The sequence below is a fragment of the Noviluteimonas lactosilytica genome (assembly GCF_020866925.1).
Taxonomy (GTDB): Bacteria; Pseudomonadota; Gammaproteobacteria; order Xanthomonadales; family Xanthomonadaceae; genus Noviluteimonas; species Noviluteimonas lactosilytica.
Window position 1 is genome coordinate 1 of sequence record NZ_JAJGAK010000003.1, and the last position, 220,166, is coordinate 220,166.

At 66.9% G+C, this 220,166-nt stretch carries 231 protein-coding genes, 3 tRNA genes, 1 pseudogene and 1 riboswitch (1 of these 236 running past the window's edge); of the genes and pseudogenes, 106 read left to right on the top strand and 129 right to left on the bottom strand.

Going from position 1 to position 220,166, the window contains the following annotated elements; genetic code table 11:
- Nucleotides 1-425: 425 nt before the first annotated feature.
- From LK996_RS11820 to LK996_RS11830, 3 genes are all read right to left on the bottom strand, one after another.
- On the bottom strand, nt 426-1,397 hold the full coding sequence (locus LK996_RS11820) for an amidohydrolase family protein (RefSeq protein ID WP_230527570.1): 972 nt from the start codon (nt 1,395-1,397) through the stop codon (nt 426-428).
- Nucleotides 1,398-1,536: 139 nt separating this feature from the next.
- Complete coding sequence (locus LK996_RS11825) at nt 1,537-1,842, bottom strand: hypothetical protein (RefSeq protein WP_230527571.1); 306 nt, start codon at nt 1,840-1,842, stop codon at nt 1,537-1,539.
- A 161-nt stretch (nt 1,843-2,003) separates the two neighbouring features.
- A complete protein-coding gene (locus LK996_RS11830; protein WP_230527572.1) occupies nt 2,004-3,851 on the bottom strand; it encodes a sensor histidine kinase in 1,848 nt (615 codons plus the stop codon).
- A 132-nt stretch (nt 3,852-3,983) separates the two neighbouring features.
- Here LK996_RS11830 and LK996_RS11835 point away from each other — a divergent pair, with 132 nt between their 5' ends.
- Nucleotides 3,984-4,898 (top strand): pseudouridine synthase, encoded by a 915-nt coding sequence (locus tag LK996_RS11835; RefSeq protein ID WP_230527573.1) that lies wholly within the window; start codon nt 3,984-3,986, stop codon nt 4,896-4,898.
- Here LK996_RS11835 and LK996_RS11840 read toward each other — a convergent pair.
- The 3 genes from LK996_RS11840 to LK996_RS11850 form a co-directional block, all read right to left on the bottom strand.
- On the bottom strand, nt 4,863-5,585 hold the full coding sequence (locus LK996_RS11840) for a hypothetical protein (RefSeq protein WP_230527574.1): 723 nt from the start codon (nt 5,583-5,585) through the stop codon (nt 4,863-4,865). The genes LK996_RS11835 and LK996_RS11840 overlap by 36 nt on opposite strands.
- A 71-nt stretch (nt 5,586-5,656) precedes the next feature.
- Nucleotides 5,657-6,274, bottom strand: coding sequence for a hypothetical protein (locus LK996_RS11845; protein WP_230527575.1), 618 nt, complete (start codon nt 6,272-6,274; stop codon nt 5,657-5,659).
- An 11-nt stretch (nt 6,275-6,285) separates the two neighbouring features.
- Nucleotides 6,286-6,783 carry a YgjP-like metallopeptidase domain-containing protein gene (locus tag LK996_RS11850; protein ID WP_230527576.1) on the bottom strand — a complete coding sequence of 166 codons (498 nt, stop codon included), beginning with the start codon at nt 6,781-6,783 and terminating at the stop codon, nt 6,286-6,288.
- 42 nt (nt 6,784-6,825) lie between these two features.
- Between LK996_RS11850 and LK996_RS11855 the strand changes: the two genes are divergently transcribed.
- Entirely contained in the window at nt 6,826-7,380 is a 555-nt protein-coding gene (locus LK996_RS11855) for a DUF2058 domain-containing protein (protein ID WP_230527577.1), read from the top strand.
- Between the two features lie 18 nt (nt 7,381-7,398).
- Here LK996_RS11855 and LK996_RS11860 read toward each other — a convergent pair whose 3' ends face one another.
- The 4 genes from LK996_RS11860 to LK996_RS11875 all read right to left on the bottom strand — a co-directional run bounded on the left by LK996_RS11860 (nt 7,399) and on the right by LK996_RS11875 (nt 9,316).
- A complete protein-coding gene (locus LK996_RS11860; protein WP_230527578.1) occupies nt 7,399-7,872 on the bottom strand; it encodes a nuclear transport factor 2 family protein in 474 nt (157 codons plus the stop codon).
- Nucleotides 7,873-7,960: 88 nt separating this feature from the next.
- Entirely contained in the window at nt 7,961-8,341 is a 381-nt protein-coding gene (locus tag LK996_RS11865) for a RidA family protein (protein ID WP_230527579.1), read from the bottom strand.
- Between the two features lie 78 nt (nt 8,342-8,419).
- A complete protein-coding gene (locus tag LK996_RS11870; protein ID WP_230527580.1) occupies nt 8,420-8,911 on the bottom strand; it encodes a hypothetical protein in 492 nt (163 codons plus the stop codon).
- A gap of 12 nt (nt 8,912-8,923) precedes the next feature.
- A complete protein-coding gene (locus LK996_RS11875; protein WP_230527581.1) occupies nt 8,924-9,316 on the bottom strand; it encodes a hypothetical protein in 393 nt (130 codons plus the stop codon).
- Between the two features lie 146 nt (nt 9,317-9,462).
- On the opposite strand from LK996_RS11875, the gene LK996_RS11880 reads away from it, so the two are divergent.
- A complete protein-coding gene (locus LK996_RS11880) occupies nt 9,463-9,639 on the top strand; it encodes a hypothetical protein (protein WP_230527582.1) in 177 nt (58 codons plus the stop codon).
- Nucleotides 9,640-9,643: 4 nt separating this feature from the next.
- Here the strand turns inward: LK996_RS11880 and LK996_RS11885 are convergent, their stop codons facing one another.
- Nucleotides 9,644-10,447, bottom strand: a complete 804-nt coding sequence (locus tag LK996_RS11885) for a DUF5694 domain-containing protein (protein WP_230527583.1) — start codon at nt 10,445-10,447, stop codon at nt 9,644-9,646.
- A gap of 126 nt (nt 10,448-10,573) precedes the next feature.
- Between LK996_RS11885 and LK996_RS11890 the strand changes: the two genes are divergently transcribed.
- From LK996_RS11890 to LK996_RS11900, 3 genes are all read left to right on the top strand, one after another.
- On the top strand, nt 10,574-12,328 hold the full coding sequence (locus tag LK996_RS11890) for a tetratricopeptide repeat protein (RefSeq protein WP_230527584.1): 1,755 nt from the start codon (nt 10,574-10,576) through the stop codon (nt 12,326-12,328).
- Nucleotides 12,329-12,454: 126 nt separating this feature from the next.
- Nucleotides 12,455-12,940 carry a hypothetical protein gene (locus LK996_RS11895; RefSeq protein WP_230527585.1) on the top strand — a complete coding sequence of 162 codons (486 nt, stop codon included), beginning with the start codon at nt 12,455-12,457 and terminating at the stop codon, nt 12,938-12,940.
- An 82-nt stretch (nt 12,941-13,022) separates the two neighbouring features.
- On the top strand, nt 13,023-13,640 hold the full coding sequence (locus LK996_RS11900) for an FkbM family methyltransferase (RefSeq protein ID WP_230527586.1): 618 nt from the start codon (nt 13,023-13,025) through the stop codon (nt 13,638-13,640).
- Between the two features lie 9 nt (nt 13,641-13,649).
- Here the strand turns inward: LK996_RS11900 and LK996_RS11905 are convergent, their stop codons facing one another.
- The gene (locus LK996_RS11905; protein WP_230527587.1) at nt 13,650-13,946 is read right to left on the bottom strand and encodes a hypothetical protein; all 297 of its coding nucleotides are present in this window, start codon (nt 13,944-13,946) and stop codon (nt 13,650-13,652) included.
- 361 nt (nt 13,947-14,307) lie between these two features.
- On the opposite strand from LK996_RS11905, the gene LK996_RS11910 reads away from it, so the two are divergent.
- Complete coding sequence (locus LK996_RS11910) at nt 14,308-15,057, top strand: carbonic anhydrase family protein (RefSeq protein WP_230527588.1); 750 nt, start codon at nt 14,308-14,310, stop codon at nt 15,055-15,057.
- A 24-nt stretch (nt 15,058-15,081) separates the two neighbouring features.
- Here the strand turns inward: LK996_RS11910 and LK996_RS11915 are convergent, their stop codons facing one another.
- Nucleotides 15,082-15,474, bottom strand: coding sequence for an SRPBCC family protein (locus LK996_RS11915; RefSeq protein ID WP_230527589.1), 393 nt, complete (start codon nt 15,472-15,474; stop codon nt 15,082-15,084).
- Nucleotides 15,475-15,590: 116 nt separating this feature from the next.
- On the opposite strand from LK996_RS11915, the gene LK996_RS11920 reads away from it, so the two are divergent.
- Nucleotides 15,591-16,145, top strand: coding sequence for a YaeQ family protein (locus tag LK996_RS11920; protein WP_230527590.1), 555 nt, complete (start codon nt 15,591-15,593; stop codon nt 16,143-16,145).
- A gap of 12 nt (nt 16,146-16,157) precedes the next feature.
- Here the strand turns inward: LK996_RS11920 and LK996_RS11925 are convergent, their stop codons facing one another.
- The gene (locus LK996_RS11925) at nt 16,158-16,814 is read right to left on the bottom strand and encodes a hypothetical protein (RefSeq protein WP_230527591.1); all 657 of its coding nucleotides are present in this window, start codon (nt 16,812-16,814) and stop codon (nt 16,158-16,160) included.
- A 45-nt stretch (nt 16,815-16,859) separates the two neighbouring features.
- Between LK996_RS11925 and LK996_RS11930 the strand changes: the two genes are divergently transcribed.
- From LK996_RS11930 to LK996_RS11940, 3 genes are all read left to right on the top strand, one after another.
- Nucleotides 16,860-18,050, top strand: a complete 1,191-nt coding sequence (locus tag LK996_RS11930; RefSeq protein ID WP_230527592.1) for a BaiN/RdsA family NAD(P)/FAD-dependent oxidoreductase — start codon at nt 16,860-16,862, stop codon at nt 18,048-18,050.
- A gap of 87 nt (nt 18,051-18,137) precedes the next feature.
- Nucleotides 18,138-18,353: a hypothetical protein gene (locus LK996_RS11935; protein ID WP_230527593.1), complete on the top strand. Its 216-nt coding sequence runs from the start codon at nt 18,138-18,140 to the stop codon at nt 18,351-18,353.
- Nucleotides 18,354-18,358: 5 nt separating this feature from the next.
- Nucleotides 18,359-18,823 (top strand): nucleoside deaminase, encoded by a 465-nt coding sequence (locus LK996_RS11940; RefSeq protein WP_230527594.1) that lies wholly within the window; start codon nt 18,359-18,361, stop codon nt 18,821-18,823.
- On the opposite strand, the gene LK996_RS11945 is transcribed toward LK996_RS11940, so the two are convergent.
- The 12 genes from LK996_RS11945 to LK996_RS12000 form a co-directional block, all read right to left on the bottom strand.
- Entirely contained in the window at nt 18,820-19,305 is a 486-nt protein-coding gene (locus tag LK996_RS11945; protein ID WP_230527595.1) for a hypothetical protein, read from the bottom strand. The genes LK996_RS11940 and LK996_RS11945 overlap by 4 nt on opposite strands.
- Nucleotides 19,306-19,538: 233 nt before the next feature.
- Nucleotides 19,539-20,741 (bottom strand): S8 family peptidase, encoded by a 1,203-nt coding sequence (locus LK996_RS11950; RefSeq protein WP_230527596.1) that lies wholly within the window; start codon nt 20,739-20,741, stop codon nt 19,539-19,541.
- 113 nt (nt 20,742-20,854) lie between these two features.
- A complete protein-coding gene (locus tag LK996_RS11955; RefSeq protein WP_230527597.1) occupies nt 20,855-21,130 on the bottom strand; it encodes a hypothetical protein in 276 nt (91 codons plus the stop codon).
- A gap of 19 nt (nt 21,131-21,149) precedes the next feature.
- A complete protein-coding gene (locus LK996_RS11960; RefSeq protein WP_230527598.1) occupies nt 21,150-21,629 on the bottom strand; it encodes a VOC family protein in 480 nt (159 codons plus the stop codon).
- Between the two features lie 114 nt (nt 21,630-21,743).
- Nucleotides 21,744-22,691 (bottom strand): aldo/keto reductase, encoded by a 948-nt coding sequence (locus LK996_RS11965; protein ID WP_230527599.1) that lies wholly within the window; start codon nt 22,689-22,691, stop codon nt 21,744-21,746.
- Nucleotides 22,692-22,743: 52 nt separating this feature from the next.
- Nucleotides 22,744-23,307: a hypothetical protein gene (locus LK996_RS11970; RefSeq protein ID WP_230527600.1), complete on the bottom strand. Its 564-nt coding sequence runs from the start codon at nt 23,305-23,307 to the stop codon at nt 22,744-22,746.
- Nucleotides 23,304-23,936, bottom strand: coding sequence for an SCO family protein (locus LK996_RS11975; protein ID WP_230527601.1), 633 nt, complete (start codon nt 23,934-23,936; stop codon nt 23,304-23,306). The genes LK996_RS11970 and LK996_RS11975 overlap by 4 nt, the downstream gene beginning before the upstream one ends.
- A complete protein-coding gene (locus tag LK996_RS11980) occupies nt 23,933-24,409 on the bottom strand; it encodes a c-type cytochrome (protein WP_230527602.1) in 477 nt (158 codons plus the stop codon). The genes LK996_RS11975 and LK996_RS11980 overlap by 4 nt, the downstream gene beginning before the upstream one ends.
- A 9-nt stretch (nt 24,410-24,418) precedes the next feature.
- On the bottom strand, nt 24,419-24,559 hold the full coding sequence (locus LK996_RS11985; RefSeq protein ID WP_230527603.1) for a hypothetical protein: 141 nt from the start codon (nt 24,557-24,559) through the stop codon (nt 24,419-24,421).
- Complete coding sequence (locus LK996_RS11990) at nt 24,546-25,214, bottom strand: cbb3-type cytochrome c oxidase subunit II (protein ID WP_230527604.1); 669 nt, start codon at nt 25,212-25,214, stop codon at nt 24,546-24,548. Before LK996_RS11990 ends, LK996_RS11985 begins: the two co-directional genes overlap by 14 nt.
- Nucleotide 25,215: 1 nt before the next feature.
- The gene (locus tag LK996_RS11995) at nt 25,216-26,823 is read right to left on the bottom strand and encodes a cbb3-type cytochrome c oxidase subunit I (RefSeq protein WP_230527605.1); all 1,608 of its coding nucleotides are present in this window, start codon (nt 26,821-26,823) and stop codon (nt 25,216-25,218) included.
- Nucleotides 26,824-26,979: 156 nt separating this feature from the next.
- Nucleotides 26,980-28,200: an RtcB family protein gene (locus tag LK996_RS12000; protein WP_230527606.1), complete on the bottom strand. Its 1,221-nt coding sequence runs from the start codon at nt 28,198-28,200 to the stop codon at nt 26,980-26,982.
- Nucleotides 28,201-28,319: 119 nt separating this feature from the next.
- Between LK996_RS12000 and LK996_RS12005 the strand changes: the two genes are divergently transcribed.
- Nucleotides 28,320-28,571, top strand: coding sequence for a hypothetical protein (locus LK996_RS12005; protein WP_230527607.1), 252 nt, complete (start codon nt 28,320-28,322; stop codon nt 28,569-28,571).
- Between the two features lie 12 nt (nt 28,572-28,583).
- Here LK996_RS12005 and LK996_RS12010 read toward each other — a convergent pair whose 3' ends face one another.
- From LK996_RS12010 to LK996_RS12030, 5 genes are all read right to left on the bottom strand, one after another.
- Complete coding sequence (locus tag LK996_RS12010) at nt 28,584-29,096, bottom strand: DUF4760 domain-containing protein (protein WP_230527608.1); 513 nt, start codon at nt 29,094-29,096, stop codon at nt 28,584-28,586.
- Nucleotides 29,097-29,196: 100 nt separating this feature from the next.
- Nucleotides 29,197-29,988: an OmpA family protein gene (locus LK996_RS12015; RefSeq protein WP_230527609.1), complete on the bottom strand. Its 792-nt coding sequence runs from the start codon at nt 29,986-29,988 to the stop codon at nt 29,197-29,199.
- A 90-nt stretch (nt 29,989-30,078) separates the two neighbouring features.
- On the bottom strand, nt 30,079-30,633 hold the full coding sequence (locus LK996_RS12020) for a hypothetical protein (protein WP_230527610.1): 555 nt from the start codon (nt 30,631-30,633) through the stop codon (nt 30,079-30,081).
- A gap of 90 nt (nt 30,634-30,723) precedes the next feature.
- A complete protein-coding gene (locus LK996_RS12025) occupies nt 30,724-31,563 on the bottom strand; it encodes a hypothetical protein (RefSeq protein WP_230527611.1) in 840 nt (279 codons plus the stop codon).
- A gap of 36 nt (nt 31,564-31,599) precedes the next feature.
- Complete coding sequence (locus LK996_RS12030) at nt 31,600-32,388, bottom strand: alpha/beta fold hydrolase (protein ID WP_230527612.1); 789 nt, start codon at nt 32,386-32,388, stop codon at nt 31,600-31,602.
- A gap of 147 nt (nt 32,389-32,535) precedes the next feature.
- Between LK996_RS12030 and LK996_RS12035 the strand changes: the two genes are divergently transcribed.
- The 4 genes from LK996_RS12035 (at nt 32,536) to LK996_RS12050 (ending at nt 34,937) form a co-directional block, all read left to right on the top strand.
- A complete protein-coding gene (locus tag LK996_RS12035) occupies nt 32,536-33,321 on the top strand; it encodes a 7-cyano-7-deazaguanine synthase (protein ID WP_230527613.1) in 786 nt (261 codons plus the stop codon).
- 6 nt (nt 33,322-33,327) lie between these two features.
- Nucleotides 33,328-33,699: a VOC family protein gene (locus LK996_RS12040; RefSeq protein WP_230527614.1), complete on the top strand. Its 372-nt coding sequence runs from the start codon at nt 33,328-33,330 to the stop codon at nt 33,697-33,699.
- Nucleotides 33,700-33,789: 90 nt separating this feature from the next.
- Nucleotides 33,790-34,296, top strand: a complete 507-nt coding sequence (locus LK996_RS12045) for an RNA polymerase sigma factor (RefSeq protein WP_230527615.1) — start codon at nt 33,790-33,792, stop codon at nt 34,294-34,296.
- 11 nt (nt 34,297-34,307) lie between these two features.
- Entirely contained in the window at nt 34,308-34,937 is a 630-nt protein-coding gene (locus LK996_RS12050; RefSeq protein WP_230527616.1) for a hypothetical protein, read from the top strand.
- On the opposite strand, the gene LK996_RS12055 is transcribed toward LK996_RS12050, so the two are convergent.
- Both LK996_RS12055 and LK996_RS12060 read right to left on the bottom strand, forming a co-directional pair.
- A complete protein-coding gene (locus tag LK996_RS12055) occupies nt 34,918-35,343 on the bottom strand; it encodes a DUF6691 family protein (protein ID WP_230527617.1) in 426 nt (141 codons plus the stop codon). The genes LK996_RS12050 and LK996_RS12055 overlap by 20 nt on opposite strands.
- Nucleotides 35,340-35,762, bottom strand: coding sequence for a YeeE/YedE family protein (locus LK996_RS12060; RefSeq protein ID WP_230527618.1), 423 nt, complete (start codon nt 35,760-35,762; stop codon nt 35,340-35,342). The genes LK996_RS12055 and LK996_RS12060 overlap by 4 nt, the downstream gene beginning before the upstream one ends.
- Before the next feature lie 116 nt (nt 35,763-35,878).
- On the opposite strand from LK996_RS12060, the gene LK996_RS12065 reads away from it, so the two are divergent.
- Nucleotides 35,879-37,051 (top strand): ScyD/ScyE family protein, encoded by a 1,173-nt coding sequence (locus LK996_RS12065; protein ID WP_230527619.1) that lies wholly within the window; start codon nt 35,879-35,881, stop codon nt 37,049-37,051.
- A gap of 74 nt (nt 37,052-37,125) precedes the next feature.
- Here the strand turns inward: LK996_RS12065 and LK996_RS12070 are convergent, their stop codons facing one another.
- Complete coding sequence (locus LK996_RS12070; RefSeq protein WP_230527620.1) at nt 37,126-37,707, bottom strand: hypothetical protein; 582 nt, start codon at nt 37,705-37,707, stop codon at nt 37,126-37,128.
- 88 nt (nt 37,708-37,795) lie between these two features.
- Nucleotides 37,796-38,035, bottom strand: coding sequence for a hypothetical protein (locus tag LK996_RS12075; RefSeq protein WP_230527621.1), 240 nt, complete (start codon nt 38,033-38,035; stop codon nt 37,796-37,798).
- Nucleotides 38,036-38,225: 190 nt separating this feature from the next.
- Here LK996_RS12075 and LK996_RS12080 point away from each other — a divergent pair, with 190 nt between their 5' ends.
- The 6 genes from LK996_RS12080 to LK996_RS12105 all read left to right on the top strand — a co-directional run bounded on the left by LK996_RS12080 (nt 38,226) and on the right by LK996_RS12105 (nt 46,204).
- A complete protein-coding gene (locus LK996_RS12080; RefSeq protein WP_425493771.1) occupies nt 38,226-38,723 on the top strand; it encodes an LEA type 2 family protein in 498 nt (165 codons plus the stop codon).
- A gap of 10 nt (nt 38,724-38,733) precedes the next feature.
- The gene (locus LK996_RS12085) at nt 38,734-40,527 is read left to right on the top strand and encodes an acyl-CoA dehydrogenase C-terminal domain-containing protein (RefSeq protein ID WP_230527622.1); all 1,794 of its coding nucleotides are present in this window, start codon (nt 38,734-38,736) and stop codon (nt 40,525-40,527) included.
- A 45-nt stretch (nt 40,528-40,572) separates the two neighbouring features.
- On the top strand, nt 40,573-41,226 hold the full coding sequence (locus LK996_RS12090) for an HNH endonuclease (RefSeq protein WP_230527623.1): 654 nt from the start codon (nt 40,573-40,575) through the stop codon (nt 41,224-41,226).
- A 47-nt stretch (nt 41,227-41,273) separates the two neighbouring features.
- Nucleotides 41,274-42,383, top strand: coding sequence for a hypothetical protein (locus LK996_RS12095; protein WP_230527624.1), 1,110 nt, complete (start codon nt 41,274-41,276; stop codon nt 42,381-42,383).
- Nucleotides 42,384-42,440: 57 nt separating this feature from the next.
- Nucleotides 42,441-44,345, top strand: a complete 1,905-nt coding sequence (dxs, locus tag LK996_RS12100; RefSeq protein WP_230527625.1) for a 1-deoxy-D-xylulose-5-phosphate synthase — start codon at nt 42,441-42,443, stop codon at nt 44,343-44,345.
- 68 nt (nt 44,346-44,413) lie between these two features.
- The gene (locus tag LK996_RS12105; RefSeq protein WP_230527626.1) at nt 44,414-46,204 is read left to right on the top strand and encodes a M14 family zinc carboxypeptidase; all 1,791 of its coding nucleotides are present in this window, start codon (nt 44,414-44,416) and stop codon (nt 46,202-46,204) included.
- Nucleotides 46,205-46,226: 22 nt separating this feature from the next.
- On the opposite strand, the gene LK996_RS12110 is transcribed toward LK996_RS12105, so the two are convergent.
- The 3 genes from LK996_RS12110 to LK996_RS12120 all read right to left on the bottom strand — a co-directional run bounded on the left by LK996_RS12110 (nt 46,227) and on the right by LK996_RS12120 (nt 49,105).
- Complete coding sequence (locus LK996_RS12110; RefSeq protein WP_230527627.1) at nt 46,227-47,840, bottom strand: POT-type proton-dependent oligopeptide transporter; 1,614 nt, start codon at nt 47,838-47,840, stop codon at nt 46,227-46,229.
- A gap of 131 nt (nt 47,841-47,971) precedes the next feature.
- On the bottom strand, nt 47,972-48,286 hold the full coding sequence (locus LK996_RS12115; protein ID WP_230527628.1) for a hypothetical protein: 315 nt from the start codon (nt 48,284-48,286) through the stop codon (nt 47,972-47,974).
- A gap of 141 nt (nt 48,287-48,427) precedes the next feature.
- Nucleotides 48,428-49,105 carry an alpha/beta hydrolase family protein gene (locus tag LK996_RS12120; RefSeq protein WP_230527629.1) on the bottom strand — a complete coding sequence of 226 codons (678 nt, stop codon included), beginning with the start codon at nt 49,103-49,105 and terminating at the stop codon, nt 48,428-48,430.
- Between the two features lie 225 nt (nt 49,106-49,330).
- On the opposite strand from LK996_RS12120, the gene LK996_RS12125 reads away from it, so the two are divergent.
- Nucleotides 49,331-49,669, top strand: coding sequence for a hypothetical protein (locus tag LK996_RS12125; protein WP_230527630.1), 339 nt, complete (start codon nt 49,331-49,333; stop codon nt 49,667-49,669).
- Nucleotides 49,670-49,681: 12 nt separating this feature from the next.
- Here LK996_RS12125 and LK996_RS12130 read toward each other — a convergent pair whose 3' ends face one another.
- Nucleotides 49,682-49,900 carry a hypothetical protein gene (locus LK996_RS12130; protein ID WP_230527631.1) on the bottom strand — a complete coding sequence of 73 codons (219 nt, stop codon included), beginning with the start codon at nt 49,898-49,900 and terminating at the stop codon, nt 49,682-49,684.
- Nucleotides 49,901-50,026: 126 nt separating this feature from the next.
- On the opposite strand from LK996_RS12130, the gene LK996_RS12135 reads away from it, so the two are divergent.
- Both LK996_RS12135 and LK996_RS12140 read left to right on the top strand, forming a co-directional pair.
- Complete coding sequence (locus LK996_RS12135) at nt 50,027-50,536, top strand: DUF6496 domain-containing protein (protein WP_230527632.1); 510 nt, start codon at nt 50,027-50,029, stop codon at nt 50,534-50,536.
- 43 nt (nt 50,537-50,579) lie between these two features.
- Nucleotides 50,580-51,212, top strand: a complete 633-nt coding sequence (locus LK996_RS12140) for an NAD(P)H-binding protein (RefSeq protein ID WP_230527633.1) — start codon at nt 50,580-50,582, stop codon at nt 51,210-51,212.
- Nucleotides 51,213-51,240: 28 nt separating this feature from the next.
- Here LK996_RS12140 and LK996_RS12145 read toward each other — a convergent pair whose 3' ends face one another.
- Nucleotides 51,241-51,828, bottom strand: coding sequence for a hypothetical protein (locus LK996_RS12145; protein ID WP_230527634.1), 588 nt, complete (start codon nt 51,826-51,828; stop codon nt 51,241-51,243).
- Nucleotides 51,829-51,899: 71 nt separating this feature from the next.
- Nucleotides 51,900-53,015, bottom strand: coding sequence for an AI-2E family transporter (locus LK996_RS12150; protein ID WP_230527635.1), 1,116 nt, complete (start codon nt 53,013-53,015; stop codon nt 51,900-51,902).
- 116 nt (nt 53,016-53,131) lie between these two features.
- On the opposite strand from LK996_RS12150, the gene LK996_RS12155 reads away from it, so the two are divergent.
- On the top strand, nt 53,132-53,806 hold the full coding sequence (locus tag LK996_RS12155) for a class I SAM-dependent methyltransferase (protein ID WP_230527636.1): 675 nt from the start codon (nt 53,132-53,134) through the stop codon (nt 53,804-53,806).
- Nucleotides 53,803-54,141, top strand: a complete 339-nt coding sequence (locus tag LK996_RS12160) for an EamA family transporter (RefSeq protein WP_230527637.1) — start codon at nt 53,803-53,805, stop codon at nt 54,139-54,141. Before LK996_RS12155 ends, LK996_RS12160 begins: the two co-directional genes overlap by 4 nt.
- 9 nt (nt 54,142-54,150) lie before the next feature.
- Here the strand turns inward: LK996_RS12160 and LK996_RS12165 are convergent, their stop codons facing one another.
- A complete protein-coding gene (locus LK996_RS12165) occupies nt 54,151-54,348 on the bottom strand; it encodes a hypothetical protein (RefSeq protein WP_230527638.1) in 198 nt (65 codons plus the stop codon).
- A 243-nt stretch (nt 54,349-54,591) separates the two neighbouring features.
- On the opposite strand from LK996_RS12165, the gene LK996_RS12170 reads away from it, so the two are divergent.
- Genes LK996_RS12170 through LK996_RS12185 form a run of 4 tightly spaced genes read left to right on the top strand, consistent with a single transcriptional unit; the run spans nt 54,592 to nt 58,918 of the window.
- Nucleotides 54,592-55,248 carry an RHS repeat domain-containing protein gene (locus LK996_RS12170; RefSeq protein ID WP_230527639.1) on the top strand — a complete coding sequence of 219 codons (657 nt, stop codon included), beginning with the start codon at nt 54,592-54,594 and terminating at the stop codon, nt 55,246-55,248.
- Between the two features lie 45 nt (nt 55,249-55,293).
- On the top strand, nt 55,294-56,373 hold the full coding sequence (locus tag LK996_RS12175) for an RHS repeat domain-containing protein (RefSeq protein WP_230527640.1): 1,080 nt from the start codon (nt 55,294-55,296) through the stop codon (nt 56,371-56,373).
- Between the two features lie 20 nt (nt 56,374-56,393).
- Nucleotides 56,394-58,574 carry an RHS repeat-associated core domain-containing protein gene (locus tag LK996_RS16790; protein ID WP_230527973.1) on the top strand — a complete coding sequence of 727 codons (2,181 nt, stop codon included), beginning with the start codon at nt 56,394-56,396 and terminating at the stop codon, nt 58,572-58,574.
- Nucleotides 58,574-58,918, top strand: a complete 345-nt coding sequence (locus tag LK996_RS12185; protein ID WP_230527641.1) for a hypothetical protein — start codon at nt 58,574-58,576, stop codon at nt 58,916-58,918. The genes LK996_RS16790 and LK996_RS12185 overlap by 1 nt, the downstream gene beginning before the upstream one ends.
- 400 nt (nt 58,919-59,318) lie before the next feature.
- On the opposite strand, the gene LK996_RS12190 is transcribed toward LK996_RS12185, so the two are convergent.
- Nucleotides 59,319-60,176, bottom strand: a complete 858-nt coding sequence (locus tag LK996_RS12190; protein WP_230527642.1) for a hypothetical protein — start codon at nt 60,174-60,176, stop codon at nt 59,319-59,321.
- Between the two features lie 179 nt (nt 60,177-60,355).
- On the opposite strand from LK996_RS12190, the gene LK996_RS12195 reads away from it, so the two are divergent.
- Nucleotides 60,356-60,910 carry a TlpA family protein disulfide reductase gene (locus tag LK996_RS12195; protein ID WP_230527643.1) on the top strand — a complete coding sequence of 185 codons (555 nt, stop codon included), beginning with the start codon at nt 60,356-60,358 and terminating at the stop codon, nt 60,908-60,910.
- Here the strand turns inward: LK996_RS12195 and LK996_RS12200 are convergent.
- Nucleotides 60,907-62,088, bottom strand: a complete 1,182-nt coding sequence (locus tag LK996_RS12200; protein ID WP_230527644.1) for a DUF4268 domain-containing protein — start codon at nt 62,086-62,088, stop codon at nt 60,907-60,909. The genes LK996_RS12195 and LK996_RS12200 overlap by 4 nt on opposite strands.
- Nucleotides 62,089-62,351: 263 nt before the next feature.
- On the opposite strand from LK996_RS12200, the gene LK996_RS12205 reads away from it, so the two are divergent.
- Both LK996_RS12205 and LK996_RS12210 read left to right on the top strand, forming a co-directional pair.
- Nucleotides 62,352-62,825 carry a hypothetical protein gene (locus LK996_RS12205; RefSeq protein WP_230527645.1) on the top strand — a complete coding sequence of 158 codons (474 nt, stop codon included), beginning with the start codon at nt 62,352-62,354 and terminating at the stop codon, nt 62,823-62,825.
- Nucleotides 62,826-62,877: 52 nt separating this feature from the next.
- Nucleotides 62,878-63,297 (top strand): hypothetical protein, encoded by a 420-nt coding sequence (locus LK996_RS12210; RefSeq protein WP_230527646.1) that lies wholly within the window; start codon nt 62,878-62,880, stop codon nt 63,295-63,297.
- Between the two features lie 30 nt (nt 63,298-63,327).
- Here LK996_RS12210 and LK996_RS12215 read toward each other — a convergent pair whose 3' ends face one another.
- The 3 genes from LK996_RS12215 to LK996_RS12225 all read right to left on the bottom strand — a co-directional run bounded on the left by LK996_RS12215 (nt 63,328) and on the right by LK996_RS12225 (nt 64,626).
- On the bottom strand, nt 63,328-63,621 hold the full coding sequence (locus LK996_RS12215; RefSeq protein ID WP_230527647.1) for an XAC0095 family protein: 294 nt from the start codon (nt 63,619-63,621) through the stop codon (nt 63,328-63,330).
- A gap of 286 nt (nt 63,622-63,907) precedes the next feature.
- Nucleotides 63,908-64,258: a hypothetical protein gene (locus tag LK996_RS12220; protein ID WP_230527648.1), complete on the bottom strand. Its 351-nt coding sequence runs from the start codon at nt 64,256-64,258 to the stop codon at nt 63,908-63,910.
- A 35-nt stretch (nt 64,259-64,293) separates the two neighbouring features.
- Nucleotides 64,294-64,626 carry a hypothetical protein gene (locus tag LK996_RS12225; RefSeq protein ID WP_230527649.1) on the bottom strand — a complete coding sequence of 111 codons (333 nt, stop codon included), beginning with the start codon at nt 64,624-64,626 and terminating at the stop codon, nt 64,294-64,296.
- 233 nt (nt 64,627-64,859) lie between these two features.
- On the opposite strand from LK996_RS12225, the gene LK996_RS12230 reads away from it, so the two are divergent.
- Nucleotides 64,860-65,126 carry a hypothetical protein gene (locus LK996_RS12230; protein WP_230527650.1) on the top strand — a complete coding sequence of 89 codons (267 nt, stop codon included), beginning with the start codon at nt 64,860-64,862 and terminating at the stop codon, nt 65,124-65,126.
- Nucleotides 65,127-65,248: 122 nt separating this feature from the next.
- Here the strand turns inward: LK996_RS12230 and LK996_RS12235 are convergent.
- From LK996_RS12235 to uvrB, 14 genes are all read right to left on the bottom strand, one after another.
- Nucleotides 65,249-65,325 (bottom strand) — tRNA-Pro (locus LK996_RS12235).
- Nucleotides 65,326-65,405: 80 nt separating this feature from the next.
- Complete coding sequence (locus LK996_RS12240; RefSeq protein WP_230527651.1) at nt 65,406-65,762, bottom strand: MerR family transcriptional regulator; 357 nt, start codon at nt 65,760-65,762, stop codon at nt 65,406-65,408.
- Nucleotides 65,755-66,066: an integration host factor subunit alpha gene (locus LK996_RS12245; protein WP_230527652.1), complete on the bottom strand. Its 312-nt coding sequence runs from the start codon at nt 66,064-66,066 to the stop codon at nt 65,755-65,757. Before LK996_RS12245 ends, LK996_RS12240 begins: the two co-directional genes overlap by 8 nt.
- Before the next feature lie 19 nt (nt 66,067-66,085).
- Complete coding sequence (gene pheT / locus LK996_RS12250; RefSeq protein ID WP_230527653.1) at nt 66,086-68,497, bottom strand: phenylalanine--tRNA ligase subunit beta; 2,412 nt, start codon at nt 68,495-68,497, stop codon at nt 66,086-66,088.
- A 13-nt stretch (nt 68,498-68,510) separates the two neighbouring features.
- Nucleotides 68,511-69,506, bottom strand: a complete 996-nt coding sequence (gene pheS / locus LK996_RS12255; RefSeq protein WP_230527654.1) for a phenylalanine--tRNA ligase subunit alpha — start codon at nt 69,504-69,506, stop codon at nt 68,511-68,513.
- Nucleotides 69,507-69,629: 123 nt separating this feature from the next.
- Nucleotides 69,630-69,989: a 50S ribosomal protein L20 gene (rplT, locus tag LK996_RS12260; RefSeq protein WP_230527655.1), complete on the bottom strand. Its 360-nt coding sequence runs from the start codon at nt 69,987-69,989 to the stop codon at nt 69,630-69,632.
- 13 nt (nt 69,990-70,002) lie between these two features.
- Nucleotides 70,003-70,200, bottom strand: a complete 198-nt coding sequence (gene rpmI, locus LK996_RS12265) for a 50S ribosomal protein L35 (RefSeq protein WP_027083463.1) — start codon at nt 70,198-70,200, stop codon at nt 70,003-70,005.
- 321 nt (nt 70,201-70,521) lie between these two features.
- A complete protein-coding gene (infC, locus tag LK996_RS12270) occupies nt 70,522-71,046 on the bottom strand; it encodes a translation initiation factor IF-3 (protein ID WP_230527974.1) in 525 nt (174 codons plus the stop codon).
- 66 nt (nt 71,047-71,112) lie between these two features.
- Complete coding sequence (gene thrS, locus LK996_RS12275) at nt 71,113-73,029, bottom strand: threonine--tRNA ligase (protein WP_230527656.1); 1,917 nt, start codon at nt 73,027-73,029, stop codon at nt 71,113-71,115.
- A gap of 167 nt (nt 73,030-73,196) precedes the next feature.
- Nucleotides 73,197-73,271, bottom strand: a tRNA-Val gene (locus LK996_RS12280).
- An 86-nt stretch (nt 73,272-73,357) separates the two neighbouring features.
- Nucleotides 73,358-76,048 carry a reprolysin-like metallopeptidase gene (locus LK996_RS12285; protein ID WP_230527657.1) on the bottom strand — a complete coding sequence of 897 codons (2,691 nt, stop codon included), beginning with the start codon at nt 76,046-76,048 and terminating at the stop codon, nt 73,358-73,360.
- 58 nt (nt 76,049-76,106) lie between these two features.
- Nucleotides 76,107-78,821: a reprolysin-like metallopeptidase gene (locus tag LK996_RS12290; RefSeq protein ID WP_230527658.1), complete on the bottom strand. Its 2,715-nt coding sequence runs from the start codon at nt 78,819-78,821 to the stop codon at nt 76,107-76,109.
- 71 nt (nt 78,822-78,892) lie between these two features.
- Complete coding sequence (locus LK996_RS12295; protein ID WP_230527659.1) at nt 78,893-81,535, bottom strand: reprolysin-like metallopeptidase; 2,643 nt, start codon at nt 81,533-81,535, stop codon at nt 78,893-78,895.
- A 72-nt stretch (nt 81,536-81,607) separates the two neighbouring features.
- Nucleotides 81,608-83,647, bottom strand: coding sequence for an excinuclease ABC subunit UvrB (gene uvrB, locus LK996_RS12300; RefSeq protein WP_230527660.1), 2,040 nt, complete (start codon nt 83,645-83,647; stop codon nt 81,608-81,610).
- 118 nt (nt 83,648-83,765) lie between these two features.
- Here uvrB and LK996_RS12305 point away from each other — a divergent pair, with 118 nt between their 5' ends.
- Nucleotides 83,766-84,317 (top strand): GspH/FimT family pseudopilin, encoded by a 552-nt coding sequence (locus LK996_RS12305; protein WP_230527661.1) that lies wholly within the window; start codon nt 83,766-83,768, stop codon nt 84,315-84,317.
- Here the strand turns inward: LK996_RS12305 and LK996_RS12310 are convergent, their stop codons facing one another.
- The 7 genes from LK996_RS12310 to LK996_RS12340 all read right to left on the bottom strand — a co-directional run bounded on the left by LK996_RS12310 (nt 84,318) and on the right by LK996_RS12340 (nt 92,481).
- On the bottom strand, nt 84,318-85,151 hold the full coding sequence (locus LK996_RS12310; protein ID WP_230527975.1) for a CHAD domain-containing protein: 834 nt from the start codon (nt 85,149-85,151) through the stop codon (nt 84,318-84,320). It lies immediately after the preceding gene.
- Nucleotides 85,152-85,168: 17 nt separating this feature from the next.
- Nucleotides 85,169-86,824, bottom strand: a complete 1,656-nt coding sequence (locus LK996_RS12315) for an alpha/beta hydrolase (RefSeq protein ID WP_230527662.1) — start codon at nt 86,822-86,824, stop codon at nt 85,169-85,171.
- Nucleotides 86,825-86,934: 110 nt separating this feature from the next.
- Nucleotides 86,935-87,011: transfer RNA gene (locus tag LK996_RS12320), tRNA-Asn, on the bottom strand.
- A 55-nt stretch (nt 87,012-87,066) separates the two neighbouring features.
- Entirely contained in the window at nt 87,067-89,484 is a 2,418-nt protein-coding gene (locus LK996_RS12325) for a prepilin-type N-terminal cleavage/methylation domain-containing protein (RefSeq protein ID WP_230527663.1), read from the bottom strand.
- 15 nt (nt 89,485-89,499) lie between these two features.
- The gene (locus LK996_RS12330) at nt 89,500-91,221 is read right to left on the bottom strand and encodes a hypothetical protein (RefSeq protein WP_230527664.1); all 1,722 of its coding nucleotides are present in this window, start codon (nt 91,219-91,221) and stop codon (nt 89,500-89,502) included.
- A gap of 28 nt (nt 91,222-91,249) precedes the next feature.
- Nucleotides 91,250-91,888 carry a PilW family protein gene (locus tag LK996_RS12335; protein ID WP_230527665.1) on the bottom strand — a complete coding sequence of 213 codons (639 nt, stop codon included), beginning with the start codon at nt 91,886-91,888 and terminating at the stop codon, nt 91,250-91,252.
- Nucleotides 91,882-92,481, bottom strand: coding sequence for a GspH/FimT family pseudopilin (locus LK996_RS12340; RefSeq protein WP_230527666.1), 600 nt, complete (start codon nt 92,479-92,481; stop codon nt 91,882-91,884). Before LK996_RS12340 ends, LK996_RS12335 begins: the two co-directional genes overlap by 7 nt.
- A 153-nt stretch (nt 92,482-92,634) precedes the next feature.
- On the opposite strand from LK996_RS12340, the gene LK996_RS12350 reads away from it, so the two are divergent.
- On the top strand, nt 92,635-93,096 hold the full coding sequence (locus LK996_RS12350; RefSeq protein WP_305068727.1) for a type IV pilin protein: 462 nt from the start codon (nt 92,635-92,637) through the stop codon (nt 93,094-93,096).
- A 34-nt stretch (nt 93,097-93,130) separates the two neighbouring features.
- Here the strand turns inward: LK996_RS12350 and ppnN are convergent, their stop codons facing one another.
- The 5 genes from ppnN to grxD all read right to left on the bottom strand — a co-directional run bounded on the left by ppnN (nt 93,131) and on the right by grxD (nt 99,748).
- Nucleotides 93,131-94,516, bottom strand: a complete 1,386-nt coding sequence (ppnN, locus tag LK996_RS12355; protein WP_305068728.1) for a nucleotide 5'-monophosphate nucleosidase PpnN — start codon at nt 94,514-94,516, stop codon at nt 93,131-93,133.
- Nucleotides 94,517-94,611: 95 nt separating this feature from the next.
- Nucleotides 94,612-97,797 carry a TonB-dependent receptor gene (locus LK996_RS12360; RefSeq protein WP_230527667.1) on the bottom strand — a complete coding sequence of 1,062 codons (3,186 nt, stop codon included), beginning with the start codon at nt 97,795-97,797 and terminating at the stop codon, nt 94,612-94,614.
- Nucleotides 97,798-98,044: 247 nt separating this feature from the next.
- Nucleotides 98,045-98,650: a MarC family protein gene (locus LK996_RS12365; protein ID WP_230527668.1), complete on the bottom strand. Its 606-nt coding sequence runs from the start codon at nt 98,648-98,650 to the stop codon at nt 98,045-98,047.
- A gap of 28 nt (nt 98,651-98,678) precedes the next feature.
- Nucleotides 98,679-99,425, bottom strand: a complete 747-nt coding sequence (locus LK996_RS12370; protein WP_230527669.1) for an SDR family NAD(P)-dependent oxidoreductase — start codon at nt 99,423-99,425, stop codon at nt 98,679-98,681.
- Nucleotides 99,422-99,748 carry a Grx4 family monothiol glutaredoxin gene (gene grxD, locus LK996_RS12375; protein WP_230527978.1) on the bottom strand — a complete coding sequence of 109 codons (327 nt, stop codon included), beginning with the start codon at nt 99,746-99,748 and terminating at the stop codon, nt 99,422-99,424. Before grxD ends, LK996_RS12370 begins: the two co-directional genes overlap by 4 nt.
- Before the next feature lie 91 nt (nt 99,749-99,839).
- On the opposite strand from grxD, the gene LK996_RS12380 reads away from it, so the two are divergent.
- Nucleotides 99,840-100,418: a superoxide dismutase gene (locus LK996_RS12380; protein ID WP_230527670.1), complete on the top strand. Its 579-nt coding sequence runs from the start codon at nt 99,840-99,842 to the stop codon at nt 100,416-100,418.
- A 49-nt stretch (nt 100,419-100,467) separates the two neighbouring features.
- Here LK996_RS12380 and LK996_RS12385 read toward each other — a convergent pair whose 3' ends face one another.
- Together LK996_RS12385 and purE are read right to left on the bottom strand one after the other, a co-directional pair.
- Nucleotides 100,468-101,610 carry a 5-(carboxyamino)imidazole ribonucleotide synthase gene (locus tag LK996_RS12385; protein ID WP_230527671.1) on the bottom strand — a complete coding sequence of 381 codons (1,143 nt, stop codon included), beginning with the start codon at nt 101,608-101,610 and terminating at the stop codon, nt 100,468-100,470.
- A complete protein-coding gene (gene purE, locus LK996_RS12390) occupies nt 101,610-102,128 on the bottom strand; it encodes a 5-(carboxyamino)imidazole ribonucleotide mutase (RefSeq protein ID WP_230527672.1) in 519 nt (172 codons plus the stop codon). Before purE ends, LK996_RS12385 begins: the two co-directional genes overlap by 1 nt.
- Nucleotides 102,129-102,209: 81 nt before the next feature.
- Between purE and LK996_RS12395 the strand changes: the two genes are divergently transcribed.
- Together LK996_RS12395 and nadC are read left to right on the top strand one after the other, a co-directional pair.
- Nucleotides 102,210-102,479: a Trm112 family protein gene (locus LK996_RS12395; protein ID WP_230527673.1), complete on the top strand. Its 270-nt coding sequence runs from the start codon at nt 102,210-102,212 to the stop codon at nt 102,477-102,479.
- Nucleotides 102,476-103,357, top strand: a complete 882-nt coding sequence (gene nadC, locus LK996_RS12400; protein ID WP_230527674.1) for a carboxylating nicotinate-nucleotide diphosphorylase — start codon at nt 102,476-102,478, stop codon at nt 103,355-103,357. The genes LK996_RS12395 and nadC overlap by 4 nt, the downstream gene beginning before the upstream one ends.
- On the opposite strand, the gene LK996_RS12405 is transcribed toward nadC, so the two are convergent.
- Complete coding sequence (locus LK996_RS12405; RefSeq protein WP_230527675.1) at nt 103,354-104,136, bottom strand: FHA domain-containing protein; 783 nt, start codon at nt 104,134-104,136, stop codon at nt 103,354-103,356. The two genes, nadC and LK996_RS12405, sit on opposite strands and share 4 nt — an antisense overlap.
- A gap of 79 nt (nt 104,137-104,215) precedes the next feature.
- Here LK996_RS12405 and LK996_RS12410 point away from each other — a divergent pair, with 79 nt between their 5' ends.
- The gene (locus tag LK996_RS12410) at nt 104,216-104,542 is read left to right on the top strand and encodes a DUF3301 domain-containing protein (RefSeq protein WP_230527979.1); all 327 of its coding nucleotides are present in this window, start codon (nt 104,216-104,218) and stop codon (nt 104,540-104,542) included.
- A gap of 64 nt (nt 104,543-104,606) precedes the next feature.
- On the opposite strand, the gene LK996_RS12415 is transcribed toward LK996_RS12410, so the two are convergent.
- The 6 genes from LK996_RS12415 to LK996_RS12440 form a co-directional block, all read right to left on the bottom strand.
- On the bottom strand, nt 104,607-105,062 hold the full coding sequence (locus tag LK996_RS12415) for a ClpXP protease specificity-enhancing factor (RefSeq protein WP_230527676.1): 456 nt from the start codon (nt 105,060-105,062) through the stop codon (nt 104,607-104,609).
- A 28-nt stretch (nt 105,063-105,090) separates the two neighbouring features.
- Nucleotides 105,091-105,726 carry a glutathione S-transferase N-terminal domain-containing protein gene (locus LK996_RS12420; protein ID WP_230527980.1) on the bottom strand — a complete coding sequence of 212 codons (636 nt, stop codon included), beginning with the start codon at nt 105,724-105,726 and terminating at the stop codon, nt 105,091-105,093.
- 159 nt (nt 105,727-105,885) lie between these two features.
- A complete protein-coding gene (locus tag LK996_RS12425) occupies nt 105,886-106,650 on the bottom strand; it encodes a cytochrome c1 (protein ID WP_425493773.1) in 765 nt (254 codons plus the stop codon).
- The gene (locus LK996_RS12430) at nt 106,643-107,917 is read right to left on the bottom strand and encodes a cytochrome b (RefSeq protein ID WP_230527677.1); all 1,275 of its coding nucleotides are present in this window, start codon (nt 107,915-107,917) and stop codon (nt 106,643-106,645) included. Before LK996_RS12430 ends, LK996_RS12425 begins: the two co-directional genes overlap by 8 nt.
- Before the next feature lie 3 nt (nt 107,918-107,920).
- The gene (gene petA, locus LK996_RS12435; protein ID WP_230527678.1) at nt 107,921-108,562 is read right to left on the bottom strand and encodes a ubiquinol-cytochrome c reductase iron-sulfur subunit; all 642 of its coding nucleotides are present in this window, start codon (nt 108,560-108,562) and stop codon (nt 107,921-107,923) included.
- Nucleotides 108,563-108,686: 124 nt separating this feature from the next.
- Entirely contained in the window at nt 108,687-109,634 is a 948-nt protein-coding gene (locus tag LK996_RS12440; protein ID WP_230527679.1) for a lytic transglycosylase domain-containing protein, read from the bottom strand.
- A gap of 204 nt (nt 109,635-109,838) precedes the next feature.
- Between LK996_RS12440 and miaB the strand changes: the two genes are divergently transcribed.
- On the top strand, nt 109,839-111,215 hold the full coding sequence (miaB, locus tag LK996_RS12445; protein WP_425493782.1) for a tRNA (N6-isopentenyl adenosine(37)-C2)-methylthiotransferase MiaB: 1,377 nt from the start codon (nt 109,839-109,841) through the stop codon (nt 111,213-111,215).
- A gap of 31 nt (nt 111,216-111,246) precedes the next feature.
- Here miaB and LK996_RS12450 read toward each other — a convergent pair whose 3' ends face one another.
- The 5 genes from LK996_RS12450 to LK996_RS12470 form a co-directional block, all read right to left on the bottom strand.
- Nucleotides 111,247-112,893 carry an amidohydrolase gene (locus tag LK996_RS12450; protein WP_230527680.1) on the bottom strand — a complete coding sequence of 549 codons (1,647 nt, stop codon included), beginning with the start codon at nt 112,891-112,893 and terminating at the stop codon, nt 111,247-111,249.
- A gap of 96 nt (nt 112,894-112,989) precedes the next feature.
- Nucleotides 112,990-114,078: an ABC transporter permease gene (locus LK996_RS12455; protein ID WP_230527681.1), complete on the bottom strand. Its 1,089-nt coding sequence runs from the start codon at nt 114,076-114,078 to the stop codon at nt 112,990-112,992.
- Nucleotides 114,075-115,004, bottom strand: coding sequence for an ABC transporter ATP-binding protein (locus LK996_RS12460; RefSeq protein ID WP_230527983.1), 930 nt, complete (start codon nt 115,002-115,004; stop codon nt 114,075-114,077). The genes LK996_RS12455 and LK996_RS12460 overlap by 4 nt, the downstream gene beginning before the upstream one ends.
- Before the next feature lie 38 nt (nt 115,005-115,042).
- A complete protein-coding gene (locus LK996_RS12465; RefSeq protein WP_230527682.1) occupies nt 115,043-115,996 on the bottom strand; it encodes an HlyD family secretion protein in 954 nt (317 codons plus the stop codon).
- A 20-nt stretch (nt 115,997-116,016) separates the two neighbouring features.
- Nucleotides 116,017-116,688 carry a TetR/AcrR family transcriptional regulator gene (locus LK996_RS12470; protein ID WP_230527683.1) on the bottom strand — a complete coding sequence of 224 codons (672 nt, stop codon included), beginning with the start codon at nt 116,686-116,688 and terminating at the stop codon, nt 116,017-116,019.
- Nucleotides 116,689-116,880: 192 nt separating this feature from the next.
- Between LK996_RS12470 and LK996_RS12475 the strand changes: the two genes are divergently transcribed.
- The 7 genes from LK996_RS12475 (at nt 116,881) to LK996_RS12505 (ending at nt 123,767) form a co-directional block, all read left to right on the top strand.
- Complete coding sequence (locus LK996_RS12475; RefSeq protein ID WP_230527684.1) at nt 116,881-117,867, top strand: PhoH family protein; 987 nt, start codon at nt 116,881-116,883, stop codon at nt 117,865-117,867.
- Nucleotides 117,868-117,886: 19 nt separating this feature from the next.
- Nucleotides 117,887-118,357: an rRNA maturation RNase YbeY gene (gene ybeY, locus LK996_RS12480; protein WP_230527685.1), complete on the top strand. Its 471-nt coding sequence runs from the start codon at nt 117,887-117,889 to the stop codon at nt 118,355-118,357.
- 106 nt (nt 118,358-118,463) lie between these two features.
- Entirely contained in the window at nt 118,464-119,324 is an 861-nt protein-coding gene (locus LK996_RS12485; RefSeq protein WP_230527686.1) for a CorC family transporter, read from the top strand.
- Nucleotides 119,311-120,483: a lipoprotein N-acyltransferase Lnb domain-containing protein gene (locus LK996_RS12490; RefSeq protein ID WP_230527687.1), complete on the top strand. Its 1,173-nt coding sequence runs from the start codon at nt 119,311-119,313 to the stop codon at nt 120,481-120,483. Before LK996_RS12485 ends, LK996_RS12490 begins: the two co-directional genes overlap by 14 nt.
- Before the next feature lie 14 nt (nt 120,484-120,497).
- Nucleotides 120,498-121,490 (top strand): magnesium/cobalt transporter CorA, encoded by a 993-nt coding sequence (corA, locus tag LK996_RS12495; RefSeq protein ID WP_230527688.1) that lies wholly within the window; start codon nt 120,498-120,500, stop codon nt 121,488-121,490.
- A 20-nt stretch (nt 121,491-121,510) separates the two neighbouring features.
- Nucleotides 121,511-123,568, top strand: a complete 2,058-nt coding sequence (locus tag LK996_RS12500; protein ID WP_230527689.1) for a carbon starvation CstA family protein — start codon at nt 121,511-121,513, stop codon at nt 123,566-123,568.
- A complete protein-coding gene (locus tag LK996_RS12505) occupies nt 123,555-123,767 on the top strand; it encodes a YbdD/YjiX family protein (RefSeq protein ID WP_230527690.1) in 213 nt (70 codons plus the stop codon). The genes LK996_RS12500 and LK996_RS12505 overlap by 14 nt, the downstream gene beginning before the upstream one ends.
- Nucleotides 123,768-123,787: 20 nt before the next feature.
- On the opposite strand, the gene LK996_RS12510 is transcribed toward LK996_RS12505, so the two are convergent.
- The gene (locus LK996_RS12510; protein WP_230527691.1) at nt 123,788-123,976 is read right to left on the bottom strand and encodes a hypothetical protein; all 189 of its coding nucleotides are present in this window, start codon (nt 123,974-123,976) and stop codon (nt 123,788-123,790) included.
- Nucleotides 123,977-124,179: 203 nt separating this feature from the next.
- Between LK996_RS12510 and LK996_RS12515 the strand changes: the two genes are divergently transcribed.
- Nucleotides 124,180-125,079, top strand: a complete 900-nt coding sequence (locus LK996_RS12515) for a hypothetical protein (protein ID WP_230527692.1) — start codon at nt 124,180-124,182, stop codon at nt 125,077-125,079.
- A gap of 200 nt (nt 125,080-125,279) precedes the next feature.
- On the top strand, nt 125,280-126,167 hold the full coding sequence (locus LK996_RS12520; protein ID WP_230527693.1) for a hypothetical protein: 888 nt from the start codon (nt 125,280-125,282) through the stop codon (nt 126,165-126,167).
- A gap of 77 nt (nt 126,168-126,244) precedes the next feature.
- Here LK996_RS12520 and LK996_RS12525 read toward each other — a convergent pair whose 3' ends face one another.
- From LK996_RS12525 to LK996_RS12535, 3 genes are all read right to left on the bottom strand, one after another.
- Complete coding sequence (locus tag LK996_RS12525; RefSeq protein WP_230527694.1) at nt 126,245-129,424, bottom strand: autotransporter family protein; 3,180 nt, start codon at nt 129,422-129,424, stop codon at nt 126,245-126,247.
- Nucleotides 129,425-129,560: 136 nt separating this feature from the next.
- Complete coding sequence (locus LK996_RS12530; RefSeq protein WP_230527695.1) at nt 129,561-131,639, bottom strand: alpha/beta hydrolase family protein; 2,079 nt, start codon at nt 131,637-131,639, stop codon at nt 129,561-129,563.
- A 26-nt stretch (nt 131,640-131,665) separates the two neighbouring features.
- Nucleotides 131,666-133,606: an OPT family oligopeptide transporter gene (locus tag LK996_RS12535; protein ID WP_230527696.1), complete on the bottom strand. Its 1,941-nt coding sequence runs from the start codon at nt 133,604-133,606 to the stop codon at nt 131,666-131,668.
- Nucleotides 133,607-133,762: 156 nt separating this feature from the next.
- On the opposite strand from LK996_RS12535, the gene LK996_RS12540 reads away from it, so the two are divergent.
- Nucleotides 133,763-135,496, top strand: a complete 1,734-nt coding sequence (locus LK996_RS12540; RefSeq protein ID WP_230527697.1) for a peptide MFS transporter — start codon at nt 133,763-133,765, stop codon at nt 135,494-135,496.
- 36 nt (nt 135,497-135,532) lie between these two features.
- Here the strand turns inward: LK996_RS12540 and rfbD are convergent, their stop codons facing one another.
- The 5 genes from rfbD to ssb all read right to left on the bottom strand — a co-directional run bounded on the left by rfbD (nt 135,533) and on the right by ssb (nt 139,538).
- Nucleotides 135,533-136,426 (bottom strand): dTDP-4-dehydrorhamnose reductase, encoded by an 894-nt coding sequence (gene rfbD / locus LK996_RS12545; protein ID WP_230527698.1) that lies wholly within the window; start codon nt 136,424-136,426, stop codon nt 135,533-135,535.
- A complete protein-coding gene (gene rfbC / locus LK996_RS12550) occupies nt 136,423-136,983 on the bottom strand; it encodes a dTDP-4-dehydrorhamnose 3,5-epimerase (protein WP_230527699.1) in 561 nt (186 codons plus the stop codon). Before rfbC ends, rfbD begins: the two co-directional genes overlap by 4 nt.
- Nucleotides 136,980-137,873, bottom strand: coding sequence for a glucose-1-phosphate thymidylyltransferase RfbA (gene rfbA / locus LK996_RS12555; RefSeq protein WP_230527700.1), 894 nt, complete (start codon nt 137,871-137,873; stop codon nt 136,980-136,982). Before rfbA ends, rfbC begins: the two co-directional genes overlap by 4 nt.
- Nucleotides 137,870-138,925: a dTDP-glucose 4,6-dehydratase gene (gene rfbB / locus LK996_RS12560; protein WP_230527701.1), complete on the bottom strand. Its 1,056-nt coding sequence runs from the start codon at nt 138,923-138,925 to the stop codon at nt 137,870-137,872. Before rfbB ends, rfbA begins: the two co-directional genes overlap by 4 nt.
- Nucleotides 138,926-139,040: 115 nt before the next feature.
- Nucleotides 139,041-139,538: a single-stranded DNA-binding protein gene (gene ssb, locus LK996_RS12565; protein ID WP_230527702.1), complete on the bottom strand. Its 498-nt coding sequence runs from the start codon at nt 139,536-139,538 to the stop codon at nt 139,041-139,043.
- 432 nt (nt 139,539-139,970) lie between these two features.
- Between ssb and LK996_RS12570 the strand changes: the two genes are divergently transcribed.
- Nucleotides 139,971-140,591, top strand: a complete 621-nt coding sequence (locus tag LK996_RS12570) for a response regulator transcription factor (RefSeq protein WP_230527703.1) — start codon at nt 139,971-139,973, stop codon at nt 140,589-140,591.
- A 51-nt stretch (nt 140,592-140,642) separates the two neighbouring features.
- Here LK996_RS12570 and LK996_RS12575 read toward each other — a convergent pair whose 3' ends face one another.
- On the bottom strand, nt 140,643-140,969 hold the full coding sequence (locus tag LK996_RS12575) for a PilZ domain-containing protein (protein ID WP_230527704.1): 327 nt from the start codon (nt 140,967-140,969) through the stop codon (nt 140,643-140,645).
- 153 nt (nt 140,970-141,122) lie between these two features.
- Complete coding sequence (gene gcvP / locus LK996_RS12580; protein ID WP_230527705.1) at nt 141,123-143,978, bottom strand: aminomethyl-transferring glycine dehydrogenase; 2,856 nt, start codon at nt 143,976-143,978, stop codon at nt 141,123-141,125.
- A 158-nt stretch (nt 143,979-144,136) separates the two neighbouring features.
- A riboswitch (glycine riboswitch) is annotated at nt 144,137-144,228 on the bottom strand.
- Between the two features lie 130 nt (nt 144,229-144,358).
- Between gcvP and LK996_RS12585 the strand changes: the two genes are divergently transcribed.
- Nucleotides 144,359-145,354, top strand: a complete 996-nt coding sequence (locus LK996_RS12585) for a polyprenyl synthetase family protein (protein ID WP_230527706.1) — start codon at nt 144,359-144,361, stop codon at nt 145,352-145,354.
- A 75-nt stretch (nt 145,355-145,429) separates the two neighbouring features.
- Here LK996_RS12585 and LK996_RS12590 read toward each other — a convergent pair whose 3' ends face one another.
- The 4 genes from LK996_RS12590 to LK996_RS12605 all read right to left on the bottom strand — a co-directional run bounded on the left by LK996_RS12590 (nt 145,430) and on the right by LK996_RS12605 (nt 151,711).
- Entirely contained in the window at nt 145,430-146,209 is a 780-nt protein-coding gene (locus LK996_RS12590; protein WP_230527707.1) for a dienelactone hydrolase family protein, read from the bottom strand.
- 171 nt (nt 146,210-146,380) lie between these two features.
- Entirely contained in the window at nt 146,381-147,793 is a 1,413-nt protein-coding gene (gene murD / locus LK996_RS12595; protein ID WP_230527708.1) for a UDP-N-acetylmuramoyl-L-alanine--D-glutamate ligase, read from the bottom strand.
- A complete protein-coding gene (gene murL / locus LK996_RS12600; protein ID WP_230527709.1) occupies nt 147,774-149,135 on the bottom strand; it encodes a UDP-N-acetyl-alpha-D-muramoyl-L-alanyl-L-glutamate epimerase in 1,362 nt (453 codons plus the stop codon). Before murL ends, murD begins: the two co-directional genes overlap by 20 nt.
- The gene (locus LK996_RS12605; RefSeq protein WP_425493783.1) at nt 149,132-151,711 is read right to left on the bottom strand and encodes a bifunctional aspartate kinase/diaminopimelate decarboxylase; all 2,580 of its coding nucleotides are present in this window, start codon (nt 151,709-151,711) and stop codon (nt 149,132-149,134) included. Before LK996_RS12605 ends, murL begins: the two co-directional genes overlap by 4 nt.
- A gap of 92 nt (nt 151,712-151,803) precedes the next feature.
- Between LK996_RS12605 and LK996_RS12610 the strand changes: the two genes are divergently transcribed.
- Nucleotides 151,804-152,682, top strand: a complete 879-nt coding sequence (locus LK996_RS12610; RefSeq protein ID WP_230527711.1) for a PhzF family phenazine biosynthesis protein — start codon at nt 151,804-151,806, stop codon at nt 152,680-152,682.
- A gap of 36 nt (nt 152,683-152,718) precedes the next feature.
- Here LK996_RS12610 and LK996_RS12615 read toward each other — a convergent pair whose 3' ends face one another.
- The 3 genes from LK996_RS12615 to LK996_RS12625 form a co-directional block, all read right to left on the bottom strand.
- Nucleotides 152,719-154,227 (bottom strand): SGNH/GDSL hydrolase family protein, encoded by a 1,509-nt coding sequence (locus LK996_RS12615; protein ID WP_230527712.1) that lies wholly within the window; start codon nt 154,225-154,227, stop codon nt 152,719-152,721.
- 184 nt (nt 154,228-154,411) lie between these two features.
- Complete coding sequence (locus LK996_RS12620; RefSeq protein ID WP_230527713.1) at nt 154,412-155,113, bottom strand: glycine zipper 2TM domain-containing protein; 702 nt, start codon at nt 155,111-155,113, stop codon at nt 154,412-154,414.
- Nucleotides 155,114-155,294: 181 nt separating this feature from the next.
- Nucleotides 155,295-155,732, bottom strand: coding sequence for an OsmC family protein (locus LK996_RS12625; RefSeq protein ID WP_230527714.1), 438 nt, complete (start codon nt 155,730-155,732; stop codon nt 155,295-155,297).
- Nucleotides 155,733-155,984: 252 nt separating this feature from the next.
- On the opposite strand from LK996_RS12625, the gene fusA reads away from it, so the two are divergent.
- From fusA to LK996_RS12655, 6 genes are all read left to right on the top strand, one after another.
- Nucleotides 155,985-158,057, top strand: coding sequence for an elongation factor G (fusA, locus tag LK996_RS12630; protein ID WP_230527715.1), 2,073 nt, complete (start codon nt 155,985-155,987; stop codon nt 158,055-158,057).
- A gap of 156 nt (nt 158,058-158,213) precedes the next feature.
- Complete coding sequence (locus LK996_RS12635) at nt 158,214-158,594, top strand: HU family DNA-binding protein (RefSeq protein WP_230527716.1); 381 nt, start codon at nt 158,214-158,216, stop codon at nt 158,592-158,594.
- A 138-nt stretch (nt 158,595-158,732) separates the two neighbouring features.
- Nucleotides 158,733-159,110 (top strand): thioredoxin family protein, encoded by a 378-nt coding sequence (locus tag LK996_RS12640; RefSeq protein ID WP_230527717.1) that lies wholly within the window; start codon nt 158,733-158,735, stop codon nt 159,108-159,110.
- A gap of 58 nt (nt 159,111-159,168) precedes the next feature.
- Nucleotides 159,169-159,720 (top strand): DUF1439 domain-containing protein, encoded by a 552-nt coding sequence (locus tag LK996_RS12645; protein WP_230527718.1) that lies wholly within the window; start codon nt 159,169-159,171, stop codon nt 159,718-159,720.
- Nucleotides 159,721-159,751: 31 nt separating this feature from the next.
- Nucleotides 159,752-160,459: a hypothetical protein gene (locus LK996_RS12650; protein ID WP_230527719.1), complete on the top strand. Its 708-nt coding sequence runs from the start codon at nt 159,752-159,754 to the stop codon at nt 160,457-160,459.
- A complete protein-coding gene (locus LK996_RS12655; protein WP_230527720.1) occupies nt 160,456-161,175 on the top strand; it encodes a hypothetical protein in 720 nt (239 codons plus the stop codon). The genes LK996_RS12650 and LK996_RS12655 overlap by 4 nt, the downstream gene beginning before the upstream one ends.
- Here the strand turns inward: LK996_RS12655 and LK996_RS12660 are convergent.
- Together LK996_RS12660 and LK996_RS12665 are read right to left on the bottom strand one after the other, a co-directional pair.
- A complete protein-coding gene (locus LK996_RS12660; RefSeq protein ID WP_230527721.1) occupies nt 161,157-163,433 on the bottom strand; it encodes a DUF5916 domain-containing protein in 2,277 nt (758 codons plus the stop codon). The genes LK996_RS12655 and LK996_RS12660 overlap by 19 nt on opposite strands.
- A 137-nt stretch (nt 163,434-163,570) precedes the next feature.
- On the bottom strand, nt 163,571-164,038 hold the full coding sequence (locus LK996_RS12665) for an SET domain-containing protein (RefSeq protein ID WP_230527722.1): 468 nt from the start codon (nt 164,036-164,038) through the stop codon (nt 163,571-163,573).
- Nucleotides 164,039-164,164: 126 nt separating this feature from the next.
- Between LK996_RS12665 and LK996_RS12670 the strand changes: the two genes are divergently transcribed.
- The 12 genes from LK996_RS12670 (at nt 164,165) to LK996_RS12725 (ending at nt 175,052) form a co-directional block, all read left to right on the top strand.
- Entirely contained in the window at nt 164,165-164,749 is a 585-nt protein-coding gene (locus tag LK996_RS12670) for a cytochrome C (protein ID WP_230527723.1), read from the top strand.
- A 150-nt stretch (nt 164,750-164,899) separates the two neighbouring features.
- A complete protein-coding gene (locus LK996_RS12675) occupies nt 164,900-165,349 on the top strand; it encodes an SUF system Fe-S cluster assembly regulator (RefSeq protein WP_230527724.1) in 450 nt (149 codons plus the stop codon).
- 7 nt (nt 165,350-165,356) lie between these two features.
- Nucleotides 165,357-166,799, top strand: coding sequence for a Fe-S cluster assembly protein SufB (gene sufB / locus LK996_RS12680; protein ID WP_230527725.1), 1,443 nt, complete (start codon nt 165,357-165,359; stop codon nt 166,797-166,799).
- Between the two features lie 45 nt (nt 166,800-166,844).
- Nucleotides 166,845-167,609: a Fe-S cluster assembly ATPase SufC gene (sufC, locus tag LK996_RS12685; protein WP_230527726.1), complete on the top strand. Its 765-nt coding sequence runs from the start codon at nt 166,845-166,847 to the stop codon at nt 167,607-167,609.
- Nucleotides 167,609-168,838, top strand: a complete 1,230-nt coding sequence (sufD, locus tag LK996_RS12690) for a Fe-S cluster assembly protein SufD (RefSeq protein ID WP_230527727.1) — start codon at nt 167,609-167,611, stop codon at nt 168,836-168,838. Before sufC ends, sufD begins: the two co-directional genes overlap by 1 nt.
- Nucleotides 168,835-170,076, top strand: a complete 1,242-nt coding sequence (locus LK996_RS12695) for a cysteine desulfurase (RefSeq protein WP_230527728.1) — start codon at nt 168,835-168,837, stop codon at nt 170,074-170,076. The genes sufD and LK996_RS12695 overlap by 4 nt, the downstream gene beginning before the upstream one ends.
- Before the next feature lie 41 nt (nt 170,077-170,117).
- Nucleotides 170,118-170,360, top strand: coding sequence for a hypothetical protein (locus tag LK996_RS12700; protein ID WP_230527729.1), 243 nt, complete (start codon nt 170,118-170,120; stop codon nt 170,358-170,360).
- Nucleotides 170,357-170,881: a GNAT family N-acetyltransferase gene (locus tag LK996_RS12705; RefSeq protein WP_230527730.1), complete on the top strand. Its 525-nt coding sequence runs from the start codon at nt 170,357-170,359 to the stop codon at nt 170,879-170,881. Before LK996_RS12700 ends, LK996_RS12705 begins: the two co-directional genes overlap by 4 nt.
- Entirely contained in the window at nt 170,878-171,198 is a 321-nt protein-coding gene (locus tag LK996_RS12710; RefSeq protein ID WP_230527731.1) for a non-heme iron oxygenase ferredoxin subunit, read from the top strand. The genes LK996_RS12705 and LK996_RS12710 overlap by 4 nt, the downstream gene beginning before the upstream one ends.
- A 127-nt stretch (nt 171,199-171,325) precedes the next feature.
- Nucleotides 171,326-173,641, top strand: coding sequence for a TonB-dependent receptor (locus LK996_RS12715; protein WP_230527732.1), 2,316 nt, complete (start codon nt 171,326-171,328; stop codon nt 173,639-173,641).
- A 23-nt stretch (nt 173,642-173,664) separates the two neighbouring features.
- Nucleotides 173,665-174,351, top strand: coding sequence for a Fe2+-dependent dioxygenase (locus LK996_RS12720; protein WP_230527733.1), 687 nt, complete (start codon nt 173,665-173,667; stop codon nt 174,349-174,351).
- A gap of 26 nt (nt 174,352-174,377) precedes the next feature.
- A complete protein-coding gene (locus LK996_RS12725) occupies nt 174,378-175,052 on the top strand; it encodes a PepSY-associated TM helix domain-containing protein (protein WP_230527734.1) in 675 nt (224 codons plus the stop codon).
- Between the two features lie 3 nt (nt 175,053-175,055).
- Here LK996_RS12725 and LK996_RS12730 read toward each other — a convergent pair whose 3' ends face one another.
- Nucleotides 175,056-175,640: a HutD/Ves family protein gene (locus tag LK996_RS12730; RefSeq protein WP_230527735.1), complete on the bottom strand. Its 585-nt coding sequence runs from the start codon at nt 175,638-175,640 to the stop codon at nt 175,056-175,058.
- A 137-nt stretch (nt 175,641-175,777) separates the two neighbouring features.
- Entirely contained in the window at nt 175,778-176,107 is a 330-nt protein-coding gene (locus LK996_RS12735; protein ID WP_230527736.1) for a ComEA family DNA-binding protein, read from the bottom strand.
- A 225-nt stretch (nt 176,108-176,332) separates the two neighbouring features.
- Here LK996_RS12735 and LK996_RS12740 point away from each other — a divergent pair, with 225 nt between their 5' ends.
- Together LK996_RS12740 and LK996_RS12745 are read left to right on the top strand one after the other, a co-directional pair.
- Nucleotides 176,333-177,835, top strand: a complete 1,503-nt coding sequence (locus tag LK996_RS12740; RefSeq protein WP_230527737.1) for a M20 family metallopeptidase — start codon at nt 176,333-176,335, stop codon at nt 177,833-177,835.
- Nucleotides 177,836-177,982: 147 nt separating this feature from the next.
- Nucleotides 177,983-178,243 (top strand): GlsB/YeaQ/YmgE family stress response membrane protein, encoded by a 261-nt coding sequence (locus LK996_RS12745; protein ID WP_230527738.1) that lies wholly within the window; start codon nt 177,983-177,985, stop codon nt 178,241-178,243.
- 73 nt (nt 178,244-178,316) lie between these two features.
- Here LK996_RS12745 and cysN read toward each other — a convergent pair whose 3' ends face one another.
- From cysN to LK996_RS12765, 4 genes are read right to left on the bottom strand one after another with little or no spacing between them, the layout of a single operon-like run.
- Nucleotides 178,317-180,206: a sulfate adenylyltransferase subunit CysN gene (gene cysN / locus LK996_RS12750; protein ID WP_230527739.1), complete on the bottom strand. Its 1,890-nt coding sequence runs from the start codon at nt 180,204-180,206 to the stop codon at nt 178,317-178,319.
- Nucleotides 180,206-181,105 carry a sulfate adenylyltransferase subunit CysD gene (gene cysD / locus LK996_RS12755; protein ID WP_230527740.1) on the bottom strand — a complete coding sequence of 300 codons (900 nt, stop codon included), beginning with the start codon at nt 181,103-181,105 and terminating at the stop codon, nt 180,206-180,208. The genes cysN and cysD overlap by 1 nt, the downstream gene beginning before the upstream one ends.
- A 49-nt stretch (nt 181,106-181,154) precedes the next feature.
- The gene (locus tag LK996_RS12760) at nt 181,155-181,901 is read right to left on the bottom strand and encodes a sulfite exporter TauE/SafE family protein (RefSeq protein WP_230527741.1); all 747 of its coding nucleotides are present in this window, start codon (nt 181,899-181,901) and stop codon (nt 181,155-181,157) included.
- Between the two features lie 12 nt (nt 181,902-181,913).
- Nucleotides 181,914-183,332, bottom strand: coding sequence for a mannose-1-phosphate guanylyltransferase/mannose-6-phosphate isomerase (locus LK996_RS12765; RefSeq protein ID WP_230527742.1), 1,419 nt, complete (start codon nt 183,330-183,332; stop codon nt 181,914-181,916).
- 67 nt (nt 183,333-183,399) lie between these two features.
- Between LK996_RS12765 and LK996_RS12770 the strand changes: the two genes are divergently transcribed.
- Together LK996_RS12770 and murU are read left to right on the top strand one after the other, a co-directional pair.
- Nucleotides 183,400-184,428: an aminoglycoside phosphotransferase family protein gene (locus LK996_RS12770; RefSeq protein WP_230527743.1), complete on the top strand. Its 1,029-nt coding sequence runs from the start codon at nt 183,400-183,402 to the stop codon at nt 184,426-184,428.
- The gene (gene murU, locus LK996_RS12775; RefSeq protein WP_230527744.1) at nt 184,425-185,126 is read left to right on the top strand and encodes an N-acetylmuramate alpha-1-phosphate uridylyltransferase MurU; all 702 of its coding nucleotides are present in this window, start codon (nt 184,425-184,427) and stop codon (nt 185,124-185,126) included. The genes LK996_RS12770 and murU overlap by 4 nt, the downstream gene beginning before the upstream one ends.
- A gap of 169 nt (nt 185,127-185,295) precedes the next feature.
- Here murU and hda read toward each other — a convergent pair whose 3' ends face one another.
- From hda to LK996_RS12790, 3 genes are read right to left on the bottom strand one after another with little or no spacing between them, the layout of a single operon-like run.
- On the bottom strand, nt 185,296-185,991 hold the full coding sequence (hda, locus tag LK996_RS12780) for a DnaA regulatory inactivator Hda (protein WP_230527745.1): 696 nt from the start codon (nt 185,989-185,991) through the stop codon (nt 185,296-185,298).
- A 17-nt stretch (nt 185,992-186,008) separates the two neighbouring features.
- A complete protein-coding gene (locus tag LK996_RS12785) occupies nt 186,009-187,157 on the bottom strand; it encodes an AI-2E family transporter (protein WP_230527746.1) in 1,149 nt (382 codons plus the stop codon).
- A complete protein-coding gene (locus LK996_RS12790) occupies nt 187,157-188,233 on the bottom strand; it encodes a DUF2066 domain-containing protein (RefSeq protein WP_425493774.1) in 1,077 nt (358 codons plus the stop codon). The genes LK996_RS12785 and LK996_RS12790 overlap by 1 nt, the downstream gene beginning before the upstream one ends.
- A 127-nt stretch (nt 188,234-188,360) precedes the next feature.
- Between LK996_RS12790 and purM the strand changes: the two genes are divergently transcribed.
- From purM to LK996_RS12810, 4 genes are read left to right on the top strand one after another with little or no spacing between them, the layout of a single operon-like run.
- The gene (gene purM / locus LK996_RS12795) at nt 188,361-189,392 is read left to right on the top strand and encodes a phosphoribosylformylglycinamidine cyclo-ligase (RefSeq protein WP_230527747.1); all 1,032 of its coding nucleotides are present in this window, start codon (nt 188,361-188,363) and stop codon (nt 189,390-189,392) included.
- Between the two features lie 11 nt (nt 189,393-189,403).
- Nucleotides 189,404-190,069: a phosphoribosylglycinamide formyltransferase gene (gene purN, locus LK996_RS12800; RefSeq protein WP_230527748.1), complete on the top strand. Its 666-nt coding sequence runs from the start codon at nt 189,404-189,406 to the stop codon at nt 190,067-190,069.
- Nucleotides 190,045-190,860, top strand: a complete 816-nt coding sequence (locus LK996_RS12805) for a DUF3108 domain-containing protein (RefSeq protein ID WP_230527749.1) — start codon at nt 190,045-190,047, stop codon at nt 190,858-190,860. The genes purN and LK996_RS12805 overlap by 25 nt, the downstream gene beginning before the upstream one ends.
- A gap of 3 nt (nt 190,861-190,863) precedes the next feature.
- Nucleotides 190,864-191,541, top strand: coding sequence for a DUF3108 domain-containing protein (locus LK996_RS12810; protein ID WP_230527750.1), 678 nt, complete (start codon nt 190,864-190,866; stop codon nt 191,539-191,541).
- 56 nt (nt 191,542-191,597) lie between these two features.
- Here LK996_RS12810 and LK996_RS12815 read toward each other — a convergent pair whose 3' ends face one another.
- From LK996_RS12815 to LK996_RS12830, 4 genes are read right to left on the bottom strand one after another with little or no spacing between them, the layout of a single operon-like run.
- A complete protein-coding gene (locus LK996_RS12815) occupies nt 191,598-191,774 on the bottom strand; it encodes a hypothetical protein (protein ID WP_230527751.1) in 177 nt (58 codons plus the stop codon).
- Entirely contained in the window at nt 191,771-191,974 is a 204-nt protein-coding gene (locus tag LK996_RS12820) for a hypothetical protein (protein ID WP_230527752.1), read from the bottom strand. The genes LK996_RS12815 and LK996_RS12820 overlap by 4 nt, the downstream gene beginning before the upstream one ends.
- A 21-nt stretch (nt 191,975-191,995) precedes the next feature.
- Nucleotides 191,996-193,273: a UDP-N-acetylglucosamine 1-carboxyvinyltransferase gene (murA, locus tag LK996_RS12825; protein ID WP_230527753.1), complete on the bottom strand. Its 1,278-nt coding sequence runs from the start codon at nt 193,271-193,273 to the stop codon at nt 191,996-191,998.
- 1 nt (nt 193,274) lies between these two features.
- Nucleotides 193,275-193,508, bottom strand: a complete 234-nt coding sequence (locus tag LK996_RS12830; protein ID WP_230527754.1) for a BolA family protein — start codon at nt 193,506-193,508, stop codon at nt 193,275-193,277.
- A 60-nt stretch (nt 193,509-193,568) separates the two neighbouring features.
- On the opposite strand from LK996_RS12830, the gene LK996_RS12835 reads away from it, so the two are divergent.
- From LK996_RS12835 to LK996_RS12910, 16 genes are all read left to right on the top strand, one after another.
- A complete protein-coding gene (locus LK996_RS12835; RefSeq protein ID WP_230527755.1) occupies nt 193,569-194,585 on the top strand; it encodes a KpsF/GutQ family sugar-phosphate isomerase in 1,017 nt (338 codons plus the stop codon).
- A gap of 3 nt (nt 194,586-194,588) precedes the next feature.
- Nucleotides 194,589-195,182 carry a KdsC family phosphatase gene (locus LK996_RS12840; RefSeq protein ID WP_230527756.1) on the top strand — a complete coding sequence of 198 codons (594 nt, stop codon included), beginning with the start codon at nt 194,589-194,591 and terminating at the stop codon, nt 195,180-195,182.
- Nucleotides 195,179-195,757 carry an LPS export ABC transporter periplasmic protein LptC gene (lptC, locus tag LK996_RS12845; protein ID WP_230527757.1) on the top strand — a complete coding sequence of 193 codons (579 nt, stop codon included), beginning with the start codon at nt 195,179-195,181 and terminating at the stop codon, nt 195,755-195,757. The genes LK996_RS12840 and lptC overlap by 4 nt, the downstream gene beginning before the upstream one ends.
- Complete coding sequence (gene lptA / locus LK996_RS12850; protein ID WP_230527758.1) at nt 195,741-196,277, top strand: lipopolysaccharide transport periplasmic protein LptA; 537 nt, start codon at nt 195,741-195,743, stop codon at nt 196,275-196,277. Before lptC ends, lptA begins: the two co-directional genes overlap by 17 nt.
- Nucleotides 196,277-196,996: an LPS export ABC transporter ATP-binding protein gene (gene lptB, locus LK996_RS12855; protein ID WP_230527759.1), complete on the top strand. Its 720-nt coding sequence runs from the start codon at nt 196,277-196,279 to the stop codon at nt 196,994-196,996. Before lptA ends, lptB begins: the two co-directional genes overlap by 1 nt.
- A 48-nt stretch (nt 196,997-197,044) precedes the next feature.
- Nucleotides 197,045-198,466: an RNA polymerase factor sigma-54 gene (locus LK996_RS12860; RefSeq protein ID WP_230527760.1), complete on the top strand. Its 1,422-nt coding sequence runs from the start codon at nt 197,045-197,047 to the stop codon at nt 198,464-198,466.
- Between the two features lie 88 nt (nt 198,467-198,554).
- Nucleotides 198,555-198,872: a ribosome hibernation-promoting factor, HPF/YfiA family gene (hpf, locus tag LK996_RS12865; protein WP_230527761.1), complete on the top strand. Its 318-nt coding sequence runs from the start codon at nt 198,555-198,557 to the stop codon at nt 198,870-198,872.
- A 13-nt stretch (nt 198,873-198,885) separates the two neighbouring features.
- Nucleotides 198,886-199,365 (top strand): PTS sugar transporter subunit IIA, encoded by a 480-nt coding sequence (locus LK996_RS12870; protein WP_230527762.1) that lies wholly within the window; start codon nt 198,886-198,888, stop codon nt 199,363-199,365.
- Entirely contained in the window at nt 199,362-200,309 is a 948-nt protein-coding gene (gene hprK, locus LK996_RS12875) for an HPr(Ser) kinase/phosphatase (protein WP_230527763.1), read from the top strand. Before LK996_RS12870 ends, hprK begins: the two co-directional genes overlap by 4 nt.
- A gap of 70 nt (nt 200,310-200,379) precedes the next feature.
- Nucleotides 200,380-201,228, top strand: a complete 849-nt coding sequence (rapZ, locus tag LK996_RS12880) for an RNase adapter RapZ (RefSeq protein ID WP_425493784.1) — start codon at nt 200,380-200,382, stop codon at nt 201,226-201,228.
- 19 nt (nt 201,229-201,247) lie between these two features.
- On the top strand, nt 201,248-201,640 hold the full coding sequence (locus tag LK996_RS12885; protein ID WP_230527765.1) for a PTS sugar transporter subunit IIA: 393 nt from the start codon (nt 201,248-201,250) through the stop codon (nt 201,638-201,640).
- Nucleotides 201,641-201,678: 38 nt separating this feature from the next.
- On the top strand, nt 201,679-201,948 hold the full coding sequence (locus LK996_RS12890) for an HPr family phosphocarrier protein (protein ID WP_230527766.1): 270 nt from the start codon (nt 201,679-201,681) through the stop codon (nt 201,946-201,948).
- Entirely contained in the window at nt 201,948-203,657 is a 1,710-nt protein-coding gene (gene ptsP / locus LK996_RS12895) for a phosphoenolpyruvate--protein phosphotransferase (protein ID WP_230527767.1), read from the top strand. Before LK996_RS12890 ends, ptsP begins: the two co-directional genes overlap by 1 nt.
- An 89-nt stretch (nt 203,658-203,746) precedes the next feature.
- The gene (mgtE, locus tag LK996_RS12900) at nt 203,747-205,108 is read left to right on the top strand and encodes a magnesium transporter (protein WP_230527768.1); all 1,362 of its coding nucleotides are present in this window, start codon (nt 203,747-203,749) and stop codon (nt 205,106-205,108) included.
- 135 nt (nt 205,109-205,243) lie between these two features.
- Nucleotides 205,244-205,777: a hypothetical protein gene (locus LK996_RS12905; protein WP_230527769.1), complete on the top strand. Its 534-nt coding sequence runs from the start codon at nt 205,244-205,246 to the stop codon at nt 205,775-205,777.
- Nucleotides 205,778-206,001: 224 nt separating this feature from the next.
- Nucleotides 206,002-207,096, top strand: a complete 1,095-nt coding sequence (locus LK996_RS12910; RefSeq protein WP_230527770.1) for an RCC1 domain-containing protein — start codon at nt 206,002-206,004, stop codon at nt 207,094-207,096.
- Between the two features lie 17 nt (nt 207,097-207,113).
- Here LK996_RS12910 and LK996_RS12915 read toward each other — a convergent pair whose 3' ends face one another.
- The 4 genes and pseudogenes from LK996_RS12915 to LK996_RS12930 all read right to left on the bottom strand — a co-directional run bounded on the left by LK996_RS12915 (nt 207,114) and on the right by LK996_RS12930 (nt 209,587).
- On the bottom strand, nt 207,114-207,539 hold the full coding sequence (locus tag LK996_RS12915) for a hypothetical protein (RefSeq protein WP_230527771.1): 426 nt from the start codon (nt 207,537-207,539) through the stop codon (nt 207,114-207,116).
- A 5-nt stretch (nt 207,540-207,544) separates the two neighbouring features.
- Nucleotides 207,545-208,492 carry an aspartate carbamoyltransferase catalytic subunit gene (locus tag LK996_RS12920; protein ID WP_230527772.1) on the bottom strand — a complete coding sequence of 316 codons (948 nt, stop codon included), beginning with the start codon at nt 208,490-208,492 and terminating at the stop codon, nt 207,545-207,547.
- An 80-nt stretch (nt 208,493-208,572) separates the two neighbouring features.
- Nucleotides 208,573-209,007 (bottom strand): annotated as a pseudogene (gene ruvX / locus LK996_RS12925) (Holliday junction resolvase RuvX); the annotation flags it as partial.
- Between the two features lie 13 nt (nt 209,008-209,020).
- A complete protein-coding gene (locus LK996_RS12930) occupies nt 209,021-209,587 on the bottom strand; it encodes a YqgE/AlgH family protein (RefSeq protein ID WP_230527773.1) in 567 nt (188 codons plus the stop codon).
- Nucleotides 209,588-209,687: 100 nt separating this feature from the next.
- On the opposite strand from LK996_RS12930, the gene LK996_RS12935 reads away from it, so the two are divergent.
- Nucleotides 209,688-210,596, top strand: coding sequence for a DUF72 domain-containing protein (locus LK996_RS12935; RefSeq protein ID WP_230527774.1), 909 nt, complete (start codon nt 209,688-209,690; stop codon nt 210,594-210,596).
- A gap of 257 nt (nt 210,597-210,853) precedes the next feature.
- On the opposite strand, the gene LK996_RS12940 is transcribed toward LK996_RS12935, so the two are convergent.
- Both LK996_RS12940 and LK996_RS12945 read right to left on the bottom strand, forming a co-directional pair.
- The gene (locus tag LK996_RS12940) at nt 210,854-211,984 is read right to left on the bottom strand and encodes a PilT/PilU family type 4a pilus ATPase (protein WP_230527775.1); all 1,131 of its coding nucleotides are present in this window, start codon (nt 211,982-211,984) and stop codon (nt 210,854-210,856) included.
- A gap of 50 nt (nt 211,985-212,034) precedes the next feature.
- Nucleotides 212,035-213,072: a type IV pilus twitching motility protein PilT gene (locus LK996_RS12945; protein ID WP_230527776.1), complete on the bottom strand. Its 1,038-nt coding sequence runs from the start codon at nt 213,070-213,072 to the stop codon at nt 212,035-212,037.
- Nucleotides 213,073-213,209: 137 nt separating this feature from the next.
- Between LK996_RS12945 and LK996_RS12950 the strand changes: the two genes are divergently transcribed.
- Genes LK996_RS12950 through LK996_RS12960 form a run of 3 tightly spaced genes read left to right on the top strand, consistent with a single transcriptional unit; the run spans nt 213,210 to nt 215,190 of the window.
- Entirely contained in the window at nt 213,210-213,902 is a 693-nt protein-coding gene (locus tag LK996_RS12950) for a YggS family pyridoxal phosphate-dependent enzyme (RefSeq protein WP_230527777.1), read from the top strand.
- Between the two features lie 9 nt (nt 213,903-213,911).
- The gene (proC, locus tag LK996_RS12955; protein ID WP_230527778.1) at nt 213,912-214,730 is read left to right on the top strand and encodes a pyrroline-5-carboxylate reductase; all 819 of its coding nucleotides are present in this window, start codon (nt 213,912-213,914) and stop codon (nt 214,728-214,730) included.
- Nucleotides 214,717-215,190, top strand: coding sequence for a DUF4426 domain-containing protein (locus LK996_RS12960; RefSeq protein ID WP_230527779.1), 474 nt, complete (start codon nt 214,717-214,719; stop codon nt 215,188-215,190). The genes proC and LK996_RS12960 overlap by 14 nt, the downstream gene beginning before the upstream one ends.
- Here LK996_RS12960 and LK996_RS12965 read toward each other — a convergent pair.
- Together LK996_RS12965 and pdxH are read right to left on the bottom strand one after the other, a co-directional pair.
- Complete coding sequence (locus LK996_RS12965) at nt 215,168-215,968, bottom strand: ABC transporter substrate-binding protein (RefSeq protein ID WP_230527780.1); 801 nt, start codon at nt 215,966-215,968, stop codon at nt 215,168-215,170. The two genes, LK996_RS12960 and LK996_RS12965, sit on opposite strands and share 23 nt — an antisense overlap.
- A gap of 4 nt (nt 215,969-215,972) precedes the next feature.
- Nucleotides 215,973-216,575 carry a pyridoxamine 5'-phosphate oxidase gene (gene pdxH / locus LK996_RS12970; RefSeq protein WP_230527781.1) on the bottom strand — a complete coding sequence of 201 codons (603 nt, stop codon included), beginning with the start codon at nt 216,573-216,575 and terminating at the stop codon, nt 215,973-215,975.
- A 32-nt stretch (nt 216,576-216,607) separates the two neighbouring features.
- On the opposite strand from pdxH, the gene LK996_RS12975 reads away from it, so the two are divergent.
- The 4 genes from LK996_RS12975 to hemE are packed head-to-tail and all read left to right on the top strand — an operon-like array spanning nt 216,608 to nt 219,616.
- Nucleotides 216,608-217,150, top strand: coding sequence for a shikimate kinase (locus LK996_RS12975; RefSeq protein WP_230527782.1), 543 nt, complete (start codon nt 216,608-216,610; stop codon nt 217,148-217,150).
- Nucleotides 217,147-218,229 carry a 3-dehydroquinate synthase gene (aroB, locus tag LK996_RS12980; RefSeq protein WP_230527984.1) on the top strand — a complete coding sequence of 361 codons (1,083 nt, stop codon included), beginning with the start codon at nt 217,147-217,149 and terminating at the stop codon, nt 218,227-218,229. Before LK996_RS12975 ends, aroB begins: the two co-directional genes overlap by 4 nt.
- Before the next feature lie 27 nt (nt 218,230-218,256).
- Entirely contained in the window at nt 218,257-218,514 is a 258-nt protein-coding gene (locus tag LK996_RS12985; protein ID WP_230527783.1) for a WGR domain-containing protein, read from the top strand.
- A 40-nt stretch (nt 218,515-218,554) separates the two neighbouring features.
- Nucleotides 218,555-219,616, top strand: a complete 1,062-nt coding sequence (gene hemE, locus LK996_RS12990; RefSeq protein ID WP_230527784.1) for a uroporphyrinogen decarboxylase — start codon at nt 218,555-218,557, stop codon at nt 219,614-219,616.
- Nucleotides 219,617-219,637: 21 nt separating this feature from the next.
- Here hemE and LK996_RS12995 read toward each other — a convergent pair whose 3' ends face one another.
- A protein-coding gene (locus tag LK996_RS12995; RefSeq protein WP_230527785.1) for a M23 family metallopeptidase crosses the window boundary here: on the bottom strand, nt 219,638-220,166 show its 3' portion. It continues 557 nt past the right edge of the window; the window shows 529 of its 1,086 coding nt (coding positions 558-1,086); its start codon lies off the right edge, out of view — the gene reads right to left on this strand; its stop codon occupies nt 219,638-219,640.

Below are 220,166 nucleotides of genomic sequence, written 5' to 3' on the forward strand. Positions count from 1 at the left end.
GCACGGAGGCTCAAGGCAGCAACGAGCGGTTCGTTTGCGGTGCAGGGCGACTGTACCACGGCCGCTACCGATGTCCGCTTTGGGTCGAAAGCGGACACTCGCCGGTAATCACTAGTTCCGGAGCGCGGCCTGGAAATGCCCGTGCCTATCGTAGATGTAGAAATCATGGAGGTCGATACCGTAGGCAGGCTGGCCGGTCGTATCCCGCAGAACGGGCAGTACGAGGGCAGTCCAGCCATCCTCGGTTTGATCGACTGTGACTTCGCAGCCGTCCTTGAATTTCGCGCAGTAAGGGGCGGATCGAGACGTTGCATCGGCCACGATCGAGTCGACGGTTGCAACGGAACCCGGCCCCGTCGCACATCCGGCAAGCCCGATGAGCACGAGCGAGAACTTGACACCTGCTTGCACGACGCGCCTGGCGATCAGGACGGCTCGTCCGTTGCAGGCGCATGGTCACTATCGATCTGCGCCTGCGTCAGGCGGAGAAACCGCGCGGCATTGCCGTACAGGATGTCGCGCTTCTGCGCCTCGCCGAGGAAGGGCGCTGTTTCGATCGCCTTGATCGCTTCGCCGATGGCGCCCGGCCAGTACATCTGGTCGGAGCCGAACATGATGCGCTTCTCCATGCCGGCATCCACCATGCGTTCGAGCGCTTCGTGGAATTGCGCGCGCGGGAACGCCCAGTTGTTGCACGCCACGTCCACGTAGAGATTCGGGTAGGCGAACATCATCGCGATCATCTCGTCGACCAGCGGCGAGCCGTAATGCATCACGTAGATGCGCAACTTCGGGTGCTTGCGAACCACGGGTTCCAGCAACAGCGGCGAGCCCATCGCGGCGCTGTAGGACTCGTAACCCGGCATGCGCGCGGTGGCAGGCGGGCCCTCGCCGAGGTGGATTGCGACGGGAATGTCGAGTTCCTCCGCCAGCGCGAAATACGGCGCGTACCGTGCGTCGTCGACGCGGTGGCCGCGATATTGGATGTAGACCTCTCCCAGCACCGCGAGCTGGCCCGCAGCATGCAGGCGCCGCAACTCGTCGATCGACAGTTCCGTTCGCTTCCCGAACGCGACGCCAGGGATGAGGCGGCCGGTGTGCGCGCGCCAATCGGCGACGATGTCGACGGGCCCCTCGGTCACCGCGCGGCGCACATTGTGCTTCTTCATCTCCGCGATGGTCTCGTCGCGCAGCGCAGCGTCGTTCGCCGACGCGAAGATCGGGTGCGCGCACTTGGCGAACTTCGAGAAATCGAGTTCGTCCGCGGGATCGATCGTCGGGACCAGGACGTCCTGGTCGCCGGGACACGCGGGAGCGCCGGGGGGCACCTCGTTCGCGGAGAACGCATGCAGGTGCATGTCGATGACTGGCGCGGCGGGCCTCGGTTCGGCTGCCAATGCCAGTTGCGCACATGCCAACAGCCCGACGCACCCCGTCCCCCATGCTTTCCACTTCATCCGGCGTCTCCCCTGGTCGTTCAAGGCATACGTTGCAACCATGCGCCTGCGGCCAAGGAGACAATCGCGTGGGCGCGCTTCAGGGCACCGCCACATCCGGATCCGACGAAGATGCTTCCATGCGTTCGGCGCGGCGCGTGACAACGTCGACCAGTTCGGCCGTCCAGTCTTCGGCGAAGGCCTGGACATGCTGGGTCAGCCATTCACTGGAACGCAGGTCGGCCGAAAGCCCGTAGGCGGCCGCGACGCGATCGGCGCGGAGCTTGCGCCATTGGTGCAGCAGCGCCGCCGGTTCCGGATGACTGTGCGCCAAGGCGCGCAATGCCATGTGTTGAACGGCCAGTTGTGCTCGCAGGATCGCCACTTCTTCGCGCAAGGTGTCCATGTCCGTTTCCCGAATCGTCAGGGGCGTCGCCCCACTGAAATCCGCGCGAAAAAATAGCGCGGCCGTCCGGATTCTCAAGGGATGGACACGGCGTCGTTGCCGATTTTTAAGTAGCGTCAAGACCGCATAAAAAATAGCGCAGGTGCGCAGCGTACGGACGCTCAGGCCGCACTCGCCGTTTCGCTGTGGCAATCCACGCACGGCAACCAGATCGTGAAGGTCGATCCATGGCCCGGCTCGCTGTCGACGGTAAGGTCCCCGCCCATGAGCCGGGAGAACTGCCGGCTGATCGCAAGACCGATGCCCACCCCCTGCGCTGCGTCGGGATCGAGCCGGACATACTCGTGGAAGATGGATTCCTGCTTGTCCAACGGAATCCCCGGGCCGCTGTCGCGCACGCTGACGGCGACCCAACTGCCCGGGCGCGGCCCGCCCGATGCGCGGTGTTCGGCGACGAGGTCGAGGAAACCCTTCGGCGCGTACTTCGCTGCATTGGAAAGCAGGTTGCCCAGGATCTGTCGCAGGCGCGCCGGGTCGGCGAGTCCATGCAGGCCATCGCGTGTGCGCGTTTCCAAACGCAACTCGGCGGCCATCGCCTGCTGACGGAAATCCCCGGCGACTTCGCGCAGGAGTTCGCCGGTGTCGGTCGGCACGCATGTGAGAACCAGTTGTCCCGCTTCCGCTTGCGCCAGTTCCAGCAAATCGTCGATGAGCTTTACCGCATTGCGAATCGAGCGTCGGATGACGACGACGCTGTCGCGCTGCTTCTCCGACAACTCGCCCGGCAGCATGCCCCGCTCCAGCAACTGCGCATGCATGTGCGCCGTGCCCAACGGGTTCTTCAAGTCGTGGCCGAAGCCGCGCATCAGGCTCGCACGACTCTCCAGCAGGCGTTCGCGTTCTTCTTCCAGGCGCTTGCGCTCCGAGATGTCCGTCGCCGTGCCGAACCACTCGATGATGCGGCCCGCGTCGTCGCGCAACGGCTTCGCCTGGCCGAGGAACCAATGGTAGTGCCCGTCGACGCCGAGGAACCGGTACTCGATGACGTACGGCTCACCGGTCGCCAGCGAATGTTGCCAACGCGCAAGCGTGCGCTCCACGTCGTCGGGATGCAGGAGCTGCAACCATCCCTCGCCTTCCGATGCGGCGTAATCCAGGCCCGCGAAGTCGTACCACCGGCGGCTGAAGTACGTGTGGTAGCCCTCCGCATCGGTGGTCCAGATGTGCTGCGGAATCAGGTCGGCGAGCAGGCGGTAACGCGCTTCGCTCTCGCGCAGCGCTTCCTCGGCGCGTCGTTGGTCGGTGATGTCGGTGTTCGTGCCGAACCAGCGAAGCACGTTGCCCTCGGCGTCCTTGATCGGCTCGGCACGCGAGAGGAACCATCGGTACTCGCCGGTCCTGCTCCTGAGCGGGAACGTGTCTTCCCACGGCTCGCCCGATTCGAATGCGCGACGGATGCGCTCGACGACGCGTGCAACGTGATCGGGATGGTGGACTTGCTGCCACCCCCAGCCGTCCATCTGTTCCGGCGTCGTGCCCGTGTATTCGTACCAACGCGTGCTGTACCAGAAGATCCAGCCCGTCGCGTCGGCCATCCATGCGAGCTGCGGGATGCTGTTCGCCAACACGCGGAAATTGCGTTCGCTCTCGCGCAGCCGTTCCTGGGCCGCCTTGCGCACGGAGATGTCCCGGAAATACACCGACAGCCCGTCGGGCGACGGATAGGCCCGGACGTCCACCCAGATATCCAGTGGCCCGTAATACGCCTCGAACTGCACCGTTCGTTGCTCGTCGACGGCCCGCCGATACTCCCGTTCGAATATCTCGCCGATCGTCCCGGGATACTCGGCCCAGAAGTTGCGCCCGATGAGTTCCTCGCGCGATCGCCCGAGAATGCGCTCCGCTTCGCGATTGACGTAAACGAATCGCCAGTTCGCGTCGACGGTGAAGAACCCGTCGGTGATGCTCTCGAGGACGCGGATGACCTGGTTGGATTGCGGCTCTGCCAATCGACCCCCGATGCGCTCGCAGTCGAATTTCCATCCGCAAGGATGCGACCGCCGCTTTCAATGCCCCGTGATCGAAGCCTGAGCCGGTGTTAACCGGCGGTCAGATCGCCTGCGTAATGACACACTGCCGGGATGCGCGAACGTCCTCCGAGCATCGACGGTCTGGCCCCCAGCACGCTGCAGTTGCCGCAGGGGCCGTGGCCGACCGTGCTGGAATGCCTGTGCGAACGATTCCCGGCGGTGACGCGCGCGCAGTGGCTGGAGCGCATGGCACGCGGGCGGGTCGTGGGCAGCGATGGAAACCCGGTGACGCCGGAAACACCGTATCGCGTCGGGCTCGAAGTCCATTACTGGCGCGAAGTGCCAAACGAAACGCCGATCCCGTTCGACGAAGTCGTGCTGCATGTCGACGACGACTTGCTGGTGGCGGACAAGCCGCATTTCCTGCCCGTCACGCCCACCGGTGTCCATGTGCACGAAACGCTGCTGGGGCGACTAATTCGTCGAACGGGGAACCACGCGCTCGCGCCGCTGCATCGGATCGATCGCGAAACCGCGGGATTGGTGTTGTTCTCGACCAACCCCGAAAGCCGCGCGCGTTACCAGGCGCTGTTTCGCGAGCGGCGAATCGAAAAGCACTACGAGGCGATCGCACCCGCGTTGGCGCACGTCGAGTTTCCATGCACGCGTTCCAGTCGCGTCGTTCCCGGCGAACCGTTCTTCCGCATGCAGGAGATCGAAGGACCGGCGAACAGCGAAACCAGGATCGAGGTCATCGCGCGCGGCGATGGATGCTGGCGTTATGCACTGACACCGATCACCGGCCGCAAGCACCAGTTGCGCGTGCACATGGCGGCGCTCGGAGCACCGATCGCCAACGACCCGATTTATCCATCACTGATCCACCGCGCGGCAGGCGATTACTCGTCGCCGCTGCAGCTACTCGCCAAGCGGCTTTCGTTCGTCGATCCGCTCAGTGGCGTCGAGCGCAGCTTCGCGAGCAAGTTCCTGTTACGTCAACCACGCATACACCCACTGCCCGAATAGCCGAAGCGGCCCCTGGTCGAAGAACGCGAACTCGAGGCTCTGCTCGACGATCAGCGCAGACCCGACGTACAGCCACACCGGGTGGATGCCTCCCGATTGCGTTCGATCGCGTAGTGCGGCAACGACGATCGGCGAATAGGCCAACACCAGCGCAAACGTCACGTCGGGATGAGGCACCGCGGGCAGCAAGTGGCGCAAGCGGAAGAACGCGGGCCACAACAACTGGATGGTGGCGAGCATGACGAGCCGCTTGTGCCAATCGGGTTTGCGTCGCATGGCGACCGCCGCAACCACGAGCAAGACGTAAATCGTCAGCCCGCTGATCGTTCCACCGAGCGCCGAGGTGGCCGCCGTTCCCTGTTCGGGAAGATCACGCTGCGCAGCCCACGTCGCGGTGGCGATTCCGCTCGCCCAGATGACCAGCGCGAGCGGCAGCGCGACTTGCCCCAATCGTCGATGCAGTGGCGAACGTCGTTCCCGCACCAACGTGGCCTGGACGATGAACATCACGACCCAGCCGAGCGCAGATGCGCCATGCAGGTGCACGAACCACGGCGCCGAAAAGCTGCGACGGACCATCGGCACGGCATACGTCACGCCGAAGCCGAGTGCGACGACCAGCAGTCCGACCAGCCCGAATCCCAGGTAGAACAGCGTCGCGCGATCCCGCGCCCACGAAACGGCCATCCCCAGTCCTCCTCCCCGGACCGGGCGATGCTGGCGCGACGGAAGGCAGTTTGCAAACTACCCGCGCGACGTCACCTGTCCCAGATGCCGAAGTAATCGCACTTCCAGGCGCTTTGCGCCTGGAAATCCAGGCCGATCCATTCGTCGATGCGAGCGAGCACGCGGCGCCCGCCGAAGTCCCAGTCGATCGACAGGAACGTATCCGTGTATCGCGACACGCGTTCCTGGATCTCCTCGCAGTCGAACCCGTCGTACTCGAAGTGCAGCACCTCGATGACGTTGCCGCTGCGATCGGCATAGTCCATCGAGAAGTCGAGTCCCCACTTGGGCTTGTACTTCACGAGTTTGTTCACCAGCGGGTTGACCTGCGCCCACGACTGCAGTTGCGCCAGCGCCGCGCCTCGGTATCCCTTGCGCTCGAGCAGCAGCGCGTGGTTCAACACGGCGCCCTCCACTTTGTCCGGCGGCGATTCGAGCCACACCGATCGGATCGCGTGGCGATGCTCGCGATGCGGGTGGAACGCCTGGCCGTTCGCTGCGGCGTACAGCTTCTCCAGTGCGCTCAGGTCGTATCCGCTCTGGTCGAACAGATCGACGTACTCGCGACCCGGGGTGCCATCGAACGCGATCGGCGTTGCGTAATGCGCCCTGGCATCGAGATGAGCGGTGATCAGCTTGAGGTCGTTCATTCCGCCGTGCCTCAACGCGCTCCCGCTTCGAGGTGCGTCAGGTACAGGCGCATGTCGAACTCCAACTGGTGGTAATCCGGTTCCATGTGCGTACACAGCCGGTAGAACGCCTTGTCGTGCTCGGCTTCCTTCAGGTGCGCCAACTCATGCACCGCGATCATCTTCAGGAATTCGGCGGGCGCGTCGCGGAACACGGTCGCGATGCGAATCTCGCGGCTCGCCTTGAGCTTGCCGCCGTGCACGCGGGAAATGCTCGTGTGGGTGCCGAGCGCGTGCTTCATCACCTGCAGCTTGCTGTCGTAGAGGACCTTGCCCAGCGGCACCGATTGGCGCAGGTGCCGCTCCTTGAGCGCCTGCACGTAGTCGTACAGCTGGCCGTCGGTACGCACGGCATGCAGCTGGTCGTATTTGTTGTTCAGCACCTCGCCCAGCCGGCCCTGTTCGATCAGCGCCTGCACGCGCGCCAGTACGTGGGGCGGATAGCCGACGAGGTATTTCAGGGTTTCCATCGACGTATGATGGCGCGGACACCCCCGGGATGAAACGGCGACATGGCGAAGGGCAACCCGCTCCAGGAACAGCTGCTCAAGGCGGGCCTCGTGAAGAAGTCCAAGGTGGCCGAGGTCGCGCGCGAGCAGCACAAGGCCCGGCACGGCAAAGGGCCGGCTGAACAGAGCGAGATCCAGCGGGAAGCGGAACGCGCGCGGGCGGAAAAGGCCGAGCGCGATCGCACGCTTGCCGCCGAGCGCAAGGCCACGGCGCGCATCGCTGAACTTCGCGCCCAGGCGCGACAGATCATCCAAGACAAGAAGGTGCAGCGCGCTGGTGATATCGAGTACCGCTTCACTGCAGGCGGCGCCATCCGCACCCTGCTGGTGAACGAAGACCTGCGCAAGCTGCTGAGTTCCGGTGCACTCGTGATCGCCCAGGTGGACGATCGCTACGAATTGTTGCCGCGCGTCGCCGGCGACAAGGTGCGCGAACGCGACGCCAGCATGATCGTGCTCGACCATGGCAAGGAAGCGGGCGCCGCGCCCGCCTCCGCAACGTCGGAAGACGACGCGTACTACGCGCAGTTCCAGGTGCCTGACGACCTGGTTTGGTGACGCTCGCGCGTTACGCGTTCAGAAGCGGGAGTTGGGATTGGGTTGTCCTTCGCGCGGCGGCTCCACGACATCCCAATGTTCGACGATCTTGCATTCGTCGACGCGAAACAAATCCGCGAGTGCATACGCCGGTGCGCCGGTGGCCGGAACGAACCGGACGTGCACGAACACGAGATCGTTGTCCGCGACCGTGCGCAGGATCTCCCACCGCGCTTCCGGCACGTCCTTGACGATGCCTTCGAGGAAATCCATGACCGCATCCCGGTTGCCGCCGGGGATATCGGGCTTGTGCTCGACGAAGTCGGGCGCGACGTATTGCTCGAATGCAGGCCGAACCTGCTTGTCCACCAGCGCCTTCGTGTAGAAGGAACGCACGAGCTCACGACTGGTTTCGGTGGAAGGAACACAGGCGGCCTTGTCCACGTCCTCGGCCCTGGCCTTGCCGCTGGCCAGCATCGCAAGAGCGAGTACGACGATTGCAGTCGTGCGCATGGATCCCCCGTGGTGGTTTGCACTTTCCGGAGAGACGGGCTGCGGGGGCGCTATCGGCCAACATCCGGTGCCGCGCTCGCGGTCGTCGTCATGCTTCGGCGACCGCAGCAATCGAAACCTTCAGCCCCGGAATGCGTACGGGAAGCTTGGCGCCCTGGCGTGCCGGTGGATTCGATGGAAACCATCGCAACCACTCCTCGTTCATGCCTGCGAAATCCTCTTCTTCAGCGAGCACGACGGTCGCGGACACGATCTTGTCCAACGAACTGCCGGCCTCCTCCAGGATCGCCTGGATGTTGGTGAGGCACTGCCGCGTCTGCTCCTGGATGGTCGATCCGACAAGCGCACCTGTCTGCGGGTCGGCTGGGGACGTGCCTGAAACGAACACCAGGCCTGCGGCCTTGACGGCCTGGCTGTAGGAGGCCGGCGGCTTGGCCGCCCTGGATGTGAAAATAATCTGTCTGGGCACTGGCGTTTCCGGTCGAAGCGGAGGAAATCCCACGCCCCATCAACGCGACCGGTGTGTGCTATCGGCCAGAAGCGGACATCACGTCGACGGAGAGATTGCACCCCTTGAGTGCTCGGCTAGCGCGGCGAGAACATCGCGACTGATGTCCTCTACGGAACCAAAGGTGCCGTGGACAGCCAGCTCCAACGCATCGTCAAGCAGCATCAGTTGGATGCCGATGTCTCGAGGAAGCCCCGTGGATTGGACGACGCGTTGCGCGACCTCAACGGCCTCGACTGGCGTGAGCCGCGCCGAAGCGAGGCGGTCATGAATGTGCGCAAGCAACCATCTTCCAGCGTCTTCCTCATTCGCATCGCCAGGTATCGCGCGAAGCGCTTCCATCACCGCATCTCGATCACGCGCGGTCGCAATCTCGATGACCTCCATAGGCGGTGCATCGAGCGCTTCGATCACGCTGAACGCCCAGTCTTTGGCGCAGTCAAATGCAAACAGACCCGTCACGATTCCAGTCAAGTAGTACGAGGCGACCGTTGCTTGATCGGCATCTGCAGGAAAGTGCCTTTGTGTCATGACGAAGGACGGCTACCGAGTCTGCGCTGCAGACTGAATCGCGGACTCGTACTCCGATGTAGCGGGAACCACGTAATCTGCTCCGTTGAGGCGCACGACGATGGCGCGCTCACCGATCTCTGGCACCGAGGCGTAGCAGGGCGTCTCCACTTCAAGCGCCCCGATCATCTCTCCGGTGATTGCGTGAGTAAAAGAGACACGCACAACGCGCCGACCAAAGAGGGAGTGTTCGGTGGGGCCATCCTTGATGAGGGACGCCTCCCAGTCAGGAAAAGCCTCACCGGTGACGTAGCCGACAAGAACGGTTCCGCGGGCAGCGCTTTGAGGATCCGGCGCAGAGGAGATGCAGGCAATCGCCGCGCATGGCGCCAGGAGTAGAAAGCCTGCAAGAAGCCAGCTTTTCATGAGTGCAGTACCAGCGGACGAGGCCGCGTCAGGTTAGACGGGAGCGAAGCAACGTGGCTAGCGTCTTGGCCGAATGTCCGCTATCGGCCAGAAGCGGACATTCACACACGCACTAGAATGCGGCATATCCCGCCGCCAAGGCCACCATGGAACAGGTCTGGATTCGCTCGATCGCGATCGATGACCAAGCGCTCTTGCAGGTCGAGCCCACGCTCCCGCCAAGTCGGGACCTGCGCTTCGTCTACCGCAGTGCCACCGGCGTTACATGGAACGAAAAGGCGGGAACACTGCACCCGGTCAATGGTAGTGGCTCCATGAGCTGAAGGCCTACTTCGGCAAGTAATCGTTCGCCTCGACCAGTTCGACACCAGGCGCTTCGATGACGCACTGGCGCAACAGGTACGCGTGCCCCTCACCGTAGAACACGACCGCGCGACCACCCACCGGCAATGATTGCAGCAACCTCGCGCAGATCGCGAGGTTGCGCGCATACCACGCACCGACAAGCCGCGCGCCTGGCTGCGTGTCGCCTTCGCCGAAGCGCAGCATGTCCACGTAGAACCCGTGGTTCTCGAGTGCGCGCGACGGGGTGTTCATGTAGCGCAGCACCGATCCGATGCTGTCCTTGCGAACGCGGTCGCTGAGGACCTGCACTTCCTTTCCTGCACCGGCCAGCGCCGCATCCAATCGCGGCGACATGCCGTGGCTGCCCGCGAATTCCTTCACCGGGTCGAACGGAAATTCGCCTGCGACGTCGATGCCGTGCACGCGCTCCAACTCACGCAGCTTCGCCAGCCGGAATCCCAGTTGCACGACTTCGTTGCGGGAGGGCGGAAGCTTGCCGGTCCGGAAGCTCGCGTACTGTTCGTCCGTCGTGGCCTGCGGCCATTCGACCATCACCTCGGTCGGCTCGAACCGGGCGAGCGACGCGGCGACATCCGCCAATTCCTTCTGGCGTGTGTCGGACAGCACGTCGTCGACCTGGACGTTGAACACGTCTTTCCCCGGGTTGTCGAGGTGGAACGTGCCGACGATCATGACCTTCGTGGGCGCCGGGCCCGAGGCTGCCTGCGCCGTCGCATCGCCCGCGGCGATCAGCGCGACGAGCAGGACCACCAATCTCGCGAACATGGGAGGACTCCTGCGGTCGAACAGGCTTCGTTCACGGGATCTTACGCGCAAGGACTCCGGTCGCGACGGCGGCCCGTTTGCGCCGCTTGCTGCGTTCCTTTGCTTAATGAGCCATCGGGACCCCACATGCTGACCATCCGCCAGCTGCGCAAACGCAAGGTCGCGCAATGGGTGCTCGGCTACACGGCGGTCGCGTGGGCCTTGTTGCAGGGCGTCGGCCTATTGGCCGACACCTACGGCTGGTCGGCCATTCCGATGCGCGTGGGCGTGGCGTTGTCGGTGCTCGGGTTCTTCCTCACGCTGGTCATCGCGTGGTTCCAGGGCGAGCGCGGGCAACAGAAGGTCACGCGCCTCGAAGTCGCGCTGATCGCGATCGTCGTGATCGTGGGCGGCGCGTGGTTGTGGCAGACGGTGCAAACCACGTCCGAACAGGCGGCCGCCGACGCGTCGCCCCTGGTCAGCGCCGGCATTCCGACGATCGAACAGGATCCCTCGATCGCCGTGCTTCCGCTCGACAACATGAGCAGCGGCCAGGAGCAGCAGTACTTCTCCGACGGCATCTCGGAAGAGTTGCTCAACCTGTTGAACAAGGTGCCGGAGTTGCGCGTGATCGCGCGCACGTCGAGCTTCGCGTTCAAGGACCAGAACCTCGCGGTGCCGGAGATCGCGCGTCGCCTCAACGTCGCGTCGATCCTGCAGGGCAGCGTGCGCCGCGCGGGCAATCGCGTGCGCATCGCGGTGCAACTGGTGCGCGCCACCGACGGCGCGCAATTGTGGGCGGAGACTTACGACCGCGATCTCAACGACATCTTCCAGGTGCAGGACGAGATCGCCGCGGCCGTCGTGGACGAGCTGAAGATCAAGCTGCTGAAGGCGCCCAAGGTCACGCCCGTCGACCCCCGGGTTTACGCGTTGATCCTCCAGGCGCAGGCGTTGCTCGACCAGCAAAGCAAGGATGGACGTGCGCAGGCGCTGCTCGTGTTCAAGCAGGCGTTGTCCATCGCGCCGAACGAAGCACGCGCGTGGGCAGGCCTGGGGCGCGTGTACATCAACCAGTCCATCTACAGCGAGATCCCGCCGACGGAAGCGGCGAAGCTCGCGCGCGAAGCGCTGAACAAGGCGCTGAAGATCGACCCCCGCAACGTCATCGCCATCACCGGCCTTGCGCGCCTGGCCGCGGACTTCGACTTCGACGCGCAAGCGGCCGCCGATTACAACAAGCGTGCGTTGCAGATCGAACCGAATAACCTCGTCGCCATCAACACGCTCGGCATCCTGCTCAGCAACGTGGGTCGCTTCGACGAAGCGCTGCCGCTGTACGACTACCGCGTCGCGCACGATCCGGCGAACCCCACCGCCTACAACAATCGCGGCATCACGCGTTACTACGCGCGCCAATGGGACGCGGCGATCGACGACTTCCGCACCGCACTGCGGCTGAGCCCCGCCTTCGTCGGCGCACGCAACGGCATCGCGGCCTCGCTGCTGGCCGGCAAGGGCGACGCGGCCGGCGCGCTGCGCGAGATCGAAGGGGAACCGGATGAGGCATCGCGACTGCAGATACGCGCGCTTGCGTTTTTCGCACTCGGCCGCACGCGCGAATCCAATGGCGCGCTGCAGGCGCTCATCAGGACGCACGGCGAAGAGCAACCGACGCTGGTCGCGCTCGCGTACAGCTATCGCGTCGATCGCGATGCCGCTTTCGAATGGCTGGATAAAGCGGCGGCCGCTCGCGATCCGGCTGCTACGTCGGTGGCGTTCGATGTCCTCACCGATCCGCTGCGCGACGATCCGCGTTGGCTGCCGTTCCTGACCAAGATCGGTTACGACCCGGAGCAGCTCGCACGCGTGCGTATCGACGTCCCGAAGCCCGGAACGTGATGGCCCATTCGGGTTAACCACACCCGAGTGGGGGAGTCGCACGGCGCCGATCCTGTCGTTCTACCCGATTGGAGGCCACTCGTAGCTTCCTGGCGCCGGCATGCCCTCGCAACCACGGAGAACGATATGCAGAACAAACACAAGCTATGGCTGCTCGGCCTCGGCCTGATCGCCGTCGCGACGGCAGCCCTCGCTGCAAGACCGCAATTCCTGCGCGCTCCGAGCGCGTCGCTCGGCTCACCGAAAGTCATCATCAAATGGACCGAGATCGGCCTCGGTGACACCGCCAGCGTCTCTTACATCGCGAGCGCAACGGCTGCCGCTCGTTTCCAGTGCGTCAACCGCGGCAACAACTGCCCGGCCGCGTCGAACAAGGAAGACGTGCTGGTCGACCTCGCCGTAGGCGGCACATTCCCCATCGACAAGAACGGGCGGATCAGCGACACCCTGACGATCCCGACGCCCGAATCCACCCTCGTCTGCCCGGGCAACCAGCGCGTGGGCGTGGTCTCCGTCGTCTTCACCAAGATCCAGTTGACGGATGTGACCCACGACATCACGGCGGCGACCAACCCGACATCGTTGTCGTACAACGCGCCCGAATGCCCGTGACACGCGGGAACAGCTGACGCGTGGAAACAGGAAGGCCACCTCGCGGTGGCCTTCTTTTTTGCGCGCATGTTAGGGTATTGGCATGACCAGTTTTATCTACGAAGGCAAGGAAGTCCGCTGGGTCGGCACCTACACGGGCTCGTTCGCGGTGATCCATCAAGGGCGCTTTTACGAGCAGCCCTTCCTCGAGGAAGTGCGCGCGCTCGGCCTGCGCGGCACGTATCTCGACATCGGCACCAACGTCGGCACGCACGCGGTGTACTTCGGCTTGTTCTGCGCCGACCGCGTGATCGGGTTCGAACCCGTCCCCCGCTTCCGCGCGCGCGCACTGCAGAACATCGAAGCCAACCAGCTGGAGGGCACCGTCGAGGTGATGCCCTTCGGCCTCGCCGAAGCGTCGACCTCGATCCCGTTCGACGCAGCGGGTCCGGGCACCATGCTGGAATGCCGCAAGCTCGATGATCTGCTGCCGGACCTGACCGGCGTGACGTTCGTGAAAATGGACATCGAGGGCAACGAGCCGCGCGCGCTGCTCGGCGGACGCGAATTCTTCCAGCGCAACCGTCCCGTCATCGCCGCCGAAGTGCTCGGGTCGATCGACACGCTGCGCGACGCCGCCGAGTCCATCGGCTATCGGCTGACGGGCAAGGTGTATCCGTCTGCGCCCGAGTCCCCGATGGTCGAGCTCGTTCCGCGCTGACGGGCTCGGTCAGGGCGCTTCGCCCGCCCGGTGAAAGGTGCCCGAGCCGGAGCGGATCGTGTCGGCATCGATCACCGCGTAACGGAAGGTGCTGCCCTTGTTGGCGCCTTCCTTGTAAGTCACCAGGACCGCGTTGCCCTCGGTCTTGTAGGACACCTTCTTCGTGGAGCCCATCGACTCCATCTCGCCGTCGCGAAACGTGACCGTCACGGGAAACGGTTCCGTGACTTTCCATGTGCCCTTCAGCGCGCCGGGGTCATCGTTGGAACAGGCGACGAGGGCGAGCGCCGGGAGGATCGTTGCCAAAGCGCGAAACATAAGTCACTCGAACAGCAGGCACGACGCGGCCCGTGGGCCGCGCCGATCAGGAAGGGGTAAACGCCTTGTTGGTGGTCTTCTTCTCGTTCTTGGCAACCCGCTTTTCCTTCAACGTCTTGGCGGGCTTCTTCTTCTGCTCTTTCTTCTTGTCCAGGCCTTTGCTCACGTCGCGCCTCCTTGGTGAAGCTGCATATTAGCCCGGCGCCCGGCCCTTGCAACGCTCAGAAGCGGCAACAGCCACAGGCTGATCCATGAGCGTGCGCGACGAACCTCCGTTACGACGGGCGGTGTCCGTTCCGCAGGAGCGCGTGCGTCTTGAAGTGCATCCAACACCGCAACGGTGGGACGCATGCGCGACACACATCCAAATGGTTGCGATCACCCCGTCGATATCCACCGCCGGGCGATCCTCGCGTCGGCGCTGGCGCTGCCGGCAGTGGGCATGGTCGGCGCGAAGGAACCGCAGGCGCCCAACCTGAGCATTGCGCTCACGAAGGAACAACGCGACAAACTCACGCCCGACCAGATCATCGAAGCGATCAAGGCCGGAAACGAACGCTTCCGCAGCGGCCAGATGCGGAAACGCGATTACCTCGCGCAGAAGCGCGCGAGCGCCGGTGGGCAATTCCCGGCGGCGGTCATCCTGAGTTGCATCGATTCGCGCGCACCTGCCGAGATCATCCTCGATGCCGGCATCGGCGATACGTTCAACGCGCGCATCGCCGGCAACATCGCGAACGACGACCTGATCGGCAGCCTCGAATTCGCATGCGCGGTGGCGGGCGCCAAGGTCGTGCTCGTCATGGGACACACGGCGTGCGGCGCGATCAAGGGCGCCATCGACGGCGCCGAACTGGGCCACCTGACCGGACTGCTCGAAAAGATCAAACCCGCCGTCGCGGCCACGAAGTTCAGCGGCGAACGCAGCAGCAAGAACGCCGGCTTCGTCGACGCCGTCGCGGCGACCAACGTCAGGCTCACGATCGACGCGATCCGCAAACGCAGCGAAACGCTCGCCAAGCTCGAGAAGGAAGAGAAGATCCGCATCGTCGGCGCGATGTATGCGCTCGTGGGTGGCAAGGTGGACTTCCTGGACTGATGGTCCCTGCAGTGACGCCGCAGGCTATCGCTCGAGCGTCTGCTTCATGACAGCCAGGCCCTGCTCGATCATCGATTGCACGGTCTCTTCCAGTTCGTTCGGCAACAGATCGGCGATCCAGACCAGCCGGGTGCGGTCCGCGCCTTCCGCGAAAACCTGCACCGAGGCGTTGTAATGCCTGAACTGTTCGGCGACCGCCGCCCACGCGAGGCGACGCTGATCGTCGTCGATGTCCACGATCGGCTCGCGGACGACCAGCCCGTTCGCGAACGTCACGATCCTGTCGTCGCCTTCGAGTCGACAGTCGGTCACGAAGCCCGGCACCAGGCGCACGTGGATGTTGCCGACATCGCGCACCGCATCCCAGACATCCGCCGGCTCGGCCGCGATCGAGATCTCTTTCCGGATCGATGCCATGGTGGCTCCTGGAAGCGGTTCGCAGCTCGCATCGATATCCGCATCGGCGTTAAGGGCGAGTCGCCGGCGCCGACCGACTACACTGCGCGACCCGTTCGCCCCTGGAAAACCCGCGCATGGCCCTCAAGGCGACCGTGATCAAGGCCGAGCTCCAGCTCAGCGACCTCGACCGGCACCACTACGCGACCTACCCGCTCACCCTCGCCCAGCATCCGTCCGAGACGGACCAGCGGCTGATGGTGCGGCTGGCCGCGTTCGCGCTGTTCGCCAGCGAGCGGCTGGAATTCGGGCGCGGGCTGAGCAACGAGGAAGACCCCGACCTGTGGCTGCGCGATTACACCGGCGACATCGAACAGTGGATCGATCTCGGCCAGCCCGACGAATCGCGCATCCGCAAAGCGTGCGGCCGCGCGCGGCAGGTCATCGTCGTCAATTACGGCGGCCGCGCCGCCGATCTGTGGTGGGACAAGAATTCGGCATCGCTCGCGCGGCTCGAAAACCTGACGGTCATCGACATCGACGCGGCGTCGGTCGAAGCGCTGGCCGCGATGATGGATCGGAACATGCGTTTGAACGCGATCGTCCAGGATGGCGAGCTGCAACTGATGGGCGACAACGGCTCGGTTGCGTTGCGTGCCCGCACGCGCATGGCGCCTGCGCACGCGGCCTGAAAGCCGCTCCGCTCACTCGCCGTCGAGGCAACTTGCGCACGCAGCGCCCGTGAACCGCCCCGCGCATGCACGCTTGCCGGCATCGCGGTCCGCGATTTCCCGATAGGCCGCGCAGGTCTGCTCCGGCAGCGTCGCGATCACAGGCTGCTGGAGTGTCACGCCTTTCGCGTCCGCCGCGGTCAGCCTGGATCCGATCGAATCCGAGCGCAGTTCGATCGAACTCTCACCCGTCCACAATCGCAATGCACTGGCGCGATCCGCGTCGGGCGCAGCGACCAGCAGCACCGCCTGCTTCGATTTCGAATCGAGTGTCAGCATCGCGTTGCTGCCCTCCTCCTGCGTGACGTAGCCGCCGCGCTCGAGGCCTTCTTCGTCGTAGATCAACAATCCGCCCGCCTTGCTGCCGCGTTTGGCGACGCGGCCGTCGGCCATGACCGCGTCGGGCAGATCGCCCCCGAGGCGTGCACGGACGATGCCGTTGGCGTCGACGACCGTGACCTCGGTGGTGCGAATGGGCGCGGAGATCTTCAACGTCGCCGACGCGATCGCCGTGCCCGCCACGAGCAGGAGCGCGAAGAGCCAGGCCAGGTTCTGCCGCAGCAGGAGCGTGCGTAACCGCGCGTTCTCGCGTTCGCATGCGGCGACGCGTTGTTCGAGCAAGCGATCCATGGGAACTCCCGGTGCGTGACCCGGAACCACGATAGCATTCGCTGGATGAGCGGGCACTTCGACACCCTGATCGTAGGCGGCGGCGCGGCCGGCCTGATGTGCGCGATCACCGCGGGCAGGCGCGGCAAGCGCGTGCTCGTCGTCGAACACGCCAATCGCGTCGGCAAGAAGATCCTGATGTCCGGCGGCGGCCGCTGCAATTTCACCAACACCGGCACGTCGCCCGCCAATTACCTCTCCGCCAACCCGCATTTCTGCAAGTCCGCGCTGGCGCGTTACACGCCGTGGCATTTCATCGAGATGGTCGAGCGCCACGGCATCGCCTATCACGAGAAGGAGTTGGGCCAGCAGTTCTGCGACGAGTCGTCCAAGCTGATCGTGAAGATGTTGCTCGACGAATGCAGCGATGCCGGCGTGCGCGTGGAGACGAGCTGCAGCATCGAGCGATTGAGTCACGGCGAGAGCGACGAGTCCCGCTTCCGCCTGCACACCACGCACGGGAATTTTTCCGCGCCGACACTGGTAATCGCCAGCGGGGGGTTGTCGATCCCCAGCATGGGCGCGACCGGCTTCGGTTACGACGTCGCGCGGCAGTTCGGACACGCCGTGTTGCCGACGCGCGCCGGCCTCGTGCCGCTGACGCTCAGCGGCAAGCACCAGGAACGACTGGCCGACCTGAGCGGCGTCGCGTTTCCGGTCAGTGCGACGTGCAACGGCACGAGTTTCAGCAACTACCTGTTGATCACGCACCGCGGCATCAGCGGCCCGTCGATCCTGCAGATCTCGTCGTTCTGGCAACCCGGCGACGATCTGCGCCTGGACCTGTTGCCGGGTCGCGATGCGTTCGAAGCGCTGCAGCAATGGCAGTCCGAACGCCCGGCCGCGGAACTCAAGACCGTGCTCGGCGACGTGATGCCCAAGCGCTTCGCGCAACGCCTGTGCGAACACTGGTTGCCCAATCGCCCGATGAAGCAGTACAACGCGCCGCAACTGCGCGAGATCGCACAATTGCTCGAGAGTTGGGCGCTGGTCGCGAGCGGCACCGAGGGGTATCGCACCGCCGAGGTGACGCTCGGTGGCGTCGACACCGACGAACTGTCGTCGACCACGATGCAATCAAAGCGCGTGCCGGGTCTGTATTTCATCGGCGAAGTCGTCGACGTCACGGGCTGGCTCGGCGGTTACAACTTCCAGTGGGCGTGGGCGTCGGGCCACGCGGCCGGAAACGCCGTTTAGGTGCGACGCGTCGTTGCGTGTGGAGTGCGACGGTCACATCCGGCCCTGGCGGTCGTCCTTGCAGGAAACCCGCACGGAACTGCACGCATGACAATCGAACATTTGTTCCGCCTCTATTGCCGCGTCGCGATCGTCGCGTTCCCGCTGATCGCGGCGTCCCACCTGGTGCGCCATCGCCCCTTGGGTCATGCGCTGACCGAAGCCGCCCAGTGGTCGGCGATCTCAGCGTTGGTCTTCGTTGTCTTCCAGTATCGACAGGCGCGCCGTGGCAAGGTGTGCGCGATGTGCGAACCCCCCAGGTGACGCAGATGCACGATCGCGAACATTTCCTCCGCAAGGCCGTGCAACTCGCACGCGGGAACATCGACGCCGGCGGGCGCCCGTTCGGCGCCGTCGTGGTCAAGGGAGGCAAGGTGATCGCAACGGGCGTCAACCAGATCCTCGCGACGCGCGATCCCACTTCGCACGCCGAGTTGAACGCGATCCGCAATGCCAGCCAGGCGATCGGCGCGCCGGATCTCTCCGGATGCGTCGTCTATGCCAGCGGGCACCCGTGCCCGATGTGCCTCGCGGCGATGCGCATGGCGGGGATCACCGAGGTGTACTTCGCGTATTCGAACGAAGATGCCGCGCCGTTTGGCCTGTCGACCGCGGCCGTGTACGCCGAACTGGCGAAGCCACTGGCCGAGCAAGCGATGACCTTCCGCCATGTTCCGATCCATGCGGAATCGGGCGAAGCGTTGTATGCGGAATGGAAACGTCGCGCCGGTTAGGTGCTCCACGGCACGCTTGCGGGTACGCGAAGCGTTTCTCCAGATCCATTCCAGCCGGACCGGCCGATTGTGATGTCGGCCTGGCCATTCGCGGCGATGTTCGCTTCGATCAACACCGTCATGACCTGATGCGTGGGCACCTTCGCATGCGACGAGTTCGTGATGTCCATCGTGCCTCGATAGCGACACACCAGTGCGTTGCCTGCCTCGTCGCACGTGTCGAAGCCGAATGCCTTCATGCACGCGCGACTCCAACATCCTGTCGACGACACGCCTGCCTGGACCTTCTTGACGAGCGCGCCCTCGTCGACCATCCAATCTTTCGCGACGATGCGCCCCAGCGCACTTGCGCCGAGGCCGCGCGAATCCACGTCGATCCTCGGTTGATCGCGAGCGTAGAGCGCGATGAAGGCGACGGCCAGCAGCGCACCGATCGCCAATAGCAAGAGCACGGCACCACGCGCAAGACGTCCCTTCGACATGCGACCTCCCCGACCCGCTCCCCGTGCGCCCTAGCTTCTCAAAAAAAAACGCCCCCGGAGACGGGGGCAAAATTTGTTGGGCCTTTCCCTGATTTCGAGGCGCGCATTGCGCGCCTGCAACTCCTCCTCGAGTCGCCGCCACAGCGTCGCGAAGCGGCCGTGACGGCGACGGGAAAACGAGGCGCGCGCGACCCTCGATCCGATGAAGCGTCGCGCGCCGCCGATGCGTGGCATCACTGGCTCGCGTTCGATGTCCTCGCGGCTTCGACCGCGCGTTTCGTGTGCAGCAATGGCTGACCCGTCGCATTGCGATCGGCGGTCTGCTCCAGCAACGCGCGCATTTGCGCGCCCGACAGGTTCGGATTGACGGCGAGCATCTTGGCTGCAGCGTTGACGACGACGGGCGTGGCCATCGAGGTGCCTGACGGATAGGACAGCGCGCCGCCGGGCAATCGCGCGGGAACGCGGTCGCCGTTGGCATAGAGCGTGACTTCGGGTCCCGTGTTGGTCCAATCGGTTTTATTGCCCTTGCGATCGACGGCGCCGATCAACAGGAAGTTCGGCAACGCGAACCGCGTCGCGGGGTTGGCTTCTTCGACGCTGGTTCCCGCGTTGCCCGATGCGCCCACGAACAGGACCGCGGGTGCGGCGGCCATGCCTTCGCGCAATGCAGTACGGATCGCTTCGACGGTGTAGCGCGCCAACGCGCGACGTTCCTCGATCGGCGTGTCGGCGGCGCAGCGTTCGAGGTTCCCCAGGTAGGCGGCTTCGGCGCGGCCCCACGACATGTTCACGACGCGCGCCTTGTGCTCCACCAGGAAGGCGAGCTGGTCGCGGATGGAAGCCGCTTCCCGGTCCGCGAGTTCGCGGCTCCAGCAAGGCACCGGCGGCGAGCCGTGCCACCACTCCATGCGCGCGATGACGATTTCGGTGCGATCGAGCCCCGCCAATGCGATGTCGGCGACGGCGGTGCCGTGCACGTAGCCGCTCCAGCGCCCGACGGCATCGTCGAACAATGCCTTCTCTTCGGGCGTCTGCTGCTTCAGGCGTTCCTGCAGCGCGCGAGCGCGCGGACTGTCGACGTTGCCGTCGATGTCGTCGAACGCCTGCAGGACGCGATTGAGGTCGTCCTGCCACGTCGAAACGGAAGCCGGCAGCTTCGCCATCGGCGTGTCCTGGCGCAGCTTGAATGCATCGTATCCGCGCACGAGGTCCTGCGCGGACTCGGATCGGGCAACGCGCCCCTCGAACAACGTCGTGTCGACGCCGCTGTCCCAGATACCGATGCGGAGCTTTTCGCCATTCGACGATGCAGGCACCTGCACGTCGCGCGCGGCCCAGAAGTCGCCTTGCGCGGCGGGTTCGCCGGCATTGGACGCGCCGACCGCCACCACGGGCAAGGCGACGAGCGCAAGCATCCACTTGGGCATGAACATTGCCGATGTCCCCTTGAGACGTCCGTCGAAGGTGCGCGGCGCAACTCCCCGCCACGCCCTCCGATGGACAACGCAGACGCCTGCGCAAGCAGGACATCGCGCATCGGTCCGGCTTATGCCTGTCCGGCTTCCTCCGGCGGCGGCTGCAACTCCGCGGCCAATGCCTCGAACTCGCTGATCGTCGTTTCGAGGGCGTCATAGAACTCGCCCTGCCGCGTCATCAGGTCTTCGATCTTCTTCTGTTGCTTGAGCTTGGACAACTCGCCGTCGAACAACAGCCACTGCGTCGTCAGCAGTTCCACGTTGTTCTTCGAGTAGTGCCGCATCTCCTTGAGTTGCAGCACCGTGTCGTTGACGTGTTCCAGCGGGGTCTTGGTATCCGCCGTCATGGCATCCTCCTTGGCCGGTTCAACCCTTCGCGACCGCGCGATCCAGCGCGGCGATGTCGATCTTCTTCATTTCCATCATTGCGCCGAACGCGCGCGTCGCCGTGTCGCCGCCTTCGTTCATGAGCTCGATCAGGCGCTTGGGCGTGATCTGCCACGAGAGACCGAAGCGATCCTTGCACCACCCGCACATGCTCTCTGCGCCGCCGTTGGTGGTGATGGCATTCCAGTAGCGATCGGTTTCCGCCTGGTCCTCGGTCGCGACCTGGAAGCTCACCGCTTCGTCGAACTTGAACTCCGGCCCGCCGTTCAACAGCAGGAACGGCATGTCGAAGATCGTCATCTCCACGGTCAGCACGTCGCCCTTCTTGCCGGACGGATAATCGCCCGGGGAGCGCTGGATGGCGCCGATGCGACTGCCCGGAAACGTGTCGGCGTAGAAGCGCGCGGCTTCTTCGGCGTTCTTGTCGAACCACAGGCAAGGCTGGATCTTGGCGACCATGTGTGCCTCCGTGAGTGGGCCAAACACGGACCTTAATGCGCCCCGCATGAGAGCAGGGTCAAGGGGTCATGCAGGCCATGTGAACGCGAGTCACGTGGTGACCCCACCGCGCGTTCAACCCAGCGTGGCGACCAACGCAGCGCGCTGCCGCGCGTCGAGCATCGGCCCGACGCCGGCCTTCAGATTGTCGACCTGATGCTTCGGTTTGCTCGTCGCCGGGATCACTGCGGTCACCGCATCCGGCGAAAGCGCGAACTTGAGGAACAGTTGCGCCCACGAATCGGCGCCGACGTCCTTCGCCCACGCGGGCACGGGTTTGTCGCGCACGCGCTGGAACAGCCGCCCATCGTCGAACGCGCGATTGATCAGCACCGCGATGCCGAGGTCCTTCGCAACGGGCAGGATCGTGCGCTCGAAGCCGCGCGACACCGGCGAGTAGTTGATCTGCACGAAGTCCGGCTTGTGCTTGCGCAATTGCGCCGCGAGTTCGTCCTGCGCGTCCTCGCGATAGTGGGTCAGGCCGATGTAACGCGCCCTGCCCTGCGCCTTGAGCTCGCGCGCGACGGCAATCTGCGTTTCGGTGTCCTGCAGGTTGTGCACCTGCAACAGATCGACCTTGTCCGTGCGCAAGCGACGCAGCGACGCCTCGAACTGCGCGAAGCCTTCGTCGCGTCCCTGCACGCCGGACAACTTGGTGGCGACGAAGAGGCGCTCGCGCAGCTTCTGCGCGGCGACGAGATCGCCGAGGACGTCTTCGGCGGAACCGTAGGTCGGTGCGGTGTCGACCACCTTCCCGCCCGCGGCGGCGAAGATCGACAACACTTCGCGCAACGCTACGCGTGCTTCCTCGTCGTCGCCGACTTCGAAACTGTCCGACGTACCCATGCCGATCACGGGGAGGCGTTCACCGGTCGAAGGGATCGGGCGAGTCATCAGCGTTCCCTCGAACTTCGGCGGTCGCGATGCAGTGGATGCTTCGCGACCGCACGCGGCCAGCGGCGCGAGCGCGGCGCCCGCGAGGGCGAGGCTTGCGGTTGCGAGGAAGTCGCGACGATCGGCCATGGCGGCATTGGAACGGCTGCATGCCTTGCTGGCAAGCGCTGGCCTCCCTGGCTCAGGCGTTGATCGCCTCGCGGTCACGGAATGTCGTCGTCATCCATGCGATGGCGACGACGATCGTCAACACGACCAGGCCGATGCCCGCATGCGCCTGGTCGCCCTGCAGGTACGTATTGCAGAGCCGCTCGGGCGCTTGCTGGTACATGGCGCCGACGGCGCCGGTCATCCAGACCCAGTTAAGGACGAAGAACGCCTGCACGGCGGTGCGCGCGCGGCCCAATGACATCACGGCGCACCAACCGGCCAGCACGACGCTCGCGACCTTCGCCATACCGATCGCCGGGACGAGCACGGCCGCATCGAGCGCGATGGGCAGCATCCAGAACGCGGAGACGAGCATCGCCACGGTGAGGCCGGTCAGTCCGTTGGCGTCGATCGTCGCGAACCACGCAGGTGCATGTCTTCGCATGCGTACGGCTGCCCACGCACCGATCGCGAAGAGCAGCGGAATCTCGACGAGCATGTGCGTGAACATCCGTTGCTCGAGCCACGGCTGCGCTAATGCGAGGCCAGCGAGGGCGAGGCCCGGAGCAAGCGCGGAGGTTGCGACGCGCTTCATTGCGTCGATGCCAACGTCGTGAGCCGCAGCAGCACTTCGTCCGCCGCGTCGGGATCGAACGCATCGAAGATGCGGCCTTCGCGATCGACGAGGAACAGGGCGCCGTTGTGGATCAATTCGCCATCCTCGCCGGGGATGACGACGACGCCGAATGCATCGAGCAGTCGATCGAGATCGCGCTGCGTGGTCACGGTGGCGATCGCCCATTGCCCGGGCTGCGCCTTGACGTGATGCGCGTACTGCGCCAGCACGTCAGGTGTGTCGCGCGCCGGGTCGAAGCTGATCGTCAGCAGACCGACGCGCGAATCGAGCGCCTTCGCCTCCAGGTTCGACTGGAGCCAGGCTTCGCTGGACGACGTGAGCAGGCACAACGTCGTGCATTGCGTGTAGACCAGCGCGACGACGGTCCATTCCTTCTCGCCGACGGCGCTTCGCAACGGGACGATGCGGTTGCGACTGTCGACCAGCGCGATGTCGGGCACCGCGACCGGCGCGCTCGCGAATTCGACTTGCCGCGCCTTGTCGCTGGTCAATGCGCGGAATCCCCGCGTCGTCGCATGCACGCAGCACATCGCCGCAACCAGCACGACCACGATCGCGACCGCCGTTGGCCACCAGCGCCGATTCATTGCGCCCTGCCCTTCACCGTCGCGCCGCGGATCCACGCGATGTCGGCTTCGGTCATCTCGCTTGCATCGTTGCCCCACGACCGACGGACGTGGCTCAGCACGAGCGCGAGTTCGCGATCGTCGAGATGATCGAATGCAGGCATCAGGCCGTCGTACGCGACGCCGTTGACTTCGATCGGGCCGCTCATGCCGTTCAGTGCGATCGACGCGAGGCGTGCGGGATCGCCGGTCACGCGCGGGGACCCTGCGAGCGGAGGAAACACGGGGAAGCGCCCTTCCCCGCGAGACCCGTGGCAGTTCGCGCAGGACGTTGCGTAAAGCTCGGCGGCCGTTGGCGCCTTCGTGCGCGCCGCCGCGACGGGCGCCTGCAGCACGGAACGATTCACCGCAGGATTCAACCGCATGCACAACACGGCCGCCCATGCGAGCAGCCCGATCGCAAGGCCCCACACGAGCAGCTTCGACTCACGCACCGGATGCGATCAACTGGTGGCGATGTAGTAGATCGCCCAACCCAGCAACGACGCCACGAGTGCGAGGAACACCTTGGGGATCGGCTTGTTGAGTTCCTGCGGATCGGGATTTTCCTGATCGCGCGCGACGGGGGATTCATTGCGACGCATCGGCGTCTCCTTTCGTGTCGGCATCCGTGCGCATCGCGGAGGCCAGCGCCTTGGCCTGCGCGGCGTCGCCCGGCTCGGTCGCGTCGTACTTGCGACGCAGCGATTTCAGATAGGCGACCAGGTCCCTGGCATCCTGCGTCGGCACGATGCGCTTACCCGCGGGAACGGCGGTCGAAGGCAGCGGCACCGTGTACTGCCCCGGCGCCACTTCGACCGCGACGACTGCCTCGAACAGGAACGGATACGCGGGCATCGTGCTCGCCGGCACGTAGGCGCGCGGCTGGTACAGGTGGCCGTAATGCCAGTCGTCCGACGGAATACGGTCGCCGATGTTGAACAAGTCGGGGCCCGTGCGCATCGTGCCGAGCATCGTCGGGCGATCGTAGAAGTAATCGGCGGCGAGCGACGGTCGCCCCCAACCACGCTGCGCATCGGCACGTCCCGCGCCCGTCGCGCTGGGTTGCTGCGTATGGCAGGCGATACATCCGCTGGAGATGTAGACCTCGCGACCGCGCAATTCCTGCTCGGTGTAGGCCTTCAATCCGGCCGGCGGCGGCACGTCCTTCAGTTGCAGGAACGGTGCGGCCACCATCGCCGAGGTCGCGAGCGCGAGGGTCACCATCGCGCCGGCCACGAGTTTGACTTCGTTTTCCATCTCAGTTCGCCACCTGCGCGAGGACTCGAACGGCTTTCGCATCCGCCTGTCGCTGCTTCTCGGCGGCCTTGAGCGCCAACCAGAAGTGCACGGCGAACACGATGTGGCCCAGCGTCATCAACGTTCCGCCGACCGATCGACCGATCAGCCACGGATGCGTGACCTTGACCGCTTCGATGAAAGGCACCGCACCATCGAGCAGCTTCAGGCCCTGCAGCACGCCGCCGATGCTGAGCAGCACGACGTACACCGCGAACCCGCCGGCGACCAGCCAGAAGTGCCACGAGATCAACGCGGGCTTCGGCCACTTCACGTCGAGCACGCGCGGCACCGCGAAATACATGCCGCCGAACAGCACCATCGACACGAAGCCGTACATGCCGATGTGCGCATGCGCCACGGTGAAGTGCGTGAAGTGCACGACCGAGTTGAACGAACGCAACGCTTCGAACGAGCCCTGCACGGACGCCACCGTGTACATCATCGCGCCGAACACGATGAAGCGCAGCGTGTGCGAGCGCTTCAACACGCCGAAATGGCCCTTGAGCGTCTGGTGCTGGTTGATCGAGAACGCGAGCACCGGGATCAGCATCATCACGCTCTGCACGATCGACAGCGTGACCAGCCACTCGGGGATCGGGCCACCGATCAGGTGATGCGCGCCGACCTGGCCGTAGAAGAACGCGAGCGTCCAGAAGCCGAGCAGCGACAGGTTGTACGAACGCACCGGCCTGCCGATCACCTTCGGCAGGAAGTAGTAGACGCACGCGAGCGAGATCGGCGTGTAGAACAGGCCGAGCACGTTGTGCCCGAACCACCAGTTCATCGTCGCCTGCTCGACGCCGAAGTGCAGGCCGGGGATCTTCGCCACGATGTAGAGGATCGGGAACCAGAACAGCGCCGCGCCGATGTACCAGACCGACACGTACAGGTGATGCACGCGGCGACTGCGCAGCATCAGCACCATCGGAACACCGATCAGCATGCCGCCGATCGCGAACAACGTGCCGATGTACCAGGGGATCTCGAGCCATTCCATGCCCGTGTTCAACCCGTTGGCGATGCCGACGATGCCCGCGACGAGCCCCGCGTTCCAGATCATCGCGCCCGCGATGACGAGACGCGGCGCTTGCAGCGGCGTGCGCAACAGGCGCGGCAACAACCACACGACGAGCCCGAGCAGGCCCATCGGCGCCCAGCCGTAGGCGACGAGGTTGAGATGGATGGCGCGTAGGCGACCGAACGTCAGCCAGGCCTGTTCTACGAGCAGATCGGGCGCGTGCAACTTGATGGAACTCAGCAAGCCCGCGGCCGACCCCACGAGCAACCAGGTCACCGCGAAAGTGAACATCACGAAGACGGGCACCGCGGTCGCGCGATCGGCAGCTGCGCGCGCCGTCAGTTCCTGCGCCTGCTCCGCATCGCGCGGCACGAGGGGCGCGACGCCATTGGCCGGATCGTCGAATCGCCCGATTTCCTCGGGCGCGAAGATCACGCCCGCGCCGCGGGCATCCTGGTCGAACAGGCCCTTGCGAAGAGACCAGATGAAGGCGAAGAGGCCGACGACCGACAGGATGAAGGTCGCGAGCAGGAGCGCGGTGGGGTTCATTGGCGATGTGGTGCAAACGACGCCCTGGGGGAGGCGCGCGCAGGTTACGCGCGGGGCTCGACGTTGCTCAGATGCAGTTCGCGCGCAAACGACCGGATCAGATGCGTGCGCGGAAATACGGTGTTGCCCGCACGACAACCCGGAGCGCCCTGGTGTTCACCCCTTGACGCACACCACCTGACGCAGCGTGTGCACGATCTCGACGAGATCGCGCTGCGCTTCCATCACGGCTTCGATCGGCTTGTAGGCCGCGGGCGATTCGTCCACCACGTCCGCGTCCTTGCGGCACTCGACGTGCGCCGTCGCGCGCGCATGATCGTCGAGACTGATGCGCTTCTTCGCCTCGGTGCGGCTCATCACGCGGCCGGCGCCGTGGCTGCAGCTGTGGAAGCTGTCCGCGTTGCCGAGTCCGCGCACGATGAAGCTCTTCGCGCCCATGCTGCCCGGGATGATCCCGAGTTCGCCCTTGCGCGCGCTCACCGCGCCCTTGCGCGTCACCAGCACGTCCTGGCCGAAGTGACGTTCGCGATTGACGTAGTTGTGGTGGCAGTTCACCGCTTCGGCGTCCGCCTCGAACGGTTTTTCGATCACGCTGCGCGCGGCATGCACCACGTTGCGCATCATGATTTCGCGATTGGTGCGCGCATATCGCTGCGCCCAGTCGACCGCGAACACGTAGTCGCCGTAGTGGTCGCTGCCCTCCGGCAGGTACGCGAGGTCCTGGTCCGGCAGGTTGATCATGTGGCGACGCATGTCCTGCTTGGCGAGTTCGATGAAGTGCGTGCCGATCGCGTTGCCCACGCCGCGCGAACCGGAGTGCAGCATGAACCACACGCGATCCTCTTCGTCCAGGCATACCTCGACGAAGTGGTTGCCCGTGCCGAGCGTGCCGAGATGGTTGAGATTGTTGGTGTTCGCAAGGCGCGGATGGCGTTCGCAGATCGTCGTGAAGTCGTCGACCAACGTCGCCCAACCTTTTTCGACGTGCGCGGGCGGATTCGCCCACGCGCCCGTGTCGCGCTTGCCGCGGCCCACGCTGCGGCCGTGCGGCACCGCGCGTTCGATCGCGCTGCGCAATTCGCCGAGATGATCGGGAAGGTCGGACGCCGTCAGCGTCGTGCGCGCGGCGATCATGCCGCAGCCGATGTCGACGCCCACCGCGGCGGGAATGACCGCGCCGATCGTCGGCACGACCGACCCCACCGTCGCGCCCTTGCCGAGGTGGACGTCGGGCATCACCGCGATCCAGCGATGGATGAAGGGCAGCTTCGCGATGTTGCGCAGCTGCTCGCGCGCGGCGTCTTCCAGCGGCACGCCGCGCGTCCATAACTTGATGGGCGCGGCGCCTTGATCCTGGATGACGTCGTAGTGCTGCATGGGCCTACCTTAGTCCGCGGAATCGAATGATGCGGTGAACCGGCGACCGTGCGCGAGCCTTGAACCACGCGCCGCACTCCCCAATGTTGCGAAGGCCGCAACCTGCCAGGGCCCAGCCCATGTCCAGCCAGCCCCCTTCCTACTCGCCCATCAATTGTGAGTTCCATGACGTGCTGGAAACACGCGCGACGACGCGCGCGTTGACGTCGGTGGTCTTCCGCAACGAAGCCGGCGAGGTCGAACGACGCAGCGCGGTCATCAGCGACGTCTTCGCACGCAACGGCGAAGAGTTCCTCGTGCTCGACTCGGGCGACACCGTGCGCCTGGACCGCCTGTTGCAAATCGACGACGAGAAACTCGCCGACTACTGACGCAACGACGCGTCAGCGTCCGCGCGGCTCGCGCCAGTCGCGATACCGCAGGTAGGCCGGCGTCTGCGTCGGCCGACCGCGTTCCTCGAGTCGCTCCGACAGCCACTGGAACCATTCGAACATCAGCGGATGCCGTTGTTCGACGCGATGCGCTTCGACCCACGGACGCAGCCGCTGCCACAACAACACGACTGCGCCTCCGATCAGCTCTTCGACCAAGGGCAACGGCAGGCTGCCGCGGTAGACGAGCAGGCCCATCGTTTCGAAACGCGTGCCCATTGCGAGCGCGGCTTCTTCGTAGTCGTCGCCGAGCGCGCGGAAATCCTCCACCGGGCAATCGATCGGCAATGGATAGAGCAACCGGAACGCATGCGTGAACTCACGATCCTGCAGCGAGCGCATCAACTCGATCGCCGCCGCGTCGTGGCGCTGCTGCCGATACTGGCGGATCTGCACCATGCCGAAGACCAGTGCCACAACGACCGCCACGCCGCCGAGGATCTGCGCGACTTGCGAGAGTTCCATCAGGTCCATGACAGGTGGAACGCGGGATTCGCACCGTGGCGGACCATAAAACAAGGGCCCGCGTCGCCGCGGGCCCTGTTGCATTCCGGCGCGTGAAGAATCACTTCTTCCCGGCGGCCACACCCTTGTCGACCACCAGCTTCACCACGACCTTGCGCGCGCCCGCGTTGTTGCCGCTGCCCGCGTCGGGCGCGACGCCCATGCCGTCGCCCGCGGTCACGCGACCCGGCGCGAGGCCGCCCTGCGACTGCAGGAAGTCGGCGACGTTGTTCGCACGCGCGGTGCTCAGGCGCTTGTTCGCAGCCGCATCGCCGGTCGAGTCGGTGAAGCCCTGCATGACGACCGCGTAGTCCTGGGTTTCCTTCGCCTTCGCGGCGAGCGCCATCAGGTCGGACTTGCCCTTCGCGTTGATCGCGGTGCTGCCCGAGGCGAACATCACTTCGGCTTCGGCGATCGCTTCGTACTTGCCGAAGTCGTCCATGCGCTTGCCCATCGCATCGACTTTCGTGTCGGTGGGCTTGACGCCGGCCTGCACCTGCTGCGCGGTGCGGAAATCGTCGGAGCGGAACGAGATCGCGCTCGCCTGTTGTGCGCCGCCCTGTTCGACGAGGTCGGCGACGATCGGCAAACCGGCGATCAGCGCACTCTGTTCGACGCGCTCGAAGCGCACGGCCGCGAGGCCTTCCTTCTTCTTGATCTCGGTGGCCGAGGTCAGGGTGATCTGGTGGTCGACGTTGTTCGAATCGCGCACGGTGACCGTGTTGCCGTCGATCGCGGTGATCAGGCCCTTGATCGAACTCTTGTCGCCGTCGGCGGCGAAGGCCGGCAGCGCCGCCAGCGCGGCGGCCAACGCGGCGATTCGCATCGCCTGGTACAAACGCTTGCTGGACATGCGCGTGCTCCTTTGCCTGGCGGCAGTTGGGGGGAGGAGCGTTGCGCTTTGGTGCCGCCGCTTCAATTGGCCGTTCGGCCAACGCATGGCTCAGCCGTGCGCTCGCCCCCTCGATGCGAGCCTGAACATCGCGGCAGAGCCAAGCCAGATCGCCACGAACAGCGTCGTGCCCATCACGATCTCCCAGGCTTCGCCCAGTTTTCCCGCCAATGCGAAGCCGCCGACCAGCGCCTGCGCACACGCGGTCGCGAGCATCACGAAGGCCATGCCCGACGCGCGCGCGCGCACCACGATCGCGCCGGCGATCTCCACCAGCAGCACGCCGCCGAACAGCAGGTTCGCCGGATTGCCTTCGTCGCCAATGAAGCCGACCGCGAGGTTCACCCAGACCAGCAGGAGCGCACCACCGACCGCCGCCGCGGCTCCGAGCCGATAGATCACGCCGCCCGACATGCGCGCGAAGACCTCGAACGCGGCGCCCGCGAGCGCCAGCATCACGCCCATCGCCACGAAGTCCTGCGCGGTCCACACCACGCCCTCGGCTCCGAGCTGCATCGCGATCGCGGGCAGCAACAGCACGCCGCCGGCCGCGCACCACATCGCCTTGCGCAGGAAGCTGCGATTCCACGTCGAGCTGCCTTCCATGTCCGCGTCTCCGGTCGATTCGGTTGCGCGCAGCCTGCAGCGCCGCGGTGAGCCGGCGATGGGGCGATTGTGAAGCGGGGAAGAAGTCGCTCAGTCGTCCGCGCGGCGCAGGCCGAGCATCCGCAGGGTCGCCACCAGCGGCGCCTTGAACGGCAACAAGCACGTGCGATACAGCGCCGAGCGGAAACGACTGAGGCGCGGCAAGCGATGGCCGAGGCCTTCCTCGATCGTGTAGAGACAGGGATTGCAGATGCCGCAGGGCTTGCCGCGGATCGGGTCGTGGCAGAACCAGGTCATGTCCATGATCGGCCGCCATCCGCGCTCGTCGGCTTCACGCGCCATGTCGAGCTTGCTCACCTCGAACAACGGCAACGAGAAGTGGCGGAACAGCCGGTGCAGTTCCGCCGCGTCCGCGCGCCGCCCACGGTGGCGCGCGTCGAACCGATGCGTGCGGTAGCCATCGCCCTCTTCTTCCTCGATCACGAACGGTTCGAGCACCCCGTGCGCCTTGTCGTCGCGATGGATGCACAACTCGATCTCGTCGATGCGCTGCTCCGTGCAGAACCACGCGAGCCATTCGTACTGGCGGCCCAGGTGCGTGCGCTGCAAGGTGTGTTCGTACGCGTCGTGGATCGCCGCGTCGGGCGCCAGGCGCGCGACGTCGAAGAAGCGCGTGGGATGCAGCAGCTCGTGCGTTTCAGGAAAACGCTCGAGCAACGCGCCGCGGATGCGCGCCATCGTCGCGATCTCGATCGTCGTCGACGGCCGGCGTTCGCGCTTCAGGTAATACGGCGTGACGGGCTTGCGGTGGACGAGCAGCAGCCGCAGCAACTGGAACGTCGAGTCCCAGCCCCCGGTCCACAGCAGCCGGACACTCCGCTCCTGCCGGATGTCGGCTGCGTTCGCGTGTTGGCGGTGCGATTGCTGCACGCGGGCATGTTCCCAACTCCGGGATCAACGCCGGTTTCACGTCGGCGCCTGCAACGCGGCCACGTGTCGCACGGCCAGGCCCAGCACTTGTTCGGGCAACTCCCGATGCGGCACGTGCCCGCATTCAAGCAGGTGCATCGTGGCGGTACCGGCGACGAGCGAGACGATGCGTTCGGGGTGTCGCGTCGATCCGAACTCGTCGTCGAGGCCGTGCATCACGAGCGTCGGGCATGCGACGCGGCGCAGGTCGTCGTCGAGGTTCCACTGCGCGAAGTCGTCGGCCAGCCAGGTGTCGATCCACGCATGCAGCACCCATTCGGCCTTGTCGCCGTGGTATTTGCGCAGTCGATCGAGTTGCCCCGGTCTCGCGAACGCCCGTTTCGCCTCGACGATGCCCGCGATGGTGCGGTCCTCGACGAAGGCCTGCGCCGATTCGGTGATCAGCGCGCGGCATGCCTGCGGATACGCCGCGGCGCAGGCGACCGCCATGCCGCCGCCGACGCTGTGGCCGAAGGCGATGAAGTCGTCGATGCCCAGTCGTTCGCGCAGCGCGCGGACGCCTTCACGCGCCTCGGTCTGTACGAAGTCGTTGGACAGCCGGCCTGGATGCGGATCGGATCGGCCGAACCCCAGGCGGTCGTAGGCGACGACGTCGTGCCCCGTCGCTTCGGCGAGCGCCGCGGGGAAGTCGCGCCACAGCTCGACGGAGCCCAGCGAATCGTGGAACAGCACGATCGGCGCGGCCCCGACGCGCGATCCGCGGTGGCGCATCGCATGAAGGCGACCGAGCCGCGTCGGGATCCAGCAGGTTTCCATGGTTGCCATGTCGACCAAAAGCGAACAATTCCTTAAGGGAAGATCGCCCCACGCCGGTCGTCGGCGCAAGTCGGCGCGCGGGTTGCATCACGGCGGCGAACCTTTGGCGTTCGTGACACCATGCACCCGTGCCCGGATCGGAATGGACGGCCACGCATGCTCGACGCCAAGCCCGTGGAGCTTCTCTGGACAGGTGGATTCGATTCCACGTTCCGCCTGCTCACGTTGTTGCTCGATCATCGCCTGCCCGTGCAGCCGTCGTACCTGTACGACGCGCGCCGCGCGTCGGCGCCGATCGAAGTCGCGACGATGGATCGCATCCGCGCCGCGCTCCTGCAAGCGTATCCCGACGCGCGCGAACTGCTGCTGCCGACACGCATCGACTCCGTCCCTGCGCACGATCCCGACGACGACGTACAGCATGCGTTCGAAACGATCCTGCGCGACCACCGTATCGGCGACCAATACGCGTTCCTCGCGCGTTGGTGCCGCGAACGCGGACTGCGCGAAGTCGAGTTGTCGTGCGAATGGGGACCGCGCGGCACGCCGCATGCGCTGGAACCGTTCATGACGCCGGCGGCCTCGCAACACGGCCTGCCGACGTTCCGCCTGCATCGCGATGCGCCCGAAGCGTTCCAGCTTGTGTTCGGCATGTACACCTTCCCGCTGATGCGCATGACCAAGCTGGAGGAAGCGCAGATCGCAACGCGCCACGGCTGGAACGCGTTGCTCGCCGAAACCTGGTTCTGCCACCGGCCCACGCGCAAGCAGCGCCCGTGCGGGTTCTGCAATCCGTGCCAGTACGCGCTGGAAGAAGGCTTCGGCGCGCGCATCCCGCGGTCGCGGCGCGCGTTATCGCACTTGTTCAACGCCACGCTGATGCCGCTGCGCGGGCGCGCGCGGCAAGTCCTGCGGCGCTTGCGTCGCCATGCGCTGGGCTGAGCCGTCATGGCGCCCGTTCCTGCCGCCGTCGTGTTCGTGGCCGACGTCGCGCGCGTCGCGGCCTTCTACTGCGACGTCTTCGGCATGGCCCGGCTCGAAGGCGACGCGGGTTACGCGGTGCTCGCGCGCGACGGATTCCAGTTGACCGTCCACGCCCTGCAGGGCGAGCCCATGCCGCTGGGCGGGGTGCGGGAAGACGCATACGTGAAGGTGTGCTTCCCCGTCCGCAGCATCGAGGCCGCGCGCGCCGCGGCGGCCCGCGCCGGCGGCGAGATCTGGCCGGCCGATCGTGCGTGGGAGGCGCCCTCGCGCGGGTTCCGGGCATGCGACGGGCGCGACCCCGAGGGCAACGTGTTCCAGGTCCGCGAGGCGTTGTAAGCCCGCGAACGCAGGCGCGTGGTGGCGGGCTGTGATATCAGGGGCCGTCGTGCGTATCACCCCGGCAAGCCCTTCCGACACTCGCCCACAGTGACCGCCGCCATCGCCCTGACCCTCGACTTCCAGGCATCGCTCGCCGCGCACCGCGGGATCGTGCTCAAGATCGCGGCCACGTATGCGCGCTCGCCCGAAGACCGCGCGGACCTCGCGCAGGACATCGCGATGCAGCTGTGGCAAGCGTGGCCCGGTTACGACGCCGCGCGCAACGTCGCCACGTGGATGTATCGCGTCGCGCTCAACGTCGCGATCTCGTGGCAACGCCGCGAACGCCATCGCCGCCACGACGCGCTCGACGACGACGCGCAGGCACACCTGGCCGGCGCGCTCGACGTGGATGTCGAAGCCCGCGAACAACTCGCGCTCGTGCAACGCGCGATGGCATCGCTCACCGACGTCGACCGCGCCTTGCTGCTGTTGCACCTGGAAGGCTGCAGCCATCGCGAAAGCGCCGAGATTCTCGGCACGACCGAAGGCAACGTCGCCACGCGGTTGAACCGCATCAAATCCCACCTGCGGCGCGAAGTCGCCGACGCATGACGGAGACGATCATGGAACTGCACGAACTCGAATCGGCATGGAAGACCCTGGATGCGCAGGTTGCGCAACAGGACGTCGAACTCAAGCAATTGCGCACGCAGAACCTGCGCATGCGCATGCGCGGCAAGTTGATGCGCGCCTCGTTCGGCCAGTGGGCGCAGCTGGGGATCGGCCTGCTGTTCGCGCTCTGGGGCGGCAGCTATTGGTTCGATCATCTCGGCACGCCGCACCTGGTCGCCTACGGGCTCGCGGTGCATGCGTACGGCATCGCGCTGCTCGCGACCGCCGTCGTGATGTTGCTGCACCTGGCCGCGGTCGATTACGCGCAGCCGGTGGCCGACGTGCAACAGCGCCTGCTGACGTTGCGCCGCACGCGCATCCGCAGCGAACGCGTGTGCTGGATCGTCGGCGCCGTCGTGTGGGTGCCGATCATGATGATCGCGCTGCGCACGATCGGGCTCGATGCCTGGCTCGCGAATCCGGCCTGGGTGCTCGGCAACCTGGCCGCGGCCGTCGCCATCGCGGCGGCCGCGGCGTGGGTGATGTGGCGCCGGCCTGCGTGGTTCGCGAAGCTGTCGATGGACGGCCCGCTGGCGGAAGTCGAACGCCAGCTCGCCGACATCAGCGAGTTGCGCGCCTGAGCGACACCGCGCGTTGCAGCAATGCGCCGGCGATCATCGCGGGAATGAACAGCAACGCCGTCCACATTCCGCCGCCCGCGCCGACCAGCACCGGGCCGGGGCAATAGCCCGAAAGGCCCCAGCCCACGCCGAAGATCGCCGCACCCGCGACGAGCCGCGCATCGACGATGCGATTGGTGGGGAGATGGAAATCGGCGTCGAGCAGCGGACGATCGCGACGCAGCACGAAGCGGAACAACACCAGCGTCGTCCCCATCGCACCGATCATCACGAAGAGCAGCGACGGATCGAAGTCGCCCGCCAGGTCGAGGAAGCCGAGCACGATGTTCGGATCGCTCATGCGCCCGACGACGAGACCGATGCCGAACAACGCACCAGCCAGGAACGCGGCGACGACGCGCTTCATGCCGCCGCGCCCAGCACGTGGCGCACGACGAACACGGTGGCGATCGCCGTCGCCATGAACACCAGCACCGCGACGATCGAACGCTTCGACAAACGCCCGACGCCGCAGACGCCGTGACCGCTCGTGCAACCGCCGCCGAGCGTCGTGCCGTAACCGACGAGCAGGCCTGCGACGACGAGCACCGGCCAACTCGCGGGCGACAACGCGCGTTGTCCGACGACATGCATCGCCACGCCGCCGGCGAGCACGAGACCGAACACGAACGCCGCACGCCAGCCCCACTCGGTCCACGACGAACGCCGCACGATGCCGTCGACGATCCCGCTCACGCCCGCGATGCGGCCGTTCGCCCACAACAGCCACGTCGCGGCGAGACCGATGAGTACACCGCCCAGCAATGCAGAGAGCCATGGATGCATGCGCGCACTCTACGACACGCGCGCGTCACCCCGGTGGGTGCCATCGCTCCGGATGGGATTTGCGCGGGCGTAGTTTCGCCATTCGGTGGTCCCCACCCACCGAAGGAGAACACGCAATGAAAACTCAGCGGCTGTTGCGCGCATGCGCATTGACGTTCGCACTGACCTTCGCGAACGGCATCGTATCCGCGGCGACACCGGCCCAACCGCTGGTGCAGGCCGAAGCCATCACCACCGCGCCCGGCGTGACGGTCAATGGCTGGGCACGCGGCTTCAATGCACCGCGGGGCTTGAAGTACGGCTACTGGCCGATCAACGGCTACAACCAACTGCATGTGGCCGAAGGCGGCACCGGCGGCACGACGTCCACCGCGTCGCTGTGCAAGCAGGTCGATCCGCCGATCGGTCCGTACACGGGTTCGCGCACGGGCGGGCGTGTGTCCGTCATCGCGCAGACCTTCGACTTCCCCCGGCCGTCCCGCACGACCATCACCGACCAGCTTCCGAGCAGCCAGACGAGCGTCGAAAGTGGTTCGCTCGTCAGTGGTGCGGCCGACGTCGCGTTCATCGGTTCGAAGTTGTACGTACTCGTGTCCGGCGGCGGTTGCTCGCACGGCGTGCCGTATCGACCCAACGCCGTCGTGCGCATCGACAACGGCCGGCCCGTGCTGGTCGCCAACCTCAGCACGTGGTTGCGCGCACATCCCGGCAGCGCACTCGGACCGGATGTCGAACCCGACGGCACGTGGTACAGCATGGTCGCGCTCAACGGCATGTTGTACCTGATCGAACCGAACCACGGCCTGTTCGTGCGCGTGAATCCGCTGACGGGTGCGGTGACGCAGTTGCTCGACGTGTCCGGCGTGTTCGGTCGCCATGTCGTGCCGACGGCGCTCGCGTATCACAAGGGCTACTTCTACATCGCCAACCTCGGCACGTTCCCGATCGTCGACGGCACGCAACGCGTCTGGCGCGTGCTGACGAATCCGTTGCGCCTGCAACGCGTGGCGACGGGCACCGCGATCGTGGCCCTGGCGTTCGACGCCAACGATGCGATGTACATCCTGCAGTTGACGTCCGGCGCGCCCGGGCCGACGCCGGGCATGGGCAGCATCGTGCGCATCCGTCCCGGCGGCCAGCCGCAGACGATCGTGAGCGGCCTGACGTTCCCGACGGGCATGACGATCGCGCCCGGGGGGCGCGTGATGTTCGTGTCGCACATGGGGTTCGGCGCGCCGGGGTCCGGCGAGATCCTGCGCGTGGATCTGTTCCCGCCAGGCCAACCGTGACGTGCAAAGCAGCGCCCTCCCCCGCACCGCGGGGGAGGGTCGGCGAGGGAAGCGCCGGGGACGGGCCTCGCTTGTTACTTCGCGACTTTCTCCAGCGACAGCACGACCGACTCGGCCGCGGTGACGACCACGGTGTCGCCGATGCGCGGCTGGGTCAGCAACGTCGGATCCTGCACCTTCACGGTGACGTAGTTGCCGTTCGGGCCCTTGAGCGTGGCCGTCTGCGTGGTGCGGTCGAGCGCCTCGATCGTCGCGACGACGCGGAAGATGCGCGCCGCGCCGCCGGCCGGCGCCTGGCCTTCCGGCGCGACACCGCCGCCTTCGACGGCGACGAGGGGTTCGGCCTTCTCTTCTTCGGTCGGCGCGCGCAGCTCGCTGGTGATGCCGACGGTGTAGGTCGCGCGCACGGTGTCGCCGACGGCCACTTCGTCGAAGCGCTTCACTTCCGGGCCGACGTCGATCGTGCTCGTTTCGCCGTCTTCGTTCTTCAGCGTGACCTGGCGCTTCTCGCGGTCGACGGCGGTGACGGTCGCGGTCGACTCGACGGTCTGTTCCATCGTGCGCGGGGCTGCGGTGGTCTGCTGCGCGAAGGCAGGCAGCATGCAGGCGGCGAGGCAGGCGATCAGCAGCGGGCGAAGCGCGGTTCGACGATCCATGGCGAGCTCTCCGGGACGGGGGAAAGGCGCAGTCTCGGATCGCCGCGCCTGCGCCGATATTGCCCCTTGGGGACTGCCGCGAATGGGCTCAGCGCGGAATGCGGCCGTTTGCCAGCAACAAAATGGCCTTTTCCAGCGGCAGGAAGACGAAGAGGCTGTGGTCGACGCCATCCAGGATGTGGCGCCAGTCGCCCGGGCCGGTGTCGGGCACCTCGACCGTGCCGCACAGGCGCGACTCCGGCATCTGGGTTTGCATGTCCCTCGGCGGGAGGCAGACAGCAGGCAGGAAAGCAACCGTTCCCCCCTGCGAATACACGGACAGCTTCATCTCGGCGTCTCTGTCACGAATGGTTGAGCTTTTGCTGGTGAAGAGTTCAACGCGCCGCCGTGGCGGGACCGGCAAGTTTTTCCCGGCCGTTCGTCGGGAAGGTTTCGGATTTCACGCGGCAAGCGACCGGAGGCGTGCTGGGGGACGCGCGCGGTATGCTCGGCAATTCTTCATTGCGCACGAGGCGATCATGCGGTTCAAGGGCATGCGGTCGAAGGGATTCATGGCGGTGCTGGCGTTGGGCATGGCCACGTTGCTGGCCGGTTGCAGCGGCAGCGGGCCGGTGAAGCGCGTGTCCGAGCCGCAGGTCGGCATCCAGCAATTGACGGTCAAGGCCGACGGGAGCTGGTCGGTCGACCTTCGCATCGACAACTTCAGCAGCGTGCCGATGCAGTTCGACAATGTCTCGCTCGCGGTGACGGTCGCCGGCGAATCGGCGGGCACGCTCGCCGGCAACCCTGCGCTCGGCATCGGCCCGGAATCGGCCGACATCGCCACGCTCACGCTCGCGCCCTCCTCCGCTGCGCGCATCGCGGTGGCCGACGCGCTCGCCGGGCGCAAGTCGCTCGACTACAGGCTCGAAGGCACGATCGCCGCGACGCCCGACGGCAGCGGCGTGCGCAACTTCCAGCTCGAGCGCAGCAACACGCTCAACCCCGTGCCCGGCCTGCCGGGCGTGATGCGCTGAGGAGACGACGATGGCCAGCAGTTATCGCGCCCCCGTCGAGGACATGCGGTTCGCCCTGTACGACGTGCTCGGCGCCGAAGCGTTGTTCGGCAAACTCGGATTCGACGAAGCCACGCGCGACGTGCTCGACGCGATCCTCGACGAAGCCGCGCGCTTCACCGAAACCGTGCTCTCGCCGCTCAACGAAGTCGGCGATCGCGTCGGCTGCGAATACGACAAGGCGACCGGCGACGTGCGCACGCCGCCGGGATTCCGCGAGGCGTACCGGAAGTTCGTCGAAGGCGGCTGGAGCGGCCTGGTGTCGCCGCCCGAATTCGGCGGCCAAGGCTTGCCGCACCTCGCGGGCCTGCCGCTGAAGGAAATGATCGACGCGGCGAATTTGGCGTGGGGCAACTTCCCGCTGCTCTCGCACGGCGCGACCGAAGCGTTGCTGCACCACGGCGAGGACTGGCAGCGCGAAGCGTTCCTCAAGCCGATCGTCGAAGGTCGCTGGACCGGCACGATGTGCCTCACCGAATCGCATTGCGGCACCGACCTCGGCTTGCTGAAGACGCGCGCCGAACCGCAGGCCGACGGCTCGTATTCGATCACCGGCACGAAGATCTTCATCACCGCCGGCGAGCACGACTTCACCGACAACATCGTGCACCTGGTGCTCGCGCGCCTGCCCGATGCGCCGGCGGGCGTGAAAGGCATCTCGTTGTTCATCGTGCCGAAGATGCGCGTGGGTCGCGACGGCGCGATGGGCGAACGCAACGCCGTGCGTTGCGGCGCGCTCGAACACAAGATGGGCATCCATGGCTCGGCGACGTGCGTCATCAACTTCGACGGCGCGCAGGGCTGGTTGATCGGCGCGGCCAACAAGGGCCTGTCGGCGATGTTTACGATGATGAACACCGCGCGCCTCGCCGTCGGCCTGCAGGGCCTCGGCTTGTCGGATCGCGCGTACCAGAACGCGTTGCGTTACGCGCGAGATCGCCTGCAGATGCGTTCGCTGTCGGGCGCGAAGTTCCCCGACAGGCCCGCCGATCCGATCATCGTGCACCCCGACGTGCGCCGCATGTTGCTCACGTGCAAGGCGCTGGTCGAAGGCGGGCGTCTGCTCGGTTACCACGGCGCGTCGCTCGTCGATGTCGGCTCGCACGCGACGGACCATGCGGAGCGGAAGCAGGCCGAAGACCTGCTCGGCTTCCTCACGCCGATCGTCAAGGCGTGCCTCACCGAGTGGGGCGTGGAATGCACGTACCACGCGCTGCAATGTTTCGGCGGCCACGGCTACATCGCCGAACACGGCATGGAGCAACTCGCGCGCGATGCGCGCATCACCACGCTGTACGAAGGCACGACGGGGATCCAGGCGCTCGACCTCATGGGGCGCAAGGTGATGCAGCAGCAGGCCGCGGGGCTGCAGGTGTTCCTCGGCATGATCGACGCGTTCTGCACGCAGCATGCCGACGACGCGTCGCTTGCCGAATTCATCGGCCCACTGCGCGAGAAGGCCGCGCAATGGCAGGCGCTCACGATGCAGGTCGGACAGCGCGCGGTGGCGAATGCGGATGAGGTTGGCGCGGCGGCTTACGACTACCTCTTCTATTCGGGCTACGTGGCGCTTGCCTACTGGTGGGCGCGGAGCGTCGCGGCGGCCGATGCGTCGTCGCGTTCGGCCGAGTTCAAGACGGCCAAGCGGGAGACCGCGCGTTTCTACTTCGCGCGCGTGTTGCCGCGCACCAATACGCATGCGCAGGCCATGGCCGCCGGCGCGGAAACCTTGATGGCCATGCCGGACTCGGCATTCGATAGCTGAGCGGGTATCCATTCCGTCATTGAAGGGGTATAAGCTCGGTTCTCGATGGAGACCGATAGAGCGCCCCTTCGCCTCGTCGTTCCGCCTTCGGCGGATAGCGACGTCGTCGCCCGCATTCACGCGGTGCGCCTGCTCTCGCTGGACGCGCATGGCCGCGTCCTCGACTGGATGAGCTGGCAGGACGCCGCGTGCCTCTATGCGCGCGGCGCGGTCGCCTGGACCCTGGGCGATCCCTGCATCACCGTGCACGGCGGCATCTGCCGCGCGACCGGAAAGCAGAGCCTGCTCGACCTGCATCCGATCGTCGCCGCGAAGGGCCATGCGCGCCCGCATGCGCTCGACCCGACGCCTGCGCTGACCAACGCCGCACTGTTCGCGCGCGACCAGCACCTGTGCCTGTATTGCGGCCACGAATTCCCGCGCCCGCACCTCACGCGCGACCACGTCATGCCCCTGTCGAAGGGTGGCCGCGACCAGTGGGAGAACGTCGTGTCGGCATGCTTCCACTGCAACTCGCGCAAGGGCGGCCGCACGCCGCAGCAAGCCGGCATGCCGTTGCTCGCCGTGCCCTATCGCCCGAGCTGGATCGAGCACCTGATCCTGTCGAACCGCCACATCCTGGCCGACCAGATGGCGTTCCTGAAATCGCACCTGCCGAAGAAGCACGCCGATCCGGTGCGTTCGCGCGCCATGGCCTGAAGCGGCACGCTACACTCCGGGCAACATCAGTCCCGGATCCGCGACACATGGCTTTGACGCTCGGCACCACCGGCATGGATTCCGCCACGGAGGCGGAGCTGCACAAGGCATTCCAGCAAGCGAATGCGAGCCATGGGGGTCGCTGGCAGCTCGTTCCCGAAGGCGATGCCGACTACGTCGTCGTCGACATGGACAGCATGTACGGTCCCATGAGCTGGCTGCGCCTGCACGCCGCGGGCAAGCAGGTCATCGGCCTGACGTCGGCGGCGCGCACGCAGACCGACTTCCGCCTCGAACGTCCGATCAGCGCCGCCGCGGTGTCGTTGCTGCTCAACCAGATCACGGGCGGCTCGATCGCGCCGGCCGCCGCGGCGCCTGCGCAGTCGGTGCCCTCGGGCATGAGCCCGTCGCCGGAACCGGAAGACCAATTGCCGGAAGAAATGCCGGCCAAGCCGCGCGAAGACCTGCGCGCGCCGACGCCGACCGCACCGCGCCTCCCCGAATCCGTCGCCGCCGGCTCGCTCGCGCCGACGACGATCGAACCCGCCGCGCCCGCGCCCGTCGTCGCGCCCCCGCCCCCGCCTGCCCCGCCGCGTGAAAAGCGCCTCGGCGATTGGCTCGGCGCCAACGAACTGCGCGGCAAGGTGCGCTACCAGCAAGGCGCCGGCCCGGTGCTGCTGATCGACGCCGACGCGCGCCAGTACCACGGCCCCGCCGCGCTCAAGCCGCTCGCCGGGTATTTCGACGGCGCGGTGGAGCGCGAGTCGTTCGGTTCGATCGACGACGCGACCTTCGCGCGCGAAGCCACGTCGCTCGGCGCACCGCAGCCCCTGTCGCGCCTGCAGTGGTACGGCGGCCTGCTCGCCGGCCAGGGCAAGCTGCTGCCGGGCTTCGATCCGTCGGCGAAGTACCGCCTCTCGAAGTGGCCGCAGACCGAACGCGAATTCCCGAAGCACTTCCGCATCGCCACCGCGATGATGAAGGGCCCGGCGACGCTGGAAGAAGTGACGGGCGCGAGCGGCGTGCCGCACGAAGACGTCATCGACTTCGTGAACGCCAACCTCGCCACGGGCTTCGCCGAAGTCGTGTCCGAGCAGCCCCCTGAACCCACGGACACCCAGAAGGGCGGCCTGTTCGGGCGTTTGCGCGGCAAGTAAGCCCCTCGCGGGGCGCGACGGCTTACAATCGCCGCCTTGTCGTCGCTACCCCCCACGATGATCGATTCCACGCGCTACCCGCGCCTGTCCCGGATCGCCGATCCGGCCGACCTGCGCCGCTTCGGCGAAGAAGAACTCCCGGCGATCGCCGACGAACTGCGTGCCTACCTGATCGAATCGGTGGGCCGCAGCGGCGGCCACTTCGGCGCCGGCCTCGGCGTGATCGAACTGACCGTCGCCCTGCACTGGCTGTACGAGACGCCCGACGACCGCCTGGTGTGGGACGTCGGCCACCAGTGCTACCCGCACAAGATCCTCACCGGTCGTCGCGACGCGATCCACACGGTGAAGCAGAAGGACGGCGTCGCGCCGTTCCCGAAGCGCGAGGAAAGCGAGTACGACACCTTCGGCGTCGGCCATTCCTCGACGTCGATCTCCGCCGCGCTCGGCATGGCGATCGCGAACCAGCGCGCGGGCAACAACCGCCGCGTGGTCGCGATCATCGGCGACGGTGCGATGACCGCGGGCATGGCGTTCGAAGCGTTGAACCACGCCGGCGGCATGGACCCCGAGCCGAACCTGCTCGTGATCCTCAACGACAACCGGATGTCGATCTCCGAGAACGTCGGCGGCCTGACCAAGATGCTCGGTCGCATGACCGGTTCGAAGACGCTCAACGCGATCCGCGAAGGCGGCAAGAAACTCCTCGGCGACAAGAACAACCCGACCGCGCGCTTCGTGAAGCGCTGGGAAGAACACTGGAAGGGCATGTTCGTGCCGTCCACGCTGTTCGAAGAGATGGGCTTCCACTACACCGGCCCCATCGACGGCCACGACGTCGAAGCGCTCGTCGCGACGATGAAGACGCTCAAGACCCTCAAGGGTCCGCAGCTGCTCCACATCATCACGACCAAGGGCAAGGGCTACGAACTCGCCGAAGGCGACCAGATCGGCTACCACGCGGTCGGTCCGTTCGATCCGGCGCAGGGCCTGGTCAGCAAGCCCGGCGGCGGTGCGAAGAAGCCGACCTACACCGATGTCTTCGGCGAATGGCTGTGCGACATGGCGGCCGCCGACGACAAGCTGCTCGGCATCACGCCGGCGATGCGCGAAGGCTCGGGCCTCGTGCGTTTCTCGAAGGAATACCCGGAACGCTACTTCGATGTCGCGATCGCCGAGCAGCACGCGGTGACGCTCGCGGCGGGCATGGCGTGCGAAGGCGCGAAGCCCGTCGTCGCGATCTACTCGACGTTCCTGCAGCGCGGCTACGACCAGCTCGTGCACGACGTCGCGATCCAGGACCTCGACGTGCTGTTCGCGATCGATCGCGGCGGCGTCGTCGGTCCCGATGGCGCGACGCACGCGGGCAACCTCGACCTGAGCTACCTGCGTTGCGTGCCCAACATGGTGGTGATGGCGCCGGCCGACGAAAACGAGTGCCGGATGATGCTCACCACGGGCTTCCAGCATGTCGGACCCGCGGCGGTGCGTTATCCGCGCGGCACCGGCCCCGGCGTCGCCGTGCAATCGACGCTCGACACCTTGCCGATCGGCAAGGCCGACGTGCGCCGCAAGGGCGCGCGCCTGGCGCTGCTCGCGTTCGGCGCCGTCGTGCCGGCCGCCGACCAGGTCGGCGAAGAACTCGGCCTCACCGTGGTCAACATGCGCTTCGTGAAGCCGCTGGATCGCACGTTGCTGCTCGAGCTCGCGAAGACGCACGAAGGCTTCGTCACGATCGAAGACAACGTCGTCGCCGGCGGCGCCGGCTCCGGCGTGGCCGAACTGCTCGCGGCCGAAGGCATCGCCCTGCCCCTGCTGCACCTCGGCCTGCCCGACGCCTTCCAGCACCACGCCAGCCGCGAACAGCTGCTCGCCGAAGCGGGCCTGGACGCAGCGGGCATCAAGGCGGCCGTGCTGGCCCGCTGGAACCTCGCGAAGTCCCGTTCGGCCGGCGTCGCCTGACCGCTTTCACCCGATCGTTGCATTTGTAGCGGGACAGTGCGGGCCTCCCCCGGCCCTGGTCCCGCCGCATGCCCTCCAATCGCCCGCACCGCCGGATCGCGCTGGCACGCGCGGTGGCCGCTGCCCTCATCGCCGCTCCGGTCTGCTGGCTCGTCGCCGGCACGCTCACCGACGCGACCGGCACGCAGGGCGCCACGCCGACCAGCAACTTCCTCAACGACCCCGACCGCCTGGTCTTCATCACGGCCCATTGGCGCGACCGCGCCGAGCTCGTGCGCATCGCCTCGCACTTCCAGCATGTGCAGATCGACGAGAAGGCGCACACGGCGAAGGTGGAAGCCAACTACGACGACCTGCGGGCGTTGCGTCGCGCGGGCGTGCGCTTCGAGATCGATGACGAAGCGACCGCGAAGATGCGCGACGTGGAAGCCGAACTCGCGATGGCCACCGAGACGAAGCTCCACTACAAGGGCCTGCGCACGGCCGAGTCGATCCCCAACTACGCGTGCTATCGCACGGTCGAAGAAACCTACGCGACGATGAACCGCCTCGCCGCGCAGAGGCCGAGCATGGCGAGCGTGATCGACATCGGCCCGAGCTGGACCTGGACGAAGACCGCCGGCGCGCAGGGCTATCGCATGCGCGTGCTGCGCGTGAACAACACGGCGACCGACGCGAAGTTCCTGAACAAGCAGAACATGGTCGTGCTCGCCGCGATCCACGCGCGCGAGTACACGACCGCCGAACTGGTGACGCGCTTCTCGGAGTGGCTGCTCGACCGCTACGGCGTGGACCAGGAAGCGACGTGGCTCGTCGACAACTTCCGTTTCCACTTCATCCTGCAGGCCAATCCGGATGGGCGGAAGAAGGCCGAGTCGGGCATTTCGTGGCGCAAGAATACGAACACCGACAACGGCGCGTGCAGCGCGAACAACTACGGCGTCGACCTCAACCGCAACTGGTCGTGGCGCTGGGGCCAGGTGCCCGACGGCTCGAGCTCCAATCCGTGCGCGGTGAACTATCGCGGCACGCGCACGGCATCGGAACCCGAAACCACCGCGGCGATGCGTTACATCGTCGGCACGCGCGGCAGCGACGGCGTGTACCGCGGCGGCGTGCTGCCCGACCAGCGCACCGACAACGGCGCGGCGCCGACGGGCTATCCGGGGATCTTCCTCGACATCCACAGTTTCTCGCGACTGGTGTTGTGGCCGTGGTCGTCGACGAGCGCCGTCTCGCCGAACGCCGGCGCGTTGCAAACGCTCGGCCGCCGCCTCGCGTATTTCAACAACTACCAGCCGAAGCAGTGGATCGGCCTGTATCCGGCCGACGGCACCAACACCGACACCGTCTACGGCCTCACCGGCGCGCCGAGTTACACGATCGAGCTCGGCCAGGCGTTCTTCGAAAGCTGCTCGACGTTCGAGTCCACCACGTATCCGCAGAACCTCGCTGCGTTGAAGTACGCCGCGCGCACCCTCGGTGCGCCCTACTGGTATCCGCGCGGACCCGACACGACGGGGATCTCGCGTTCCGCCGCGAGCGTGAAGCGCGGAACGTACTTCACCGTGTCGGCGTGGGTGGACGACACGCGCTTCAACCAGAGCCAGGGCGCCGAACCCGTACAGAACATCACCGAGGCGCGCCTGTATCTCGATTCGCGGCCGTGGGTGGCGGGCAACACGTCGTTCGTGATGCGGCCGGGCGACGGCGCGTTCAACAGCCCGCGCGAGCACGTGTACCTGAGCATCCCGACCGGGAACCTCGCGCTCGGCACGCACTACGCCTTCGTGCGCGGGCTCGATGCGTCGGGCGCGGGCGGCACGCCGCAGGCGGTGTACTTCACGGTCACGCAGTGACGCGCTGACGCGTCGCGCGGCATCACGCAGCGCGGTAGTTGTCCTGCATCTGGTAACGCCGCGCGTACCACGCGAAGCCGAGCGCCGCGACGAAGGCGAACGCGGCGAAGAAGAACATCAGGAACGCGTTCTCGCTCAACCCCGTCGTGGCGATGTGCGCGGTCACCGTGTCGTTGCGCACGCCGGCGTTGGTCAGCAGCACCCACAGGCTGCCGAACGTGCTGGTGAGATACCAGAACGCCATGATCACGCCCTTCATCGCCTGCGGCGCCTGGCTGTAGGCGAACTCGAGCGCGGTCGCGGATACCAATACTTCGCCGAACGTCAGCAGCAGGTACGGCGCGGACTGCCACGCCAGCGACACCTGCGCGCCGCCGTCGATCCACAACTGCAGCATGCCGGCGACGATCCATGCGATGCCGGAGAACACGATCCCCATGCCCATACGGCGCAGCGCGGTGGGCTCCAGGCCCATGTTGCGCAGCGCCGGATACAGCACGAGGTTGTTGAACGGGATGATCAGCATGATCAGCGCGGGGTTGAGCGCCTGCATCTGCCCCGCTTCCTTCACCAGGAAACTCGGCCACCACCACTGGTCGTGCGGGATGACCATCTCGCGACCCTGGATCACCCACGTCGACGCCTTCTGGTCGAACAGCGACCAGAACGGCGTGGTCAGCGCGAATACGATCAGGATGCGCAGCACCGTGCGCACGCCGTCGACGTTCTCGTCGGGATGCAGGCCGCGCGCGCGTTCGAGTTGCATCGACGTGCCGAAGCCGCCGCACGCGATCAACACACCGAGCGCAAGGCACGCCGTGATCACGAACCCGAAATCCTTCGGCCACCACGACGGTCCGATCGCCCACGCCATCAGCATGAAGATCGCGAGCGCACCGCCGAAGGCCGCGACCCAGTAGCCGGGACGGCCCGCGCCGTTGGTCGAGGTGAGCGCGGACTTCGCCACATGCAGGAACGAATGCGGATCGTGCGTCGCCGGCGGCACGCGCACGTACTGCTTCCGGCCGAGCCAGAAGATGAAGGTCGCGATGAACATCAGCACGCCCGGGATGCCGAACGCCACCGCCGCGCCGTACTCGCGCAGGAACAACGGCATCAGCAACGACGCGAAGAACGAACCGAAGTTGATCGAGAAGTAGAAGTAGTCGAAGACGATCTTCGCCAGCGACTTGTTCGCCTGGGTGAACTGATCGCCGCAGAACGAAACCACCAACGGCTTGATGCCGCCGGACCCGAGCGCGATCAGGAACAGGCCGGTGAAGAAGCCGTTGCGGTTGTCCTCGAACAACGCCAGGCACGCATGGCCCGCGCAGTAGATCAGCGAGAACCACAACACGGTGTTGTACTTGCCGAAGAACCGATCGCTCAGCCACCCGCCGAGCAGCGGGAAGAAGTACACGCCGATGACGAAGCTGTGGAAGATGTCCTTCGCGGCGCCTTCCCGGTCGGCCAGCGGCACGTAGGCCAGGATGACGCTCGAGATCAGGAACTGCACCAGGATGTTGCGCATCCCGTAGAACGAGAAACGCTCGCAAGCTTCGTTGCCGATGATGTAGGGGATTTGCCGCGGGAGGCGCTGCGGCGCGGCGATGGCTTCAGCAGGAGTCGAGGTCATGGTGCGGGTGGCCTGGCGTCAGCCCGCACTGTAGCCGACCGCGGCGACGGATGCGCCACGACCCCGGGCGGCCCCGTCCCCTCCGGGGCCGCGATGCGCACCTGAACGGGATGACGCTCCCGCGCGATGCGTTACTGCAAGGGTTTCCAGGTGATCTTGCCGTTGCCTGTGCGCGAGACCAGGATCTTCGGCACCTGCTTCGTGCAAGCTTCTGCCGCGGCCTCCATCAACTTGTCGCGCAGGCCATTGGCTTGCGCGGGGTCGCTGACGGCGAGCACTTGCTCGACATCCTTGAGGCTCGGTTGGGCAGGATCGACACACGAGATCGTCATCGTCCGTTGCGACTCCTCGGCCTTCACTTCGATGGCAGTCAGCGCTTCCTGCGCCAGCGCACTCCCGCTGGCGAACACAACGAGGGAAAGCGCGACAACTTGGGCAATGCGCATTGCGCGTCTCCTTTCCTGTTCGGCGGACGACGGCCTGTCGTCCTCTGTCCGAATCGTGACGATGCGCGTGCCATGCCTGTGAATACAAATGACGAAAGCTGGTGAACCGATGTACACCGACGAGCGGCGGGTTAGCCCGTTTTACTTATGACCAATGGCAGGGTCGTTGCGGCCGGTGTGGATGAACTCGAGCGTCGGCTTCGTCCATTCCTCGCGCGGCAGGTAGAACGCGCCATGCGAGCGGCCGGTGTCGATCACGAGCTCATCGAATGACGCCGGCTTTTCGGCTTGCTCCGCGAACGTGCGGCACGACTCCGTCACCAGCGTGTCGCTCGCTTCGCGGATCGACAGCACGCGACCAGCGAGGCGAAGCGGCGATTGCTTCGCATCCCAGCACGCGGCGAGCAGCACGAAGCGCACGTCCCTGCGACGCAGGAAACTCGACACGCGCGCGGCGATGCCGCCGCCTTTCGAGAAGCCGACGACCACGATGTGGTTCTCCGGAACACCCAGCTCGATCAGGTGCTCGATCTGGCCGACGACAGCGCCCGCGTACGCCGCCATGTCGGTGTCCTTCGGACGTTGCGCCGAGATCACGACGGCGCCGCGCGACGCCAGCGTCTCGAGCACCGCTGGATAGTCGTAGAGACCGAAGCGCGCATCGGTGGGACGCGGGCCCTTCTCTTCGATGATCTTGCCGTGGAGGTAGAAGACGTAGGTCTTCGCGGGGTCGGGTTTGTCGGGTGGCGCGGTGATGATTTCGGCGGCGTGGGACGTTGACGCGAACAACGTCAATGCGAGCAGAAGTGCCTTGAGCATCGTGATCCCCGGCGGCAACGAAAAACCCCGGACCCTTCACTCACTTGCCGCGTGTGAGGAGAGGAGCTTGCCGGGGTATGCGCAACGGATGCTAAGCCAGGAAACATCGATTCGCCAACTGCCCTATCGAACGGCCGGGGCAGTTCCACGCCCCGCCGCTTGCACTACGTTGACACGCGAACCTCTATTGCTGTGCACGAGTCCATCGGAGACACGCAAGGCGCCATGATGTCGACCACCCGCTACCTCTTCAGTCCCGAAGAACAGAAGCTCGCGGATGCCTATGGCTATATCCGCGAACTGCAGGTTGCGGTCATGCGCCTGGCGCAGCGCGAAGAGATCGATTCGATGCTCATCGGCCTGCTGGTCGGCCACGCCAACGTCGACGGGCAGATGCTCCAGCAGTGGCGCAGCATGGTCGCCGACTATTACCCCGACCAGGCGGTGCGCAACCTGGGCCTGGGCGACGGCGACGTCACCGAGTTGTCGGAGGATCTCAACCGTCGCTTGTCGTTCTGGGAAGGCGTGCTGCAGCGGCAGTGCCGCGACAACGAAGACGAGTGATCGCCTGGCTCGTCAGTGCGCGCGTGGTTCCGACAGGCGCCGCGCCGTCGCCACGTTCAGCGATGCCTTGGCGCGCATCACGAACGACTCGCGCATGACTGTGTCGATGTCCGGATGCGCTTGCAGCTGCTTGCGCGCGACCGCGATGAGTTCGCCCGCTTGCCTGCGCAATGCACGGCTTTCTTCGATGGCCGAGTGGAGGCGATCTGCGGGGCCGGATTCGCTGCGCATCCTCGGACGCTAGCACTCGCTTCGTGCGCGAGGAAGGGCTGCGATCTGAATGATTCAGAGGTGTCGTCGCGTTCGCTCGACGTGCGTGCGCCTATGTTCGTTGCATCGAGCGAACGGAGCATTCCCATGCCGGAGAAACGCACGATCGAACGCGCCAAGAAAGACAAGCGCAAGGGCAAGTCCGCCAGCACGCAGGCCGGCGAGTTCGTGCACGAGGAGATCGAGCACATTCGCGAAGGCAAGCATGGTGCGCGATCCGCGAAGCAAGCGATCGCGATCGGGTTGTCGAAGGCGCGACGCGCGGGCGTCGACCTGCCGCCGCCGGAGAAAGGCAAGGCGTCGGCGGAAACACGACGCAAGGCGAAGAAGGACGTCGAAGCCGGCGCGAAGAAGAGCACCGCACGCAAATCGACCAAGCGCGCAACGGCCACGAAGAAGGCGCTCAAGAAGGAGCCGCGCGCCGCGGCATCGAAGACTGCGCTCTCGCGCCAGGCGACGAAGGCCGCGAAGAAGCGCACCGCCGCCGATCGCTCCGCCGCCGCGAAGAAGGCGGCGCGCACGAAAGGCCCGGCCGAGCGCTCGGCAGCCGCGAGGAAAGCAGCGCATACGCGCGAGGTCCACGCGCACGCCCACTGAGCGTTGACGTAAGCTTCGGCGGTCGGCGGCGGAGAGCGATGGCGTGAAGCTACTGGTGCTCGGATCGACGGGCCTCGTGGGCCGGCATGTGCTGGCGCAAGCGCTTGCGCATCCGCACGTCGACAAAGTGATCGCACCGGTGCGGCGTCCAATCGAAGCGCAACCGAAGTTGTTCGCCCCCGTCGTCGATTTCGACGCCCTGCCCGCCGACGCGCCTTGGTGGCAAGCCGATGCCGTGATCTGCGCACTCGGCACGACCATGCGCATCGCAGGCTCCGAGGACGCGTTCCGCCGCGTCGACCACGATTACCCGCTCGCCGCCGCGCAACTCGCGCATGCGCATGGCACGCCAACGTACGTGTTGAACTCGTCGACCAACGCCGATCGCAACGCGCGCGTGTTCTATCTTCGCGTCAAGGGCGAGACCGAACACGACATCGCGCAGGTCGGCTTCCGCTCGCTGACCCTCGTGCGGCCCGGATTGATCGAAGGCGACCGCGATGAATTCCGCGCGGGCGAACGCATCGGCATTGCCGTCCTGCGCGCGTTCGGCGGCGTGGTGCCGAAGCGCTGGCGCACGAACCCTGCCGACCGCATCGCAGCAACGATGCTGGACGCCGCACTGGACCCGCAGGCGGGCGTGCACGTGATCGGGTCGGAGCGCATGACGCGCTGATCCGCGCTCCGCGTTTCCCCTTCCGCGTTCACATCGTCCAATCGACGCTGCACGTCACCTGGCCCAGCGCCCAACCGGACTCCTTGTTCGTCGCGTCGACACTGAACGATACCGACGCATGTTCGTCGGACATGAGTTCGAATGCCACGTCGTCATCGTCGGCGGTGCCGTACATATCCGTGACGTAGAAAGTCGACGTCTCGATGTCGCCCCCGATGCCCCGCGCATCCAGGCACAACGGCGCCAGCGGTCGCGACGGTCGCAGCAGCGCATCGATGATGCGATACGACGCGGAGGCCTTCGAAAGCGCAGGCTTGGTGGCGCGAATTCCGTTCCTTCCCGCCACGCCCGACCGACTGCAGTTCGACGCATCGACACCGGGGAACAGCGTGATCTCATCCGGCTCCGGCGCACTCTCGTCCGCATCCTTCCCTGGCTTGACGAAGCTCGTGCGCGAGTTCGCCCAGCAGATGTCGTCGGTGAAGCGAGGCTCGCTCGCGACAATGAGCAACACCACGCCCGACGGAAACGTGGTGCGACGTTGCACGAACTCACCTTCGTTCGCGCGATCGCTTGCGGACGCGCATGCACCGAGTTGCATGGCGACAAGCGCCACGAACGCCATCCTGATCATCGATCTGCCCCGGACGATGGTCCCGAGACCAAAGTATGCAGCCTGCGCCGGACCTACGGTTTCTCCCCAGCCTCCACCGGGGCAACCGCCGTCTCCGCCGCACCCCGATCCACCCATTGCATGAAGATCCGGTACCCCACCGCCAGCAAAACGGCGCCGAGGAACAACCCCGTCATCCCGCCGGTCACCATCCCACCGATCGCGCCGATCAGGATCACGAGCATCGGCGCATCGACGCCGCGCCCGAGCAGCAGCGGCTTGAGCACGTTGTCGGCCAGGCCCGCGATGACGAACCACGCGGTGAACAACACCTTCGCCAGCGTCGAGCCACCGTCCTCCGACATCCACAACCACGCGACCGCCGGCAGCGACACCAGCAACGCGGGCAACTGCAGGATGCCGACGAACAACGCGATCAACGCGAGCACACCCGCGCCGGGCACCCCCGCGAGCAGGAAGCCGATGCCGAGCATCACCGCCTGGATGAAGGCGACGCCGACGACGCCGGTGGCCACCGATCGCATGGTCGCGATCGACAGCGTCAGCAACTTCGGCCCTTGCTCCGCGTCGGTGAGCCGCACGACGATGCGCCGCGCGATGCGTTCCTCCGCCTTGGCGTGGACCATCAGCACGCCCGCCACGATGATCGCGAGCAGGAAGACCGCGACGCCCTTCATCCCGTTGCCGGCCATCGACAGCGTCTTCTTCGCGAACCCACGGATGACCTCGCGGTTCTGCTGCAGGAACGTCGGGAGGTTCGACGACGCGCCACTCCACGCGGCATGCACGCGCTCACCGACGATCGGCCACTCGCGCACGCGCGGATCGGGCGCCGGCAACGCCAGCGTGTCGTCTTCCGCGCGGTGGTACACCTCGCTCAGCTGATTGGTGACGCCGATGCCGAGCACGACGATCGGCGCGCCGATCAGCGTCAGCGCGAGCAGCACGAGCACCGTCGCCGTGAGCCGACGGCGACCGCCGAACCAACGTAGCACCACCAGGTAGAGCGGATACAGCGCAACCGCCAGGATCATCGCGATGACCAGCAGGTGCGAGAACGGCGTGAATACCCGCACGCAGACGATGACGAGCAGGACGATCAGGGCGACGCGGATCAGGGTCTCCGCGAGGTCGGTGGTCAGGCGCTGGCGGAGGGCCTTGGGTTGCATGGGCCGGATGATCGCGCCGGGGCGGGTGCGGCTGAATTGGCTCTTGGGCCAAGGTGAAACAATCACGACAGGGGGGCGCTACACTCGATCCCGTACGAGGAAAGGGGGTGGGCCGCATGCGGCAAGATCCTGATCACGCCGACTACATGACCAAGTGGGCCAAGGCCTACGAGGGCAAGAACTACGACGAAGGCCTGGCCGGGTTCTTCCTGTCCCGCAGCCACGCGTGGTGCGAGCAGCGCTTCTCCGAGAAAGACCACTTCGGCCGGGTGCTGGAAGTCGGCGCGGGCACCGGCGTGCACCTGCGCTATGTGCGGCACACGTTCGACGAGTACGTGATGACCGACCTCAACCCGCCGATGCTCGAGCAGGCCGCCAAGCTTGCCGCCGGCCGGGTCACCGTCGAAGCGCAGGACGCGACGCAACTGACGTACGGCGACGACAGCTTCGATCGCGTCATCGCCGCGCACATCCTCGAACACCTGCCGGAACCGCACAAAGTCATCCGCGAATGGATGCGCGTCCTCAAACCCGGCGGAACGCTATCGATCGTCCTGCCGTGCGACCCGGGCTTCGCGTGGCGCTTCGGCCGCATGCTCGGACCGCGGAAGACCTTCACCCGCGTCGGCATCGACTACGACTACTGGATGGCGCGCGAGCACATCAACTCCATCAACAACCTGGTGTCGTTCCTGCGCTTCTACTTCCACGACCTCGACGAACAGTGGTTGCCATTGCGCATTCCGTCGATGGACGCCAACCTCTTCTACATCGTGCACGTCACCAAATGAATACAGCGCTCATCCTGGTCAGCGTCGCGATGATTTGTGCCGGGCAGCTGTTGTTCAAGCTGGTCGGGCAGAAACTGGCCGCGGGTGCGCCTGCGTTGTCGATGCAGGTGCTCGCGATGATGACGCTGGCGATGGGGATCTACGGCACTGCGACGCTGCTGTGGGTGTATGTGCTGAAGAGCGTGCCGCTGACGAAGGCGTATCCGTTCATGGCGTTGAGCTTTGTCGCGGTGCCTGCGTTGAGTGTGCTGTTCCTGTCGGAACGCGTGACGCCGCAATACGTGATCGGGGCGGCGTTGATTGTTTGCGGGGTGATTCTCGCGGTGAGGGCTTAAAAGCGACCGTTACGCCACCAGCCGCAGCCGAACGCGCACTTGGTGGATACATCGCGCATTGGGCAGCGTCATTTCGAAGTACCGGGCAACGCGCACTTCCGACAAGACGATTCGCGCCACGAATTCGGCGTGCGCTGATATCGCGAAATTGATGTCGTCATCGAGCCTTTCGACTTCTTCGTCGAATGGCGCGATGACCCGATGCATGTACGTGGCACGAGTTGGATCCTGTTGGCGGCGCTTGCCGCATCACCTTCCAGCGTGGAAGCAGTCCAGTCCGATCAGATCTGCTGGGTGGATCACAACGGCTACTTTCGATGCGATCCCATCCCGATCACGGGCACGCGGGAGGTCAGCTTCGATAGCGTGCACGGGGACTTCCTCGCCCGCGAGCGCCCCGTTTGGGAGCGCACCAACAATGGGCTGCTCGTCGATCGCTACGGTGGTCCGATGCGCGATTTGTTCGGGCAGATCCGCCTCATCGAATCCGACTGCATCGACAGCGCCGCGCCGAATCAGTTCGGCAATCCGGTCGAGCCCGCCACCGGCGCCAAGCGCGAGGTAGAGATCGACTTCGCGCTGCAAGGCGAGATGGCGCTCTACGTGAAGCGCACCTACGCCTCCTTCGGCCAGATGGGCACCATGCTCGGCGGTCGCTGGCGAACCAACTTCGAGATGTCCCTGCTCGTCGGGACCGGCACCATCACCGCGTATCGCAACGATGGATCGCGCATCGACTTCACGCATCAGACCGCAACCAACGACTGGCGCGACAAGAACGGCGGCGTCGCACGCATCGTGGCCAGCGGGAGCGGCTACACGCTGTACGCGCCAGACAACCTCGTCGAGACGTACGACACGACCGGCCGCGTGCTGACGCAGAAGAACCGACGCGGCGTCGGCCTCACGTTCCACTACGCGCAACTTGCGCACTTGGCGCCGTCGACCAAGCCGATGCTCGACCGCGTGGTGCATACCTCCGGGCGGAGCGTGCAATTCCAGTGGGCAAAGTTCGGCAGCGAAGCTCGCGTGGTCCAGGTGACCGACCCGGTGGGCTCTGCCTACAAGTACGGGTACGACTCCCAGGGCCGACTGGCATCCACGTAGCTGCCCGGCACGCCGACGACCACGATCACCTACCACTACGGCACGATGCTCGGCGACGACCGCCTGCGCGGAAAGAGCATCGGCGGTGTCCGCTTCTCGACGTTCACCTACGACCACAAGGACCGCGCCGCCTCTACCGAACACGCCAACGGCGCCGATCGCCACACCTTCGCCTACACCGACGAAGCCAACGGCATCCACACCGTTTTGCACACCAACCCGCTCGGCAAGAAGGCCACCTACCGCTACCAGAACCACCGCATGGTCAGCGCGACCGGCCAGGCGTCGGCCAACTGCGCAGCGTCGTATCGCGAGTTCAACTACGACGCGAAGGGCCGCGAGCACATCGTCTCCGACTTCGAAGGCCACCTGACCGAGTTCGCGTACGACGCCCATGGTCGTCGCACCATGCGCCGGGAGGCGGCGGGCACGGCGCTCGCGCGCACGACCACGTGGGCGTGGAATGCGCAGAACCAGCTCGCTTCCATCACGTTGCAGGGCCAGTCGCGCCGCAACTTCACCTATCGCAGCGATGGCCTGCTGTCGTCGGAGACGGTCACCAACCTCACGGCGACCGGCGTCAACGGACAGGCGCACAGCACCACCTACGCATACACCTTCCATCCGAACACGCTGGTCGCGACGATCGTCATCGACGGCCCCATGCCGGGCGCGGGCGATGCGGTCACGCAGACCTTCGATGCGGTGGGCAACCTGCTTTCCGTGCGCAACGCGCTCGGGCACGGGCCCACGTATGCGTTGCACAACGTGTTCGGCCAGGCGGGCCGGGAGACCAATGCCAACGGCGGCGTGCTGGAACGCAGCTTCGATGCGCGCGGCCGACCGCTGGTCGAAGCCCGGATCGTCGGCACAGTCCGGCATTCGACGCAATGGGCGTACAACGCGGGCGGCAAACTTGCATCGGTGACGACGCCGGACGGCGTGGCGCGCGCTACACCTACGACGCCGTGCAACGCCTCGTCGAAGTCTCCCGCAAGCTCACGCCTTCGGTCGCGCCGATGGCCTGCCATCTGTGCGAAGAGGACCCGGAGTACAACCCCACGCCTCCGCCGACGGACCCGGCCGACGTCGTCCGCCTGTCCTACAACGCGAACAGCCAGGTGATCCTCGAACAGGTCGGCCGCATGGATGCCGCAGGCTTCGCCGTCGCCCGCAGCACGGCCACCGACTACGACGAGCTCGGCCGCGTGCGCCGCGTGCGCGGCAACAACGGCCAGTCGGTCACGACCACGTACGACGACGTCGGCAACCCCGTGACGATCACCGACGCGCTGGGGCGCAGGACCACGCAGGTGTTCGACGCACTCGGTCGCATGATCGAAACCGTCGATCCCCTCGGCGCGAAGACGCGCATCGCCTACGACGCCGCCGATCGCATCATCTCCGTCACCGACGCACGCAACGTCGTGACCTCGTACAAGTACGACGGCTTCGGCCAGCTATGGCAGCAGGACAGCAAGGACAGCGGCCGCACCACGTTCGCGTACACCCCACATGGCACGCGTTCGTCGATGACCCGCAACGACGGCAGCGTACTGGCCTACGCCTACGATGCCTCCGGCCGCCTCCTGCGCGCGGGTACGCCCCAGACCGCGCGCATCTACACGTACGACACGTGCACCGGCGGCAAGGGCCTGGTGTGTTCGCACGAAGTGGTGGACGCCGGCGCAACCGCGCACCGCGCCAGGCTCGCGTACGACGCCTTCGGCGCGCTCACGGTCAAGCAGGAAATGGGGCCCGGCTTCGTCGACGAGACGAAGTTCACCGTCGATGGCATGGGCCGCACGACGCATGTCACCTACCCCAGCGGCGCGAAGGTCCGCTATACGTGGGCCGACGGCGCGATCAGCGCGATGCACGTGAACATGGGCGCCGGCGAAGTCCCCGTCGTCACCGGCATCGCGTATCGCCCGTTCGGGCCTGCCAGTCAGTGGACGCACGGCAACGGCCTGGTTCGCCGGCACACGTTCGACGCAGATGGTCGCCTGACGGATATCGACGTCGACCATAGCGGCGTTGCGCGCCAGTCGCTGTCGTACCAATTCAATGTCGGCGACCACATCACGCGTATCGCCAACGGGATCGACGCCGCTGGGACGCACAACCTTGGGTACGACAATGCGGGGAGGCTGACTTCCGCGGGGACCGATGGATTCGCCTACGACGCGATCGGCAATCGCACGCTGCGGACTGCGTCTGGCGGATCGGTGACGACTTCGGCGATCGCTGCGGACAGCAATCGCTTGCTCTCGACGTCAGGCGCGGCGGTCGCGTCGTTTACCCACAACGCGAACGGCAACATTGTCGCGTGGACCCGCAATGGGCAGGCGCATGCGGTCGTGTATGACGCGTTCAATCGACTCGACGAACACACGACGGGCGGTGCGAAGACGACGTATCGCTTCGATGCGCTCGATCAGCGCGTTGGCGCATCGAATGCAGCGCAGGGGAATCGGCGGTTCATCCGCGAGGGGCATCGGTTGATGGCGGAGTTCGTGCCTGCCACCGGATGGACGGACTATCTGTGGCTCGGGAACACGCTGGTGGGACTCGTGCGTGGTGGGAAGTTGCATGCGGTGCATACCGACCATCTCGGGCGGCCGGAGGTCGTGACGAACAGTGCGCGTGCGACGGTGTGGCGGGCGCGGAATGGGGCGTTTGGGCGGGATGCGGTTGTTGTCGATAGCTTGGGCGGATTGAATATCGGGCTTCCGGGCCAGTACTTCGACGTGGAGTCGGGGGTTTGGCATAACGGGAGGCGGGACTACATTCCGGAGCTGGGGCGGTACTTGCAGACCGACCCAATTGGCCTGGGAGGCGGAATCAATACGTACTCCTACGTCGGAGGAAACCCCGTCGGATACGTCGACCCTTGGGGCCTGGACAAGCTCTCGGTGGACTTCTTCCCTGTAGGAGCTGGCGGAGCGATCGATATCTACTTTAGCTACAGCGCGGCGCAGGGCTTCCAGTTCAACGGGCTAGGCCTTAGAGCTGGCATCGGCGAGGGCGCGGGAGTCTCGTATGACCCCAACGGTGAACGACCCGACAAGGCGGTAGCGGATGATTGCGGTCCAGTGAACGTCAGCTTTGGCTTGTATGCCTCGGCTGCCGTTGGGATCCCGGCAATCAGTATCTCGGGCGGGGCAAGCGTCGGAATTCGTACGAACACCACGAGTGGCTACGAAGCCTCCAAGCCTCTTGGACGCGCCTACGGTGGGCTCGACGTGCCCGGGATTAAGCTTGGCTTGGATGGTCGACAGACCTTCGGCGCATCCGCCAGCGCTGGTGTGGAGGTGATCTTCTAATGCCCTTCTCCCAGTTTCGAAGCCGCGACTTCTGGAAGCGAATTGGTCTTGTCGCTGGCGTTCTTGTCTTGGCGCAAATCGCCTTTCACGCCTATCTCCTTCATAGCGGCCCTTACGAAGCGGCTATCTCTGACTACATAAGAGCCCATCCGTCCGAGGCCCATTCGACCTATGCACTTTGCTCTCTATGCCCAAAGCGAATCAGCTACGGCGCAGGAACGTGGATCTACCGCTTTTCGCTTGACGTGGATTCGATGGGCAAACGCAAACGATATGTCGCGACAGTCAAAGTGACTTCGGGTGAACCACCTTACGAGGTTGAACTGGTGCCAAAAGAGCAGTGATCGGGAGGTACTACCTGGTCGACTGGCGCCAACAGAAAGCCTCACATCTGTTTGACGCCTTGCCAACGCTTACACCCTCTCAGCCCAAAGCCCCAGTTGCTCGAGCACACGCATCGCAGCGCCTATCAACGCACCGACAAGACCCATCCCTACGCAATCCGCGCCGAACTGGATGATGCGCTGGCGAAAATAAGGTGGACGGTCTTTCTTCATTGAGCGCGCACGTTTGAAGGGGCGCGCGAATTTCGCAGTTGACGTTACGTAGCACCAGCTCCACGAGGACCGAGCAGACACGTCCGCGTTGCGCGTAGTCCGCCGCCCTCAAATGCAGTTCTTCGTAGTACAAAAAGAATGCCCCCCATGAGCGGGGCATTCGGACTTCGTCGCGATGATCGAGCGGCTACAGCGCCTTCCCGATCACCCCATCGCGCAGGCTCAACGCCGGGACGCTTTGAACGTATCCGGTCGGCGTCGGATTCATCGTGCCGATGCTTGGACCTTGCTTGCTTTCCCAGGGAGCCCAGCGCGGCTTCGTGCGCCATTCGGCCTGCCAGGTACCGCGAAGCTCCGCTGCTACCTTCGTGTCTTCCCACATGAAATGAAGAACAAGAATGGCGGTGACGGGTTCGCTGGGCGCAACGGAACTCCCTGCGGGTGGCTCGTAGACCAGCTTCCACTTCTTGACGGCGCGAATGGCGTTTTGCTCCAGCTTCTGGCAGGTCACGGCGTTGTCCCTACCCTTCGCAGTCGCCTGGACGATGCATTGACGGGCGAAGGCGTTGAGCACTTTTCCATCAGGTGCGATCTGGACCGCCAGCGGCATGACAGCGACGACCGGCACTTTGGGATGTTCAATCCTCGGCTTCATGTCGACGATCACCCAGCGTCCCGCGTCCTGGGGCATGTCCACCCCCTGGAAGACCACGTCTTCCAATCGAACGGCATATCCCGCCGTCGTGGGCTGCGCGGCCAATGTCACCGTCATATCGCTCCTGACGCGCGCTGGCATGCCATCGCGCACCGGCGGCTCGAAGGGAAATTGCTCGACCACGCGGGTCACCACCTCGCGAATGTCGTCCGGCAACTCCGTCTTGAAAGAGTGCGACAGCACCTTGCCCTGTGGATCGACCTCGATGTTTCCATCGAGGCGGAGCGTAAGCACGGCCGCGCCATCGAACCGCGACTTCTCATCGGCGCTCGACGCAAGTGGAAGCAGTGAAGCGAGGACGCAGGTCCCGATCGCCAGTGGAAGTCGCATCGTTGGTCTCCTTGAGTGTCGAGGACACATCGTGGAGACGCACAAGCCCTGCAGGTGCTGGAAGTCGAAGCGCTCCGCGCCAGAAGCTTCTCGGCTGGTCGCCTCCTCCGTACCTCCAGCTCAAATGCTCTGGCAATCTAGGTGCAGCAATCACACACGCTTTCCAAGGGGACACACAAATGCGACTGAAGGGACTCGCTGTCTTTCTGCTGCTCGGCTTCGCCTTCTCCGCCTCCGCCACTTCGCCCAAGACGACCGAAGCGCCCGCGGTCGGCACGCCGGCGCCGGTGCTCCTGGGCAAGGACGGCAGCGGCGACGACGTCGACCTGACCGCCTATCGCGGCAAGGTCGTGATCGTGACGTTCTGGGCGTCGTGGTGCGCGTACTGCCTGAAGGAACTGCCTGCCCTCAACGACCTGCAGGTCGAGCTCGGCGACCAGTGGCTGAAGATCATCGCCGTCAACGTACAGGACGAGATGAAGTACTACCGCCTGATGACGCGGCAGATGCGCGACTACAAGATCCTGCTTGCTCGGGACAAGAGTGGAGACATCGCTGCGACGTATGGCGTCAAGGCGTATCCGAATTTGTGGATGATCGATCCGCAGGGGAATGTTGCGAGTCACCATGTTGGGTATGGTGAGGAGTCGTTGACGAAGATCGTGACTGAGATTAAGCGGGTGTTGATGGTGGAGTTGGAGAGGCAGGAGGCGGCGAGGGCTGCTGGCAGCTAACTGCTCGCTTGCGCTTCAGTCGAGACGTCTCCTGACTCAACCCCTTCTTTCACGTCGAGGTGATGAACCATCGTCCGCAGAGAAGGAATGAAGGGACTTATCGCTCTCTCGAGCTTGGCCATATGCACCACGAGCCAATCGGTCATCTCTGGCCAACTCGACTTGTTGTGCCCGTCGAAGTCCTTGCCATACGCGAGAGCCGAGCTCTTCTTCTCATCATTTCTGCGCCATTCGAGCCGGGCGCCAAATGCGTTCTCGATCTTGTCTCTTTGCGTAAACAACGCATCGAATACGGCCTTATTTGCGGCTTTTGTGGCGCGCGCGATTGTCAGCTCAACGCGCGCCTCATCCTTGTTGAAGATCATCGTGTACGGAACACCGCTCAAGCCTGATCCTGCGTTCAGCCAGTGGTCGCGGCTCGGGCCGACGTTCGAATACAGATCCACGCCGGCTTTGTCGAGCGCCTCCAAGGTCCGATGCCAGAACTCTGTGCGCAGGACATAACGCGCGGCTTGGACTCGCTCGGTCGACAGCTCCTCGCTCTCTTTCTCCGAGATACCGATCATCAGCTCTTCCGCCTCTGGCAGCGGTATGACTTGTTCGATATTCAGAAGAAGCGAGTTTCCGTCCTGGTAGGGCGTGGCCCGGAAGCACTTCACGTAGACCTTGTGTTTGAGCAGCCACAGAACCGTGGAGGTCACTTCCTTCCGGAAGTTGGCAGCAACCATGATCAAACGTTGATCGTTACCAGAGTTCAGCACGACGTCCTCGAAGGATTCCTGCCCCAGGAAGTCGCAGATCGCCTTGCGGGCGTCGTGTCCAGAGTTCGCTTTGTCCAGGTAGCGCTGGTAGATCTCGGCAACCTGGGTCTTCGAGAGCGTCGAGCAGTAGGAGGCATATTTCAGGCACTGCCATACAACGTCGCGACCGGAGTCATCCAGTTTGTTTTCGATGACAACCAACGCCCCGGACTTGTCGATCGCCAGCAGGTCCAGACGCTCCCGCGTGTCGTCGAACCCGTCGAATTCCTTCTGGATGATCAGCAGCTCTTCCCCCAATGCGTCGGGCTGGTTCGCAATCCACTCCTGAAGGTGGTTGCGCTCAGTGAAGCCCAACTCCGCAAACTTCGCGCGGGGAATCTTGGAGATTCGGTTCAACGAGTTGTCGATGCGAAACATGCGTGTGCCCTTGCCCGCCATTGGCGGCCACCTCGAATCTGGCAACACTAACTCAGAAGGCCACCTGACCGATTCAGCCCGCGGTTGTGCACCGCCACATCAGGCGAGGCCCGCTCCATTGCCCAAAGCCCAGCTTTGAGATTGAATGTCCGCCAGACGGGCGTGCTCGTCGTTCAATGACCGACTCGGGGGGGGGCGACATGAGGGGATTGGGTCTACTACTCGTTGCCGTCGGGTTGGTTTGGCTAGTCGTGGCTTTCAACATGAGCACGACCGTCACCACGCCTGGCGAAACGTTCGGTTCTGGCGACTACGCGATCCACGTGCCATCACAAACGGTGCACAACATCGGTTTGATGGAGGAGCGTCGAAACCACCTGATCATTGCGAGCGTCGTAACAGTCGCGGGTGTGTTCTTGCTTGGCTTCGGGAGTGTCGCCCGCCCCGCGGAACCGCAGGGCGACCTCAAGGCCTGTCCCGTTTGCGCCGAGATGATCCAAGCTGCTGCACTGAAGTGCCGATACTGCCAAACGGACCTTCCAGAGTCCTTCCATGCGCCAAAGGACGCACAGGCCGCCCGTCCGCCTCGCGCACCTGCCCGACTCACGAAATCCCAGCTGAGCGACATGGAGCAGCTTGGAATAACGCACGTAGACGGATACTTCCATTATTCCGACTACGTCTATGACAGCCTTTCGCAGGCGATCATCCATGCGAAGGCTGCGCAGCGCGCGTAGCCCAACCACGCCGAGCGAAAGTGTTCGAGCAGTTCCGTCTTCCCATAATTCAATGCACATCCTAAAAACTCTGCTTGCCTTCACTGCGGGCTGCGTCTCGATCTGCACGCCGGCCGCCGCTCATGAAGTTGACGACGATCTGGTCACGAAGGTCGGGACATCTCAGATCGTGCTGGCCCGTACCGCAGGCTTGCTGGCGTTCTGCGACAAGCCCGGACTTCGAAGAACCGTGATCGACCGGATATCGAGGAACGGCCTCGACGAAGTGCTCGCCTCCACGAAACCAGAGCTGGTCGTCGACACCCTTGCTGCCGTCATCATGAGGGTGGACACCTACGCCACTGGCTTGGAATCAGGGTTGACGCTCGCGCAACTGTCGCCGGAACGAAAGGCGGAGATCTGCGATCGGACCATGACGCTCACGGACAAGTTGTTGGCGGAAGATAAGAAGGGCTCGAAGCCGGCCAAGTAGCTTGTGGCCTATCTTCCAACGAGCGCGCCGTCAGGATCCCGCTGCGCGGCCACCACGACGGCCGCCGCGTGCGCTCGATGCGACCTCACTGGAGAAGTACGTCGCGTCAACAACCGCACTGATGTCTCGCGACAGCCGCGAGAACCACCACGCAAGCGCATCCGGCCGCAGCCGCGCATCATGCCGACTGGCATTACTGCCACATTCGGTGAGCTGCGCCATCAGCCGCAGGTGATCGCGCAGTTGGATCAGCTCCACGTGCGCGTGTTCGGGGAGTGCGTAAACGGTGGGCGCGTGGGTTTGCGCGCTGGGTGCTTCGGACATGGTGGGCCTCCGTCGATCCGTGAAGAACTTGCGTCGCCAGGTGCGACGCAAGATGTCGGGAGGTTGAAAGGCCGCTAACAGACGGTGGACGTATTTCCCCTTGCGGGGTGTTGTATTGATCCCCTCCCGACGCGGAGACCGTGCGTTTCGACACGATCCATCGCGCCGACTGTTAGCGGAGCTTTCAAACTCCGAAACGAATCGTGCGCCTGCGCGTGGATGCCGCGATATCAGCCGAGAGCGCGTCGGACATCGGACGCGTCACTCGACGCGCCCGACGTTGTCATTACTCGTCTGCGGATTCCGGAGCAGGCTCCGTGGCCTTCTTCTTGCGGCCGCCGGTGAAGCGCGCACCAAGCTCCTTGACCAGGTCCCCGATGCCGAGCGCGGCGCCGAAAGTCTTCGACAGCGAGTAACCGAGCTTCGCCACCGACATGATGTTGATGCCGAGCGCGGCGCGCGTGTCGCCGACAAGCTTCGCGACGCGCTGCACTTCCTCGTCGATGCGCGACAGGCGGTCCCACGCCGCGAAGTCCTTCTCCGCGGCCTCGACGTCCAGGCCAGGCGGCACCATCTGCGGGTTCTGCTTCAGCGCGCGGATGATCGATCGCGCCCGCCCCTCCTCGACGTCGCCCATCCGCTTGTGGCGGCGCCCGTGCGACGCCAGCGAGATCAGCCCAGTGTGGCGCTCTGATGGCGCGCGCGGCTAGCCTTACACTCGACCACAATGATGAAGTCGCCAACAGACTTAGAGGAGACGATGAACTCTGGTCGACCGATACCACCTCCCTTTTTGGACGCGGTGGCAAGCAACTTCTGGATACGCGGTGAGTCGCTGCTTTGCTTCTCAACTATTAGTTGATTGGCAGCCTTGAAGTAGCCCATTTTTCGAAGGTGCTTCTCGACCAGATCCTCGGTCTTACGTTCGTTCAGGCGGGGTGTCATGGCATCGAGAAATTCAAGCTGAGCAATTTCCAGATTATCAGGTGCCGCCGCCCTGTTCACCTTGCAAATGAGGCGGGTTCGCTTCTTCGAGGGGTCGTAGCGATCGGTCTTTTTAGCGAATCGCCTCGTCCTCGCGCTCCAGATTCGCCCAGCTTCGAGAGAGCAGGTGCCTGGCATATTTGACGAACAATGCTCTATTGGGAGCCGGTTGCGCCCACGAGGTAACTATGTGCTCAATGAGGTGTCCTCTACCCCCAGGGAGAAACCTCGTGGAGTCGTCCGAATTGGGTCTAGTGAGCAAGTACGTGGAGAGGGTCTGTCAGATCGCCGCTGCTTCCCGCCCTGAGAAAGAAATGCGCGCTGAAGTCGCCCGGACAGTTGCCGATGCTCAGGATCATTTTTTAAAGGTGGCTGGCTCCGATCCAGCAAGCACTCTTGAGAATTTCATTGGACAGCTTCGCTTCAAGGCCAGTCTGGCCAACGAAGACGCGAATCCGGGATACGCTGACGTTCTTCGACTCGCTGCCGATGAAGCAGCGCGCGCATCGAGACTGGGATAGCGTTTCTCGGCGCGTGCGTAGGCTAGCCTTGGATGGAGATAGCGACCTCTAGGCACAGCATAGGGGTTGGTAGCAAAAAACAAAAAAGCCCCGCCGCAAGGCGAGGCTTCTTCATTCGATATTGGTCGGGGTAGCCGGATTCGAACCGACGACCACCAGTCCCCCAGACTGGTGCGCTACCAGGCTGCGCTATACCCCGGGTAGGTTGGCGATTATAGAGGAACGGGGTGAACTGTGCTGTTCGTCGAGCCTGGGTCCCCGCCTTCGCGGGGATGACAGTCAGCGACGCAGCAGCACGAGGATCTCCTCGAGCTCCATCCGCACCTGCTTGATGATCTGGCTGCTCAGCGCGCTTTCCTGCTTCGCGCCCTCGCCTTCCAGGCGCAGGCGGGCGCCGCCGATCGTGTAGCCCTGTTCGTAGAGCAGGCCGCGGATCTGGCGGACCATCAGCACGTCGTGGCGCTGGTAGTAGCGGCGGTTGCCGCGGCGCTTGACGGGCTTGAGGCTCGGGAATTCCGTCTCCCAGTAACGCAGCACGTGCGGCTTCACGTCGCACAGTTCGCTGACCTCACCGATGGTGAAGTAGCGCTTCGCTGGGATCGGCGGGAGTTCCTTGTTGCTGCCGGGATCAAGCATGCGTGCCCGCTCCCGTGCCCGTGTAGGCCTCGACGCGTTCCTTCAGCTTCTGGCCCGGGCGGAAGGTCACCACCGTGCGCGCGGAGATCGGAATCTCTTCGCCGGTTTTCGGGTTGCGGCCGGGGCGCTGGTTCTTGCGGCGCAGGTCGAAGTTGCCGAAGCCCGACAGCTTCACCTGGCGACCCTGTTCGAGCGCTTCGCGAAGCGCGTCGAAGAACGCGTCGACGAATTCCTTCGCCTCGCGTTTGTTGAGGCCGACTTCGTCGAAGAGTCGTTCGGCCATTTCCGCTTTTGTCAGTGCCATCTCGTCCCCCTGTGAACGATCAGCTGCGGATCGCGGCGTGGTGCTGCTGTTGCAGCGCGGCGACCACATCGGCCACCACTTGCTCCACGTCGCGGTCGGTCAGGGTGCGCGATTCATCTTGGAGAATCAAGCCCATAGCGAGACTCTTGAAACCCGATTCGACGCCGGCGCCGCTGTAGCGGTCGAACAGCACAACCTCCCGCAAAAACGCGCCTGCGGCCGCTTCGACGGTGGCCTTCACCGCCGTCCACTGCACGGCTTCGGGGACGACGAACGCGAGGTCGCGGCGGACGGACGGGAACTTCGACAGGGCGTGGGCGCGCGGGATGTTGCGCGACAGCACGGGGGTGAGGTCGAGTTCGAAGGCGACGACGTCCACGGGCAGGTCGAGGGCCTTCGCCAGGCGGGGGTGCAACTGGCCGATCCAGCCGATGGGCCACTCGCCGCTGCCGTCGTCGTTGACGCGGTAGACGTCGGCCGAGCGGCCGGGGTGGCCGTGCGGCTGCGTCGACGGGCGGAAGGCGAGCTTCGCGCCGGAGAGTTGCGCGAGGGATTCGAGGTCGCCCTTCAGGTCGTGGAAGTCGACGACGCGTTCGCGGTCGCTCCACTGCTCCAGCGACGCTGGGCCGCACGCGACGGCGGCGATGCGGTTGGTTTCGAGCGGGGACTTCGGGTGCGCCGTGTCGTCGCCGCCCATGCTGCGGGCGTGGAAGACCTTGCCGATTTCGAACAGGCGCACGCGGTGTTGCTGGCGCGCGACGTTGCGGCTCAACGCAGCCACGAGGCCCGGCAGCAGCTGCGTGCGCATCACGCCGAGTTCGGCGCTCAGCGGATTCGCGAGCGGCACCTGGCCTTCGTGCGCGTGCCACGACGCGAGCAGCGCTTCGTCGACGAACGCGTAGTTCACCGCTTCGAGGTAATCGCGCGAGGCCATGTGGCGGCGCGCGGTGGCGGCGTCGACCTGCGTTTCCGTCGGCGCGACGAGGCGCGTGTGGCCGCCGGGGAGCGTCGCGGGGATGTTGTCGTAGCCGTAGATGCGCGCGATCTCTTCGATCAGGTCTTCTTCGATCGCGATGTCGAAGCGGCGCGTCGGCGGGGTGACGCTCCAGCCTTCGGCGTGCGCGGCGACGTCCAGGCCCAGCGCGCGGAGGATGCGTTCGACTTCATTGTCGGCGACGGTGGTGCCGAGGCCGCGCGCGAGACGCGCACGACGCAGCACGACGGGCGACGGCTTGGCCAGGTATTCCGGCAGCACCGCTTCGATGACCGGACCCGGGGCACCGCCGGCAAGTTCGACGATCAGGCGCGTCGCGATCTCGATCGCCTGTCGCGGCAACTCGGGATCGACGCCGCGTTCGAAGCGATGGCCCGCATCCGTGTGCAGACCAAGGCGACGCCCGCGACCGATGATCGCGCTCGGCACCCAGTGCGCGGCTTCGAGGAACACGTTGCGCGTGTTGTCGGTGACCTTCGTATCGGCGCCGCCCATGATGCCGCCGAGCGCGACGGCGCGATCGTTGTCGGTGACGACGAGGAATTGGTCGTCGAGCGCCACGTCGCGGCCATCGAGCAGCTTCAGCGATTCGCCGGCGCGCGCGCGGCGCACGCCGATCGGGCCCTGCAGCAGCCCGCGGTCGAACGCGTGCATCGGCTGGCCGATTTCGAGCATCACGTATTGCGTGACGTCGACGAGCAGGCTGATCGGGCGGATGCCGCTGCGACGCAGGCGTTCGGCCATCCAGATCGGCGTGCGCACGTGGGCGTCGATGCCTTCGATGACGCGGCCGACGAAGCGCGGCACGTCGGCGCCGGCGTTCAGCGTGATGTCCATCGTCGCGTCGTTGAGTGCGGGCATCGGCGTGGCGTCGAACGGCACGACATCGCTGCCGCACGCGGCGGCGACGTCGAACGCGATGCCGCGCACGCTGAAGCAGTCGGCGCGGTTCGGCGTGAGCTTGAGTTCGATGCGCGCGTCCGGCAGGCCGAGGTAATCGGCGAGCGGCGTGCCGACCGGGGCGTCGTCGGGGAGTTCGAGCAGGCCGCTGGCATCGGCGTCGAGCGCGAGCTCCTTCGCCGAGCACAACATGCCATTCGAATCGACGCCGCGCAGCTTCGCGGCCTTGATCGTCAGCGTGCCGACGGTCGTGCCGATGGTGGCGAGCGGCGCGACGAGACCGGGGCGCGCGTTCGGCGCGCCGCACACGATCTGCAGCACTTCATTGCCGGTGTCGACCTTGCACACCTGCAGCTTGTCGGCTTCCGGGTGCTTCGCGCATTCGACGATGCGCGCGACGATCACGCCATCGAGGTTGTCGCCGAGCACTTCCATCTCCTCGACTTCCAGGCCGATGGCGGTCAGCGTCGCGGCGAGTTCTTCGCGCGTCGCGTCGGTGCGGACATGCTGGCGGAGCCAGTTCTCGGGGAACTTCATCCGATCGAATCCTTCAGGTGAACTGGCGCAGGAAGCGCACGTCGTTGTCGAAGAAGCTGCGCAGGTCGTCGACGCCGTAGCGCAGCATCGCGAAGCGTTCGACGCCCAGGCCGAATGCGAACCCGGTGTACTTCTCCGGATCGATGCCGACGTTGCGCAGCACGGTCGGGTGGACCATGCCGCAGCCGAGCACTTCGAGCCACTTGGTCGAACCGTCGGGCTGGTGCCACGCGATGTCGACTTCGGCCGAAGGTTCGGTGAAGGGGAAGTAGCTCGGGCGGAAGCGCATCTCGAAGTCGCGCTCGAAGAACGCGCGGACGAATTCGGCGAGCGTGCCCTTGAGGTCGGCGAACGACGCGTGCTCGTCGACGAGCAGGCCTTCGACCTGGTGGAACATCGGCGTGTGCGTCTGGTCGCTGTCGCTGCGATACACCTTGCCGGCCGCGATCATGCGCAGCGGCGGCTCGTTCTCGAGCATGTAGCGGATCTGCACGCCGGAGGTGTGGGTGCGCAGCAAACGACCGTCCGGGAAATAGAACGTGTCGTGCATCGCGCGCGCAGGATGGTGCGGCGGGAAGTTGAGCGCTTCGAAGTTGTGCCAGTCGTCCTCGATCTCGGGGCCGTCGGCGAGTTCGTAGCCCAGGCGCCCGAAGATTTCGGCGATGCGTTCCAGCGTGCGCGACACCGGATGCAGGCCGCCGCGCGCGGCATCGCGGCCCGGCAGCGTGACGTCGATGGATTCGTGCGCGAGCTTGTGTTCGAGCGCGGCTTCGTCGAGCGCATGCTTGCGCGCGGAAAGCGCGTCGCCGATCGCGTCGCGTGCGCGGTTGATCGCCTCCCCAGCGGTCTTGCGCTGGTCGGGCGGCAACGCGCCGAGCGACTTCAGCTGCGTGGTGACGCTGCCCTGCTTGCCGAGCAGGAACACGCGCAGGTGTTCGAGCGCGTCGGGCGTGCCGGCATCCGCGATGTCGCGGAGGGCGTTGTGCAACAGGGTGTCGATACCGTCCATCTGTATCCCTGCAAGTGGAACGAGGTTCGCTGAAACGAAAATGGGGAAGGACTTGCGCCCTTCCCCATGCGTTGCTTTCGTATCGAAAGCCGCGCAAGGGGCGCGGCTGTCGATGTTCGTGCGTTACGCCGCGAGCGCGCTCTTCGCCTTTTCGGCCAGCGCCGCAAAACCCACCGCGTCGTGCACGGCGATGTCCGCCAGCACCTTGCGGTCGAGGGTGATGCCGGCCTTCATCAGGCCGTTCATGAAGCGGGAGTAGCTCATGCCGTTGATGCGGGCCGCCGCGTTGATACGCGTGATCCACAGCGAACGGAAGTTGCGCTTCTTCTGCTTGCGGCCGATGTACGCATACTGCAGCGCCTTCGTGACCGCCTGCTTGGCGACGCGGAAGACCTTGCGACGGGCGTGGTAATAGCCCTTCGCCTGCTTGAGGATTTTCTTGTGACGCTTACGCGCCATCACACCACGCTTGACTCGTGCCATTGTTCAGTCCTCCTCAGAGATAAGGCAGCATGCGGTCCAGGCGGCCCGCGTCTTCGGCACGAACGTGGTTCGTCTGGCGAAGATTGCGCTTCCGCTTGGTGGCCTTCTTGGTGAGGATGTGGCTCTTGTTGGCGTGGCCGCACTTGTACTTGCCGGAAGCGGTCTTCCGGAAGCGCTTGGCAGCAGCGCGATTGGTCTTGATCTTGGGCATTTCGGTGTCCGTTTGATCTTCTGATGACTGGCGTGGCGGTGGCTGATTCCAAGAGGAATGTCGCCACTCTTTCCGTCCGTGCCTGCGCCGGTGATGTCGTCCTCCCTTGCGGGGGCGACGGTAGTCCATGAATGCAGCACCCGGCGAGCCGGGCCCGGCATTATGCAGGCCCAGTCTTTGCGTTGCAATTCAAAACGTTAGTCGGCGGCGCCTTGTGTGGCGGGGCCGCCAGTCTCGCGAGAGTCTGCGACAAGCGTTGTCGCAGGGGCTTGTGCCCCCTACCCCAATAACAAACGGGCCGCTTTGCGCGGCCCGTCGGTCTTACTGCTTCTTCTTCGGCGCGATCATCATGACCATCTGCCGGCCTTCCAGGCGCGGCCGCGACTCGACGACGATCTCCTCGCCGAGGTCCGCCTCGATGCGCTTGGCCATCTGCTGGCCGAGTTCCTGGTGGCTCATCTCGCGACCGCGGAAGCGGATGTTCACCTTGACCTTGTCGCCTTCCTCGATGAAGCGGCGCATGTTGCGCAGCTTGATCTGGTAGTCGCCCTCGTCGGTCACCGGGCGGAACTTCACTTCCTTGATTTCGACCATCTTCTGCTTCTTCTTCGCAGCAGCGGCCTTCTTCTGGTTCTCGAACTTGAACTTGCCGAAGTCCATGATCCGGCACACCGGCGGATCGGCGTTCGGCTGGATTTCCACGAGATCCAGGCCTTCTTCTTCGGCCATGCGCAGCGCTTCGTCGCGCGACAGGACGCCGACCATTTCGCCGTCGCTGCCGATCACGCGCACGCGCGGCACGCGAATTTCGAGGTTCTTCCGGTTCTGCTTATCGGGGGTGCTGATGGGGCAATCTCCGTGGAGGATCGATCCGCGCGGCCGAGGGAAGCCGCGCGGTCCTTGTACTAAACGCTACTGCTCGTCGCGCAAGCGCTGCGCGAAGTCGGCGATGGACATGGTCCCCAGGTCCTCGCCACTGCGCGTGCGCACCGCGATCGCGCCGTTTTCCTTTTCGCGGTCACCGACCACGAGCAGGTACGGCACGCGCTGCAGCGTGTGCTCGCGGATCTTATAGCCGATCTTCTCGTTCCGCAAATCGGCATCCACGCGGAAGCCTTGATTCGTAAGGGTTTTCCGAACGTCGGCCACCCAATCGGCCTGGGCGTCGGTGATGTTCATCACCACCGCCTGCACCGGCGCCAGCCACGGCGGGAAATGGCCGGCGTGATGCTCGATCAGGATGCCGATGAAACGCTCCATCGAACCCACGATCGCGCGGTGCAGCATGACCGGGTGGCGGCGGGCGCTGTGCTCGTCCACGTACTCGGCGCCCAGGCGCCCGGGCATCATGAAATCGACCTGCATGGTGCCCAGCTGCCAGGTGCGGCCGATGGCGTCCTTGAGGTGGTATTCGATCTTCGGGCCGTAGAAGGCGCCCTCGCCCGGCAGCTCCTGCCATTCGACGCCGGCCGCGCGCAGCGCCGAACGCAGCGCTTCTTCGGCCTTGTCCCAGGTGGCGTCGTCGCCGAGGCGCGGTTCCGGGCGCAGCGCGATCTTCAGCTGCACGTCCTCGAAGCCGAAGCGGCCGTAGACGTCCATCGCCTGCTTGTGGAACGCGGTGACCTCGGCCTCGATCTGGTCTTCGGTGCAGAAGATGTGGCCGTCGTCCTGGGTGAAGCCGCGCACGCGCAGGATGCCGTGCAGCGCGCCCGAGGGTTCGTTGCGATGGCACGCGCCGAACTCGCCGTAGCGGATCGGCAGGTCGCGGTAGCTGTGCAGGCCGGAGTTGAAGATCTGCACGTGGCCCGGGCAGTTCATCGGCTTCACGGCGTAGGTGCGCTTCTCCGACTCGGTGAAGAACATGTTCGACTGGTAGTTGTCCCAGTGGCCCGAACGCTTCCACAGCGATACGTCGAGGATCTGCGGGCAGCGCACTTCCTGGTAGCCGCTCTCGCGATACACACGGCGCATGTACTGCTCGACGACCTGCCAGACCGACCAGCCCTTCGGATGCCAGAACACCAGGCCCGGCGCTTCTTCCTGCAGGTGGAACAGGTCCTGCTGCTTGGCGATCTTGCGGTGGTCGCGCTTCTCGGCTTCCTCGAGTTGCGTGAGATACGCCTTGAGGTCCTTGTCGTTCAACCACGCGGTGCCGTAGATGCGGCTGAGCATCTGGTTGTTCGAATCGCCGCGCCAGTAGGCGCCGGCGACCTTCATCAGCTTGAAGGCGCGCAGCTTGTCGGTGCCCGGCACGTGCGGGCCGCGGCACAGGTCGGTGAACTCGCCCTGCGAATACAGCGAGAGATCTTCGTTGGCCGGGATCGACTCGATGATCTCCGCCTTGTAGTGCTCGCCCATGCCCTTGAAGAACGCGACGGCTTCGTCGCGCGACTTCACGCTGCGCGACACCGGCTGCGCTTCCTTCACGATCTTCTGCATTTCCGCTTCGATCGCGGGCAGGTCTTCGGGCGTGAACGGCCGCTCGTACGCGAAGTCGTAGTAGAAGCCGTTGTCGATGACCGGGCCGATCGTGACCTGCGCGCCGGGGAACAGGCGCTGCACGGCCTGCGCGAGCAGGTGCGCGGTGGAATGGCGCAGCACGTCGAGCGCGTCGGGGTGCTTCTCGGTGACGATTTCGAGCGCGGCGTCGTGGTCGATGCGGAAGCTCGTGTCGACGAGCTTGCCGTCGACCTTGCCGGCGAGCGCGGCCTTGGCCAGGCCGGCGCCGATCGACGCGGCGACCTCACCGACGGAAACGGGATGGTCGAAGTTGCGGACGCTGCCGTCGGGAAGCGTCACTGCGACGGGCGATTGGACTTCTGCGTTCATGCGGATTGGCTCACCGGAAACAAAAAAAGCGCCCGAGGGCGCCTGCTGACTTGCTTAGCTAGCGACTCGGAAGGGTCAGAGGTGGTACGTCGTAGTCCCCATGTCGTCACCTCTTCCTGCTGTCGCCGCTGTGTTGCCGCTGATGTCGTGACCACGCCGGTGAAGCGTGGTGGGCGGTACAGGGTTCGAACCTGTGACCCCTACCATGTCAAGGTAGTGCTCTACCGCTGAGCTAACCGCCCGTTTCGTACCCCGTCCGAACCAATCGGTCCGAACGGGGCTGCGCAGTTTAGCGGAGCGGCCCCGCAGCGACAACGGGGGCGAGCGATTACTTCAGCTTCTTGCCCGGACCGCCGGTGCGCTGGAGGTCGGCGTGGATCCGGTAACGCGAGGTCGACTTCGGGAGCTGCGCGCCCACGACCTGGTCGATGACGAGATCGAAGAACTCGGGGGCTTCACGCTTCCCGTCATGGTGCATCTCGATGACCGGGAGATAATCGCCGCCCGATGACCCCTCCGCGATGGTCATGGTGCCGGAGATCCCGATGTAGTCCTCGCCCGATTTCGCGGTGCCGTCGACGGTGCGGTAGCGGAACGAAACGCCGCCTGCCGGCGCCACGCCGGCCAGCCGCACCTGCAACCAGATCTGGTTGTGCGTGTCGGCGAGGGGCGACACGAAGTCCGCCTCCATCGGCGCGACCAGCGTCGGCAGGTTCGACAGCGTGAGGTCGAGCGTCGTGTCGTCGCGCACGTCGAGAAAGTACGCGTACGTGGGCGAGAACGGCTGGGTGTTGCCGGGCACGTCGAACGGGCCTTCCCAATCCACCCGGAAGAAGGAGCCGCGTGGCACGCGCGCCGCGTACTTCCAATCCGTCGCGCTGCCGACCTGGATCGTGCGGTTAATGCGCCGGTTGGGACCGTGCGATTCCGTGGTCGACAGTGTGATGTCGCTCGGCGGCGTCATGCCGGGGGCCGCGCGCACCGTGCCGCTGACCAGCACGCCGGGCTCGACGAGCATGTGTTCCTGGTGCGCGACACGCACTTCATTCAGCATGCGCCACGGCAGCACGAACGGATCGGGCAGCGACGGCGTGCTCAGGATGACCTGCATGCCGCGCGGCACGGCGACCGAGTACGCGAAGTTCGGCGGCTGCAGCTCGCGCAGGATCATCGAACCGGCGCCGTCGAGACCGTCGAGTTGCATCAGCACCGGCGTCGTCGGCGCCGTGCCTTCGGGGAACCAGAGCTGGCCCCACAGCCCCACGCGCGGGTCGCTCTCCGACAGCGTGATCACCGCATCGGCATCGGACACCGCGTTGGTCGAAGCGATGTGCAGCGCGATGGTCTCGTCGCCTTCGGCGACGATGTCGGGCTTGACCGTGATCTGCGCATAACCTTCTCGCTCGCCCTGGGGAATGACGATGGACGAAACGGCGAGTGTGTAATCGACGTTCTGCGTGGCCGTGCCGCCAACCACCGCGATGTCCACCGCAACGCCATCGACGCCGGCCTTGCCCGAGAGGCGAATCGGCACCGCGAGCGTGATCGGCGCGTAGAACGGCGCGACCACCTCGACGTCGGCGATCGCCAGCTGGTTCGGCACGTTGCGGAACGCGGCGACGGCGGGCGCCACCAGGTTGAAGCTGCGTACGTTGTCCGAATAATCGGCGATCCCGCAGGGCGCACCGACGCAATCCTTCTTCGCGGGATTCGAGAATCGGGCGATCCACTGCTGTTCCGCGCTGCCGTCCCAATACGCCATGACCGTGCGGAAGGTCTTGGTGCGATAGCCTGACGAGAACACGAACGCACCGTGGTTGGTGACGCTGTTGATCGGAGTGTCAGTCTCGCGATCGTGCATCGAGCCGATGTTGTGGCCTAGTTCGTGCGGATGCACGAGCGTGCCGCAATCGCCATCCACGTTGACGACGTTGTAGGCGAAATTCGCATACACCTGCGTGCGGCCGTAGGAGAAGCCGGGCGTGTAGCCCACGCCGCACGTCCCGTCGTTCTCGTAGTGCGGGCGCAGCACCGAAACCAGGTCGCCGGAATACTGGTCGCGCAGCGCTTCGAGGTCGACGCCGAAGGCGCCCGGCGAGTACGCGGCCGACGACAACACGTCGGTGTTGCGCGCAGTACCCGGGATATCGAGTTCGCGCACATGCACCGACCGCATGCGCACGCGACTGCCGCTGTCGATGTGCGCCTGGTTGGTGATCGCGATCAGGTTGGCGATCTCCGTCTGCACCGCCGACGCGCTGCCGCGCAGCGTGACCTGGCCGGGCGTGTAGAGCGTGATCAGGTCGATGGTGACCGGCGTCGTGTCGATGGCGGCGGCGACGAGCGATTGCGCGGTCGGCGACGGGGTCGCGGTCGGCGACGGGGTCGCGTTCGGCGCAGTCGTCGCGTCCGGCTTCGGCGATGCGACTTGCATCGGGGTGGAAGCCGCCGCCACGTGCGTCGGCTTGCCGGCGAATTGCGGGACGCGGCTGCGATCCGGCATCACCGCATCGGTCTTGCCGATGACGCGCGCCGCATTGCGCGGCACGATGCCGCCATCCGGCGTCACGACGACGCGGTCGCCCGGCGCGGTGAACACGTGCAGCGCGTTGCCGTCGGGCATCGGGATGCGGCCGAACACCGCGTTGCCGCCGAAGGTCAGCACCATCGCTTGCGCGCCGACGCGCGTGGGCGCGCGGCCGACGATGTTCCAGTGACCACTCTCGTCGGTGAACTGGCGTTCGATCGCGATCGCGTGTTCGCGGCCGTCGGGCAATGCGAGGCGCAACGTGCCATCGCGCACCGCGGCGCGCGCGATGGCGGCGTCGATGCGGATCGGTTGCGGCGATTCGAACGTCGCGCCGTCCGGCAACGCGACCAGTGGTGCGCGGGAAACAGGGGCTACCTCGGCACGCGACGCCGGATCCGTGCCGTCGCGCGCGGACTGCATCCACGCTGCGAGACCGAAGACGCACACCAACCCTGCGAGCGCGAGGCCCGCCTCCTTGCGAAGCTGCATTGCAACGTCCCCCCGGTTTCGCTGCGTGCCACGAAGTTACGGCATCCGCCCGCCGATGCTATTTGCGGTCCACCTGCCCCTTGCCGCCGGTCTTGCCGTCGTCGTTGGCGATGCCGACATGCAACGCCTTCTGGAACATCACGCCGCCCACGACGCTGTCGACGACGACGTCGAACTTGCGCCCGGGGGTGTTGTCGGTGTTTTCGAGCGTCTTGATGCGGATCGTGTCGAGGAGCTCTTCCGGATCGATCGTGACGGTGCCGCTCGCGGCGACGTAGTGTGCGCCCGCCTTCGCGGTGCCGTCGACGGTGTGCCACGTCAGCGTGATCGGCGTCGACGGCAACGGCCACACGTAGCGTTCGAATTCGACGACCGCGTCCTGGCCTTCGGCGACGGGCAACGGACGTCCGAGCACGCTCTGGACGCTCGAACGCGTCGGATTCAACGTGAAGTCGCTGCGCACGTCCTGGATGCGCGCCGACCACGTGGCGAACGGCAGCGTGTTGCCGTCCACCGGCAGGTTCGTGCCTTCGACGTACATTTCGAGGGTCGCGCCAGGGATGGCGCGGAATTCGAATGCGCCGGTCGTCGGGTCGGGGATCCAGACGTGATCGCTCTTGCGCATCTCGCCGTTGACGTACTGATGGACAGCCATCTGGGGCTCGGCCAGGGGCCGGATCATCCCCGCCGCCACGTTGATCGTGCCCGTCACGCGCAGCGTGCGTTCGAGCGTCACGTCGACGATGCGGTCTTCCCAGACTTCATCGAGCTGCGCGACGCGCGTGTAAGCGACCTCGTCGGCGAGCGCGTAATCCATCCTGAAACGGAACGGTGCGCCCGGTGCGACGGGCAACTGGATGCTCCACAGGCCGGGTTCGGTCTTCGAAATGTGCTCCTGTTTCGTCGCGTCGTCGTCGTACGCATCGCCCGTCCACTCGATCAGGAACATGTCGGGCAAGGTGACGCCGGCCGGGGCGCGGATGTTGAGCGTGATGACCGGACGCGGGTCGTCGTCGCGCTGGAGTGCGACCGCATCGGCCTTCTCGACGGTGTAGCCATCGGGCGCCGTGAGGTGCACGAGGATGGTTTCGTCGGGTTCGACGACCGGCGGGCGGCCCGCGTTGTCGTTGAAGGACAGCAGCGTGAAGAACGCTTCGCGCTGTCCGGCGGGAATGGTCAGATCATGCGAGTTGCTGTCGTAGTAATCGCCGCGCGGTTGCTGCAGCGGATCCGCGGTGCCGCCCGTGATGTCGACGTGCACCTGCACGCCGCCCTCCGGCGCGGGCGCGGAAAGACGGATGGGGAAGGAAATGTATTTCCCCTCGTAGCTGATCGTGTCGGCGATCGCGATGGTGCCCTTCGGCCCGCGGAACGCCGCGATGGCCGGCGCCATGAGGTTGAGGCTGCGCACGTTGTCGATGCGCTCGGCTTCGCCGCACGCGATGCCGTTGCAGGCGACTTCGGGGCTCGAGAAGCGGCCGAGCCAAGGGCCCTCGCCGGGATCGGCCATGATCGTGGCGAACCCGTCGGTCTTCAGGTCGAAGGAGAACGCGAACGCACCGTGCGAGATCACGCCGTTCTCGTCGCGTTGCGCGGCCTTGTCGTGCGCCGAACCCATCGCGTGGCCGAGTTCGTGTGCGAGCACGTACTGGCCGCACGGCGCGACGTTCGCGACCACGTAACCGTGCGCCGCCGACAACCCATTCGGGCCGGCGTAGCCGGCGCCGTTGAGCCACGACGCGCCGCACGAATCGGCGTCGAGTTCCGCCGAATGCGGGCGGATGTAGGCCGCGAGATCGGCTTCGTGATCGTCGCGCTTGGCTTCGAAGTCGATGTACGTGCCGGTGTCGAGGTCCACGCCCTTGGTCATGATGTCGAGCACTTGCTCGTTGCTCTTCGTCGCCGGCAGCGCGACTTCCTGCAGTCCCACCATCTTCAGACGCACGCGGCTTCCGCTGTCGATGTGCGCCTGTGCCGCGATCGCGAACAGGTTGGCGACTTCGGTTTCGGCGGCGGACTGGCTGCCGCGCAGCGCGACGAGCTCGGGCGAATACATCGCGAGCACGGTGATTTCGACCGGCGTCGTGTCGACCGGCCACGGCGTGGCAGCAGCGGCGGGCGCGGTGAGCGTGGTGCGCTGCGTGGTCGACGCGGTGTCGCCGGTGTACGTCTCCAGGCGGATCGGACGATCGGCGGCGGCGAGCCACGTGCCGCCGAGGTCGTTCTGCGATTCGGCTTCCGGCCCGATCGGCGGGATGCGGTAGTCGGGGCTGCCACGACGCAGCGGCGTGCGCAGCGGCGTGAGTCCGCCCGCGGGCGCGACGGTGACGAGGCCGCCCGGGTGCGTTTCGACCTGCATCGCGTGCCCATCGGGCGTCGGCAGCATGCCGAACACCGCGTTCGGACCGAAGGTGAGCACCATCGCCTGGCTGCCGGCCGCGGTCTGCACGCGACCGACGACCGACCAGTGGCCGCCGCCGTGCGTTTCCTGGCGTTCCATCTGCACGCGGTACGACGTGCCATCGGGCAGGACGACCTGGAGCGCGCCGTCGCGCAGCGCGCGGCGCGCCATCTCGGCGTCGAGGTGGATCGGCTGCTGGCCGTTCGCCATCGCGCGCGTCATGCGCAACACCGGCTTCGCATCGAGCGCGGCCATGCCCAGCGCAGGCGATGCCGCCTGCGCGTCGTGTCCGATGTGCCTGAATCCGATGCCGGTCGCCGCGACGATGCCGCCGATGACCAACCAGGTCCCCACACCCTGCCAACGCGTCATGCCTGCCCCTGCGAAAGAACGTCCTTACCCGGGCATTCTAACGGGGCCTTGATCAATCTTTCACGTGGCAGTCAAGGGGCGGCTGCCGGCGACGGTTGCGACGGTCCACCGGTCCGCATCGTGGTGCCCGGGATGGCGATCGAGACGGTCGATATCGGGACATTCGCGCCCACGACCTGGTCGATCACCACGTCGAGCGCCACCGACAACTTCGGGACCGGCTTCAGCAGCGAGAACGCCGTGCCGCAATCGAAGTAGCCGCTGGCGTTCGCCGGGATGTTCACGGTGGCGGTGACCGGCACGTAGTGCACGTTCGCCTTCGCCGTGCGATCCACGGTGCGGCATCGGAAGCTCACGCCACCCGCGGGCGCGGGCTCTTCGAGGAAGACCCGGAGCGGGCTCGTGTTGCCCTGCAGTCGAACCTCCGGGATCGCGCGCAACGTCGGGCGCGAGTCCAGCACCACGTTGTAGTGGCGATCGGTGGTGAGGTTGTAATCCTTCAGTCGGTAGAAGCTGAAGCCGTCCACCGCGCCCGACAGATCGAGGTCGTGGCCCGGGTAGACCAGGATCGAAAAGGTGGTGAACATGGGCGGCGAGACCGGAATGACGGTCCAGTGCACCGTCGCATCGCCATCGGATTCGATGGCGGACAGCTCGAAGTCCTTGGCGGGCAACGACTTGCCCGCTGCCGCGGACACGGTGAGGGTCACCTGCACGCCTTTCTTCGCGACGATCGACCAGTCGCTGTCGCTGCGGACTTCCGGCGTGATCTGCCACTCCGGGTGGAAGACGTAAGGCTCCACCAACGTCATGTCGCGCAAGAGTTTCACCTGCGTGCCGAACGGCACGACGACGCTCCACGCATAGTTCGGCGGCTGCAGGTTCAACTCGAAGTAGTTCGTGTCGCCGTCCTCGATGCCGCTCAGGAACAGATAGACACCGCGGTCCGGCACTTCGCCGTCGAACTTGATGCCGCCCGTCAGCACGTGGCGCTGCGGTTCGAAGATGGTGAACGTCGCGGTGTCGTCGACGATGAGGCCGGCATGGTTGACGGACGAGATGCGGAGCGTCGCGTACTCGTCGCCTTCCACGACCTGGTCCGCCGCGACGTAGACGCGTAAGTAGGCGATCGACTCGCCTTCGGGAATCGTGATCGTCGGATCCTGCACGTAGAAGTCCGCTTCCGACGCGGTGCCGCCCGGCTCGACCGTGACATCGAGCGTGACGCCGCCGACGGGCGCAGGACCGGACATGCGAACTTCGACCACCCCGACGCGATCCACCTGGTACGGCTCGGACACTTCGACATCGGGGATCGCGATCGTCCCCGCGTCGCCCCAGAACGCGGCGACGGCCGGCGCCATCAGGTTGAAGGTGCGCACTTCATCGGAGTAGTCGACGATGCCGCAGGGCGCGCCGCATGCAGACGAATCGGGGTTGGAGAAATACGGCACCGGGGACTGGCCGCTGCGCGGCATCGCCATGATCGTCGCGAAGGCCTCGGTCCGCAGGCCGTGCGAGAACATGTAGGCGCCCTTCCGGATTTCGCCGGTGGTGTCCGTCTCGACTTCGCGTTCGTGGATCGCGCCGAGGTTGTGCCCGATCTCGTGCGCGAGCGCGAGCGGCGAGCACGTGTCGTCGAGGTTCACCACGCTGTAGGCCGTGGCGTTGAACGTCTGCGTGCGCCCGTGCGCCGGGCTTGTCTGAAGCGCCATGCCGCAGGCTTCCAAGCCCGACATCGCCTTGAACAGCACGACCAGGTCGCCACGCTGGTCACGCACGTATTGCGCCTGCGGCGCGCTGCTGATTTCCAGCAGCAGGTTGCGGTTGGACGGGTACGGCGTCGTTTTCGAATAGGCCAGCGGCGCTTGCGACTGCACCAGGTGCACGCGGCTGCCGCTGTCGGCGTGCGCCTGGTTGGCGATGGCGAACAGGTTCGCGATGGCCGTTCCCAGTTCCTCGGCACTGCCCCACATGATCTCCATCCCCTCTGAGTAGAGAGGAAGGACGGTGATGTCGACCGGCGTCGTGTCGATCGGCGCGGCTGCGGTGCGGAGGTTCGTTGCGGCGGCGATGGCCGAGGGCGCCGCGGCCGCGACGGCGACGCGCTGTTTCTGCGAAGCGGACGCAGTGCGATGGGGCGTGCCCGCGGCGCCCGTCGATGCCACTGCATCCGGTGTCGGCAGGACGATGGCGTCGTTGAGCAACGCCGGATCGCGCAGGTCGGCCGGCACGAGCGAGCCGCTCGGTGCGATCACGACCTTGCGACCGGCGCGCGTGGTGACGCGAAGCGATTCGCCGTCCGGCGTCGGCAACACGCCGAACACCGACGTCGCGCCGAAGGTCATCACCATCGGATGTGCACCCGTGGGCGTGTCGACGCGGCCCACCAGGTTCCAGTGGCCGCTTTCGTCCGTGTAGTTCCGCTCGATGCGCACGGGATAGTCCGTGCCGTCGGGAAGGGAGACACGCAGTTCGCCATCGCGGACGGCGCGGCGCGCGGCCGCGGCATCGAACGCGAACGGTTGCGGCGCATCGATCGAGGCGCCTTCCGGCACCCGGAGTTCGACCGGAGCAGGAATGCCGAGGCGCTCCTGCAACACGGCCACTGCCGCCGGCAACGTCGAATCGCTGGAAGAACGCGTAGCCCAGTACGAAATTCCCGCACACGCACACACCGCGAGCGCGAGGCTCGCCGTCTTCCAGGCCTTCATCCGATCCCCTGCTGGTGTTTCCCCTGCGGGCGATCTTATCGCGACAACGGCGCGACGACGCCACGCGTGACGTCAGGTAGCGAGGCTAGCGTCCTTCAACTTGCGAATCTGGTCACGGACGCGCGCGGCTTCCTCGAACTCGAGGTCCTTCGCATGCTTGTACATGCGGTCCTCGAGTTGCTTGAGGCGAGCGGCGACCTGCGAGGGATTGAGCGCGGCGTAGTCGGCCTGCTCCTCGGCGACGGCCACGCGGCCACGGCCCTTCTTCTTCGCCTCGCCCGGTTCGCTGCGCGCGCCTTCGAGGATGTCGATGATGGGCTTGGCCACCGAGCGCGGCACGATGCCGTGTTCGGCGTTGTATTCGAGCTGCTTGTCGCGGCGGCGGTTGGTTTCGTCGATCGCGACCTGCATCGAACGCGTGATGCGGTCGGCGTACAGGATCGCCTTGCCGCGCAGGTTGCGCGCGGCGCGGCCGATGGTCTGGATCAGCGAACCCGCGCTGCGCAGGAAGCCTTCCTTGTCGGCATCGAGGATGGCGACCAGCGACACCTCCGGCATGTCGAGGCCTTCGCGCAGCAGGTTGATGCCGACGAGCACGTCGAACCTGCCCAGGCGCAGGTCGCGGATGATCTCCACGCGCTCGACCGTGTCGACGTCGGAGTGCAGGTAACGCACGCGCACGCCGTGTTCGCCGAGATACTCGGTGAGGTTCTCGGCCATGCGCTTGGTGAGCGTGGTGACGAGCACGCGATCGCCCATCTCCACGCGCTTGTTCACTTCGCCGAGCAGGTCGTCGACCTGCGTCGCGACCGGGCGGATTTCCACTTCCGGATCGACCAGGCCGGTCGGGCGCACGACGAGTTCGACGATTTCGTCGCCGGATTCGCGCAGCTCGTACGGGCCGGGCGTCGCCGACACGAAGATGCTGCGCGGCGCGCGCAACTCCCACTCCTCGAACTTCAGCGGCCGGTTGTCGAGCGCCGATGGCATGCGGAAACCGAACTCCACCAGCGTTTCCTTGCGCGAGCGGTCGCCCTTGTACATCGCGCCGATCTGCGGAACGGTGACGTGCGATTCGTCGACCACCAGCAGCGCGTCGGGCGGCAGGTAGTCGTACAGGCACGGCGGTGGTTCGCCGGGCATGCGGCCGGTGAGGTAGCGCGAGTAGTTTTCGATGCCGTTGCAGTAACCGACCTCGGACATCATCTCGATGTCGTAGGTCGTGCGTTGCTGCAGGCGCTGGGCTTCGACCAGCTTGTTCTGCGCGTACAACGTTTCGAGGCGATCGCGCAGCTCTTCCTTGATGCCCTTGACGGCGCCGAGGATCGTGGGACGCGTCGTGACGTAGTGCGACTTCGGGTAGATCGTGTAGCGCGGCACCTTGCGCAGCACTTCGCCGGTGAGCGGGTCGAAGATCGACAGCGCTTCGATCTCGCCGTCGAACAGTTCGATGCGCAGCGCTTCCATGTCGCTTTCTGCCGGATGCACGTCGATGGTTTCGCCGCGCACGCGGTAGTGGCCGCGCTGCAGCTCGAACTCGTTGCGCGTGTACTGCATCTCGGTGAGGCGGCGAATGAGCTCGCGCTGGTCGATGCGCTCGCCGCGCACCATGTGCAGCACCATGTTGAAGTATTCGTTCGGGTCGCCGAGGCCGTAGATCGCCGACACGGTGCACACGATGATCGCGTCGCGCCGTTCGAGCAGCGCCTTCGTCGCCGACAGGCGCATCTGCTCGATGTGTTCGTTGATCGAGCTGTCCTTCTCGATGTACGTGTCCGACGACGGCACGTACGCCTCGGGCTGGTAGTAGTCGTAGTAGCTGACGAAGTACTCGACCGCGTTGTGCGGGAAGAACGCCTTGAACTCGCCGTACAGCTGCGCGGCGAGGGTCTTGTTCGGCGCCATCACCAGGGTCGGCTTCTGCACGGCCTGGATGACGTTCGCGATCGTGTATGTCTTGCCCGAGCCGGTGACGCCGAGCAGCGTCTGCCGCGCGAGGCCCGATTCGAAGCCGGCCACCAGTTTGTCGATCGCCGGCGGCTGGTCGCCCGAGGGGGTGTAGGGCGCGACGAGTTCGAAGGGGATGGTGTCGTTCTGGGGAATTGCTGCCATCGAAGCAGTGTAGCCCCGCGGGGATGAAGCCCGACGTGCTGGCGCGGGGTTTCCTGACAGCGTGGCGGCAGCAGCGCGCGCGAGCATCACGGCCCCCCGTTCGCGAATGAGGTGCGCGATGCCTGCCCTGCCCCGTCCTGCCGCCGGCGTCACGGTGATCGAACTGATGCTGGTCGTCGTCGTGCTGGCCTCGCTGGCCGCGTTCGCGGTGCCCCGCTACGTCGCCGTCCGCGAAGCGGCCCACGCCGGCGCCGCGTACCAGGCGCTGCTCGCGTCGATGATGGCGGCCTCGGCGCACGCGGCCTCGACCGGGGCGGAGGTCGTGGTCTGCCCCGGCGCCGCCGCCGGTTGCCGCGCGGGCACGCACGACTGGAGCGGCGGGTGGATCGTGTTCGCCGATCTCGACGGCGACCGCACGCGCGACGCGGGGGACACGCTCGTGCATCGCGCCGGTCCGCTCGGCGGGAACGCGCACCTGCGCAGCACCGTGGGCCGCACGCGCATCGTGTTCCAGCCCAACGGCGGCGCGGCGGGCAGCAACGTCACGTTCACGTTGTGCGACGGGCGCGGCGTGGCGCATGCGCGATCGCTCGTGATGAACAACAGCGGCGCGCTGCGTGGCGACACGCCGCCGGCCGCGACGGCGGAGGCTTGCATGAAGCCGATGTAGTCAGGCGCCCGGCAACACGGAGCGCAGGCGCTTGCGCTGGCGTTCGAGCGCGCGCTCGGCGTAGCGACGCAGGGCCTTGCGGACGCTGTGATCGAATCCGGCGTCGTCGAAACCGCCCGAGTCGCCACAATGCGCGATCACCAGGCTCAGGTCCTGCATCAGGCCGAGTTGCTCGGCGATGCTCTTGTCGACCCCGGGCATCGCAGCGTCGAAGCCTGCGGCCGCGGCGGCGCGGAACTGCTGCGAACGACGACGCATGCAACGTCGCCAGCGATGCCAGTCTTCGGCGTCGTCGCTGCGCCGCGCGCGTTCGCGCGCCTTGTCGGCCTTGCGCGAGGTGGCGGCGATCGCAGCGTCGATGTGGTGCGCTTCCAACGACTGCCAGGCGAGGCCCGCCAGTGCGGCGCGGATTACCGCGGCCTCCGCGCGCGTCGTGTCCACGGTTTCGGCGAACCGCGCTTCGCGTGCCAGCATCTTGCGGCGCGCGGCGGCGACATCGCGCGCCTGGCACAGCAACGCGTGCGTGTCGCGTGGTTGCGGCCTGTCGCGCAGGCGGTCGAGCGTCTGCACGAGCGCGTGCGCGTCGCGCTGCCAGGACGAACGCTTGTTCATGCGACGCAATGCGCGATCGACCAGGCGCGCACCGGGGCCCAGCGCGGGTTCGGCGATGGAAAGCGCAGCGCGCGTACGCCGGATCGCCTTGCGGGCGCGGTGGACGGCGTCGTGGATCCCGTCGCGCGGTGCGTCGAGCGACGCGATGGCGTCCGCGAGTTCGGCCTCCGCGTACTCGCGCAGCGCGGGGCCCGGCGACGGCATGGCAGGCAACGCCTCCATGCGGCGCACGGTAGCACTCAGCCGCTGCCCTCGTCTTTCGCGAGCGACGCGCGGCGTTGCGCGTCCAGCACGCGCTTGAGGGTGTCGACTTCGGCGGGCGACCAGTCGTCCAGGCCGGTCACGTCGAGCCAGGCGTCGACGTAATGCGACGGCGCGTAGACATGCCCGTACCCCATCGGCGCGCTGTCCGACAACATCATGTCGAGCGCGAGTTGCATCGACGTGACCAACGGATACCAACGCATGCCGGGCGAGACATCCGGCCCACGCGGCGTGTCCATCCATGCGGGCTCGCGGAAGGCGTCGCGCTGATCGAAGAACGTGATCGCATCGCTCGCATACTGCAGGAACACCACGCGCATCGGTCCCCACGGCGTGCCCGCGGGCACCGGCGTCCCGTGCTGGTTGCGGAACCGCACGAAGGCGCCGTCGCGAAATTCGGGGAGCCATTCCGGCGTGCCCGGATTGCGTGCGTCGGTGAGCGCGCGCCACTGCCGGCTCGCGAACGGCGGCCCGCTCCACAACGCGCCATCCACCGGATCGCCGAGCATCTCGAACGTATCGGCCGAACGCGCCGAGTTGAACGCGCCCAGGCTCAGGCCATGCAGGTACAGCTTCGGGCGCCGGTCCTTCGGCAACGCACGCCAGTGGCCGTACACGGCGCGGAACAACGCGCGCGCGGTTTCCTCGCCGTTGTCGGGTTCGATCAGCAACGACAGCGGGCTCGAGAAATACGAGTACTGCACGGCGACGCTCGCGACGTTGCCGCGATACAGGTATTCGACCGAATCGATGGCGGCCGGATCGATCCATCCGCTGCCCGTGGGGGTGAGGATGATGAGCGCGGCGCGCGAGAAACCCCCGACGCGTTCGAGTTCGCGCAATGCGAGTTGCGCGCGCGCCTGCGCGGTATCAGCGGCGGGCAGGCCCGCGTAGACGCGCAGCGGCGTCATCGTGGGTTGCGAGGTGAATCGCGCGATGCGTGCGGCCGTCGGCGCGGACGCGACGAACCCGCGCCCCGCGCTGCCCAGCGCATCCCACGCCACGAGCGACGCGGCGCTGCCGGTGCTTTCCGGTGCGGTGGGAGGCGCCGTGTCGGGGGCGATGCGCGCGTCGGCTTCGCGGAACGACGCGTCGAGCATGTGCAGCGCGGTCCGGAACACGACGCCGTTGGCGATCAACGCGACCAGCACCAGCGCGCCGACCAGTCCGAACGCGCGCGCGACGCGAGGCGGCACGCGCCGTTCCATGCGTCGCGACAACTTGCGCATCAACACCATGAACAAGCGCGCCGCGATCAGCACCAGCACGAACACGAGCGCGGCGATCGCGGCGATGCCGAGCACCGCGCCGCCCTCGACGTCGGGCTGCTGCATCGCGCGACGCACGAGGTTCTGCCAATGCGGCGCGCGCAGGAGCGCGAGGAACACCACGAACGCGAGCACGCCGAAGAACGTGCGCTGCGCGCGCGGCGTGTCGATGCGCTTGCGCATCGGAAGTTCGAGGTAGACCCACAAGGCGCGCAAGGCGACGCCGACGCCGTAACCGGCCGCAAGGCACAAGCCCGACAACAGCCCCTGCATCGGGACCGTACGCGGAATCAGGCTGGGCGTGAGGGAGGCGACGAAACCGAGCGTGCCCACCACCAGGCCCCAACGGGACAGCGTGCGCAAGTCCAGCCTCCCCGGTGGTGGTCGGTCGGAATGCTACTTCCAACGCGGTCCCGGCCGCACGCGGGCAAAGAAAAAGGGCCTGCGATGCGATCGCAGGCCCTTCTTTTATCTGGCGCCCGAAGTTGGACTCGAACCAACGACCCCCTGATTAACAGTCAAGTGCTCTAACCGGCTGAGCTATTCGGGCGGGGGCGCATATTCTGGCCGCCCGCCCGGAAATCGTCAACCGCGGAGCACCGACATCACGGATTCCACGGGTAATTCCATGCGCTCACGGAGCCAGACCACGTCTTGCTCTGCTTGTCGTAGTGCACGTTGCAGGCCGCCGGCGTGGCGTCGGTGCGCGTGTTTTCCAGCGCGAAGACCAGGTCGATGCGCGCATCCTTGGTGATGCCGAGGATCGAGATCGTCGTGGTTTCCTTCGTCGTGTTGTCCTGGTCCGGCGCACCCGGGGTCAACGTGCCGGAGCCCGAGCCCATCGTGGCGCTCACGAGACGATAGTTCTGGAAGATCGGCACCGCGATGTTGAACGTCTGGTCGGTGAACGTCGGCAGCGGGTCCTTGGTGCCGTTGTCGTACGACTTCGTGCACACGCTGCCGCGGAAGAGGACGTCGGCCTTGGTCTGCGAGAACCCGGGTTCCAGCTGCTTCCAATAGTTACCGAGCACGAGCGTGCCGTTGCCCGGGAAGATCGTGTTGGTGGGCGTGCAGATGTAATCGGTGCCCGAGCTGATGCAGGTCTTGGCGTCGCTGCTGTTGATCGTCGTCGTGTAAGCGGGCGACGTCGACGTCATGCCGGTGGAGCGGATGTAGTAGCTGTCGCCGCCACTCGGCGTGCCGCCGCCGACGGTGAAGGACTGCAGGTCGGTGCCGACCGCGTCGTCGCCCAGGTTGTCGGTCGCGCCGGGGATGCCGCCGTTGGCGAGCAGTTCGGTCGCGGCCAGGCCCGAGTTGGAACGGCGCATCGAGGAGCGGTTGTTCGCGGTGCCCGTGCCCTTCGCTTCGGTGGCGCCGCGCGACGGGAGGTTGCTGGTCGGCCACGGCAGGAAGCCGCCGGTGTGCACGTCGATCACGCTCGTGTTCGACGACTCGTAGTCGGCGAACTCGGTGACGTTGATGGTCGAGAACGGCAGGTACGGCAGCACGCAGTCGGCGAGTTCGGTCGAGCCGGCGAGGCACTGGCCGTTCTTGCGACGGCTCGCGAGCGCATCGGCGAGCGTTTCGCGCGCCTGCTTCTCGAGATAGTCGACGTACACGCCGCGCGCATGCATGAAGCGCGACTTGGTGTCGGTCGAGCTGGCGATCGTCACGGTCGCCGGTTCATTGAGGCCGCGCGTGGTGTCGTCGTACATCGTCTGCGCGTTGGTCGGCGCGGTGGCGACCGTGCCGTCGTACTGCGAGAGGTAGTCCTTCACGTACGCCGTGTAGCGCGTCGTCGCGGTCGCGGTCGGCAGGCCGGTGTCGGCCTGGTAGACGTTGGTTTCCGTCTCGAGGTAGCCGAACTGGCGCATGTACATGTCGGCCGCCGTGCGCCACATGCCGTCGACGCGGATCACGCGGCAAGCTTCGACGTACTGCGCGCTGACCGTGTTGCCCGCATTGGTCAGCTGGCCGGCGGAGTTCATGTCGTACTTCTGGTACGCGCCGCCCGTGGCTTCCGGATCGAACTTCGCATTCGTCGTGTCGGCCGGGTTGTCGTGGCGGTCGCGGCAGCATTCCTGGCACATCGCGCTCTGCACGGCGCTGGAGACCGGACCGGAGCGGTACTGCTGGCCGGGCGCGGCGGTCGCGTTTTCCGGCACGTACACGTCATAGCGCGTGCCGGTCCAGATCGCGGGCCACTGCGACTGCTGGTAGATCGTGCCGAGGTTGGTGCCGCCCGCGCCGTACTGGCACTTGCACTTGAGGACTTCGGTTTCGACGCGGTCCTGGATGATCGCGAGGTTTCCGGATTCCGGCGTGTAGGTGAGCACCGTGAAGCGCGTGGAGATCTTGGTGTTGCCCTTCTTGCCGACTTCCTCGGGCATCGGGTTCGATGCAGCGGTCGCGTCGCCGTTGCCCAGCGCGATCGGAATCATGCCGGCGGTGACCGGGCTGGCCTGGCGCACGACCGGCTTCTGCGGGTCGTGGTTGGCGCTCTCGTCGTCGACGATCGGGCTGTTGGAATCCAGCGCGAGCGAGCTCACCACGGTGCGGGTGCGCAGCGTCTGCAGATCGTTGTTGCGATCGCGCCACTGCACTTCGACCACGACGTTGCGGAACTCGGCCTCGGAGCTGCCGACGGGCGCCGCGCCCTCGACGAACGTCGTATTGCCCGCGTTCGCACCGAACGGCGTCACCGTGCGCGTCAGCGAAACGTAACCGAGGGCCGCTTCGCAGCCGGCGAGCTCGACATCGTTCGCGGGGGCGGCGCAATCGGGATTGGTGGACTCGACCTTGGCCGCGCTGACCAGGTTCGTGTAGGGCAGCGAGCGGACGTTGTCCATTTCGGCCGACATCAGCGCCACGATGCGCGATCGCACCTTGGCCTCGGCGGAGCTGCGCGCCAGCGAGCCCTGCAACGCGGCGAGCGCGAGCAGGCCGGTCGCGAGCAGCACGACGGCGACGAGCACCTCGAGCAGCGAGAAGCCGGCGGCGTGTTTGGAGGACGGGTTTCGCATGGGTGCGGGCTCCGATCAGTACGACAGCCGGTCAGTCCAGGCGCCGGGCAGGTTGGAGTTCGTGGGTTTGATGCTGTTGGAGAAGTTCTTGAAGATGTCGCCGTTGAAGACGATCGCGGCGGTACCGTTCGCCTTGTCGATCTTGCCCTGCACGACGACCGCGCCGTAGACCACCGCGCCGGCGTTCATGTCGAGCGTCGCGGTGCCGCCGGTCGCCGGATCCAGCAGGTCGATGCCGGTGTGGTTGTGCGCGGCGGCGAGCGGATGCGCCGCGGGCGTCGCCGCTGGCGTGCGCATCAGGATCAACCCGAACACCGTGCCCTGGATGCGGGCCGGCCCGTCGATCACCAGCAGCACCGGCATCGACGGCGAACCGATCTGTTCGCCGGGGCCGATGTTGCAGCCGGTCTGGCACCACACGATGCCCGAGTTGACGTTGGTCGGGGTCGCGGTGTCGGCGTCCTGGGTGTAGGGCAGCACGAGCGCCTGTCCCGGCTTCATCAGCGAGGTCGCGGTGGCGTCGCGCGGCATGATCTTGTTGGCGTTCTCGTAGAGGAAGGCTTCGTCGGCATCGAGCCACACGACGGCATTGGTCGTGGGCGAGGTATAGGTCACCGACGGGGCCAGCGTTTCGCAGAAGTTGTCGCCGTTGGTGTCGATGCGCGCCTTCACGCCGAAGACGTATTCGAACAGGTCGCACGGGAATTCGTTCGGCTTCACGTCGACGTTGACGCCCAGGCCGTTGGTGCCGTTGCTGCCGTCGACATCGAGGATGTCGATGCCCTCGTCCTGCTTGTTGCCCGACTTGTCGTAGGACAGGCTGACGTCGCCGTTGCAGCCGCAGGTGTCGCACACCGCGACGTTCTCCTTGAGGGTCGGCGGCGCATTGTTCTTGGCGCCGAAGCGGAAGAACTCGTCGATGTAGCAGGTGTTGGGCGTACCGGTCTTGCTGATGTCGCGACGCGTCCACACCGACACCGGCACGCCGTTGCCGCCGCCGTTGGGATTGGTCACGACCTGCAGGCCGCCGGTGATGTCGACGCTGCCCGACGCCATGATCGGCGGCTGGTTGAGGTTCGGGCGGAACAGCAGGTACTGGCCGAGCATCTGCGACACGGTGGTGCGCGTGCCGCCTTCGTCCGGCAGGCTCGCTACGGCGACGTAGTTGTAGACGAAGGTGGAGCTCTGTTCAGCGGCGTTCGTGGCGCACTCGGTCGGGTCGCCCGCCGCTTCCGGGATCTTCACCCGGCACAGCACGACGCCGACGCCGTAGGACACGTTGTCGAAGTTGCCGACCGCATCGACCATGCCCGCGGCGGGCACGACGTCGGTGAGCGGAAGCATGCGTTCGTCGAGCTTGTCTTCGTCGCCGTCGTTGTTGACGTCGCCGACCGCGGTCGTGTTGACCCAGTAATACATGGTGTCGCGACGCGACGCGTCGACGGAACCGCACGGGAATTCCTCGCCGATGTCGCTGCAAAGCTCCCAGTGCCCGCCCGGCTTGAGCAGGTTCGGCTGCAGGCGGAAGTACTCCGCACCCTGCGCGATGCCGGCTTCGGCGACTTCCGAGATGAGCTTCGCGCGCGCGTCGTTACCCGACGTACGCTGTTCGAACAGGCCGACGTTGAGCGTCAGCAGCGTGATCACGCTGGCGAGCAGCAACAGGATCACGGCCACGAGGAGCGCGTTGCCGCGGACCTGGCGAGGCGGATGGCGAAGGGCGGAATGGTTGGTCATTTGGACTCCGGCGCGATCGTCGATGCGGTCAGGTGCCGTTGGAACGAATGGAGACGGATTGGCGGATCGTCTTGTCGGTCACGCCACCGCCCGCGTTTTCACGCATGAAGGCAGGCTTGTTGCGCAGGCGCCCGGTCAGCACGACGTCGATGCGACGCGCGTTGCCGCCCGGGTTGGTGAAGGTGAGCGCGGTGATCTCGATGCCGTCGGTGTTGAGGGCAGTGCCGGCGGAGTTGCACGCGGCGGCGCCGGCGGTGCTCGCGCGCACCATGACCACCTTGCCGGTGGCCGCGTCGAGGCGCACGGCGCGATAGTTGGTCGCGCCGCCGGTGCTTTCCGCATACGAGTAGCGCATGCAGTTGGCGGTCGTCAGGTCGATGGACGAGTACGGGTTGGCCACCGCGCCGCCCTGCCCGACCGCGGCGATCGGATCGATCAGCCCGCGCGCCCTGCGCACATCGTTGGAAATCAGCGCCATCGTCGCGCGCATTTCCTGGTTGAGGCGCGTCGACAACACGGTCTCGCTGTTGGCGCGCACGAGGCTGACGATGAAGGCCAGCACCGCGCCGACCACCAGCAGGCCGAGCACGATGGCGACCATCATCTCGATCAGCGTGAAGCCCGCGGCATGCGCAGGCGCAGGGGCTTGGGCGCGTCGGGTCAGCATTGCGGATACCCCAGGATGTTGCCGGTCTTGGTGCACACCGTGGCCTGGCCGAGCGGCGAGATATTGACGGTCAGCACATACGCGCCGCTCTGCGATGTCAGGTCGAAGCTGCTCGCGTTGGCGTTGCCGACGCTGGCGTCGCTGCGGATGCCGAGGCGGCCGTCGAACGCGAGGTCGCCCGCCGCCGAGGACAGCGTGACGCCGCGGTAATCGTCGCTCTTCACCACGAGTTGCTTGTCCTTGTCGACGACGCACTCGGTGGGCGTGGCGGCGCAGTCGCAGGTGCTGGCCGCGCCGGCCTGCATGGCTTCGGCCGGATCGCCGGCTTCGCGCGCGCCGAGGCACCACGTGGCACCGCTGCCCGTGGTCTTGAGCGACACGTTGCGGTCGTACTTCACCGCGGCCTGGCGCGCCTGCGCCAGTTGGTTGACGACAGAGTCCGCCGCGCCACGCAGGCGCGACTTCTCCAGGTAGGTCGACAGCCCGGGAACCGCCAGCGCGGCGAGGATCACGAACACGACGATCGTGACCATCAACTCGAGCAGCGTGAACCCCGACGAAGCCTTGGCAGGCTTGTACGAACGTGCAGGCATTGCGCTTTCCCCCTAACGTCGAGGTTGATCTTATCGGGATTGATGGATCGATCCACCATTTACCGACAGTCGGGGCGATAGTGGGAACGGGCGGTTTTGCGCACCTTTGCGCGCGGAGTTAGCATCTTTCGGGGTCAACCAGGGGAAAACGTGATGCAGTCCACAACTCTCGCCGCGCGTCCTTCGAAGCGCGCCGCCCGTCGTCCGTTCGGCTTCACTTTGATCGAGTTGATGATCGTGGTCGCGGTGGTCGCGATCCTCGCGATGATCGCGTTGCCGATGTATGCCGAGCAGGTGCGCAAGGGCAAACGCGCCGAAGCGATGCAGGCGCTGGGCGACCTGCAACTGCGCCAGGAGAGCTGGCGCGCGGATCATCCGGCTTACGGCACGATGGCCAATCTCTTCACCGACGGCGGCACGGGCTACAACGGCGGGCTGAAGAACTACACGATCACCATTCCGGCGAGCGCGGCCACCAGCTACACGATCCTCGCCACGCGCAAGGGCGACCTGGCCAACGACCCGAAGTGCGGCAACTTCAGCATCAGCATGGGCGCCGGCGTGATCGACAAGAACGTCAGCAGCGGCGACGAAGACTACTGCTGGCGCAAGTGACGCACCGCGTCGACGTGGTGCGTCACGCGACGCATCACGTCACGACGCGATAGCAGGGCCGGTACTCGCCGGCGATCTTCATCCGGCGCTGCTGCACGAACGCGCGCAGCAGCGCATCCAGCGCTTCCATCATGTCGCGGTCGCCGTGGATCTCGAACGGCCCCCGCTCCTCGATGCGACGCATCCCCTCTTCCTTCACGTTGCCGGCGACGATGCCGGAGAACGCGCGGCGCAGGTCGGCGGCGATTTCGTGCGACTTGCGCCCATGGTGCAGGTCGAGCGCGGCCATCGCTTCGTGCGTGGGCACGAAGGGTTGCTGGAACTCCAGCGGCACGTGCATCGCCCAGTTGAAGTAGAACGAATCCTTGTGGGCGACGCGGTACTCCTTCACCTTGCGCACCCACTGCGCCATTCGCTTGGCGACCTTCGGCGGATCGCCGACGATGATCTCGTAGCGCGACGTCGCGGCTTCGCCCAGCGTCAGGCGCAGGAACTGGTCGATCTGCTCGAAGTACGGCGCCGACGCGGTCGGGCCGGTCAGGATCAGCGGGAACGGAAGGCCTTCGTTCTCCTCGCGCAGCAGGATGCCGAGCAGGTAGAGGATCTCCTCCGCCGTGCCCACGCCGCCGGGGAACACGATGATGCCGTGGCCCATGCGCACGAACGCTTCGAGGCGCTTCTCGATGTCCGGCATGATCACCAGGTGGTTGACGATCGGGTTCGGCGATTCGGCCGCGATGATCCCGGGCTCGGTGATGCCGATGTAGCGCATCGTGCGGCGGCGCTGCTTCGCGTGCGCGATCGTCGCGCCCTTCATCGGGCCCTTCATCGCACCGGGGCCGCAGCCCGTGCAGATGTCGAGGCCGCGCAGGCCGAGCTCGTAGCCGACCTGCTTCGTGTAGAGATATTCGTCGCGGCCGATCGAATGGCCGCCCCAGCACACGACGAGGTTGGGTTCGGCCGGATGCAGCACGCGCGCGTTGCGCAGCAAGCCGAAAACGGCATCGGTGATGCCGTCCGTGGTCGCGAGGTCGCGGTTTTCGCCGAGTTCGATCGCCGTGTACGCGAGGTCGCGCACGACCGCGAACAACAGTTCGGCGACGCCGCGGATGATCTCGCCGTCGACGAACGCCATCGCCGGCGCGCGATGCAGGTCGATGCGCACGCCACGATCCTGCTGCAGCACTTCGATGTCGAAGTCGGGGTAGAGCTCTTGCGCGGCGCGCGGATCGTCGGACGCGCTGCCGCTGGTCAGCACCGCGAGCGCGCAACGGCGCAGCAGGTCGTGCATGCCGCCCGCGGACGCATCGCGCAGGCGCGCGACTTCGGCGCGCGAGAGGACATCGAGGCCGCCGCGCGGATAGATGCGCGCATCGACGGTAGGAAGCATGGGGCGGGTTTCGATTTCGGGGGTATCCATGGCGGCGACTTTAGCGCAACGCCGCGCAAGTCGATGCGAAACGAAAACGGCCGGGTCGCCCCGGCCGTTTCCGAATCATCGCGATTGCAGCCGGATCAGAACTCGTAGCGGAAGCCGACCTGCAGCGACCACTGCGACACGCCGACGTTGATGCCGTCGCCGTTGGTGTTGGCCGCGACGGCCTGTTCGACGCGCGCCGGGTCGAAGTTGTAGATGTACTTGCCGGTCGCTTCGTCGATGCCCGCGTACGCCAGGATCGACTTGTCGGCGAAGAAGCCGTAGTCGTTGATCTGGCCCCAGTCGTTGTTGATCAGGTTGCCGATGTTCATGACGTCGAGCCAGATCTGCGACTTGTGGCCCTCGAAGAAGCCCGGCAGCTCCTGGCTGATGCGCAGGTCGAACGAGTTCACCCAACCCGCGCGCGAACTGTTGCGCGAGACGACCGAACCCATGCTGTTGGCGATGTCGGTGGTGGACAGGTACTGGAAGAACGCGTCTTCCATCGCCGCGCCGCCGGTGAAGAGCACGTCGCCGCGGCCGGCCGGCACGTAGAACAGGTCGTTGACGCGACTGTCGCCGTTGGTGTCGTTCGAATACACCCAGCTGTACGGGCGACCGCTGCGGCCTTCGTACACGCCCGACACTTCGGTCCTGTAGTCGCTGAAGAAGTTGTGGTGCCAGGTGATCGTGCCGAGCACGCGGTCCTTGATCTCGAAGTTCGAGGTCGACGCGACGTCTTCGTTCGGCTGGAAGATCGAGCGGTTGTTGAAGTTCGACGTGGCCGTCGAGCTGAGCAGCGGGCTCACTTCCGTCGCATCGGTCCAGGTGTACGACAGCGACCAGCCCCACACGTCGTCGACCGGCTTCTCGAGGCCGAACGTCATCTGCTGCGTGCGGCCCTTGTCGGTCGGACGGAGCAGGATCACGTCGCCGAAGCGCGAGTCGCGATTGGCGCGCGCGCCGCCGCCGCCCGTGACCGGGTTGCGCCAGTACAGCAGGCGGCCGTCCTGGCCGACGCCGGTCGGCGCGCCGATGTCGAGGCGGTCATAGGCCAGGCCCGTCTTGACTTCGGTCAGCAGCAACTCGGCGCTGAACACCGCGCCGAACCACGGCAGCTCGGTGTCGAACGCGAGGTTCGTCTTCCACACCGACGGCTGTTCCAGGTCGGGCGACATGAAGTTGACGTTCATGCGCGCGAACGCCGGGTTCGCCGGGACCGGCGGGTTGAGCGGATCCGGGTTGAACGGCAGCTGCTCGGAGTTCTCGTCGTCGTCGAAGAACTGGTCGTACTGCACGACGTTGAGGCCGGTCGCGCTGAACGAGTTGCCGATCCACACTTCCGCCGCCGCGCCGCCGAACAGGCCGATGCCGCCGCGCAGCTGCGTCGGGCGCTCGCTGTCGAAGGTGTAGTTGAAGCCGAAGCGCGGCTGCCACAGTTCCTGGCCGTCGATGGTCACGCTGTTGTCGTAACCGTAGACCTCCTGCGCGACCGCGTTGTACTGCGGCACGTCGTCGATCATCGGGGTGTCGACGCGCAGGCCGAAGTTCAGCGTCAGGTTCGGCGAGACGTTCCAGGTGTCCTGCGCGAACAGGCCGAGGTTCTCATGCGTGTACTTCGCCGCGATGCTGTCGAGCGGCTGGCCCGGCTGCGGCGTGCGCAGCTGGTAGTGCGACCACGTGCCGTTGCGGAAGTCTTCGATGGAGTTGAACTCGTAGACGCCGAACTGCTGCGGTCCGAACAGGTTGTAGATGTCGTTGGATTCGTAGTCGAAGCCGAACTTCACCGTGTGGTCGCCGAGGTACCAGTTGGCGGCGCCGAACGTATCCCACGTTTCGGTTTCGAGCAGGTTGTAGTGCGTGTTGAGCTCGGTGCCGAAGTCGAGGAACGGCGAACCGGCGAGGCCGTCGACCGTGACGTCGCCGAAGCCGATGCGGATCGACGGCAGCTTCGCGAGCGGATCGCGCACTGCGGCGTATTCGCGATACGAGACCTTCAACTCGGTCGACAGGGTGTCGGTCCAGTCGCTGAAGAGCTGGCCGACGTAGGAGTCGACCGTCTTGAGGTGGTTGAACCAGTTCGAGCTCAGCGAAGCGGTGGTGCCGCTGAAGCCCTGCACGCGCGCGGTGTTCTGGTCGAGCGTGGAGTAGCGGAACGACGCGCGCTGCGTGTCGGTGATGTTCCAGTCGAGCTTGAGCGCGTATTCCTCGACGCTCGTTTCCAGGCTGTCGGCGCCGAGCGCGCCGGCATCGAAGCCGTAGACGCTCTGCGCGATATCCTGGATCTCGGCGACGTCGTCGCGCGTGATCTGGCCGTTGCCCAGCGGGCCGGCGGTGAGGTTCGGACCCGGCGCGCCCTGCTCGAACTTCTCGTAGTTGAAGAAGAAGAACAGCTTGTCCTTCATCAGCGGACCGCCGAACGTCGCGCCGTACGTCTTCTCGTCGTTGAAGCCGGTGAAGTCGCTGCCGTCGGGGTTGTCGCCGACCATGCTGTCGTTGCGGTACACGCCGTAGACGGTGCCGTGGAAGTCGTTGGTGCCCGACTTCGTCACCGCGTCGACCACCGCGCCGGTCGCGCCGGTGATGGTGACGTCGTAGTTGGCGAGGTCGACGGTCATCGCTTCGATGGCGTCGATCGACACCGGCTGGCGACGCGTCTGCATGTTGTTGGCTTCGAGGCCGAAGGTGTCGCTGACCGACACGCCGTCGACGCGGATCGCGTTGTAGCGCGAGTTCTGGCCGCCGGCGGAGATCGCGCCGTCCGCCTTGCTCGTCTGCACGACGCGCGGGTCGAGGCGCATCGAATCCTGGATGTTGCGGTTGATCGACGGCGCGGCTTCGATCTGCGCGCGCGTCAGGCTGGTGCCCGTGCCCATCTTGTCGGGGCTGAAGACCGTCGGCGTGCCGGTGACGGTCACGGCGTCGAGCTGCGTGGCCGCGGCGGCGAGTTCGAGGTTGACGTTGTTCGCGGCGGACAGCTGCAGGTAGATGCCCTGCTCGATGTCGGTGCCCGCGGCGCTGGTCGCGGTGATCGTGTACGGGCCGCCGACGCGGAGACCGCGTGCGGAGAATCGGCCATTCGCATCGGTCGTGACGGTGCTGCTCGTGTTCGACTCGGCATGCAGGATCGTCACCTGCGCGCCGGCGACCGGCTGGCCGCTCGCATCGAGGACGCGACCGCCGAGGCCGGCGGAGGTGCTCTGCGCGAACACGGGCGCCGCGGCGAGGGCGGCAATGAGCGCCACGGACAGCTTCGAGAGCCGGACGCGATTTCGATCAGTCATCTGGAAAACCTCGGTGGGATGGTGATGCAGGCAAGCGCAGCCCTCCGCCGCAGGTCCGTCTGCGTGCATGAAGGCCGTACGAAAAGGGTGTTCCCCCGGTCGGGAGCGCGTGTGGCGCCCCGCGACGTTAACTACAGTTTAACACCATAGATTCAGTGCATTACCGGGACATGACCGCCTTGACGGCCCCCGATCCGACGTGTGGTGGCTGAACGCTTCAGCGTTCCCGGACTCAGGCGCCCGGGGATCAGGCACCGGGACTGATCGTGCTGGTCACGTAGGTGCCGAGCCCGTCGAGGAACATCTGCACCGAGATCGCGACCAGCAGCATGCCCATCAGGCGCTCGACCGCGATCAGCACGCGGGTGCCGAGCCAGCGATAGAGGAACGTCGCCGAGAACAGGATCGCCGCGGTGGCGCCCCATGCGATCAGCAGCGCGACGCTCCATTCGGACAGGCGTGCGGGCTCGTTGCTGCCCATCAGCATCACCGCGGCCATGCCCGAGGGACCGGCGACCAGCGGGATCGCCATAGGCACGATGAAGGGTTCGCCGCCGGGGATGTCGCCCATCAGGCCTTCCGGCGGCGGGAAGATCATGCGCAGGCCGATCAGGAACAGCACGATGCCGCCGGCGATCGATACCGATTCCTGGCGCAGGTGCATCAACTCCAGCGCGTACTTGCCGCCCCACAGGAACAGCATCAGCACGACCAGCGCGATCAGCAGTTCGCGCGCGAGCACGATGCGCCGGCGCGCGGGCGGCAACGGCTTGAGCAGCCCGAGGAACACCGGGATGTTCCCGAGCGGATCGAGGATCAGGAACAGCAGCAGCGCGGCGGAAGCGATGGTCATGCGATCACGTCCCTGTGGTCGGGTGCCGTCATTCGAGCGAACCCGACGCGCCCTGCGCGATTTCGCCGCGATATTCGGCGCCCGCGGGCGAGAGCAATTCGACGCATGCATCGGCGGCGAACGCGGGATCGCGTGCGTCGCGGTCCATGTCGTCGACGAACGCCTTCGCGCGCAGCCCGGTGCGCATCGGGCCCGGCTGCAGGCCCGCGACGCGGACCGAGGTCTTGCCGAGTTCCGCGTGCAGCGTCGACACCAGGCCGACGCGCGCGTGCTGGGCGACGCCGTAGCCGCCCCAGTACGCACCGGACACGCGGGTGAGGTCGTCGACGACGAACACCACCGACGCATCCTTCGACTTGCGCAGCACCGGCAGGCACGCCTGCGTCAGCCAGGTCGGCGCGGTCACGCCGATGTGCACCGAGCGCGCGAACGCAGCGGGATCGGTGTGCTCGATCGGCGTGAGCCCGCGGAAATCGGCGGCGCAATGCAGCAGGCCGTCGAGGCGGCCGTAGTTGTCGTCGATGCGCTGCGCGAGTTCGTTGTAGTCGTCGGGCGAAGCGCCTTCCATGTCGAGCGGATACAGCACGGGCGCCTTCGACACCGCGGCGATCGCATCGTGCAGGCGTTCGAGCTGGCGCACGCGGCGGCCCATCAGCACGACGGTCGCGCCGGCGCGCGCGCAGGCCTTCGAGGCCGCGGTGCCGAGCCCGCCATGCGCGCCCGTCACCAGGATCACGCGTCCGGCGAGCGGCGCCTGGTCGTAATCGACACTCACGCTTTCTGCGCTTCCGAGATCATCCGCGCCAGCTCGCCGGCTTCGGCGAGCTCGCAGGTGATGTCGCAACCGCCGATGAGTTCGCCGTTGATGAACAACTGCGGGAACGTCGGCCAATCCGAGTAACGCGGCAGGTTCGCGCGGATCTCCGGCTCTTCGAGCACGTTGACGGTGTGCAGCTGCGAAGCCGAAGCACCGGCGGCGCGCAGCGCCTGCACGGCCCGGCTGGAGAAGCCGCACATCGGGAACTGCGGCGTGCCTTTCATGAAGAGCACGATGGGATGGCCGGTGACTTCGGCCCGGATGCGCTCCTGGATGGGCACGGACTGCAGGGACATGGTGGCTCCGGAAGATGGCTTGACGCGACGTGGGGCTAGAATTGTAAGTCTTCACCGCCCCCCAAGGAGTTTCGACATGGCGATCGAGCTGCCCCCCCTGCCCTACGACCGCACCGGTCTGGAGCCCCACATCTCGGCTGAAACGCTGGATTACCACCACGGCAAGCACCACAAGGCCTACGTGGACAACCTCAACAAGCTGATCGCCGGCACCGAGTTCGAGTCGATGGACCTGGTGGAGATCGTCCGCAAGTCGCAGGGCGGCATGTTCAACAACGCCGCGCAGGTCTGGAACCACACGTTCTACTGGAACTGCATGAAGCCCAACGGCGGCGGCGAACCGCAGGGCAAGCTCGCGGACGGGATCAACAAGGCGTTCGGCGACTTCTCGAAGTTCAAGGAACAGTTCACCGACGTCGCGATCAAGACCTTCGGCTCCGGCTGGGCCTGGCTCGTGCAGCGCCCCGACGGCGCGCTCGCGCTGGTCAGCACGCCGAACGCCGCCACGCCGATCACCGGCGAGGACGTGCCGCTGATGACGTGCGACGTGTGGGAACACGCGTACTACATCGACTATCGCAATGCGCGGCCGAAGTACGTCGAGAATTTCTGGAACGTCGTCAATTGGGATTTTGTCGCGAGCCAGATGCGCTGAGCGATTGCGGATCCCGCAACGAAAAAGCCCCGCTTTCGCGGGGCTTTTTTTATCGCTTCAGCGCGTCGATCACTGGCTGCACCTGCGCCATCCGATCCAGCGACTTGCCGACACGCGCCAGCGTCTGCGCCAGCTCCGCTTCGGTATCCGCGCGCAGCGTCGCGTGGCCGACTTTGCGGCCCGTGCGCGCTTCCTTGCCGTAGTCGTGCCAGTGGCCGCCGGGTTCGGCAAGCACGGCGCTGGCATCGGGCATCGTGCCGATCCAGTTGAGCATGCACGCTTCGCCGACCATGCGCGTCGCGCCGAGCGGCAGGCCGAGCACCGCGCGCAGGTGGTTCTGGAACTGCGAGGTCTCGCTGCCTTCGATCGTCCAGTGGCCGGAGTTGTGCACGCGCGGCGCGAGTTCGTTGGCGAGCAGCACGCCGTTGTCGCAGAACAGCTCGAGCGCGAACACGCCGACGTAGTCGAGCGCGTCGGCCAGCGCGCGCGCATGCGCCACCGCCGACGCTTCGAGTTCGGCCGACACCGGCGCGGGCGCGAGGCTCGCGGACAGCACGCCGTCGACGTGCCAGTTCTGCGTGAGCGGCCATGCGCGGAATTCGCCATCGCGGCCGCGCACGGCGACGACGCTGACTTCCTTCTCGAACGCAACGAACCCTTCGAGGATCAGGCCGACGGTCTGCGCCTGGCCACCGAGCGCATCCCACGCCGCATCGGCATCGCTGCGCGTCTTCAGGCGGAACTGGCCCTTGCCGTCGTAACCGAGCCTGCGCGTCTTGAGGATGCACGGCGTGCCGATCGCATCGAGCGCGGCATCGAGGCCTTCGCGCGAATCGATCGCGGAGAACGGCGGCACCGGGATGCCGAGTTCGCGGAACAGGGTCTTTTCGGCGAGGCGGTCCTGCGCCATGGCGAGCGCGCGCGGACTCGGGAACACCGGCACGCGTTCGGCGAGCCACTGCGCGGATTCGGCGGGCACGTTCTCGAAGTCGAACGTCGCCACGTCGATCTTCGACGCGAACTCCGAGAGCGCGCGTTCGTCGCGCCAGTCGCCGACGATCATCGGCGCGAACTGCCCGGCGCATGCGTCGGCGACGGTGTCCATCACGAGGAAGCGCAAGCCGAGCGGCGCGCCGGAAAGAGCGAGCATGCGGGCGAGTTGCCCGCCGCCGAGGATGCCTACGGTCGTCATTACTTGCGAGGATCGTCGTTGTTGGCGACGTCGTCGGTCTGGCGCGAGCGGAACGCTTCGAGCGAAGCGCCGATCTGCGGATGCGAGGAAGCGAGCAGCGCGGCCGCGAACAACGCCGCATTCGCCGCGCCGGCATTGCCGATGGCGAACGTCGCGACCGGGATGCCCGCGGGCATCTGCACGATCGACAGCAGCGAATCCATGCCGTTGAGCGCCTTGCTCTGCACGGGCACGCCGAGCACCGGCACCGCGGTCTTGGCGGCGAGCATGCCCGGCAGGTGCGCGGCGCCGCCGGCGCCGGCGATGATCGCGCGCAGGCCACGCGACTGCGCGGTCGCCGCATAGTCGAACAGCACGTCGGGCGTGCGGTGCGCCGAGACGATGCGCACTTCGTGCGGCACGCCCAGCGCGTCGAGTTTCTGCGCCGCGTGCTGCATCGTCTCCCAATCGGAGCGTGAGCCCATGACGATGCCGACCAGCGGCGCGGCGGCGTTCGGCGCGTCTTCCTTTGAGGCCATGGCGTTCCCGTGCGACTGGCGCCTTCTGCGAAGGGGGGTATTCTAGCGGCCCTTCCGATCCCCTGCCCCCGCGCCGCGCACATGGACCGCAAGCTCCTGGACATCCTCGCCTGCCCCGCCACGCGCCAGCCGCTGGCGATGCTCGACGCGAAGGGCCTTTCCGCGCTGAATTCGGCGATCGCCGCGGGCGGCATCGCGCGCACCGACGGCCAACCGCAGGGCGAAGCGCTGCGCGAGGCGCTCGTCACGCGCGACCGCAAGCTGGTCTACCGGATCGACGACGGCATCCCGGTGCTGCTCGCCGAGGAAGCGATCGCGACCGGCCAGGTCCCGGACTTCCCGCCGGCATGAGCACGCCTGGCGACCGCGTCGACGGCCGGCCCGTCGACATCAGCCCTCCGCCGGTCGAGGTCGTGACCGCCGACGTGGCCCGCGCGCTCGCCGAAGACCTCGGCGACGGCGACGTCACCGCGGCGCTGCTGCCCGACGTCCGCGACACCGCGTACCTGATCTGCAAGGAACCGGCGGTCATCTGCGGCAGGCCGTGGTTCGACGCTTGCCACCGCGCGCTGGATCCCGAAGTCGCGATCGCCTGGCACATCGCCGAAGGCGACCGCGTGCGCGCCGGCACCGTGATCGCGACGCTCGAAGGTCGCGCCCGCGCCCTGGTCAGCGCCGAACGCGCGTCGCTCAATTTCCTGCAGACGCTCAGCGGCACCGCGACCGCGACCGCCGACTTCGTCGCCGCGGTCGAACGCACGGGCGCGGCGATCCTCGACACGCGCAAGACCATCCCCGGCCTGCGCGTCGCGCAGAAGTACGCGGTGCGGGTCGGCGGCGGCGTGAACCACCGCATGGGCCTGTTCGATGCGGTGATGCTCAAGGAAAACCACGTGCGCGCCGCGGGTTCGCTCACCGCGGCGATTCGCAACGCGCGCGCCGCGCAACCGTCGCTGCCGTTGATCGTCGAAGTGGAAACGCTCGATCAACTCGACGAAGCGCTGCGCGAGGGCTGCGAGCGCATCCTGATCGACGACTTCGATACCGCCGCGCGTCGCGAGGCGGTGCGTCGCGCGAACGGCCGCATCCCGCTCGAAGTCTCGGGCGGCGTGGACCTCGACACGGTGCGCGCGATCGCCGAGGACGGCGTCGAATGCATCTCGATCGGCGGACTGACCAAGCACGTCCGCGCGATCGATCTCTCGCTGAAGCTCGGTCGCCGCAGTTAGAGGAAGGCGACGAGCAACACGGCGCCGGCCGCGATGGCGATGCCGGCGACCAGCATCCATGTGCGGTTGGGCTTCGCCTCGCCAACGTGCGCGTCCTCGTGGTGCGTGTCGCTCTGGCCCGGCGCGATCACGCGGAAGCGCATCGTGTCGAACCCGATCTCGTCGCCCACGCGCGCTTCGCCGCGCAGCACGCGCTTGCCATTGAGGAAGCACCCGTTGGTCGAACCGAGGTCTTCGATCAGCACGCCGTCGTCGACCGGAAGCAGGCGCGCATGCATGCGCGACATGCCGGGCTCGTCGATGCGCAGGCTGCATTCGTCGGCGCGCCCGACGGTGGTGCTGCCGTGGATCGGGTACGTGCGACCGAACGCTTCGCCCGACACGCCACGCAGCACGTAACGCGGCAGCACGGGGCGCACCGCGGTGGCGCCGGGATCGTCGTTCGCCGATTCGGGCAGGCGGCCGGCGACGCCCGCCTGGTGGCGCACGGCCGCCGCGGATTCCATCGACGACAGCCGCGCTTCGACGCCGTCGAACGCGACGCTGTCGCCGGGGCGCAGCGCGATCAGGCCATCGACCCGGCGACCGTTGACGGTGACCGACGTGCCGTGCGGCACATCGAGCATCACGCCGCTCGGGGTCACGTGCAGTTGGCAGTGCTGCGGCAATACGCCGGGGCGATCGAGCACGATGTTGGCGCGCGGATCGGAGCCGATGCGATTGACGCCTGGTCCGAGCAACACCTGGGGGTGTTCTCCGCCCGGGAAGACGAGTTTCATGCGCGCGGCTCCGTTCGCATCCTGCGTGGTTGGGCGGCGCGGCCTTGCAGGGGCGCCGATGCGCCGTCACATTAAGGAGATGGGAAGTCTATTGGTTGTGATGATCGTCGCAGGCCTCGTGTTCGCGTACTGGAGCGCGGGGCGCGCGGCCGCGGAGCGCGCGGAAGCGTTGGGACGCGATGCATGTCGGTCGGCCGGCGTGCAATGGCTCGACCAGACCGTGCACGCCGCGGGCATGCGCCTGCAGCGCGGCGAAGACGGATGGCTCGGATTCGAGCGGACGTTCCGCTTCGAGTATTCGTACGACGGCAGCGACCGGCATGTCGGTCGCATGGTGTTGCGTGGCACGCGGCTGGTGTCGTTCGCTGGCCCTACGCGCGCAGCCAACGTCGTGCAGTTGCACTAAGGCAACGCCTCAGTGCAACCCGAAGTTTGCTGCGCAAACTTCGGCCATCTATTGGCGCGATGCGCTACTTGATGACGCGCAGATGCCCACGCCTTGGCGGCGTGGGGTGCGTGCCATGCGCGTCGGGTGTCGCGTCCGTCGGCGGCGTCGGTTCGGGTTCGTCGTGCGGGCCGCTCGGGTCGTCGGGCAACGCCATGCCCTGGCCGGTTTCGCGCGCGTAGATCGCCAGCACCGCGGAGATCGGCACGATCACGGGATGGCTGACGCCACCGAAGCGCGCGGTGAAGCTCACCGCATCGTTGTCGATCAGCAGGCGCGCGACGGCGCGTTCGGCGATGTTGAGCACGACCTTGCCGTCGCTCACTGCCTGCGGCGGAACCTGCACGCCGGAACGCGTCGCGTCGACGAGCAGGTGCGGCGTCATCCCGTTGTCGGCGATCCACTCGTTGAGCGCCCGCAACAGGTACGGGCGGTGGCTGGTCATCGCCGGCGTGTTGTCGTCGGTGCTTTCTTCGCTCATGGGCCGAGTCTAGCGCTCCGCACCAGCGTCAGACCGGCAGCGCGCGCAGTTTCTTTTCCTGTTCGGTGAGGCTGCGGATGAAGCCCGGGTTGCGGAAGATGCGGTTGCCGTAATCCTCGATGACCTTGCCGTCCTTCGGCAACGGAACGTCCAGCGATTCCAGGCGCCAGATGATCGGGGCCATCGCGCAGTCGGCGAGGCTCATTTCCGGGTTCAGGAAGAACTTGCTGGCCTTGAACAGCGGGACCGACGCGGTCAGCAGTTCCTTCAGGCGCTTGCGGCCGGCCTCGGCCTGCTGGCGATTGCCGAGCTGGATGGCCTGGACCTGCGGGACCCAGTCGTGTTCCAGGCGCAGCATCGCCAGGCGCAGGCGCGCGCGCGACAGCGGGTCGACCGGCATCAGCGGCGGATGCGGGTAGCGCTCGTCGAGGTATTCGGTGACGACCGAGGCCGCGTACAGCACCAGCTCGCGCTCGACCAGCGTCGGCACCGAGTGGTACGGGTTGAGGTCGATGAGATCTTCGGGCGGGTTCTGCGGATCGACCGGGATCAGGTCGTAGGTGACGCCTTTGGCCGCGAGCACGAGGCGCACGCGGTGGCAGAGCACGTCGTCCGTCGACGAGAACAACGTCAGGGCATTACGCATTCGCGGGCTCGCAGCCATCATCGATCTCTCCCTCGATCGTTCGGCAGGCGCCGTCCACCCCTTGCGGACGGTCGCAACGATTCCCGAGCCTAGCGTCAGGAACGAAAAAAGTCGCCACCCCTGGCGACTTCTTCCGGGGCCCTCGTCCGGAATGACCGGACGAGTGCTTCCTTCCGCTTAGTGCACGTCCCGCCAGTATTCCTTCTTCAGGAGGTAGGCGAGGATCGTGAACGCGGCGAGGAACAGGATCACCCAGACGCCCATCCCCTGGCGCTTGAGGGCGGCCGGCTCGCCGGCGTACATCAGGAAAGCGGTGATGTCGCGGGCGCTCTGGTCGAACGCTTCGGCGTCCTGCGTGCCGGGCGTGCGCAGTTCCAGGCGCTCCACGTGCGCTTCGCCGCCGGGGCCGGCCTTGCCGAGCACGGCGTGCTGCAGGCCCTGCATTTCCCACAGCGGGTTCGGCATCGACACGTTCGGGAAGAGCGTGTTGTTCCAGCCGACCGGGCGCGATTCGTCCAGGTAGAACGACTTGAGGTAGGTGTAGATCCAGTCGCTGCCGCGGACGCGCGCGATCAGGCTCAGGTCCGGCGGCATCTTGCCGAAGGCCTGCTGCGCGTGTTCCGGCGTCATCGCGGTGCCGATCGTCTCGCCGAACTTCGCGCCGGTGAGGTTGAGGTTGGCCTGCACTTCTTCCTCGGTCAGGCCGAGGTCTTCGGCCATGCGCGAGTAGCGCAGGTACTTCAGCGAATGGCAGCCGGCGCAGTAGTTCATGTAGAGCTGCGCGCCACGCTGCAGCGACGCGCGGTCGTCGAGGCGCGCGCCCGACTGCTTGAGGTTGCCGCCGCCGGAGGCGAGGGCCATTGAGCTCGCGGCCATGCTGATGACAGCGAGACCCGCGGCAAGCACCGCGGCCTTGCCGGCGCGGACGAAGAAGTTAGTCATGCATCGTCACCCGTTCCGGCACCGGCTTGGTTTTGTCGAGCTTGGTCCAAATCGGCATGGTGATGAAGAAGGCGAAGTACAGGAAGGTCAGCAGGCGGCCGATGATCACTTCGGACGGGTCGGTACCCGGACCTGCGCCGATCTTGCCCAGCCACAGGAAGCACACGGCCAGCATCATCAGCATCAGCCAGGAAAACCAGCCGCGGTAGCGGTAGGACTTCACCGGCGACTTGTCGAGCCACGGCACCAGGAACAGCACCGCGATCGCCGCGAACATCACGATCACGCCCCAGAGCTTGATCGCGAAGAACGACGGGATGACGCGCAACATCGCGTAGTACGGCGTGAAGTACCACACCGGCTTGATGTGCTCCGGCGTCACCAAGCGATTGGCTTCCGTGAAGTTGTCGTGCTCCAGGAACCAGCCGCCGAAGGTCGGCTCGAAGAAGATGATGAAGGCCGCGATGATCAGGAAGAACGCGACGCCGAACAGGTCCTTGCCCGTCGTGTAGTACGGGTGGAACGGGATGCCGTCGGCCGGCGCGGTCTGCGACCAGCGATTGCCCTTCGGACCCTTCTTGATGTCGACGCCGTCGGGGTTGTTCGAACCCACTTCATGCAGCGCGCCGATGTGCAGCACGACGAGCAGCAGGATGACGAGCGGCAGCGCGATGACGTGCAGCGCGAAGAAGCGGTTGAGCGTCGCATCGCCCGGCAGGTAGTCGCCCATGATCCATTCGGTCAGGCCGTTACCGATGACCGGGATCGCGCCGAAGAGCGAGATGATCACCTTCGCGCCCCAGAACGACATCTGGCCCCACGGCAGCACGTAGCCCATGAAGGCTTCGGCCATGAGCACGAGGTAGAGCACCATGCCGATGACCCACACGAGCTCGCGCGGCTTCTGGTACGAGCCGTACATCAGGCCACGGAACATGTGCAGGTAGATGCAGATGAAGAACAGCGAGGCGCCGGTCGAATGCATGTACCGGATCAGCCAGCCCCACTCCACGTCGCGCATGATGTATTCGACCGACGAGAACGCTTCGGCCGCGGACGGCTTGAAGTGCATCGTCAGGAAGATGCCGGTCACGATCTGGTTGACCAGCACGACCAGCGCGAGCGAGCCGAAGTAGTACCAGACGTTGAAGTTTTTCGGCGCGTAGTACTCGGTCATGTGCTTGCGGTAACCCGGCATCATGCCGGGGGCGCGCGCATTGACCCAGTCCATCACCTGGGTGGTCGTGCGGGAGAAGACGTTGGCCATGGCTTACGCGGCTCCCTTCGGGTCGACACCGATCACGATCGACGTGTCGCTCTCGTAGTGGTGCGGCGGCACGAGCAGGTTGATCGGCGCGGGCACGCCCGCGAACACGCGGCCGGCCATGTCGAACTTCGACTTGTGGCACGGGCAGAAGTAACCGCCCTTCCACTCGGCGTCGAACGGCTCGGGGCGGATCTCGGCCTTCATTTCGGGCGAGCAGCCCAGGTGCGTGCACAGGCCGACCAGCACCGAGATCTCCGGCTTGATCGAACGCAGTTCGTTGTGCGCGTACGTCGGCTGCTGGTCGAGGTTGTTCGACTTGGGGTCGAGCAGCTTCGGGTCGAGCGTCGGCAGGATGTCGAGCATCGCCTTGGAACGCTTCACGATCCAGATCGGCTGGCCGCGCCACTCGAGCACCAGGCGCTGGCCTTCGGCCAGTTCGCTGATGTCGGCGGTCACCGGCGCACCGGCGAGCTTCGCGCGGGCGCTGGGATTCCAGGACTTGATGAAGGGGACGGCCGCGACGCCGACACCGACGGCGCCGACGACTGCCGTCGACGCGGTCAGGAACCGGCGACGGCCCTGGTTGACGGGTTCCCCGTCGTGGACATGAGCGGGATCGTTGACCCCTACCCCAACATTGGCCATCCGGCACTCCGCAATAAGACGCTGGAACGTTGCACGAACCGGCCGTGCGCGCTGCTGCGCGCGGGCGGTCCGCAAAGACGGTGAAGTGTAACGGAACGCTTAATCGGCCGACAATCCAGCGGCCTTACTTGGTGGCGAGCGCACTGGCGGCGAGCGCGCCGCGGTAGCGATCGGCCAGCACCGAAACGCGCTGGACGTACAGGCGGGTCTCGTTGTAGGGCGGCACGCCCTTGTACTTGTCGACCGCGCCCTCGCCGGCGTTGTAGCCGGCCGCGGCCAGGGTCAGGTCGCCGTTGAAGCGCTTGAGCAGCCACGCGAGGTACTGCACGCCGCCGCCGATGTTCTGCCCCGCGTCGAAGGCGTTGCCGACCCCGAAGCGGCGGGCGGTGGCGGGCATCAGTTGCATCAGGCCCTGCGCGCCGACGCGCGAGAGCGCATTCGGGTTGTAGGCCGACTCGGCGTGGATGATCGCGCGCACGATCGCCTCGTCGACCCCGTGTTTCGCCGCCGCCGCGCGGATTTCAGCCGAATACGCGTCGGTGTTGAGGCGCAGCGTGCCGAAGTTGACGCCGGGACGCGCCGCGCAGGCGTAGCACGTCTCCATGAAGCTGTACTTGATGGTGCGCAGCGCGGTCGCGCCGGCCACGCCCTTCGGCGGCTTGCTCGTGTAATGGCGCACGCCGTCCTTGATGTACGAGTACACCTGGCCCTGCACGAGGCGCGGCGCCTGGTACGGCTTCTGCGCGGGCGGCGCCGAGGCGGGCAAGGCGGACGCGGTGTTCGCCAGCGGCTTGTCGGCCACGGTCGAGGCGATGGGCGAACCGGCGACGGAGCCCTTCGTCGACGCGCTGCCGACCGACGCCTGCGCGGGCGCGGCCTTCGGCGCCGAGGCGTTCGACGAATAGCTGATGACCTTGCAGGTGGCGCCGGGGATCTTCTTGCTCACGTAGCTGCGCGCGCCGTCGGCGGAATCGCAGCGATACAGCGAACCGGCGAACGCAGGCATCGCGCCCAATGGCGCGACAACCAACACGAAGGCGGCCAGGCCGCGCGTTCCCCTTCCCCAGTCCATGGCGCCGGATGCTCCTCTCAAACGTGAGGTTTGACAAGTCCTTGATTCATATGAACGGACCCTTGAATCATGCGAACGCGACGCCCGTCGCTATCCGGCCGCGCTAAACTCCGCGCCCTTCACGCAAACCCACCTCCGGCGCGGATTAAACGCCGCCCTCCCGGACATGCCATGACCATCGAACTGACGCTGCTCCAACCGAGCATGAGCGACCCGGCCGCGCCCGAAGTCGACGCCCCCCGCCCCGCCGCGCGCGGCAAGCTCTTCATCAAGACCCACGGGTGCCAGATGAACGAGTACGACTCGGCCCGCATGGCCGACGTGCTCGCTGCGACCGAAGGCCTGGAACTGACCGACAACGTCGAGGAAGCCGACGTCGTGCTGGTCAACACCTGCTCGATCCGCGAGAAGGCGCAGGAGAAAGTCTTCAGCCAGCTCGGCCGCTGGAAGGCGCTGAAGAAGGACGGCAAGCCCGTGCTGATCGGCGTTGGCGGTTGCGTGGCGTCGCAGGAAGGCGCGGCGATCGTGAAGCGCGCGCCGTACGTCGACCTCGTGTTCGGCCCGCAGACCCTGCACCGCCTGCCCGAACTGATCCGCGAACGCCGCGCCACCGGCGCGCCGCAGGTCGACATCAGCTTCCCCGAGATCGAGAAGTTCGATCGCCTCCCCGAACCGCGCGCCGAAGGCCCGAGCGCCTTCGTGTCGATCATGGAAGGCTGCTCGAAGTACTGCTCGTTCTGCGTCGTGCCCTACACGCGCGGCGAGGAAGTGAGCCGCCCGTTCGAGGACGTGCTGGTCGAAGTCGCGCAACTCGCGGCGCAGGGCGTGCGCGAGATCAACCTGCTCGGGCAGAACGTCAACGCGTACCGCGGACCCTTCGGCGACGAAGGGGAGACCGCGGACCTCGGCCTGCTGATCCGCGCGATCGCCGGCATCGAAGGCGTCGGCCGCATCCGTTTCACCACCTCGCACCCGCTCGAGTTCTCCGACTCGCTGGTCGAGGCGTATCGCGACGTGCCGCAACTCGCGAACTACCTCCACCTGCCCGTGCAGGCCGGCAGCGACCGCATCCTCGCCGCGATGAAGCGCGGTTACACCGCGCTCGAGTTCAAGCAGAAGATCCGCAAGCTGCGCGCGGTGCGCCCTGGCATCTCGATCTCGTCGGACTTCATCGTCGGCTTCCCCGGCGAAACCGACGCCGACTTCGAGAAGACGATGAAGCTGATCGAGGACGTCGGCTTCGACCAGTCGTTCTCCTTCATTTATTCGCGCCGCCCGGGCACGCCCGCCGCCGATCTGTCCGACGACACGACGGACGCGGAGAAGCACGCGCGCCTGGAACGCCTGCAGGCGCGTATCAACGCGCACGCGGCGGAGATCTCGAAGGCGATGATCGGCAGCGTGCAGCGCGTCCTGGTCGAAGGCCCGTCGAAGAAGGACCCGAACGAACTGACCGGCAAGACCGAGAACATGCGCTCGGTGAACTTCCCGGGCAATGCGCGTTTGATCGGGCAGTTCGTCGACGTGGTGATTACCGAAGCGTTTTCGAACTCGCTGCGCGCGAGAGTCGCGATCGACTGACGCGAGGCGTCGGTCGATCGCAAGGTCGCTCCTACTTCTTGCGTTCGAACACCGGTTTGCCGTCGACGTAGGTCGCGTCGACCGTCAGGTCGCGCAATGCGGCCGGCGAGATCGCGAGCGGGTCTTCCTCGAACACGACGAAGTCCGCGCGCTTGCCGACTTCGAGGCTGCCCACTTCGTTCTCCGCGAAGCCGGCGAAGGCCGCGTCGAGCGTGAAGCCGCGCAGCGCTTCGAACGCGGTCAGCTTCTCGTTCGGATACCAGCCGCCGATCGGCAGGCCCTGCGCGTCGGCGCGCGTCGCCGCGGCGGACAGGCCCAGGCGCGGATCGACCGATTCCACCGGGAAGTCGGAGCCTAGCGCCAGGCGCGCGCCGCTGTCGCGCAGCTGCCGCCACGCGTAAGCGCCGACAATGCGTGCGGGACCCACGCGATCCTCGGCCCACGGCATGTCGCTCGTCGCGTGCGTCGGTTGCATCGACGCGATCACGTGCAACTGCGCCAGGCGCGGCAGGTCCTCGGGGGCGAGGACCTGCGCGTGTTCGATGCGCCAGCGATGATCGCCCGACGCGCCGTTGCCCAGCGCGCGCTGGTACGCATCCAGCGTGTTGCGGTTGCCGCGATCGCCGATCGCATGCGTCGCCGCCTGCACGCCGCAACGCTTTGCCTTGTCAACGGCGGCGTTCATCGCTTCGGGCGACATCAGTTCCAGGCCGCGATTGCCGTGGTCGTCGCTGTAGTCGGCGAGCATCGCGGCGCCGCGGCTGCCGAGCGCGCCGTCGGCATACAGCTTCACGCTGCGCATCTGCAGGCGACCCGACGCATGCTTGTACAGGCCGTCGCGGCACAATAGTTCGAGCGCATCGCCGTCTCCGCCGGCCATCGCGGTCACGCGCAGCGGCATGGCGCCGCGATCGGCGAGGCGCTGGTAGCGCCGGAATTCGGCGAGCGTGATGCCGGCATCGTGCACGCCGGTGAGCCCGTGTTCGACGGCCGACTGCATCGCGATCGTCAGCGCGCGTTCGCCGGTGGTTTCGTCGAGCGGCGGGCGCGCGTCTTCGACCAGCAGCATCGCCGCGTCGATGAGAATGCCAGTGGGCTGCTTGTTCGCATCGCGATCGATGCGGCCGCCGTCGGGCTGCCAGTCGCCGGACAGATCGCGCTTCACCGCGCGCAACGCCGCCGTGTTCGCCCAGCCGGCGTGTCCATCGATGCGCTCCAACCACACCGGGCGATCCGGGAACACCGCATCGAGATCGGCCGCACTCGGAAACACCTTCTCCGGCCAGTCGTTCTGATCCCAACCGCGACCGACGATCCAGGCATCCTTCGGAAGCCGCGCGGCGTATTCGCGCAGCCGCGCCATGATCTCGGCCTTGTCGCGCGTGTCGACCAGGTCCGCAGCCATCATCGCGATGCCGAGACCCGGAATGTGTCCATGCGCATCGATCAGGCCGGGCACGATGGTCGCCTTGCCCGCGTCGATGCGCGTCGCGTTCGGATACGCCTTCAGCAACGCATCGGTGTCGCCAAGCGCGAGCAACTTGCCGGTGTCGTCGTAGGCCATCGCCTGCACTTGCGGGTGCGCGACATCCATCGTGTGGATGCGCGCAGCACTGACCACCGTGACTTCAGCGGCAAACGCCTGCCCGAACATCGCCGCCATGGCGACCGTCGACACGGTCAACCCAAACCGAACCTTTCGCATCGCGCGCCCCTCCCCGGACCTCGAAGCCCCCGACTGTGGGCAAAGGCGCGTAGCCGCGCAAGTCCACGATCAGTCGAGCCGCTTCCGGAACCGCAGGATCGCCGCCGTCATCATCACCGTCGTAAAGGCGATCAACGCCACCGTCGCAGGCCACAACTCCCACAGGCTCGCCCCGCGCAACATGATGCCGCGCACCAACCGCAGGAAATGCGTGAGCGGCAACACTTCCGCGGCCCACTGGATGATCTTCGGCATGCCCGCGAACGGGAACATGAAGCCCGACAGCAGGATCGACGGCAGGAACACGAAGAACGTCATCTGCATCGCCTGGAACTGCGACTGCGCCTTCGTCGAGATCATCAGGCCGAGCGAGAGGTTCGCGAGGATCAGCAGGATCGCGGCGATGTAGACGTCGAACAGCGCGCCACGCACCGGCACCTCGAACAACCACGCGCCCAGGATCAACACCAGCGTCGTCTGGATCAGCCCGATGCCGGCGAACGGCAACACCTTGCCGATCATCAACTCGCTGCTGCTCACGGGCGTCGCGATCAGCAACTCCATGTTGCCGCGCTCGCGCTCGCGCACGATGGACACGCCGGTGAACATCACCATGGTCATCGTCAGGATGATGCCGATCAGGCCGGGCACGATGTTGATCGCCGAGCGCCGCTCCGGGTTGTAGAAGCTGACGACGCTGATCTGCGGCGCGGGCTTCTTCACGGTCGACGCACTGTCCATGGGCGTCTGCACGAGTTGCGCGACGGCGCTCTGCACCGACGTGTCGGCGCCGTCGACCAGCAACTGCACCGCCTCGCGGCCTTCGATGCGACGCTTCTCGAAATCGGGCGGCACCACGACGCCGACGCTGATTTCGCCGCGCCGGAGCATCTGCATCAACTCCTGCGGCGAACTCGCGTCGCGCACGGGATTCAGCACGCCCGTGTTTTGAAGATCCATCACCAGCGCGCGCGAACCGGCGGTGCCCGCCTGGTCGGAGATCGCGGTGTCGAGATCGCGCAACGTGAAGTTGATCGCGTAGCCGAACAGCACCAACTGCATCACCGGGATGCCGACGATCATCGCCAGCGTGATGCGGTCGCGGCGCATCTGCCGCAACTCCTTCACCATGATCGCGAACAGGCGGCGGGCGCTCATGCGGCCTCCGGGATCTTGGCTTCGCGGCCGCGCGTGGCGGAGACGAAGACGTCTTCGAGATTGGGTTCGGACGCGGCGACCTCGCCTTGCAGGCCCGCATCGACGAGCACCTGCTGCAGCCGCGCGACAGAATCGCCGTCCTCGGACGTGAGCACGCGCAGCGTGTTGCCGACCTGCGCGGCGCTGATCACGCCAGGCGCCGCCATCAGCGCGGCGCGCGCGCGGCGCGGCGTCTGCGAATGCACGGCGAGCGTGCGGCCTTCGATCGCGCCGGTGAGTTCGGCGGGACTGCCGTCGGCGACGAGCACGCCGCGATCGAGGATCGCCAGGCGATGGCAGCGTTCGGCTTCGTCCATGTAGTGCGTCGACACGAGGATGGTCGTGCCGCCGTCGGCGAGTTCGAAGAGTTTTTCCCAGAAGTCGCGCCGCGATTCCGGATCGACCGCGCTCGTCGGTTCGTCGAGGAACAACAGTTCCGGCGAATGGATCACCGCGCCGGCGAGCGCGAGGCGCTGCTTCTGGCCGCCGCTCATCGTGCCGGCGAGTTGCTTCTGGCGATCAGAGAAGTGGTAACGCTCGACGAGTTCGTCGATGCGCGCGACCGCTTTCGCGCGCGGGATGTCCTGCACCGCGGCGAGGAACTCGAGGTTCTCGCGCACGCTGAGGTCGTCGAACAACGAGAACTTCTGCGTCATGTAGCCGATGCGACGCCGCAGCGCCTCGGCTTGCTTCGGCAGCTTGAGGCCGAGGACTTCGATCTCGCCTTCGGTCGGCGTCATCAGCCCGCACAGCATGCGGATCGTCGTGGTCTTGCCCGAGCCGTTGGGGCCGAGGAAGCCGTACACGTGTGCCTTCGGCACGCTCAGGTCGACGTGGTCGACCGCGACCAGCTTGCCGAAGCGCTTGGTCAGGCCGCGCGCGCGGATCGCGAGATCCGTGTCCGCGTTGACGGCGGGCCGGGCATTCACTTGTCGAACTCCACGCGCACGGGCAGGCCGGCGGGCAAGGCGTCCTTCGTCTGCAGCGCGATCTCGGCGACCCAGCTCAGGCGCGCGGCGTCCTTGCCGATCAGCGCGAAGTACGGCGTGAACGTCGGCTCGGTGCGGATCATGCGCACGGTGCCGTCGATCGCTTCGTCCCTGCCGCCGATGAAGACGCGCGCCTTGGTGCCGACGGCGACGTTCGCGCGGATCGGTTCCTGCACGTACACGCGCGCATACGGATTGCCGACGAGCAGGATCGCGAGCGGCTGGCCCACCGCGGCCTGGTCGCCGAGCTTGAAGGGGATGCTGTCGACGACGCCTGCACGCGGCGCGATCACCGAGAGTTTGTCGAGCGTGACTTGTTGCGCGGCGGCGTCGGCTTCGGAGGCGGCGAGCGCGGCTTCGCCCGCGGCGATCTGTTCGCTGCGCGTGCCGGCTTCGAGTTCGCGCAGGGCTTCGGCGAGTGCGCGCGCGGTGGCGGCGGCGTTGTCGGCCTGTGCACGCGCGCGATCGATGTCCGATTGCGCCATCAACTGGCGCGGGCCGAGTTGGCGCACGCGGTTGTAGTAGTCGCGCGTGTCGCGGACCTGCGCCTGCGCGGCGACGAGTTCGGCGCGGGCGCGTGCGATTTCCTCGCTGCGCGGGCCGGCTTCCATCTCTTCGAGCGTGGCGCGCTGGCGCAGCGCGGACGCGCGCGCGGCTTCGGTGGCCGAACGCGTGCGGTCGAGTTCCAGGCGAAGCAGCGACTGGCCGGGCTTCACGCGCTGCCCTTCGCGCACGTCGATCGCGATGATCTTTTCGGCGGCGGGCGCGGGCAGCGTGATGCGGTCGTATTCGAGCGTGCCGAGCGCCTGCGGCGCGTCGTTGCGGCAGGAGGCCGCGCCGATCGCGACGATCGCGCAGAGATACAGCAGGCGGGGATGGGGGGCGGTCATGGTCGTTACTCGAAGGAACGTCAGGAGACGCCGATGCCGGCGTCGAGCAGCGCGATGGCGTGGTGTTGCATCGCGACGTGGTCGATGTCGTCGGCGGCGAACATGCGACGCCAGATCGGCGCGCCCGCGGCGGGAAACAGGGTCAGGCCGACGAGCGAGGTCACCAGCAGGCGTGGATCGAGGTCGGGATTGAGCTTGCCCGCGGCTTGCGCCTCGGCGAAGCGCGTGGCCAGCATCTGCGGCATCTGCGGCGCGACGGTGTCGAACATCACTTCGCGCAACGCGCCGCCTTCGCACAGCACTTCGCGCACCCACAACGCGGGCAGCCACGGGTGGCGTTCGACGGTTTCGCACATGCCGCGCACGAAGCCGGCGATCACCGCGGCGATGTCGTCGCCGCCCTTCGCCGTGGCGGTGCGGACTTCGGTGAAGGCCGGGATCACGCGCTCGGAGATCACCGCCTGCACCAGCTGCTGCTTGTCGCCGTAGTAGTAGTGCACGAGCGCGGGGTTCACGCCCGCTTCCCGCGCGATCTCGCGCAACGTGCTGGTGGCGACGCCGTGGTGCGCAAAGCATTCGACGGCGACGTCGAGCAGCTTGCCGCGCAGGTCGCCGCTTTCGCCCTGGGGGCGGCCGACGCTGCGCGTGCCGGGCTTGCGGCCGCGCTTCGGGGCGGTGGGGGGAGGGGTCATGAGCATCTATTTAATTCCATGATTAATTAAACGCAAGCGAGGCCCGACGGGCGGTCCCGATCGACCCCGCATGCCCTGCCCTGCGTATTCCAATCGGCGCCGGTTCTTTTTGGCCTACTTATTCCGAACGCACGGCAGGTGTGGACACCGCCATCGCGTCCCTCACCACGTCCGCGCTACGCTTCGCCCCGCATGAACGACCCCTCTTCGCGCGACTTCATCCTCGAACCCGACGACACCGAGCGCTTGGCCAACATGGCCGGCGCATTCGACGCGCACCTGCGCCAGATCGAACTGCGGCTCGGTGTCGAGATCGCCAACCGCGGCAACGTCTTCCGCGTCACCGGCCCCGACGTCGCGGTGCAGCGCGCCGAACGCTTCCTGCGCTCGCTGTACGCCGAAGCCGGCGAGGAAATCTTCGACGGCCATGCGATCAACGTGCGCCTCAACGCCGTCGACGCGGCCGAACAGGCCTCGCCCGACATCGAACCGCAGGAAGTGGCGATCCGCGTCAAGCGCGGCACGATCCGCGGCCGCGGCGCCAACCAGGCGAAGTACCTGCACGCGATCGCGACCCACGACATCAACTTCGGCATCGGTCCGGCCGGCACCGGCAAGACCTTCCTCGCGGTGGCGATGGCGGTGGAAGCGCTCAACGAATCGCGCGTCCAGCGGCTGATCCTCGTGCGCCCCGCGGTCGAAGCCGGCGAGAAGCTCGGCTTCCTGCCCGGCGACCTGACCCAGAAGGTCGATCCCTACCTGCGCCCGCTGTACGACGCGCTGTACGAAATGCTCGGCGTCGAGAAGGTCGTCAAGTTGCTGGAGAAGAACGTCATCGAGATCGCACCGCTGGCGTACATGCGCGGGCGCACGCTCAACGACGCATTCGTGATCCTCGACGAAGCGCAGAACACCACCATCGAGCAGATGAAGATGTTCCTGACGCGCATCGGCTTCGGCTCGACCGCCGTCGTCACCGGCGACATGACGCAGATCGACTTGCCCAAGCACCAGAAGTCGGGCCTGCGCGATGCGATCGAGGTGTTGCGCGGCGTCGACGGCATCGCTTTCACCTTCTTCCAGGCGCGCGACGTCGTCCGCCATCCGCTGGTCGCGCGCATCGTCGACGCCTACGACGCCCGCGACACCAACGACAGCGCGTCCGGTACGGGCGCCTGATGCCGTACCCTTCCATTCGATGACAAAAGGTCCCGTCCGACTCGACGTCTCCGTCGAATACGCCGCGCCCCGCCTCGGCCTGCCCGCGGCGGTGAGCTTCCGCAAGTGGGTCGCGGCCGCGCTGAAGGGCCGCATCCGCGAAGCCGACCTCGCGTTGCGCATCGTCGGCACCAAGGAAGGCCGCGCACTCAACCGGCACTATCGGGGCCGCGACTATGCGACCAACGTCCTGAGCTTCCCCGCCGAACTGCCGGAAGGCGTGCGCCTGCCGCTGCTCGGCGACATCGTGCTGTGCGCGCCGGTGGTCGCCCGCGAGGCGAAGGAACAGAAGAAGGCGCTGGCCGCGCACTACGCCCACCTCACGGTCCACGGCACCCTGCACCTGCTCGGGTGGGACCACGAGGACCCGCGCGAAGCCGAGTGCATGGAGCAACTGGAGCGCACGATCCTCGCCGAGATGGGCATCGAAGACCCGTACGCCGAGGTCTGAAAACGGCTTGGCAGCGGGTTTGCCGACGCGGTTCACCGACCCGTCGCGGTTTGGCGCTAGACTCGTTCACGGTCGCTCCACGGTTCCGGAGCCCTTCCCCACCCCCATGGCCGACGACGACAGTCCCCCGCATTCCGAAGACAAGAGCCGACGCAACTGGCTCGATCGCATCACCGCCGCGCTGTCCGGCGAACCCACCACCCGCGAGGACCTGGTCGAGCTGCTGCGCGACGTGCAGGCCGACGGGCTGATCGCGGCCGACACCCTGCGCATGATGGAAGGCGCGATCGCGGTGTCGGACCTGACGGTCGGCGACGTGATGATCCCGCGCGCGCAGATGGTCGCGTTGCCCGCCGATGCCCCGCTCGATGCGCTGATGCGCCTGGTGGTCGAATCCGGCCACTCGCGTTTCCCGGTGCACGGCGAAGGCAAGGACGAGATCCTCGGCATCCTGCTCGCCAAGGACCTGCTGCGCGTGGTGATCGCCGAGCATCCGCCCGAAAGCGTGCGCGAGTTCCTGCGGCCCGCGGTGCTGATCCCCGAGTCGAAGAAGCTCAACGTGCTGCTGCGCGAGTTCCGCCAGTCGCGCAACCACATGGCGATCGTGATCGACGAATACGGCGGCGTCGCCGGCCTCGTCACCATCGAAGACGTGCTGGAGCAGATCGTCGGCGACATCGACGACGAGCACGACGAGGCGGTCGACGATTCGCAACTGATCTCGGCGCAGGCCGACGGCCATTTCGTCGTCGATGCGCTGACGCCGATCTCCGACTTCAACGAACGCTTCGGCGCCGACTTCGACGACGACGAGTACGACACCATCGGCGGCCTGCTCACCGCCGCGATCGGTCACCTGCCGGAGGCCGGCGAAGAATTGACGCTTGGTCGCTTCGGGTTCCGCGTGGCGCGCGCCGATGCGCGCCGGTTGCACGCCCTGCACGTCAGTGTTCATGCGGACGCGTAGCGCGTTGGTCCGACTGCTGGTGATCGTCTTGCTGTGGCTCACGGCCACGGCGGCATTCGCCGCGCCGCGCATCGGGGTGCTCACGATGCAGCCCGGCGAGATCTTCTTCGAACGCTTCGGCCACAACGCCGTCGTGGTCGACGATCCCGAATCGGGCCGCGGGCCGATCTCCTACAACTTCGGCTTCTTCGACCTCGACGAACCGGGCTTCCTGCGCCGCTTCATCCAGGGCGACATGCAGTACATGCTCGTCGCGTTGCCGGTCGACGAAGACCTCGCGTACTACCGCAACGTCGGTCGCGGCGTGTCGATCCAGTGGCTCGACCTCGAACCTGCGCAGGCGCGGGACATCGCCGACGCGCTCGCACACAACGCGCTCCCCGAGAACGCGCGCTACCGCTACGACTACTTCACCGACAACTGCTCCACGCGCGTGCGCGACGCGATCGATCGCGCGACCAACGGTGCGTTGCGACGCCAGCTGGAAGTCCGTTCGGCCGGCGACACGTATCGCAGCGAAGCCGTGCGCCTGGCATCGCCCGCGTTGTGGATGTGGCTCGGCTTCGACATCGGCCTCGGCCCGTTCGCCGATCGCCCGCTGTCGCGCTGGGAGGACGCGTTCGTGCCGATGCGCCTGGCCGCGAGCCTGCGCGAGGCGAAGAACAGCGAAGGCCGGCCGCTGGTCGCGGAAGAACACGAAGTGCTGCCGCATCGCATCGCGCCCGAACCGCCGGACGCGCCGCGTCGCGTGTGGGCGTGGTTGCTCGCCGGCGTGCTGCTCGCGATCGGCGTGCGATGGCTCGCCACGCATCGCCCGCGCATCCTCGGCGGTTTGGCCCTGCCGTTCTGGACGCTGTGCGGCGCGCTCGGCCTGCTGATGGCCTTCATCTGGTGCTGCACCGCGCACCGCGCCGGGTGGACGAACCACAACCTGCTGCTGTTCTCGCCGCTGTGCCTGTTGCTGGTGCCGGGCGCGATGGCGATGCTGCGCGGCCGCGAGCCGTCGCGTTTCCACCAGGCGATCCGGATCGCGGTCGTGCTCGGCGGCGTGCTCGCGCTGTTCCTGCAATTGCCGGCCGGCGCGCAGTTCCAGGCGCCGTGGCTCGCGCTGTTGCTGCCCCTGCACGCCGCGCTGGCCTTCCCCGTCCGCCGCACCTGAGGCAGGATGCGGGGATGAGCGACCCCGTCCTGCCCGCCTGCGTCATCAACTGCGTCGTCTACGATCGCAACGGCAAGCGTGCCGACATCACGCTCGATGCGATCAGCGATGCGCTGGCCGTCGATGACGGCAGCTTCGTGTGGGTCGGCCTGTACGAACCGGAAGACGCGATTCTCGACAAGCTGCAGGAGGAATTCGGCCTGCACGATCTCGCGGTCGAGGACGCGCAGCACGCGCACCAGCGTCCGAAGATCGAGGCCTACGGCAATTCGCTGTTCGTCGCCGTGCACACCGCGCAGTCGGTCGACGACCGCATCCGCTTCGGCGAAACGCACGCCTTCCTCGGCCCGCGCTACCTCGTCACCGTGCGCCACGGCGCATCGCTGTCGTATGCGCCGGTGCGCGCGCGCGTGGAGCGCGAACCCGAACTGCTCGCACTCGGTCCCGCGTACGGCCTGTACGCGGTGCTCGACTTCATCGTCGACAACTACCTGCCGATCGTGTCGGAGTTCCGCGATTCATTGAATGCACTCGAGCAGGACATCTTCGCCGAGACCTTCCGCCGCGACACCATCGTCAAGCTCTACGAGCTCAAGCGCGAACTCACCCAGCTGCGCCTGGCCGTCGCACCGATGCAGGACATCCTCGCGCAGCTCACGCGCATGCACGGCTCGCTGGTGCCCGACGAAGTGCGCCTGTACTTCCGCGACGTGCTCGACCACGCCATGCGCGTCAACGAAACCACCGACACGCTGCGCGAGATGCTCACCGCGGCGATGAGCGTGAACCTCTCGCTGGTCACCGTGAACCAGGGCGAGGTGGTGAAGAAGCTCGCCGGGTGGGCCGCGCTGCTCGCCGCGCCGACGCTGATCGCGAGCTGGTACGGCATGAACTTCGACGCGATGCCGGAGCTGCACGGGCGCTGGAGTTATCCGATCCTGATCGCGCTCGTCGTGGTGGTCGTGCTCGGCCTGTATCGCTATCTCAAGAAGGTGCGCTGGCTGTAGCGCACGGGGGAATCGCACGCATGCGGATGTTGGGTTGGCTCGGTTGGGGCGCGCTCGCGCTGTTCGCCGCGATGTGCCTGGGCACGCTCGCGCTGTCGCGCGGCGAAAGCGTCGGGGCGTTGTGGATCGTGGCGGCGGCGGTGTCGGTGTTCTGCATCGGCTATCGCTTCCACGCGCGCTACATCGCCGAGCGCGCGCTCGGCATCGATCCGACGCGCATGACGCCCGCTTGGCGACGCAACGACGGCCTCGATTACGTGCCGACGCAGAAGACGGTGCTGTTCGGGCACCACTTCGCGGCGATCGCAGGTGCGGGTCCCTTGGTGGGCCCGGTGCTCGCGGCGCAGATGGGGTACCTGCCCGGCATGTTGTGGATCCTGTTCGGCGTCGTGCTCGCGGGCGCGGTGCAGGACATGATGGTGTTGTTCCTCTCGGTGCGGCGCGACGGGCGTTCGCTCGGCGAGATGATCCGCAACGAACTCGGCGCCGCCGCGGGCATCACGGCGATGGTCGGCATCCTCGCGATCATGGTGATCCTGCTCGCGGTGCTCGCGCTCGTCGTGGTGAAGGCGCTCGCGCAGAGTCCGTGGGGTACGTTCACCGTCGCGATGACGATCCCGATCGCGCTGCTGATGGGCGCGTGGCTGCGCTGGTGGCGCCCGGGCCGCATCCTCGAAGTGTCGATCGTCGGGCTGGTGTTGCTGCTGTTGTCGATCTGGCTCGGCGGCCATGTCGCGGAATCGCCCGAGTGGGCGGCGATGTTCACCTTCGACGGCAAGGCGCTCGCGTGGATGCTGATCGCCTACGGCTTCGTCGCCGCGGTGTTGCCGGTGTGGATGCTGCTCGCGCCGCGCGACTACCTGTCGACGTTCCTCAAGATCGGCACCGTCGTGCTGCTCGCGATCGCGATCCTGGTCGCGAGGCCCGAGTTGCACATGCCGGCGATCACGCGCTTCGTCGACGGCACGGGCCCGGTGTTCGCGGGCGCGCTGTTCCCCTTCCTGTTCATCACCATCGCGTGCGGCGCGATCTCGGGCTTCCACGCGCTGATCGCTTCCGGCACGACGCCGAAGATGATTTCGAACGAGCGCGAGATCCGCGCGATCGGTTACGGCGGCATGCTGATGGAAGCCTTCGTCGCGATCATGGCGTTGATCGCCGCGTGCGTGCTCGACCCGGGCGTGTACTTCGCGATGAACGCGCCCGCCGCGGCGATCGGCACGACCGTCGATACCGCCGCGCAGGCGATCCAGCAGTGGGGCTTCCACGTCACGCCCGAGATGCTGGCGCAGACGGCGAACGAGATCGGCGAAACCACGGTCCTCTCGCGCACCGGCGGCGCACCGACGCTCGCGGTCGGCATGGCGCAGATCCTCCACGGCGTCGTCGGCGGCAGCGGGATGATGGCGTTCTGGTACCACTACGCGATCCTGTTCGAAGCGCTCTTCATCCTCACGACGATCGATGCGGGCACGCGCGTGGCGCGCTTCATGATCCAGGAAGTGGTCGGCCTCGCGGTGCCTGCGTTCAAGCGCACGGAAAGCTGGGTCGCGAACCTCGCGTGCACCGCGCTCGCGGTCGCGGGCTGGGGCTGGTTCCTCTACCAGGGCGTGGTCGATCCGCTCGGCGGCATCAACACGTTGTGGCCCTTGTTCGGCATCGCGAACCAGATGCTCGCGGGCCTGGCGATGATCTTCGTGTGCGCATTGCTGGTGAAGATGAAGCGCGAACGCTACCTGTGGGTGGCCGCGGTGCCGACGGTGTGGTTGCTCGCGTGCACGCTGACCGCCGGGTGGCAGAAGCTCTTCCACGCCGACCCGAAGATCGGTTTCCTCGCGAACGCGCGTCGCTTCTCCGACGCACTCGCGCGCGGCGAAGTGCTCGCGCCGGCGAAGTCGCTCGACGAAATGCGGCGCATCATCTTCAACAACCACCTCGACGCCGCGCTGTGCGCGTTGTTCATGGGCGTGGTGGTGCTGACGATGGTGTTCGCCTTCCGCGCGGCGCTGCGCGCGCGGCGCAGTGCGTTGCCGACCGCGAAGGAGACGCCGTATGCCGCGTTCGATGTCGCTCGTTGACCTGCTGCGGACGCAATGCGCGGAGGCGTGGTCGGCCGCGAAGGCCACTGCGCGCCTGGCGATCGGGCTGCCCGACTACGATGCGTATGTCGAACACATGCGCGCACGCCATCCCGATGCGACGCCGATGACGCGCGAAGCGTTCGCCGTCGAGCGGATGGAGGCTCGCTACGGGCGCGGAAAATCGCGCTGTTGTTGAAGCGGCGCTGCTGCTGAAGCTCAGCTGCGCGACGTGTTCGAATTCCAGCTCGGCGCCTTGCGCCGATCCTTGCCGCTGCGGCGATCTTCCTTGTCGGGCTCGAAGCGAATCATTTCGCGACGATCCTCGCCCTGCCTGCGTTCGACGTTCTTGCGGCGCTCGGGGCCGCGGTACGTCTTGAACTCGCCCCCATGGTCGATCTCGTACATCGCGCTCTCCCCTCGCCAGGGCGCCAAGCTCGGCCGCTGATCGTCAAGGCCGCGTGAAAACGCGGAAAACATTTCCGCAGATCGTTTTTCGGCAATGGCCGAGCTTGCCGAACTCAGCCGTTGATCACCGTGCGGACCGCGAGCAGGGGCGCGTCGATCCGCCGGACGTGGAGGCGTCCGATTCCCAGAAACGAGGTGCACTCATGGAAGTCCGTTCGAATCGCCCGCGCAGGGCCTTGAAGATCGCATTGCTGGCCACCGCCGTGGTGGTGTCCGGCACGGCCTTCGCCTGTATCTGCACGACGGGCACGATCATCGCGAGGAAGTTCTACGACGCCAACGCCAACGGCATCCAGGAGCCGACGGAAGTGCGCATGTCCAATTGGCCGATGACGCTCGGTTCGGCGTCGCTCGGCGTGCTGGGCACGCTCAAGACCGACAGCTTCGGATACGCGCAGTTCTCGTACGTGCCGGTCGGCACCGATTACACGGTGAAGGAAGGCACGCCACTGGAAGGCAACTGGAAGCAGACCGCGCCCACCGTCAACGGCGTGCCGGTCAATCCGGTCACCGGCATCAAGGTGCTTGCGGGCAAGACGACGCACGTCGCCTTCGGCAACTACTGCACGAAGCCGAGCGGCGGTCGCACGCCGGGCTTCTGGCACAACAGGAACGGCTTGGCGACGATGCTCGACGGCTCGCCGTCCAGCCTGTTGCCGGAGCTGAACCTGCTGGTCGGCCTCAACCTGGTGAACAAGGACGGCAGCGCGTTCGATCCGGTGTCGCATCCGCAGTTCGCCGCGTGGCTGCTCGCCAGCGACGCGACCAACATGGCGAACAGGCTGTCTTCGCACCTGGCCGCGATGCGGCTCAACGTCGAAGCCAACTTCGTCAACGGCAATCGGATCTACGCACCGTTCGGCGGCTCGATCAACGCGCTCATCGCCGCAGCCAACGCGTCACTCGCCGCGAATCCGTACACGCCGGCGGGCCATCCGCAGCGCGCTTACCAGGAACGCCTGAAGAACTACCTCGACGCGTTGAACAACGGCGCCGGCGTGGTGAATCCGACGCCCTGCACGCGCACGTTCGCTCCTTACTGACCGCGCACCTCGCACGGGTCGTCACCCGTCGGGACTACAGGCCCTCGCGAAAGCGGGGGCCTGTTTTTTTGTCCGCACGATTCATTCGTGTTGATGAATCTCTGCAGCAAGAAAAAATGGCCGCTGCGGAAATACAGCTGCGTTGGCACCGTTGCGTTCCCGCACATACCAAACGCAACACTCCCCCGAAGAGGTGACACATGGATATCCGCTCGAAGATCACGCGCCGCACGCTGACGACGGCGCTGTTGGCCGCGACACTCGTCTCCGTTGCCGGCGCCGCCGTCGCGACCGAACCGTATCCCGGCAAGATCATCGTCAAGAAGTGGTACGACAGGAACGCTGACGGCATCTGGCAGATCACCGAACCGTCGCTCTCGAACTGGCCGATGACGCTCACGCCGCCGGGCACGACGCAACTCACCGTGGCGGGTGTCACCACGTTCGCGAACCTGACGCCGGGCACGTATTCGGTGCTCGAAGGCGTGCCGATCGAAACGAACTGGTTCCAGAGCGCGCCGCGCTCCAATGGCACGATCCTCAATCCGGTGACCCTGTACGTCGGTTCGTACCAGACCAAGACGATCAAGTTCGGCAACTACTGCAAGAAGCCGAGCGGCGGCAGGACGCCGGGGTTCTGGAGCAACCCGAATGGCGAAGCGCGGATCAACGACGGCGCCACCGGTGCGGCGCCGGAACTCGCGCTACTGAGCAGCCTCAACCTCGTCGATGGCGCAGGCAATCCGTTCGATCCGACGACATACGCGGAGTTCGACACTTGGCTGCTCAACGGCAACGCCACCAACATGGCGTACATGCTGTCGGTGCACCTTGCCGCGATGACGCTCAATGTCGAAGCCAACTTCGTCAATCCGAACGCGTTCTATATCCCGGCGGGCAGCACGATCGGTGCGCTCCTGGATGCCGCGGACGCCGCGCTCGCCGCGGATGGACTCACGCTCGCCGGCGATCCGAACCGCGCCGGGCAGGAAGAGTTGAAGAACGCGCTGGATGCGTTGAACAACGGCGCACTCATCGTGCCGACCACGCCGACGGGATGTCCGCGCACGTTCTACACGCCGTACTGAGATCCGCTGCGGCTGCAACGCAACAGGCCCCGCTTTCGCGGGGCCTGCTGTTTTTCATCGACGTGATCGATCCCGATTTACCAGCGATATCCGACGCCGAACTGCCCTTCGACTTCGCGTGTCGTATCCGCACGACGCCCGCTCACGCTGCCCCACGCACGCCAGCCTTCGCCGAACTCGACGCTGAGGCCGCCGGTGGTTTCGTACACGACGGGCGCGAGATCGAGATCCAGCGCAACGCCGTCGAACGCGATCGCCTGGCGCGTGTCGTTGTAGCGCGCACCGATCTCGAGGAACGGCCGCATGCCGACGATGTCGCCGAACAAGCGCAGCGCCGCGCGACCCGCGAGCCCGCCATCGGCCGCCGAACGCACGACGGTGCCGTTGGCTTCGACATGCGCGTCCATGTCGTAGTCGGTGTGCACGACCTGGAACTGCGGCTCGAAGTAAAGCGCGCGATCGGCCATGCCGACGACCTGGAACGCATAGCCGGTTTCGAGCGACACCGACGTCGCACGCGCGTCGTAGCGTTCGATCGCCAGGCCCTGCCCACGCACTTCCATCTCGAAGTCGGCGCGCTGCATCCACACGTCGAGCGACAGACCGTGCGGACTGTTCGCATTGCCGAGCCACGTGGCGAACGCAGTCACCGCATCGCCGCGCACGTCGCCGAACGCGAAGTAACGCGTCGCGTTCGACACCTCGCGCGTGCCGATGTCCGCGCGGCCGAGCGAAGCACCGATGGACACGAGTCCCTCGCCGACCTCCCACGCACCGAACTGGCTACCGATCTCGAGCCCGTTGGCCTGCGCCTCGGTTTCGATCTGCGCACCGCCGGTAATGCCGCGATGATCGTTGTGCAACGCACGCACCCACGCGGTGCGCTCGATGCCGCCGACGCGCGTCGCACCACGATCGTCGCGACGCTGGCGGAACACCGTCTGCGCGGCCTGCTGGTTCGCGAGATACGCACCGACTTCCGGACGGAAGACCGGCGCATGCGGGAGCCTGATCGGATCGACGTGCGGCGGCGGTTCCGTCGGCGGCGGATCGGTCGGCGGAGGATCGGTCGGCGGCGGATCGACCGGCGGCGGATCGACCGGCGGCGGATCGACCGGCGGCGGATCGACCGGCGGCGGATCGACTGGTGGCGGATCGATCGGAGGCGGCGGCGGTGGCGGGGGCGGAGGTGGCGGAGGCGGTGTCAGCTCCGATCGCAGATACCAATCACCGTCGCTCGGATCGGCGACGCCGCCCTGGTGCAGCAGATAGTCGTATGCACCACCGACGACGCGACCGGTGAGCGCGAACGTGCCATCCGACGCGCCATCGACCTGCACGACGCGAATGCCATCCGCATTGGTCAACGCACCCGCACCGCCGCGATTCGTGACGGCGAGTTGCGTCGAACCGCTCGTGTCGCCGATCACATGCAGGCGATCCGAGCCCGCGACATCGTCGGCGAGCTGCGTGTTCAATGCGATCAAGCCGCCGGTGCCGGTGTAGTCGCCGCGTACGGTGAGTGTACGGAATGCAGCAGGATCGGTGAACGCGATGGTGCCGCCGTGGATCAGGGAAGCGACATTCGAATCGCCAGGCAGCGTCCACATGGTCCCGGCGCCAAGATCGAACGCGCCACCGTTCTCGACGTTGCCGCGAAGCGACCCCAAATTACGAAACGCGACGTCGAGTGCTCCGCTTCCGTTCGCTCGCAGATTGCCTGTGAGGTCTACAGCGTCCAGAACGGCTGCCAGCCGTGCGTTGTCGTTCACATCGATCAGCAAACCGCTGTCGCTGTGCAGCTGCGCACCATTCGACAACGTCAGCCTGTTGAGGGCCGCATCGGCAAACTGCGTGTCGACCAGTACCGTTGCATTCGTCGCGCGAAGCGTGCCGCCGGAAACAACTGCGTGCCCATCACGAGCATGGATGGCATTCATGTAAATCGCGCTACCACCTGCCTCCACATCGACGTCGGTCAACGAGACGGTTGCCGGTCCAGTTCCTGAGTGCCCGGCAAGGATTCGCACGCCATATCGCGCCGCGGATTCGAGCCTTGCGTTCGACACACTGGCCGTTGCGCCGGAGACGACCAAGGCATCGCCTGTCTGCGTAGCCTGCAGAGTTGCGTCGTCAACGTCCAGGGAGCCTTCGAGAATCTGGACAGCATGGCCACCCGCAGAACTCACGGCGGTGCCACCTGCCAGTTCGACTGACGAATTGTCGATACTGATCGCAACCTTGGTGTCGCTATGGATATTCGTGTTCGTCGCGGTCGCACGCGACCCTGTATTCACGATCAACGCTTGTTGCTGCGAAGCGACATCGGCGTCGACGAGCGTGACCTGCGAGCCTTCGACAGCCTGCACGCCCACACCGTTGGCTTCGATCGTCACCGCAGTCGCATTGACGATCGTGCCGGCTCCGTCGGCGAGAATGCCCGCGCCACCTTCCGTCGTGCGCAGCGTCGCGTCGTCGAGGGTGATCGATGCGCCCGATGCCGCATTCGCCGCTGCACCGCCGCGCGTGGTCACTGCGATGCCGTCTTTCGCGACGATGTTCGCGCCAGTCGCTGCGCTCAGGCCGACGCCGCTCGCACCCTGCGCCGTGACGGTGCCGCCAGACAGCGTGGCGCGGGCAGTGTTGTGTGCACGCACGCCATTCGCGGTCGACGCCACGAGGTCGAGGTTCGTCGCAGTGACGTCCGCGCCTCCGTTCTCCACCAGGAGCGCGGTCGTGCCGGTCAGTGCGCCATTCGAAATCGCGAGTATGGAATTCGTGGCGACGCGAACCGCCGTCGCGCGTTGCGCGGTGATGTCCACGTTGTCGATCGTGGCGTTGGCGGACGTCGCAACATCGATGCCGGTTGCGATCAGTCCATCCGTCGACACGCTGCCATTGCGCAGCGCCGCCTTGGAGGAACTGACAACGATGCCGCGCGCGGAATCTGCCGTCGTCGTGACGGTGAAGTCCGTCAGATCCACTTCACCATCCGAACCCGCGTAGATGCCGGGCGCATTCTCGCCGCCCGTCTTCACCGTGATGTTCGTGCCGACCGCCTTGCTGCCGGCGTTCTCCACGCGCACAGCCGCGCCGTCGATATTCGCCACGATGCCGCTGTCGTAGGTCTGCCCGTCGACCGTCGAGGTCGTTCCGCCGGTCACCCACCATGTCTGCGCCATCACCTGCGGCGCAGCAAACAACCCCAACCACACCGCGCACGCCAGCGGCGTGCGCCCTCGCTTTCGAATCGCCATTCCGACACTCCTTCCAAAACCGCGGAGGGTGCGGGTGGTCGGAGGTTGGAGGTAGACGGAAACGTCCGGAGCAGACCGGGTGTCGGTCTGCTCCGTGTTGCGATCGATGCTTAATCAGCGCGAGGTCAACGCTTCATCAGCGCTTGGCGTCGCTGCCGATGTACTGCTTCAGCCAGCCGTTGACCGTGTCGTGCCACAGCACGCTGTTCTGCGGCTTGAGCACCCAGTGGTTTTCGTCGGGGAAGTACAGGAACTTCGACTCGATGCCCTGGCGCTGCGCCGCGGTGAACGCGCCGATGCCCTGCTCCACCGGGATGCGGAAGTCCTGCTGGCCGTGCACGACGAGGATCGGGGTCTTCCAGTTCTTCGTGTGGTTCACCGGGTTGAAGCGCTCGTAGTTCTCCGGCTTGTCGAACGGCGTGCCGCCGTTCTCCCACTCGCTGAACCACAGTTCTTCGGTCGCGTAACCCATCATGCGCTGGTCGAACACGCCGTCGTGCGAGACGAGGCACTTCCACGGTCCGTTCCAGTTGCCGGCGATCCAGTTGACCATGAAGCCGCCGTACGACGCGCCGAGCGCGCACGCCTTGTCGCCGTCGAGGAAGTCGAACTGCTGCTGCGCCGCGGCCCAACCCTTCTGCAGGTCTTCGAGCGGGCGGTCGCCCCAGTGCTCGCTGATCGCATCGGTGAAGGCCTGGCCGTAACCGGTCGAGCCGTGGAAGTCGATCATCACCACAGCGTAGCCCTGGCCCGCATACGTCTGCGGATTCCAGCGATAGCTCCAGCCGTTGCCGAAGCTGCCCTGCGGGCCGCCGTGGATGAGGAACGCGACGGGGTACTTCTTGCCCGCTTCGTAATTCCACGGCTTCACGACGTAGCCGTGCACCGTCTCGCCGTTCCAGCCGGCGAACTTGAACTGCTGCGCATCGCCGAACTTCACGTCGGGCAGCGTTTCGCCGGCCGACTTCGTGATCGCGCGCGGGGTCGTGCCGTCGAGTTGCGCGGCGAAGATCTGGTCGCCGGTCTGCAACGTGTTGCGCGTGTAGACGAGCGTCGGACCCGCGAGCGCGACGCCGCCGACCGAACCGTCGGGCACGATCGTCTTCGTTTCGCCGGTCGCGATGTCCACCGTGTACAGCGGATCCTGGCCGAGCGTCTGCGCGGTCGTGTAGATCGACTTGCCGTCTTCCGACAGCGCGATGCCGTTGGCCGAGACGTCCCAGTTCGGCGCGATCTCGCGCGACTTGCCGGTCGCCATGTCCATTTCCATCAGCGCGAAGCGGTCGGCTTCGAAGCCGGGGCGCTTCATCGCGCGATAGAACAGCTTGCTGCCGTCGGCGTTGAACACCGGGCCGGTGTCCCACGCGGGGTTCGACGCGGTGAGGTTCTTCGCCGTGCCCTTGCCGTCGGCCTGCACGAGGAACAGGTCGAAGTTGGTCGACCACGGTTCTTCGCGATCGGCCTTGCGCGCGGAGAGCACGAGCGACTTGCCATCGGGCGCCCACTCGAACTCGCTCGCATCGCCGAACGGCTTCGACGGCACATCGCCGATCACGTCGCCGCCGACGAGCGTGGCCTGCGCGATCTTCGCGCCGCCGTTCGGCAGCGCGGCGACGAACACGCGATTGAGCTTGCCTTCGTTCCAGGCATCCCAGTGGCGGATGAACATGCGATCGAACACCTTGCCCGTCGCCTTGCGGTCCTGCTTCTCCTTGTCGAGCTTCATGCCGCACTGGAAGTCGGCCTTGCACTCCGGGTACACGTCGATCCCGAGCGCGACCGACTTGCCGTCGGGCGAGATGCGGAACGCGCCGACGTCGCCGGCGATGTCGGTGAGCTGCACCGGCGCACCGCCCGCCAGCGGGATCGAATAGAGCTGCATCGAACCGGACTTCGCGCTGAGGAAGTACACGTTCGCGCCGTCGTTCGCGAACTCCGGCGAGTTGACGTTCCAGCCTTCCGGCGTGAGGCGCACCGGCGGCGCGGCGTCGCGCGCGAACAGGTCTTCGACCCACAGCGCGGTCGACGACTTGTTGGCGTCGAAGTCGACGACGCGCTTGGCGAACACGAGCTTGCGGCCGTCGGGCGACAGGATCGGCGACGAGACGCGATCGAGCTTCGCGAGATCGCGAACCTCGAAGCCACGCTCCGCGTGCGCAGCGACCGGCAGCGCCGCGAGCAACGCGAGCGCGAGAAGGGAATGGGCGAACTTCATGACAGACGACTCCAGGAAAAGACGAATCAGACCGAGCCCGGCTTGGCGCGCGCGCTCGTGCGATAGAGGAACCAGGCGACGACGGCGAGCACCGCGAGGCCGAACCACTGGCCGAGCTGCATGCCGGCCGGCGCCGCGAGCACGTCGCCGCGCTCGGAGATCACGATCGGGATCGCGATCAGGATGCCCATCAGCGCTTCGCCGGTGATCAGGCCGGCCGCGAACAGCGTGCCGGGGCGATGGATCAGGTCCTTCGCATCGTGGTCGTCCGCGCGCACACCGTGCTTGCGCTCGACGAAGTGCGCGAGCAGGCCGCCGAGGAAGATCGGCACCATCAGTTCGAGCGGCAGGTAGATGCCGATCGCCGCTGCGAGCACCGGCACGCGGAAATGCGCGCCGCGCTTCTTCAACCACTCGTCGAACGCGATGATCAGCGCGCCCACGCCGGCACCGATGCCGATGATGCCCCACGGCAATTCGCCGCCGAACATGCCCTTCGCGACCGACGCCATCAGCGTGGCCTGCGGCGCGGCGAGCGATTGCGGATGTTCCGGCGTCGGCGCACCGATGCCGTACGCGGTCGCGAGCAGGTTGAGCACCGGCGCCATGATCAGCGCGCACGAGAACGCACCGATGCCGAGCATCAGCTGCTGCTTCCACGGCGTCGCGCCGACGATGTAGCCGGCCTTGAGGTCTTGCAGGTTGTCGCCGCCCACCGCGGCCGCGCAGCACACGACCGCACCGATCATGATCGCGGCGACCGCGCCGATCGGCGAATCGCCGCCGAGCAGCACCCACAGCACCGCGGACGCGAACAGGATCGTCGCGATGGTGATGCCGGACACCGGGTTGTTCGACGAACCGACCAGGCCCGCGAGGTACGCAGACACCGACACGAACAGGAAGCCGGCGACGATCATGATGATCGCCATCGGAATGCTGACGCCCCACTGGTGCACGATCGCCTGGTACAGCGCGAGCAGCGGCAGCACGAACAGCACGAGCGCGACGAGCATCCACTTCATCGGCAGGTCGCGATCGGTTTCCGCGACGACGTCGCCCGCGCCCTTGCGCGCGGCCGCGATGCCCGACTTGATGCCGGAAGCGAGCGACTTGCGCAGCGAGAACAGCGTCCACACGCCGCCGATCAGCATCGCGCCGACGCCGAGGTAACGGATCTTCGCGCCCCAGATCGCGAACGCCGCGTCTTCCGCGCTCGCGCCGGCAACGGCCGCGGCGACCGCCGGGTCGCTGTCGAGGAAGAAGGAGTGATACAGCGGAATGCCGATGTGCCACGACAGGATGCTGCCGGACAACACGACGATGCCGATGTTGAGGCCGACGATGTAACCGACGCCGAGCAGCGCGGGCGAGAGATTGGTGCCGATGTAGCCGAGGTACTTGCCGAGGAAGCCGGCTTCGGCCCACGTGTCGGGGATGATGCGGAAGCCGCTCGCGGCCGCGGCTTTCACCACGCCGCCGATCACCGCCGAGATGCCGAGGATCTTCAGGCCAGGGCCCGGGTTCTCGCCCGCCTTCAACACTTCCGCCGCGGCCTTGCCTTCGGGGAACGGCAGCGGCTCTTCGACGATCATCGAACGGCGCAGCGGCACCGAGAACAACACGCCGAGCAGGCCGCCGAGGCCCGCGATCGCGAGCACCCACGAATATTTGAAGTCGTCCCAGTAGCCCAGGATGATCAGCGCGGGAATGGTGAAGATCACGCCCGCGGCAATCGACGAACCGGCCGACGCGCCGGTCTGCACGATGTTGTTCTCCAGGATCGTGCCGCCGCCGAGCAGGCGCAGCACACCCATCGACACCACCGCCGCGGGAATCGCGGTCGCGATGGTGAGGCCGGCGAACAGGCCGAGATAGGCATTCGCCGCGGCGAGGATCATCGCCAGCACGATCGCCAGCACCACGGCGCGGAAGGTCAATTGCGGCACCGCCGCAGGCTTGTTCATCGAAGCGGTCCCCTGGGGCACGAAAGGGCCGAAATTAAGGGACAGGCGGCCCGCTCGTCCAGCACGAAGTCGAGCGAATCGGCATCGCGCGCGGGCCGGGGGGCGCACGCCCCTATACTCCGGGCGCCTGTCCGGGCCTTGGGGGATACCAGCGCGATGGCGTCGACCGTCACCGATTACACCGACATCCCCCGCAGCGAGGACTTCCTCGGCCACCCGAAGGGCGTCTTCGTCTGCTTCTTCACCGAGATGTGGGAGCGCTTCTCCTTCTACGGGATGAAGGCGCTGCTGCTGCTCTATCTCCTGAAGCATCACGGGTTCGGCGACGACGCGGGGTACGACCTCATCGGCGCATACGGCGGGCTGGTCTACGCGGTGCCGGTGATCGGCGGCCTGGTCGCGGACCGCTGGCTCGGCATGCGCAAGGCGGTGGTGCTCGGCGGCGTGTTGTTGTGCCTGGGGCACCTGGGCATGGCGGTCGAAGGCCACGAAGCGCACATGGTCGACGGCCAGATGGTGCGCGACGAAGGCGCGCTGCAGGTGTTCTATCTCTCGCTCGCGCTGATCATCATGGGCGTCGGCTTCCTCAAGCCGAACATCTCCACCATCGTCGGCAAGTTGTACGCGGAAGACGATCCGCGCCGAGATTCGGGTTTCACCCTCTTCTATGCGGGCATCAACGTCGGCGGGTTGTTCGCCGGGTTGATCTGCGCGTTCCTCGGCGAGACCTACGGGTGGCGGTACGGCTTCGGCGCGGCGGGCATCGGCATGCTCGCGGGGCTGGCGATGTTCCTGTGGGGGCAGAAGTATTTGCACGGACACGCGGAGCCGCGCGATCCGGCGAAGCTGCGCGAGCGCGTGGCGGGGCTGGCGCGCGAGTGGTGGATCTACGTGTGCGCGTTCGCGGGCGTCGCGGTGATCTGGCAGCTGATCCAGAGCACGGGCACGGTGCACTCGGCGATGCACATCGTGGCGGTCGGGTTCTTCGCGTGGTTCGCCTGGTACCTCGCGTTCCGCTGCACGCCGGTGCAGCGCAGGCAGATGCTCGCGCTGATCGTGCTGATCCTCGGCGTGCTGGTGTTCTTCACCCTGTACGAGCAGACCTACGGGTCGTGGCTCACGTTCACCGACCGCCTGATGACGAAGGACATGTTCCCGTCGCTGGTGAGCGATGCGAGCGGCACGTTGCCGTGGTCGGTGTGGTTGATGGCGGGCTCGCCGATCCTGATCGTGATGGCGCTGAAGGCGAGCGATGCGGGCAGGCTCGCATTCGCGCGCATGCTGGTCGGCGTGTGGGTGGTGGCGATGGCGATCGCGTGTTTCCGCGACGTCGTGCTGGTGCCGCAGACCGCGGGCTCGCTGACGTTCCTGGGGTCGTTCTTCGTCGTGCTGCTCTCGCCGTTCTTCGCGTGGTTGTGGCCGTGGCTGGAAGCGCGCGGCTGGAATCCGAGCAAGCCTGCGAAGAGCGCGATCGGCTTGTTGTTCGCGGCGCTGGCGTTCCTGCCGCTCCTTGCGGCGGCGCAATCGGTCGGGCCCGGTGCGATGGCGACGGTGTGGTGGCTGGTGCTCGCGTACTTCCTGCTCGAGGTCGGCGAGATGTGCCTGTCGCCGATCGGTTTGTCGGCGGTGACGCAGTTGTCGGTCGCGCAGGTCGTCGGGCTGATGATGGGCGGCTTCTGGCTCGCGACGGCGTATTCGGAAGTGCTGGCTGCGACGTTCGGGAAGCTCGCGTCGATCGAGATCCCGGAAGGCGGCGCGATCGACGTGATCGATGCGGCATCGAAGTACGCGGGGTTGTTCCAGCTGATGCTGTGGATCGGGATCGCGGCGTCGCTGGTGTTCCTCGTGCTGACGCCACTGCTGAAGAAGTGGATGCACGGGGTGAAGTGATGCAGTGCGAGGGGCGTTGTATCCCCTTCGCACGAATCAGGTCATGCGATCCAGTGTTTCGTCGAGCGCCTTGCGCCAATCGGGAAGCGCGATATCGAAGTCGCCCCGGATCGCGCTGGTGTCGAGCACCGAATAACCCGGACGCGCGGCTGGCGTCGGATATTCCGACGAAGGAATCGCCACGACACGCGGCGCCTTCGCCAGCAACCCACGCGCGACCGCGTCTTCGAAGATCGCGGTCGCGAACCCGTGCCAGCTCGTCTGCCCCGTCGCCGTCAGGTGCCACAGGCCGGTGCGTTGTTCGGGGCGACGCAACAATTGCGCGGTGACGTCGGCCAGCAACCACGCCGGCGTCGGCGTGCCGACCTGGTCGTCGACGACGCGCAACTCGTCGCGCTCGGCGCCGACGCGCAGCATCGTGCGCAGGAAGTTGTGTCCGTGCACGTCGTACACCCACGCCGTGCGGAAGATCATGTAACGCTCGCCCGCGTCGAGCACCGCCTGTTCGCCGGCGCGCTTGCTGCGGCCGTAGACGCCGAGCGGCGCGGTCGGGTCTTCTTCGCGATAGGGGCGCTTGCCCTGCCCGTCGAACACGTAGTCGGTCGAGTAATGCACCAGCATGGCGTCGTGGCGCGCGCACGCGGCCGCGAGGCGTGCAGGTGCCTGGGCGTTGATGCGGTGCGCGAGGTCCGGTTCGGATTCGGCCTTGTCGACGGCGGTGTGCGCGGTGGCGTTGACGACGAAGTCGGGCGCGATGCGTTCGACGAGCGCGTCGATCGCATCGAGGTCGGTCACGTCGAGCGCTTCGCATGCGCTGCCGTCGGCCAACGTGCCGTCGAGCGTCGTCGCGACGACGTCGCCCAGCGGCGCGAGCGTCTCGCGCAATCGCCGGCCGAGCTGCCCTTTACCGCCGAGCAGCAACAGCTTCATGGCGCGGCGTAGACCGGCAGGCGATCGGCTGGGACGTCGGCGAGGAACGGCGCGTTCTCGTCCTTCTCCGACAACGACGGATGGCCGATCGGCCAATCGATCGCCAGTTTCGCGTCGTTCCAGCGAATGCCCGCATCCGCCGCCTTGTCGTACCCGGCGGTGCACAGGTAACTGAAGACCGCGCGATCGGACAGCACCGCGAAACCGTGCGCGAAGCCTTCCGGGATCCAGAAGTGGCGCTTGTTGTCGGCGCTGAGCACGACCGCCGCGGACTTGCCGAACGTCGGCGAGCCGCGCCGGATGTCGACGGCGACGTCGTACACCTCGCCTTCGAGCACGCTCACCAGCTTGCCCTGCGGATTGGGCCACTGGTAATGCAGGCCGCGCAGCACGCCGCGCGTCGACGAAGACACGTTGCTCTGCACGAACTGCGTCGGCAGGCCGAGCGGGCCGAAGCGATCGGCATTCCACGCTTCGTAGAAGAAACCACGCGCATCGCCCCACACCGCGGGCTCGATCACCACGCAGCCGGGCAATCCGGTCTCGACGACTTTCATTCGACGCGCCCGTGTTCGAGGAGGCTGAGCAAGTACTGGCCGTAGCCGTTCTTCGCGAGCGGACGCGCGAGCGCTTCGAGCTGGTCGCGATCGATCCACTTGTTGAAGTAAGCGATCTCTTCCGGGCAGCAGACGCGCAGGCCCTGGCGCTTTTCGATCGTCTCGATGTACGTCGAGGCTTCGACCAGCGATTCGTGCGTGCCGGTGTCGAGCCAGGCGTAACCGCGGCCGAGTTTCTCCAGGTGCAGGCGGCCCTGTTCGAGGTAGGCGCGGTTGAGGTCGGTGATCTCGAGTTCGCCGCGCGCAGAGGGCTTGAGCTTCGCGGCGTATTCGCTCGCGTGGCCGTCGTAGAAATACAGGCCGGTGACGGCGTAGTTCGAACGCGGGTTCGCGGGTTTTTCCTCGATGCCGACGACGCGGCCGCCCGCATCGAATTCGGCCACGCCGTAGCGTTCCGGATCGCGCACCCAGTAGCCGAACACGGTGGCGTCGTCGGTGCGCGCGTCGGCGCGCTGCAGCAACTCGGTGAGGCCGTGGCCGTAGAAGATGTTGTCGCCGAGGACGAGGCAGCTCGGCTTGCCGTCGATGAAGTCTTCGCCGATCAGGTACGCCTGCGCGAGGCCGTCGGGACTCGGCTGCACCGCGTATTCGATCTTCATGCCCCACTGCGAACCGTCGCCGATCAGGCTCTTGAACAGCGCCTGCTCGTGCGGCGTGTTGATGATCAGCACTTCGCGGATCCCGGCGAGCATCAGCACGCTCAGCGGGTAATAGATCATCGGCTTGTCGTAGACCGGCAGCAGCTGCTTGCTGATCGCCTTGGTGATCGGATACAGGCGCGTGCCCGATCCGCCGGCGAGGACGATGCCCTTGCGTGCGGTCTGCGTCATGCGGCGGTCCCGATGCGCTCGAGGCGATAGCTGCCGTCGGTCACGCGGCGCACCCAGTCCTGGTTCGCGAGATACCACTCGACGGTGTCGGCGATGCCCTGCTCGAACGTGTGTTCGGGCGACCAGCCGAGTTCGCGCTTGAGCTTGGACGCGTCGATCGCATAGCGGCGATCGTGGCCCGGGCGGTCGGCGACAAAGGTGATCTGCGTTTCGCGCCTGACGCCGTCCGCACGCGGTCGGCGATCGTCGAGCAACGCGCAGATCGTGCGCACGACGTCGATGTTCTGGCGTTCGGCGTCGCCGCCGACGTTGTAGGTTTCGCCGACGCGGCCGCCTTCGAGCACCGCGCGGATCGCGGCGCAGTGGTCGCCGACGTACAACCAATCGCGCACGTTCTTGCCGTCGCCGTAGACCGGCAGCGGTTCGCCCGCGAGGGCGCGCGCGATGATCAGCGGGATGAGCTTCTCGGGGAACTGGTACGGGCCGTAGTTGTTCGAGCAGTTGGTTGTGAGGACCGGCAGGCCGTAGGTGTGGTGGAAGGCGCGCACGAGATGGTCGGACGCGGCCTTCGATGCGGAGTACGGCGAGTTGGGCGCGAACGGCGTCGACTCGGTGAACTTGCCCGTGTCGCCGAGCGAGCCGTAGACCTCGTCGGTGGAGACGTGCAGGAAGCGGAACGCGTCGCGCGCGTCGCCTTCGAGCGGCTTCCAGTAATCGCGTGCCGATTCGAGCAACGCGAGCGTGCCGACGACGTTGGTCTGCACGAACGCGGCCGGGCCGTCGATCGAGCGATCGACATGGCTCTCGGCGGCGAAGTTGACGATCGCGTCGGGCCGGTGTTCGCGCAGCAGGCGATCGACCAGCGTGCGATCGCCGATGTCGCCATGCACGAACACGTGGTCCGGATTGCCGTCGAGCGGCGCGAGCGTGTCGCGGTTGCCCGCGTAAGTGAGCGCATCGAGGTTCACGATGCGGATGCCGCGGCGAACCGCGTCCAGAACGAAGTTACCGCCGATGAAACCGGCGCCGCCGGTCACCAACCAGGTCGTCACAGCACAGCCTCCAGTGCCTTGCGTGTCGCCGCCCCTGCTCCGGCGATCGGAACGACCCCTCTCCCGGGTCGCGCGAATGAAAGCGCCCGCGGCGTAGGCCGCGGGCGCTGGTCGATCAGAACGGGATGTCGTCGTCCGCGAAGTCGTCGCCGAAATCGCGCGAAGCCGGTGCGGTATCGCGACGCGGCGCGGATTCCTGCGGCTGGCGCTGCGGCGGCGCCGAACGCTGCGGACGATCGCCGCCGCGTTCGCCGCGACTGCCACCACCACCGCCGTCACCGCGACCGCCGAGCATCTGCATCTGGTCGACGATGATGTCGGTGTAGTAACGCTTCTGGCCGTCCTGCCCGGTGAACTCGTCGTAGCGGATCGAGCCTTCGACGTAGACCTGCGAACCCTTGCGCAGGTACTCGCCGGCGATCTCGGCGACCTTCCCGAAGAACTTCAGGCGGTGCCACTCGGTGCGTTCCTGGCTGTTGCCTTCGCGGTCCTTGCGCACGGAGGTCGTCGCGAGGCTGGCGGAGGTCACGGCCATGCCGCCCTGGGTGTACTTGGTCTCGGGGTCGTCGCCGAGATTGCCGACCAGGATCACCTTGTTGATGCCACGTGCCATGGAGTGCGTGTCCTCGAATTCGGGTTGGGTCGCGGCGGTGCGGGACCGCCGGCCAGGGTCACATGGTACCAGTGGCGGACGCGTCCGCTTGCCGACGGGATCGACGGAATCACGGACCCGTTCACCACCGGTCGCGGGCCGGCCCGGCCGGACCGCCGGTGGATCTTGAACCGACGCACCGCGCCAATCGACGAATCGGCGCGGATGCGGTCACGAAACGTCTAAACACCGCGAAAGTTCGCGGCTCCGCATTCCTGACGCCGCGTGCTTGCCTTCTAATCCGCCCTCTTGCGATGCCGGCCTGCACGGCTCGCTTGCCTCTTGGTGCAGACCTGCGTCCGGCAAGGCCGGTCGCGCCTGCCGCGTGCCTAGAATCGAATCGCACGCAACCGAGGGCGCGCTCGCCACTTCGTCCACACCGGGGCCCGATCCATGTACCGAGTGATCATCGTCGACGACCACCCCATGGTCGCGGCTGCATTGAAAGACCTGCTGGAGAACAACGAAACGTTCGAGGTCGTCGCCGTGCACGACAACGGCGGCGCCGCGTTGTCGGCGGTACGCACGCTGCAGCCCGACCTGCTGATCATCGACCTCGGCGTCCCGGTCCTCGGGGGCGTGGAAGTGATCTCGCGCCTGCGCGCCGGCGGTTCGGGCGTCGGCATCCTCGTGGTGTCCGGCGGCGAGGCCCATGAAAGCGGCCTGCGTGCGCTGCGCGCCGGCGCCAACGGCTTCGTGCACAAGACCGATGCGCTCAGCGAAATCGCGATGGCCGCGCTGGTGGTCGCACGCGGCAAGTCCTACTTCAACCAGGAACTGCTGATGCTCGCCGGCGACGGCCAGACCGACGGCCGTCCGGTCACGCGCCTGACCGAACGCGAGTTCGAGGTCTTCCGCTGCCTCGTCGCCGGCCAGTCGAACCGCGACATCGGCGAGCACATGCGCCTGAGCAACAAGACCGTCAGCGCGTACAAGATGAAGATCATGCGCAAGCTCGGCGCACGCAACATCCGCGACCTGATCGAGCTCGCGCGCGAAACGGACTCTGCGTAATCGTAGTAAAGGCGTCGACGCGACGCGTCGATCAGAACGCGCGGTGCGCGCTCAGTGCACCGCGCCCGCGGCATCCAGCAGGCGTTCGATCTCGGCTTCCTGCGCCGGGTCGAACTGCAACCCCATGTGATCGATCGCCACCCACGCCACCTGCGTGTGCAGGGTGATGGCATCGCTGTCGGGCACGTCGAAGAACATGCGCAGTTGCGTCCCGTTGGTGGGCGTCCAGCCCGGCACCAGGTCGACCCGCGCGCCCCCCTCGGACAAGTCGAGGATGTACCCCTCGTGGGAGTGTCCATTCGGCGCGACGAGCACCGCGCAGAGGACGTTGTGGCGGACGTGCTTGCGCTTCTCGACGGCGATGGCGGCGGTATCCATGAATGGATGCTAACGCGGGTCGTGGGAGGCCGACGTGAGCGGCCGCAAGCGCAAGACTTTATGGCCCGTCCGCTGACCAGCGGCGGGCTTCGGCAGAAGGACGGTGGTCGCGAGGGGCCGTCGTTGCGCAGTGCACAACGACGGCCGTCGAAATCACTCGGCGTAGGCCTCGAGCGGCGGGCACGAGCAGACCAGGTTGCGGTCGCCGTACACGTTGTCGACGCGGCCCACCGGCGGCCAGTACTTGCCGGCGATCAGCGATGCGAGCGGATACACCGCCTGCTCGCGCGAGTACGGATGCGTCCAGTCGCCCGCGAGTTCGCGCGCGGTGTGCGGCGCGTTGCGCAGCGGGTTGTCGTCGCGGTCCAGGCGGCCGTCCTCGACCGCGCGGATCTCTTCGCGGATCGCGACCATCGCGTCGCAGAAGCGGTCGAGTTCTTCCTTCGACTCGCTCTCGGTCGGCTCGATCATCAGCGTGCCGGCGACCGGGAACGACATCGTCGGCGCATGGAAGCCGTAGTCGATCAGGCGCTTGGCGACGTCTTCGACGCTGATGCCGCTGCTGTCCTTGAGCGGGCGCAGGTCGAGGATGCATTCGTGCGCGACGAGGCCCTCGTGGCCGGCATACAGCACGGGGTAATGCTCTTCGAGGCGGCGCGCGATGTAGTTGGCGTTGAGGATCGCCAGCTGCGACGCGCGACGCAGGCCCGTGCCGCCCATCATGCGGATGTACATCCACGTGATCGGCAGGATGCTCGCGCTGCCGTACGGCGCGGCCGACACCGCGCCTTCCTTGCGGTCGAGCGCGACGCGATGGCCCGGCAGGAACGGCGCAAGGTGCGCCTTGACGCCGATCGGGCCGACGCCCGGGCCGCCGCCGCCGTGCGGGATGCAGAACGTCTTGTGCAGGTTGAGGTGCGACACGTCGCCGCCGAACCGGCCCGGCGCGCACAGGCCCACCATCGCGTTCATGTTGGCGCCGTCGATGTACACCTGGCCGCCGTGGCCATGCACGATGTCGGTGATTTCGCGCACGCCTTCCTCGAACACGCCGTGCGTCGAGGGATACGTGATCATGATCGCCGCGAGCTTGTCGGCGTGCTGCGCGGCCTTCGCGCGCAGGTCGTCGAGGTCGACGTTGCCGCGCGCATCGCACGCGGTGACCACCACGCGCATGCCGGCCATGTTCGCCGTCGCGGGATTGGTGCCGTGCGCCGACGACGGGATCAGGCAGACGTCGCGATGTCCTTCGCCGCGGCTGGCGTGGTACGCGCGGATGGCGAGCAGGCCCGCGTATTCGCCCTGCGAACCGGCGTTCGGCTGCAGCGAGACCGCGTCGTAACCCGTCGCTTCGCACAGCATGCGCTCGAGGTCCTGCGTCATCGCCGCATAGCCCTGCGCCTGGTCGGCGGGGACGAACGGATGCAGCGCACCGAACTCCGGCCACGTCACCGGGATCATCTCGCTCGTCGCGTTGAGCTTCATCGTGCACGAACCCAGCGGGATCATCGTGCGATCGAGCGCGAGGTCGTAGTCGGCCAGGCGACGCAGGTAGCGCATCAGCTCGGTTTCCGAGCGATAGCGCTTGAACACGGCGTGGTCGAGGAACTTCGACGTGCGGCGCAGCGCCTTGGGCAGCGTCGCGTCGGTGTTCGACAGCGCGTCGAACGACGGGATCGCCGCGCCTTCGCCGGCGAACACCGACCACAGCCCTTCGACGTCGGCGCGCGTGGTGGTTTCGTCGAGCGAGATGCCGACGCGCGCGGCGTCGATCTCGCGCAGGTTGAAACCGGCGGCGCGCGCCTTGTCGTGCAGGGCCGCGGTGCGCGCGCCGGTGGCGAGCGTGATGGTGTCGAAGAAGGTCTTCTGCTCCGCCGCGACGCCGAGCTGCGCCAGGCCCGCGACGAGGATCGCCGTCATCGCGTGCGTGCGTTCGGCGATCGCCTTCAGGCCTTCGGGGCCGTGGTAGACGGCGTACATGCTCGCGATGTTGGCGAGCAGCACCTGCGCGGTGCAGATGTTCGAGGTCGCCTTCTCGCGGCGGATGTGCTGCTCGCGCGTCTGCATCGCGAGGCGATACGCCGGCTTGCCGTGACGATCGATCGACACGCCGACCACGCGGCCCGGCATGTCGCGCTTGTACGCATCCTTGGTCGCGAAGTAAGCCGCGTGCGGACCACCGAAGCCCAACGGAACGCCGAAGCGCTGCGCGCTGCCGATCGCAAGGTCGGCGCCGAATTCGGCCGGGGCCTGGAGCAGCGTCAGCGCGAGCAGGTCGGCGGCGACCGCGACGAGCGCGCCTGCCGCATGGAACTTGTCGACGACGGCCTTGAGGTCGTGCACGTCGCCGTTCGTCGCCGGGTACTGCAGCGCGGCGCCGAAGAACTTCGACGCATCGTCGAGCGCGAACTCGTCGCCGACCACCACGTCGAAACCGAGCGGCTCGGCGCGCGTGCGCACGACGTCGATCGTCTGCGGATGGCAGTGCTGCGACACGAAGAAGGCGTTCGCGCCCTTGTTCTTCGACAGGCGCTTGCAGAACGTCATCGCTTCGGCGACGGCGGTGCCTTCGTCGAGCAGCGACGCGTTGGCGATCTCCATGCCCGTGAGGTCGGAGATCAGCGTCTGGAAGTTGAGCAGCGCTTCCAGGCGCCCCTGCGAGATCTCCGGCTGGTACGGCGTGTACGCCGTGTACCACGCGGGGTTCTCGAGCAGGTTGCGCAGGATCGGCGCGGGCGTGTGCGTGTTGTAGTAGCCCTGGCCGATGAACGAACGCAGGACGGTGTTGCGGCCGGCGATCGCGCGCAGTTCGGCGAGCGCTTCGGCTTCGCCCGCGCCGTCACCGGCGGGGAGCACGCTGGTGCCGCGGATGCTGGCGGGAACGACGCTGTCGGTCAGTGCGTCGAGCGACGCGTAGCCGAGGACATCGAGCATGGCCTTGGTGTCGGCCTCGCGCGGGCCGATATGGCGCGCGATGAATTCGTTGCGGGTGTCGAGCTTGGTGGACATGCGGGCGCGCCTAGGGAAAGAGGGCGCCCCATCTGTCTATTCGCCTGAGAGCGTTACTCCTTCGGCGGGCCGGTGCGGTGCGCTTGCCGTCGCGCGCGTCGGATGGGGGAGGAACTCCGGACGCGCGGCGGTACACCGCCGGTCACTTTTCAGATTGTGGCTGTCGCGAGGTCCTTTTGCCTGAGAGTTTCCGGGGCGGTTGCTCCTTCGGCGCCGGCCATCCTTTGCCGGTCTCTCCCACGCGACAGGTACTGCATCAAAGCGGGCGGATTGTCCCATGCCCCCGGGTACGGCGGCAAACCAGCCGCCCGCACGGCCGGTCGCTGCGCGCGCCTGCCTATAATTGCGGCCCGCTTCCGCAGCCGCTGGCCCCGCCCGACGTGAACGCCGCCCCCGAACGCGCCCTCCCCGACCTGCCCACGATCCAGGCCCTGGCGCAGGAGGACATGGCGGCCGTCGATGCGTTGATCCGGCGGCGGCTCTCGTCGGACGTGGTGCTCATCAACCAGGTGAGCGAATACATCATCGGCGCCGGCGGCAAGCGCCTGCGACCGATGCTGCTGTTGCTGGCCGCGCGCGCGCTCGGTCATCGCGGCCCGGATGCGCACCAGCTCGCCGCGGTCGTCGAGTTCATCCACACGGCGACCCTGCTGCACGACGACGTCGTCGACGAATCCGACCTGCGCCGCGGCCGTCGCACGGCCAACGCCGTGTGGGGCAACGCGGCCAGCGTGCTCGTCGGCGACTTCCTGTATTCGCGCAGCTTCCAATTGATGGTCGAACTCGATCGCATGGAAGTCATGCGCATCCTCGCCGACACGACCAACCAGATCGCCGAAGGCGAGGTGCTGCAGTTGCTGCACGTGCGCAACCCGGACACCGACGAAACGGCCTATCTGCGCGTGATCGAACGCAAGACCGCGGTGCTGTTCGCCGCAGCCACGCGCCTGGGCGCGCTACTCGCGGGCGCCGATGCGAAGACCTGCGATGCGATGCACGAATACGGCCTGCAACTCGGCTATGCGTTCCAGATCGCGGACGACGTCCTCGACTACGCGGCCGACGCCGATGCGCTGGGCAAGAACCTCGGCGACGACCTCGCCGAAGGCAAGGCTACGCTTCCGCTGATCCACGCGATCGCGCACAGCGATGCGGCGACGCAGGCCACGCTGCGCAACGCAATCGAACACGGCGACGTCGACGCGATGCCCGCGGTGGTCGCGGCGATCCACGCGACAGGCGGGCTGGAGTATTCGCGACAGCGCGCGATGGAATTCGCGGATGCCGCGGAAGCGGCGCTCGACGGACTGGCGTCGAACGAAGCGCTGGATGCGTTGACCGGCCTGGCGCGCTACTCCGTCACGCGCGACCGCTGAAAAAAAGGGGTCAGAGCACTTTTTTCAAGGAAAAAAGTGCTCTGACCCCTTTTTTGCTCCCCTTTTTTGCTCCGGTCAGTTCGCGAACTTCTCGGCGAAGAACGTCCGCATCATCCGCTCGGACCGGCGCATCGCCAGTTCGTTGTACATGCAACCCGGCGGCTTGTTCGCATCGGGCAGCGCGAAGCAATGCACCGCGCCGCTGAAGTTCACGAACTGCCAGTCCACCTTCGCCGCGTTCATCTCGTTCTCGAACGCGGGGATGTCTTCTTTCGTGCCCTGGTCGTCGGCGCCGTTGAGCACGAGGACGCTCGCCTTCACCGTGCCGGGCTTGGCCGGCATCGTCGTGTCCAATCCGCCGTGGAAGGTCGCGACCGCATCGACGTCCGCGCCGCTGCGCGCGAGTTCCAGCACCGTCGCGCCGCCGAAGCAGTAGCCGATCGCGCCGATGTGCTTCGCATCGAGGGGCACGTCCTTCGCCGCGCGCAATACGTCGACCGCCTTGTTGACGCGCGCGCGCAACACCGTGCGATCGCCGTACAGCTTCTTGACGATCGCCATCGACTCTTCGTCGTTCTTCGGCCGCACGTCCTTGCCGTACACATCGGCGAGCAACACGACGTAATCGTCGCCGGCGATGTGCTTCGCCTTCGTGATGGCCGAATCGCTGATGCCCTTCCAGTCCGGCACCATCACCACGCCCGGGCGCTTGATGGCGTTCGTGTCGTCGTAAACGAGATAACCGCTGAAGGCGTCGTCGCCGACCTTCCATTCCACCGGCCTGACCTGCATCTCCGCGTGCGCGGCCGACAGCCCCAGCGCGAACAGCAACAAACCGAACATCGAACGACGCATGACGATCTCCCTGTGTCGGTGGACGGTGACGAGCGAACCCGTTTGCGCCGCGAGCCTACGCCGGAGCCGTGCGGCTTGCGTGAAACGGGGGTCAGGAGCAAAACAGGGGTCAGAGCACCATTTAGTTCGAAATGGTGCTCTGACCCCTGTTTTGCTTGACCCCTGTTTTGATCAGGCGATCCCCAACCCCGGAATCGCGCTGATCGCCTCGGGGTCGAATCCCGCGAGGGTGGCGAAGTGGCGTCCCCGCGCAACGTAATCCTTGTAGACGCCGAAGCTCGGCGCGCCCGGCGACAACAGCACGACGCCCTCGCCCGCGAGCGCTTCGCGCGCGAGGCGCATGGCGTGTTCGAGGTCGTCGGCCGCGTGCAGCGCGAATCCCGTGCGTTCCGCGATCGGCGCGAGCAACGCGTGGATCTTCGGCCCGTTCTGGCCGACGGTGACGATGGCCGCGGGCGCGCGCGTGCGCATCGCCTCGGCAAAGTCGGACCAGTCGATGCCGCGATCGTGTCCGCCCGCGATCAACGCGACGCGGCGGTCGGCGAAACACGCGAGCGCGGCGAGGCTCGCGTGCGGCGTGGTGCTGATCGAATCGTTGACGTACGCGACGCCATCGCGCGTGCCGAGCGTCTGCAACCGGTGCGGCAGCGGACGGAACGTCGCGGCGTGCGGCGCGAGCACGGCGGCGTCGAGGCCGAGCGCTTCGATCGCGGTGAGCACCGCGCACAGGTTGCCGCGGTTATGCCGCCCGGGCAGCGGCAGCGACGAGGTGTCGAGCACGAACGTCTCGCCGCGATACAAATCATCATCGCGCAGGTGCCAGCCGTCGTCGCGGTTGAACCAGCGCACGTGCGTCTCGTCGTCGAGGCGCAACGCGGCGAGCGTCGGATCGGCAGCGTTGAGTACGGCGACGCGCGGCTTCGCATCGTGCAACAGGCGCAGCTTGTCGGCGACGTAACGCGCTTCGCCGCCGTGCCAGTCCAGGTGTTCGGGGAACACGTTGAGCGCGACGGCGATGTCGGGGCGCGCACCGCTGTCGGCGACATCTCCGGTCTGGTAGCTCGACAGTTCGACTGCCCAGTACGCGGGCGCCTGCGTGGCGGACGCATCGGCGTCCAGCAGTTCGAGCATCGGCATGCCGATGTTGCCGGCGAGCGCCGTGCGATGGCCGCCGGCGCGCAACAGGTGCGCGAGCAATGCGGTCGTCGTGCTCTTGCCCTTGGTGCCGGTGACGCAGAGCGTGCGGCCGTGGCCGTGGGCCGCGTGTTCGCCGAACCACAACGCGGTGCCGCCGACGAAACGCGTGCCGCGCGATGCGGCAGCGATGGCCTCGGCGCGATACGGGCTGATGCCGGGCGACTTCACCACGACATCGAACGCCGACAACGCATCCGCATCGATCTGCGTCGCAGTCGCGAGCAAAGCATCACCGAGCGATGCCGCTTCTTCCGCCTCCTGCGCGTTGCAGAACAACGTCAGCGGCAACGCCGGCAACCGCGCGCGCAATGCGCGATACGCCGCGCGACCTTCGCGGCCCCAGCCCCAGAGGGCCACCCGCTTGCCGTCAAGACGCAAAATTCGCACGCAGCCTGTCCCACAGCGACGCCGGGATGCGGTGCTCGTCGTCGAGCACCATCAGCGATGCGATGTCGAGTTCGTGCACGTCGAGCTGCGGCCGGATCTCGCGCGCGAAGCGTTCCACCAGCGCATCCTCGCGCCACTCGGGACGTGCGGCGAGCGCCGCCATCGCGGCGCGCGACTCGCGGCCTTCGCCGACGCATTCGAACGGTTTGTGGTCCTGGTATTCGAGCAGCGCGTCGTAGCCGGCCGTCTGCTGCGGATCGTCGAGCAGGTTGCGGCCGAAGATGCCGACCAGGCGCGGCTTCGGCATGAACGGCGCGAGCGCGAGGAACACGAAGTGGCACTTCGGGCACACGCCGCACCAGCGATTCGCGGGACGTTCGCCGAGCAGGTGGAAGTTGCGATTGCAGCTGGAGAAGTGCGCGTCGTAACGATCGGTCTTCGCGAACTGGCGCGCGACCGCGAGCTCGCTCATCGGACGCAGCAACGAGTAGTAATGCAGGCCGGAAGCGACGTGCGAGTGCACGAAGTCGGCGAGCGCCTGTTCCCACGCCCAGCCCTTCGACCACTGATGGTTCACTTCGCCCGTGCCGGGGATCAGCGAACCGTAGCTCGCCGAACGCTCGTTGGAGAACACCACCTGGTTCGCGCCGAGCACGATCGCGGCGAACAGCATGATCGCCGAATTCACGCCGGTGACCGGGATGTGGCCGTTCAACGCGCCCTGGCGATTGAATTCGAACAACTCCGGCGCGAGCGCGCGACCGATGTTGAGCGTCGGCAGGCCGGTGCGTTCGGCGCAGGCCCTGATCAGCTGCGAGCCGCCGATCCACGTGACGGTCTGTTCGACGCCCGCGTTGCGCAGCGCTTCGATCGACACGAGCGAATCCTTGCCGCCGCCGATGGCGACGAGCGCGTGCTCGGGCAAGCCCAGCGCAGGCGCCGCGGCAGACGGCCGTGCATCGTGCGGGAAGCGGATGCGTTCGTGCAGGTGCAGCCCGTTGCGATACGCGAACTCGCCGAGGCCGTTCAGATAGAACGACTCCAGCATCGACGCCGTCGCCTGGTCGATCGGTTCGCCTTCGATGCGGATGTCCGCGGGCACCGCCGCCTTGTAATAGCTCACGCCCGCGAGCAGGTGCAGCAGGCGCAGCGCGCGTCGCGCCGCGTCGGCGCGCGCGCCTTCGAGGCGGAACGGCGCACCGGGCAGCGTGATGGTTTCGACGAGCTCGGGGCCGTCGTCGAACGCGTACACCAGGCGCGCGACGCCGGTGTTCGCATCGAAGTCGTTGCGCACGAAGCGGAATGCGCGGATCGCGTCGCGCGAGAAAGTCCAGCCGGTCATTCGATCGTTTCCTCTGCCGGCAGGGCCCGCAGGTTGTAGGTGCTCGCCATCGCCATGCCGTACGCGCCCGCGTCGGCGACGAGGATCACGTCGCCTTCCGCGGTCGACGCCGGCAACAGGCGGCCGTGGCCGAGCACGTCGCCGCTTTCGCAGATGGGGCCGACGACGTCGAACTCCATCGCCTCCGCATCCGAAAGCCGCGACAGGTTGTGGATGCCGTGGTAGGCCTCGTACATCGCCGGGCGCGCCAGCGCGTTCATGCCCGCATCGCAACCGACGCGGTTCACGCCGTCCTTCTCGACGACCTGCGTGACCTGCAGCAACAGCACGCCGCTCTCGGCGACCATGAAGCGGCCCGGTTCGACCGCGAGCTTGAAGCGCGGATACGCGGCGCGGATTTCCTCGAGTCCCGTACGCCACGCGGCGAGATCGAAGGTTTCCGCGTCCGGCGTGTACGCGACGGGCAAGCCGCCGCCGATGTCGATGGTTTCGATCGTGCCGATGCTGTCGGCCAGCGCCGCGAGTTCGGCGTACACCAGGCGCCAGTGCTGCGGATCGTCGATGCCGCTGCCCATGTGTGCGTGCAGGCCGATAATGCGCACGTCGAGCTTGCGCGCGTGCTCGACGAATTCGTCGAAGCGCTGCAGCGACAGGCCGAACTTCGCCGCGACGCCGCCGGTGTTGACCTTCGCGTGGTGGCCGCCGCCGTAACCGACGTCCAGGCGCAGCCAGATCGCGCGGCCGCGGAACACGCCGGGCCAGCGATGCAGCGCTTCGACGTTGTCGAGCGTCACCGTCACGCCCTTCGCGAACGCCGCTTCGTATTCGCGACGCGGGGCGAAGCTCGGCGTGAACAGCACGCGCTCGGGCGACAGCGACGGCACGTGCTTGAACACGTGTTCGAGTTCGCCGATCGACACGCACTCCAGGCCGAAGCCCTCCTCCACCACCGTGCGCAGGATCGACGGATGCGGGTTGGCCTTGATCGCGTAGTAGCGGCGGTCGATCGCGTCGACCGAAGCGAGATCGCGCGCGCGGTCGCGCACGATCGACAGATCGTAGAGGTAACGCGGCGTACCTTCGGCTGCGATCGCGAGCAACGCGTCGCGCTTGCCCGCCCACCACGACACGCGCGGCGCCGGCTTGCCGTGCGCGATCTCGCGCCAGCTCGGGCCGAACACGCTGGTGTCCTGCACCGGCATCGCGCCGCCGCGGATCAGTTCGGCGTGCAGCTGCGCGATCATGCCGTCGGCATCGGCTTCGTCGACGACGAAGGTGAGGTTGAGGTCGTTCGACGACTGCGAAATCAGGTGCACGCGTTCCTTGCCGAACGTCGCCCACACGTCCGACAGCTTGTGCAGCAGCGAACGCATGCCGCGGCCGACCAGCGTGATCGCCGCGCACGGCGCGATGACCTTCACGCGGCACACCTCGGCCAGATCGGCCGACAGCGTTTCGAGCACGTTCGTCGTCACCAGGTTCTCGCTCGGATCGAGCGACACGGTGACGTTGGTTTCCGACGAACCGATCAGGTCGACCGACAGGCCGTTGCGCTTGAAGCGTTCGAACACATCGGCGAGGAAGCCGACCTGCTGCCACATGCCGATGCTTTCCATCGACACCAGCACGATGCCGTTGCGTCGGCTGATCGCCTTGACGCCGGGGACCGTCGCGGCGCTCGCGTCGATGCGCGTACCCGGAAGATCGGGGCGTTCGGTGTCGAGGATCGTGATCGGCACGCCGCCGTCGCGGCACGGCGCGATCGAACGCGGATGCAGCACCTTCGCACCGGTGGTCGCGATTTCCTGCGCTTCGGCATAGTCCAGGCGCGTGAGCAGGCGCGCGTCGGGCACGTCGCGCGGATTCGCGCTGAACATGCCGGGCACGTCGGTCCAGATTTCCACGCGGCGCGCGCCGAGCAACGCGCCGAAATACGCGGCCGACGTATCGGAGCCGCCGCGACCGAGGATCGCGGTGCCGCCGTCGGCGTGACGCGCGATGAAGCCCTGCGTCACCAGCAGTTGCGTCGGTTGCGCGTCGAAGCGTTCCTGCAACGCCGCGTCGGGTTCGCAACGGCAATTGACGGAGAGCCGCTGCGCCCACGCGCTCGCGTTCGGCAGCGACACCGCGTCGAGCCAGTCGCGCGCGTCGCACCAGCCCATGTCGCGGCCCTGCGTGCGCAGGTAGGCGCAGCCCAGCGTCGACGACAGGAGTTCGCCTTGCGCGAGGACTTCGGCTTGCCACGCGAGGTCGCGCGTCGCGGCGCGCGGATCGGTTTCCAGGGCGCGCAACGCGGCGAAGCGCTCGGCGAGCACGGCGTCGGCGTCGAGGTCGAGTTCCTTGCAGAACGCGCGGTGGCGATCGATCAGCGCATCGATGTGCGGTTCGAAATCTTCGCCGGCCGCGGAATACGCGATCGCCTGCAACTCGTTGGTCACACCCGACAGCGCCGAGACGACCACGAGCACGCGGACGCCTTCGTCGCGCGCGCGTTCGGCGGCGAGGCGACCGATCGTGTCCCAGCGATTGCGCCGCGACACCGAGGTGCCGCCGAACTTCAAAACCACCCACCGCACAGGTTGCGACACCTTGTTCCCCGATTGCGCCGTAGAATGCGCGGCTCGCGCGCGTGTTCTCCAAATGAGCGCGTGATTCTAGGGTATTGCCCATGGCCTTGCGCCGTTACATGCAGGTGGATGTCTTCGCGGACCGGCCCGGGGCCGGCAATCCGCTGGCGGTCGTGCTCGACGCCGAAGGCCTGGACGACGCGGCGATGCAGGCCATCGCGCGTTGGACGAGGCTCCCCGAGACGACCTTCCTGCTCCCCCCGAACACCCCCCGAACCAGCTATCGCCTGCGCATCTTCTCGCCGCGGCGCGAAGTCCCCTTCGCCGGTCATCCGAGCGTCGGCTCGGCGCACGTCGCTTTGGCGGCGGGCCTGGCCGAGCCGGTCGACGGCTTGCTTGTGCAGGACGGCATCGCCGGCCAGCTCCCCCTGCGCGTATCGGGAAGCGGACGCGAACGCACGATCGCGGTGCGCACGCCGCGCTCGCGCGTGGTCGAGATCGCCTCGCCGGAAGACCCGCGCCTGGTGCCCTCGCTCGCCGGCCTCCCGCTCGGCGCGTTGCCGCCGGCGCTGGTGGAAGGCGGCCGCCGCTGGTGGCTGGTCGAACTCGCCAGCGAAGGCCAACTGCGCGCGGCCGAACCCGACTGGCAGGCGATCGGCAAGCTCGCGCAGGCGACCGACACGATGGGCGTGTGCGTCTATGCGCGCAGCGAAGATCCGGTCTACTACCTCGCGGTGCGCGCGTGGGTCGGCGCGCCCGCGCAATTCGAGGATGCGGCATCGGGTGCGGCGAACGCGACGCTCGCCGCATGGCTCGCCTCGCAGGATGCGTTGCCCGGCACCGGCGGCTTCTACCGCATCAGCCAGGGCCGCGAAGTCGGCCACGACGCGATCATCGAACTCGATGTCGATACCGACGGCGAAGTGTGGTCCGGCGGCCGCGTGTGCACGGTCGTCGACGGGAAGATCGACTGGCCCTGACGGCGCTTCGCCGCCAGGGCCGCGACGCGAATCGCGTCAGTCGAACTTCGTGCGCGCCCACCAACGATTGTTGCTGACGCCGTCGATCGGGAAGTACCAGAACGCGCCGTTGTTGTTGGGGTCGAGGAAGGTGAAGTACTCGACCTGGTTGATGTACGGGTTGACGTACACGAAGCGATCGCCGCGCTTGGCGCGCGTGAAGTCGCCGGTCGCGACGCCGCCGGAAGGCAGGCGCGCATCCCACAGGTTCATCGCCGCGCGGAACGCGGTGCCGCAGTGCTTCGGCGGCGTCGTGCCGATGTATTCCCAGTAATGGTTGTCGCGCTTCTCGATCGGGTAATACCAGTACGCACCGTCGCCGCCGGTGTTGACGAGGCGGAAGTATTCGCGCTGCCGGTTGTACGGATTGTCGTAGCGATGGACGCTGCCGAGCAGCCCACGCCGCACCGCCGGTTGTCCGCGTGCGGGCCAGGTGTCGTTGCCCCACGAATGCACCGCGCACTGGCCGCCGTTGAGCGATTCGTACACGAAGTCGTAGCTCGCCTGCCCGAGCATCTGGTGCAGGTAACCGCTCGGGTGCAAGTCGTCGAAGAACGCGCGGTGGTCGCGGTTGCCGGGCGCGCACGTGGGCAACCAGGGCGCGGAAATCACGACGTTGGCGTCCGGACTCGCCTTCACGTGCGCAAGCACGTCGCCCGTGCCCGTCGCGCACGCGTTCTTGTAGTCCTTGCGCAGCCACCAGGTCTGCTGCTTCACCACGCTCCACATCGGCGACATGTCGAAGCGCATCAGGGTCACGCCACCCGGGGGCGTACGCAGTGCATCGATGCCCGCGTTGAACTGCGCCGTCAGCGCCGCGGCGTTCGCCTTCAGCGCGGGCTGCGCGGCGAAGCGCGGCACATCGTGCATCGGCAGCAGCTTGTAGACGAGGATGCGTTTGGCGCCCATCGCTGCGAGCTTTTCGACGCCGGACTGGATGGCATCGACCGCGCGCGTCACGGCGGCCTTGTCGTTGTGCGGGATCGCGGCGATGAGATCGTTGCCGCCGATCAGGATGACGTGGATCGTGTTGGGATTGGCGATCTTGTAATGGTGCGCGTAGGCGCCGATCTGCCCGTTGAGGGAGACCATGTCCCCGAAGCCGCTGCCGTGCGCGTGCGCGCCGGCGATCGCATAGTTCTGGCCGACGCGGCTGACACTCGGCATGAGGGGATTGCGGTAGCCGGGCGTCAGGGTCTTCCCGTACAAACGCGCCAGCACGTCGACGGCGACCGGGCCGTCCGAAAAACTGCGCCCTTCGTAATACGGCGCGCCGAGCCTGACCGAATCGCGGCGCTTGCCGCAGGCCAGCGCTCCGATTGCCGGCTCGCGGCAGAGCGCGTCCGCCAGCGCAACACCGGCGCCGCCGTCGCTGAGGCTGTCGCCGAAGACGATCAGGTCGGGCGTGGCGACGGGCGCCCACCAGAACCAATTGGCGTGCGCCGGCGACGCAGCCGCGAGGCTCAATGCGAGCGCGAGGAACGACTTGCGAAGCATGCGTGACATCGGAACTCCCTGGCGCATTCGCGCACGTGTGGTGTCGATGTCATCAAGCCGCACCGCGCGTCGCGGTCTCCAGTCGAAACGCGCATCGTCCGTAACGAAAGGGCCGCAATCGCATGCGGCCCTTCGCAACAGGCAAAAAAAAGGGGCCGCAATCCGCGACCCCTTCCCTTCAAGCGTGCATCGATTACTCCGGACGCACGTCCACGCGCACCCGGATACGGTCGCCCGGGTGATAGTTGGTGCGGGTGTGGAACTGGCGCCCGCCGTATTCGTAGGTCACGTCGTAGCCGACGACGCGGTCGTCGTTCGACGTGTTGTAGTTGTCGTAGCCGTTGTTCGCGTAACCGTTGTTGTTGCCGTAGCTGTCGTCGCACACGGTGACCGTGTTGTTCTCGACGCGGCGGCGCTGCGAACTCTCGTAGATCTGGCGACCGGCGAGGCCGCCCACCATCGAACCGATCGCGGTCGCGGCATACGTGCCGGTGCCGCCGCCGACCTTGCTGCCGAGCACCGCGCCGGCGATGCCGCCGACGATGGTCGCGACATTGCGGCCCGTGTTGGTGCCGTAGTTGCCCTGCTGCGGGTAATACGGATCGTTGGGGTACGCGCCATTCGAATAGCCGTTGGTCGCGTAGCGACCGGTGGATTCGTAGCAACGCTGGCCGTTGCTGGCGTACGTGTTGTTGTAACCGTTGTTGCGGTAACGGGAGTCGATCACCGGATCGACGCGCAGGACGCGCGCGTAGCCGTAGATCGCGTTGGTGTCGGTGTAACCACCGTTGTTGTTGTAACCCCCGTTGGAATAACCACCGTAGGTCTGCGCCGACGCCGTACCGGCGGCGGCGACCAGGCCCAATGCAAGCATGGTGGCGGACAGGCGCTTCATGGCTTCGACTCCCTGCGCCGGAATGGCGCGAGGGGATCGTCGGCCCGATGCGGGCAATGCACCCTGAATCGAATCGGGGTGGAAACGCTTGCACCCCGCTTGCACCTGAAGCGTTTAGCGCGCCGACAGCGATGCGACGGCGCGCGTTGTGCAACGCGTCAGCGTTGTGCAGTGCGGCAGGTCACGCGAGCAACTCGGCGTCGAGCGAGATCGGCACGGCGCTGAGCGCCTTGGACACCGGGCAGTTCTGCTTCGCGTCGTCGGCGAGCGCGCGGAACGTCTTCGCGTCGATGCCTTCGACGCGCGCCTTCGTGACCAGGCGGATCTCGCAGATGGTCGGGCCGCCTTCCATGCCGAGTTCGACGTCGGCCTTGGTGTCGATCGACTGCGGCGGGTGCCCGGCTTCGGTCAGCTTGGCCGACAGGGCCATCGTGAAGCAGCCGGCGTGCGCGGCGGCGATCAGCTCTTCCGGGTTCGTGCCCTTCTCGCCGCCGAAGCGCGTGTTGAAGCCATACCGGGTCCCGGCGAGCAGGCCGCTCTGCGGCGTGTCGAGCCGGCCCTGGCCGGTCTTGAGGTCGCCTTCCCAATGCGCGCTGGCGTGGCGGGTGATCGAAGCCATGGCGTTGCTCTCCCTGTCGGGGTCGTGTGGAGGATCGACAGCCTACTCCCGCCCCCGTGGGCGCCGCTTGTACGCCCATGCTTGACCCGTCACCGCTGCTGCGGGAGATTTGCCTTCCGGCGGCGACGCCGGTTCCCGCCATGACGGCCCGCCCCGAGCGAACAGCTTGGTCGGCTACGCTTCCGGTTCGTCTCGCATCGCCGCGGACAGCCATGACGGCCTCCTTCCACCCTTCACGGGAGAGACGGCCTCATGTCCTACTCGACAGAAAACATCCGCAACGTGGCTCTTGCAGGCCACCCAGGCGCCGGCAAAACAATGCTCTTCGAAGCCCTGCTGCATGCCGGCGGCGCGATCCAGACGGCAGGCAGCATCGAGCGCGGCTCGACGGTCTCCGATTTCGACCCGATCGAAAAGGAACGCGGCCACTCCATCGACGCCGCGATCGCAAGCCTCGACACCACCACCGACGGCGCGCCCGTCCACGTCAACCTCGTCGACACGCCCGGGTATCCGGATTTCCGCGGCCCCACGCTGTCGTCGCTCGCCGCGGTGGAAACCGTCGCGATCGTCGTCGACGCCGGCAGCGGCATCGAATACGGCACGCGCCGCATGATGGAGTACGCGAAGGCGCGCAACCTCTGCCGCGCGATCGTCGTCAACAAGATCGACCACGCCGACGCCGACAACGCGCGACTGCTCGAATCGCTGCGCGAAGCCTTCGGCCCGGAAGTCCTCCCGCTCAACCTGCCGGCCGACAACGGCCAGCGCGTCGTGGATTGCTTCGGTTATTCGGGCAAGGTCGCGGCCGGCGATTCGGATCTCGGTGCAGTCGCCGACTGGCACCAGAAGATCATCGACCAGGTCGTCGAAGTGAACGAGACCGTGATGGATCGTTACCTCGACCTCGGCGAGGAAGGCCTGTCCGGCGAGGAGTTGCACAACGCCTTCGAACAATGCCTGCGCGAAGGACACCTCGTGCCCGTGTGCTTCGTCAGCACGCGCAGCGGCACCGGCGTCGACGATCTGCTGAAGATCGCGGGGCGCCTGTTTCCGCATCCCGGCGAAGGCAATCCGCCGAGTTTCGTGAAGGGCAGCGGCGACGACGCGGAAGCGATCGCCGCGCAGCCCGATCCATCGGCGCACGTCATCGCCGACGTGTTCAAGATCATCAACGATCCCTTCGTCGGCAAGCTCGGGATCTTCCGTGTCTACCAGGGCACGGTGAAGAAGGATTCGCAGTTGTTCATCGACGACGGCAAGAAGCCGTTCAAGGTCGCGCACCTGTTCAAGCTCAAGGGCAAGGACCACGTCGAGATCGCGCAGGCGGTGCCGGGCGACATCGCGGCGGTGGCGAAGATCGACGACCTGCACTTCGATGCGGTGCTGCACGATTCGCACGACGAGGACCAGATCCACCTCGCGCCTGCGGAATTCCCGCGACCGATGTTCGGCCTCGCGGTGGAGTCGGCGCACAAGGGCCAGGAACAGAAACTCTCGACCGCGCTGCACAAGCTCGCGGAAGAAGATCCGGCGTTCGCGGTCGAGCATCATCCCGAGCTCAACGAAACCGTCGTGCGCGGTTTGTCCGACCTGCACCTGCGCGTGATGTTGCAGCGCCTCAAGGACAAGCACGGCGTCGAAGTCAAAACGCGCCCGCCACGCATCGCCTATCGCGAGACGGTCAGCTCGAAGGCCGAAGGCCACCATCGCCACAAGAAGCAGACCGGCGGCGCGGGCCAGTTCGGCGAAGTGTTCCTGCGCATCGAACCCATGCCGCGCGGTTCGGGTTTCGAATTCGTCGACGAAGTGAAGGGCGGCACCATCCCCGGGCAATTCATGCCGGCGGTGGAGAAAGGCGTGCGCCAGGTGCTCGGCGCCGGTGCGGTCGCCGGTTACCCGCTGCAGGACGTGCGCGTGATCGTGTACGACGGCAAGCACCACAGCGTCGACAGCAAGGAAGTCGCGTTCGTCGCCGCGGGCAAGAAGGCCTTCCTCGATGCGATCGCGAAGGCGCGCCCGCAGGTGCTCGAACCGATCGTCGACCTGGAAGTCGCCGCGCCCGAACAGCACATGGGCGACATCAGCGGCGGCCTGTCGGCCAAGCGCGCGCGCATCAGCGGCACCGATTCGCTGCGTGGCGGCGAGATCGTGGTCCGCGCGCAGGTCCCGCTCTCGGAGCTGGAAGGCTACGCAGCGGAGCTCAAATCGGTGACCGCGGGGCGCGGGCGATACGCGCTGGATTTCAGCCATTACGAGCCCGTGCCGCCGCAGGTGCAGACGCGCCTGGTGGAAGCCTGGAAGCCAAGAATCGAAGAGGATTGAGCGGCCAACGTCGGTCCGCTCGTCCGGGGATCGAAAAAAACCCTAAAAAACCGGCCTCCGGGGCTTGGCGACGACGCGGGCATGCCCTACATTCCGCCTGCCGAGGGGGACAACCAGGCATTCCATCAACTCACTACACGAGTCATCAGGACACATATGGCGAAGAAGAAAGCCGCATCGAAGAAGGCCGCTCCGAAGTCCGCAGCCAAGTCGGCCGCGCCGAAGCCGATCAAGGAAGCGCTGGGCAAGTCGGGCCTGGTTGCGCACATCTCCGAGCAGTCCGGCGTTGCGCCGCGCGACGTGCGCGCCGTGATGTCCGCGCTGGAAGGCGCCGTGCACGGCTCGGTCAACAAGAAGGGCGCGGGTGCGTTCACCCTGCCGGGCCTGCTGAAGATCACCGTCGTCAACGTTCCGGCCAAGCCCAAGCGCAAGGGCATCAACCCGTTCACCAAGGAAGAGCAGTGGTTCGCCGCCAAGCCGGCCACCGTCAAGGTGAAGGTGCGTCCGCTGAAGAAGCTCAAGGACGCGGCCGCCTGAGGCGCCCGCCAGCTTCGAAGGAAAACGCCCGGGAAACCGGGCGTTTTTTTATGCGCCGCGAAAACAGCGAAAACAGGGGTCAGAGCCCTATTTTCGAAATAGGGCTCTGACCCCTGTTTTCGCTGTTACCTTGCGCGCATGGACGACACTTCCGTTCCGGAGTTCTTCCACCACTTCCCGATGCACCGCGTGCATGCGGGCGATCTCGACCACGTGCTGGCCGACGACGGTCGATTGCGCATCCTGTTCCTGTGGGGCCGCGACTGTCCGAACTGCGACATCGCCAAGCGCCAGATGATGGCGACGCCCGACGCATTCGCATGGCCCGACGTCGATTGGCTGCACGACAACGTTTACGCAGATCCGCGCATGGGCACGCGCTTCGGGTTGCACGGCATCCCGACCTTCCTGGTGTTCCGCGGCGCGCACAAGCTCGGGCGCATCACGCCGTGGCCGGGCACGGGACCTTTCGTCGAGGCGATCGAACGGCTGCGTTCGCAAACGCCTCCCGGCTGATCGCCGGTTCACATACGCTGGCGCACGCTCGCCTGCGATCCAACTTCCGGGACACCGCATGCGCCGCATCGCCCTCGCCTGCCTGATCGCGTTCGCCTCGCTGCTCGCCGCCTGCACCACGTTGCAGGCGCTGGTCGGCAACGAAGTGACGTTCACCACGCCGCAACTGCAGTCGTACCTGGACCGGCGGTTCCCGCGCGATTACGAGAAGCTCGGCGGACTGGTGACGCTGCGCGTCATGCATCCGCGCCTGAGCATTCCCGAAGGCAGCGGACGCCTCCAGCTGGATTTCGACCTCGGCATCGGCGGCATGGGCATGGACAGCGCTTCGCCCGCGGGCCATTTCGCGCTGCAGAGCGGCCTGCGCTTCGATCCGCAAACGCGCGGGCTACACCTGGCCGACCCGGAACTCGTGGGCGTCGACGTGCCCGCGATGGGCGGTGCGATGAACACCACGGCGCGCGCCGCGGTCAACACCTGGCTCGCCGATTACGCGCGGGAGGAACCGGTGTACCGTCTCGACGATAATGTCTGGGGGCGCATGGCCGGGCGACGCATCGGGGAGACCACGATCGGCGACGGCGTCGTGACCCTCCACCTCGACCAATGATTTCCACTCCCGTGAGTGCCTGGATCCCGTGATGCGCCTGCCCGTCGTTTCGCTTCGTCGCTGTTTCGCCTGCCTCGCCGTCGCAGTCGCATTGGCGGGCGTGCTCGCGATCGGTGGATGCGGCGGCGACGATGCGGACCGCGTCGCGCGCCGCGCCGACGGCACCGCGATGGATCCGCTGCCGACGCCCGAAGGCGCGCGCGGCTCGGTCACCGGCATGCCCGACAAGCCGGGTCCCGGACAACAACTCGCGTCGAACGCGAGCGTCGACGATGCGATTGCGATCGACGACATCGTGCTCGACGACGCCGACGGCGACGGCACTCCCGATGCCGACACGAGCGACACCGCGAGCGCGGACAACGAGCCGACCTCCGCCGATGCAGCGACCGCGATCCAGCGTTACTACGACGCGATCCAATCGCAGGATTTCGCGACCGCTTATGCGTTGTGGAGCGATGGAGGACGCGCGAGCGGGCAGACGCCGGAACAATTCGCCGCAGGGTTCGCGGACACGGCGAGTGTCCTCGTCACCGTCGACGTGCCTGCACGCGTCGAAGGCGCGGTCGGATCGCGCTTCGTCGAAGTGCCGGTCGCGGTGGAATCCAGGTCGCGCGACGGCCGCGTGCGGCGCTTCGTCGGTCAGTACACGATGCGGCGTTCGGTGGTCGACGGCGCGACGCCCGACCAGCGCGAATGGCGCATCGCCTCGGCGGATCTTCGGGAGTTGACGCAGTGAGGCGCGCCCTCGCGATCGCAACGATGATGGCGATGTGCGTCGCGTGCTCGCGCACGCAGGCACCTGCAGAGGGTGTCGACGTCGCGAACGACGCAAGCATCGCGGCGCCTTCAACCGTCGCGTCTTCCGACGTCAACGCGCCCGCGCACGACAAACCCACCGCCGACACTCGCGTGCTCTACGAGGCGTTCCGCGGAGGCGAATCCTTCGCCACGTTGCGCGATCGCTTCGGCGCTTCCAACGTGCGCGAACAGGATGTCCCCGGCGCGGAGGGCGAAGTCGAACGCGGCGTCGTACTCTTCCCCGACGATCCGACGCGACGTGCGACGCTCTACTTCGCCGACGCAACCAAGCTCGAAGGCCTCGCGCTCGTCCGCATCACCGATCCCGAATCGACGTGGGCGATCGGCGACGGCATCCGCATGGGCACCACGCTCGCCGAACTCGTCGCGCACAACGGCGGGCCGATCGAATTCAGCGGCTTCGGTTGGGATTACGGCGGCGCGGTCGCCGGCTATCGCGGCGGCAAGCTCGAACCGAACAACGCGATGGCGCCGCAGGGTGGCTTCCGCCTCGCGCCGCGCCCGGGGTTGCCCGAGGACGCGGCGTTGCCGCTCGGCGACACGACATTCTCGAGCGACGACGTCCCCGCGCTCGCCACCGACATCGTCGTCGGCGAGCTCACGCTCTCGTTCCCTCAGAGCTCGAACCGGTAGGTGAACTTCACCACCAGCTGTTCCGAATCGCGGATGTCGAAGCTGTCGCGCAGCGCATCGCGCGAGCCTTCGGAGAACTCGTTGAACAAGTCGCCGCCGCGGCCGTAGACGACGTAGAGGTAGGACAGCGGCTTGTATTCCCAGCGATAGCGCACCTGGAAACCGAGGTTGCTCAGGCTGAAGTCGTCGATCGCATCATCGCTGGGGAGCGGCGTGCCGTCGTCCTGTACGCGCCAGGCCTGGCGCAACGTCGCGTCGAGGCCGAGCGCCTGCATCTTCACCCGGATCTCGTGCTGGTTGCCGATGTTCCAGTTGACGCCGAAGTCGAGCTGCTGCGCGTGCTCGTCGAACGTGCCCAGCAAGTTGCCGCCCTCCCACAGCGTCCACTGCGGCGTGCGTTCGGCGTAGAGGATCGTGTAGAGGCTGAAGGAATCGTTGATGTAGTACGTCGGCTGGAACTGCGTGTTCCAGCCCAGCTTGCGATCGCCGTTCTCGCTGTCGTCGCCGACGCCGTAGTTGGAGACGCCGAAGTTGCCGTAGAACTCCCAGTCGCCCTTGCGCGGACGCGAGCGCTCGATGAAGGCGTTGAAGTTCGACGGGATCTTGACGAACCCGTTGCCGCGCAGCACGCGATCGTCGTAACCGAAGGTGTTGACGTTGATCTGCGCGTACGCGCTGCCGCCGTTCTTCAACTGGTCCTGGCGGCTGAGCCGGAACTGTTCCGACAGGTTGAGGCCCGAGTCGTTGTACGTCGCGCTGATGCGCGCGCGCCAATCCTTCGACGAGTACTTCGAATCCTTCGGCAGGTCGGTGATGCGCTTCATCACCTGGTAGTGGCCGTAGTTGAGGTTCGGGCGCGACAGGAAACCGAAGTCGTTGATCTCCAGGTCGCCGCTGAAATGCATGCCGAGCAGCTGCTGGCGCCAGCCGTGGTCCATCTCGTAATCGATGATGGTGGTGAAGCCGTCGCCGGTCTTGCTGTCGCTCAGGTTGTTGCCGATCGGATCGTTCGCGTCGGCGCCTTCGTCGATGTCGCTGAAGATGAGGCGGTTCTGGATGCTCAGCTTTTCGTTCGGGCGCCAGTTCTGGTCGACGCCGAACACGCGCGCGGTGCGATCGAAGAACGGACGATCCACTTCCGTGAGCATCATGCCCACGCTCTGCTTCTCGTAGTCGTGGCTCAGGCGGAACGCGGTGAACGTGCGGCCCACGTCGTCCGCTTCGTCGGCGAGCAGCACGCCGTACTTGGTCTTGCCGAAGCTGCCGTTGGCCTTGATCGCCGCGGTGATGTCGCCGGGACCGCTGTTGTCGTCGGCCGGGCCGCCGACGCGGCGTGTGTAGACGAGCTGGCTGAAGTCGGACGGCGTGGTGAATTCGAACGGGCCCTGGTTCTCGGTGAAGAACGGGCGCTTGTCGCTGAAGAAGGTTTCGTTCGCACTGAAGTTGACGACGATGTCGTCGCTCTCGACCTGGCCGAAGTCCGGGTTGATCGTTGCGGTCAGCTGGAACTGGCCGTTCGGCTTCCACAGGATGTCGGCGCCGGTGTCGAACGAGCCGTTGCCGTTGACGTTGTCGTACAGGCCGGACACGTACGGCGTGATCGCAACCAGCGACTGGTTGTAGACCGGTACTTCGATCGGCGTGAAGTCGGAGAGGAAGCGCGGGCGCTCGAAGCTCGCCTGCGGCCACGCGCTGCGTTCGCCGGTGCTGCCGATGACGCGGTCGAGGTAGATGCGGAACGTGCGCTTGCCGTCCCTGCCCTTCGCCATCGGGGCGATGTACCAGGGGATCAGCATCTCGACGTACCACGCTTCGGCGTCTTCGCTCGCCGCGTGCTTCCAGTTGCCGTCCCAGTCGGTCGAGAAGCGGTTCTCGTTGGTGATCACCGCATCGTTGATGCCGTCGGTCGAGGTCACCATGAAGTTGTAGCCGGTGTTGCCGTCGCCGAAGTCGATCATCAGGTTGTTGCGGTCGACCTGCGCCTGCTCGTCGCGGCGGATCACCTGGCGCGTGCGTTCGACGTTCGCGGGTTGCACGTTCTTGAACGCGATGGCGAGGCCTTCGGGCGTCGCGAGGATCCAGGCTTCCGTCGGCTGCGAGGCCGGCGCGCCGGTGAGCGGTTGGGTGATGCGGAAATCGGTGACGTGCTGCGCGCCCTGCCATTCGGCGGGGTCGATCTTGCCGTCGACGGTGATTTCAGCCCGCGCCTGGCCGGAAAGCGCGAGCAGGATGGCGAAGGACAGCGTCGCAATTGACATGCGGCTGCGCATGGATAACTGGCCCCGGCTTTGCAAGGAAGATGCGCGCAGCCTATTCACCGGGGAGTCGGGTGCCGACTCCCGTCAGTCATGCAAACCTTTTTCCTATCCGGGGCATCGTGCCCCTGTGGGCAACCTCAGCGCTTGGGCTTGAGCATCGTCCCGGTGCACTTCTTCGACCCGCAGTGGCAGGCCCAGATCTTCTTCAGGCGCGCGGTGTGCGGCTCATCCAGGGTGATGCCGTAGTCGTAGGTCAGCTCTTCGCCCGGCTTGATGGAACGCTTGGCCTCGATGAACACGCGGTCCTTGCGGCGGTCCTTCCCGTCGTCCTCTTCCAGCACGGCTTCGCAGTTCGGATCGCAGCTGTGGTTGATCCAGCGCGCGGTGTTGCCGCCGTGGTTGGCGTCGATCACGTACTCGTCGTTGAGCGTGAACAGGAACGTGTGACCACTTTCGACATCGCCGGTGTCCCCGCTGTCCACGTCTTCGTGGGTGCGACGCTGGCCCTTGTACTCGATGAGGCGCTCGCCCTTCTTGAGGGAGGACAACGCGAACACGCCGTTGCCGTGGATCTGCGAACGACGGGCGATGATCTTGCGGGCCATGCGGACATCCGGTTGGGGAAAGAGGGCGATTGTGGCGGGAATGCGGTGAAGCCGCCATCGGCGGTGGCCGCTCGCGCCCGCGTGCTTCGTATTCCGGGATTCGATCCCACCTGCGAAACCCGACCGATGCGCGCAAGCCTGCTCGTTCCGACCGCCGCCCTCGTCTGCTCCCTCGCCGCCTGCAAGCCGGCCGCCGAAGCCGCGGCCGAAGCGAACGCCGCACCGGCAACGCCTGTCGCCTCGTCGGCGACGTTCGGCATGACCGATGCGGAATTGATCGCACGCGGCGAATACCTCGCGCGCATCGCCGGCTGCAACGATTGCCATACGCCGGGTTATCCGGAATCGGGCGGCAAGGTGCCGAAGGATCAGTGGCTGGTCGGCTCGAGCACCGGCTGGAACGGCCCGTGGGGCACGACCTATCCGGCGAACCTGCGCCTGAAGGCCGTCGACATGGAAGATGCGAAGTGGCTCGAGTACTCGCGCACGCTGCACACGCGCCCGCCGATGCCCGACTTCGCGGTGCGCGACATGACCGACGCCGATCGTCTGTCGCTGTTCCGCCTGCTCAAGTCGCTCGGCCCGATGGGCGAACCGGCCCCGGCGTATCTCGAGCCGGGCCAGGTGCCGCCGCTGCCGTTCGTGCAGTTCAATCCCCCGCCGCCGCCCGCGGCCGCGGACGCGCAGGCCGAACCGGTCTCCGGTGGCTGAACGGTTGGGAAGCAAAAACAGGGGTCAGAGCACCTTTTTCCCTGAAAAAGGTGCTCTGACCCCTGTTTTTGCTCCCGAGCGGTGGCCCCGGCGATCGCTAAAACGTACAATTTCAGTCCGTTTTAGAAGTCGCCCGGGTCGCTGCAGGCCATGCTTCGCGTCACCAAGCTCACCGATTACGCCACGGTCGTCCTCACCGCGCTCGCCGCGGCGCCCGAGCGCGTGCACAGCGCCGCCGAGCTCGCCGCAAGCGCCGGGCTCGAAGTCACCACCGTCGCCAAGCTGCTCAAGCCGCTCGCGCAGGCCGGCCTCGTCGCCGGCTTCCGCGGCGCGCACGGCGGCTATCGCCTCGCGCGCGACGCGCGCGAGATCTCCCTGATCGAAATCGTCGAAGCGATGGAAGGCCCGCTCGGCATGACCGAGTGCAGCGTGCACGCGGGTTCGTGCGGCATCGAGTCGTCGTGCGGCGTGCGCGCCAACTGGCGCCGCATCAACGATGTCGTCGCCGACGCGCTGCGCGGCGTGTCCCTCGCCGACATGCTGGCCCCCGCTCCCGCGAAACCGCGCCGTTCGATCCCCGCCACGCTGGCAACGGCGTGAGGTTGTCATGACACACGAAAGCAATACCGAAATCCTCGAACAACTCGGCCGCCGCTACGAGGCCGGCTTCGTCACGGACATCGAATCCGATTCGCTGCCGCCCGGCCTGTCCGAAGACGTCATCCGCTTCCTGTCCGCGAAGAAGGAAGAGCCGCAGTGGATGACCGAATGGCGCCTGGCCGCGTATCGCCACTGGCTCACGATGCCGATGCCCAACTGGGCGAAGCTCGACATCGCGCCGATCGATTTCCAGGCGATCAGCTACTACTCCGCACCGAAGGCCAAGTACGCCTCGCTCGACGAAGTGCCGCAGGAATTGCTCGACACCTACGAGAAACTCGGCGTGCCGCTGCATGAGCGCGCGAAGCTCGCCGGCGTCGCGGTCGACGCGGTGTTCGACTCGGTCTCGGTCGGCACGACGTTCCGCAAGGAACTCGCCGACAAGGGCATCATCTTCTGCTCGATGTCCGAAGCGATCCGCGAGCATCCCGAGCTCGTGAAGCAGTACCTCGGCAGCGTCGTTCCCACCGGCGACAACTATTTCGCCGCGCTCAACGCGGCGGTGTTCTCCGATGGCTCGTTCGCGTTCATCCCGAAGGGCGTGCGTTGCCCGATGGAGCTGAGCACGTACTTCCGCATCAACGCGGTCAACACCGGACAGTTCGAGCGCACGCTGATCGTCGCCGAAGACAAGAGCTACGTGTCCTACCTCGAAGGTTGCACGGCGCCGATGCGCGACGAGAACCAGTTGCACGCGGCAGTCGTCGAACTGGTCGCGCTCGAGGACGCGGAGATCAAGTACTCCACGGTGCAGAACTGGTACCCGGGCGACGAGGAAGGCCGCGGCGGCATCTACAACTTCGTGACCAAGCGCGGCGAGTGCCGCGGCGCGCGTTCGAAGATTTCGTGGACGCAGGTCGAGACCGGTTCGGCGATCACCTGGAAGTACCCGAGCTGCGTGCTGCTCGGCGACGACTCGGTCGGCGAGTTCCACTCGGTCGCGCTCACGCACCATCGCCAGCAGGCCGACACCGGCACGAAGATGATCCATGTCGGCAAGCGCACCAAGTCGAAGATCGTCAGCAAGGGCATCAGCGCCGGTCGCGGGCAGAACGCCTATCGCGGCCTGGTGAAGGTGGAACGCAGCGCGGAGGGCGCGCGCAACCACACGCAGTGCGACTCGCTGCTGATCGGCAAGAAGTGCGGCGCGCACACGTATCCGTACGTGGAAGTGAAGCACCCGACCGCCATCGTCGAACACGAAGCGACCACCTCCAAGATCAGCGACGACCAGCTCTTCTACTGCCGCAGTCGCGGCATCAGCGAAGAAGACGCGGTGTCGATGATCGTCGACGGCTTCTGCAAGAGCGTGTTCCGCGAGTTGCCGATGGAGTTCGCCGTGGAAGCCAAGAAGCTGCTCGAAGTGTCGTTGGAAGGCGCAGTCGGCTGACGCCCTGCTGCTGTTACGAATCCCGAATCCCGAATCCCCAATCCCATGCTCAAGATCGACAACCTCCACGTCCGCGTCGCGGGCCGCGACATCCTCAAGGGCCTCTCGCTCGACGTCGCCCCGGGCCAGGTGCACGCCATCATGGGTCCGAACGGCGCGGGCAAGTCCACGCTCGGCAACGTGCTCGCAGGGCGCGAGGGCTACGAGATCGTGTCGGGCTCGGTGCAGTTCGAAGGCCGCGACCTGCTGGTGCAGGAGCCCGAAGAACGCGCCGCCGAAGGCGTGTTCCTCGCGTTCCAGTATCCGGTCGAGATCCCGGGCGTGAACAACACCTATTTCCTGCGCTCGGCGCTCAACGCGCAGCGCAAGGCGCGCGGACAGGGCGAACTGGATTCGATGCAGTTCCTCAAGCTCGTGCGCGAGAAACTCGCGGTGCTGCACCTGAAGGACGAGTTGCTGCATCGCGGCGTCAACGAAGGTTTCAGCGGCGGCGAGAAGAAGCGCAACGAGATCTTCCAGCTCGCGGTGCTCGAACCGAAGCTCGCGATCCTCGACGAAACCGACTCGGGCCTCGACATCGACGCGCTGCGCCACGTCGCCGACGGCGTCAACGCGCTGCGTTCGCCCGAGCGCGCGTTCCTCGTGATCACGCACTACCAGCGCCTGCTCGACTACATCAAGCCGGACGTCGTGCACGTGCTCGCCGACGGTCGCATCGTCGAAACCGGCGGGCCGGAACTCGCGCTCGAACTCGAGCAGCACGGGTATTCGTGGATCGCCGATCGCAAGACGCCGGAGGCCGCGGCCTGATGAGCGCGTTGCTGGAATCGCTGGCGCAGGGCTTCGACGGCGACACCGCGCGCCGCGCGACGCTCGATGCGGCGCTGCGCGACGGCTTGCCGAAGCCGCGCAGCGAATCGTGGAAGTACACGTCGTTGCGTGCGCTGGAGCGACGGACGTTCGCACCCGCGACGATTGGCGCGGTCGATGCGGCGATGCTCGCTGCGATCGAAGGGCCGCGACTGGTGTTCGTGAACGGCGTGTTCGATGCGGCGCTGTCGTCGCGCGACGCATTGCCCGCGGGCGTGACGCTGGAAGCAGGTGTCGGCGCCGACGTCGAAGGCATCGTTGGTCCGGATCGCGTGTTCGCGGCGCTCAACGCGGCGCTCGCGCAAACCGGCGCAGTGGTGCGCATCGCGGCGAACGCGAAGGTCGACGCGCCGTTGCACCTCGTCTTCATCGGCGCGGCCGCGACGCAGGACCAGGCGTGGCACCTGCGGCACGCGATCGAAGTCGGCGAAGGTGCGTCGGCGCGCGTCGTCGAACACCATCTTGCGGCAGGGATGCACCAGCATCTCGCCAACAGCGTCGCGACGGTCACTATCGCGCGCGGTGCATCGCTCGCGCACCTGCGCGTGCAGGACGACGCCATGGGTGCGACGGCGTTCGCGCGCACCGACGCGTCGGTCGCCGAGGACGCGCGTTACCAGCGGCTCGACCTCGAACTCGGCGGCGCGTTGTCGCGACACGAGTTCGGTTGCCGCCTGCTCGGCAAGAACGCGGGCGTGCAAGCCGATGGCGTGCTGCTCGGCACCGGTCGGCGTCATCTCGATACGCGCCTGAACATCGACCACGTCGCCGGCGATACGCGCTGCGATCTCACGTGGCGCGGGCTCGCGACCGACCGCAGTCGCGCCGTGTTGCACGGCGGCATCCTGATCCGCGCCGGCGCCGACGGCAGCAACGCGGCGCTCTCCAGTCGCAACCTGCTGTTGAGCGATCAAGCCGAGATCGACGCGCAACCCGTGCTCGAGATCCACGCCGACGAAGTACAGGCCGCGCACGGCGCGGCGGTGGGCGGCCTCGATCCGACCGCGTTGTTCTACATGCGCTCGCGCGGCCTGCCGGAAGGCGAGGCGCACCGCATGCTGACCGCGGCGTTCTGCCGCGACGTGTTGCCCGGCCTGGACGCATCGCTGCGCCCGATCGCCGAATCCGCCCTCGACCGCGCCCTGGCCTCCCTGGAACGCACCGCATGAGCACGCTCGCACCGACCGCCGGCATCGACTGGGACCGCGTCCGCGCGGACTTCCCACTGCTGCGCCGCGAGGTGCATGGCAAGCCGCTGGTGTACTTCGATTCGGCGAACACGGGGCAGAAGCCCGCGTCGGTGATCGAGACGGTGGATGCGTTCTATCGCCGCCACAACGCGAACGTCAGCCGCGCGGTGCACGCGCTCGGCAGCGAAGCGACGGAAAGCTACGAGGCCACGCGCACGCGGCTGGCGCAACACGTCAACGTCGCGGCGAACGAACTCGTGCTCACCAGCGGCACCACGTTCGCGATCAACCTGGTTGCGTATTCGTGGGGCCTGTCGAACCTCAAGGCCGGCGACGTCGTCCTGCTCACGCGCATGGAGCACCACGCCAACATCGTGCCGTGGCAGCTCATCTGCGAGCGCACGGGCGCGAAGATCCGCGTGGCGGAACTCCATCCCGACGGCTCGCTCGACCTCGACGCGCTGCATGCGGCGATGACGCCCGACGTGAAGCTGCTCGGCGTCGCGCATGTGTCCAACGTGCTCGGCACGATCAATCCGGTCGCGGCGATCTGTCGCGAAGCGCGCAAACGCGGCATCACGACCGTCGTCGACGGCTCGCAGGCGCTGCCGCACATGACGGTCGACATCGCTGCGATCGGCTGCGACTTCTACGCCTTCACCGGCCACAAGATGTGCGGGCCGACCGGCACCGGTGCGCTGTGGGCGCGACGCGCATTGCTCGAATCGATGCCGCCGTTCCTCGGCGGCGGCGAAATGATCAAGGAAGTGCGCCTGGACGAAGCGACGATCTTCAACGATCCGCCCCATCGCTTCGAAGCGGGCACGCCGAACATCGCCGGCCACATCGGCCTCGGCGCGGCGGTCGCTTATCTCGACGGCATCGGCATGGACGCGATCGCCGCGCGCGAAGCGGAGTTGCTTGCGCACCTGACCGAAGAGATGCAGTCGGTCGACGGCCTGCGCATCATCGGCACCGCGGCGAAGAAGGCCGCCGTCGTCTCGTTCCTGGTCGAAGGCGCGCATGCGCACGACCTGGCGACGCTGCTCGACCTGGAAGGCGTCGCCGTGCGTTCGGGCCACCATTGCGCGCACCCTTTGATGAAGTTCTTCGGCGTGCCCGCGACCTGTCGCGCGTCGCTGGCCTTCTACAACACCCACGACGAGATCGAGGCCTTCATCGCTGCCCTGCACAAGGTGCGGCGCCTGCTCGGCTAGACTGGCGCCCGGGCCATCCCGTTGCCCGAAGGGGACCGGAAGTGAGCGAAGACCAGGTCGCGCTCCTGCGCGAGATCCGCGACAACCAGCGCGAAGCGCTCGCGATGCAACGCGAGGCGCTGGCCACGCAGCGCGAACAGTCGACGGCCTACAAAACGCACATCGAGCGCTGGACGCGCCTGACGCGGCTGATCACCCGCCTGCTCATCCCGCTCCTCCTGCTTGCGATGCTCGCGATCGCGTGGCCGTATTTTCGTTATCTGTGGTGGTGGATCTCCCAATGAGCGACCTGCAGTTCCGCGCGGCGAGCATCGACGATCTGGACGCATTGGTCGCGCTGGTCACTTCCGCATACCGCGGCGACGCCAGTCGCGTGGGCTGGACCACCGAGGCGGATTTCCTCGACGGCAACCGCATCGATCGCGACGTGCTCGCCAACGACATCGTGCGTGAGCACAGTCGCGTGGTGATCGCCGAACGCGGCGGCGCGATGCTCGCCTGCGCGCACGTGTGCGAGGACGACGGCGCCGGCTACTTCGGCATGTTCTCGGTCGAGCCGACGCTGCAGGGTGGAGGCGTCGGCAAGGCGCTGCTGGCGGAATCCGAACGCGTCGTTCGCGAAGAATGGCGACTGCCCGCGATGCGCATGACGGTGATCGACATCCGCGACGAGCTCATCGCGTTCTACGAACGCCGCGGTTACGTGCGCACCGGCATCAAGAAACCCTTCCCCTACGGCGACGCGCGCTTCGGCATTCCGCTGCGCGACGACCTGCGTTTCGAAGTGCTGGAGAAAGCGTTGTGAGCGACTGGGTCCGCGTGTGCGCCACATCGGAACTGCTGCCGGGCGAATCGAAGGTCGCGTGGGACGGCGACACCGCCATCGTCGTCTTCAATTACGACGGCGACTTCTACGCGCTCGAGGATCGCTGCACGCACGAAGACTTCGAACTCTCGGCTGGTCCGTTCGACGCCGAGGAAGCGACGATCGAATGCGTGCTGCATGGCTCGAAGTTCGACGTGCGCGACGGCCGCGCCCTCAATCCGCCGGCCTACGTGCCTGTGCGCAAGTTCCCGACCAAGGTGGAAGACGGGGCGGTCTGGACCCGCGACGACAGCTGATCGGAACACCCGTTCGGGTGGCCGCAGGCCGACCCAGTTACGAACCGTTTGTGTTTGCGAACCGTTCTCAATAAGATGGCGCCCGCCGCGGCACCCCCGTGCCGTACAGACAATCTTTGAGGACGTCATGCCCCACGCCGCTTTCCGTGCGACGCCGCTCGCGCTCGCGCTTGCCACCGCCATCGCCTCCCCCGCGGCCTTCGCCGCGGACGAGCCGGCGCTGCCGAAGAAGACGACCGACCTGGACAAGGTCGAAGTCGTCGGCAAGTACGAGGAGAAGCCCTCGTCGGTGAAGTACACCGAGCAGCTGCGCGACACGCCGCAGACCATCACCGTGATCAACCGCGAAGTGATGGAAGAACAGAACCTGCTCGGCCTGCGCGATGCGCTGCAGACGCTGCCGGGCATCACCTTCGGTGCGGGCGAAGGCGGCGGCGGTTACGGCGACAGCATCACGCTGCGCGGCTTCAACGCCAGCAGCGACATCACGACCGACGGCGTGCGCGACAGCGCGCAGTACTCGCGCACCGACACGTTCAACCTCAATGCGATCGAGTTGATCAACGGCGCGAACTCGGTGTTCTCGGGCGCCGGGTCCGTCGGCGGCAACATCAATCTCGTGAGCAAGGTCGCGGGCACGGGCGATTTCACGACGATGACGCTCGGCGCGGGCACCGACGCCTACGGCCGCGCGACGATCGACACCAACCACGACTTCGGCAACGGCACCGCGGTGCGCATCAACGCGATGGCGCACCAGAACGACGCGCCGGGCCGCGATGTCGAATCCTTCGAACGCTGGGGCATCGCCCCGTCGGTGGCCTTCGGCCTCGGCACGCCGCTGCGCGTGACCATGAGCTACTTCCACCAGACCGACAACAACATCCCGCAGTACGGCGTGCCGTACTACAGCGAGTACGGCGGTCCGCTGCCGGGCGTGCGGACCTCGAACTACTACGGGTATTCGAATGTCGACTCGCAGGACATCGACACCGACATGCTCACGGGCACCGTCGAGTACGACGTCAACGAGAACACGATGCTGCGCAGCATCGCGCGCTTCCAGCAGGTCGACCAGTACAGCGTGGCGAGCGCGCCGCAGGGCACGTGGTGCCTGTTCGGTCCGCCGAACGGCGAGAACGCGTCGCCCACGCTGACGGATTGCATCGCCGGCCAGCAGCCCGGCACGTTCCTTCCCGGCCAGCCGGGCGGTCCGCGCGGCTTCGTCCGCGACACGCGCAACAGCATCGCGATCAGCCAGACCGACCTGACCACGCGCTTCGACACGGGCAGCGTCGAACATGCGCTCGTCGCCGGCGTGTCGTTCTCCGAGGAGGACTTCGACCTCGACACCGGCAACCTGCTACGCAACGCCGATGGCACGACGTTCGCCCCCAACGGCACCACGGTCGTGCTGCCGCCGATGGACATCGCCAATCCGGACCACGTCTACACCGGCGCGCGCAATTACATCCGCACCAACTTCACGACGGGCAGCCTGTCCAACCAGGCGTTCTACGTGTTCGACACGCTGACGTTCACGCCGCAGTGGATGGTCAACGTCGGCGCGCGCTGGGAACGCAACGAAGGCGATTCGGTGATCGAAACCTTCGACATCAATCCCGAGGGCGGCGTCGGCGGTTCGACCGGCGTGACGACGTTCAAGAACGAAGACAACCTGTTCTCGTATCGCGCGAGCGTGCTGTTCAAGCCCGTGGAAGCCGGCACGATCTACCTGTCGTACTCCGACAGCAACACGCCGTCGAAGTCGTCGGTCAACGGCGCCTGCACCGCGCAGACGTGCAACGTCGACCCGGAAACGGCGGTCAACATCGAACTCGGCACGAAGTGGGACCTCGCGCCGGGGCTCGCGCTCAACGCTGCGTTGTTCCGCAACGATCGCCAGAACTTCAAGGTCGCCGATCCCGGCAACCCCGCGAACCCGAGCGGCGAGCAGCAGCTCGATGGCGAAGCGCGCGTGGACGGCGTGTCGCTCGGCCTCGCTGGCCAGCTGACCCACGACTGGGCGGTGTTCGCCAACGTCACGTGGCTGGAGAGCGAAGTGCTGCAGGGCGTGTCCGATTACGTTGCGAGCCAGAGCGGCGACCCGTTCAAGGGCCTGCCGATCAGCGGTACGCCCGAACGCTCGGGTAGCATCTGGACCACGTACGACCTGGAGCGCTGGACGTTCGGCTACGGCGTGACGTACCAGAGCGACTACCTGTATTACGGCAACAACGCGACCAACCTGAACCTGGGCACGATCAAGGGCTTCACCACCCACCGCGCGATGGTGTCGTTCGCGGTGAACGACCAGCTCTCGTTCCAGCTCAACGCCAACAACCTGTTCGACAAGGAGTACTACACCCGCGCACGCAACAACGGGTGGGCCACGCCTGGCGACGCCCAATCGTTCGTGCTGACGGCGACGTACGCCTTCTGATCGAAGGACCACCGGAGGTCCCGATGCTGCTGCAGATCCCGCAAGTGCTGACACCCGAGCAGGTCGCGCATTGCCGCGACCGGCTCGCGACGGCCGCGTGGGGCGACGGCCGCGTCACCGCCGGGTACCAGTCGGGCAAGGCCAAGGACAACGCGCAGCTGCCGGAGAACGATCCGGTGGCGCGCGAACTCGGCGCGCTCGTGCTCGATGCGCTGTCGCGCAACGCGACGTTCTTTTCCGCCGCGTTGCCGCAACGGATCTACCCGCCGCTGTTCAATCGCTACGGCGGCGGGCAGTCCTTCGGCTTCCACGTCGACAACGCGATCCGCTACGACCGCAGCCGCGGTGGCGCGGACGCCATGCGCACCGATCTGTCGGCGACGCTGTTCCTCGCCTCGCCCGACGAATACGACGGCGGTGAACTCGTCATCGAAGACACCTACGGCATGCAGCGCGTGAAGCTGCAGGCCGGCGACCTGGTCCTCTACCCCGGCACGAGCCTGCACCAGGTCACCCCGGTCACGCGCGGCGAACGCATCGCGTCGTTCTTCTGGATCCAGAGCCTGCTGCGCGAGGATGCGCAGCGCCGGCTGATGTTCGAACTCGATGTTTCGATCCGCCGCCTCACGCAGGACGTGCCGGATCATCCGTCGCTGGTGCAACTCACCGGCGTGTACCACAACCTCCTGCGTCGCTGGTCCGATACCTGATACGCATCGACAACAAAGACAACGCCATGAACGTCGCCACCGCCACCGCAACGCCCGTCCGCCGCAGCAACACCACGTACCGCTGGATCCGCCAGTTCCATTTGTGGATCGGCGCCTGGGGCGCGCTCGCCGCGGTGATCTACGGCTTCACCGGCCTGGTGATGAACCATCGCTTCGGCGACGGCGCATGGCCGCAGGGCGAGAACAAGGAACTCGCGCGCACGGAATTGCAGATTCCCGCCGATGCGCAGTCATCGCCCGAAGCGCTCTCGCTGTGGCTGCAGTCGACGCAGGGCCTCGATGCACAAGTGATCCGCAAGGGTCCCCCGGGTGGCGGCAAGGACGCTGCCAAGGATGGCGCGAAGGGCGAAGCGAAGGCCGGCCCGCCGCCGAAGTGGACGCTCTCAGGCGGCACCGCGACCTCCGCATGGTCGATGGAATACACGCCGGGCAACGCGACCGCCGAGGTCAAGCACACCGAGCACGACACGCTGTCCGCGTTCAATCGCCTGCACAAGGGCGTCGGCGGCGGCATCGGGTGGACGATCCTCGCCGACAGCTTCGCCATCGGCATGCTGCTGCTCGGCCTGTCGGGCATCTGGATGTGGGCGCGCGGCCGCAGTGCGAAGGACGTGGTGGTCAGCGTGCTGAGCGTGTCGGTCGTGGTGATGCTGGTCGTGCTGGTGCCCGCGTTGTTCTGACGCTCAGCGCGGCCGCAGCTGCGCGAGCAGCACTTCCCCGCCACCGTCGAGCACATGCCGCAGGCGCGCATCGCCTGCGTGCAGCAATGCGGTGTCGCCTTGCGCGAGGCCCGGCAAGCCCGAGTCGTCCGCGAAGCGCGCCTGCCCCGCGAGCAGATGCACGGCCCAGGTCGTGCCCGGGTCGGCAAAGATCACCATGGGTCCCACCAACGGTCGATGCCAGAGTTGCGCATCGATCGCGTCGCGCCGCCACATCAGGTTGAAGTCCTGCGTCGCGCCGTCGATGAGCTCGCCGTGCACGCCGGCTTCTCCCGCGAAGCGCAGGCGACCGTGCGGCGGTTGCAGGTCGTGCACGTTGCCGTCGTCGAAGCGCAGGCGCACGCCGTTGCCCGACAGCAACACGATCTCGCGATCGATGCCTTCGAAGCGCGAGAACGGCGCGTCCTGTTCGATCTCCGCGATCGACAGGCGCCACGCCCACTCGCCGGCCGGTTCCGATGCGATCTCGCGCGTCCACCCTGCGCCGTTGCGCCAGCGCTCGCGGCGGTATTCGTTGGCGGGCACGACACGGGAACGGGCATTCGACATGCGCGCAGCCTACCGAACCCGCGGACGCGAGGGGAACCGAAGGGCCGGCGCGGGGGCAATCCCTTGCCTCCCGTGCCTGCATGGCGCCCCGCCCAACGGCCGCACGGCCGCCGGGGCGCCACCTTCGAACGCGTGCGTCAGGGCGCGGAAGCCCCCGACGCCGATTTGGCGCCTGCCTTCGCACCGCCGCCGAGCTGGATGCGGTCGCGGTTCTTCTCGACCGTCTTGAGGCCGATACCCTTCACCTTCGCGAGCTGCTCCAGGCTCTTGTACGGCCCGTTGGCCTCGCGGTGGGCGACGATGGCTTCGGCCTTGGAGGGGCCGATGTTCACCAGGACGCGGTCGATGGTCTGCGCGTCGGCGGTGTTGATGTCCACGGTGTCCGCGGCGAGCGCGGACCCGGCGAACAAGGCGGCGAGCACCATCGATTGCAATGCGATGGCGGTGGTCTTCACGAGCGGATGCATGGGTCTCTCCCTGACGTTGGCCCGCGCCTGGCGCGCGGGGGATGGGTCTTGCCCGGCGCCTGATGCGGCGGACAGGTGCAGTCTCCCGGTCCGCGCACCCCGCCCCCATCGGGCGATCCCCCGTCGTCGTGTCGTCCTTTGCACCGCCCGCGTGTAGGGAATGTCTGATGCCCACGTACCCCCCGCGCTAGAATTGCGTCCTTTCTCCCCCCGGATATCGCACGCATGGACCGTTCCCTCGACGCCTCCGCCCTCGAGCGCTACGTCGACGGCAAGTGGGACGACGACATCGTTCCGCGCCTCGTCGAATACATCGCCATCCCCAACAAGTCGCCGATGTTCGACGCCGACTGGGTCCAGCACGGCTACATGGACCAGGCCGTTACGCTGATGGAGACCTGGGCGAAGGCGCAGACGATCCCCGGCATGCAGGTCGAGGTCGTGCGCCTGCAGAACCGCACGCCGCTGATCTTCCTCGAGATCCCCGCGGCCAACGGCGGCAGCGACGACGATTGCGTGCTGCTCTACGGCCACCTCGACAAGCAGCCCGAGATGACCGGCTGGGATGAGGACCTCGGCCCGTGGAAGCCGGTGATCAAGGGCGATCGCCTGTACGGCCGCGGCGGCGCGGACGACGGCTACGCGATCTTCGGTTCGCTCGCCGCGATCCTCGCGCTGCAGGAACAGAAGCTCCCGCACGCGCGCTGCGTCATCCTGATCGAAGCCTGCGAGGAATCCGGCAGCTACGACCTGCCCGCGTACGTCGACCACCTCGCCGATCGCATCGGCAAGCCGTCGCTCGTCGTGTGCCTCGACTCCGGCTGCGCGAACTACGACCAGCTGTGGTGCACGACGTCGCTGCGCGGCCTCGCTGGCGGCAACCTCACGGTGAAGGTGCTGAGCGAAGGCGTGCATTCGGGCGACGCGAGCGGCATCGTGCCCTCGAGCTTCCGCATCCTGCGCGACCTGCTCTCGCGCATCGAAGACGAAGACACCGGCAAGATCCTGCTCGAAGGCCTGCACGCGCAGATCCCGGAAGAACGCCTCGCGCAGGCGAAGGAAGCGGCGAAAGTCGTCGGCACCGCGGTGTACGACAAGTTCCCGTTCCTGCCGGGCGAGAAGCCGATGGCCGAAGATCTGTCGGAACTCGTGCTCAACCGCACCTGGCGCCCCGCGCTGTCGGTCACCGGCGTCGACGGCATGCCGCCGCTTTCGTCGGCGGGCAACGTGCTGCGTCCCTTCACCGCGGTGAAGCTCTCGCTGCGCCTGCCGCCCACGCTCGAAGGCAAGCGCGCGGGCGACCTGCTCAAGAAGACGCTCGAAGAAAATCCGCCCTACGGCGCGCAGGTCTCGCTCGACCTCGAAAAGGCGTCGACCGGCTGGAACGCGCCCGCGATGTCGCCGTGGCTGACCGCCGCGATCGACGAAGCGAGCCGCGAATTCTTCGGCCAGCCGGCGATGTACATGGGCGAAGGCGGCACGATCCCCTTCATGGGCATGCTCGGCGAGAAGTACCCCGGCGCACAGTTCATGATCACCGGCGTGCTCGGCCCGCATTCGAACGCGCACGGCCCGAATGAATTCCTGCACATCCCGATGGGCAAGCGCGTCACCTCGTGCGTCGCACGCGTGATCGCCCGCCACCACGAGGCGAGCCAGCGCGGCGAAACCACCGGTGTCGCGGCGGTCGCCGGCGGCGAGCAGCACGGGTCGCACGGCTGCTGCTAGCGAGCCGACGCGTTGACGTGCTGCCCTATCGGCAGCACGTGCGTCGGTGAGCCCCGCCAGCTTTGCTGGCGGGCGCTTTTGCATGCTGCACCGCACACGTCGCTAGCATCCACCTCGGCGCGATCCCGCGCCCCGAGGAGGGACACCATGTTCGACGGCATCCTGATGTATGTCATTGGCGGTGCGGTGATCGGCATCCTGGCGCGCTTCTTCAAGCCCGGCGCCGACCCGGTCGGCTGGATCATGACGATCGTGCTTGGCGCCGCAGGCGCGGCGATCGGGGGATACGTCGCAGGGATGCTGCAGGTGTCGAATCGCGCGCTCGTCTGGGCGATCGCGATCGTCGCCGCGATCGTGTTGCTGTTCCTGTGGGAAGCGGTGCGCGGGAAGAAGGCGCGCCCGGCCTGACGTCGGGGCCAGGAGCAAAAACAGGGGTCAGAGCACTATTTCCCGTCGGGAAATAGTGCTCTGACCCCTGTTTTCATTCGCCCAGCAGGCGACGCACCACGCGCTCGGCCAGGGCTTCCGGCGATTCCATCGCGGTATCGAGCCGCATTTCCGGCGCTTCCGGCGCTTCGTACGGCGAATCGATGCCGGTGAAGTGCGGCAACTCGCCGCGTCGCGCCTTCGCGTACAACCCCTTCACATCGCGCTGTTCGGCGACGGCCAGCGGCGTGTCGACGAAGGCCTCGATGAACTCGCCTTCGCCGAACAACGCGCGCGCCGCGCGACGTTCGGTGCGGAACGGCGAGATGAAGCTGACCAGCACGATCAATCCCGCATCCGTCATCAGCTTCGCGACTTCAGCGACGCGGCGCAGGTTTTCCACGCGGTCTTCGTCGGTGAAGCCGAGGTCGCGGTTGAGACCGTGGCGCACGTTGTCGCCGTCGAGCACGAACGCGTGCTTGCCCAACGCATGCAGGCGCTTGTCGACCAGGTTGGCGATCGTCGACTTGCCCGATCCCGACAGGCCGGTGAACCACACGCAGCGCGGCGATTGCCCGAGGCTTCGTGCGCGCGTCGACTTGTCGACGTCGATGTGCTGCCAATGCAGGTTGCCCGCGCGACGCAACGCGAAATCGAGCGTGCCCGCCGCGACGGTCGCGTTGTCGATGCGGTCGATCAGGATGAACCCACCCAGGGCGCGATTGCGCGCATACGGCTCGAACGCGATCGCCTGGTCGAGCGCGATGTTGCAATAGCCGACTTCGTTGAGCGCGAGGTGCGTGGCCGCGAGCGGCGCCTGCGTGTCGATGTCGACCTTGTGCTTGAGCGCGCTCACCGTCGCGCCGACCGTGCGCGTGCCGAGCTTGAGCCAGTACGAACGACCGGGCAGCAACTGCCCGTCGCCCATCCACAACACGTGCGCGGCGAACTGGTCGGCGACTTCCGGCGCGTCCTCCGCGCTCGCGATCACGTCGCCGCGGCTGACGTCGATCTCGTCCTCGAGCACCAGCATCGCGGCCTGTCCCGCGACCGCGGCATCGACTTCGCCCTCCGGCCCGAGCACGCGCGCGATGCGCGAGCGGCGGCCCGACGGCAACACGACCACCGCATCGCCGGGCTTCGCGCGACCCGCGACCAGCGTGCCCGCGTACCCGCGGAAATCGCGTTCCGCATCGCGGCGATCGGGGCGCTGCACCCACTGCACCGGAAGTCGGAAGCCACCCTCCGCATGCGGACGTTCGATCTGCACGTTGTCGAGATATTCGAGCAACGATGGACCGTCGTACCACGGCGTCGCCTCGCCGCGATGCACGAGGTTCTCGCCCTTCAGCGCCGACATCGGGACGCACTGCACGTGCGCGATGCCGAGCGCATGCGCGAGCTCGGTGTACTCGTCCGCGATCGCGTCGAACACAGGCTGCTCGTAACCGACGAGGTCCATCTTGTTCACCGCGAGCACGACGTGGCGGATGCCGAGCAGCGCCGCGATGTACGTGTGCCGACGCGTCTGCACGAGCAATCCCTTGCGCGCGTCGACCAGCACCACCGCGAGTTCCGCGGTCGACGCACCGGTCGCCATGTTGCGCGTGTACTGCTCGTGGCCCGGGCAGTCGGCGACGATGTACTTGCGGTGTTCGGTATCGAAGAAGCGGTACGCGACGTCGATGGTGATGCCCTGCTCGCGCTCGGCGGCAAGGCCGTCGAGCAGCAGCGCGTAGTCGATGCTCTCGCCCTGCGTGCCGTGGCGCCGACTGTCGGCAGCAAGCGCGGCCAGCTGATCGTCGAACAGACGCTTGCTGTCGTACAGCAGGCGGCCGATCAGCGTGCTCTTGCCGTCGTCGACGCTGCCGCAGGTGATGAAGCGCAGCAGGTCCTTGTGTTCGTGCTTGCGGAGTGCTTCGGCGATGTTCGCTTCGACATTCATCAGAAGTACCCCTCCTGCTTCTTCTTCTCCATCGATGCCGTCGGATCGTGGTCGATCACGCGCCCCTGGCGCTCCGACGTCGTGGCGACGAGCATCTCGGCGATGATCTTCTCGAGCGTGTCCGCGTCCGATTCGATCGCACCGGTCAACGGATAGCATCCGAGCGTGCGGAAGCGCACGCGGCGCATCGCGGGCGTCTCGCCCGCGCGCAACGGCAGGCGCTCGTCGTCGACCATCAGCAGCGCGCCGTCGCGTTCCACCACCGGGCGCTCCTTCGCGAAGTAGAGCGACGGCACCGGGATGTTCTCGCGGAAGATGTACAGCCACACGTCGAGCTCGGTCCAGTTCGACAGCGGAAACACGCGCACGCTCTCGCCCGGCTGGATGCGCGTGTTGTACAGGTCCCACAGCTCGGGACGCTGGTGCTTCGGATCCCAGCGGTGTTGCGCATTGCGGAACGAGAACACGCGTTCCTTCGCGCGCGACTTCTCCTCGTCGCGCCGCGCGCCGCCGATCGCCGCGTCGAATCCGTACTGGTCGAGCGCCTGCTTCAGCGCCTGCGTCTTCATCACGTCGGTGTGCACGGTCGCGCCGTGCGACACCGGTCCGATGCCGCGCGCGATGCCGTCGGGATTGGTGTGCACGCGCAACTCGACGCCGGTTTCCGCCGCGCGACGATCGCGGAACTCGATCATCTCGCGGAACTTCCAACCGGTGTCGACATGCAGCAGCGGAATCGGCGGCCGCCCCGGCGCGAACGCTTTCATCAACAGGTGCAGCAACACCGAGCTGTCCTTGCCGATCGAATACAGCAGCACCGGATTGCGGAAGTTCGCCGCCACCTCGCGCAGGATGTAGAGGCTCTCCGCCTCCAGGCGATCGAGATGGCTGGGTTGCATGGAACGCGCGCACCGGGCTGGGAAACGCCCGAATCTTAGCGCGGGAAACTCAAGACCAGACCGTCAGGTACAGCGTCCGCAGGCTCAGGCCCACCACGAGCAGGCCCACGACCAGCATCAGCCAGCGCGGATTGAGGTGCTTCACCAGCCACCCCCCCATCGGCGCGGCGATCACCCCCCCGACGCCGAGGGCCACGACGATCTGCCAGTGCTGCACGCCCAGCGTGAGCAGGAACACGACCGACGCGGTGAAGGTGACGAAGAATTCCACCGCGTTGACGGTGCCGACCGTACACCGCGCTTCGTTGCCGCGCGCGAGCAGGTTGGTGGTGACGATCGGGCCCCACCCGCCGCCGCCGATCGCGTCGATCAATCCGCCGAGGAAGCCGAGCGGGATCAGGTGCGAGGTCACGCGCTTCGACACGATCTCGCGGAACGCCTTGGCGAGGATCACCAGGCCGAGCAACAACAGGTAGCCGGCGATCCATGGCTTGATCGCATCGCCCGGGAGCTGCACCAGGATGTAGGCGCCGATGGCCGCACCGAGCATGCCGGGCAGCAGCAGGCGCCGGAACAATCGCTTGTCGATGTTGCCGAACGTGTGGTGCGAGATCGCCGACGCGCCGGTGGTGAAGCATTCCGCCGCGTGCACCGTCGCGCTGCTCACCGCGGGCGGCACGCCGAGCCCGAGCAGCAAGCTCGACGCCGTCGCGCCATACGCCATGCCCAGCGCGCCATCGACCAACTGTGCCGCGAAGCCCACCACGACGACGAGGAGCAAGTCGTAGTCGAGCATCGCCTCCACGTGTCAGGACGCCTGTCCCGTGCGTCCGTACACGTCTTCGTAGCGCACGATGTCGTCCTCGCCGAGGTAGGCGCCGGACTGCACTTCGATCAGTTCCAGCATCTCGCCTGCCGGATTCTCGAGGCGATGCTTCGCGCCGATCGGGATGTACGTCGATTCGTTCGCGCGCAGGTCGAACACGTCTTCGCCGCGCGTCACGCGCGCGATGCCGCGCACGACGATCCAGTGTTCGGCGCGCTTGGCGTGCGACTGCAGCGACAACGATGCGCCCGGCTTCACCTTGATGCGCTTGACCTGGAAGCCTTCGCCCGCGTCGACCGAGTCGTAGCTGCCCCACGGCCGATGCACTTCGCGATGCAACGCGACCTGCGAACGCTGCGACGCCTTGAGTTGCGCGACGACGTCCTTGACCTGCTGCACGCGATCCTTGCGCGCGACGAGCACCGCGTCGTTGGTTTCCACGACGACCAGGTCGTCCACGCCGACCAGCGCGACCAGGCGCCGCGCGTACGCGTAAGAGTTGCGGCTGTCGACGGCGATCACGTCGCCGTGGTGCGCGTTGCCCTGCGCATCGCGCGTCGTCACGTCCCACAACGCCGACCACGAGCCGACGTCGTTCCAGCCGATGTCGACGGGCAGGACCATGGCGGCGTCGGTGCGTTCCATCACCGCATAGTCGATGGAGTCCGAGGGACAGGCCGTGAAGGCGGCCGGGTCCAGGCGCACGAAGTCGCCGTCGCGCTTCGCATCGTCGAAGGCCTTGCGGCACGCATCGACGATGTCGGGACGGAAGCGCTGGAGTTCGGCCAGCACGCGCGAGGCGCGGAACAGGAACATGCCGCTGTTCCAGTAATAACCGCCGGAGGCGAGATACCGTTCCGCGGTCGCGAGGTCGGGCTTTTCGACGAAGCGCATCACCGCACGCACGCCCGCGCCGGCGCCGTCGGCTTCGATGTAGCCGAAGCCGGTTTCCGGAATCGTCGGCACGATGCCGAAGGTGACGAGCGCGCCGCCTTCGGCCGCCGCGCGCGCGTCCGCGATCGCGGCATGGAACGCATCGACGTCGGCGACCACGTGGTCGGACGGCAGCACCAGCAGCAACGGATCGTTGCCCTCGGCCAGCGCCTGCATCGCCGCGACCGCGATCGCGGGCGCGGTGTTGCGGCCCGTCGGCTCCAGCAGGATGCGCGGCACGGGCGCGCCGATGAGGCGCAGTTGTTCGGCGACGAGGAAGCGGTGCGATTCGTTGGCGACCACGATGGGCGGTGCGCCCGCGAGCGATGCCACGCGCAACCACGTCGCCTGCAGCATCGTGTCCTCGCCGACCAGCGGCAGGAATTGCTTGGGGTACGCCTCGCGCGACAGGGGCCAGAGCCGCGTACCCGAACCGCCCGACAACAGCACCGGCTGCAAAGGACTCATCGTCGTCTCGCCCAATTCATTGCCGGCAGTTTACCCTTCGCCCTTCCGCCCCGCTGCCGACTCGCCCATGGATTCCACGACCGTTCTGCGCGAAGACCGTCGCCTCGCATGGGCCCGGCAGGCGATGGGCGATCCCGCGCTCGGCCTGGCGCGCGCGTCGACCGACGCCGGCTTCCGCAGTTACTGGCGCACGCTCGGCGTCGAGCCGACCCGCATCGTCATGGATTCGCCGCCCGACAAGGAAGACGTGCGGCCTTGGCTGCGCATCCGCGCGATGCTCGAATCCGCCGGCGTGCGCGTGCCGCGCCTGCTCGCCGAGGACACCGAACACGGCTTCCTCGTGCTCGAAGACCTCGGCCCCGACACCTACCTGCACGTGTTGCACGCCGACAACGCCGACGCGTTGTTCGACGCCGCCGTCGACCAGCTGCTCAAGCTGCAGACGGTCGCGGTGCCCGACGATTTTCCGAAGTACGACGAAGCGCTGTTGCTGCGCGAGTTGCGCCTGTTCGACGAATGGTTCCTCGGCCGCCACCTCGCGGTGGTGCCCGACGCGCACGACGAAGCCAACCTCGAACGCGTGCATCGGCTGCTGATCGACGCTGCGTTGAAGCAACCGCAGGTGTTCGTGCATCGCGACTTCATGCCGCGCAATCTCATGCCGGCGAACGACGGCCCCGCCGTGCTCGACTTCCAGGACGCGGTGCGCGGGCCGATCGCGTACGACCCGCTGTGCCTGTTCAAGGACGCGTTCGTGAGCTGGCCGCAGGCGCGCATCGACACGTGGCTCGATCGCTACCACGCGCGTGCGAAGGACGCCGGCCTGCCGGTGCCGTCGCTCGACCAGTTCCGCCGCGACGTCGACTGGATCGGCGTGCATCGACACCTGAAGGTCATCGGCATCTTCGCGCGCCTGCACCATCGCGACGCGAAGTCGCATTACATCGAGGACGCGCCGCGCTTCTTCGCCTACCTCGACCGCGTGTTGCCGAAGTACCCGGAACTCGCGCCGCTCGCCGCGCTGATCGAACGCCACGTCAAGCCGACGCTGGTCGAATACACGCACTGGACCGACCTCACCGGCGACGAACCGTGAGGGCCCTGATCCTCGCCGCCGGCCTCGGCGAACGCATGCGGCCGCTGACGAACACGACGCCCAAGCCGCTGCTCGAAGCCGGCGGCAAGCCGCTGATCGCGTGGCACCTGGAAAAACTCGCGGCGATCGGCGTGCAGGACGTCGTGGTCAACACGAGCTGGCTCGCGCCGCGTTTCCCCGAAGTGCTGGGCGATGGCGCACGGTGGGGCCTGCGCCTGCACTACTCGTACGAAGGACCGACGCCGCTCGAAACCGGCGGCGGCATGTTCAAGGCGCTGCCGTTGCTCGGCGACGCACCGTTCCTCGCGATCAACGGCGATGTGTGGACGGATTTCGATTTCGCGAAGCTGCCGCGCGAACCGCGTGGCGTCGCGCATCTCGTGCTCGTCGACAATCCGCCGCAGCATCCGGTGGGCGACTTCGCGTTGCGCGACGACGCGCGCATCGCGAACGAGGGCGCGAACAAGCTGACGTTCGCGGGCATCGGCGTGTATCGCGCGTCGCTGTTCGACGACTGGCGCACGATCATCGGCGACACACCGGGCGCGCACGAAGATCCGCCGCGCTTCCGCACGCCGCCGTTGCTGATCGCCGCAATGGAACGCGGGATGGTCGACGGCACGCATCACGCGGGGCGCTGGACGGATGTCGGGACGCCGGAGCGGTTGGCGGAGTTGGATGGGGTGTTGAAGCGCTAGAGCAGGGACGGGAAACGGGAAACGGGAAACGGGATAGAACGGTCGGCGTGGCCGTGGCTTGCGCGAGCCGAAGATCGCGGCGCGATAACGGGTCTTCGGCCGACGGACGTCACGGGGCCGACGCTCCAACATCTCCCGTTTCCCGCTCTTCGTTTCCCGTTTCCCGCTTCTAGTTCTCCCCCAGCGCCTCGCGCAAAAACGGCACCGTCACCTTCCGCTGCGCCGCCAACGACGCGCGATCCAGCACGTCGAGCAGTCCGGTCAGCGTCGCGAGATCGCGCCCGCGACGACGCAACAACCAATCGATCGCCGCATCCTCGAGCACGAGGCCGCGACGCTGCGCGCGTTCGCGCAACACTTCGCGGCGTGCGTCGTCGTCGAGCGGCGAAAGCACCACGCGCGCGCATTGCGACAGGCGCGAACGCAGGTCGGGCAGCGACAACGGGAGAGCGTCGGGCGCGACGCTCGCCGAATACAACACGCCACTGCCGGATTGGCGCGCGCGATTGTGGAAGTCGAACAGCGCGACTTCGTCGTCGCGATTCCCCGCGATCGCATCGAGTCCGTCGAGCGCGACGAGCGCCAGGCCGTCGAACGCATCGAGTGCATCGCGCAACCGCCCCGCGGCGCTCTTCAACGGGAGATACGCGGCGCTGCATCCTTCCGCCTCCGCCGCGGCGCAAGTCGCGAGCAGCAGGTGCGTCTTGCCGACGCCCGCGGGCCCGGCGACATACACCCAATCCGCGCCCCGCGCCTGTGCGAGCGCACGCAATTGCGCGAGCGCGCCGGGCGGCGCGGCGACGAAGGTGTCGAGGCGCTGGTCCGGCGGATAACGCAGGGCCAGCGGCAGCTGCGGTGCGGGCATGGGGTCAGGCGCGGGGGTCAGACATGATCGTCGTCGGGCGACGGCGGTCGATCGATGCCGGCGTCGACGTATTCGTCGAGGTCGATGCCCGGTCGCTCGCCGGCGTACAGGCGACTGTGCGTGTAACGCTCGTGCGCGTAGCGCAGCAGCACGTTCGCCACCGCCGCGACCGGCAGCGCGAGCAGCACGCCGAGGAAACCGAACAGTTGTCCGCCGGCCATGATCGCGAAGATCACCGCCACAGGATGCAGGCCGATCTTGTCGCCGACCAGGCGCGGCGTCAGGAAATAACTTTCGATCACCTGGCCGAGGCCGAACACGCCGAGCACCATCGCCACGTGCACCCAGTCGCCGTACTGCACGAGCGCGGCGATCACGCCGAGCACCATGCCGATCGCCGGGCCGAGATACGGCACGAAGCTCACGAGGCCGGCGATGAAACCGATCAGCAGGCCGAGATCCAGGCCCACCGCGTACAACCCGATCGCATACAGCACGCCGAGCACGAGCATCACGCTGAACTGCCCGCGCAGGAAGGCGCCGAGCACCTGGTCGGATTCCTTCGCCAGGCGCGTGACCGTGTCGATGTGATCGCGCGGCACGAGCGCGGCGACGCGTTCCTTCAGCACGTCCCAGTCGCGCAGGAAGTAGAACGTGAGGAACGGCACGAGCACGATGTTCGCGAACATCGCGAGCAGCGCGAAGCCCGACGCGGAGATGTAACCGAGCACCGTCGCCGCGATGCCGCCGGCGCGTTCCCAGTGTTCCTGCACGAGCTGGAAGATGCGGTCCGGATCGAGCCACGTCAGCAGATCGAGGCCGGTGCGCCGCTGGATCCACGGCAGCACGGTGCCGACGAACCAGTCGCGGTACGTCGGCAGCGTTTCGATCAGCGTGATGATCTGGCGTTCGATCAGCGGCAGCAGCAGCAACAGCGACATCAGCAGCACGAACGCCATCGTGCTGAAGACCAGCACGACCGCGGTCTGCCGCGACCAGCCGCGACGCTGCAGGCGATCGACCGTCGGGTCGCCGAGCCAGCCGAGCATCGCCGCGAACACGAACGGCGTGAGGATCGGCGCGAGCAACCAGATCAGCAGCGCGGCGATCGCGATGATCACCGCCCATTGCATGCGGCGTGCGAGCGGGGACAGGAGGGTGTCCATCAGCGCAGGTGCAGGACCGGGGTGTCTTCTTCGGCGAGCAGCACGTCGCCGCGCGCGATCGTGCTCTTCAACCCCGGCATGCCGGTGAGCAGGTCGAGTTCGAGGACGAGGCCGTCGGGCGCCGCGCGCACGGGGACCATGCCGCGGATGACGGGGAGTCCCTGCAGGTAGGACATCAGGCGCAGGTAATCCTCGTTGCTGCGGATGCCGTCGATCTGCACCGTGTAGCGGCCGGGTTCGCCGGCGGCGGTGCTGCGCTTGGCGTACTTCTTCGACAGCGCATCGGCGCCGCCGTCGGCGCCGGTCGCCATCGCGCGACGTGCGTCGGGCTGCGTCGCGGTCCACGTCGACAGCACCTTGCCGGTATCGACGAACGTCCATTCGGCGGTCCACCCGCCTTCGGGCGCGCGGTAGAGCTTCCCGATCAGTTGCATCGGCGGGCTGTAGCGCGAGGACAGGCGCGCGATGGCGGCGGTGTCGCCACGCCAGATGGCGCCGACCGCGGCCTGCTCCGCGGCGCTGCCGGAGGGCAGGCCGAGGCGATAACCGCGTTCGAGCGCACGGTCGAGCACCGCGCGCGCCGCGTTCGTCTGCGCGAGCGCGACCAGCCGCGGACCGCGGCCGTCGTCGATCGCGAGCCACAACACCGGCTTGGGTCGCGGCTCGGGCCAGACCGGCAGGCCGAGGGTGGCGGCCAGGCCGTCGATCTGTTCGGGCTCGAAACGCACGATCAGCGTGGTCGTGAAGGTCGGCGCGCCGGTGGCCGAGCGGCCTTCGTCCTGGCGGTAGTCGTAGCTCTTCACGTACTCGTCGGCGCGCCGCAGTTCCTGGCCGACGCCCGGGCGGCTGGACGCGCTGCGATCGCCGGTGAGCTTGCCGAGCACCTGCGTCATGGCGCGCGCGAAACCGGCGCTGCGTTCGGCGGGGCCCTGCCCGTTGACGTTCACTTCGGCCTCGTAGAGGCCGCGCGCGCTGGCGACGTCGCCCTCCACGCGCTGTGCGAACGCCGAGCCGAGCACGAGCCAGAGAGCGGCCACGCCCGCCAACGTTTTCGCCATGCGGAATGCCCAGTGCATCGTCCATCCTTGCTGCGAGACGACGAGCATGGTGCCGCAGGGCCGCCCGTCGCGTCCAACCCCGGGGTCGGCGGCTTGCTAAAATCCCGATCCTTGCCGCTCGACCGGCGCATTACTGGCGACCCGCGTGACCACCCCTACTCCGATCACCTACCGGGACGCCGGCGTCGACATCGACGCGGGCAACGAAGTCGTCGAACGCATCAAGCCGCTGGTCAAGCGCAGCTTCCGTCCCGAGGTGATGGGCGGGCTCGGCGGTTTCGGCGCGATGTTCGACCTGTCGAACAAGTACAGGGAGCCGGTTCTCGTCTCCGGCACCGATGGCGTGGGCACCAAGCTCAAGCTCGCGCAGCAACTCAACCGCCACGACACGATCGGCATCGACCTCGTCGCGATGTGCGTCAACGACGTGCTCGTGCAGGGCGCCGAACCGCTGTTCTTCCTCGATTACTTCGCCACCGGCAAGCTAGACGTCGACACCACGGTCGCGGTCGTCGGCGGCATCGCGCGCGGTTGCGAACTCTCCGGGTGCGCACTGATCGGCGGCGAAACCGCCGAGATGCCCGACATGTATCCGCCGGGCGAATACGACCTCGCCGGTTTCTGCGTTGCCGCGGTCGAGAAGTCGAAGATCCTCGACGGTGCGAAGGTGCAGGCCGGCGACGTGCTGCTCGGCATCGCCTCCTCGGGCCCGCACTCGAACGGTTACTCGCTCGTGCGTCGCATCTACGATCGCGCCGGGCGCCCGGCCGACCTCGACGTCGGCGGTCGCAAGCTCGTCGACGCGCTGATGGAACCGACGCAGCTGTACGTGAAGCCGATCCTGGAACTGCTGTCGAAGCACGACATCCACGCGATGGCGCACATCACCGGCGGCGGCCTCACCGAGAACATCATCCGCGTGATCCCCGACGGCCTCGGCCTCGACATCGACGCGTCCGCGATCGTGCTGCCGCCGGTGTTCGACTGGCTGCAGCGCGAAGGCGCGGTGCCGCGCGAAGAGATGTGGCGCACGTTCAACTGCGGCGTCGGCTTCGTGCTCGTGCTCGCACCGAACGACGTCGCCGCCGTGTCCGCCGACCTGCAGCGCCTGGGCCTTTCGCATCGCGAAATCGGCAAGGTCGCACAGGGCGGCGCCGAGCGCGTGCGCATCGGCTGAGCACCTCCGCCATGCGCCGGCTCGCCGTCCTCGCTTCCGGACGCGGCAGCAACCTGCAGGCCATCGTCGACGCGATCGATGCGGGCACGCTCGACGCGAAGATCGTCGGCGTGTTCTCCGATCGATTGAACGCGCGCGCGCTCGAACGCGTGCCGCCCGACCTGCGCTGGAGTCGCGACGCGAAGGCCTACGCGCAACGCGCGGACTTCGACGACGAACTCGCCGATGCGATCGATACGGTGCAGCCGGACTGGATCGTGTGCGCCGGTTACCTGCGCATGCTCGGCGAAACTTTCGTCGCGCGCTTCCGCGGTCGCCTGCTGAACATCCACCCGTCGCTGCTCCCCGCGTATCGCGGCCTGAAGACCCATGCGCGCGCGATCGCCGACGGCGTGGCCGAACACGGCGCGAGCGTGCATTTCGTCAGCCCCGAACTCGACGCCGGCGCGGTCGTCGCGCAGGCGCGCGTACCGGTGCTCGAAGGCGATACGCCGGATGTGCTCGCCGAACGGGTTCTGGCCGTCGAACATCCGTTGCTGGTCGCGGTCGTACGCCTCGCGGTCGAAGGCCGCATCGCCGAGGCGGGCACCACGGTCCTGCTCGACGGTCAGCCCCTGTTGGATCCCTTGTCCGTAGAGTCCGCCGACTCCGCATGCCTGGCCCCACCGACCAAGTGAAGACTGCCCCCGCCCCGCTGCTGCTCGCCGCGCTCCTCGCGGCCGCCTGCGCGTGGCCGGCGGCGGCGCAGCAGACCGTCCCCGTGCCGGCGACCTCCGCCGCCGCGCCGGCCACGACTGCGCCGCTTCCGGAAGCGGCCGTACCGGCCCTCGTTCCGTTCAATGCGCGCTACCGCGTCACCCGCGACGGCAAGACGCTCGGCGACGCGACGCTGAACCTGGTGTCGCTCCCGGACCAACGCTGGCGCATCGACCTGCGCATCGAAGCCACGCGCGGCCTGATGGGCCTGGCCGGGCTCGACCTGCAGCAGAGCACGGTGTTCGACACGCACGAGGAGGTCCTGCGCCCGCTGAGCCAGAGCACCGTGCGCAAGGCGCTCTTCACGCGCAAGCAGGTCACGGGCACGTACGACTGGTCGACCGGCGTCGCCCGCTGGACCGGCGACCTGAAAAAGAACCGACGCGAACCGGTTCCCCTCCGCAAGGGGGACATGAACGGCTTGCTGATCAACCTCGCGGTGTTGCGCGACGCCGCGCCCGGGGCCACCCTGCAATACCGGTTCGTCGAGTACGGCCGCGCGAAGGACCAGCAATTCCTGGTGTCTCCGGCGCGCGAACCACAGGTCGTCGACGACCTTGCCTACCAGGCACTGCGCGTGGAGCGCGTGCGCGGCGGCAACAACGGGACCACGTTCTGGGTCGTGGAAGCCGTCCCGACTCCCATCCGCATCGTGCAGCACGACGACGAAGACACGTACGAGCTGCAACTGATCGATTACCAAGAGGCCTGAGCCATGCGTCGTTTGATCACCACGATCGTCACCGCCGCCGCGCTCGCCCTGCCGGCGTACGCCGCGCAGAGCGGCTTGAAGCCGTTCGACGCCGACTACGTCGCGAACTACCAGGGCATGGAAGGCAACGCGCGCATGACGCTCGCGCAGTCCGGCGGGCAGTGGAAATACACCCTGCGCGTCAACAGCAGCCTCGCCTCGCTGAGCCAGAGCACCACCTTCGACGAGAAGGACGGCCAGTGGCGCCCGCTCTCCGGCACCGACGTGTCGGCGGTGCTGATCAAGAAGAAGAACAAGCAGGCGAACTACGACTGGGGCAAGGGCGTGGCGACGTGGAGCGGCGACGTCAAGCCCGACCGCGCCGGCCCGGTGAAGCTGCAGCCCGGCGACCTCGACGCGATGCTGGTCAACCTCGCCCTCGCACGCGACGTGCACGCCGGCAAGCCGTTGCGCTATCGCATGGTCGACGACGGCCGCGCGAAGGAGCACGTGTATACGGTCGCCGGCAAGGAATCGATCGACGTGGGCGGCAAGCAGCAGCAGGCGACGAAGGTGCAGCGCACCGACGGCAACAAGCAGACGATCGTGTGGATCGTCGACGGCCTGCCGACGCCCGCGCGCATCCTGCAGCGCAAGGACGGGCAGGACGAAATGGATCTGCAGTTCAAGGCGATGCGCTGATCGCCGGAGCGCAATGCCGATTACGAAGAGGCCGCCATCAGGCGGCCTTTTTGTTTTCAGGGGAGCTTGATCTTGTAACCGGGCGCGATTTCGAGCGGCTCATCGTTCGCGAAGGCGTTCGCCAGCCGCCAGAACGCAAGCCACGCGCCACAAAGCACTGCGGCCGGAATCGCGTAGTAAAGCACCGCGACGCGGATGAAGGAGTTTCTGAATTCGGCGAACAGCGCTCTCATTGTGCCTCCCATGTTTCCTTGATGAATCGAGTCGCGCCGACCAGCAAGGCTGCCGCCGCAAACCCGACGTCAAAGTACACAAGCCACTGCTTCGCAACTGCAAGAAAGCGATACGTTTCGGCGGGAAATGGATGCAATGCATGCAACCACCCCATCAACAACGAAACGCCCCATGCAAGCACGAGAATCGCGCAGAACATCAGCGATGTATTGAGCTGAAATCACCCGACGCGCTTGATCCGCGCACCCAACCCCGACAACTTCTCTTCGATGTTCTCGTAGCCGCGGTCGAGGTGGTAGATGCGGTCGATGACCGTCTCGCCTTCGGCCACCAGGCCCGCGAGGATCAGCGACGCCGACGCGCGCAGGTCGGTCGCCATTACCGGCGCGCCGCTCAGCTTCTCCACGCCGCGCACGATCGCCGTGTGGCCTTCGACGCGGATGTCCGCGCCCAGGCGCAGCAGTTCCTGCACGTGCATGAAGCGATTTTCGAAGATCGTCTCGTTGATCACGCCGACGCCGTCGGCGATGCAGTTGAGCGCCATGAATTGCGCCTGCATGTCGGTCGGGAACGCCGGGTGCGGCGCGGTGGTGATGTTCACCGCCTTCGGGCGGCGGCCCTGCATGTCGAGCGTGATGCGGTCGCCTTCGACGTCGATGTGCGCGCCGGCCTGCATGAGTTTTTCGAGCACAGCGTCCAGCGTTTCCGGACGCGTGCGGCGCGCGACCACGCGACCGCCGGTCATCGCGCCCGCGACGAGGAAGGTGCCGGTCTCGATGCGATCGGCCACCACCGCGTGCTTCGCGCCGTGCAGGCGATCGACGCCGTGCACGACGATGCGGTTGCTGCCCGCGCCTTCGATCTGCGCGCCCATCGCGTTGAGGCAGTCGGCGAGGTCGACGATCTCCGGTTCCATCGCCGCGTTCTCGAGCACGCTGGTGCCCTGCGCGAGCGCGGCGGCCATCAGCACGTTCTCGGTCGCGCCGACGCTGACGAGGTCGAACACCACGCGTCCGCCCTTCAGGCGATCCGCACGCGCCTTGATGAAGCCGTGGTCGACGGTGATCTCGGCGCCGAGCGCCTGCAGGCCCGCGATATGTAGGTCGACGGGACGCGAACCGATCGCGCAACCGCCGGGCAACGAGACTTCGGCCGCGCCATGCTTGGCGAGCAGCGGACCGAGCACGAGCACCGACGCGCGCATCGTCTTGACCAGTTCGTAGGGCGCGACGTGCGAAGTCACCGAGCGCGGATCGACGACGATGCCGCTCTCGCTGCCCTTGCCGATCGTGCCCTGGTCGATGGTCAGTTCCGCGCCGAGCCCGGCGAGGAGCTTCGCGGTGGTGACCACGTCGTGGAGATGCGGGACGTTGCTGATCTCGACCGGCTCGTCGGCGAGCAGCGTCGCGCAGAGGATCGGCAGCACGGCGTTCTTCGCGCCGGAGATCTGCACGTCGCCATTGAGCGGCGCGCCGCCCTCGACCTGGATCTTCTGCATGTCAGGCGCTCGCCTCGTCCGGCGTGAGGGTCTTCAGCGCGAGCGCGTGGATCTCGCCGCCCATGCGTTCGCCCAGCGTCGCGTACACCATGCGGTGGCGCGCGAGCGGCAGCTTGCCGCGGAATTGTTCGCTCACGACGGTGGCCTCGAAGTGCACGCCGTCCTCGCCCGCGACCTGTGCTGTGCTGCCCGGCAGGCCCTGCTCGATCAGGCGTCGGATGGTGTCGGCGTTCATGCGGGGGGTGTCCTGTAAACTGCGCACTCCAGTCTAGCGGAAGGCCACCCCACCGTTCCCATGGCGACCCAACCCGCACCCATCGACGCCGCCGCGGCCCTCCAGGGGAATTTCGACTTCGCCGCCAGCGGTCGCCGCGTCATCGCGATCGAAGCCGACGGCCTGCAGGCCGTCGCGGCCCGGCTCGACGGGGCGTTCACCGCCGCCTGCCGGGCGATGCTCGCGTGCCGCGGCCGGGTGGTCTGCTCGGGGATGGGCAAGTCGGGGCACGTGGCGCGCAAGATCGCGGCGACCCTGGCCTCCACCGGCACGCCCGCGTTCTACGTGCATCCGGGCGAAGCCGCGCATGGAGACCTCGGCATGATCACCGACGCCGACATCGTGCTCGCCCTCTCCTACTCCGGCGAAAGCGACGAGCTGTTGATGGTCCTGCCCGTGCTCAAGCGCCAGGGCAACCTGCTGATCGCGATGACCGGCCGCCCCGGTTCGTCGCTCGCGCGCGAAGCCGACGTGCACCTCGACGCCAGCGTCCCCGCCGAAGCCTGCCCGCTCGCGCTCGCTCCCACCGCCAGCACCACCGCCGCGCTCGCCCTCGGCGATGCGCTCGCGGTCGCGCTGCTCGAAGCGCGCGGCTTCACCGCCGAAGATTTCGCGCGCTCGCATCCGGCCGGCGCGCTCGGTCGCCGCCTGCTGCTGCACATCCGCGACGTGATGCACGCCGGCGACGAGGTGCCGCGCGTGCGCGAAACGGCGACGCTCAGCGAAACGCTCGTCGAGATGAGCCGCAAGCGCCTCGGCATGAGTGCGATCGTCGATGCCGACGGCCGCCTGCTCGGCCTATACACCGACGGCGACCTGCGCCGCACGCTCGACGATGCGAGCATCGACATGCGTTCGACACGCATCGGCTCGGTGATGACGAAGTCGCCGAAGGTGATCGGCGCCGACGCGCTCGCCGTCGAAGCCGCGCAACTGATGGAACACCACAAGATCAACGCCCTGCTCGTCGTGGACGACGAACGCCGCGTCGTCGGCGCGCTCAACATCCACGATCTCCTCCGCGCCCGGGTCGTCTGACACATGTCCAGCACCGACAAGCACTACTCGCACCTCAACGATTTCCCCGCCGACATCCGCGAACGCGCGAAGCGCATCCGCCTCGCGTGTTTCGACGTCGACGGCACGCTCACCGACGGCCGCCTGATCATCGACAGCGAAGGCAACGAATCGAAGGCCTTCCACGTGTTCGATGGCCTCGGCCTCAAGCTGATCCAGCGCAAGGGCATCGCGGTCGCGTTCGTCACCGCGCGCGCCAGCGCCGCGGCCGAACGCCGCGCGCAGGAACTCGGCGTCGAATCGCACACCGGCGTGAGCGACAAGCTCGCATGCGTCGAGGGCATCGCACGGCGACTGGGCCTCACGCTCGACGAAGTGGCCTTCATGGGCGACGACCTCGCGGACCTGCGCGTGATGCTGCAGGTCGGCCTTTCGGTCGCGCCGGCGCAGGCGCACATGTGGACGCGCGAACGCGTGCACTGGCGCACCACCGCGCGCGGCGGCGAAGGCGCGGCACGCGAACTGTGCGACCTGATCCTCGCCGCGCAGGGCCATGCCGAAGACTTGCTCGCCGACATCGCCCACGTCACCGGCGTGCGCGTGGAGCGCTCGTCGTGATCGTGCGCGGCTGGCTCGTGCTGTTGCTGCTCGTGGTCGCCGCCGCCACCGGCTGGTCGATCTGGAAGAGCCGCCCCGACGAGCGCACGCCGGTGGCCGATCCGACGCGTTCGACTTACGTGCTCACCGATTTCGAAGCGATCGTGCTCGACGACCAGGGCCACGAGTCGTTCACCGTGCAGGCGCCGCGCCTGGCGCGCAGCCCCGCCGACGAAACGATGACGCTGGAAACGCCGGTGTTCTTCATCCCCGTCGCGCCGGGCCCGAACCAGGTCCCCACGCGTGAAGCCGGATGGGAAGTGCGTTCGAAGACCGCATGGGTGAGCGGCTCGGGCGACGAGGTCCGCCTGCAGGGCAACGTCGTCGCGACGTCGATGCCTTCGGCGCGCGGGATGAAGATGACCACCGAGCAACTGAACGTCTTCCCGGAAAAGAATCGTGCCGTCTCGCCCAGCTTGGTCACCGTCACGCAACCGGGCTCTATACTGCGCGGTCAAGGCATGGAGGCGCTGCTGGACAGCAAGCGCGTCCGCTTCCACTCCAACGTGAAGCTCCACTATGTCCCGACCCGTTGAATCCCTGCGTCCCTTCGCACCGATCCTGTTCGGCGCGCTGCTGGCGCTCGTGCTGTTCCCGGCGTCGGCGCGCATCGCGGACCGCAACCAGCCGTTGAACGTCGAATCCAACACCAGCGACTGCACGGTGACCGACGACGGTCCGTGCACGCTGATCGGCAACGTCCATCTCGTGCAGGGCTCGCTGAACGTGCAGGCCGGCAAGGCGGTCGTGCATCGCGCGGGCGGCGACATCCGCCGCGTGCAGCTGACCGGTTCGCCGGTGCAGATGAGCCAGGAGCTCGACGACGGCTCGAAGATCAACGCGCGCGCCGACAACGTCGATTACGACATGGCCACCGACACGGTCATCTTCACGGGCAACGCCCTGATCGACCAGCCGGGCCGCGGCAACATCGCCGGCGGCCGCATCGCTTACAACATGCGCACGGGCCAGGTGCAGGGCTCGGGCGAAGGCGAGAAGGGCCGCGTGAAGATGCAGTTCGTGCCCAAGAGTGCGCAGTCGCAGGGCAGTCGCTGATGCTCGTCGCCGAAGGGTTGCGCAAGTCCTACCGCTCGCGCGCCGTCGTCCGCGACTTCGGGCTCACGCTCGACGCAGGCGAGGTCGTGGGCCTGCTCGGCCCCAACGGCGCGGGCAAGACCACCTGCTTCTACATGATCGTCGGCCTGGTGCCGGCCGATGCGGGCAAGATCGTCCTCGACGGCCGCGACATCACCGGCGATCCGATGTACACGCGAGCGCGGCTCGGCGTCGGTTACCTGCCGCAGGAACCGTCGGTGTTCCGCAAGCTCACCGTCGCCGACAACCTGCGCCTGGTGCTCGAACTGCGCGACGACCTCGACGAGTCCGCGCGCGAGCGCGAGCTCGGCGTGCTCCTCGACGAACTGCAGATCGGCCACGTCTCCGGCCAGATCGGCGCGAGCCTCTCCGGCGGCGAGCGCCGCCGCGTCGAAATCGCCCGCGCACTGGCGGCGAAGCCGCGCCTGATGCTGCTCGACGAACCCTTCGCCGGCGTCGATCCGATTTCGGTCGGCGAGATCCAGCGCATCGTGCGTCACCTGAAATCTCGCGGGATCGGGGTCCTCATCACGGATCACAACGTGCGCGAGACCTTGGGCATCTGCGACCGGGCGTATATCCTCAACGAAGGCAGCGTGCTCGCGCAGGGGGCGCCGGACGCGCTGCTGGCGAACCCTGACGTCCGCCGCGTCTACCTGGGCGAAGCTTTCCGCCTGTAAGGTCGTCGCGTCCGGCCGTCGGTCCCATCCGGCAGCGTTGGACTCGACATGAAGCCCCGCCTCCAGACATCGCTGGGACAACACCTCGTGATGACGCCGCAGTTGCGGCAGGCCATCCGGCTGTTGCAGCTGTCGACCGCGGAACTGGAAGTCGAAATCGCCAGCGCGGTCGAAAGCAATCCGCTGCTCGACTGGGAAGAAACGACGCCGCTGGACACCCTTCCGGGCGATGGCGCGCAAGGCAATGGCCACGATACGGCCGATGGCCACGACGACGCACCGCCCGCCGACGCCTCCGCGTGGGACGGCGACGAAACCTGGTACGAGCGCATCGGTCCCGCGGACAGCGACGACGAACCGCTCGCCGAACAGGTCGCCGATCCGGAAACATTGCAGGACCACCTGCTGTGGCAATTGCACCTGAGCCATCTCTCGCAACGCGATCGCGCGATCGGCGTTGCGATCATCGAAGCGATCGACGACGACGGTTACCTGCGCGAATCGCTCGACGCGATCGCCGAGAGCCTGCGTCCGGAACTCGTCGCGCAACCCGAGGAACTCGTGACCGTGCTGCACCAGGTGCAGCGCTTCGATCCGCCGGGTGTCGGCGCGCGTTCGCTCAACGAATGCCTGCAATTGCAGCTCACGATGCTGCCCGCGGAAACGCCGGGGCGCGAGCTCGCCATGCGCATGGCCGAAGGTCCGCTCGAACGCCTGCCGCGCATCGGCGTCGCGGGCCTGTCCGCCGAACTGCGTCGCCCGACCGAAGACATCGAGCAGGCCGTGCACCTGCTGCGTTCGCTCGAACCACGGCCCGGCGCGCAGATGGGCACGACGTCCGCCGACACGTACGTCACGCCCGATTGTGTCGTATGGCGGCAACAGGGCCAGTGGCGCGTCGCACTCGCGGCGGGTGCGCGTCCGCGCATTTCGATCCATCGCGGTTACGAACGCCTGATCCGTTCGGCGAACGAACACGATGCGATCTACCTGCGCGGCCGCCTGCAGGAAGCGCGCTGGTTGCTCAAGAGCCTCGAAGCGCGCGGCGACACGCTGCTCAAGGTGATGCGCTGCCTGCTGCACCAGCAATCGGCGTTCCTCGAATTCGGCGACCAGGCGCTGCGTCCGCTGACGCTGCGCGAAGTCGCGACCGAAGTCGGCCTGCACGAATCGACGATCTCGCGCGCGATCGCACGCAAGTACGTGCGCACGCCGCGCGGCACGATTCCGTTGCGCGCGTTCTTCGCCTCGGGCATCGAAACCGGCAGTGGCGGCGAAGCCTCGAGCACCGCGATCCAGGCCATGATCCGCCGTCTCGTGGAAGCCGAAGACCCGCGCAAGCCCATGTCCGACGCCCGCCTGGCCGAGACCCTGAAGGCGTCCGGCGTCCCCGTGGCGCGCCGGACGGTGGCCAAGTACCGCGAAGCGATGAGCATCCCGTCCTCGCAGGACCGGCTGCGCATCGGCTGAACACAGCGGCCCGTCGCGGCCACTTCCCCTTGCGACGGGCCGGCGTATGCTGTGGTTCCGAAGTGACGCAAAGAAGGAGGTCCCCGCGATGCGTATCGACACCTACGGTCAGCAACTCGAAGTCACGCCCGCCCTGCGCGACTACGTTGAATCCAAGCTTTCGCGGCTCGCCCGCCACTTCGACCAACCTTTCGATGTCCGCACGCAACTGAGCCTGGAACGCACCGACCACTGCGCCGAGGCGAACGTCAACATCGCCGGCCGCACGCTCCATGCAGATGCCACCGCCGAAAACATGTACGCCGCGATCGACCTGCTTGCCGACAAGCTCGATCGCCTGCTGATGAAGCACAAGGAAAAACTCATCGACTCCCACCGCGGCGGGGACGCCGCGCGCGGCGGCTGACGCCGCGTACCTGATGCCGTTCCAGTCGCTGCTCGCCGCCGACCGCATCGTCCTGCTCGTGGAAGCCGGGGACCGCGACGGCGTGCTCGACGCCGCTGCACGATTGCTTTCCGACGCGTCGCCTGCGAACACGCAGGCGATCGCGGAAAGCTTGCGCAAGCGCGAGCGTCTCGGCAGCACCGCCATCGGACACGGCATCGCGATTCCGCACGGCCGCACCAACGCCTTCGACCACGCGCGCGCCGCGTTCCTGCGCCTGCGCACGCCGGTCGACTTCGGCGCGAGCGACGGCGAACCGGTCGATCTCGTGTTCGCGATGGCCGTGCCGGAACACTTCACCCAGGAGCACCTGCAACTGCTCGCGCAGATCGCCGAACACTTCGCCGACGCGGGCTTCCGCGAAGCGCTGCGCAATGCGCGCGATGTCGTCGCGTTGCGCGCGCTGCTGCTGGATCCGGCGCAAGCGCCGCTCGCCGCGGGACAGGCGCGATGACGCTGCGGATCACGGCGCAGGAGCTGTTCGACCTGCACCAGGGCAAGCTCGCGTTGCGTTGGGTCGCAGGCCAGGGCGGCGGCAAGCGCGTGCTCGAATCGGTCGACACGGTCGCGCGTCGCCCTTCGCTCGCCGGCTATCTCAACATCATCTATCCGAACAAGGTGCAGATCCTCGGCACCGAAGAACTGTCGTGGCTCGATGGCCTGGATTCGCGCGCGCGCTGGGAAGTGATCGAGAAGATCATGCAGGCGCGCCCGCTCGCGCTGGTGATCAGCAAGGAACAGCGCATCCCCGAGGACCTGCGCATCGCGGCCGAGGAAACCGACACGGCGCTGTGGGTCTCGCCGCGGCGCGGCCACGAACTCCTCAACCACCTGCAGTACCACCTCGCACGCACGCTCGCGCCGCGGGTGACGCTGCACGGCGTGTTCATGGAGATCTATTCGATCGGCGTGCTGATCACCGGCGAGTCGGGATCGGGCAAGAGCGAACTCGCGCTCGAACTGATCACGCGCGGCCATCGCCTCGTCGCCGACGACGCCCCCGAGTTCACCCAGATCGCACCCGACGTGCTCGACGGCACGTGCCCGGAGCTGCTGCAGGACCTGCTGGAAGTGCGCGGCCTCGGCGTGCTCAACGTGCGCCAGATGTTCGGCGACACCGCGGTGAAGAAGAACAAGTACCTTCGCCTCGTGGTGCACCTGACCAAGCCGCACCTGGAGCCACAGCCGGGCGGCATGGAACGCATCACCGGCGACCTCAGCGCGCGGCGCGTGCTCGATCTCGACGTCCCGCAGATCACGTTGCCCGTCATGCCCGGCCGCAACCTCGCGGTGCTGGCCGAAGCGGCGACGCGCGCGCACATCCTGCGCGCGAAGGGCGTCGATCCCGCGGCGGCCTTCATGGCGCGCCATTCCCATTTCCTCGAACGCTCCAGCTGACGCCGTGGACGACACCAGCCCGACGCCAAACCCTGCAAACCCCACCTCCGCCCTCGCGGCCCCGGGCATGATGGTCGTCACCGGCATGTCCGGTTCGGGCAAGTCGGTCGCGCTCAACACGCTCGAGGACCTCGGCTTCTACTGCGTCGACAACCTGCCGGCGGACATGCTGCCGGACTTCGTGCGGCGCCTGATGCGCGAAAGCGAGGACCGCCCCGAGAAGATCGCGGTCGGCATCGACGTGCGCAGCGGCGGCGACCTCGGCGCGATTTCCGAAGTGCTCTCCGCCATCGGCGCGCTCGGCGTGGATCCGAAACTGCTGTTCTTCGACGCCGAAGACGACGTGCTCCTGCACCGCTACGCCGACACGCGACGCCGCCATCCGCTCAGCCATCTCGGCCTCGCGCTCGCCGATGCGATCGCGCTCGAACGCCAGGCGCTGAAGCCGCTGCGACAGATCGCCGACGTCGTCCTCGACACCAGCCACCTCAACGTGCACAAGTTGCGCCGCGTGGTGATCACCGAGTTCGGCCTGGGCGAGGCATCGACGTTGTCGCTGCTGTTCGAGTCCTTCGCCTATCGCCGCGGCGTGCCGGCCGACGCCGACTTCGTGTTCGATGCGCGCAGCCTGCCCAACCCGCACTGGGACGCGCGCCTGCGCCCGCTCTCCGGTCGCGACAAGGACGTGAGCGAGTACCTGGAGGCGCAACCGCTCGTGCAGCAGTACAGCGAGCAGATCGAACACTTCCTCGACACCTGGCTGCCGCGCCTGCAATCGGACACGCGCAGCTACGCGACCGTGGCCTTCGGCTGCACGGGCGGGCGGCACCGCTCGGTCTACCTGGCCGAGCGCCTCGCGCGCCACTTCCGCGACCGCGGCTGGGCCGAAGTTGCAGTGCACCATCGCGAGCTGGACTGACTTGCCCTAATCTGGCGCCATGACCGTCGGCGTCCTGCTCATCACCCACGAAGGCATCGGCTCCGCGCTGGTCGCGGTGGCCACGCGCCTGCTGCGCCAGTTGCCGTTGAAGACCGAGGCCTTCGAGGTCCCCTTCGACGGCGACCCCGACGCGTTGCTGCCGCAGGCGAGCGCGGCGCTGCGCCGCGTCGATGGCGGACAGGGCGTGCTGGTGCTCACCGACCTGTACGGCGCGACGCCGAGCAACCTCGCGAGCAAGCTCGCGCGCATCGGCACACCGGTGCGGCGCGTGTCGGCGGTGAGCCTGCCGATGCTGCTGCGCGTGATGAACTACTCAGAAATGGAACTCGACGAATTGCCCAGCGTCGCCGCGGCAGGCGCGCGCAACGGCGTGATCCATGATGACGCTTAAAGTAGGCCTTCCCCCAGGCAAGTGATGCAAGGAAACGCATGATCGAGCGCGAGCTCCTGGTCGCCAACAAGCTGGGCCTGCACGCACGGGCCACGGCGAAACTCGTGCAGGTGCTATCGAGTTACAAGAGCGGCGCGACCCTCAGTGCGAAGGGCCGCGAAGTCAACGCGAAGAGCATCATGGGCGTGATGCTGCTGGCCGCCGGCCAGGGCACCCCGGTCGTGCTGCGCGTCGACGGCGCCGACGAAGCCGAAGCCGCCGCCGCAGTCGCGGACCTGTTCGAGCGACTGTTCGACGAGGGCGGCTGATGCGCCAGGTCCTGCCCGGCCACGGGGCGTCGCGCGGAAGCGCGCTCGGCCGCGCACGGGTCAGGCTGCCGCACGTCCTCGATGTCCGCGAAGAACGCATCCCCGCCGACACGGTCGATGCCGAACTCGATCGCCTGCACGCCGCGATCGATGTCGTGCGCGAAGAGATGCGCGTGCTGCGCCATCGCCTGCATGGCGCGCTCGCGCAGGAAGTCGGCGAATTCCTCGACCTGCACGCGCTGCTGCTCGACGATCCCGAACTGCTGCAGGGCCTCGACGACCTGATCCGCGCGGGCCGCTATTCGGCCGACTACGCGCTGCGCCTGCAGCGCGACCGCATCGCCAACGTCTTCACCGGCATGGACGATGCGTACCTGCGCAGCCGCATCGACGACATCGACCAGGTGATCGGTCGCATCCACGCCGCATTGCATCGCCGCTCGACGCCGGTCGAAGGGTTGGCCGGCGACATCCTCGTCACCGACAACATCGCGCCGGCCGAACTCGCGCAACTGCAGGCGCAGGGCGTGATGGCGGTGGTCACGGCGGGCGGCAGCGCGTTGTCGCACAGCGCGATCCTGGCGCGCTCGTTGCACCTGCCGCTGGTCGTGGGTGCGGCGCAGGCGTTGCTGAAGGTCAACGACGGCGACGTGCTCGCGGTCGACGGCACCAGCGGCCTCGTCGTGCTGGAACCGAACGCCGACGACCTGCGCGGCCACCGCGCGCGCATGCGCGACCAGGTGCGCGAACGCCGCCAGCTCAATCGCCTGCGCCGCGAACCGACGCGCACCACCGACGGCGTCGACATCAAGTTGTGGGCGAACGCCGAATCGCGCGCCGACGTCGCCGAAGCGCATGCGCTCGGCGCGGCGGGCGTCGGGCTGTATCGCACCGAATTCCTGTTCCTGCAGCGCAACGAGTTGCCGGACGAAGAGGAACAGTTCCGCGCCTACCGCGACGTCGTGCTCGGCATGACCGGACGCACGGTCACCATCCGCACGCTCGACCTCGGCGCGGACAAGGCCGATCGCAGCGGCCTGGTGCTCGAAGACGAACCCAATCCCGCGCTCGGCCTGCGCGGCGTGCGCCTGTCGCTCGCGCGCGATGCGCTGTTCCGCACGCAGTTGCGTGCGATCGCGCGCGCGTCCGGCTACGGTCCCGTGCGCGTGCTGGTGCCGATGGTGAGCAGCCGCGAAGAGATCGTGTCGGTGCGCCGCCTGTTGAAGCGCGTGCTGGCGCAGGTGCGTCGCGAAGGCCACGAGGTCGCCGACGTCATCCCGCTCGGCGCGATGATCGAAGTCCCGGCCGCGGCGATCGCCCTGCCCGGCTTCGTCGGCGCCGTCGACTTCCTCTCGATCGGCACCAACGACCTGATCCAGTACCTGCTCGCCGCCGATCGCAACAACGAAGCGCTCGGCGACATCTACACGCCGCTGCACCCGGCGCTGGTCCGCCTGCTGCACGACATCATCCGCATCGCGCACCGCAAGGGAAAACCGGTGGCGGTGTGCGGCGAAATGGCCGGCGATGCGCAGTACGCGCCGCTGCTGCTCGCCCTCGGGCTCAGCGAGTTCTCCCTGCACCCCAACACGTTGCTGGAACTGCGCCGCGCGATCCGAGACTGCGACCTCGGCGCGTTGCGCGCCCGCGCGCCCGCATTGCTGCGCGCGAAGGACCGCAAGTCGATCGAAACCTGGCTGCAGGGGTAGGCGGCCCGCATCGTCGCGGGCCATAATTCGCGCCATGAACGCCTGACCCTGTCGCGCCTCGTGTGCGACGCGCCAACGGAAGTCCCCGCATGGCCGAAGCCGTACGCCACGAGAAGACCGCGCGACAGCTGCGTCTGCTTTCAGACGCGCTCGACAGCGGCCGCCTCGGCCCCGTGCGCCGGCTGGTCAACACGCTGTCGCCGGCCGAGATCGGCAACCTCCTCGAATCCCTCCCGCCCGCCAAGCGCACCGTCGTGTGGGGCCTGGTCGATCCCGAGGACGACGGCGAAGTGCTGGTCCACGTCGGCGACGACGTGCGCGAGAGCCTGCTCGCCGAAATGGATCCCGACGAAATCGTCGCGGCCGTCGAGGACCTGGACATCGACGACCTCGCCGACCTCGTCGAAGACTTGCCGGACACGGTCATCGACGAAGTCCTCAAGTCGATGGACCGCGACAATCGCGAGCGCCTCGAGCAGGTCCTGTCGTACGACGAGGAGACCGCAGGCCGCCTGATGAACCCCGACGTGGTGACGGTGCGCACCGACACCACGGTCGACGTCGTCCTGCGTTACCTGCGCCTGCGCGGCGAACTGCCGGACCACACCGACCACCTGTACGTGGTGAGCCGGCGCCACCAGTACCTCGGGCGCATCGCGCTGCAGGCGCTGCTCACGCGCGAACCGAACACGCCGATCAACCAGTTGATCGACGACGAACAGCCCGCGATCCACGTCGACGAATCCACCGACGAAGTCGCGCGCCAGTTCTCCGACCACGACTGGATCTCCGCGCCGGTCGTCGACGACAGCAACATCCTGCTCGGCCGCATCACCATCGACGACGTCGTCGACATCATCCGCGAACAGGCCGAACACCAGGTGCTCGGCGCCGCGGGCCTGGACGAGGACGAAGACCTGTTCTCGCCGGTGCCGCGCGCGTGGCGCCGCCGCATCCTGTGGCTCGGCGTGAACCTGTGCACCGCGTTCCTCGCCTCCAGCGTCGTCGGCCAGTTCCAGGGCACGATCGACCGCATCGTCGCGCTCGCCGTGCTGATGCCCATCGTCGCCGGCATGGGCGGCAACGCGGGCACGCAGGTGCTCGCGCTGATGATCCGCGGCCTCGCGCTCGGCCAGGTCGGCGCGTCGAACGTGCGCGTGCTGCTGTGGAAGGAACTTCGCGTCGCGCTGATGAACGGGTTGATGATCGGCGGCATCGTCGGCCTCGCGACCTGGGCGTGGTTCCATGACCCGATGCTCGCGCTGGTGATCGGCGCGGCGATGACGCTCAACCTGTTGTTCGCCGCGCTCGCCGGCGTGCTGGTGCCGGTCACGCTCAAGCGCATGAACCTCGACCCGGCGCTCGCCGGCGGTGTGATCCTGACCACCGTGACCGACGTGATGGGGTTCCTCGCCTTCCTCGGCCTCGCGACGCTGATCCTGTTGCGCTGATCCTGTTGCGCTGAACGAATCCCGGCCGCGCGTGGCCGCTCGCATCGCGAAATCCGTGGCATTGAGCTCGCACCGCGCGCCCGGCATCATGCGCGCCGTTTTGCCCACCCACGCGCTTCCCACCGAATGGATCCCATGAACGCCAAGCTGCTCTCGTTGTCCTTCGCCATGACCATCGCGCTGGCCGCCTGCGCGAAGACCGAAACCCCGGCCGCCGATGCGACTGCGTCGAACGCCACCGCGGCTGCGCCCGCTGCGCCGACGGCGCCTGTCGCACCCGAAGCCCCGGCCGCGCCCGCGGGCGACATCGAACTGACGATGGCGAAGGTCGACGCATGGCTCGCCGCGTCGAAGAACCTCGCGATCGCGGAACAGTCGGATGCGTCGCTCGATTCGGCGATGAATGCCTCGGAAGAAGACAGCGCGAAGTACGCCGCGCGCCTCGAAGCCACGCCGAAGCTGCGCGAAGCGATCGAAGAAGCCGGCATGTCGACGCGCGACTACGCGCTGACCAGCGAAGCGCTGGTATCCACGCTGATGGCGGTGGGTGCGGTGGACGCGGGTCTGGTGAAGGAAATCCCGGCGGAGATCCACCCGCAGCACGTCGAGTTCGTGAAGGCGCACCGCGCCGAGATCGAGAAGAAGATGCAGGGCGGCGCCGAAGGCTGAGTTCGCTTGCGAGACCCGATGGGCGGTCGCGATCGTGCGGCCGCACATCGTCGATCGCTTCGTGTGTGGGGATGACGCGTTTCGCATCGCGTCCTCCCCCACGACGGAGCAGCACGATGGATCGACAACAACAACAGCGGTCTCGCACCGTCGCCGCGATGGCGACGATCGTTCTCGGGGTGACTTTCATTCTCCCCGTCGCGCGTGTTCATGCAGGTGATCGCTTGAGCGCCGCGCTTTCGCATACATGCGCCATTCGTTCCGACGGTACGCTCGCTTGCTGGGGCGAGAACAGTTCGGGTGAAACCAACGCGGTAGCGGGATCGTTCGTCCAGATCTCTTCGGCCGAACTCCACAACTGCGCGCGCGCATCGAGCGGTGCGGTGTCGTGTTTCGGCTACACCGAATGGGTGCCGCCGTTGTTCCCGCCTCCGCAGCCGGGCACGTTTCGCATGGTGAGCGCTGGCGGGTTGCATACGTGCGGCGTTCTCAGCGACGCCACGATCACGTGCTGGGGCGACGGCGAGTTTTTTGGCGAAAACTTCCCCGCGGGACCCAACAGCAACTATCGCAGCGTCGATTCCGGGTGGCGGCACGTATGCGCGGTGCGCAACGACGACAGCGCCGTGTGCTGGGGCAGCGACTCGAATGGCCAGGCACCGGTACCGCCATCGAACGAGCCCGTTCCCATTCACTACACCCTGATCAGCCAGGTCAGCGCGGGCGGCTTGCATAGCTGCGGCCTGCATACCAATGGCACCGTAGAATGTTGGGGGCTGAGCACCAGTGGTCAAACGAACGCGCCCACGGGCACCTTCGTCGAAGTGCAGACCGGCTGGGCCCACTCCTGCGCACGACGCGTCGATGGCACCGTCGCATGCTGGGGCGCCGACAATGCATCGCAGGTCTCCGACACGCCGACGACGCCCTTCGCCGAAATCAGCGCGGGCTACTTCCACAACTGCGGCATCGTGCTGGCGACGGGCGCGGTCGAGTGCTGGGGCGACGATCAATTCGATCAATCGTCGCCGCTCCCCGGCGACTATCGCGCAGCGACGGCGCAAGCCGCGCTGACGTCCCTCGCGGGCCAGGTGACCGCGCTTGGAGGGACCGTTGCGAAGCCGCTGCTCGCATCGATGACGGGCGCGTCGATGCGCCTCAACGACGGCAATCCGGCGAACGACAAGGCCGCGTGCGGGAAGCTCGGCGCGACGCGCAACAAGCTGGCGGAATTCGTCGCGACCGATCGCATCGACGACGCCACCGGCCTGTCGCTGATCGGACAGACCGTCGCCATCCGCAACCAGATCGGTTGCTGATGTGCACAGGCCGATCGCTACCTTGCGACCACACCTCGCCTATCGCGTCCGTCGTCTGCGTGGATGACCTCGATGCCGCCTGGCGCCTGCAGAACCACGGGCGTTTCTTCAGCCACTTCGCAGTGCACGACCAGCTCGCGCGCCGAACGCCACTCGACGCGCGGGTCGGGATGACGGCAATAGGCTGCGAAGACCAGGGTGGACTTCGGCCAGGGCATCAGTCGACGACGCACGTAAACGCCGCTTCCGTAGGGCCGAAGTTCACCTTCGTCCTGGGTAAATGGTTGGGCGACGTACGCGCGGTCGGGTGACACGGCGGCATCGCCTTGTTTGAAGTGCAAGGCCGCCCAGAGGTAATGCTCGACTCCCCACCACGCGACCACGCCCACCATGACGACAGCGACGACGATCCCGAACGCGTCAGCTTTGCCGATCTTCACCATGGCCCTTACTCCCCGAGCAACACTTCCAGCACCGCCATGCGCGCGGCGACGCCGTTCGACACCTGGCGGAGGATGAGCGACTGCGGGCCGTCGGCGACGTCGTCGTCGATTTCCACGCCGCGGTTCATCGGACCCGGATGCAGCACGGCCGCATCCGGCGCCGCGCGCTTCAGGCGCTTCGCCGTCAGGCCGTAGTCGCGGTGGTAGTCGGCCAGCGAACCGACGAGGCCTTCTTCCATCCGCTCGCGCTGCAAGCGCAGCATCATCACGGCGTCGACGCCTTCGAGCGCGGAATCCAGGTCGTCGGTGACGGTGCAGCCGGCGAGTGTCGTGTCGTCGGGCAACAGCGTCGACGGGCCGCACACGCGGATCTCGCCCATGCCCAGCGTGCGCAGCGCATGCAGGTCGGTGCGCGCGACGCGCGAGTGCTTCACGTCGCCGACGATCGCGACCTTCAATTGCGAGAAGTCGCTGCCCTTCGCCTGGCGCAGCGTGAGCATGTCGAGCAGGCCTTGCGTCGGATGCGCGATGCGGCCGTCGCCCGCGTTGACGAGCGCGGTGCCGGGTCGCACTTGCGACGCGAGTACGGCGACCGCGCCGTCTTCCTTGTGGCGAACGACGAACCCGTGCACGCCCATGGCTTCGAGGTTCTTCATCGTGTCGAGCGCAGTCTCGCCCTTGCTCGTCGACGACGTCGATGCGTCGAACACGAGCACGTCGGCGCCGAGTTTCTGCGCGGCGATCTGGAAACTCGAACGCGTGCGCGTCGACGGTTCGAAGAACAGCGTGCACACCGTGCGACCGGCGAGCGCGGTGCGCAGCGACGGATCGCCGCGGCGGTCGTCGAAGTTCTGCGCGAGGTCGAGCAATCGCACGAGCACCGTGCGCGGCAAGCCTTCGAGCGTGAGGAAATGGCGCAGTCGTCCCTGCGCGTCCACCTGGGCAACGGTCACTCGGAGGCTCCGCTCTGCGGGTTCGGATTGGGGTTGGGGGCGAAATACGGGGCGATGTACGCGCTGTCGTCGACGCGGATCGCGTCCTGCGGCGCGGCGAGCCAGCGTTCGATGATCACCGCGGCGGCGACCGCGTCGAGCGCGGCGGCATCGCGGCGCTTCTTGCGGCCTTCGGCGCGATCGGAGGCGAACCGTTGCGCGGCTTCGATGGAGCTCGCGCGTTCGTCGACGAGCACCACCGGCAGGTGATAACGCCCGTGCAGTTCGCGCGCGAACGCGTGCGCGCGACGACGGATGGGCTGGTCGCCGCCATCCAGCGTCATCGGATCGCCGACGACCAGACCGTCGGGACGCCACTCCGCGCGCAGCCGATCGATCGCCGACCAGTCGGGACCGTGCGCGTGCACGTCGATCACCGCGAGTGCGCGGGCGCCGCTGCCGAACGCGCTGCCGACGGCGACGCCGATGCGCCTCGCGCCGACGTCGAACCCGAGCACGGTGCCGTCGAGTCTCATCGGGCGGGCCTCATCAGGCGTGCCCGCTGTGGTCGGCCAGCAGCGACAGGTCGACGCCGATGCTGCCGGCCGCGGCCTGCCAGCGCGCGGCCAGCGGCGTCCTGAACAACAGGCCGGCGTCGACGGGGACGCTGAGCCAGCTGTCTTCGGTGAGTTCCTGTTCGAGTTGGCCCGCGCCCCATCCGGCGCAGCCGAGCGCGACGATCGCGTTCGCGGGGCCCGAGCCGCCGGCCATCGCCTCGAGGATGTCGCGCGAGGTCGTGACGAACAGCGAATCGCTGATCGCCATCGTCGAATCCCAACCGTCGCCGCCGTCGTGCAGCACGAAGCCGCGTTCGGGATGCACGGGGCCGCCGGACAGCACGACCTGCGCGCGCAGGTCCGCGTTTTCGGTGTCGATGCCCATCTGCTGGAACACATCGCCGAGCGTGTATTCCGACGCGCGATTGACGACCACGCCCATCGCGCCCTCGTCGTCGTGCTGGCACACCAGCGTCACGCTGCGGGCGAAATGCGGGTCCGCCAGCGCGGGCAGCGCGATCAGCAATCGGTTCGCGAGCGGCGTCGGGGTGGCCTGCATGGGCGGGATTCTAACTCCGCTTGGCGCGCGTGGCCGAACGGCGTCGTTCATCGGGCCACTCACCGGTCCTCGACCCGCGCATCGCCAGCATCGGCGGGACATGATCCGGATCGGCATCTCGGGCTGGCGCTATGCGCCCTGGCGCGGCGTCTTCTACCCGCCGGGGTTGCCGCAGAAACGCGAGCTGGAATACGCCGCGCGCCTGTTCCCCAGCATCGAAATCAACGGGTCGTTCTACTCCCTGCAGTCGCCCGCCAGCTGGCAGGCCTGGCACGACGCGACGCCCGGCCACTTCGTGTTCGCGGTGAAAGGGCCGCGCTTCGTCACCCACATCCTGCGCCTGCGCGGCGCCGAAACGGCGCTCGCGAACTTCTTCGCATCGGGGGTCCTGCTGCTTCGGCGCAAGCTGGGGCCGATGCTGTGGCAGTTCCCGCCGAACTTCCGCTTCGACGCGGAACGCTTCGCCACGTTCTTCGCGCAGCTGCCGCGAACGCTGCGGGATGCGACGGCGCTGGCTGAACGCCACGACCAGGATCGCATGCGCGGTCGCCATGCATGGCCGGAGGAGATCGACGCAGCGCAACGCATCCGTCACTGCATCGAGATCCGCCACCCGTCGTTCGAGACCCCCGCATTCATCGCGCTGCTGCGCGAACACGACATCGGCCTCGTCGTCGCCGACACCGCCGGCAAGTGGCCGCTGCTGTTCGACGTCACCTCGGACTTCGTCTACATGCGCCTGCACGGCGACGAAGCGCTGTACGTCAGCGGCTACTCCGACGCGGCGATCGGCCAATGGGCGAACCGCATGCGCGATTGGGCCGATGCTGGACTCGATCTCTATTGCTATTTCGACAACGACGTGAAAGTGCACGCGCCATTCGATGCGCATGCGCTGATGCGCGCGCTCGGTGCCGACGTGCCGATCTTCATGCCCGACGTGCGCGAAACGCGCGCGCAGCTGCCTTACGAAGCGCGCACCGACACGCCCGCGGGCTTGCGCCGCTGATCTAGCGAAGGGCAATCAGCGCTTTCAGGATCACCGAGAGCATGCTCGGCTTGCGCCGAATGGCTTGCGGCTTGCGCCGACGCTTGGGCTTTCCGGTGGACAACATCGGTTCGATCCGCTTTGAAGTGCAGCGAACTCTACGGATCGATAGGCGCAATCAAGCCCCGGAAACAACGAAGGAGCGGTTTCCCGCTCCTTCTGTTGATTCGGCGCATCGGGGAAGTGCACGTTTCCCGAAGGAGCCCTCTTGCCGCGCCTTATCGAGCTTCGGCCACTTCCACGCCGTCCAGACCCTGGGCCAACGTCCGCGCATCGCCGCCTTGGGCGAGCTTGATGCGCAACCGCACTTCGTTCGCCGAGTCGGCGTAGCGCAGCGCGTCCTCGTAGGAGATCTCGCCGGCCTGGTACAGCTCGAACAGGCTCTGGTCGAAGGTCTTCATGCCGAGGTTGGTGGATTCCTTCATCACTTCCTTCAGCTTGTGGATCTCGCCGTCGCGGATGTAGTCCTGCACGAGCGGCGTGCCGAGCATGATCTCCATCGCGACGCGGCGGGACTTGCCGTCGGGCGTCGGGATCAGCTGCTGCGCGACCACGCCCTTGAGGTTGAGCGAGAGGTCCATCAGCAACTGGCCGCGGCGGTCTTCCGGGAAGAAGTTGATGACGCGGTCCATCGCCTGGTTGGCGTTGTTGGCGTGCAGCGTGCAGAGCACGAGGTGGCCGGTTTCGGCGAACGCGATCGCGTGGTCCATGCCTTCGCGCGTGCGCACTTCGCCGATCATGATCACGTCCGGCGCCTGGCGCAGCGTGTTCTTCAGTGCGTTCTCCCAGCTGTCGGTGTCGATGCCGACTTCGCGCTGGGTGATGATGTTGCCCTCGTGCTTGTGCACGAATTCGATCGGGTCCTCGATCGTGATGATGTGGCCCGTCGAGTTCTGGTTGCGGTAACCGATCATCGCGGCCAGCGACGTCGACTTACCGGTACCGGTCGCGCCGACGAAGATGATGATGCCGCGCTTGGTCATCGCCAGCGTCTTGATGATCGGCGGCAGGTTCAGTTCTTCGACGCTCGGGATCTTGGTCTCGATGCGGCGCAGCACCATGCCGACCTGGTTGCGCTGGTAGAAGCACGACACGCGGAAGCGACCCACGCCGGCCACGCCGATCGCGAAGTTGCACTCGTGCGTCTTCTCGAACTCCTCGCGCTGCTGCGGGTTCATCACGTTGAGCACGAGGTCGCGGCTCTGCTGCGGCGTCAGCGGGTTCTGCGTGATCGGCGAGATCTTGCCGTGGACCTTCATCGACGGCGGCATGCCCGCGGTGATGAACAGGTCCGACGCCTTCTGGTGCGCCATCAGCTTGAGGAACGAGGTGAAATCGATGCTGCTCATGGTGTTACTCCGTGGCCCCGCGCTTTGCCAGGCCCGCTGCTGATTAGGGATTACTCGAACAGGCGCTTGTCTTTCGCATATTCCCTGGCGTGCTGGCGCGTGACCATGCCGCGCTTCACGAGATCCTGCAGGTGCTGGTCCAGCGTCATCATGCCGTGGGCCTGGCCGGTCTGGATGGCCGAGTACATCTGCGCGACCTTGTCCTCGCGGATGAGGTTACGGATCGCGGGGATGCCGACCATGATTTCCCACGCGGCCGTACGGCCGCCGCCGACCTTCTTCATCAGCGCCTGGGAGATCACCGCGCGCAGCGATTCGGACAGCATCGAGCGCACCATCGGCTTTTCGCCGGCGGGGAACACGTCGATGATGCGGTCGATGGTCTTGGCCGCCGACGAGGTATGCAGCGTGGCGAACACCAGGTGGCCCGTTTCCGCGGCGGTGAGCGCCAGGCGGATGGTTTCGATGTCGCGCATTTCGCCGACGAGGATGTAGTCGGGATCTTCGCGAAGCGCCGAACGCAGCGCTTCATTGAAGCCATGCGTGTCGCGATGCACTTCGCGCTGGTTGATCAGGCACTTCTGCGAGGTGTGCACGAACTCGATCGGGTCTTCGACCGAGAGGATGTGCGCATACTCGTTCTTGTTCACGTGGTCGAGCATCGCCGCCAGCGTGGTCGACTTGCCCGAACCGGTCGGGCCGGTCACGAGGATCAGGCCCTGCGGCTGCTCGATCAGTTCCTTGAAGATGCGCGGGCAGCCGAGGTCCTCGAGCGTCAGCACTTCGGAAGGAACGGTACGGAACACCGCACCGGCGCCGCGGTTCTGGTTGAACGCATTGACGCGGAAGCGCGCCAGGCCCGGGATCTCGAACGAGAAGTCGACTTCGAGGAATTCTTCGTAATCGCGTCGCTGCTTGTCCGACATGATGTCGTACACCAGCGCATGCACCTGCTTGTGGTCGAGCGCCGGGATGTTGATGCGGCGGACGTCGCCGTCCACGCGGATCATGGGCGGCAGGCCGGCCGACAGGTGCAGGTCGGACGCCTTGTTCTTGACCGAAAACGCCAACAGCTCGGCGATATCCATTTACGTGCTCCCCCGCACGGCAGTGTTGTGCGCAACGATGAACGACTGGTGCCGGGCACCCCCTGCGGGCAGTATGGGCGCCGCCCTCCCCGGGGTGTCAACCGCGGAAACCGCGGCGATCACGAGGTTGCGACGAGATGCTCACCCCTGCCCTGCATGCTGTCGTTCAACGATTACAGAACGCGGCTCGGCAGTCAGGTCGGCCAGCGCCGACGCTGCTCGCGGTCGGCAAGCGGCAACCGGCGGCGGCGATCGCCGCGCTGGCGGCCGCCGGACAGCACGCCTTCGGCGAGAACTACGTGCAGGAAGCGGTGGCCAAGCAGGCCGAACTGGCCAGCGATCCGCGCGCGGCCGGGCTCGAATGGCACCTGATCGGCCACCTGCAATCCAACAAGGCCACGCTCGCCGCGCAGGCCTTCGACTGGGTGCAGACCGTCGACCGCGCGAAGCTCGTGCCCCTGCTCGCCGCCGCGCGCCCGGCCGATCGCCCGCCGCTGAACGTGCTCCTCCAGGTGAACATCGACGACGAAACGAGCAAGCACGGCTGCGCGCCCGGGGATGTCGCGGCCCTCGCCGACGCCGTCGCCTCACAACCGCGCCTGCGCCTGCGCGGCCTGATGGCGATCCCCGCCCCGCTGCCCGACATGGACCGTCGCCGCGACGCCTTCCGTCGCATGAAGGCCCTGTTCGATGCGCAGGCCGCGCGCTTCGCCTCGATCGACACGCTGTCGATGGGCATGAGCGAAGACTTCGAACTCGCCATCGCCGAGGGCGCCACGATGGTGCGCGTGGGCACCGCGTTGTTCGGCGAGCGACCCGCACGCGGATAAACTGGCGCGATGGAACATCTCCTCGCATTCATCGGCGGCGGCAACATGGCCCGCAGCCTCATCGGCGGACTCGTGGCGCGCGGCGTGCCGGCGTCCGACATCCGCGTCGCCGAACCGCTCGAAGCGCTGCGCGATTCGCTGTCGCGCGACTTCGGCGTGCGTGTGTCCGGCGACAACGCCGCCACCGCGCGCGACGCCGGCACATGGGTCCTCGGCGTGAAGCCGCAGGTCATGCGCATGGTGTGCGAAGCGCTCGCGCCGATCGCGCAAGCCGAGGGCCCGTTGATCGTGTCGATCGCCGCGGGCATCACCACTACGCAACTCGAACGCTGGCTCGGCGGCGACCTCCCCGTCGTGCGCACGATGCCCAACACGCCCGCATTGCTCGGCGCGGGCGTCACCGGCCTGTACGCGAACGCGCGCGTGAGCGATGCACAACGCGAGCGCACGCAGGTGCTGCTCGCCTCCGCCGGCACGACCGTGTGGATCGACGACGAAGCGCGCATGGACGCGGTGACCGCGGTGTCTGGCAGCGGCCCCGCGTACGTGTTCCTGCTCGCCGAAGCGATGCAGGCGGCCGGCGAGGCCGAAGGGCTTTCGCACGATGCGGCACGCGCACTCGCGCTGCAGACAATCCTCGGCGCAGGACGCATGCTCGTCGAAAGCGACGTCGAAGCCGCCGAACTGCGCCGCCGCGTCACTTCGCCCAACGGCACCACGCATGCGGCGATCGAAACCTTCGAAGCCGGCGGCTTCCGCGATCTCGTGCGCCGCGCCGTGCACGCAGCCGCCGTCCGCGGCAAGGAGCTCTCCGATGCGAACGATTGAGCAAGCCTGCGTTGCGTTGTTGTGCCTCGCCCTCGCCGCGTGCGGCGGAGGCGGCAGCGAGCCGGTGCCCGCGCAACCCGCGCCCCCGCCGGCGGAACTCCACGTCGGCGACCTGCACGTGCATGCGACCGCGGTGAACACGATGGCGCTGCCGGAACGCGTGACGCGCAACTACGGCATCGCGCGCGGCGAACAAGTGTGGATGCTGCTGGTCACCACGCGCCGCGGCGAAGAAGGCAAGGACGTCGCCGTGCCCGCGAAAGTCGAAGCGACCGCGCGCAGCCTGCAGGGTCAGCGCATCGACATCGTCATGCGCGAGCTGCGCACGCCCGACGGATTGATCGACAACGTCGGCACGTTCTCGATCACGCCGCCCGACACGCTCCAGTTCAACGTGCAGGTGACGGCGGAAAACGAACCGACGCGCACCCTCGAGTTCACGCGCGAAGTGGCGAAGTAGCCCAGGCGCGCACGATGCGCGCGATTTCGCTGACGCCGTCGGTCAGCGCCGCCGGGCCCGGTTGCAGGATGATCGGCGACTTCACTTCGTGCAGTTCGCCGTCGCGCACCGCGGGGATCGCGTCCCAGCCGGGGCGCGCGGCGACGCGCTCGGGGCGGAAGCGCTTGCCGCACCACGAGCCGAGGATGATGTCCGGCGCGCGGCGGATCACTTCGTCGCTGTCTTCGAGGATGCGTTGCTTCGCGAGCGGTTCGAGCGCGCGTTCGGGGAAGATGTCGTCGCCGCCGGCGATGCGCACGAGTTCGGCGACCCAGCGAATACCGGTGATCGGCGGTTCGTCCCACTCTTCGAAGTAGACGCGCGGGCGGCGTTCCAGCTGCGCCGCTTCACGTGCGATCGCTTCGAGCCCGCGTTCGAGTTCGCCTGCATACGCATCGGCGCGCGCGGCGGCGCCGACGAGCGCGCCGAGGCGGCGCACGTAATCGAGGATGCCTTCGACGCTGCGGTGGTTCGAGATCCACACCTCGACGCCGCGGCGCACGAGTTCGGCCGCGATGTCGGCCTGGATGTCGGAGAAGCCGATCGCGAAGTCGGGCTGCAAGGCCATGATCGCGTCGATCTTCGCGCTGGTGAACGCGCTGACCTTCGGTTTCTCGCGGCGCGCGGCAGTCGGGCGCACGGTGAAGCCGCTGATGCCGACGATGCGATGTTGTTCGCCGAGCGCGTAGAGCGTTTCGGTCGGTTCTTCGGTCAGGCAGACGATGCGGGACGGCGGCATCGGCTTACGGATACAGCATGCGCGTGGTCCACGTGCCGCTGGCGTCGTCGCATTCGTGCAGGTGGCGTTCGTGCAGGCGGAACTCGGCGCCGTACCAGAACTCGATCGCGCGCGGCACGATGCGGAAGCCGCCCCAGCGTGGCGGGCGCGGCACGGGCTGGCCTTCGAAGCGCGCTTCCACTTCGTGGACGCGCACGTCGAAGGTGGTGCGCGTGTCGAGCGTCTCGGACTGCATCGACGCCCACGCGCCGACCTGGCTCCCGCGCGGGCGCGTCGCGAAGTACGCGTCGGCCTCGGCGTCGGCGACGATCTCGACTTCGCCCTCGATGCGGACCTGCACGCCGCCGCGCACGCGCGGCCAGTGGAACAGGAGCGCGGCCCGCGGGTTGGCCTGCAGTTCGCGGCCCTTGCGCCCGTCGAGGTGGGTGTAGAACACGAAGCCGCGCGGATCGTGCGCCTTCAGCAGCACGGTGCGCGCCGAGGGGCGGCCCTGTGCATCGGCGGTCGCGACGACCATCGCGGTGCGGTCGGGTTCGCCCGCCTCCGCCGCTTCGGCGAACAGGCGGTCGAAGGTGGACAGGACATCGGCAGGGATGGGAGTACGCATGGGCGCATTCTCGCGCATTACTATCGCCGGGTATGAATCCCGCCCCGCACCTCGTCCTCGTCGGCCCCATGGGCGCCGGCAAGACCTCGATCGGCCGCCGCCTCGCGGCGCGGTTGGGGCTGCCCTTCACGGACATGGATGCGCGAATCGAAGCGAACGCCGGGGCGAAGGTGACGACCATCTTCCAACTCGAAGGCGAAGCCGGCTTCCGTGCGCGCGAGCGCGCGATGCTCGACGAAGTGCTGCGCGCACCGAGCCAGGTGATCGCCGCGGGCGGCGGGGTCGTGCTCGCCGACGACAATCGCCGCGCGTTGCGCGAACGCGCCTTCGTCGTGTGCCTGGATCTCGACGTCGACGGACAACTCGAACGCCTCGCGCGCGATCGCACGCGCCCGTTGCTGCAACGCGACGATCGCGAAGCGGTGCTGCGCGATCTCGCGCAGGCGCGCGCGCCGCTGTACGCCGAAGTCGCGGACCTGCGTTTCGCCACCGACGGCATGAAGCCCGAGGACGCCGCGACGGCCCTGGCGACCATCGTCGATGCGCAATGGCGACGCAGCGAGGCCGCGGCATGAGCGGCGCGCGGCATGTCGACGTTGGCGGCGCAGCGCCCTATCGCATCGCGATCGGCGATGGCCTGCTGCGCGACGGCGCCGCGCTCGCCTCGCACGTGCGCGGGCGCCATGCGTTCCTCGTCAGCGACGCGAACGTCGCACCGTTGTATGCACGCGATGTCGCCGACGCCATCCAGGCCGCGCGCCCCGACGTGCGCTGCATCGTATCGTGCATGCCCGCCGGCGAATCGGCGAAGACGCTCGATCGCTTCGGCGAACTGCTGCGCGAACTCGCCGACTTCGGCGCGACGCGCGATGCGTGCGTGTTCGCGCTCGGCGGCGGCGTGGTCGGCGACATCGCCGGATTCGCCGCGGCGTGCTGGATGCGCGGCATCGATTGCGTGCAGTTGCCGACGACGCTGCTCGCGATGGTCGACTCCTCGGTCGGCGGCAAGACCGCGGTCGACCTGCCGCAGGGCAAGAACCTCGTCGGCGCCTTCCATCCGCCGCGCGCGGTGTTCGCCGACACCGCGACGCTGCGCACCCTGCCCGACCGCGAACTGCGCGCGGGCCTGGCCGAAGTGGTGAAGTACGGCGCGATCCGCGACGACGCGTTCCTCGATTGGCTCGACGCACACGCCGAAGCGCTGCTCGCGCGCGACGCCGGCGCACTCGCCGAGGCGATCGCCCGCAGCTGCGCGCACAAGGCCGCGATCGTCGAACGCGATCCGCTCGAACACGGCGAGCGCGCACTGCTCAACTTCGGCCACACCTTCGCGCACGCAATCGAAACCGAACAGGGCTACGGCGGCCTGAACCACGGCGAGGCGGTCGCCGTCGGCATGGTGCGCGCGGCGCATCTCTCGACGCAGCTCGGCCTCGCGGACGCGGCCGATGCCCGCCGACTCGAAGCGCTCCTCGCGCGTTTCGGCCTGCCCGTCGAAGTGCCCGCGGGCTTGGCACCCGATGCGCTGGTCTCCCGCATGCGCCTGGACAAGAAGGCCGCGGCCGGGCGCCTTCGCTTCGTCGTCTGGCGCGGCGCGGGTCGTGCGGAAGTCCTGTCCGACGTGCCGGACGACGCGGTCCTCGCCGTCCTCTGAAGGCCCGGGGGCTACAATGCGCCCCGCATGCGCATGCTCCTGCAAGAACGACCCAACGGTCGCGAGGCCCCGCGCTTCGTCCAGCTGATGCTCGAGGCCGACCTGCTCGGCGGCTGGACGCTCGTTCGCGAAACGGGCCAGATCGGCGGGCGCAGCTCGCTGAAACGCGAGCAATACCTCGACCAGGGCAGCGCACTCGCGGCGTTCGAACATGCGCGCGACCTGCAACTGAAGAAAGGTTTCCAGTTGATGTTCGTGCAGGGCGCCGACGCGCCGCGCCCCTGATCCAGACCAGCATTCCCCCCGGCATTCACAGAGATCCCGCGTGTCCCCCACCCTGAAGAACGACCGCTTCCTGCGCGCGCTCCGTCGCGAACCCGTCGACGCCACGCCCGTCTGGCTCATGCGCCAGGCCGGCCGCTATCTGCCGGAGTACCGCGCCACGCGCGCGAAGGCCGGCAGCTTCCTCGCGATGGCGAAGAACCCCGAGCTCGCCTGTGAAGTCACGCTGCAACCGCTCGCGCGCTTCGACCTCGACGCGGCGATCCTGTTCTCCGACATCCTGACCGTGCCCGATGCGATGGGCCTGGGCCTGTATTTCGTCGAAGGCGAAGGCCCGAAGTTCGAACACCCGGTTCGATCAGCCGCCGAGATCGCGAAGCTCGCGGTGCCCGACATGGCGACCGAACTGCGCTACGTGATGGACGCGGTGTCGGTGATCCGCCGCGAACTCGACGGGCGCGTGCCGCTGATCGGCTTCTCCGGCAGCCCGTGGACGCTGGCCTGCTACATGGTCGAAGGCGGCGGCAGCGACAACTTCTCGAAGGTGAAGAAGCTCGCGCTCGACGATCCGAAGGCGATGCACGCGCTGCTGTCGGTCAACACCGACGCGGTGATCGCGTACCTGCGCGCGCAGTACGAAGCGGGCGCGCAGGCGCTGCAGGTGTTCGATACGTGGGGCGGCGTGTTGTCGCCGTCGATGTATCGCGAGTTCTCGCTGCCGTACCTCACGCGCATCGCGCGCGAACTGAAGCGCGACGGCGCGCCGCTGATCCTGTTCGGCAAGGGCAATGCGCCGTATCTCGAGGAACTCGCGGCGAGCGGCGCGGAAGGCGTCGGCGTCGACTGGCTGATCGAACTCGAAGAGGCCGCGCGTCGCACGAAGGGCAGCGTCGCGCTGCAGGGCAACCTCGATCCCGCGATGTTGTACGGCTCGCCCGACAGCGTGCGCATGCGCGTGCGCGAAGCGCTCGACAGTTACGTCGCGGGCAATGGCGGATCGCGCGACGGCCACGTGTTCAACCTGGGCCACGGGTTGTCGCCGGACATGAATCCCGAGCACGTCGGCGCGCTTGTCGACGAAGTGCACAAGCACAGCGCACGGTGATGCGATGAAGTCGCGCGTGCTTCAGCGCGCGACGTCGCCCGAATCCACGGGGCCCGTGTACTGCGGGCTCCAGCCGTCGCCGGTCTTCACGCGCACGTTCGCGAAGTACGCCGGCAAGCCTTCCTCGAACTTCGGCCCCGACTGCAGCTGGTAATGCAGGTGCACGAGGAAGGCGTCGCCCGACATGCCCATCGCACCGATCGCTTCGCCTGCGCGCACGCGCTGGCCTGCGCGCACGCGCACGCTGCCTTCCTTCAGGTGCGCGAACACGCTGTACTCGCCGTTGCCGTGGTCGATCACCACGTAGTTGCCGAGGAACAGCGTCAGGTCCTGCATGATCTGTTCCTGCGTGAACGCGGGCGGCGCGCCCTTGCGGTTGTCGCGCATGCCGTCGCGCGCGACGTGCACCACGCCGTCGCCGGTCGCATGCACGGGTGCGCCGTAGCCGAACCAGTCTTCCGGCGTCGCGCCGTCGGTGCGATAGAGGCGCCCCTGCGCGTCGGCGACGGTGAAGTCGTGCGCGTAACGCATGAAGTTCGCGTCGATGCCG

Coding starts and splice junctions, on each gene's coding strand:
- LK996_RS11900 (WP_230527586.1), top strand. CDS start 13,023: ATGACCAGTTTTATCTACGAAGGCAAGGAAGTCCGCTGGGTCGGCACC.
- LK996_RS12120 (WP_230527629.1), bottom strand. CDS start 49,105: ATGCTCAAGGCACTTCTGCTCGCATTGACGTTGTTCGCGTCAACGTCC.
- LK996_RS12540 (WP_230527697.1), top strand. CDS start 133,763: ATGGCGTCGACCGTCACCGATTACACCGACATCCCCCGCAGCGAGGAC.
- LK996_RS12620 (WP_230527713.1), bottom strand. CDS start 155,113: ATGAAGCGCCTGTCCGCCACCATGCTTGCATTGGGCCTGGTCGCCGCC.
- LK996_RS11955 (WP_230527597.1), bottom strand. CDS start 21,130: ATGACGGCGGATACCAAGACCCCGCTGGAACACGTCAACGACACGGTG.
- LK996_RS11940 (WP_230527594.1), top strand. CDS start 18,359: ATGCACGATCGCGAACATTTCCTCCGCAAGGCCGTGCAACTCGCACGC.
- LK996_RS12440 (WP_230527679.1), bottom strand. CDS start 109,634: ATGGACTGGGGAAGGGGAACGCGCGGCCTGGCCGCCTTCGTGTTGGTT.
- LK996_RS12135 (WP_230527632.1), top strand. CDS start 50,027: ATGCCGGAGAAACGCACGATCGAACGCGCCAAGAAAGACAAGCGCAAG.
- LK996_RS12365 (WP_230527668.1), bottom strand. CDS start 98,650: ATGACCATCGCTTCCGCCGCGCTGCTGCTGTTCCTGATCCTCGATCCG.
- sufB (WP_230527725.1), top strand. CDS start 165,357: ATGACACACGAAAGCAATACCGAAATCCTCGAACAACTCGGCCGCCGC.
- LK996_RS12715 (WP_230527732.1), top strand. CDS start 171,326: ATGCCCCACGCCGCTTTCCGTGCGACGCCGCTCGCGCTCGCGCTTGCC.
- LK996_RS11885 (WP_230527583.1), bottom strand. CDS start 10,447: ATGTTCGCGAGATTGGTGGTCCTGCTCGTCGCGCTGATCGCCGCGGGC.
- hprK (WP_230527763.1), top strand. CDS start 199,362: ATGACGCTGCGGATCACGGCGCAGGAGCTGTTCGACCTGCACCAGGGC.
- LK996_RS12380 (WP_230527670.1), top strand. CDS start 99,840: ATGGCGATCGAGCTGCCCCCCCTGCCCTACGACCGCACCGGTCTGGAG.
- LK996_RS12155 (WP_230527636.1), top strand. CDS start 53,132: ATGCGGCAAGATCCTGATCACGCCGACTACATGACCAAGTGGGCCAAG.
- LK996_RS12285 (WP_230527657.1), bottom strand. CDS start 76,048: ATGCAGCTTCGCAAGGAGGCGGGCCTCGCGCTCGCAGGGTTGGTGTGC.
- LK996_RS12115 (WP_230527628.1), bottom strand. CDS start 48,286: ATGCGCATTGCCCAAGTTGTCGCGCTTTCCCTCGTTGTGTTCGCCAGC.
- thrS (WP_230527656.1), bottom strand. CDS start 73,029: ATGAACGCAGAAGTCCAATCGCCCGTCGCAGTGACGCTTCCCGACGGC.
- LK996_RS12395 (WP_230527673.1), top strand. CDS start 102,210: ATGGACCGCAAGCTCCTGGACATCCTCGCCTGCCCCGCCACGCGCCAG.
- LK996_RS12185 (WP_230527641.1), top strand. CDS start 58,574: ATGCCCTTCTCCCAGTTTCGAAGCCGCGACTTCTGGAAGCGAATTGGT.
- LK996_RS12820 (WP_230527752.1), bottom strand. CDS start 191,974: ATGTTCTGCGCGATTCTCGTGCTTGCATGGGGCGTTTCGTTGTTGATG.
- LK996_RS11875 (WP_230527581.1), bottom strand. CDS start 9,316: ATGAAAAGCTGGCTTCTTGCAGGCTTTCTACTCCTGGCGCCATGCGCG.
- ptsP (WP_230527767.1), top strand. CDS start 201,948: ATGCGCCAGGTCCTGCCCGGCCACGGGGCGTCGCGCGGAAGCGCGCTC.
- LK996_RS12835 (WP_230527755.1), top strand. CDS start 193,569: ATGGCGACCCAACCCGCACCCATCGACGCCGCCGCGGCCCTCCAGGGG.
- fusA (WP_230527715.1), top strand. CDS start 155,985: ATGTCCTACTCGACAGAAAACATCCGCAACGTGGCTCTTGCAGGCCAC.
- LK996_RS12035 (WP_230527613.1), top strand. CDS start 32,536: ATGCTCGACGCCAAGCCCGTGGAGCTTCTCTGGACAGGTGGATTCGAT.
- LK996_RS12940 (WP_230527775.1), bottom strand. CDS start 211,984: ATGAGCAGCATCGATTTCACCTCGTTCCTCAAGCTGATGGCGCACCAG.
- LK996_RS12640 (WP_230527717.1), top strand. CDS start 158,733: ATGGACGACACTTCCGTTCCGGAGTTCTTCCACCACTTCCCGATGCAC.
- LK996_RS12060 (WP_230527618.1), bottom strand. CDS start 35,762: ATGCATCCATGGCTCTCTGCATTGCTGGGCGGTGTACTCATCGGTCTC.
- lptA (WP_230527758.1), top strand. CDS start 195,741: ATGTCCCGACCCGTTGAATCCCTGCGTCCCTTCGCACCGATCCTGTTC.
- LK996_RS12890 (WP_230527766.1), top strand. CDS start 201,679: ATGATCGAGCGCGAGCTCCTGGTCGCCAACAAGCTGGGCCTGCACGCA.
- proC (WP_230527778.1), top strand. CDS start 213,912: ATGGAACATCTCCTCGCATTCATCGGCGGCGGCAACATGGCCCGCAGC.
- LK996_RS12335 (WP_230527665.1), bottom strand. CDS start 91,888: ATGCTGACCCGACGCGCCCAAGCCCCTGCGCCTGCGCATGCCGCGGGC.
- LK996_RS12130 (WP_230527631.1), bottom strand. CDS start 49,900: ATGCGCAGCGAATCCGGCCCCGCAGATCGCCTCCACTCGGCCATCGAA.
- LK996_RS12610 (WP_230527711.1), top strand. CDS start 151,804: ATGGCCTTGCGCCGTTACATGCAGGTGGATGTCTTCGCGGACCGGCCC.
- LK996_RS11945 (WP_230527595.1), bottom strand. CDS start 19,305: ATGTCGAAGGGACGTCTTGCGCGTGGTGCCGTGCTCTTGCTATTGGCG.
- LK996_RS12175 (WP_230527640.1), top strand. CDS start 55,294: ATGCTCGGCGACGACCGCCTGCGCGGAAAGAGCATCGGCGGTGTCCGC.
- LK996_RS12670 (WP_230527723.1), top strand. CDS start 164,165: ATGCGCGCAAGCCTGCTCGTTCCGACCGCCGCCCTCGTCTGCTCCCTC.
- LK996_RS12310 (WP_230527975.1), bottom strand. CDS start 85,151: ATGGAGGCGTTGCCTGCCATGCCGTCGCCGGGCCCCGCGCTGCGCGAG.
- uvrB (WP_230527660.1), bottom strand. CDS start 83,647: ATGGCAGCAATTCCCCAGAACGACACCATCCCCTTCGAACTCGTCGCG.
- LK996_RS12735 (WP_230527736.1), bottom strand. CDS start 176,107: ATGCATCCGCTCGTGAAGACCACCGCCATCGCATTGCAATCGATGGTG.
- LK996_RS12505 (WP_230527690.1), top strand. CDS start 123,555: ATGTCGCTCGTTGACCTGCTGCGGACGCAATGCGCGGAGGCGTGGTCG.
- LK996_RS12490 (WP_230527687.1), top strand. CDS start 119,311: ATGCGGACGCGTAGCGCGTTGGTCCGACTGCTGGTGATCGTCTTGCTG.
- LK996_RS11975 (WP_230527601.1), bottom strand. CDS start 23,936: ATGAATCGGCGCTGGTGGCCAACGGCGGTCGCGATCGTGGTCGTGCTG.
- LK996_RS12210 (WP_230527646.1), top strand. CDS start 62,878: ATGCACATCCTAAAAACTCTGCTTGCCTTCACTGCGGGCTGCGTCTCG.
- LK996_RS12475 (WP_230527684.1), top strand. CDS start 116,881: ATGAACGACCCCTCTTCGCGCGACTTCATCCTCGAACCCGACGACACC.
- LK996_RS12725 (WP_230527734.1), top strand. CDS start 174,378: ATGAACGTCGCCACCGCCACCGCAACGCCCGTCCGCCGCAGCAACACC.
- LK996_RS12170 (WP_230527639.1), top strand. CDS start 54,592: ATGCGCGATTTGTTCGGGCAGATCCGCCTCATCGAATCCGACTGCATC.
- LK996_RS12810 (WP_230527750.1), top strand. CDS start 190,864: ATGCGTCGTTTGATCACCACGATCGTCACCGCCGCCGCGCTCGCCCTG.
- LK996_RS12915 (WP_230527771.1), bottom strand. CDS start 207,539: ATGGTGAAGATCGGCAAAGCTGACGCGTTCGGGATCGTCGTCGCTGTC.
- LK996_RS12570 (WP_230527703.1), top strand. CDS start 139,971: ATGTACCGAGTGATCATCGTCGACGACCACCCCATGGTCGCGGCTGCA.
- LK996_RS12870 (WP_230527762.1), top strand. CDS start 198,886: ATGCCGTTCCAGTCGCTGCTCGCCGCCGACCGCATCGTCCTGCTCGTG.
- LK996_RS12010 (WP_230527608.1), bottom strand. CDS start 29,096: ATGGAACTCTCGCAAGTCGCGCAGATCCTCGGCGGCGTGGCGGTCGTT.
- LK996_RS12245 (WP_230527652.1), bottom strand. CDS start 66,066: ATGGCACTGACAAAAGCGGAAATGGCCGAACGACTCTTCGACGAAGTC.
- LK996_RS12075 (WP_230527621.1), bottom strand. CDS start 38,035: ATGAAGCTGTCCGTGTATTCGCAGGGGGGAACGGTTGCTTTCCTGCCT.
- LK996_RS12770 (WP_230527743.1), top strand. CDS start 183,400: ATGGATTCCACGACCGTTCTGCGCGAAGACCGTCGCCTCGCATGGGCC.
- hpf (WP_230527761.1), top strand. CDS start 198,555: ATGCGTATCGACACCTACGGTCAGCAACTCGAAGTCACGCCCGCCCTG.
- LK996_RS12330 (WP_230527664.1), bottom strand. CDS start 91,221: ATGACCAACCATTCCGCCCTTCGCCATCCGCCTCGCCAGGTCCGCGGC.
- LK996_RS12405 (WP_230527675.1), bottom strand. CDS start 104,136: ATGAAACTCGTCTTCCCGGGCGGAGAACACCCCCAGGTGTTGCTCGGA.
- LK996_RS12095 (WP_230527624.1), top strand. CDS start 41,274: ATGGCTTTGACGCTCGGCACCACCGGCATGGATTCCGCCACGGAGGCG.
- LK996_RS11835 (WP_230527573.1), top strand. CDS start 3,984: ATGCGCGAACGTCCTCCGAGCATCGACGGTCTGGCCCCCAGCACGCTG.
- LK996_RS12950 (WP_230527777.1), top strand. CDS start 213,210: ATGCTCACCCCTGCCCTGCATGCTGTCGTTCAACGATTACAGAACGCG.
- nadC (WP_230527674.1), top strand. CDS start 102,476: ATGAGCACGCCTGGCGACCGCGTCGACGGCCGGCCCGTCGACATCAGC.
- LK996_RS11965 (WP_230527599.1), bottom strand. CDS start 22,691: ATGGCCGATCGTCGCGACTTCCTCGCAACCGCAAGCCTCGCCCTCGCG.
- corA (WP_230527688.1), top strand. CDS start 120,498: ATGAGCGACCCCGTCCTGCCCGCCTGCGTCATCAACTGCGTCGTCTAC.
- LK996_RS11860 (WP_230527578.1), bottom strand. CDS start 7,872: ATGCGCACGACTGCAATCGTCGTACTCGCTCTTGCGATGCTGGCCAGC.
- LK996_RS12815 (WP_230527751.1), bottom strand. CDS start 191,774: ATGAGAGCGCTGTTCGCCGAATTCAGAAACTCCTTCATCCGCGTCGCG.
- LK996_RS12385 (WP_230527671.1), bottom strand. CDS start 101,610: ATGACGACCGTAGGCATCCTCGGCGGCGGGCAACTCGCCCGCATGCTC.
- rfbD (WP_230527698.1), bottom strand. CDS start 136,426: ATGAAGCTGTTGCTGCTCGGCGGTAAAGGGCAGCTCGGCCGGCGATTG.
- cysD (WP_230527740.1), bottom strand. CDS start 181,105: ATGCAACCCAGCCATCTCGATCGCCTGGAGGCGGAGAGCCTCTACATC.
- LK996_RS11850 (WP_230527576.1), bottom strand. CDS start 6,783: ATGGAAACCCTGAAATACCTCGTCGGCTATCCGCCCCACGTACTGGCG.
- LK996_RS12195 (WP_230527643.1), top strand. CDS start 60,356: ATGCGACTGAAGGGACTCGCTGTCTTTCTGCTGCTCGGCTTCGCCTTC.
- LK996_RS12945 (WP_230527776.1), bottom strand. CDS start 213,072: ATGGATATCGCCGAGCTGTTGGCGTTTTCGGTCAAGAACAAGGCGTCC.
- LK996_RS12425 (WP_425493773.1), bottom strand. CDS start 106,650: ATGACTAACTTCTTCGTCCGCGCCGGCAAGGCCGCGGTGCTTGCCGCG.
- murA (WP_230527753.1), bottom strand. CDS start 193,273: ATGCAGAAGATCCAGGTCGAGGGCGGCGCGCCGCTCAATGGCGACGTG.
- rfbA (WP_230527700.1), bottom strand. CDS start 137,873: ATGACGCAGACCGCACGCAAGGGCATCGTCCTCGCCGGCGGATCGGGC.
- LK996_RS11970 (WP_230527600.1), bottom strand. CDS start 23,307: ATGAAGCGCGTCGCAACCTCCGCGCTTGCTCCGGGCCTCGCCCTCGCT.
- LK996_RS11995 (WP_230527605.1), bottom strand. CDS start 26,823: ATGAACCCCACCGCGCTCCTGCTCGCGACCTTCATCCTGTCGGTCGTC.
- LK996_RS11895 (WP_230527585.1), top strand. CDS start 12,455: ATGCAGAACAAACACAAGCTATGGCTGCTCGGCCTCGGCCTGATCGCC.
- dxs (WP_230527625.1), top strand. CDS start 42,441: ATGATCGATTCCACGCGCTACCCGCGCCTGTCCCGGATCGCCGATCCG.
- LK996_RS12935 (WP_230527774.1), top strand. CDS start 209,688: ATGATCCGGATCGGCATCTCGGGCTGGCGCTATGCGCCCTGGCGCGGC.
- LK996_RS12695 (WP_230527728.1), top strand. CDS start 168,835: ATGAGCACGCTCGCACCGACCGCCGGCATCGACTGGGACCGCGTCCGC.
- LK996_RS12360 (WP_230527667.1), bottom strand. CDS start 97,797: ATGACTGATCGAAATCGCGTCCGGCTCTCGAAGCTGTCCGTGGCGCTC.
- LK996_RS12985 (WP_230527783.1), top strand. CDS start 218,257: ATGCGCATGCTCCTGCAAGAACGACCCAACGGTCGCGAGGCCCCGCGC.
- LK996_RS12190 (WP_230527642.1), bottom strand. CDS start 60,176: ATGCGACTTCCACTGGCGATCGGGACCTGCGTCCTCGCTTCACTGCTT.
- LK996_RS12295 (WP_230527659.1), bottom strand. CDS start 81,535: ATGAAGGCCTGGAAGACGGCGAGCCTCGCGCTCGCGGTGTGTGCGTGT.
- LK996_RS12885 (WP_230527765.1), top strand. CDS start 201,248: ATGACCGTCGGCGTCCTGCTCATCACCCACGAAGGCATCGGCTCCGCG.
- sufD (WP_230527727.1), top strand. CDS start 167,609: ATGAGCGCGTTGCTGGAATCGCTGGCGCAGGGCTTCGACGGCGACACC.
- LK996_RS11840 (WP_230527574.1), bottom strand. CDS start 5,585: ATGGCCGTTTCGTGGGCGCGGGATCGCGCGACGCTGTTCTACCTGGGA.
- LK996_RS12220 (WP_230527648.1), bottom strand. CDS start 64,258: ATGGGCGACGTCGAGGAGGGGCGGGCGCGATCGATCATCCGCGCGCTG.
- LK996_RS11910 (WP_230527588.1), top strand. CDS start 14,308: ATGCGCGACACACATCCAAATGGTTGCGATCACCCCGTCGATATCCAC.
- LK996_RS12575 (WP_230527704.1), bottom strand. CDS start 140,969: ATGGATACCGCCGCCATCGCCGTCGAGAAGCGCAAGCACGTCCGCCAC.
- LK996_RS11880 (WP_230527582.1), top strand. CDS start 9,463: ATGGAACAGGTCTGGATTCGCTCGATCGCGATCGATGACCAAGCGCTC.
- ppnN (WP_305068728.1), bottom strand. CDS start 94,516: ATGGATACCCCCGAAATCGAAACCCGCCCCATGCTTCCTACCGTCGAT.
- purE (WP_230527672.1), bottom strand. CDS start 102,128: ATGGCCTCAAAGGAAGACGCGCCGAACGCCGCCGCGCCGCTGGTCGGC.
- LK996_RS12085 (WP_230527622.1), top strand. CDS start 38,734: ATGGCCAGCAGTTATCGCGCCCCCGTCGAGGACATGCGGTTCGCCCTG.
- LK996_RS12840 (WP_230527756.1), top strand. CDS start 194,589: ATGTCCAGCACCGACAAGCACTACTCGCACCTCAACGATTTCCCCGCC.
- LK996_RS12645 (WP_230527718.1), top strand. CDS start 159,169: ATGCGCCGCATCGCCCTCGCCTGCCTGATCGCGTTCGCCTCGCTGCTC.
- LK996_RS12860 (WP_230527760.1), top strand. CDS start 197,045: ATGAAGCCCCGCCTCCAGACATCGCTGGGACAACACCTCGTGATGACG.
- LK996_RS12420 (WP_230527980.1), bottom strand. CDS start 105,726: ATGGCTGCGAGCCCGCGAATGCGTAATGCCCTGACGTTGTTCTCGTCG.
- LK996_RS11915 (WP_230527589.1), bottom strand. CDS start 15,474: ATGGCATCGATCCGGAAAGAGATCTCGATCGCGGCCGAGCCGGCGGAT.
- LK996_RS12590 (WP_230527707.1), bottom strand. CDS start 146,209: ATGCGTCGTTCGATGTTCGGTTTGTTGCTGTTCGCGCTGGGGCTGTCG.
- aroB (WP_230527984.1), top strand. CDS start 217,147: ATGAGCGGCGCGCGGCATGTCGACGTTGGCGGCGCAGCGCCCTATCGC.
- LK996_RS11845 (WP_230527575.1), bottom strand. CDS start 6,274: ATGAACGACCTCAAGCTGATCACCGCTCATCTCGATGCCAGGGCGCAT.
- LK996_RS12240 (WP_230527651.1), bottom strand. CDS start 65,762: ATGCTTGATCCCGGCAGCAACAAGGAACTCCCGCCGATCCCAGCGAAG.
- LK996_RS12525 (WP_230527694.1), bottom strand. CDS start 129,424: ATGGCGATTCGAAAGCGAGGGCGCACGCCGCTGGCGTGCGCGGTGTGG.
- LK996_RS11950 (WP_230527596.1), bottom strand. CDS start 20,741: ATGTTCATGCCCAAGTGGATGCTTGCGCTCGTCGCCTTGCCCGTGGTG.
- hda (WP_230527745.1), bottom strand. CDS start 185,991: ATGCCCGCACCGCAGCTGCCGCTGGCCCTGCGTTATCCGCCGGACCAG.
- LK996_RS12705 (WP_230527730.1), top strand. CDS start 170,357: ATGAGCGACCTGCAGTTCCGCGCGGCGAGCATCGACGATCTGGACGCA.
- LK996_RS12535 (WP_230527696.1), bottom strand. CDS start 133,606: ATGAACAAGCCTGCGGCGGTGCCGCAATTGACCTTCCGCGCCGTGGTG.
- LK996_RS12205 (WP_230527645.1), top strand. CDS start 62,352: ATGAGCACGACCGTCACCACGCCTGGCGAAACGTTCGGTTCTGGCGAC.
- LK996_RS11935 (WP_230527593.1), top strand. CDS start 18,138: ATGACAATCGAACATTTGTTCCGCCTCTATTGCCGCGTCGCGATCGTC.
- murL (WP_230527709.1), bottom strand. CDS start 149,135: ATGACCGGCTGGACTTTCTCGCGCGACGCGATCCGCGCATTCCGCTTC.
- LK996_RS12350 (WP_305068727.1), top strand. CDS start 92,635: ATGCAGTCCACAACTCTCGCCGCGCGTCCTTCGAAGCGCGCCGCCCGT.
- miaB (WP_425493782.1), top strand. CDS start 109,839: ATGAGCGACCCGGCCGCGCCCGAAGTCGACGCCCCCCGCCCCGCCGCG.
- LK996_RS12030 (WP_230527612.1), bottom strand. CDS start 32,388: ATGGCAACCATGGAAACCTGCTGGATCCCGACGCGGCTCGGTCGCCTT.
- LK996_RS11855 (WP_230527577.1), top strand. CDS start 6,826: ATGGCGAAGGGCAACCCGCTCCAGGAACAGCTGCTCAAGGCGGGCCTC.
- LK996_RS11890 (WP_230527584.1), top strand. CDS start 10,574: ATGCTGACCATCCGCCAGCTGCGCAAACGCAAGGTCGCGCAATGGGTG.
- LK996_RS12215 (WP_230527647.1), bottom strand. CDS start 63,621: ATGTCCGAAGCACCCAGCGCGCAAACCCACGCGCCCACCGTTTACGCA.
- LK996_RS12660 (WP_230527721.1), bottom strand. CDS start 163,433: ATGTCAATTGCGACGCTGTCCTTCGCCATCCTGCTCGCGCTTTCCGGC.
- LK996_RS12150 (WP_230527635.1), bottom strand. CDS start 53,015: ATGCAACCCAAGGCCCTCCGCCAGCGCCTGACCACCGACCTCGCGGAG.
- LK996_RS12830 (WP_230527754.1), bottom strand. CDS start 193,508: ATGAACGCCGACACCATCCGACGCCTGATCGAGCAGGGCCTGCCGGGC.
- LK996_RS11920 (WP_230527590.1), top strand. CDS start 15,591: ATGGCCCTCAAGGCGACCGTGATCAAGGCCGAGCTCCAGCTCAGCGAC.
- LK996_RS12760 (WP_230527741.1), bottom strand. CDS start 181,901: ATGCTCGACTACGACTTGCTCCTCGTCGTCGTGGTGGGCTTCGCGGCA.
- LK996_RS12485 (WP_230527686.1), top strand. CDS start 118,464: ATGGCCGACGACGACAGTCCCCCGCATTCCGAAGACAAGAGCCGACGC.
- LK996_RS12510 (WP_230527691.1), bottom strand. CDS start 123,976: ATGTACGAGATCGACCATGGGGGCGAGTTCAAGACGTACCGCGGCCCC.
- LK996_RS12515 (WP_230527692.1), top strand. CDS start 124,180: ATGGAAGTCCGTTCGAATCGCCCGCGCAGGGCCTTGAAGATCGCATTG.
- LK996_RS12720 (WP_230527733.1), top strand. CDS start 173,665: ATGCTGCTGCAGATCCCGCAAGTGCTGACACCCGAGCAGGTCGCGCAT.
- LK996_RS12635 (WP_230527716.1), top strand. CDS start 158,214: ATGGCGAAGAAGAAAGCCGCATCGAAGAAGGCCGCTCCGAAGTCCGCA.
- LK996_RS12340 (WP_230527666.1), bottom strand. CDS start 92,481: ATGCCTGCACGTTCGTACAAGCCTGCCAAGGCTTCGTCGGGGTTCACG.
- LK996_RS12625 (WP_230527714.1), bottom strand. CDS start 155,732: ATGGCTTCGATCACCCGCCACGCCAGCGCGCATTGGGAAGGCGACCTC.
- LK996_RS16790 (WP_230527973.1), top strand. CDS start 56,394: ATGGATGCCGCAGGCTTCGCCGTCGCCCGCAGCACGGCCACCGACTAC.
- petA (WP_230527678.1), bottom strand. CDS start 108,562: ATGGCCAATGTTGGGGTAGGGGTCAACGATCCCGCTCATGTCCACGAC.
- LK996_RS11825 (WP_230527571.1), bottom strand. CDS start 1,842: ATGGACACCTTGCGCGAAGAAGTGGCGATCCTGCGAGCACAACTGGCC.
- LK996_RS11870 (WP_230527580.1), bottom strand. CDS start 8,911: ATGACACAAAGGCACTTTCCTGCAGATGCCGATCAAGCAACGGTCGCC.
- LK996_RS11985 (WP_230527603.1), bottom strand. CDS start 24,559: ATGCGTCGCAATGAATCCCCCGTCGCGCGCGATCAGGAAAATCCCGAT.
- LK996_RS12730 (WP_230527735.1), bottom strand. CDS start 175,640: ATGTCGAATGCCCGTTCCCGTGTCGTGCCCGCCAACGAATACCGCCGC.
- rpmI (WP_027083463.1), bottom strand. CDS start 70,200: ATGCCCAAGATCAAGACCAATCGCGCTGCTGCCAAGCGCTTCCGGAAG.
- LK996_RS12055 (WP_230527617.1), bottom strand. CDS start 35,343: ATGAAGCGCGTCGTCGCCGCGTTCCTGGCTGGTGCGTTGTTCGGCATC.
- LK996_RS11990 (WP_230527604.1), bottom strand. CDS start 25,214: ATGGAAAACGAAGTCAAACTCGTGGCCGGCGCGATGGTGACCCTCGCG.
- pdxH (WP_230527781.1), bottom strand. CDS start 216,575: ATGCGTACTCCCATCCCTGCCGATGTCCTGTCCACCTTCGACCGCCTG.
- LK996_RS12430 (WP_230527677.1), bottom strand. CDS start 107,917: ATGGCCAACGTCTTCTCCCGCACGACCACCCAGGTGATGGACTGGGTC.
- pheT (WP_230527653.1), bottom strand. CDS start 68,497: ATGAAGTTCCCCGAGAACTGGCTCCGCCAGCATGTCCGCACCGACGCG.
- LK996_RS12805 (WP_230527749.1), top strand. CDS start 190,045: ATGCCTGGCCCCACCGACCAAGTGAAGACTGCCCCCGCCCCGCTGCTG.
- LK996_RS12500 (WP_230527689.1), top strand. CDS start 121,511: ATGCGGATGTTGGGTTGGCTCGGTTGGGGCGCGCTCGCGCTGTTCGCC.
- LK996_RS12020 (WP_230527610.1), bottom strand. CDS start 30,633: ATGGAAGGCAGCTCGACGTGGAATCGCAGCTTCCTGCGCAAGGCGATG.
- LK996_RS11960 (WP_230527598.1), bottom strand. CDS start 21,629: ATGGTCGCCAAGATCCAGCCTTGCCTGTGGTTCGACAAGAACGCCGAA.
- LK996_RS12785 (WP_230527746.1), bottom strand. CDS start 187,157: ATGGACACCCTCCTGTCCCCGCTCGCACGCCGCATGCAATGGGCGGTG.
- LK996_RS12790 (WP_425493774.1), bottom strand. CDS start 188,233: ATGCACTGGGCATTCCGCATGGCGAAAACGTTGGCGGGCGTGGCCGCT.
- LK996_RS12325 (WP_230527663.1), bottom strand. CDS start 89,484: ATGCGAAACCCGTCCTCCAAACACGCCGCCGGCTTCTCGCTGCTCGAG.
- gcvP (WP_230527705.1), bottom strand. CDS start 143,978: ATGTCCACCAAGCTCGACACCCGCAACGAATTCATCGCGCGCCATATC.
- LK996_RS12455 (WP_230527681.1), bottom strand. CDS start 114,078: ATGAGCGCCCGCCGCCTGTTCGCGATCATGGTGAAGGAGTTGCGGCAG.
- LK996_RS12975 (WP_230527782.1), top strand. CDS start 216,608: ATGAATCCCGCCCCGCACCTCGTCCTCGTCGGCCCCATGGGCGCCGGC.
- LK996_RS12200 (WP_230527644.1), bottom strand. CDS start 62,088: ATGTTTCGCATCGACAACTCGTTGAACCGAATCTCCAAGATTCCCCGC.
- LK996_RS12765 (WP_230527742.1), bottom strand. CDS start 183,332: ATGAGTCCTTTGCAGCCGGTGCTGTTGTCGGGCGGTTCGGGTACGCGG.
- LK996_RS12080 (WP_425493771.1), top strand. CDS start 38,226: ATGCGGTTCAAGGGCATGCGGTCGAAGGGATTCATGGCGGTGCTGGCG.
- LK996_RS12745 (WP_230527738.1), top strand. CDS start 177,983: ATGTTCGACGGCATCCTGATGTATGTCATTGGCGGTGCGGTGATCGGC.
- ybeY (WP_230527685.1), top strand. CDS start 117,887: ATGACAAAAGGTCCCGTCCGACTCGACGTCTCCGTCGAATACGCCGCG.
- LK996_RS12650 (WP_230527719.1), top strand. CDS start 159,752: ATGCGCCTGCCCGTCGTTTCGCTTCGTCGCTGTTTCGCCTGCCTCGCC.
- LK996_RS12615 (WP_230527712.1), bottom strand. CDS start 154,227: ATGTCACGCATGCTTCGCAAGTCGTTCCTCGCGCTCGCATTGAGCCTC.
- LK996_RS12105 (WP_230527626.1), top strand. CDS start 44,414: ATGCCCTCCAATCGCCCGCACCGCCGGATCGCGCTGGCACGCGCGGTG.
- LK996_RS12740 (WP_230527737.1), top strand. CDS start 176,333: ATGGACCGTTCCCTCGACGCCTCCGCCCTCGAGCGCTACGTCGACGGC.
- mgtE (WP_230527768.1), top strand. CDS start 203,747: ATGGCCGAAGCCGTACGCCACGAGAAGACCGCGCGACAGCTGCGTCTG.
- LK996_RS12050 (WP_230527616.1), top strand. CDS start 34,308: ATGGAACTGCACGAACTCGAATCGGCATGGAAGACCCTGGATGCGCAG.
- LK996_RS12470 (WP_230527683.1), bottom strand. CDS start 116,688: ATGACCCCTCCCCCCACCGCCCCGAAGCGCGGCCGCAAGCCCGGCACG.
- LK996_RS11930 (WP_230527592.1), top strand. CDS start 16,860: ATGAGCGGGCACTTCGACACCCTGATCGTAGGCGGCGGCGCGGCCGGC.
- LK996_RS12015 (WP_230527609.1), bottom strand. CDS start 29,988: ATGTCCAGCAAGCGTTTGTACCAGGCGATGCGAATCGCCGCGTTGGCC.
- LK996_RS12000 (WP_230527606.1), bottom strand. CDS start 28,200: ATGCAGCACTACGACGTCATCCAGGATCAAGGCGCCGCGCCCATCAAG.
- LK996_RS12005 (WP_230527607.1), top strand. CDS start 28,320: ATGTCCAGCCAGCCCCCTTCCTACTCGCCCATCAATTGTGAGTTCCAT.
- LK996_RS12090 (WP_230527623.1), top strand. CDS start 40,573: ATGGAGACCGATAGAGCGCCCCTTCGCCTCGTCGTTCCGCCTTCGGCG.
- LK996_RS12415 (WP_230527676.1), bottom strand. CDS start 105,062: ATGAGCGAAGAAAGCACCGACGACAACACGCCGGCGATGACCAGCCAC.
- ssb (WP_230527702.1), bottom strand. CDS start 139,538: ATGGCACGTGGCATCAACAAGGTGATCCTGGTCGGCAATCTCGGCGAC.
- LK996_RS12965 (WP_230527780.1), bottom strand. CDS start 215,968: ATGCCGCCGTCCCGCATCGTCTGCCTGACCGAAGAACCGACCGAAACG.
- LK996_RS12110 (WP_230527627.1), bottom strand. CDS start 47,840: ATGACCTCGACTCCTGCTGAAGCCATCGCCGCGCCGCAGCGCCTCCCG.
- LK996_RS12410 (WP_230527979.1), top strand. CDS start 104,216: ATGGGAAGTCTATTGGTTGTGATGATCGTCGCAGGCCTCGTGTTCGCG.
- cysN (WP_230527739.1), bottom strand. CDS start 180,206: ATGAATGTCGAAGCGAACATCGCCGAAGCACTCCGCAAGCACGAACAC.
- sufC (WP_230527726.1), top strand. CDS start 166,845: ATGCTCAAGATCGACAACCTCCACGTCCGCGTCGCGGGCCGCGACATC.
- pheS (WP_230527654.1), bottom strand. CDS start 69,506: ATGGACGGTATCGACACCCTGTTGCACAACGCCCTCCGCGACATCGCG.
- LK996_RS12960 (WP_230527779.1), top strand. CDS start 214,717: ATGCGAACGATTGAGCAAGCCTGCGTTGCGTTGTTGTGCCTCGCCCTC.
- LK996_RS12905 (WP_230527769.1), top strand. CDS start 205,244: ATGAACGCCAAGCTGCTCTCGTTGTCCTTCGCCATGACCATCGCGCTG.
- LK996_RS12160 (WP_230527637.1), top strand. CDS start 53,803: ATGAATACAGCGCTCATCCTGGTCAGCGTCGCGATGATTTGTGCCGGG.
- rfbC (WP_230527699.1), bottom strand. CDS start 136,983: ATGAAAGTCGTCGAGACCGGATTGCCCGGCTGCGTGGTGATCGAGCCC.
- rapZ (WP_425493784.1), top strand. CDS start 200,380: ATGGTCGTCACCGGCATGTCCGGTTCGGGCAAGTCGGTCGCGCTCAAC.
- LK996_RS12165 (WP_230527638.1), bottom strand. CDS start 54,348: ATGCATCGGGTCATCGCGCCATTCGACGAAGAAGTCGAAAGGCTCGAT.
- purN (WP_230527748.1), top strand. CDS start 189,404: ATGCGCCGGCTCGCCGTCCTCGCTTCCGGACGCGGCAGCAACCTGCAG.
- LK996_RS12465 (WP_230527682.1), bottom strand. CDS start 115,996: ATGACCGCCCCCCATCCCCGCCTGCTGTATCTCTGCGCGATCGTCGCG.
- LK996_RS12305 (WP_230527661.1), top strand. CDS start 83,766: ATGCCTGCCCTGCCCCGTCCTGCCGCCGGCGTCACGGTGATCGAACTG.
- LK996_RS11925 (WP_230527591.1), bottom strand. CDS start 16,814: ATGGATCGCTTGCTCGAACAACGCGTCGCCGCATGCGAACGCGAGAAC.
- lptB (WP_230527759.1), top strand. CDS start 196,277: ATGCTCGTCGCCGAAGGGTTGCGCAAGTCCTACCGCTCGCGCGCCGTC.
- LK996_RS12040 (WP_230527614.1), top strand. CDS start 33,328: ATGGCGCCCGTTCCTGCCGCCGTCGTGTTCGTGGCCGACGTCGCGCGC.
- LK996_RS12520 (WP_230527693.1), top strand. CDS start 125,280: ATGGATATCCGCTCGAAGATCACGCGCCGCACGCTGACGACGGCGCTG.
- LK996_RS12930 (WP_230527773.1), bottom strand. CDS start 209,587: ATGCAGGCCACCCCGACGCCGCTCGCGAACCGATTGCTGATCGCGCTG.
- LK996_RS12530 (WP_230527695.1), bottom strand. CDS start 131,639: ATGAAGTTCGCCCATTCCCTTCTCGCGCTCGCGTTGCTCGCGGCGCTG.
- LK996_RS12065 (WP_230527619.1), top strand. CDS start 35,879: ATGAAAACTCAGCGGCTGTTGCGCGCATGCGCATTGACGTTCGCACTG.
- LK996_RS12665 (WP_230527722.1), bottom strand. CDS start 164,038: ATGGCCCGCAAGATCATCGCCCGTCGTTCGCAGATCCACGGCAACGGC.
- LK996_RS12070 (WP_230527620.1), bottom strand. CDS start 37,707: ATGGATCGTCGAACCGCGCTTCGCCCGCTGCTGATCGCCTGCCTCGCC.
- LK996_RS12675 (WP_230527724.1), top strand. CDS start 164,900: ATGCTTCGCGTCACCAAGCTCACCGATTACGCCACGGTCGTCCTCACC.
- LK996_RS12290 (WP_230527658.1), bottom strand. CDS start 78,821: ATGACGCGTTGGCAGGGTGTGGGGACCTGGTTGGTCATCGGCGGCATC.
- LK996_RS12125 (WP_230527630.1), top strand. CDS start 49,331: ATGATGTCGACCACCCGCTACCTCTTCAGTCCCGAAGAACAGAAGCTC.
- rplT (WP_230527655.1), bottom strand. CDS start 69,989: ATGGCACGAGTCAAGCGTGGTGTGATGGCGCGTAAGCGTCACAAGAAA.